The organism is Type-F symbiont of Plautia stali, assembly GCF_059731105.1.
In genome coordinates this window covers 2744513-2965634 of record NZ_AP035909.1, presented here as the reverse complement: position 1 = coordinate 2965634, position 221122 = coordinate 2744513, and the positions used below count along the sequence as shown (strand labels likewise).

Genomic DNA, 221122 nt, shown 5'->3' with positions numbered 1-221122 from the left:
GCCACCCGGGCCATCACCTCCTCGCTGATCCCCTTGCCGGTGTCCCGCACTGAAATCCGCACCTGATCGCCCTGATCCCGCACGCTCAGCGTCACCACGCCTTTGCCTTTACAGGGCTGGATACCGTGCACAATGGCATTCTCTACCAGCGGCTGAATCAGCAGGCTGGGCAGCAGAAAGTGCAGATCTTCATCGACGTCATAAATCATCGTCAGCTTGTCGCCAAACCGCGCCTGCTCTATGGCGATGTAATCTTTGACCTGCCACAGCTCTTTGCGGATGTCGATCAGCTCATCGTCGTTCAGCTCCAGGTTGTAGCGCAGATAGCGCGACAGGTTAATCACCAGCTGGCGGGCGGTATCGGGATTGAGCCGGATGGAGGAGGAGATCGCGTTCAGGGCATTAAACAGAAAATGGGGATTTATTTTGCTTTGCAGCGCGCGCAGTTCCGCTTTATTGGCCATTTCGCGCAGCTGCTCGGCGCGCGACACCTCCAGCTGCGTAGAGATAATCTGTGACAGACCGATCGCCATCTCTTTCAGCGAGCCGGTAATACGATGCGCACGACGGTAGTAGATTTTCAGCGTGCCGGTGACCTTGCCCTTTTCCCACAGCGGAATCACAATCATGGAGTGAATGTCTTTGGTGCGATGGGCTTCATCATTGTTTTTGATAATAATTTTACCGCTGGCGATCGACTGCGCGGTGGTAGGACTGATACCGTCATCCCCGTGCTGATAATTATGTTCGCCATAGCCAACATAGGCCAGAATCTGCTTTTTATCGGTCATCGCCACCGCATCGGCTTTGATTTCCCGCCGGATAATGTCACAGATGTTGCGCAGTGAGTCGCTGTTAACCTGACGAAACAGCGGCAGCGTTTTATTGGCGATCTCCAGCGCCAGCTTGGCCTGACGCGCGGCAATCGCCTCTTTTTCCCCTTCAACGCTCTGCACCAGCAACACAATCAGGCCGATGCTGGAGGCGCCGAGGATCATCGGCAGGGCGATTTCCGATACTATCGCCAGGCCGAGCGATGTGGGGCGCGCCCACAACACAATCAGCACCATCGTCAGGGCTTCACACAGCATCCCGCCGACGATACCGGCACGCCAGCGATGCTCTTTCAGAACCCGCCGGTTAATGCCGCCCGCCACAACACCGGCAATGATGCTGGTAATCAGACAGGGAACGGAAGTCACGCCGTGGATATCGATCAGAAAGCGGTGCAGGCCGGCGATGATGCCGGTGGCGATACCGACCCAGGGACCAAACAGGATGCCGCCCGCCATCACGGCGATCACCCGCACGTTCAGCAGCGACCCATCCACATTGACCCCCGACCAGGTGCTGAACAGGGCAAACAGGGAGAAGATCGCGGTGACCGCTATCTTCTCTGCGCGGGTGTGTTCATCTTTCTGCAGCAGCTGACGAAACGGACGGGTGCGCGTCAGGAAAAACAGGCAGATCAGCATCAGGGCGGCGCGGTCAAAAACGGCCAGCAACATCGTGAAGTGGGAGGGCACAGGCGGCTCGTCGGCAAGGGAAAGTGACCCTATGATAAAAAATGTGATCGCGAACCGCCAGCCTCCTGGTGAATCGTGCCGGGCATTCCTGCTGCAGGTCAATTTTTAAGGGAATGCAGCTAAAAGAGGAAAGCCTGAGCGCAATAAAGGGGAACAGTTTTCCCGCCGGTTAACGCTGGTCGCTGGAAGGCCGTTTTGCTATGTTGCGCGATAACGCGTGCCAGCGATCGCCGGTAAACCGCATCACCCGGGAGCAGCAGATGCAACTTGTCACCACCCGTTTAACCCTCACCCGATTACAGCCAGAAGACTGGCAGCTGTTTCGCGCCGTCCATGAAGATCGCGACACCATGGCCTGGGTGAGTGAAATCCCTGATGAGGCGGATATCCGCCAGCGTTTCACGTCGCGTCTGGCCCCCTGGCAGCCCGGGAGCTTTCATATGCTCTGTCTGGTTGCGCGGCGACGGGACAACGGGGAGCCGGTTGGCCTGTTCGGCTGCAGCCCGGAGTGGGAGCCGCATCGGCAGGCAGAAGTGGGCTACATGCTGCTGCATCGCTACTGCGGTCAGGGATATGGCAGCGAGGCGCTGGCGGCCCTGTGCCAGTTTTTACTGGAGGCTGATTTCCATAAACTTAAGGCGCTGGTGGTGGAAGGTAACTGGGCCTCGCGCCGTATTCTGGAGAAGAACGGTTTTCAGCTGGAGGGGACGCTGCGGGATAATTATCTGCTGAACGGCTGTTGGGTGAACGACTGGCTGCTGGGACGACTGAATCCGCAGCAATAAAAATATTTTCTGCCATGCTCGACAAAATGATCCTCACCACGTTATGTTCGTAACGGGTCACCGCAGTGACCCGCGTCGCTCGGACGGTCCGGGCGCTTACGTAATCCAGAGGACACTATGGCTGATAACAGCACACCCCGTCGTTTCTCGCGTATTGAACGTTTACCCCCTTACGTTTTTAATATCACCGCTGAACTGAAGATGGCTGCGCGCCGGCGCGGCGAAGATATCATCGACTTTTCAATGGGCAATCCCGATGGTCCGACCCCACCGCACATCGTCGAAAAGCTCTGCCAGGTGGCACAGCGTGATGACACCCACGGTTACTCGACTTCCCGCGGCATTCCGCGTCTCCGCCGGGCCATTTCCCGCTGGTACGCCGATCGCTACCAGGTCGAAATCGATCCGGAATCGGAGGCGATTGTCACTATCGGCTCTAAAGAGGGGCTGGCGCATCTTATGCTGGCAACGCTGGACCACGGCGACACCGTGCTGGTGCCGAACCCCAGCTATCCGATTCATATCTACGGCGCGGTGATTGCGGGTGCGCAGGTGCGGTCAGTGCCGCTGGTGGCGGGCGTTGACTTCTTCAACGAGCTGGAACGCGCCATCCGCGAGAGTTATCCCAAGCCAAAAATGATGATCCTCGGCTTCCCGTCCAACCCCACCGCCCAGTGTGTGGAACTCGACTTTTTCGAACGGGTTATTGCGCTGGCGAAACAGTACAACGTGCTGGTGATCCACGATCTGGCCTACGCCGACATCGTCTACGACGGCTGGAAAGCGCCGTCAATCATGCAGGTGCCGGGTGCGCGTGATGTCGCCGTGGAATTCTTTACCCTGTCGAAAAGCTACAACATGGCAGGCTGGCGCATCGGTTTCATGGTGGGCAACAAAGAGCTGGTTGCCGCACTGGCGCGTATCAAAAGCTACCACGACTACGGCACGTTTACACCGCTCCAGGTGGCGGCAATTGCTGCGCTGGAGGGCGATCAGCAGTGCGTGCGCGACATCGCCGAACAGTACAAACGCCGTCGCGATGTGCTGGTGAAAGGTCTGCATGAAGCGGGCTGGATGGTGGAGAATCCGAAAGCGTCCATGTACGTCTGGGCAAAAATCCCGGACCACTATGCGCATCTGGGATCGCTGGAATTTGCCAAACATCTGCTGCAGGAGGCAAAAGTCTGTGTCTCGCCCGGTATCGGATTTGGCGACTACGGTGATACGCACGTGCGTTTTGCGCTGATTGAAAACAGCGATCGCATACGTCAGGCGGTGCGGGGGATAAAAGCGATGTTTCGTGCCGACGGCGTGTTGCCGGGCAGCATGAAACTGCAGGAAGAAGAACGCTGACAGCCAGCAAGGGCGACGTTATCGTCGCCCTCTGGCGGCACTGTCACGCCGTTACTTCAGCAGCAGAACGAAGGTTCCGAACCAAAGTAATGCGAAAAAAGAAATTCCCATCAAGGCATATTTCACAAAGCAACTCCTCTGAGCGGTTACGATGATGGCGATCCCAAACCAGTGCAACGCGAACAGATGTGGAAAAGAGAGCGCCATAAGCGGCAGGGTCTTCTCTTGTCCGGGTCGATCTGAATAACTCAGAACAGGATCGAGCGCTAATTTACGCGTAATCCCGCCCAAATGAAATAGGTCCGTTCTGAGATATTGCTCACAATATTACGGTACGTCGATGTCCGGGATCGCAGACATGCCGACACGCAACTGGGCCAGATTGGGTTGGTCACTATCCAGCACAATTTTGACCGGCAAACGCTGAACCACTTTAGTGTAGTTGCCGGTAGCGTTATCGGGAGAGATAGCGGAAAAAGTTGCGCCGGTTGCCGGTGCAATGCTGTCCACGTGGCCGGTGAACGTCCTGCCAGGCAGGGCATCTACCCGGATCTGCACCCGCTGACCGGGACGCACATCGCTGAGCTGCGTCTCAAGGTAGTTCGCGGTCACGTAGGTTTGCTGCAGCGGGACCACCGCCAGCAGACGGGTTCCGGCGGAGACATAGGCGCCTGTCCGCACCGCACGCTGACCGACCATGCCGTCCACCGGGGCGACAATACGCGTGTAGGAGAGATTCAGCCGGGCCTGATCGACGCTGGCCTTCGCGGCAGCCACATCCGCTTCCGCCGACCGCACCGCTGCCTGGAGTACCCCCACCTGTTTAACGGCTGACGCCAGCGCGGCCTGACTCTGGTGAACCGCCGCCAGGGCTGAGCGCTGAGTTGAGCTCGCTTTTTGCTGATCGTCGGCTGCAACGGTGCCGCTCTTGTAGAGGCGGTTGTAGCGTTCCGCGCTCTGACCGGCATACTGTGCTGACGCCTGACTGGCCGCTACGCTGGCTTTTTGCTGATCGATCACGGACTGCTGCTGTTCAAGCTGCGCCTGACTGCTGAGCAGCTTCGCCTGGCTCACCTGCAGGTCAGCGGTGGCGCTCTCCAGCGCCACGCGATAGTCACGATCGTCCAGCGTGGCCAGCAGCTGGCCTGCTTTAACCTGCTGATTATCCTGAACCTGCACGCTGCTGACATAGCCCGGGACTTTCGGCGCCACCAGCGTGTAATCGGCATTGATGTAAGCATCGTTGGTGCGGTGATCGTTGCCGTTCATCAGTGACCAGACGACAAAGGCCATGACCAGCAAAATCACCAGCAGCAGAGTCAGCAGCAGGGTTCTTTTCATTTCAAAAGCACGCATATTCAGTTATTCCGGGAAGGGGGTTGAATCAGAGTCTGCGGCGGCCAGACCCGTTTTGGCAGGATGGCGGTCAGCACCAGCAGGCAGGCGGCAAAGCCTGTCAGCATCAGCCAGCTGTCGCTCAGGCCCAGCACCGTTGCCTGATGCCGCACCAGGGTGGCGAATCCACTCAGATTCGCGCTGGTACTGAGGCTGCCGTCAGGCAACAGCGGCAGGCTGCTGCTGGCCTGAGCGGCAGTCGGGGCGGTCATCAGCCAGCTGCGGCTGGCCGCCTGGTCAATCAGCACGCTGGAGTGAAACTGCTCGCGGTGAGTCAGGAATACTTCAACCAGTGTGGAGGCTGCGATGCTGGAAAAGCCGCGCACCGTATTAAACATCGCCGAGGCAAAGGGGCCTTCGGGTGGCGCCACGACGCTGGTGGCGCTCATCAGAATCGGCAGAATGATCATGGGTTGTCCGAACGCCTGCAGGATCTGCAGCAGCCAGAAATTCTGTCGCGCCCAGTCGCTGGTGATCTGTGTCCCCAGCAGACAGGCAACCACCAGCAGGCCGACGCCCGCCGTCAGCATCCAGCGGCAGTCGACCCGGCGAATATTCAGCAGGGCGGCAATCAGCGGCGCGATCAGCAGCTGCGGCAGGCCGACCGTCAGCGCCAGCGGGGCAAACTCCAGGGTGCGAAATCCGCTGACCTGAGCAAAATAGGCGGAGGGCAGGGCAGAACCTGACAGTCCCAGGATCAGCACGCAGGCCAGACCCAGCAAGCCATGCGCCAGATTGGGCCGCCGGAGCATCTGCAGCTTAAACAGCGGCAGCGGGTGAAACCACTCGTTAATCAGAAAGACCAGCAGCAGCGGCAGAGCCGTCAGCAGCATCCCGGTAATCAGCGGCGAATTGAGCCAGTCGAGGCGCTCCCCCTGGGTCAGCACCAGCACCAGCAGCGCCACCCCACTGCAGCCGGTCACCATGCCGAACAGATCGATCTGCTGAAAACGTTCGGGACGCAGTGGGTCCTGCGGGATCCCGCGGCTGATCAGCAGCATGGCAACCAGCATGCCGGGCACCACCTGCCAGAAGACCATCATCCAGCTGACGTGATCGGTCCACAATGCGGCGAGCGAGGCCGCCATGTTGGGACCGAACGTCGCGGTCAGGGCATAACCCGCCAGGCCAAAGAGTTTAAACGGGGGCGGCAGAAAGCGCAGGGCGACCGTCATCAGCATCGGCGGTAATGCGCCGCCAAAAAGTCCCTGCAGAACGCGCAGGCTGATAAACAGCGTAGGGTCAGGCACCAGCGGCAGCAGAATACCGGTCAGCATAAATCCCGCTGACACGCCGAGCGTAAAGCGTCGCAGCGACAGCGTGACGGCAAACCAGGGCGCAATCATCATGGCAGCGACTTCGGCCGCCTGATAACCGGAAATAATCCAGCTACCCTGATCGACACTGATACCGATTGCGGCACGAATATCGGCCAGCGCAATATCACTGACGCGATCGTTCAGTCCGGAGGTCAGGGCGGCGATCAGGACACCGACTAAACCCAGCGCCAGACGCAGCGTAAAAGGGTGGGGGGCCGGCACAGCGGCGGACCTGGCGTTCATAGCAGGCGATCTCGTTTTTATGATGCAGTGTATTGCGATGTGATACAGCCGGTAATATTACATCCCGGTATGCTGTATTGCAATGTGGTACAGGCTGTAAAAAGTGCGGCAATCGGGTTACAGTAAGGCAGCTCAAACAGGACGACGCTATGGCACATCACCCCTCCAGCCGCGAGGATGAAAAAACGGGCGGTATACAGGTCATCGCCCGTGCGGCAAAAATTCTTAATGCGCTGGGCCAGCAGCCGGGCGGCATGAGCCTCGGCGAGATCGCGCAGGCGGTCGAACTGCCGCGTTCAACGGTGCAGCGCATTGTCGCCGCGCTCGACAGCGCAGAGCTGGTGCGCAGCAGCGGGGCGGGCGGACTACGGCTGGGGCCGGCACTGCTGAAACTCATCTCCAGCGTCCATACCGATGTCGTAGACCTGGTCAGCCCGCTGCTGGAAAAACTCTCCTCCGATACCAACGAAACCGTCTCACTGGCACGCGCCAGCGGCAGCCAGCTGGCGATTGTTCATCACGTGGTGGCATCGCGTGAGCTTCGTGTCGTTCCGCATATGGGGCTTAATCTGCCGCTTTACAGCACATCCGGGGGGCGGGCACTGCTGGCGCTCGAGTGTGACAAAGATGTGCGAACCATTGTCGGCGATGACTGGCAGGAGTTAACGGATATGACCGTGAAAACCCTGCCGCAGCTGCTGCAGCTGCTCGGGGAGGTTCGCGAAACCGGCATTGCCGTGGATCGGGGCGAAACGCTGGAAGGGGTCTCTACCATGGCGTTTGCGCTGGATACGCTGTTTGGTCGTTTTTCTGTCTCTTTGCTGGTGCCTTCTGCACGTTTTCTGCGACACGAAGCGCGCTTTCGTGACGAGATGCTGAAGTGTAAAGAGGCACTGGTACGTGAAATCGGCAAAGTTGCCGCGATAGAAGGATAAGCATCTGATGAAAACCCTGCTGATGGCCATTGATCACTCTCCGGTAGCGGAGAAAGTGGTCGCCTTAACCATTGAAGAAGCGCTGGCACATCGTGCGGAAGTGGTGGTGCTGTGCTGTATAGATCCTGCCTACTCCGCCTGCAATCAGCCGATGGAAATCGACGCGGGTGAAGATCCGGCCGATTTTGTGGCCGCGCAGGATGAGCAGAACACTGCGGAGCTGGTGGTGCGCCATGCGCTGGCACCGCTGCTGCGCGCCGGCATTACGGCCCGAGGCATGATTCTGGCCGGTGACGCGGCAGAGTCTATCGTTGCCCAGTCGCAGCAGCTCAAGGCCAGCATGATCATTATGGGGCGTCGCCATCTCTCCTCTTTTAACCGGTTATTGAAAGGCTCCGTCAGCGCGTCGGTCATTGAACGTGCGCACTGTCCGGTGCTGATCGATGTGCGTAAGGATTAATCCCGCCGCATGAATGGGCTGCTTTTTATTACGCTGGCGGCGTTTGCGCTGCTGGCGCTGATCATTATTGTTCTGATCAAAACGACCCGGCTGCGTTTGTGGCAGGGGCTGGTTCTCTTTCTGCTGCCGCTGATACTGGCGAATCTGGTCTGGTTCAGCTGGGTCGCCCCGCATCGGTTGCAGGCCAGCCAGCATGAGCAGGCGGTGAAGCAGCTGGCAACAATGCCGGGCTACCGGGTGCTGCAGACGCAGGAACCGGCGCTGTGGCTGCTGCTGACCCAGGAACTGACCCGCCGCATCCGGGCCGGAGAACCGGCTGAGCAGGCGACGGGCGAACTGCGCGGCTGGCTGATCGAGGTGATTAATCAGCGGCTGATGCGCGGAACGGATCAGGCGGTTGTTAACTATATCCGCGTTTCAGTCGAAGAGATGAAGGCGCTGAACAGACTCGATCCGGGCCTCTGCTTCCGTTATCTCTATCCGCAGGTGAGCGGAGGCATCAATTTGCTGACCACGCTGCCACCTTCCCTGAATCGCAAGGAGGCGGATGCGATGGAACAGCTGCTGCTGAACAGTCCTCCGCCCGATCAGCCACTGGATAAGCCGCTGGCACAGGCGGATCTGCAGAACATCGTCGGTCGCCTCTATCAGCAGTGGGGCGAAAAGCTGCAGCAGCTGAATATGCCTGCCGACACGGCGGTAGACCGTTCATCGCTGTGTGCCATGTCTATCGATCTCTACAGTGCCATTCTGGCATTACCTGACAAGCGCGCCGCTAATCTGTTACGTAGAATGATTGCCCTGACCGGTCAGTAACGGATGGCCGGAAGCGGGCAAAAAAAAGCCCGCTAAGCGCGGGCAGGGAAGAGAGGAACAGATTCTTATTTTTGGCATTTCCTGGTGTGGTGCAGTCTTTCGTTGGGTCTGACTGCATCCTGTCATGTCTGGTACGATAGCGATAGCCGTTTAATCGTATCGCATTAATTGGCAAAATCTTCTAAGGTTTCGATTTTTCGCGCATTAATCCTATGGATGCGTGACAGGCCGCGTCATACACTGCGCGGCAAAGTGAGGACAACGAAATGAAAAAATTAATTACCGGCGCACTGGCGCTTATTCTGCTGAGTGGATGTACCTCCAGCAAACCCGGGGCATTTGAACGTGTTGACGAAGATCCCAGCTCAAATACCGTTCAGTATCGGTTTGACCCGCTGAAGGTCAATCGTGATGCGATGGATATTGACCTGGCGAATTACTGCAGCAACAAAGGATTTGATAAAGTGGAGGCGCTGCCGGCACAGGAAAGTCATATTCCGGGGCTGAAGAAAGCGTGGTTCCAGTGTAATTACGCCATAAAAAGCTAAATAAAAAAGGGCGGGATAATTATCCCGCCCTGACGATGTTATATTTTTATTTTATGCTGTGTGACATCTTTGCCCGTTAATGGCGATGGTGACCGCCATGATACCCTCCGTGATGACCTCCGTAATAGCCTCCGTGATACCCGCCACCTCCATGGTGCCAGCCGTTGTCGTGCCTCGGGCTGATGATACAACCGCTTAATAAGGTCATCAGCGTTACCACCGAAGCGACTTTAATTAATCTCTTCATCGGAAGCGTCTCCTCTTTTCCAATGACTATGACATTACGACGGAAAAGTGGAGTGAGAATGCAGGCTTTGTAGAGTTATTTAAACAGATATGACGGAATATTTCAGCGCGGTCTTTTCTGCGGCGGCTGAAAATAAAGAAATCAGAATGGGCTGAATAATAAACACTATCAGAGAGAATCTTCTTAAAATCAAGCGAAAATAATTCTCATATGACCGTTTTTATCACTACATTATTAGCAGGTCAGTTTAACGGGAGAAAAACATGGCACATGAAGTAAGACATATTCTGGCATTACAGGCTGAGCTGGGCGAATGTCCGCTCTGGTCAGTGGAAGAACAGGTGTTGTGGAGTGTCGATATTCTGGCACCGGCGATTCACCGTTTCGACCCGGCCAGCGGTGAACTGCAGACTTTTCCGCAGGCGGAAGAGGTAGGCTGCATTGGTCTGCGCGAGCAGGGTGGACTGATCGCCGCCTTGCGTAACGGTGTCTGGCTGCTGGACGCACAGGGCCGGCCTGAGAAAAAGATTGCCGAAAATCCGGGTGACGCGCCGTTAAGCCGGTTCAATGATGGACGCGTCGATCCCTGGGGCAATTTCTGGTGTGGCAGCCTGTGGGAGCCGCAGGATAAAAATGGCGGCCTGCTTTGCCGCGTCACGCCCGACCTGACGCTGGAGGTGAAAGCGCGCGACATCAAAATCTCTAACGGGCTGGCTTTCTCCCCCGATCGGCGCTGGATGTATCACAGTGACACGCCGAACGAGACCCTCTATCGCTATCCTTTAGATGAGCAGGGGGAACCGGGCGAGCGTACGGTATTCCGGCGCTTCGATGCGAAAGGGGGACTACCGGATGGTGCTGCGGTGGATAGCGAAGGATTTTACTGGTCAGCCCAGTTCGATGGCGGACGTGTGGTGCGTATCGACCCGCAGAGCAGTGAAATCGTCGATGAGATCCTGCTGCCGGTGAAGTGGCCAACCATGGTGGCCTTTGGCGGCGCCGACCTTAAAACGCTGTTTATCACCAGCTCACGGGAAGATCGAACGGAGGAGGAGCTGGCGCGCTATCCCCTGTCGGGCGATCTCTTTGCTGTGGACGTGGCCGTGGCGGGTGTGGCAGAGCCGCGTTTCCGCGGCTGAGGATGAACGGGCCGTGGCAACACGGCCCGACAGGATCAGTGACGCTGCAATACCGGTGCTGGCGCAACCGTACGCTGTGGCAGACGGATAGTGAGTGACAGGAACAGGGAGATGACCAGCAGCGTCATAATCAGGCTGAATGTCACCGTGAAACCGCCAAACAGTGAGGCAACCAGTGAGCCCAGTACGCTGCCGATGCCAAAGCCGAGATAGAGCAGGCCATAGTTTTTGGTCAGGTTGTTAAGGCCGAAGAAGTCACTGACCAGCGAAGGGAATACCGTGATGGTTCCGCCAAAGCTGAAGGCCACACAGGCGAGCGACAGGAAGAAAGTGCTCTCATTCATCCGGGTGAAAAGCAGCACGCTCATCCCGATCAGCGACACTATCTGCGCCAGTGAAATCACCCGGATGCGCATCATCCGGTCGGACAGCACGCCCAGCACCAGACGACCGCTCAGGTTAGCGATGGCGATCACGGTGACGGCACTGGCGGCAGTCTGGGTGGTCAGATGCACCAGGCCTTCACCAATGTCTTTAGCCACCCCGATAACATAGAGACCACTCATGCAGGCGGTCAGGAACATCAGCGCCAGCATCCAGTACTGCGGCATACGCACCGATTGTGCCAGCGTATAATCACGCGCCTGTTGCTGACCTCGCTGGCTGCTGCTGTTTTCCTGCAGAGGCGCATCGCGCATCAGCAAAGCCCCCAGGATAATCATCGACATGGCCAGCACGCCCCAGATCATAAAGGTCTGCTCCAGACCCACCGAGGCCAGCAGAGCGCCGCAGATGAACTTGAATCCCAGACTGCCCAGGCCATATGCGCCAATGGCACAGGCAGAGATCATCCCTTTGCGCTCCGGGAACCACTTCACGCAGTTTGACAGCGTCATCAGGTAACCCGCCCCATCGGCCAGACCCACCAGCAACCCGGCGCTGAAATAGAGCATCATCAGGTTATCAGCCTGCGCGGTCAGCCAGAAGCCGACCGCCATTAGCACACCGGCTCCGATTGTGACGCGGCGCACGCCAAAACGTTCCTGTAATTTACCGGCCAGTGACGAGGCAATTGCCAGCCCCAGACTCAGCAGGCCAAACGAAAAAGCCACCTGACTGATCGGTGCATTCAGCTTGTGGGAGAGCTGGCCGTTGAAAAGACTCCATGTGTAGACTGACCCCAGCGCGAACTGAGTGATTACGGTGCCGAACAATGTAAGCCAGCGGGAACGCTGGTATGAAGCCTGCTGCGTCTGGTTCATCATTTATCTCTCCCGTCCGGGAATCTGGAAACTGCGGTCAGAATAAAGCAGTAACGCGCGCGCAGGCGTAGCAAACGCATGAATGGAACGGATCAGGGAATGAAATGCCATCCAGCGGGTATGAATGGCATTGTGCACTCTCTGTGAGGTCGCGCTGAAGGTAACCAAAGCGGCAACCTGATGAGTAAGCGTAATGAGCGGTAAGATAATGTTTCACACTGCTGTTTCTGTAAGCAGGTTTCCGGATCTTTTGCCAGGATAGGGGTTCACTCAACAGGAGGAAATATGAAAGACCGGACATATGAATCCACTACCAGTGAAGATGAAGTCTGCTGCATCATCGGTCAGGCCGTGGTTGAACTCAGTACAGAACAGCAGCCTGTGACGAAATCGACGCTGGCACTCAAGCTGCTGTCGATGGCTGACCGTGACAGTGACGATGAGCGTGTTCTGCTCTACTGGATTGCGCGCAAAGCGATCAATCAGCCGCAGCAACTCCTCCCGCAGTCGTGGGCATAACAGCCAGCCCATGCGGGCGCTACGCCCGCATCTCTGTCAGACGGTCGCCCGGCTTACGCTGAGCGGCCAGCGGGCAAACATCACGACATTGCCCAGCAAAATCATGACAAGGCCAGGGATGGCACTGGCGTGCCACTCATATCCCTCATAGCGGGTTGACAGTGCCAGCGCGACCAGCGGAAACAGCACCGTCGTGTAGGCCGCCCGGCTGGCACCGATGCGACCCACCAGCGTAAAGTAGGCACCAAACCCCATCACCGATCCCACAATCGCCAGATAGCTTACCGCGCCTGTCCACTGCGCGTTCCATGTCGGCTGCAGGGATACCCCCTGAAGCAGTGAAACCAGCGCCATCATTAACGCGCCGTACAACATGCCATAGCTGTTGGTGGTCAGCACGTCACGATGCAGACGCTGATGCCGCTGACTGATCATATTGCCGAATGAGAATCCCAGCGTGCCCAGCGCACTTAATCCAATACCCCATAGCAGGCCCGCAGAGGTCTCTGTGTTGCGCAGATCGTGCCAGAACAGCGCCACAATGCCTGCCATCCCCAGTATCATAGCCGGAAGCAGTCGCGCGGAAGGGCGCTGACGGAAAAATATCCAGCTGTTAATGGCGTTATAGATCACCGCCATGGAGAAGATGACCGACTCCAGACCACTGCTGATATATCCCGAAGCGTAATAGAAACAGACAAAATTGAAGCCAAACACACAGCAGCCCTGCAGCAGACAGAAGAGATGATCGCGCAGGGTCAGCTTATCCAGCCGCTTCATCAGCTTAAGCAGAAGCAGCATCACCACCGAGGCCAGTAAAAAACGCCAGAAAACCGCGACGGTCACCGCGCTGGCGCCCGCAGACTGTTGCGCATAAATCGCAATCCAGGTTGTGCCCCAGATCACCACCACAGAAAGATATAAAAACAGGTTCATGGCCTGAATCTCCACGTTAAAACACGGAGTCTGCCCCGGTAAGGCAATCAGGTCTTACAGCGGATTGCGCGGAGTTTGCAAAATCTTGCGCATTTTTCTGTGTCGTCCCGATGTGACCTGTTTTCTGTCCCGCGTTGTCCGTAAACTGGCACTCTGTTCAACCTGAAATGCGACCCCGATGCCTGTTTATCAGACTTTTGAAATGCTGCAGCGCCAGAAAGCCCAACTGCGTGATCAGGTGCAGCTTCACAGCGGCATTCAGCTGGCCGCCTGGTTTAACAGTGGCGATCGTGTCACCAACTTCAGCGATCACCACACGCTGAGCCTCTATGTCGCGGGGGGATATGACACCTGGCACAAAACTGCGCATGGCTGGCGTAACGGTGGGGCACCGGATCGCTTCTGTCTGATGCCTGCCGGCACCGAGTCGACCTGGGACCTGCGGGCCGATCTCGCCTTTGTCCATCTCTACTGCAGTGAGACGCAGCTGCGACAACTGGCTGAACGGGTATGGGATCGCAGCCCGGCACAGTTAACCCTGCATGAGAAAATCTTTTCTGCTGACGACCGTATTACGCAGCTTTACCGGCACTTTCTGCTGAGCTGCGACTGGCAGCAGCCCGCCAGTCAGGTGATGCTGAGCAGCGCCTCCACCTTACTGCTGACCCACCTGTTGCAGCACTACAGCGATGTGCAGTGGCAGCTGCCCCAGGTGCGGGGCGGCCTGGCACCGGCAGTGTTACGGCGGGTGCTGGACTTTATTGAAACCCATCTTGACCAGCCTTTAACCCTGGCGGTGCTGGCACAGGAAGCGGCGCTCAGCGAGTTTCACTTTGCCCGCATGTTCCGGCACACCACCGGCGCAGCGCCACACCAGTTTGTGATGCAGCGTCGGATGACACGCGCACACGCTTTGCTGGCACGTCCCGATCTGACACTGACTGAAATTGCCTTTCAGTGTGGTTTTCACTCTTCCGCGCATTTCAGCCATCGGTTCCGCCAGGTTTATGGCATGACGCCCTCCGCCTGCCGTCGGGCGCAGAGCTGAAGGCGGTTTTAAAAACGTTTTAAATGATCTCCGGCCACATATTAAAGAGTGCGTGAATCGGTATCTTCTGGTGGCGAAAACCACCGCGCTGGCTGGGTGTGAGGGAGGGTTTAAATCTATTCTCACCAGCGGTTCCTGCAATTATTGCATTAAATCAGGCACGCTTTGTCTTAATAAAAATTCGATGTCATTCTGGACATCTTTCTTAGGAATATTCCACAGTTTCTCCTGTCAGCCCGCGTTATAAAGTCCGACGTTTCTTTCCGCTTTTATATCTTCTGTTCCAGAATGCTCCTTCAGTCAGTCAATGACTCTTTTTGGTGTAGCTGTATTGATGCAAATCAATGCCATAACCATTTACGAGCAATTTTTCGTTCGTTTTCACTGCAGCGACATAAATGTTTATTTAATTGCTCACTTCTGGCTCAAATCGCTGGTATGGCGACAATCACCGCTATTAAAATTCAGCAGAAAATTCTTAATATGTTTAGTAAATAGCGTAATGATCTTAATATTTGATCTTATCTCGATCATTATTCTATTATCGTGCGTCTATAGCTTTAGTCTGAAAAATCCATGTAGCGATAATCTGAGGGATGATGAGATGTCGGATAGTTTCCAGAGTGAAGTGCCGAAGGCACGTATTAATTTGAAACTCGATTTGCATACGGGGGGCGCAAGCAAGAAAACGGAACTCCCCCTTAAATTACTGGTGGCGGGTGACTTCAGTCATGGTCAGGAATCTGCACCCCTGTCTGAGCGTAAGAAAGTTAATCTCAACAAAAATAACTTTGACTCAGTGCTTTCCGAATATTCCCCAAACGTCAATCTGACCGTTAAAAACACACTTGCCGGTGATGGCAGTGAGGAAAATATCACGCTGACATTCCAGAGCATGAAGGATTTCACCCCGGAACAGGTTTCACGGCAAATACCCCAGCTGAAAGCCATGCTTTCCATGCGCAATTTACTTCGCGATTTAAAAGCCAACCTGCTGGACAACCAGGCATTCCGAAAAGAGCTGGAAAAGATTCTGCTCGATCCGGCATTGAGCGCAGAACTCAGAGCCGAACTTTCCGCCCTGGCCCCGAAACAGCCATAACGATCACGATGCTTTAACGGATTAATAAGGAAGATGCTGATGTCTGTAAAAAATGAGAATGCCGCGGGTGGCGAGAGTGTCGTGCTGGAACGTCCTGCTGCCGGTGGGGTATATGCCTCTCTGTTTGAAAAAATCAACCTGAACCCGGTGTCTGAACTGAGTGCGCTGGACATCTGGCAGGACGCGCAGGCGATGTCAGATGCGACCGCGGATGAGCGTCTGACTGCCGGGATGCAGGTGTTTCTGGAATGCCTGACAAAATCGGGCTCAAAAGTCGAAAAGCTCGACAAAAACCTGATTGACCACCATATCGCAGAACTGGACTATCAGATCAGCCGCCAGCTTGATGCCGTGATGCATAGCGAAGAATTCCAGGCAGTGGAAAGCCTGTGGCGCGGCGTGAAATCCCTGGTTGATAAAACCGATTTCCGTCAGAACGTGAAGGTTGAACTGCTGGATATGTCAAAAGAAGAGCTGCGTCAGGACTTCGAAGACAGCCCGGAAATCATCCAGAGCGGATTGTATAAGCAAACCTATATTGAAGAGTATGATACACCGGGTGGCGAACCGATTGCCGCGCTGATTTCCGCTTATGAGTTTGATGCGTCTGCGCAGGATGTCGCGCTGCTGCGCAACATCTCCAAAGTCTCTGCCGCAGCACATATGCCGTTTATCGGCTCAGCTGGCCCGAAATTCTTCCTGAAAGATTCGATGGAAGAAGTGGCTGCTATCAAGGATATCGGTAACTACTTTGACCGTGCGGAATACATTAAGTGGAAATCCTTTCGCGAGACGGACGACTCCCGTTACATCGGTCTGGTCATGCCGCGTGTGCTGGGTCGTCTGCCCTATGGCCCGGACACCGTGCCTGTTCGCAGCTTCAATTATGTTGAGGAAGTGAAAGGCCCGGATCACGACAAATATCTCTGGACCAACGCCTCTTTTGCCTTTGCGGCAAACATGGTGCGCAGTTTTATCAATAACGGCTGGTGTGTACAGATTCGGGGCCCGCAGGCCGGTGGTGCGGTTCAGGATCTGCCTATTCATCTGTATGACCTTGGCACCGGCAATCAGGTGAAAATTCCGTCCGAGGTCATGATCCCGGAAACCCGCGAATTTGAATTTGCCAACCTGGGTTTCATTCCGCTGTCCTATTACAAAAACCGCGACTATGCCTGCTTTTTCTCGGCGAACTCCACTCAAAAACCTGCGCTGTATGATACGGCAGATGCGACGGCCAACAGCCGTATTAATGCCCGTCTGCCCTACATCTTCCTGCTGTCGCGTATTGCCCACTATCTGAAGCTGATTCAGCGTGAAAACATCGGCACCACTAAAGACCGTCGTCTGCTGGAGCTGGAGCTGAATACCTGGGTGCGCAGTCTGGTCACGGAAATGACCGACCCAGGCGACGAGCTGCAGGCCTCTCACCCGCTGCGTGACGCCAGAGTGGTGGTGGAAGACATTGAGGATAACCCCGGCTTCTTCCGCGTGAAGCTCTATGCCGTGCCGCACTTCCAGGTGGAAGGGATGGACGTCAACCTCTCACTGGTTTCTCAGATGCCTAAGGCCAAATCGTAAGCTAAGGCAGGAAGCCAATGAAAACGGAACAGCCGTTATGGGGCCGGGGGCAGATGATCTCACCCCAGCATTTCCAGCAGCAGGCCGCGTATGCGGCCTGGTCAGCGGAATGCATCGCCCGACTGGGGCTCTCCCATCCCTGGGGGGTGATTGAGGCAACTTTTGAACCTGACGCATTAAAACTGGGCCGCCTGCAGGCCAGTCATCTGCACATCCGCTTTCCCGACGGCACGCTGGTCGACACGAATAGGGGCGATGACCTGCCACCGGTGCTGGCGCTTGAAGGGGAATCCCGGGATGTCGGGGTGGTTCTGGCGCTTCCGCTGATGCGGGCAAACGGGGGCAACTGTCTTAAGCCTGATGAGGTAGCCGATCGCCCGGTTCGTTATCGTCAGTGCTGGCGGGATGTTCGCAACCTCTTTGGGGAAGATACCCGTCAGATTGCGGTGATGCAGCCCGCGCTGACGCTGCGTTTTGCTCATCAGAACAACAGTGATTACCTGACCTGCCCGGTCGCCCGTCTGCAGCAGGATTCGCAGGGCCGCTGGACACGCGATGATGCATGGCTGCCCCCGTTGCTCGCTCTGCAGGGCAGCCGCTGGCTGGTGAATCAGCTGGAGCAGCTGATGACACAGCTCCGCGCCCGTCTGAGTCGCCTGATGGCGATGCGCCGGGAAAGTAACGAGCGCATGGCGGATTTTGCCGTAGCCGACGTGTCACTCTTCTGGCTGCTCAATGCCCTGAACAGTGCCGAGCCGGTACTGGGTCAGTTTCAGCGCCACCCGCAAAGCCCGCCGGAGCGTCTGTACCCGGAACTGGCACGGCTGGCGGGCAGCCTGCTGACCTTCTCGCTGGAGCATCAGGTGAGCGCGATTCCGATCTGGCAGCATGAGCAACTGAATCACGTATTCCCGCCGTTGTTTGATTTGCTGAGTGATCTGCTGGAAGCCAGCCTGCCGTCACGGGTGGTGGCAATTGAGCTTGAACAGGATCCCCGGCTTCACGTCTGGCAGGCTCGTCTGCATGACCCACGTCTGCGTGAAGGGGCAGATTACTACCTCTCCGTGCGTTCACCGATACCGGTGGCACAACTGCAGGAGCAGTTCCCGCGCCAGTGTAAGGTCGGCACGCCTGATCATGTCAGAAGTATCGTCAATTCTTCGCGGGTAGGTATTCCTCTGACGCCATTGCGTCATGTGCCAGCCGCCATTCCGCTGCGCCTGGAAAATCAGTATTTCAGCCTTGATGTTTCTCATCCTCTGGCCACTGAAATGCTTCAGAGCGGTACCTGTATGTTTTACGTGCCGGGCATGCTCGGCGAGCCTGAACTTGAACTCTTTGCGGTACTGAGAACATGAGTAAGCCTGAACGCGGTGTTGCCACATCTATCGATATTGATGCTCTCCTGCAGAATACCTGGCTACAGGTGATTAGCCTGCGTTACGGCCCGATATTTCAGGAGGGAGAAGGGCGCATGTTATGGGAGCACTGCATTGCGGATGTCGAACGGGTCCAGCGCGAACTTAAAGCGAGCGACCTCGATGAAGCCAGCTGTCAGCATATTCTCACGGCACAGTGTGCGCTGCTTGATGAGGCGGTCAAAGGTCGCGGTGTGGAGGATGATGCCTGTGTGCAGTGGTATGGCATTCCCCTGCAGGGGTACTTCCTTGGCACCATGGACGCGGGTGACACGCTGTGCGATCGGATGCGCGCAGTGCTGCGTGACCCATCGCCCGATCGGGCCGTCCTGACCTGCTTCCAGCGGGTCATGATGCTGGGATTCCTGGGCAGCTTTCGTGCTCTGAACGATCCGGAGCGTCAGAAACTTGTCAGCGCACTGAGTGAGCGGGTCTCACCGTTCAGCTATCCCAATACGCTTCCGGTTCTGGCAGAAAGTGGTGCCGGAGGGGGGATGGGGCGCTGGCTGGACTCGTGGCCCGTGCGTATCGGCCTGAGCGTCGTGGTGGTAGCCGCACTCTGGTGGGGGCTGGATCACTGGCTGGATCAGATGCTGCAGAGCCTGTTACCGGGAGCCGTGAAATGAGTCCTGCACAACAGCGCGCGCTTGTACTGTGGGCCGCCCTGCTGAGTGCCGTGGTCTGCCTGAATTTCCTGCCGGTATCCCGACTGGTTTCTGTGCTCCTTCTGCTTATCGTTCTGGGGGGTATCCTGGCGTTCCGGACGGTCGCCAGTCGTCGTGCGGAGCATGACGTTACCCTGCGTCTGGATGACCTCCCGGAAGCTTCCTGGCGTCAGCCTGTGGTGCTGTTCTGTGGCGATCTGCCGCTGACATGTCGACAGCCGTCACCGGTGTTCACTGGCACGCAGGGATGCTGGATCCGCGTGACGGATCATCAGGATCTGGTTCAGGTCGCTCAACAGGTTCTGTCGCTGCGGCCTGACTGGGGTCGCCAGCTATCGGTGATGGTCAGCGTTTGTCCGCAGAAACATGCCGACAGCGAAGCGCTGACCCGTCGTCTGCTGGCCCTGCGCTGGCAAATCAGCCAGTTGCGTAAAAAAACGGGTCATTGTGTGCCACTGGTTCTGAAGGGGCAGATTGGCAGCGCGATGACGGATGATCTGCTCTGGCAGGCGGCTATCCCGGGTGAAGGCGTGAGGGTCTGGCGGGCGTCTTCAGCGCCGGGTTCAATCGCTGAATGGATCACCACCGGTGGGTCGCCAGCGATGCAGCAGCAGGTGCTGATAAACAGCCTGATGGCGTGGTTTCAGCAGCATGTCACTGCGCGCTTTATGGATGAGAATCCCGATGTTCCGGTCATCGCACCTGTTGCGGTGTTGTGGGGAATGGGACCGATCCTTGCCGGCAGTCTGGCCACATCTGCCTGGACTGCATGGCTAGCCCGTCACACTGCGATCCAGCAGGTTGCGGGCTGGCAGCCGGTGGGAACGGACAGTACGGTGGTTGCCCCCTTCCCGGATTTTATTCTGCCGCTGCTCCCTGAAGGACGGGGCCTGACGCCACGTGGGCGAGCCTGGCGTTGTGCGCTCGGGATTTTCACACTGGCCGCCGTTGCTGCCCTGCTCAGCAGTAGCTGGAACAATCGCCAGCTGCTGCAGCGTTTGAGCTTCGATATTGCCCGCTATGACCGTATCCCGATGCAGGATTTCGGCCCCAAAGCCGATGCCGTGGCTGTCCTGCGTAACGATGCGGCAGAGCTGGATGACCAGGCGCGCAATGGCGTACCGGCTCGGATGAGCCTGGGTCTCTATCAGGGAGAGCGTCTGCGAATGCCGGTGCTGGAGGCGATCCGTTCGTATGTGCCGCCACCGCCGCCGCCTGAACCGCAGCCGGAACCTGAACCGGTACCCAAAATTATCCGTCTCGACAGCATGTCGCTGTTTGATTCCGGCAAATCCGCGCTGAAAGCGGGTTCCACCAGAATGCTGGTGAACTCACTGGTCGGCATCAAAGCTAAGCCCGGCTGGCTGATTGTCGTGTCCGGCCATACAGACAACACCGGTAACCCAAAACTGAATCAGACGCTGTCACTCGAGCGTGCCGCAGCGGTACGCGACTGGATGCGTGACACCGGTGACGTGCCGGAAAGCTGTTTTGCGGTGCAGGGCTATGGCGCAAGCCGTCCGATCGCTACCAATGACACCCCGGAGGGGCGTGCGCTCAACCGCCGTGTCGAAATCAGTCTGGTACCGCAGGCCAGTGCCTGTCAGATACCGGGCCACACCCAGGCGTCATCGCAGGATGATGACGCATCACTACACAATGGAGAGTAATTTCATGGCAATTCCTGTTTATCTCTGGCTGAAAGACGACGGCGGCGCGGACATCAAAGGGTCCGTTGACGTTCAGGATCGAGACGGCAGCATCGAAGTGGTGGCACAGCAGCATAACCTCTACATCCCGACCGACAACAACACCGGCAAGCTGACCGGCACCCGTATTCACACCCCGTTCCTGTTTACCAAGGAGATCGACTCCTCCAGCCCCTATCTGTACAAGGCAGTGACCACCGGGCAGACCCTCAAATCTGCTGAATTCAAATGGTACAGGATCAACGACGCGGGCCAGGAAGTGGAGTACTTCAACACCAGACTGGAAAACGTGAAGGTGGTGAAAGTGAACCCGGTGATGCACGACATCAAAAATCCGGCTTTCGAGAAGCATAATCATCTTGAGCAGATTGAATTGCGCTACGAAAAAATCACCTGGACCTACAAAGACGGCAACATCATTCATTCCGACTCCTGGAACGAACGCGCCACCGCATAAGTCACGAGCGGGCAGAGCTTCTCTGTCCGCTCTTTTTGCTGAGCGTCTGCCTGTGCGGGCGCTCAGCAAAAAACATCACATCCCGGAAACAGACCTCATGGGCCTCGGTAACGGCCAGGGGCGGTAGCGTGCCTGAACGGTCCTCAACAGTGAGCAAGCAAATATGGAAAACCCGGCAATCCTTCTTCGACGTCTCAACCCTTACTGCGCCCGTGCGATGGAAGGGGCAGCCTCCCTGTGTCAGATTCGCGCCCATGCTGAAATCCTGCCGGAGCACTGGCTGCTGAAACTGCTGGAGCAGGGTGAAGGCGATCTCACCGTGCTGGCCCGCCGCTATGAGTGGGATATGGACGCCATCTGGCAGGATTTGCTTGCCTGGCTGGATAAACAGCCGCGTTCAGTACGCCAGCGTCCTCAACTGTCTGACACCATTCAGACATTGCTGCAGCAAGCCTGGCTGATTGCTTCTCTGAACGGTGAGGAACAAATCCGCAGCGTCCATCTGCTAATGGCGCTGGCAGATAAACAGAAACTGGTGCGCTGTGACAGGCTGTGGCCACTGCTGACGCTGGGCCAGAGTCAGCTGGAACGTCTGCGTCCGCTGCTTGATGCACAGTCGGACGAACGCCCGGAACTGCAGCAGGAAGCGGAACTTGCGCAGAGCCACAGCGGCGGGATGGAATTTGTCGGCCGTCCGGTGGGTGCAGAGTTGAAAGAAGGCGAGCTGAGCCCGGCGTTGCAGAACGCGCTGGATAAATTTACGCTCGACGTCACCGCCAAAGCGAAAGAGGGCAAAATCGACCCGGTGTTTGGCCGCGATACGGAAATCCGCCAGATGGTGGATATTCTCTCCCGTCGCCGCAAGAACAACCCGATTCTGGTCGGCGAACCGGGCGTGGGGAAAACCGCGCTGGTGGAAGGGCTGGCGCTGCGTATAGCCGAAGGCAACGTGCCGGAATCTCTCAGGCCGGTTGTTCTGCGTACCCTCGATTTGGGGCTGCTGCAGGCGGGCGCGGGCGTGAAAGGCGAGTTCGAACAGCGCCTGAAAAACGTCATCGACGCGGTGCAGCAGTCTCCGCTACCGATTCTGCTGTTTATTGATGAAGCCCACACCATTATCGGTGCGGGCAATCAGGCGGGTGGCGCGGATGCCGCCAACCTGCTGAAACCGGCGCTGGCGCGCGGCGAACTGCGTACCCTCGCCGCGACTACCTGGAGCGAGTACAAACAGTACTTCGAGCGCGATGCCGCGCTGGAGCGTCGCTTTCAGATGGTGAAGGTCGACGAGCCGGATGATGAGACCGCCTGCCTTATGCTGCGCGGTCTCAAATCCCGCTATGCCGAGCACCATAACGTGCATATCACCGATGATGCGGTGCGCGCTGCGGTCACGCTCTCCCGCCGTTATCTGACCGGTCGCCAGCTGCCGGACAAAGCGGTCGATTTGCTCGACACCGCCGCCGCCCGCGTGCGCATGAGCCTTGATACCGTTCCGGAGCAGCTGACCCGCATTCGCGCGCAGATAACCTCGCTTGAAATGGAGAAGCGGGCACTGCTGGAAGATATTGCTTTTGGCAGTCAGAGCCACAGCGAGCGTCTGACGCTTATCGGGCAGGAAGAAGTACAACTGATCCTCAAACTTGATGAGCTGGAAACCCGGCACGGTCAGGAGCTGAAAGTCGCAGAGCAGTTACTGCAAAGCCGCCAGGACCTCTCCCGTCAGGGCGAAACTCACGCGCTGCAACAGCAACTGAACGGAATGCAGCACAGCAATCCACTGCTCTCGATCGATGTGGACGTGCGCACCGTTGCCACCGTCATTGCCGACTGGACAGGCGTGCCGCTCTCTTCGCTGATGAAAGACGAACAGACCGAACTGCTAAGCCTGGAGAAGGAAGTCGGCAAACGCGTGGTTGGCCAGGATGTGGCGCTGACTGCCATCGCCCGGCGCCTGCGTGCGGCGAAAACCGGCCTTACGTCCGGGGACGGTCCGCAGGGCGTGTTTCTGCTGGTTGGCCCGAGTGGCGTCGGTAAGACTGAAACCGCGCTGGCGCTGGCGGACGTGCTGTACGGCGGTGAGAAGTCACTCATCACCATCAACCTGTCCGAGTACCAGGAGCCGCACACGGTGTCGCAGCTGAAAGGCTCACCGCCGGGCTACGTCGGCTACGGCCAGGGTGGCATCCTCACCGAAGCAGTACGCAAGCGTCCCTACAGCGTGGTGCTGCTCGACGAAGTGGAAAAGGCACACCGTGAGGTGATGAATCTGTTCTATCAGGTGTTCGACCGCGGCTTTATGCGCGACGGCGAAGGCCGCGAAATCGACTTCCGTAATACCGTTATCCTGATGACCTCGAACCTCGGCAGCGACCCTTTGATGCAGCTGCTGGATGAGCAGCCGGAGGCCACCGAAAGCGACCTGCACGAACTGCTGCGCCCGATCCTGCGTGACCACTTCCAGCCGGCGCTGCTGGCCCGCTTCCAGACCGTGATCTATCGACCGCTGGCCGAAGCGGCCATGCGTATCATCGTGGAAATGAAGCTCGACCAGGTCAGCAAGCGCCTGAACCGTCACTACGGCCTGACCACCCATATTGATGTGAGCCTGTACGACGCACTGACCGCTGCCTGCCTGCTGCCGGATACCGGCGCACGCAATGTCGACAGCCTGCTTAATCAGCAGATTCTGCCGGTGCTGAGCCAGCAACTGCTGACCCACATGGCCGCGAAGCAGAAACCACACACCCTGACGCTCGGCTGGAGCGACGAAGAAGGTATCTCGCTGGACTTTAACCGGACTGAGGGAGAGAACGTATGAGCAGTCATCCCCCGATCAGATTCAGTCATAACCACCACATGCTGGCAGTGAAAGGCTGTACGGCGGAACCTGACGTGCTGGCCTTTGAGGGCGATGAGGCCTTAAGTAAACCGTTCAGCTACCGCATTGAATTCACAAGCTCTGACCATGCCATCAGCAAAGAGATGATGCTGATGAAAACCGGCTCGCTGACGCTGCAGGCCCCGGTGGACCAGGGTTACGGCATTAAAGTGCAGCAGGCCGTGCGCACCCTTCAGGGGGTAGTGACCGGCTTTGAACGCCTCAGCACATCAAAAGATGAAACCCATTACGCCCTGACGCTCCGGCCACGCCTGGCGCTGCTTGACCGTTCGCACCAGAACGCCATCTATCAGGACATGTCGGTCCCGCAGATTGTGGAAAAAATCCTGCGCGAGCGTCACAACATGCGCGGCCAGGATTTTCTGTTCTCGCTGTCAAAAGAGTACCCGCGCCGTGAGCAGGTGATGCAGTACGGTGAGGACGACCTGCACTTTATCACCCGCCTGCTGGGTGAGGTGGGTATCTGGTTTCGTTTCACCACCGACACGCGCCTGAACATCGACGTGGTGGAGTTTTACGACAGCCAGCAGGGGTATGAGAAAGGCCTGACCCTGCCGTCAGTCCCGCCGTCGGGCCAGCATTCAAAAGGCGTGGACTCGGTCTGGGGCATGGCGTGCCACCACAACGTGGTGCAGAAGCAGGTCAGCACCCGTGACTACAACTACCGTCAGGCCACGGAAGACATGAGCACGCAGGTGGACGCGACGCAGGGCGACAGCACCACCTGTGGCGATGCCTACCACTGGGGGGACAACTACCTTACCCGGGGTGATGCATACGACCGCAATCCGGCCCCGGAGTCCGGGGCGTTTTATGCCCGCATTCGTCATGAGCGCTACCTGAATGGCCAGACCCGGACGCAGGGCATTACCAGCTGTCCGACGCTCTTTCCGGGCCAGGTGCTGAAAGTCACCGGCGGGTACGAGGTTGCAGAGGTGTTCAGCGCGGGTGTGGTCATCACGGCGATGCGCACGCATGCGCGCCGTGACAAGGACTTTGCCGTTGATTTTGACGGCATTCCTGATAACACCGATTTTGGTTTCCGCCCTGAGCCTGGCTCACGCCCGGTGATGGCCGGGACGCTGCCGGCCCGCGTCACCAGTACCACTGAAAATGACACCTACGGCCACATCGACAAAGACGGTCGTTACCGCGTCAATATGCTGTTTGACCGTGACAGCTGGGAGACCGGATTTGAGAGCCTTTGGGTGCGCCAGTCCCGCCCGTACGCAGGGGATACGTATGGCCTGCACCTGCCGCTGCTGGCAGGAACCGAAGTGGCGATTGGCTTTGAGGACGGTAACCCGGACCGGCCGTACATTGCCGGCGTGCTGCACGACTCGGCGCACGGCGACCACGTTACCATCCGCAACTACAGACGTAACGTCCTGCGCACCCCGGCGAACAACAAAATCCGCCTCGATGACGAGCGCGGAAAAGAGCATATCAAGGTGTCGACAGAGTATGGCGGCAAGAGTCAGCTGAATCTCGGGCACCTGGTCGACAGTGAGAAACAGCAGCGCGGCGAGGGGTTTGAGCTCAGGACGGACAGCTGGGGGGCGATACGGGCGCAGAAGGGGATTTTTATCAGCTCAGACGGGCAGGCCAGAGCGCAGGGGCAGGTACTGGAGATGGAGCCAGCGATCAGCAATCTGGGTGATGCCCGGGAGCAGATGACGTCTATCTCCGATGATGCGCAGAAGGCGACCGCGAACCCGGCCGATCTCCAGGCGCAAATCAAACTGCTGGAACAGCAGCTGACAGACCTCAAAAAATCAGTGCTGCTGCTCAGTGCACCGGATGGAATGGCGCTGACCAGCGGACAACATCTGCAGGTATCTGCCGGGCAGAACCTGATAGCTACGGCCGGTAAAAATGCCGACGTCAGCGTGGTGAAAAATCTGTTCGTCGGGGTAGGTAATGCCCTGAGCGTATTTGTTCGTAAGCTGGGGATCAAGCTCATCGCGAACCAGGGGCCGGTGCAGGTACAGGCGCAGAACGACCTGATGGAATTGCTGGCACGTAAAGAAATCAGCATTGTCAGCACGGAGGATGAAATCAAAATCATCGCGAAGAAGAAGCTGACTCTGAATGGTGGTGGGAGCTATATCAGGATTGATGCAAGTGCGATTGAATCTGCTACTGCAGGTGAATATCGTACGAAAGCAGGACATTATGGGCGTAAGGCAAGCGCATCAGAAAAGGTCACGCTGCCTGTTTTTCCGGTAATGGAACCTGGCGAACAAAGCTTACGTTTTGCTTTCCCTGGTGCCGATAGTGTCAGCCAAAGTATGGACTGGTTGACAAATCAGCCCTACAACATTACTGACAGCAATGGGAAAATCCTGTCGACCGGCACGGTAGACAGTTCAGGTCGCTTCCCGAAAATAGTGCTGCCTGAAAGCGATATATTAAACTTAATCATTGGGCGAGAGACTTGGAGTAAAGAGGAGCTTCCAACATCAGTCGAAGAGGATGAGGTAGATAGTGCGGAAGATATAGAATCACTGGAGCCTGATAGTGATTCGGATGATACCGAGACAGCAGAAGATCATACTTCCGCGCTAACAGAATCAATGATTGCAAAACTATTAAATTTAACTACGACAGGGTGAACTATGTTAAAGGAAATTTGGAAGTCTATTTTTTGCTTTATAATCGTGCTTTCTAGCGTTAGTACATCTGCTACTTGCCTAAAGGAAGGGGATAAAGTAATTCTGACTGGAGTTGTTAGCGAAAAATTATACTACGGCCCTCCTGGCTGGGGAGAGGATAAAGCGAATGATGAGAAACTACATGAGTGGATATTGCATTTAAAACAGCCACTCACGTGTGTAACAGACGCAGATACTGACAACCAAAACTGGAATCAGGACATTCAGTTGATAATGCGTGATAGTAATGACTATAAAGTAAATAAAAATCTTCTTGGGAAAGATATCAGTATTGATGGCGTAATATTTCTTGCAGAGACCGGGTATCACATGACGTCTGTTTTATTAGATGATGCCAAGTTTGAAGTTGCAGGAAAATAGCAAAGAGGATTAATTAAAATGCGCTTTATAAATGCTATTTATCATGCATCGACAAAAACGGTAGAGTATGAGTCATCGAATGGCACAAGATTGTTAAAAACTGGGGGCTCACTGAATTGGCGATTCAATAACCCAGGAAATCTCATTTCTGTAAAAAATCAGCAAGGAAAAATCGGTGTTGGAGTTGTCTACAATCCAGACAAACATTCTTTTGCAATATTTTCAAGCATAGATGCTGGTGAGAATGCAAAACGGTCTCTGCTTAAACGGAAGTATAAAGATTATACTATTCCAGAAATGATGAAAAAATATGCGCCGGGGAATGATGGTAATAACCCTGAAGCTTATGCTAATTTTATCATGTCTGAAAGTGGGGTCGCTCAGGGAGAGAAAGTAGGAGATCTTGACGACACAAAATTCAGTAAGGTAATCAAGGCAATTAGCAAAAAGGAAGGTGGCATGAAGCCGGGCACCGAAAAATGGGTGTATGTGACAAATGTGACTGTTTCTGATGGCTCGCGACCAGTTGCTGATGTGCCATTTAAAGTGACACTAGGAAGCACTAGCTACGAGTGGAAAACAGACGCATACGGCAAGCTCAAGACAATCGTCCATATGAAACAAGGAATGGCTATTGTCGTCAAATATACTAATTCTGCTGGAAAAGAGGATGTTGTTTATTCAGAAGTTTCTGGGGATGAAACAAAGAATATACTGCTCACGCGAAACTTTTCTCAATTCTTTGCAAAAACACTTGCCGAGACTCCCAAAGTGCCTCGTGAGAAGAGCGCTCAGAAACCAATAGAGTATATAGTCATGCCAGGAGACTCTCTATCAAAAATTTCCGAACGTTATAAGACAAGCATTGATGAAATAGCCAAAAAAAATAATATAAAAGATGTGAGTAAGATCTTTCCCGGACAGCATTTGACGATCTATGGTGTCAATGCTAATAGCCCTACGGTCTATACCGTTGCTCCAGGGGACACTTTGGCGAAGATCGCAGAAAAAAATGGTGTGAATGTTGAAGATATTGCGCGGCAGAATAATATATCAGATCCTGATAAAATATACCCGGGACAATCAATTTCTATAGACAAAAGTGGCAATGTGACGTCTGGTCAGACTGAAAGGCCAGTTGCAAATCCGATAGCCTCAAAACCAGTTAATAATAAACCTGAAAAAAATAGTGTAATCAATACGAATAAAAAAGCGCTGGATTCAGTTGGAGGAAAAAATTCTGGTAATCCGATTGCGTTACTTCCACACGACCAGAGAGAGACTCCATGGATGAATATAGCACTGAGTGAGGCAAAAAAATGGCATGGGACTAAGGAAGACCATATTACTAGTAATTACCATGCATTAATAGGTCATGGGTGGATAAAAAATCTAGTTGGGACATTAAATGCTTGGTGTTCGTCTTTTGTAAATTATTGTTTTCAAGAATGTGGGTATCATAAAACAGCTCCAGACCCATATCGCGCTATTTCTTTTTTTAGAGATAGTACCAATTTTTTTGAGATCAAAAAACCTATCTATGGATGTGCCGCATCATCAGGACATCACGCAACCTTTGTGTATGGAAAAACAAAATCTGGGGCATTAATTTGCTTGGGAGGGAATCAGAGCGATACAATAAAATTTTCCCCCTTTAATGGATTGAGGTTTTTTTTACCAGTGGCATACAAAGGGTATTATGAGTCAAATGTACATAAAGAATTAGATATCTTTGATGTAAATGAACTCAATGAAATGATTGGTATTCATTCCAAAACAACTGGGCATGAGAGTACAAGATGATTCTAAAAACAAAAATAACCCTTTCATTAGCTTTGATGGTTTTACCTGTGATGAGTAGTTTTGCAACTACCTTTACCAAGGAGTTCGAACGCCCGGATGGTATTCATAAGGTGAAAATTGATATTTACGAAGAAAATAATGGTGAAACTAAAAATTCAAAAATTACCGCTTCGGAACATGTAAAGGACAAAAAGGTATGGAGTCTTGTCGATTATGTGAATAATTGTCCGCTTGATATAAACATGGCTTTAATTAAGGATTCCTTCGAAATTAAGAAAATTAATGGCTCATTTGATGCTGTATTGTTTTCTTATACCATAGGTTGTGTAGGGGGACTTGATCCAGTTACTGTAAAATATTTTGCTTATGTAAATGGCATGAAGCATTCTCTTCGAGGAGAAGAGCGGATGGTTACGCCAGATGGGGTAATTGATGATAATGTTAAGCCGGTGTCTGATGCTAATTTGAAAAACAACGTCCTATTATATAATTATATGACAAGTAACTGGAGTAAAGCGTCTACAGTTATTCTAGAATGATTGTTTTTAATTAAACACTTAGTCAACATAGCAGGTCAGAATGAAAGTGGCAATTGCGGTGATTTTGAATTCAATTATTGCTTTTGCATTCGTATTGTCTCAAGCGGCTTTTGCAAGTTCTGAAATATTCCAGAGAGCATGGAATGATAGTTCCGGTATACATACCCTAACTATAGATAAAAAGCTTGATAGCAAAGAAGGAGGAGTGACCTTGCTTGTTACGCAAGTCACAGGGAATAGCAACGATTGGTCCCTTCAGGATTTTGTTAGGAATTGTGGTGAAGATATGAAATTAGATATTGTACCTGATTCCGTTGAGGTTAATAAAATATTTCGGATGGTGTAGAAACCGTTTCATTTGCCTACAAAATAGGGTGTGTTGGTGGGATTGACCCTGTAGCTGTAAAATATTTCTCTTTTAAAGATGGGGTGAAATATTAATTAAGGGGAGAGGAGCATGTTATTGTTGGTAGTGATGGCTTAGGATGAGAGAAGACTCCAGCACCCGATTTCAATTTCAAGAATGACAAATCCCTTCTGAAATACATGATAGGAAAATGGAAGTCTATTTCCACAACAAAAATAAATTAAATCATATGTTTTAAATTTGTAAATCAACTGACGGTTTATTCAGTTTATCGATATTTTAAAGGTGGGGGTTATTTAGAAGGGTTCTTTTTCTTTCTATGATTTCATTAAATGCTTGCTCGGTTGATGTTGAACTTATTGAAGATGACACAATGGGCATTTTATTGTGGTTAGAACAGACTTTGATTCTGTGAGCGGTAATGATTTTAAATTATGCACTGGGCATAATTCATAGCAAGTCAAAAAGTATAGATGACTTTGATCATTTAGAGAATTAAGTAAGCAGGAAATAATCATGTCATATACACTTAAACATTTGCCAGAATGCTACCCCAGACCTAGATCTCTAAAACTTTCACGTTGGCTTATTGCTCTGGTTGCCATGCTTTCGGTCAGTGTTATATCAATGCGTATATTTGGGCGTTATGTTGAAAATCTGTATTTTTGGAAGATTGCTTTAGGTGTGCCTATAGTTTTGTGGAGTGTTCCGTTTGCTTCTTGTCTGCTTTTGTGGGCATTGCAGGATAGCAAAGCAAATGCTTTCGACAAACAGCGAGAACAATGGATTCTTCGAGAAACCCGTAAGGCACGTCGTGCACTGCAGGTGCTGAATGCAACATTCATTACCGGCCACTCATCAGTTGCTCAGAAAGATACAGCTATTGCGATGCAAAATAACGATAGCATTATTGTTTCGCAGGTCGACCGGGATGGTTATGAAAGCTCCAGGATGAGCCAAATTTCTTCCAGCCCGCAGGACTCGCTAAAATTCGTGATAACGAATATTTTTTCGAAGCTGATTGCTGGCATTCCTTTCGCACATATCCCTGACAAAGTACCACTTGTGGTATTTTTTGATGTAACAACATCGCTGCCTCTGGAGAGTATTCGCCATTACTGGGATGAGACCTGGCATAAAAACAATATTACTCTTCCTGTTGAATATGGTGAGGGGAGTGGGCTCAGTGTAATCGACCGCTGGTTGAATGAACGTATTAAAGATCAAGCGGTGTTACTGATTGTGGGTCTCCAGTTAAAGCCTGCCGAATCTGACAACACAGCTGAAGCCGGTGTAGCACTGCTTCTTGGCAACCGCCTGACCCAGGAGGCTCTCGAACCTCTCGCGTTGCTGCACCGGCCAGATGCTGCTCCAACCGGTGAGCTGAGGGAGGGGATGAACATGGCTGCCTGGAACGTCCCGCTCAAAGAAAACATCGTCAAAAATTTATGGCTTGCCGGGCTGACGGGTGAGCAGCGTGCAGAAGTTATTGCGTGCCAGAATGCGCACCCTGCGCAGTTTGTAGAGGACGAAGCCGTCATTTCGCTCGATACATCTATGGGACATGCCGGTGCCGCGGCCCCCTGGCTGGCTATTGCTGCCGCCACCGAAATCGCCCGACAAACTCAATTACCACAGATGATTATCTGCGGTGATACCACACAGAATGTGCTGTGGAGCACGCTCATTACCCCGATTGCTTCCCGACAGGAGATGGATCCGTGAAGCTACCTTTAGCACCGAAGACTACGGAAGGCCGCTATCTTGCTGTCGCAGTTATTTTCTTTTTGCTGTTAGCCGTTATGACGTTCATGGTCTGGAAACACCCGGATATAGCCGGGATGGAAGGCGGCAGTCAGCAACAAATTTACTGGCTTATCGCCGGCGGATGCATTTCAGGCTGCGCCCTTATCGTATCCGTAGTGCTTCTGGCGGCGGCACGCAATGCCGGTAAGCAGGAGTTTAATGCGCTTGTTGACAGCATCAACGGTGATGATGAGAAAAAAAAGCGGGAAAATGATAAAGCGCCTGTTCACCCTGCGGTGGCCATGTGTAACAAGATTCGGGTTCATCTCTGCTCCCGTATTGGCCTTTACTGGCGTCGTAAAACCCGTCTGTTGCTCATCACTGGCGATGAGGCGGCAATCGAACAACTGGTGCCCGGCCTGCAACAGGAGCAGTGGCTTGAAGGTAACCGTACCGTTCTGATTTACGGCGGTAGTCTGATTGCTGAGCCCGATAAGGAAAAATACTCCGCACTGCGTAAACTGCGCCGCGGACGTCCGCTGGACGGGATTGTCCGAATTATGCCGCAGTCGTTTAATCTTACCCCGCAAATCAGCGACAACGACCTACGCGGTCTGGAAAAGATCAGCGAACTGCTGCGTTATTCCGCCCCGGTTTATTTATGGCAGTTGTGCGACAGCACCTGGTCGCAGGCTAAACGCCCTGAACAGACGGTTGGGGCTACTTTCCCGCTGCGTGCCCAGCCTGACGACATTACCCGCCAGCTTGAACGGATGCTGCCAACACTGCGAAACCAGGGAATGAGTCAGGTCGCTGAGAACAACAGCCACGACTTTCTGCTGCGACTGGGCCAGCACCTCAAAAACGGCGGTATCGCCCGCTGGGCTCAGCAGCTGGTGCCATGGCTGGCAGCCTCCCAGCAGCGCATTCCGCTGCGTGGCCTGATGTTCAGCCTGCCGGAGTATAAACCTGCTGAAACGTTTGAGGGTGAAGCTGTTGCATCTGCCGACCCTGATAAATATGTTCCCGAATTACAACGCCACGCTCTGAGCCTGCCAGTAACCTGGCAGGGCATCGTGGATGACTGCGTCCGTGTTCGTGGCCGCCGCGTCGGTATGGCGTGGGAACAGACACTTGCCTGGACGCTGATGGCCCTCATCGGTATCTGGGGCGCAGGAACGCTGCTGTCTTTCGCGGTCAACCGTCAGCAGATCGTTTCTGTTGCCGGGCAGGCGCATGCCCTGGCAGAACATCCCTCTGTTTCGGATGACCAGCTCACGGCGCTGCATACGCTGCGTAATGACGCCGGCCGCCTGAAGCACCGTATTGAAGACGGCGCACCCTGGTATCAGCGCTTTGGTCTGGACCATAACCCGCAGCTGCTTGACGCGATGCTGCCCTGGTACGGCGTGGCAAACAACCGCCTGATACGCGACCCGGCGAATCAGGCGCTGATGCAGAAACTCAGTGCGCTGGTGAATTCAGCCCCCAACAGTGACCAGCGCGCTGCGCTTGCTAAACCGGGTTATGACCAGCTTAAAGCCTGGCTGATGATGGCTCGTCCGGATAAAGCCGATGGTGCCTTTTATGCGCAGGCTATGAAAACCGTGCAGCCGGCGCGGATAGGTATTTCAGCCGGCCTGTGGCAAAGCCTGTCGCCGGATTTGTGGGCGTTCTATATCTCCGAACTGCCAGAGCAGCCACAGTGGAAAATCACGCCGGATGCGCAGCTGGTGAGCCAGAGCCGCCAGGTGTTGTTGCAGCAGATTGGACGGCGTAATGCTGAAAGCACGCTGTACCAGAACATGCTCAAATCCGTGCGGCGTAACTTCGCCGATCTCTCTCTGGAGGACATGACCGGCGGTACCGATGCCCGTCGTCTGTTCACGACTGAAGATATGGTGCCGGGCATGTTCACGCGCCAGGCCTGGGAGGGGGGCATTCAGTCCGCCATCGAAAAAGCGGCAAATTCCCGTCGGGATGAAATCGACTGGGTGCTGAGTGATTCCCATAAGTCCGTCTCAGCCGATCTGTCGCCGGAAGCCCTGAAAGCCCGTCTGACGCAAAGGTACTTCACCGACTTTGCTGGTCGCTGGCTGAGTTTTCTTAACAGTCTGCACTGGAACCCGGCAAACAATATCGCCGACGTCACCGACCAGCTGACGCTGATGAGTGATGTCCGTCAGTCGCCACTGATTGCCCTGATGAATACGCTCGCCTGGCAGGGACAGACCGGTCAGCAACGCGAAGGTCTGTCGGACTCGATCATCCAGTCGGCTAAAGAGCTGGTGGGCGGCAAAGATAAACCGGCGATTGACCAGTCGGCGGCAGGCCCGCAGGGTCCGCTGGATGAAACCTTTGGCCCGCTGCTTCAGCTGCTGGGTAAAAACAAAAGCAGCAACGTCATGTCCGCTGACAACTCCCTGAGCCTGCAGACCTGGCTGACCCGTATCACGCGTGTGCGTCTGCGCCTGCAACAGGTGGCCAGCGCCTCTGATCCGCTGGAGATGATGCAGACCCTGGCGCAGACTGTATTTCAGGGTAAAAGCGTGGATCTTAGTGACACCCAACAGTATGGCAGCCTGATTTCTGCCAGCCTGGGTGAAGAGTGGAGTGGGTTTGGTAACACGATGTTTGTGCAGCCGCTGACCCAGGCCTGGGAGACCGTGCTTCAGCCCTCAGCAGCCAGCCTGAACGATAAGTGGAGTCGTTCCGTTGTCGCAAACTGGCGCACCGCCTTTGACGGGCGCTTCCCGTTTACTGCGAGTAAAAGTGATGCCTCCCTGCCGATGCTGGCTGAATTCGTGCGTAAGGATAGCGGACGTATTGAGCGCTTCCTGACGACGGAGCTCAGCGGTGTGCTGCACAAAGAGGGCAGCCAGTGGGTGCCGGATAAGATTAACAGCCAGGGCCTGAGCTTCAACCCGGCCTTCCTGCGTGCGGTTAACCAGCTGAGCCAGCTGTCGGACATTCTGTTTACCGATGGCAGCCAGGGCATCAGCTTTGAGCTGCAGGCGCGTCCTGTACCGCAGGTGGTGGAGACGCAGTTGACCATTGATGGGCAAAAGCTGCATTACTTCAACCAGATGGCCGACTGGCAGAGTTTCCGCTGGCCGGGAGAGACTTACAGGCCGGGGACGATGCTGACCTGGACCACCGTCAACGCCGGAGCGCGCCTGTTCGGAGATTACAGCGGGACCTGGGGCTTTATTCGCTGGCTGGACCAGGGCAAACGCCAGCAGCTTGACCGCAGCCAGTGGATGATGAGCTTTACCGCCCCGGACAGTCGCACTCTGCAGTGGGTGCTGCGCTCACAACTCGGCAAAGGTCCGCTGGCACTGCTGGACCTTCGCGGTTTCACGTTGCCCGACCAGATATTCAGTGTTGACAGTACGGCCACCGCGCAGGCGCTGATGGCCAGTACCGGAAACAGTGACAGGGAGGGTGTCGAATAATGAGCACACTGCAGAATCTGGTTGCCGCCTGTCAGGCAGACGAAACTCAGCTGCGACAACAGGCGCAGACGCGCATGGAAAACTGGCAGGGCTGGCTTACGCCAATAAGTGGCAGCAGTCTGACCGGTGAAGACCCGGGATATGATGATGATTTTCAGCGTATCCGCGAAGAGGTCAATAAGCTCACCGGGATCGATACCGGGCTGATATGCACGCTTGCCGAGAAGTTACTGATCACCGGGGCGAAAGATATTCGGGTGGCGACGTATTACTGCTGGGCGCGCCTGCACCAGTATGGCGAGGCTGGCTTTGCCGAAGGGCTTGAACTGCTGGCGGGATTACTGCAGCGCTTCGGCATGCAGCTTCACCCGCAGCGGGATCGCAGCCGCAGGGCCGCGCTCGAATGGCTCGGCGGCACCCGTGTTCTGGACAGTCTGTCATTGTATCCGGAGGTCGTCCGCGAGGATGCACAGCGTACCGCCGGGGCGCTGTTGCTCATTGCTGACAGCCTGGAGAGAGAGCCGGAGGCGTCACGGCCGGCGCTGAATGCTCTGTACAGCGCGCTGGAATCCCGCCTGATGAAGGCCGGGGGTGTGGATGCCGTGGTACCTCAGAATGTCAGTAACAAGAGTCAGTCACAGACCTTACACGCGACAGAGCCTGACGCGCCGATACTGAGCCGCATTACCTCTGGTCAGGATTTACTGGCTCAGGCGCGCATCCTGACAGGGTATCTGCGTGAACAGCCCGGTGGCTGGCTTGCGGCGCATCGGCTGATGAAGAGTCTGCGTCATGACACGCTGAACACTATTCCGGCCCCGGATGCTGAGGGGAAAACGCGCATCGAACCGCCACGGGCTGACCAGCGGGCCATGCTCAAACGGCTATATCTCCAGCAGAGCTGGCTGGAGATTCTGGAACAAGCGGACAATACCTTCTCGCGCGGTGCCAACCACCTCTGGCTGGATTTACAGTGGTATATCCACCAGGCCCTGATGAAATCAGGGCAGGATGTACTGGCCGAGATCATCACCGCAGACCTGAAAGGGTTGCTGCGCCGCCTTACCGGGCTTGAAACCCTGGCCTTTAATGACGGAACGCCGTTTGCTGATGAAGTGACGCTGAACTGGATAAACCAGAGCGTGCTGGACGATATGTCCGGCTGGCGGAATGAGCCGGTCAGTGCCGGTGAGACAGATAACGATATTCTGTCTCTTGAGCCGGAAGCGCTGGATAAAGCGGATAGTGACGGTCTGGATGCCACACTTCACTGGCTGCAGACCCGCCCGGGCACTGACACCACAAAAGACAAATGGTTGCTGCGTCTGTTGATGGCCCGCGTAGCAGAGCAGAAGGGCAAAAATGAACTGGCCCTGCATCTGCTGGGTGAGCTCGATAGTGCCGCAGAGTCCATTACCCTCACGCAGTGGACGCCGGCACTGCTGTTTGAAGTGAAATCACGCCGCCTCAGACTTCTGCGCATGAAAGCCACACGCAGTGAAACCGATAAATCACGGTTAAAGCCAGAGATGGACCAGCTTCTTGCAGGGCTGATTGCGCTCGATCCAGCCAGCAGTGCAGTGCTTTGCGGGTAAAAATCCCTCGCATACCTTTAATTCACACTTATTCAGGTTTTTATGGATGATTTAACCCTGCGTTATTATGACGCTGAAATGCGCTACCTGCTGGAAGCCGGTGAAGAGTTTGCCCGTGCGCATCCCGAGCAGGCAGCAATGCTCAATCTCGACAAGGCAGCTGCACGTGATCCGTTTGTGGAGCGCCTGTTCGAAGGCTTTGCTTTCCTGATGGGCCGCCTGCGGGAGAAGCTCGATGACGACCTGCCTGAACTGACCGAAGGCCTGGTCAGCCTGCTTTGGCCGCATTACCTGCGCACCATTCCGTCGATGTCAGTGGTGGAATTCACCCCTGACTGGCGCGAAATGAAAGAGCCGATGCGAATCGTCAAAGGCTTTGAGGTGAACTCAAGGCCGATCGGTGAGAAGGGCACGCGTTGCCGCTACACCACCACCAAAGCGATCACCCTACAGCCACTGTCGCTTGAGCACGCCCGCCTGTCGACTGACTCTGACGGACGTTCAGTTATCAGCCTGCGCTTTAACTGCAGCCACCTTGCCGACTGGCGTCGTGTCGATCTCACTCAAATCCCGTTCTATTTTAATGCCGACGCGCCGCTGGCCTGCGCCATGCATGAAGCTTTTACCATGAACATGGCGCATCTGTGGTTGCGCATGCCAGGCGATGTGGACAGAAAACCGCTGGACGGCTATTTCGCTGCACTGGGCTTTGGCGATGATGACGACCTGTGGCCGAAGGGGAGCAGCAGTTTCAGCGGCTATCAGCTGCTGCTGGAGTATTTCACCTTCCGCGAGAAGTTCATGTTTGCGGGCCTGCGTGGGCTGGAAACTGTCGTCTTTCCGGCTGAGCTCCCCTGGTTTGAAATCGACGTGGTACTGGCGGAGCGCTGGGAGCATGACTTCAGCTTTACCGAAAAGCATCTGCGCCTGAACTGTGTGCCGGTGATCAACCTGTTTCCGCTGGAATCTGACCCACTGACGGTCAACTCCCTGCAGACCGAATATATGCTGCGCCCGATGCGCGTTCAGGATGGCCATACCGAGATATACGCGGTGGATTCTGTGATGTCATCAAGCCAGCATACTTACGTGCCGTTCTCAAGCTTCCGTCATAAAGGCGGCATGATGCGTCATGAGGCGCCGGAATATTATTACCACACCCGCGTGCGACGTGGCCCGTCCGGGCTGCATAACACCTGGCTTGTCCTCGGTGGCGAAGCCTTTGATAACCATACCGTTCCGGAGAATGAAAGCCTGTCTCTGACGCTGACCGGTACCAACGGCCAGTTACCACGCCGCGCGCTACAAAGTACCGTCCTGGATACGGTGATGAAAACCACCTCAGCCAGTATTGCCGTCCGCAACCTGTGTGCACCGACATTACCCTGTTACCCACCGGATCAGGATCGCTTCCACTGGCGCGTGCTTAGTCACCTCGGCAGCGGCTTCCTGTCGATGATGGATAATGCCGACGTGCTGCGCGGCACCCTGGCGCTGTATGAGTGGACGGACAGTGAGATGAACCGCCGTCGTCTGGAGGCGATTATCGACGTGAAGCATAGCGAAACGGAGCGCTTCGAACAGGGCTACCTGGTGCGCGGCGTGCAGATTGACGTGACGCTCGACAGCCACGGCTTTGCCGGGCGCGGTGACATCTGCCTGTTTGGTGAGATGCTGAGTCGCTTCTTCGCGCTGTATACCGATATCTATCTGTTCAACCGCCTGATTATCATCCTGCAACCGACCGGAGAGCGTCTGGAATGGGAAGAGAAGCACAACCGCCGTATTCCCGGCTGACCCCACGGCTGGAGGCTGACCTTAACCGGATAAACTTTTACCGTTTCTGCCAGCTACTGGAGAAGCAGAACCCGGGCAGGCCGCTGATAGGTTCAACCAGCCATCCTTCTGACGATCCGGTGCGCTTTGCGCCGCATCCCGGAATGGGCTTTCCGGCTGGCGAACTCAAAGCCGTCGCGTATGACGAAGAGAATGGCAGCAAACCACCGCTCATTCGCACCACGTTTATGGGCATGTACGGCGTGGATTCGCCGCTGCCGACCGCCTATCTCGATGACATCGCCCAGTGCCGGGAAGGGCATGAGGCGCTGCAGGGCTTTCTGGATATCTTCAGCCACCGCATCCTGACGCAATTTTATCGCATCTGGCGTAAGTACTCGTATCCGGCCACCTTTGAGCCAGGCGGTACTGATGCGATTTCGCAGTCGCTGCTTGGCCTGGTGGGGCTGGGTATTCCCGGGACGGCAAAGCATATTGCCACGCCGGTGTCGCGCTTTCTGGCGCTGCTTGGTGTACTTCGCCAGCCGGGAAAAACGCAGGAGGGAATACAGGCGCTGGTGACGCTGCTTGCCCCGGATACGATCGTCAGGGTCAGCCCATATTGCCTGCGTCCGGTGGAAATCAGTCAGCCATTAGGTTTTTACGGAGACGACGATTTTCTGCTGGATGGCAACACGCCGCTGGGTGACGAGGCGATGGATGCCAGCAGCCAGCTGCTGATTGCCCTGTCCACCGAAAACGAACAGGAGTCGCAGGGCTGGAAACCGGACGGTCTGCTGTATCAGGACTTTCTGGTGATGCTGCGTGTCTACCTTGGCTGGCGTTTTAAGGCAAAAATCACCCTGACCACCCGAACCCGACTGCTGGCCGCGCCGCCGCTCGGCGAAGGGCCTTTCTGGCTGGGGATGAATGGCGTGCTGGGCGCGGAAGACGAAGCCCTCCCGGACGATATCCCGCAGACTTTTACGACAGAACTGGGCTATTACACCGGCATGAAGCCCGCCACACCACAACAAGGAAACCGACGTGTTACGTACAAGTTTAACTAAGACCGCGCGCTGGCTGTTACCCCTGCTGACATTCAGTCTGGCGGGCTGCGGGGTGACGCAGGGCATTAGCGATGGCACCAAATCAGCATTTAACGCGGTGTTCTACAAAAAGATTAAGGTGCTGCACCTGGATTTCACTGCCCGTGAGGCGCTTAACACCGACTCCAGCGAGAGTAATTCGCTGTCTGAGCCGGTGATTATTCGTGTCTGGCAGCTGAGAGATCGCAAAACTTTCGACAAAACGGTTTACCAGCAGTTGCTGAAAGAGGGGGAAACCATTCTGAAAGCTGACCTGCTGGCGAGCCGTGATGTGGTTTTGAAGCCGGGCGGTGATGCGGACCTGAATATGCCGATGGAGGCCGATGCGCAGTTTGTCGCGGTGGCTGGGCTCTTCCGCCACCCGGACAGGGTTAACAACAACTGGAAGCTGGTGATTGAGCGCGAAGATCTTGACCCGGATAAGCCGCGCATTCTTGAAGCCGGTAACAACCATCTGACGCTGAAACCGCTCAGGGATGACTGATGCCACAGGGAAACAATACGCCTTCGCTGTATGAAATGCTGACGGGCAACTTCACTGGTGGCCTCGATCTCCATCAGGTCAGCGAGGAGAACCAGCTGATTCTGTCCGTACTGGACAATATGCAGCGTATCCTCAACTGCCGTGCCGGTACGCTGGCGCATCTGCCCGACTACGGCCTGCCGGATATGACCCGAATCCTGCAGGGCATGCCAGGTACTGCTCATGAACTGATGGGCACGCTTTCGACGCTGCTGCTCAGATATGAGCCCCGCCTGAAAAAGATAGACGTTGTTCTGCTTGAGCAGCACGTGCCCGGTGAACTGCGCTATGCCATTGATGCAGAGCTGAAAGGCGTCGGACTTGTCCGCTACGGCACTGAGTTTATGCCCGAGGGGCGGGTGCTGTTGAGGCACCTGAAGCAACAGCACTATCTCGACACCACAACCCGGATCTGAGGCCAGAAAGCACCATGTCTCTAAAAACACAGTTCCTCAAAAAACTGCAGGACAGGCAACGTGGCCCGGTCTCATTTACCTGTAAAACGCAGGCTGATATAGCGGCATTCCGCCTGCGAATGACACAGCTTCAGGAGCAGATGGACATATGGCTGACAGATACCGGCCTGCATGTTGAAACGCAGGCCGTGTCCGTCACGGACCTGCTGGTCGGGGGCGGAGCATTTGAGATTGCCAGTATCGCCCTTTACATCAACAACCGGTCTGTAAACTTTGTGCCGGTCTTCCTGTACGGTCAGGGCGTAACAGGATGCGTGGAGGTGACCTTCCGGAATGGCGTGCAGGTGACGCCATTGGGACGACTATTCATGCGGTCAGTTTCGGTGAACGACTGGACCTTTGCTCCGTCTGGTGATCTCTCCCGTTCCGGGGAGGGGTTTAACGAGAGCACATTTTTTAGCCTGATTATTGCGCTCCTGCAGTAGCGTCTGAGGCTGTAAAAGAGTGCGTGATTTTTAAACCTGTTAATTGCCTGAAATCCTCCCTGCCATTTAAACGAACATCTTTCATCCCTTCAGATATACCCAATGGACAACTGGTCATGAATGACACTTCCCCGCGAAAAATCAAAACCGGCGGTGACCCGCGCACGCTGCCGGATTACAGCGCCCTGCGTGATGAACTCGGTAAGCTGACACATCCGGCGCGCCCGGATGTGAACTGGCAGTATGTTGAAAAGCTCTGCCTTTCACTGTTTGAGCAGAACGGCGTGGAATTGCAAACGGCAGCCTGGTATACGCTGGCGCGTGCGCAACTGGCTGGCTTATTCGGGCTCAATGAAGGACTGACGATAATCGAGGCCCTGTTCAGACATCAGTGGGGGGCGCTGTGGCCTCAGCCAGTCCATGCCCGTATGGAAATCCTCAGCAGTCTGAGTCAGCGTTTGCAGCAACGAATGCGTTCGCTCCCGTTAAATTACAGCGACCTCAGCCAGCTCTATCGAGCGGAGCAACTGCTTACCAGACTGGGAGAGGTACTGCAGCGTCTGGAGCTTAAACATCTGAGCCAGCTCGATACGTTGCGTACTCAGATGCACATGAGTGCTGTCCGGCTGGAAAACAGCGATGGCACGGCCAGCACCGCGCCGGACACTCAGCCAGATATCGTATTGCCTGCCACCGTGATGAAGGAGGCGACAGCCGCCTCAAAGGAGCCTGCCGGTTGCCGGTCTGATGATGCTCAGGGCAGGGCAGTGAAGTGGATAGATGTCGCGCAATCGGAACCGCAGCCGAAAGTGGACGTGCTGGCCGCTGCGCCCGTCCCGGTTAACAGATGGATATTCTTTGCTGCCGGGATGTGCGCCATGCTGATGATATGCATGGCGGCAGGGTGGGGATGGCATTCTCTGAACCGGTCCGAACCCCTGAAGGTCCGGTTTGCCGCATCGCTGGCACCGCTACCTTCACCGCTTGCGCCGGAAGATCTGGATCGGTTACGTCGGCAATCGCCGCTACCCCAGTCTCTCATTACACAAACGGAGCAGCAGCTGGCCCGACTGGACAGATTGCCTCCTGACTGGAGTATGGCCTACAGCCGGACACTTACAGAGCAGGCTCAGGCGCTGTGGCCGGAGCAGGGCAAATCCCTGGCAGATCAGTGGCAGCAAAACCTTAACGCGGCCGTGTTGTCGCCAGAACAGCGCAATGGCTGGGATCAGGGAATGACAACGCTAAAAAATCTGAGCAACAGGCTGAACGGGCTGGATCAGCAGAAAGGCAAATACATCACGGTGAGTGAGCTGAAATCCATCGTTTTTACTGCAATGCACTCATTTCACAAATCGATACCCGCTGAAGAACAACTGCGCGTACTGTCTCAACAACCGGCTGGTGCGCCTTTGCCTGCCGCAGCCCGCGCACAGCTGGAGATGCATCTGAAACAGTTAACAGCCAGCTATGCTGAAATAAAACAGAATGCAGCAGAGTAGTCGCAGGCGCGAAAATGCGCTGTGATTAAGTCCGCTATAAGCATGGCGACCGCGATGCAGTCAGCGCGGATGAATGTTCTGCAGACTCTGCTCAATGCCTGCCCGAATGACATTCCGGAAATTGTATTACCGGGTCAGACTCGTTGCGTGACGAAACGTCATGGACAGCATTCTGACCAGATTACCCGTGAGGATTTATCGCGCCGGTAAAAAGCAGGTGTTGTAATGCGGGCAGGTGTAAAAGGGAGGGCAGATATTGTCCCCTGCAAACACCAAATACGATGCGCAGGGGTATGATAGTAAATGATTTATCTGGATGTGATTTTTATAATGCCCGCAAATGTGCCCACAAAGAGTCACGCGGCGGACTTCATCGACTGACCGCAGGACTGTTTCCAGCATTTGTAATCTTTGTATTCCCAGCGAGATGACCGGCCGTATTTTTTCGGCGGTGGCAGATTGCCTTTCTGGATTTGCTTGTAGAAGTACCGATCGGTGAATCCAGAATCGCTTACCATGAACTTCATGTCAACAAGGGAATCGTCGCGTAATTCCATATCTACTCCTTATACGGCCAGCGCAGAGCCAGCACGATGCAAATTAAAAAGGCGAGCCATATGAGGAACTCGCCGGGGGAGATGTCGTGGATGGTGTTCATGATGGCGGCATAATGGAGTTCATGCTTGCAGCCAGATCTGATCGGTACTTTGATAGGTCTCTATCGAATTCTTTAAAGGGAAGGCTTTTCCTGCACCTCTGCAACGTGTACCCACAACGGGCCATGTACCAGAGAAAGGTATCGACGACGTAGATATGACCGTCACGTGCATTACCATTCTCGTTCGCATTCTGGATTGTGTTGTGCATGGCCTTGAACAGGTCTTTCTGGTTATGGAAGTCGCGGAACTCAGGCGGCATGTAATCACCGCTTTTTAGCCAGGCATAAAGTGGATCATCAGACATAACAACTCCTCACGCAGAGCGCGATAGTGAATAGGGTGGGAGTTACTTGAGGGTGATGTGGGGGACTTTGCCAGTAGAGATCGCTTCATAGAGCCAGCGGGCCATTGCTTTGTGATTGCACCCGCTACGATATTCCACCACCTGAGATAGCGCTTCGATTGCGCTTTCATATCTGAGCTCAACTTCGTTCCGAATGGGGCGGAATTGACACGAATGCGTTTGCCAGCAGATTTCTTCTTTTGCTTGGAGAATCACATGAAAATCGGATATGAAAACAATTTTGCATGGCATCCAATCCAGCGCGCGCTTAACTTCACACTCGCACCCCACAGGCGGCAGGCCTTCTCCATTCCATTCAATGCTCATGCAACCCTCCTTTGCTGCTTAGCGCGCTCAATGCGCTCGTAGTCGCTGCGGCAATCCTCATCGCAGAAACATCCCGCCGTCACTGCCTCTTCGCAGTAATAGCAGGCACCGGTAAACAACATTTCTGGATGCTTTCGGTTAGCCAAGGCAATCTCAATCCTCTGCTGCTCGCGTTGTGCGGCTTCATCTGCTGGGTCTGGAAAGTTCATGCTGCCACCTCCGTAAATGCCTTCTCACACCAGATAGAGATGTAGGTAATCTGGTCCTGCATTTCCTGCAGGGTCTTCGCTTCGCCGGTGCGGATTTCGTGGTTAATCAGTGCACGGATGAGGTGCTCTAATTTCGAGTAATAGCCGAGGCGCTGCTGCGTTTCCTGACCGGCAGTTTTGCCATGCTTAACGACGTTCTTCACGTAAAGGATGAAGTCGCTGGCACCACCTTCTATTGTGTATTTGTCACCGATTTCGATATGCATTTTGGTTTCCTATAGGCAATAAAAAACCCCGCCGTGGCGAGGTTCATTGATGGGTAAAATTTTATCTGTGCTGCTGTCGGTGCTCTTCTATGACCTGGCGAGCTACGGTGGGATTCTTCTCATGACGATTCACGTAATACTCAAATGGATCTGATATCCCCATCTGCGATACCCGTTTGTCATGCTCTTCGCGAAGCCGCTGCTCTATGTATGCCACGACATCAACCTTCCCTGACCTTGATAACTTAAGGGCTTCCGCCTTTACCTGCATGTAAAATGGAAGATTGTTGTTTAGGAAATCGGAAACATCGATAGCATAATAGTCTTTCATGGGCTTCACCTGATCAGGTCCAGAGAATAATTAACCGCAATTTGGGCAACATTAGTTAATCATTCGACAACCATCATGACTACCTGGACTCCTCTCAAATTTGGTTTCGATACCGTAATAATTGTCACCAACTATTCCTGCGAAATCCTTGATCAGCCTTGACGCTTAGCTCTCATTTTTCTGATAAATCGGGTCAGTGCCGCGCGGGAACTGCAGCGAAGCATTCCTATAATGCTGCAATCTCTCCCTGAAATACTCCCTCATCGCTTCAGGCTGCTGCATCTCCACCTCATGCGGGATAACAGGCATATTCATACGCTCCTTGTATGCGACTCCTGACGCGGCTAAATCCACGTTAATCCTGTCGCGCTCTTCTCTGCTGCGTGCTGCTAAGTTGTGTGACATGGCGATGTCCTCCTGTGGGGAGTATATCGCTTATTCGTGCAGGGAGGGTGCTGCGGCTAGCAATGCCTGATATCTACGCTTCATCGCCACTTCTTTAAACCGCTCATCCAGCCAAATCTCCTCCAGCATCTCTGTTGTCGGCTCAACCGGCACCAGCTTCCAGCCATCAGGCGCGAGCTCCGCCAGGTTGATAGCGGGCGCGGTGCGGGTGAATAGATTGATAATCCGCCGGGGGTCTGCGTTAGGCGTTACCGGGTCGACAGTGAACAGATATCCGCAACCGTGATTCTTAACGTCCCGCAATTCCTGATCGTCTGTCCACGCCACGGGCGGCTGCTTCTGCAGCTCTGCCAGCTTCGCCTCAGCTGCTTCTGCGCGCTGTGACAGGTGTTGCCAGACTGCTCGGGCCACATTCATATCCCACGACATGTAATCGTTTCCATCACCGTTCTTACAGCGGCGGCGGTCTATGGATTGCTCAAACCTTTCCGCCATAAATTCTTCGAACTCTTTCCGTCTGCTATCACTTAACTTTCCCATTATTCGATCACCTCATAGCCTGCTGCGCGGATGGCCTTAATATCGTCATTACGGATATTGCACATGCAGGTAATTTCATCGTGCGTGTAGCCGATTTGAATGATTGGCTCCAGCTTAACCGGCTGCGTGGTCAGGGCGGCCAGTGCAATCTTAATTAATGACAACTCCATCTCGGTGTCTTCATCAAAACCGAAAGGTATGTCATCGCGCGCCGCTTCAGCATCAGCTATCCATGATTTGGCGTGTTCAATCAGCGCCTGCTTCTCTTCGTTTGTCATGATGTCTCTCCTGCGCGGAGTTGGGCGGCGAAATCCTCGGCCCGGCATGCTGTAATGCGATGGCCGCGCTGAATTGTTGGGTCTGTTTCTGAGTCGGAAATTACGCGCTGATGATGCGCGAACGATGCGACAGCATCAGCCCGCACAGAGTTGAGGTAGGCGGCGGTGGCTGGGGTTGGTGGCATCCAGTCTATAGCAGGGACATAAACTGATTTTTCGGCAGCGCTATTCCAGTTACCTTCACCCTGAACTACAGAGCACTCTTTCAGGTATTCCTTCTGCGCCGCATTCTCAGCCGCCAGCGCGTCACGCTGTGCTTTGAGTTCGGCTATCTGCTTTCTTAGTCCATCGCCGCAGCTATGGGAGCCACTCTGTCCTCTTCTCCACGAAAATCCACAGTCGCAGTTAAAATTTTCACCAACTTCATTTACGTTCATTCTCTTACCCCTTATGCCGCTGTCAGGCTCAATGCCGCGGTGAAAATAGTTAGTCCAGGTAGCCCGGATTGAGCCCGAGCGCAATTACCCGCGCCCGGCGCTTAGCTGCGCTGATTGCCTGCTTCCTGCGTTCCGCATCGAATCCGCCTCCGCTGATGATGATTGGCACCGAGTTAAGCGGCACCAGTCGCTTTGGTTTGCGTTCCAGCGTGTAGGTATGGTCAAACACTCTGCCAACCTTCACCGGGTCGGATGAGGTGATAGAGATTGATTTGCATGGCTTAAGGCATTCGCGCATCTGGTGGTTAAACTCACCGAGCGTCATATGAAAAAGGGCGCATAATTCGCGCCCGGTCATTGGTCTTTTGGATAGCTGGAAGGTGACTTTCTCTTTGAATCCGCTGTTCGGGTGATTGTTGCGCCGGTACTGAGCGAGTTTTCGCATGGTTACTCTCCTCCGTCTCCTTCCAGAACGCTATATTCAGCGCTCAGGACAGATGCGTTATCCTGATCCACGTCGCTTTCGGCTTTCTCATCCAGCACCACGGCCTTCTGCATTTCGATGCTGACCGGAAGGTATTTGAACAGGCGGCGGATAACTGTCTTCTTCGCCATTTCTTCCCAGTGGGTAACCCACGGGCCATTGGATGACGCCTTGCTCTGCGCCTTGACCTTCTCGACCTGCTTAGCGGTCATGACTTCAAACTGCGTGCCGCCATCCTTGAGGCGTGCAACCGCGTAAACGTGGGTGATTGGTGCATCCTCGTTATCGCCCGGGCGGTGAATCAGGTTTTCATCCAGGCCATACTCGAAGCTGAACTCATCATCGGCGCGCACCACACGGGCAGACAGGCTGACGATTTGTCCTGAGCGTCGGGCAAGGTCAATCATGCCGCGGTAGCCGATAATTAGCTGGACGTTCGACTGGCCTGATTTAGAGCGGCCATTACCGAACGGCAGCAGGTAGGCATGACCCAATGCGCTACCGGGTTCAAGACCAAGCTGTGAGCACTGGACAACGGCACCAATAAAGCTGCTCTGGTCGCAAGTTGCCAGCGCCGGTGTCTTGCGAATCTCGGTGGTGACGATGCGAATCATTCGGTCGGCCGTCATGTGGCGGGGAAGCGCGGCTGCAAGCTGGCTCTTCATGGCTGGCTGGTTCATGAAGCCGACCAGTGTCTGCTCAGGCGTTTTGTTGGCAACCTGCTTGCTCTGCTGCGTCTTCTGCAGGTCAGCGCTGGCGATAGGTGGCTGGTTACTCATTCCTTAACTCCTTCGCCCAATAGGGCAGTGATAGGGTTGCGATGCCCGGCCATTCATTCCGTGACAGGCATTCTGCGAAAGTGTGGATGTTTCGTTTGTACTCAGCACGACCGGCATCCTTTGCCTGCTGGTCCATGATGAACACCTGTACCGGATAGCGGCCACAGTCAATTGACGTGCTTACAGCAAGGAACGCGAATGTAGGTGTTTCATCGAAGTGCGATTCATAGCCGTCCGAGTAGAAGGCGTCCTGAACGTGATAGCGGTATGAGTAAAAGTCTTTCTGGAACTTGATGATGTCGGCCGTGCTTTTTACATCCACACACCAGTTAAAATCGGTGATAATTTTGTCCGGCCGGCAGCGGGATAAAACGCCGGTGTCGCGGTCATTCCAGTAAATGCTCGCTTCTGCATTTCCCTGCGCCTCAAGCATCCACCGGGCAATCGGATGAGCCATGGCGCTGTCACGCATCAGCCTCAGCTTCCGATTGTCGTCGTGCGTGATAGGCGTAACTCCTTCAGCCTCGCACCGTTCCATGAACTCCTTTTCTTTCTCCTTGCCCGCAGTAGTCCGGCGGTTAACCTCCGGGCCTATCTCAAAGCGCTTGCTGAACTCGTCAGGCTCAAGCAGCAGGCAGTGCAGGGCAGTGCCTAAATCCAGCGCAGCCGTCTTTTCCTCATCAACCGGCGCATGCTTCCGCCACTGGTAGATGGCCGGGCTTATCGCAATATCATCCAGTTGCGATTTGCTGATGCCCGGGCCACCGTGATAGTCCTCGTTGCTGATGTCGTAGTAGATGCCAGGCTGCATTACGCCGCCTCCTGATTTCCATGCTTGTTGCGGTAGATTTCGATCGCCACTTCCCGCCGCGCCGCAATGACCATTGCATCACGCAGAAGCGTCTCAGCGGCTTCGTGCATGTCATCGTCACTGTCGAACATCTCAATGGCGGGATGGTCATAATGACGTAGCAAGAAAGCGCACAGAGCAGGCATCAGCGGGTTCGTTTTGTGCTGGTTCATCCGCGCATCGACTTCAGCGGCGATAAGCTCCAGCTCGCTCTCTGGTAGGTTGTCAGCAATATCCTGCACTTCATTTCGGGCCGTTCTGTTCAGTCTCATTGCATCGCTCTCCGCAGTAACCGCATTGCCATCGCCCACTTGGCGCCATCACCAAACAGGTGAGCCTCTCTAGAAAGCTCCTGAGCCTTCGTGAAGTAACGTGATTTCATGATTAAGGTCTCCCTGGCTGGTTTAGGGTGTCGATAAGGTTGCGCCAGCCAGTGCGGAGGCGGCGGGTAATGGTGTCGAGCAGTGATTCGTTTAACTGAGCAGCGCCCACGATGGCGCCGCCCGCGATGGCATAGTTCATCGTGGGTTCCTTGATTCGATAGGGTTGGTGTAAAAAGAAGGGGGCCATTGCGGCCCCATAAGGTGTGTTACGTTCTGGTTATCTATCCTGCTGAAATCTCAGCGTTGGTGCGTAGCACCTCAAAGCCGTCTAAGCAGGCGGCTTTACGGTGTCACTCAGTTGGATGATTAAGGTTGGAGAAGTGAGTCACCTCTGAAAACGCATAACGCTTTTTGAATTCGCCATTCGTATATATGTAGTAATCACCCTCATGCTCTCGCCAATGACCAAACTCATAATCCCCATCAACAAAGAGCAGGACTAGCCTGCAAGTAATTGGTTTCCTTTCACTGCACTTAATCCATTCCATCCTCTCTCTCCTGTAGTGGTTACTGGCTCTGATGGGAAATTCTGACCAGTTTTTCTATCAAGTCTTCCACGCTTAATCCGCGGTCATCACAACTTTCGGCCAGGTATTCAATGCCACTATCTTCGATAAACTGCGCGAGTACTTCTGCCTCTTCTGGCTTAAGTGTTAAATCTTCACTCATCTCAACCTCCTGCTATAAACCCCAGCACCATCAGCACGCCAAACACAAACCAGCCAAATACATAATCTCTGTCGCTTAACATGGGGCCTCCAGATGTGAAAAAGGCCGCCTAAGCGACCTGTTATTTGCCCGTCAGGGCCTTGGCTACATCAAGTGCCGTCTCGCACCCAATTAACCCCTTAGTGAAGTTATCTGCCATCTCCTGATCAGCAGAATCGAAAAGCTTGTCGCGATCCTCTTCGCCGTCTTCACCCGAAAATACCGGCCCCAGAGAAACCTCAGCACCGTCAACGCGGATAGCGATGCTTAGCTTCGGGTTATCATCATCGTCATACTCCTTGGTGATGAGAACCTGACGACCGTTTGCTTCAAATAGCTTTGCCCACTGCTCCATGCTCACCTCGCTGTAACTGTTTCTGACTTGCGGTAACCCGCGTTGAATAATGCAATCTCAGGCAGACACACTGATGTGCTCTTATGCCTGTCACGCAGAGAAGGGGAGGAGCAGGCCTTCTCGACTCTCTGGTTGCAGCTGGATAAGGTGCTGACGATGCGGCGCTCGAAACGTGCCTGCTCGATAGACTGCGATGCTTTCTTGGCGTTATAAGCCGCCATGCGACGCTGATTTCTGTTCATGGGTATTCCTCGATGATTTCATTCATGCGCCCTGTTACAGACGCAGGGTGAAGCCACTTAGTGTTTGAAATTGCCGCTGTAGTCAGGCATTGAGCGCATGCTTTTAATTTCAGAGTCCCACTGCTTTAAAAGGCTTAAACGCTGGCTCTGCAATTCCAGGCTATCCAAATAGCGGATGGCTGGATTTTCGAGTTGGTGATTAACCCGAGAGATTTGATTTTGAATGTTAATAACTTTCTGGCGTTGTTCTGCGTATGTCATCCTGCCACCCTCACTCATTGGCGACTAAGTCGCCGGTATTACTGCTGAATTTTCTGACTTGGTGTAAACAAATCCGGTCTATTTGCACGGGGGCATACGAGAGAAGCACCTGCCTGTTTACTGCCTTCTCTGGTACATGCATTGTTCTGCATGCGGTTCGTGTTCCATTGCCAGCTCACCCGGCCTAACTCGCCCTCCAGGGCTACTATGTTGCTAAGTCAATTGCGGTCTAACTGCGTCAGTGCACAGTTCCGGCACTGCCTGTTCGGTTAAACGTTCGTTCCTGTGTATTCACAGGGTCATATTGTTAAAGAGCATCACCGTCCTGGTGAGTAGTGCGTCCTGCTGATGGGATAGATATTATGCGTGATGCGCATATGCGTCAAGCGCATAATTAATCGTGTTTGTGTGTTTTTGGGATTGTTTTGCGTATGCGTATGAAACAGAAAGAGATTTATTTTTAGGCAGGATGTGCAGCAGGCACAAAAAAGCCCGCACATGGCGGGCTAGATTGCGAAAGGGGAGGCTATCCGTGGCGTCGGTACTGTTGGGATTGGCTGAGCATTACCCGGCCAGCTACATGAAGCATATCCATTTCTTCTTCAGAAATGGTCCACTCACGATAGCGCGGGTTGTCAGATATGACGATTAGCTCGCTTTTGACTTTCTGCAGGCGCTTAACGAACATGTCGCCGTTGTAGTCAAAGACGTAGATGCCATCACCATCAAAGCTGCTTACGGCGACATCCACAAAAATCAGATCGCCTGGCTCTATAGTGCCTTCCATACTGTCACCGCGAACGTTGATGAGCTTCACAGATGACTCCGGCCGGTTACCGAATATGACCCTTGCTTGATCGGGAACATATTCAATAGACCTTATGACTTCAACGACATCCTTTGAGGGCGAACCATCTCCGGCGCTTGCTGAAACATCAAGAACATCAATCCTGTACACATCTTTTCTCCCCTTTTTTATAATGGAACCAATACTGTATGAATCTACAGTATCATTCGCCTCATTGGAAGAGAATAGCTCAGATACAGGAACTGCGAGAGCTTCCGCAATTTTATGTATAAGTGAATCACTGTAGCCCTGCATCCCACGCTCAAGGCGAGATAGGTTCCCCACGTCGCTATCCACGCGCAACGCGAGTTCATTCAGGGTCATCTTATTCGCTTTGCGAATCTGTCTAATTTTGTCGCCTATTTTCATGGCGGATATTCAACCTTTTTTATGCGCGTCACGCAAAGCGCCTTGCGCATATTTTATAATTCGCATATTATGCGTATAGCGCATTTAGGAGGTGCATTATGCCAACACCATTAAGGAAAATGCGTGTAGAGAAAAAGCTGACAATTTCTGAGGTAGCCATCGCAACGCAACTTGACGTTGGAAACCTCAGCCGAATCGAAAGGGGAATTCAGGTTCCATCTCTCGAAACGGCAGAGAAGTTGTCCCGGTTCTTCAAAGGGAAGATCACCGAAATGCAGATTCTCTACCCGCAGCGTTACATGAAGTCAGCCGATACCGCGGCTTAAGCAATACCGCTCTTTATAAATCTGACCTCCCTCGGAATACCAGGGAACTTACGTAGTGACTTGCTCACCGCAATGTCACGCAAGTTATTCAACTAAAGGAATTTTACATGATGGAAATTGCAAGCTATCGCAAAAAGGCGAGAGAGATTGAAAGCCAGTTACTGAACAAACTGGCTGAACGTGGACAGGGAACACTGGCGAAGGTGCTGGACCTGGACGACGCAGCTGTAAGCCGCATGAAGCGCCCATCAGGAAAGCAGCGTCACAGCTTCTTCCAGATGATGAGTCTGGCGCTGGCGTATCTGGATGTGGTGTCACCGGAGTCGGAAATGGCTCAGAGGTTGTTGCGTATTGAGCAGCTACTGACAAAAGAAAAAGCCCCGAGCTGCGCTAACAGCTTCGAGGCCTGATGCACGAATCTTACTGGATCAACGTGCAGGAGTAATTATGAGTTCTTTATTATCGCTTTACAAGGCAAAAGAGAAAAACGGCACGGAAACAACGGTTAAGAAAACATTTCTGGTACCGCTGGCTGAGCTTTACGTCGAGCCGGGCTACAACGTTCGTGAAATCGACCAGGAGCACGTCGCTGAATTCCGCGATGCTTTCATCGCAGGTGAATTTGTTCCGCCGCTGGCGGTACAGGTGACAGAGCAGGGCATCAAGATTATCGACGGCCACCATCGGTATTACGGCGCAAAAATGGCGTCTGAAGCCGGACACGAAATACCGCGTCTTGAGTGCAAGGACTTCTCAGGTTCTGAAGCTGATCGCATTGCATTCATGGTCACCAGCTCACAGGGTAAAGCGCTTTCTCCTCTGGAGCGCGCGGCGGCATATCAGCGCCTGCTGAATCAGGGATGGACGCCAGCTGAGATTGCCAAGAAGGTTAAGCGCTCTCCGGCAGATGTGGATCAGCATCTTCAGCTACTGGAGTGTGGCGATGGCCTGATAGCCATGGTGAAGGCTGGCGAGGTAGCACCGACAACGGCTGTCGCACTCTCGCGTGAGCATGGCCCGAAAGCGGAAGCCGTGGCGCAGGTTCAGATGGAGAAGGCTAAAGCCGCAGGAAAAACCAAACTGACGCGCTCAGCAGCTATTCCTCAGTTCAGCGCAGCCAAAGCACGCCGCCTGGCTGAATTATTGGTTGATGCTGAGTTTGACCGTGATGGCGGCTTCGACAGCCTGATCCTTTCTCATGGCACCACTGAAGAGATAAAGCGGATTCTCGCTGATTATCGCTCAGGCATTCCTTCTGACGGGGGCGGCGATGAATCTTGCGCATGACAATGTATCACCAATCAGGCCCGCTCTCAGGGCCGTGGAGCAACGTGTGGCAGATACAGACGATGGATACACGCGTCTGGCAAACGAGCTGTACGAAGAGCTGATAGGGGCCAACCTGACCAGGAATCAGGCGAAGGTTGCGCATGCTGTTTGCCGGAAAACATACGGCTTCAACAAAAAGATGGATCGCATTGCTGACAGCCAGATTAGCCAGATTACCCGGCTGCCCAGGCAGAAGGTAAACAAGGCAAAAAATGAGTTAATTCAGATGGGTGTATTGGTCCGGGAAGGCATGCTAATCGGTCCGAATAAGAATCTCACAGAGTGGGAAATTCCAGAGTGTCACCAAGATGGTGTCACTGTCACCAAATCAGTGACAAAAAGTGTCACCAAAACGGTGACAGGGTTGTCACCAAAACAGGGACACACAAAAGACACTATTACAAAAGACAAGAAAGACAGTAAACATACGTCAGAGGATTCTGGCGAATCCTCCGACACACCCCTGAAGAATCTACCGGTCATTCGGCCTGAAGCAGCTACCCATTCACCGAAAGGTGACAAGTGGGGAACAGCTGACGACCTGAAGGCTGCCGAGTGGATTTTCAGTAAAGTGCAGATGGTCACCCCGACAGCACAACAACCAAACTGGCCCGCCTGGGCTAACGACATCCGCCTGATGAGAGGCGCCCTTGAGGCAACGCATCACGATATCTGCGAAACCTTCAAGTGGGCCAACGCCGATCACTTCTGGCAGACCAATATCCTCAGCCCTGCAAAACTCCGCGCCAAATGGGACACACTCCGGGCGCAGATGAGCCAGCCAGGGCGTAACCGGCAGTCAGCGCCTCAGCAACCCGCTCAGCACTGGAACAGCCGCGAAGCCTGGGAGAATGAATTCCTATGAGAAATCTCGTATCAGCAATTCAGAACCGTGATGCAGGCGCACTGGCTCGCATTGCAGGAGATGGCCCGCGCCCGGTTGAGCGTGGAGTGCATGAAGACGTTGAGCGTCTTGTCGATGCTCTGTTTTCGAACCTGAAGCAGGTGTTTCCGGCATCGGTCAGCACTGCATGGCGCAATCCGAACGACGAAGCAGCAGCGAAACGCCAGTGGATCGCCGCCTTCGCTGAGAACGGTATTCACAACAAGCAGCAACTTTCAGCAGGCATGAAGCTGGCGCGTGCAAGTGGTTCGCCGTTCCTGCCATCTCCCGGACAGTTTATCGAGTGGTGCAAGCAGGGCGAACATCGCGCCGCGGGTTTGCCAGCCGATGAAGAGCTTTATGACATGTTCCGTCTGTACTGCCGGGACCGTGGCATGTACGACAGCAGCGAAGAGTTCCCGTGGGAAAGCCCGGCATGTTTTCACATGGTGACAGCGGTCTACAACCAGGTGCGCTCATTCAACCTGACTGATGCAGAATGCCGCAAACGCCTGGGCGATGAGCTGCGCAAGATGTCCCGCCGCATTGAGTCTGGTGAGGTCATCCCTCCACCGCGCAAACAGATTCCTCAACTCCACATCCCAACCGGTAACGAAAAGGCACTGGATCATCTTGCCGACATTCGCCGCCGCTTTGGTCTGAAGGGTGGCCGCCATGACTGAAATGAACCGTATCCGCTTTGAGCGACTGTATCGCAGCGTTCACGGTGACAAGCACAACCTGACCCGATCACATCTTGGCTATCAGGATGCTGTGGTAGACCGGGCGTTTTTCTTCTGGCTTGAGGGAAGGGAGAGTGCCGCATGACACAGGTAACTCAACTGGTAATCACACAGCCGCTGATGCGTCAGGCCCGTAACATTCAGCTGGCAATTATCGACCTGGCTAAGAAGCGCGACCTGAAGCCTGAGCAGTTCCGGGCCCACCTGAACGCTATCGACATGCTGGCGCGTGAAGCACATGACCTGATGGTTGACGCGGAAGATGAGCAGCAGCCAGCCAAAGGCCAGAAACGGGGAGGATTTTGATATGAGCAAAGAATTACCGACGGTTGTTGCAGAGAACCTCATGACCATCGCGCCAGACCTGACGATTAAAGTTGTTGTTCTCAGTAACGGGCAGCGGGTCATCCCTGAGGATGATATGAAGCGGGCCTGTGAGTGGCTCGGAGTAGACCTCAGCAGCCTTGAAGTCGATGCCTTTTTCCGGGTGCAGGATTAAAAGTTAAAGGTGAACCATGAACAACGTAATCCCCTTAAAACGCTCTGAGCACGTCATATCGGACGCGGAGCTGGATAAGCTGGCTATCGATATCAGCCGGTTCGCTCAGAAGCATGCAGGCACACTCAGCCTGAGCCACGGCATCAGGAAGTTACTCAGCGACGCATTAAAGCGAGACAAACGCGATGGAGAAAGCAACGTTCCTGCTTAGGAGCGACAACATCCGACAGAACTGCATCACCGCCATCCAGCAACTACCCGCCAATCCCGACAAGCCTCTGCAGGTAACCATCCAGGAAGACACCAGAAGCCTTGCGCAAAACCGCATGCTTTGGGCCTGCCTGCATGATGTATCAAGCCAGGTGGTGTGGTACGGGAAGAAACTCGACGCAGAGAGCTGGAAGCATATTTTCAGCGCCAGCCTGAAAGGGCAGGAGACGGTGCCGGGTATCAATGGCGGCTTCGTGGTGCTGGGCCAGTCAACAAGCAAAATGCGCGTCAGTGAGATGCGTGACCTAATCACACTTATCCATGCCTTCGGTGCCGAGCGGAACGTCAGGTTTAGCGACGAGTCAGCGCGGGCGGCTGAATGGGCTAATCGATTCGGGAGTAGAGCATGAGCAAATTAACCACTGCAATTCTGGATGTGCTTTCTGATGGTGAATGGCACACCTCCAAAGAAATCACCGACCGCGCCTGCGTGATGGCCTCAGCTAAGCGAAAAAACGTGGCTGTAGCTCTTCACGACATGACTGACAGCAACAAGATAAAACGTCAGCGGTTTGGCAATACCGACCACGATTACCAGTACCGCATGGGAACGGTAAACATGGGCTTTGGCCGCAGCTACAACATGGCGATGCTGGACAGTCTGTTATCAACCGTCAGAGGTGCTCATGCGAATGACATGGTTCGTGCATGACCCTGTAGACACTGACACCGCCGCCGAACTCCTTTCCCGCTACGCCTCCCGTAATATCAAAACTCAGAAGACCCTCTCAGCAGACCCACGCCTGTGGCTGGTGAGCGCCTTGCTGCCTGAGTTCCGGGAAGAGCCAAAACCTAGCCGTCAGTATAAAAACCCAATGTGGAGCTGAAGATGAAAATCCTATGGAACACCTTGCTTCGTGCCTCTGCCTTTGCGGCTGAAAAGCTATATGGCGAGAAAGTAACGCAGGTCGATGTCTGGCTGGAAAGCGGCCGGCAGTTAATGCTGATGGACCGCGATGAATCGGAGAGGCTGGTCCGGGTATGTCGACAGCTGAAAGACGAGTGGACTGAGCAGGAAAAGCAGGAACTGCGTCAGGCTATCAGTACCATCCGTCAGCATGAAAAGGGGCATCCTAATGCGTGAGCGCTGCTGCCGCTGCCACACCATCCTCACCTCAGAAGACAAGTATCACTACGGGGCCAACTGCGAAAACTGCGAGGTAGATCGCCGCTATGAAGACCACGAACGGGACCAGCCAATCAAGTCAGCCTACTGGCGCTGGCGAGCCATCTGCTTCTGTGTGCGCTTTCTGTTCTGCGGCGCTGCCAGAGTCAGTGGTGTACTGCTGCACAAGCTGCGAAATAAGCCTGATGCAGGACCCACACTTTCGGATGTGCGGAGAGAGCCATGAGTGACCAAAAAATACAGATAATTTGTGGGGTTCTGCCGGCTCTATTGCGACAGCTGGTTGCGGATAATGAAGTAGTTGTTATCGACAGCATCGCTCGAAGCAGAGTGTCAGTTAAAGCTCTCGAAATGCCATCTGCTGCAAGTTTTGAGCGCACGCAAGAGGCATGGCAGGAGAAACCTAATCGCCGAGCAGGTTTTGCATCAGCACGTAGGCAGGCGAAGAAAAACAGGAGACGTCATGGCTAAAGGCGCCAAGCTGCCGAAGCCGAAGAAATGCCCTATCTGCTCCACCGAATACACCCCCCGAAGTTCACTCCAGAAAGTCTGCCACAACTACCGATGCGCCATGAAATTCACCGCTATACGTGAAGCGGAGAAGCGTGTGCGTGAAGCAGGAAAAGAGGCAAGACGGCAAAGAGATGACCTTAAGCGAAGGAGGGAAGGGTTGAAAACCCAGGCGGACTGGATGAAAGAGGCTCAGGCAGCATTTAACCGGTACATCAGATGGCGCGACCACGGTAAAGATTGTGCAAGTCATGATGGGCCACTTATCAGCAACAGCAATTACCTCACCGGCAGTGCAGTAGACGCCAGTCACTACCGCTCACGCGGCGCAGCACCCCACCTCAGGTTTAACGTTTTCAACGTCCACGCTGCTTGCACCCGGTGCAACAGGCAGTTAAGCGGCAACGCAGTTGAGTTCAGGATACGCCTGATTAAGCGCATAGGCCTTGAGCGCGTAGAGAGACTTGAGGCAGACAACACACCACGCAAATTCGATATCGAGTACCTGAAGCGGGTGAAAGCCATATTCACGCGCCGGGCACGCCATTACGAGAAATTGCGTAAACGTCAGATGGAGCGTGCAGCATGACCCAATACCTCAGAGAAAAGTGGCTCAGGCTACTGCTCAACTTCAGACCAATCACCCCAGCCATTCAGCCCGCTCACATTCAATCGTGGGACATCCAGCCTAAGAGGAAGAAACGATGAGTCTTGAAGCAACCGTTAAGTACCACTTCCCGAAGACAGCAAGCTTTGCAGGTATGCCGCCTGCAACAGCCTCAGACGCATTATCTGGCACTGACTACATGGCAGCAATGGGAATGACGCAAAGTCGCGCTCCGCTGGGTTACAGTGCGTTTATGGGGAAAGTTGGAGTAAGCGATAACGACGCCCGACGCGCCGTATCGTTATTAACTGAATATGCCTTGAGTACCTGCGATAAGGTTGCCGCCCTTCGCAAGCTAGACCCAGATGTTAAACCAGCTGTAATGCAAACTCTCGCAACTTATGCGTACATGGATTATTGCCGCAGTGCGGCCAGCGTCAAACCGTGCGAATGCTGCCAGGCTAAAGGATTTATTGAGGCTGACGTGTTCAGTATGAAGTCGCCGCTTTCGGGTGGCGCCGCTCGGAGTGTGAAGGAAGTCGTCCGGGTTCTCTGCAAGACCTGTAACGGTAAGGGCGTCGTGTCGTCGTCATGCCGGGACTGCTGCGGGAGGGGGCGGGCGGTTGATCGCAAGTTGACTGAAGAGCAGGGCGTGCCGGTGATGGGCGACTGTAAGCGATGCTGTGGTCGTGGGTATGAGCGTATCCCATCGACTGACGTGCATCGAACCGTGGATGGATTAACTGACGCGATATCTCTCGACACCTGGAAGAAGTCGGTAAAGCCATTCTATGACGGGCTTATCGGCAAGATTGAGATTGAGGAATCGTGGGCCAATGCCTCGCTAAATAAGGTCACAGGATAGCGCAATCAGAAATAGCTCATTATTTTATCGTGGGCTATTTACTTTTCCCGAAACTGGGGATATGATTCCCAACAGTTGAAGTTGCGCGCTGTTGTTTAACGCGGTAACTTAATCCAGTCAGTTCCATCGATTTGTGATAATCAAAGCGCCTTACGGTCTCACCAACTGCGAGGGCGTTTTTTATTTCTATACCCTGCAGAGGATAAGCAATACCGCATACCCTGTAGCGGATAAGTAACACCACTGAACTATTCCAAAAGGTCGCCATTAGAGCGGCCTTTTCTCGTTTTTCGCCCATGCCAATCAAAATCGACTCTCACCTTTTCCTGTGTGGCATCGGGCGATCTTTTCTTCTAACAGCAATGAGCCGGTCTCACCGGGTTGCCGGAGACGGCTATGGCAGCAGAATTCTTCTCAAAAGAGATACTCCTCGGGCTGGGCGGCGCTCTGTCGGTTGGCATTAACGGCTGGCTGGCTTTCAGTCGGTACTGGATAAGCAACAGGGCAAAGAACGCCAACGACAACCAGCAAATCGACATGCTCGATAAGCAGGAAAAGTACATCGAACGGCTGGAGAAGACCAACTCTGAGCTCAGGGCGGACAATGCCGCCAAGGATGAAACCATCCGCCAGTACTGGAAGACGATCGCCGACACTCAGGCCCGCCTGCAGATTATCGAAAGCTCACAGAAGCATCTGGAAGAGCAGAACGAAAGCCTGAAAGCGCAGGTCAGGGAGCTGACCACATCAAACATGAACCTCGTATCTCAGATAGCTGAGATGCGTAACGAATTGAGGGTATCGCGATGATTAGAGATAAGAATGGCGACCCCGTAATCACCTGGCAAATGCTCGTCGTCATTCTGGCGACCACTTTCGGCATCTACGCCTGTGGCGTCGTGTCAGGCTATTTCTACTTCCGCGGCGAGTATCTGGCTAAAGCTGATGCCCGCGACCGGGTGGTTAACGAAATCAAAAAGCAGGTAGACCAGCTTCCGACTCAGCAGGAGTTAAAGCAGGTTGTGAAACAGGATGAGAAGAAATGAGCCAGATTATCCCGATCCTGAATTTTGAAGAGGGTTTCCGAGCGCGCCCTTATGTTGACAGCGAAGGATACCCGACTGTCGGAACCGGATTTCTGATTGGGCCTAAGGGCGCTGCAATCAGTAACTACACATTCTCTCTTTCAAAGAACGTCTCAGACGTGTGGCTTCAGGAGCTGGTAGACACGAAAACAGCAGAGATGAAGGCGTCACCTGCCGTTTATGCCGCACTGAAAAACTGCAACCCGGCGCGCACTGATGTGCTTATCAGCATGGCATATCAGCTCGGCACTCAGGGGCTGGCAGGTTTCAAAAACACACTGCAAATGATTGCGGTTGGTAACTTCACTGGCGCTGCTGCAGGGATGATGAATAGCCTCTGGGCGAAGCAGACCCCTAAACGGGCGTTGCGTCACGCTGATGTCATGCGAACCGGTACATACGACGTTTACAAGGGGCTGATATGAACTTCGCTATCTGGCTCCTCATCATCGTAGCCACCGTGATTGCCGTTCTGCTCATCCGCAAGTACACCAGTCTGGAGTTTGTCGCCCATGCAAAGCTTCTATTCAAGGCGTACAGCGTATGGCTTGCATCAGCTGGTTCCGCACTTAGCGCGTGGGTGCAGTCATTCCCGCAAAATGCGCTCGATGCATGGAATGTGCTGCCGCCTGATATCAAATCGTTTCTGCCTCAAAACTACCTCGGCATGATAGGCGCATTCATGGTAGCGATGGGCGTTATTGCTCAGTTTGTGCGGCAGAAAAAGTTGCTCGCCAGTAAGCAGGAAATGGAGAGTCAGCCATGACGCTTATTACTTCACTGTTCTCAGGTTGGTGGACAGAGATTCTCGCCGGCGCAGCTGTTCTGGTCGCGCTGTTTGCCAGTTACTTCGGCGGAAAGAAAATCGGCACCACACAGACGCAAGCTAAAGCAGAAGTAACGGCAGCGCAGAAAGAAACCCAGCAGGCTGAAAGGGTAGCCAAAAAGCAAAGCGAAATTACCCAGGCGGTGAAAAATGTACAGCAGGATAATAACTCTGTTAGCGATGACGATGCTCGCAGCCGGATGCGGGTCAGCAAATACCACACCGACGACTGAGTATATTTACACCGATTCATCCTGCACAGCATTCCAGCCAATTATCACCCACGGAAAAGACCCAGACGTTATGGATGTTCGCACTGTGCGGGCTATCAACACGCTCAACGACACTTACGACAGAATCTGCGGGAATAAAAAATGACAACAGAACAGTTTGCATATTGGCTTCAGGGGTTTGCTGAAGTGAATGGTGCGCCACCAAATTCCCAGCAGTGGGACGTCATCAAAGAGCACTTGCAGCTTTGCTTTGTGAAAGTCACGGGAAGCCAGACGAAGCTGCCTGGTATTGAAGAATTCATTAAGCAGCAGAATCAGCAGAAGCAGGGCAATTTCCCATACGTAGTTGGCACTGGCTACCCGTTACCTCACCCAACAACTATTACTTGCTGAGGCGATGAATGAACACCCTCAAGCGAGCCTGGATATGGCTCATCACCAAAAAGGATAATGCAGTGAGTGAGCCTATTGCTGATACCACGGTTGTGACAGATGACCCGACTACCGTTACCGCCGATACTGCCACTGAGTCCGCAACACCGGCAGCAGAAGTGAAAGCGGGAGTGCAGGACTTTGAAGCAGCACTGGCTTTCGTAGAGAGCGGCGTAGCGCAATTAGGCGCAGCGGCTAAAGATGAGCTCAAAGCACTGGCTAAGAAGTATCTCTGACATCTTTCAATATTGTGTAATGCGGTACAGTGCCTGCTCAGCTTCGTTTTGGCTCATTCCACCATGCACGTTCGCAGGGAAAACTATCTCGCTCCCTGAAAGAACCCATATACCTTTGTGAGTGGGATGACGCGACAACTCCTGACCCTCCACTATCGGGAATGACTTATCAACCACGCTCACGCAATAGCCGTTGATGCTGTGAATTATAAGCGCCCACTGTGGACGTGAGCTGATAGAGACCCTTCTGACTACAACTGCATTATCCATTCGAATAGTTTAAGCATGTTATCAATAAGCAAATGATAACTGATGTCCCGAATCAGTCACACACCTAAAGAAACACTCCAGCCAGTCCCTCTGGAACAAAGCGCCCTGACTTAAGTAAGAAGCGTCCGCATAGCGGAATCCTCCCGTGGATTCGGTCAGCAAGCGCAAGGGGCAAGCAGGGTTATAGGCGAAAGCTGAATTCCCCGACATGCGGTGAACGCCCACCGTGCGAGTTGCAGGCGTGGCACTCTGAGAGAAGAGGTTATTCATACATGGCTAAAACAAAATGGCCTAAGTTGCCACGTTTACTGGTTCCACTATTCCATTGCGCCAACATATATCTTTGCCGCAGCAGGGATGAGTGGGTGCAGGCTGAGACGTGCATTGGATTACCCCCTACTGACCTATTGCTCAGCAATGGTAGATGCAGGCACTTCGTTGATGATCAGACCGGCGAAAATCTTTATCTGATTGGCGTGTTCGACAACAGCCTTGCAACTCTGGTTCACGAGTGCGCTCACGCAACCTTTTACTGCTGCAGTGATGTTGGCGTTAGCGTACAGACAGACCGGCCAAACGAAACCTATTGCTACTTGCTGGATAGAATGTTTAGTCACTTCCAGCCTTACATCAAACAGGAATAAGAAATATGGCCGCACCAAAGGGCAACCGATTCTGGGAGGCTCGCAGTAGTCATGGGCGAAACCCTACATTCGGTTCGCCTGAAGAGCTGTGGCAAGCCTGCATTGAATACTTCGAATGGGTGGAAGCTAACCCACTCTGGGAGATGAAGCCATTCGCTTATCAGGGTGAAGTGGTTCAGGAACCCGTCGCCAAAATGCGTGCGATGACTCTGACCGGCCTATGCCTGTTCCTCGATATCGGCGACGAGACATGGCGAAATTACAGAGCGAAGCAAGATTTTATTGGGGTCGTCACGCGAGCAGAGAAGGTTATTTACGACCAGAAGTTCTCAGGCGCCGCTGCTGACCTGTTAAACCCGAACATCATTGCTCGCGACCTCGGCCTTGCCGATAAGCGCGAGGTTCATAAGACAATCACTGACCTGACTGATGAAGAGTTAGATCGCAAACTCCTGGAGCTAACCAATGCAAAATCTCAGCCGGGAGCAGAAGATTGAGCTGGTAAAGCTGCTGGAAGAGAAGAAACGACGCGAGAACGTTTATCGCTACCGTGGCTTCTATCAGTCACGTCACCCCTGGCAGAAGCGATTCATTGCCAGCACCAAAGAATATTCACAGTCAGCTCTCATCGCTGCTAACCGTGTTGGCAAGACTGAGACAGCGACATACATCGACGCCATCCATGCGATGGGCGATTACCCGGATGAATGGACGGGCCACAGGTTTGATCATGCGCCGCTTATCTGGGTGCTTGGCTACTCCGGTGAGAAATGCCGCGACCTGCTTCAGACGCCAATCATCGGGCGAAAGACAGATAACGGCTGGGAAGGTGGCCTGATACCCGGTGAGCTGATCACCGGCGTTGAGGCTATGACCGGCACGCCAAACGCCGTCCGCTCCGTGTACATCAAGCACAAGTCAGGCGGCACAGCAAAGATTCAGTTCTGGTCCTACTCGCAGGGCCAGCACGCATTAATGGGTGACAGCGTCGACTGGTTCCACATCGACGAAGAGCCCAAAGACCCCGACATCTTCCCGCAGGTTCTGACGCGCACAGCGACCGGTGACCGAGGGAATGGCGGGCGTGGCATTCTGACGTTCACACCAGAGAACGGACGAACCGACCTCGTTATCGGATTCATGGACACGCCAAGCGCGGCACAGACGTGCATGAATGTTGGCTGGGATGATGCGCCACACCTGAGCGAAAAAGTTAAGACGGAGCTTCTGGCGTCGTTCCCTGCGCATCAGCGCGACATGCGAACCAAAGGCATCCCGATGCTGGGCCATGGTCGAATCTATGACCTCGCTGATGATGCCATCATGTGTCAGCCGTTCCCATGCCCCGATCACTTCTTTGTCATTGACGGTCAGGACTTTGGCTGGGACCACCCGCAGGCGCACGTTCAGCTTTGGGAAGACCGGGATGAAGACGTTGTCTATGTCGCTCACGTCTGGAAGGCCAGAGAGAAAAAGGCTGATGAAGCGTGGCGGATGGTTAAACGCTGGGCCGATGGTGTTCCCGTTGCATGGCCTCACGATGGCCTTCAGCACGAGAAGGGCGGCGGTCAGCAGCTTAAAGAGCAATACAAAGCTGAAGGCTTCAGGATGCTGGCAGAGCACGCGACATGGCCAGACGGCAATTACAAGGTCGAGCCTGGCATCCATGAGATTCGCGAGCGCATGCTTGATGGCAAGTTCAAGGTATTCAGCACATGCCCGGAATTCTTTGAGGAGTTCCGCATGTATCACCGCGATGAGCACGGCAAGATTGTGGCGATCAACGATGACGTCCTGTCAGCCGTTCGCTACGCCTACATGATGCGCCGGTCAGGCAAGCAGATGTTCAGCATCAAATCACCCCGCAAGAAGGCTCGCTTAGCCACCACAGAATACAACCTATTCGGGAGTTAACCATGGGTATCGAAACCGGCGCTCTGGCTGCTTACGCTGCCATTGCCTCTGCTGCCGTGGGCGCAGGAACAGCCGTTTACTCGGCAACACAGAATAAAGCGCCAGGCGTAAAAGGCGCACTGGCTCCAAACGCAGACGCAGCAACAGCGCAGGCAGATGACCTGCTTCGCAAGCGTTCACGTCAGGACATCAATGCGAACATCCTCAGCGGTTCCGGTGGTGCAGGAAGCGTGGGCGCATCTTCTACCGGACAGAAATCACTCTTAGGCGGTTAGCATGGCGCAGGAAAACGACGAACTGCTTGACCAGATACTCCGCGACCAGTCGACAATGGAAACATCCCGGTCAGCATGGGAGCAGCTCTGGCAGGAAGTAGCAGAGCGTTGTTTACCCCGCGGAGCCGACTTCAAGGGTGAGATTCGCGACGGTCAGAAAAAATCTGACAAGGCTATCGACTCAACCCCCATAGTTGCGCTTGAGCGATTTGCTGCAGCGATGGAGTCTGTAATTACGCCTCGTACACAGACGTGGCACGGCCTGCAGAACGAGCGGTTCAGCGATGACACTGAAGTGCAGGAGTACTTCGAGGAAGTCACAAAGGTTCTGTTCCGGCTGCGTTATGCACCTTGGGCCAACTTCGCCAACCAGATGAGTGAGAACTACATCTCGCAGGGCGCATTTGGCAATGGCTGCATGTATGTCGACGAGTTGCCCGGAAAGGGCATGCGCTACCTGACGTATCACCTTCGTGAGATTTACTACGAGGAGAACTATCAGGGTATCGTCGACCTCGTTCACCGCAAATTCAAACTCAACGCCCGGCAGGCGGTGCAGCAGTTTGGCAAAGACAATCTGCCGGAGAGCATTCAGCGCGCCTCTGAATCAGCACCGATGAGCAAGTTCGAGTTCATCCATCGCGTCTGCCCGAACACAGAAATCAAGTTCACCGAAGACGGTAAGCCGAAGCAGGACCACACAGGCATGCCGTGGGCGTCCTATTACATCTGCAAGGAAGGGCGGAAGATTGTCCAGCAGAGCGGCTATCACACAATGCCTTATTGCATTGGTCGCTACTACAAATCACCGGGTGAGACTTATGGGCGTGGGCCGGGAATGACAGCGCTGCCCGACATCAAAGTGCTCAACGAGATGAACCGTGAGACGCTGATTGGTGCGCAGCTTGCGAACCGCCCGCCTATTCTTGTAGCTGATGATGGCGTGCTGGACACCTTCAACCTGACGCCTGCGGCAATCATTCCCGGCGGCATGAGCTCCAATGGCTCACCACTGGCCGCGCCTTTCACGTCCGGCTCTCAGCCTAATCTCGGGCTGGAGATGATGGACCAGAAGCGCCAGCTGATTAATGACGTCTTCCTCGTCACGCTGTTCCAGATTCTGGTGGACAACCCACAGATGACGGCGACAGAGGCCATGCTGCGCGCTCAGGAAAAAGGCCAGCTAATGGCCCCGACCGCCGGTCGCATTATGTCCGAGCAGCTTGGCCCGATGATTGAGCGTGAGATTGATATATGCGCCCGCAACGGCCTGCTGCCCGATCCGCCTCAGCAGCTTATCGATGCCGGAATGGAATATGACATCGACTACAAATCCCCACTCGTGCGCATGCAGCGCGCAGAGCAGGGGCAGGGCATCCTCACCACGCTGGGAGTTGTCAGTCAGGCCGCACAGTTCGATCCAAGCGTGCTCGGCCTTGTGAAGTACGGCAAGGCAATCAGGGAACTGGCTGACATCAACGGCATGCCGCTTTCACTGCTACTCACCGAAGAGGAAGAGCAGGAGGCTAAGGCGGCTCAGGCACAGCAGGAGCAGCTGAACAACCTGCTTAATGCTGCACCGAACATCGCAACCGCAGCTGACAAACTGGCATCTGCCAACCAGAAAGCCAATACACCACTACCCGCACCGCAATAACCACCTGAAGGGATGACATGAGCAGATTAATTCTGAGGCGTGCGCGTGCCTTCAGGGCGGTATTCGGCACCACCGGCAAACGCACCAGAGAGCAGGAGATTGTTCTCAAGGTGCTGGGTGACTTCTGCCGGGTGAATAAGTCCAGCGTGACGGTATCACCCATTCACCGGCAGGTAGACCCGCTGGCAACGTGTGTGGCTGAAGGTCGTCGCGAAGTGATGAGCCGCATCTCCCAATATCTTCAGCTCGACCAGGAAGAGCTGATCCGAATTATCAACGAGGCAGAGAAAACCGATGTTTAACATTCGTGACCTTATTCGCGTTTACATGAACGAAGCCGGTGAAGCCGACCAGTCTGGCGCAGGTGACATTCTTCAATCGGGCACTGAAGGCCAGCCGCCATCAACCAGTACCAATCTGCTGGGCGGTGACGAACAGCCGCAGGCCGCAGATCCGTTCCTCTCAGCACTTCCTGCAGAGGGTGATGCAGAAGGCTGGGGCAACGTCTGGAACAAACTCGGGCGACCTGAGACGGCTGATGGCTATGAGCTGCCAGTACCAGAAGGTGACAGCGGTGAGTTTGCCGGCGCGGCCAGCGGCAAGATGCATGAGCTTGGGCTCAGCAAGTCGCAGGCTCAGGGTATCGCTGAGTGGTACAACACCCAGCAGTCGCAAATGGTTGAGCAGTTCAATCAGCAGCGCGAGCAACAGGCCACAGAGAATGTTGCTGCCATCCGTAAGGAGTGGGGCAATAACTTCGACACCAATGTTGCAGTCGCCAACAAGGCCATCTCGGCGTACCTGGCACCTGAAGCCATTCAGGCGCTGAAAGAGAGCGGGCTGGGTAGCAATCCTCACATCGTCAAAGCATTCCACAAAATCGGCCAGTCGCTTTCCGAGGCGAAGGTCATCAATGGCGAGCCGTCTCAGAGCGGACCCAAATCAACAGAAGACATCTTCTACGGAAGCAACTAAAGGAACCATAACCGATGGCTATTATTGGTAACACGGCCCTTACCCTGGCCGACTGGGCTAAGCGTCAGGACCCCGACCTGAAACAGGCTCGCATCATTGAGATGCTGAACCAGAAGAACCCTATCCTGCTGGATATGCCGTTCATCGAATCCAACGCACCTACTCACCACCGCACCACCGTCCGCACCTCGCTGCCCGCCGCTCAGTGGCGTCGCATCAACAAGGGTGTGAGCAAAGGCAAATCGACCACAGCGCAGGTCGATGAAGCTGTTGCGATCATGGAAACCTACTCCGAGGTAGACAAAGAGCTGGCTGACCTGAACGGCAACACCGGTGCATTCCGCCTGTCTGAAGCACAGGCATTTTTGGAAGGTATGAACCAGCAGATGGCTTCGACCCTTTTCTATGGTGACAAGTCTCAAGACCCCGCGTCGTTCGATGGTTTTGCTACGCGCTATAGTGAGCTTGATGCGCAGAACGGCAAAAACATCCTCAATGCAGGCGGCACCGGCGACAACCTGACCTCAATCTACATTGTTGGATGGGGTGATCAGACTGTCCACGGGCTCTATCCAAAAGGCTCGCGAGCTGGGTTGTTCCACAAAGACCTGGGCGAACAAACCCTGAAGGATGAAGACGGCGGACAGTATCAGGGCTATCGCGATCACTTCCAGTGGAAAACCGGCCTTGCTGTCCGTGACTGGCGCTATGTGGTGCGCATCGCAAATATCGACGTGACCAAAATGCTGGATGAAAAATCAAACGGAAAGTTCGCTACAGACCTGGTGCGCCTGATGATTGCAGCGACGCACATCCTGCCAGACCGCAGTGCACGCATGGGTATCTACATGAACCGCACGCTGGGTGGCTTCTTTGACATGCAGGCGGTGGAGAAACCATCTCTCGGCCTGAACATCATCAAAGACACCGAAGGCCGTCCATGGACTGATTTCCGTGGCATGCCGTTCCGCGAAACCGATGCCATTATCGATGGCGAAACTGCTGTAGCGTAAGGAGCTAAGCAATGGCAATTCTTGATAATGAGCTGACGTTCTCGAACGCTCAGGCGGTCACTGCGACCGCCGTATCAACCAACGTGGTTGACCTCGGTGTCGACCGCGATATCGGTATCGGTGAGCCGGTTTATCTGGCTGTGCAGGTTGGTGCAGCATTTGCTGGACTGACTTCACTCACCGTTACGCTGCAAACCAGCCCGGATAACAGCGCATGGTCAACCCTGTATCAGTCTGCGGCGATCCCCGTAGCCGACCTGACTGCAGGTGCACAGCCAGTTCGTGTTGTTGTTCCGTCACGCACTGAGCGCTATCTGCGCGTCAACTATACCGTGGCAGGTACCGGCACCGCTGGCACCGTTACAGCATCGCTGCTGCTCGGTCCGGATGGCTATCGGGCTTACCCGGCTGGCTCTCCGACGCCAGACTTCTCAGCGGTCACTAACGTTTCTGTTACCGGCGTAAGCGTCAGCCCGACGACGGCAAGCGTGGCTGTAGGTGCGAACGTGACCCTGACAGCCAGCGTGTCGCCTTCTGACGCGAGCAACCCGGCGATTTCTGCAACCTCATCTAACACCGCAGTGGCAACCGTGACTCGTTCCGGCAATACCATCACGGTGAAAGGTGTTGCAGCAGGCACGGCAACTATCACCGTCACCACCGCAGACGGCGGCCACACTGCGACCAGCACCATCACGGTTACTGCATCGTAACTCTGGTGTATCAGACTCAGCCCTCTTCGGAGGGCTTTTTTAATGGTGAGATATGACTACCAAGATAATCGTCATAAACCGCGCTTTAGTGAAGCTGGGCGAAGAGCGCCTGATGAGCGAGACGGACAACAACAAAGCTTCCAGAACGATCGAGGCGATTTATGACGGTTTGCTTGAAAGCCTGCTGCGTGACTATCGCTGGGCGTTCTCCATCAGGCGGGCAAAGCTTGCGGCCCTCAGTGATTCTCCAGCTTATGGATACTCGCACCAGTATCAGCTTCCCTCTGATTTCCTCCGGATGGATGAGGTGCTTAATAGCGCGCTGATGAGTCCGCTATGTGGTGCTATTGACCAGCTTCGTGATTCACCCTGGCAGATTGAAGGCCGGAAGATACTGACCGACATCGAGGCCCCGCTGCACCTCCGTTACGGCGCTAAAGTCACAGACCCGTCGCAGTGGGATAGCTCATTCGCTGAAGCTTTCGCCTGTCTGCTTGCTTATGAGATGTGCGAATCCATCACGCAGTCCTCAACCAAAAAGCAGGCGGCCGGACAGGACTTCGAAACGGCGATCAAGGCAGCACGCGCTGCCAGCGCTATTGAGCGCCCCCGCATTAAGCAGCAGGAAACATCCTGGTTAACATCGAGGTTATAAATGCCATCAGCTTCCCCATCACTCAATAGCTTCAATGCCGGTGAGTTTTCCCCGCTGATGATGGGGCAGACCAACTTTGAAAAGTGGTCATCCGGCGTTAAGTCGATGCTGAATTTCATCCCTCGCTCTCAGGGTCCTGCAGAGCGCCGCGGCGGCACCTACTTCGTTTCTGAAGTGAAAAACTCAGGACAGCGAGTATGGCTGGCTAAGTTCGAGTTCAACACTACGCAGGCGTTTATTCTTGAGTTTGGCCCTCAGTACATCCGATTCTATTCCGACCATGGCGTAGCGCTTAACTCAGACGGCGGAACCCTGGAGGTAGAGACTCCATTTGTCGCTGGCGAACTGACTAACAGTGATGGCGGGTTTGGCCTTTCGATGGTTCAGAGCGGCGATGTCATCTACATCTGCACGCATACCGGCAACCTGCCTCCGTACAAACTGTCGCGGGAGTCCAATACAAACTGGACGATTGAGCCTTTCGATTACTCCGGAGCGCACGGACCGTTTCGCGATATCAACTCAGACCGCACCATCACAGTTCACACAGACCAGTTCCGCATCTGGTCGGCCAATGGAGCAACGCGCCCGGATGGTACACCTACAACAACCACTCAATGCACCATCTCTGCAAACTCAGCCATTTTCGATTCGAGACATGTGGGCGGGCTCTTCTACATTGAATCGAGCACTGATGCCGTAACTGATGGTACCGGCAAGGGCGGCTATATTCCGGCTTGGGAGGCAGGGACCACATCAACATTTGCCGTAGGCATGTTTTGCAGAAGTGATGGCAAATACTACGAAGATTTGGACGGTTCGCAGACTGGCGCAACTCAGCCTACGTGGACGGCAGGTGCTCATCGTGACGGGCCATCAAACGCATCACTCTGGCGGTATTCGAACGGCGGCTGGGGAATCATTCAGATCACCTCTGTCGTCAGCAGCACACAGGCCGTAGGCAAAATCCTGACAGAGCTTCCTCCGAGCGTTCGTGAGTCAACCGGCAATACTTATAAATGGGCGTTTGGTGAGTGGTCTCCCAAATACGGCTTCCCAACAAAGGTGGCTTTCTATAAGAACCGCCTCCTGTTCGCGGCTCGTGGCAAGCTGTGGTTCTCCGTAGCTTCCGACTATGAGAACTTCACCACCATGACGAATGGGTATGAGGTTCAGTCTGACGATGCAATTAACGTTCAGATTGAAGCTGATTCAACCAACACCATTCAATGGCTGGCGCCCGGTTCATCTCTGTTGGTTGGCACCGCGGGTGGAGAGCATACATGCTCACCTTCAACCACAACGGCTGCATTCGGGCCTGACAACATTCAGATAACCAAAGAGTCATCCTATGGCTCAAAAGGCGTCAACGCAGAGCAGGTTGGCGCTACGTCAATGTTTGTTCAGCGCGCCGGATGCAAAGTCAGGGCAGTCCTGTCTGACTTAGAGAGCGGCTCATACAGTACCAGCGACGTGACAATCCTCGCGGAGCACATAACCCGTGCCGGCATTGTCGATATGGCCTGGCAGCAGGAGCCGGACTATGTGCTTTGGGTCGTACTCGCTGATGGCTCGCTGGTCGCAATGACCTACAACGATGAGCAGAAAGTTACCGCGTGGCATCGTCACGATTTGAATGGCGATGTGGAGGCTGTCTCCTGCATCCCGGACCCTGACGGTATAAGGGATGACCTGTGGGTCGTGGTGAAGCGAATCGTCAACGGGGAAACAAAGCGCTATGTCGAGTACCTGAGGGCGGCCTGGGACGCCTCTACTGAATCGCTATCAGAAGCGTTCTATGTTGACTGCGGCCTTAGCTATCGTGGCGAGCCAACCAAAAGCATCTCAGGCCTGTCGCATCTTGAAGGTGAAAAAGTATCAGTGGTCACTGACGGAGCGGTGCATACAGAGGCTGTTGTTACCGGTGGTGGTATCTCCCTTGAAACATCGGCATCAGTCGTTCACGTAGGCCTGCCATATCGTTCTGAGCTTGTCACCCTGCCACTGGAGGCAGGCGGCACGGCCGGCACCTCGCAGGGTAAAACCAAGCGTATCAGCAAGCTGACACTCAGATTCGTTAATACGCTGGGTGGAAAGGCAGGCCAGTTGGGCGGCAAATATCTGGACACCATAGAGAGCCGCGACTACTCAGACCTCATGGATAACCCGCCTGCTGCCTTTACTGATGACCGGGATATCGATTTCGCCGGAGGTTATGACACTCAGGGGTGCATCAGGGTGGTTCAGGACCAGCCCTTGCCGATGACACTGGTTGCTATCTATCCACGCTCATGGACAACTGGCGAATGAAAATAATCCCCTATGAACCTCAACACCTGCTGGAAATCACCCCTCAGAAAAGCCAGTCATCACTGGAAAGAACGCCAGAGCGTGCTCATCAGTTAGCCAGCTATCACAGTTTCACTGGTGTGATTGATGATCGCGTTGTCGCTATCGGGGGGCTGGTTGAGCTTAACCCTATCCGGGCGTATCTGTACCTGATTGTCACAGAAGACATCCCACACCAGTGGACTCAGCTGTACCGGGCGGCAAGGCGGCTTATTGATGCGGGTCTGAATGACTATGTCAGGCTCGAAACCATGTCCTCCTTTCCGGAGGCAGAAAGGTGGCTTGAGCTGATCGGCTTTGAGTATGAGGGAACCATGCGCCGTGCAGGGCCAGATGGTGAGGACGCCAAAATGTACAGCATAGTGAGGTCTGGTGATGCAATTTACACAGGCAGTAAATAACAACCCAGCCGCATGGTCATCCGTTGCCTCATCGGGTCTGAGCAGCGTAAGCACAATGGCTCAGGGCTACACGGCATCACGCAACAGCAACTACAACGCGTCACTGCTTGATCAGCAGGCGCGTACTGTTGCGCTACAGACCGGCTCGCAAACTGCGCAGATTCGCAGGCAGGGGAGTCAGGCTCTTGCGGGTCAGTCCGCTGCGTTTGCTGATAATGGCACCGGGAGCGGAGGGAGTAACGCACTCATTCAGCGCTCAACTGCGATCGACACTGAGATGGACGCGGCAACTGCTGACTATAACGGCAGAATGCAGATGGCTGAGCTGCAGAATCAGGCGTCCGCACAGCGGGCTCAGGCAAAAGCACAGCGTCCCGGTCTGGTCAGTCTGCTGGGTGGCATCAGTGGCGCGGCAGGAAGTTACTACAGCACTTCGGCAATGACAAAACGGTAGGTTAATAATGGCACGAATTCCGGTATACGATCGTCAGGTAGGGTTACGCGCTGGCGGCCCATCTCCGGTTAGCCTGCCGTCGCAGTCAACTGATACTCAGATGCTCCAGCAGGGCGTCAACTCCTTTGCCGATGCGGCCGTCAGATTGCAGCAGCAGCAGAACTCAGTTCGCGGCACGCAGTACATGACTGACTTTGTTAACTCTCAGTCATCACTAGGCAAGGCGCTGAATGACGCTCAGCAGCAATCGAAAGACGGCATCGACTACATCCCGGCTGCACAGCAACTGATTAAGCAACACCAGGAAGATTTCTTCTCCCAGCACCCCGGCATGAGCGACACCGAAAAGCAGGACTACACCCTTCGCTGGGCGCAGTCACGCGGCCAGCTTGAGAATCAGGCGATTAACTGGGGCCAGAATCAGGCTAAGCAGATTTCAGTCGCTAACCTGAATGACAGCGCGGCTGCGGTTGGGAATGCGATTCTGCAGGACCCTAACACAGCCAAAGCGCTTGCCGTTGCCCACCTGCAGGCGATAGACCAGAGCGATCTGGACCCGGCAACGAAGACTGAGATTGCCAGCCGCTCCCGAAACATGTGGGCGCTGTCTGCAGCGCAGTACGGCATCCAGAAAGATGCTCAACATGTAATCGACCAGCACGGTGCATTTCAGGCAGCTCAGACCGTTGGTGCCGGTGATGGCGCATCAATGCCATCAGGCTCGCCTTCCACTCTGGCTACCCGAAATAACAACCCGCTGAATATCCGCTTCAGCAATACGAATAATTGGGCGGGAAAGGGCGGCGATAACGGCACTGGCTTTGAGCAGTTTGACACGCCTGACCACGGATTCCGTGCGGGCCTCAAGCTGATGCGTAACCACATCAACAATGGCAGCGATACCCTCTCCAGTTTAATCAGTAAGTGGGCGCCGGCAGGAGACAACAACAACCCTGTCCAGTATGCGCAGTCAGTGAGCCAGCAAACCGGCATTCCTGTCGACGCAAAACTTAACCCTAATGACCCGCAGCAAATGACGGCTGTCGCCAAAGCAATGGCGCGTCAGGAAGGATATGGCGCTCCGGTGAGCGACTCTCAACTGAGCCGGGCATGGTCATCACAGAGAGATCCGAATCAGCTTGCCCCTGGCGTTCCATGGGGTCAGCTAACCCCTCAGCAGACAAATGGGATCATTAATCAGGCGCAGGCAAAGGTTGATCAGCAGAATACGCAGCGCCGCCTGCTGATGCAGGACCAGATGCGCAACGACACCGCCCTGATTGAGTCTGGCAATCCGGTCGCAAACCCGATCAGCCGCGAGCAGTGGATGAGCACAGCACCGCATGACGCCACACCTGAGCAGCTGACTATTCTGGATAAGCAGTTCCAGCAGTACGCACTGCTGAATCAGCTGCAGCCCATCTACTCCGACATCAATACGAAGTCGGCGGGTGAGGGGCTGGCGTCAGTGCAAGGCATCAGGCCAACGGGAAGCGAGGACGATTTTGCTTTCCGCCAGCAGCGTTACCAGCAGGCTATCCAGAAATATCAGCAAGTAATCGGCGCTCGTGAAAAAGACCCGGGCGGCTGGCTGGCCCAGAACTCCCCTGAAGTGAAGGCGGCTTACCAGACCTACCAGCAGGACCCGTCTCAGGGTGCGTTGCTGGCTCAGGCTATTCTGGTGGACAAGTCCCGGCTTGGAATAAAGAGCAAGGACGTTCTTCCGGATGCGCTGGCTGATGGCATTCTGCAGCAGATTGACACCAGCAAGGAGCAGAGCGTGGCTGCGATTCAGAATATCGCCGGTCAGTTCGGCCCCTATGCAGATCAGGTTATGCAGCAGGTGCAGAAGAAAGCGGGTCCCGTTCTTCAGGTCGTGATGGCAACGGATAACCCGCGTTCGGCGAATACCTTGTGGCAGAACCGCAACGTGAAGACCGGCGATATCAAAGACGCAATCAATACGGATAACAAGGGTGCATCTGACTCTGCAGACAGTGAGTGGGCCAGCCAGTCAAAGGACTTTGCAACCACGATGGTTAATCAGCCTGGTGGCGTTGGCGTCTGGAATAACTTCAACGAACAGGGCCGCCGTCTGACCTACCTCAACATTCAGAAAGGTATGAGCCCGGGCGATGCAGCAAAGCAGGCCTATCAGGATGTTCTCGGTTCGCAGTATCAGACGCAGGGCTCATGGCGGCTGCCGGTTAAGTACGGACTGGATTTGAGTGATGTAAGAGATGGCGCAAATCATTATCTGGAAAACCTGAAGGCAGACCAGATTATGCCGTTGCAGGGTGACCCGCGGCTGGGTGATGAAATAAACCGGCAGCAAAGCCTTTCTCGAATTCGTGATAATGCAGAGTGGGTAACCAACGCTGATGAAACCGGCCTGATTCTAACGCTGAATGGTCTGGTGGTTAACGGCAGCAACGGAACGCCTATCACCGCCAACTTCAATGACCTGTCTAAAGCGGGCCAGCAGAATCGAGGGCTGATCAACAGCATCGGCAAGTTCTTCTCATCGCCAACCAAGTTTGACGCGAAGAAAGGCGGCATGACGCCGGAGCGCGCATTGTTCGGTGATAACTTCCAGCAAGGAGTACAGCGTTGACGATTTACACACAAGACCCGGGTCAGGGTATTAACCAGCCAATCGGCAATGCCGCGTCAGGTCTTGGTGAATCGCTTGCTGCTACTTTCGAGCAGGGGTTTGAAGAAGGACCGTTTAACTCTGCATTGCGCCTTAACCGCGCTTACGGACAGTTAAATGATACCTCATCAGCGATGGTGCCGAAGGCACAGGCTGACGCGACGCTGAAGCAGTACGGTGTCAAAAGCATCAACATCCCGGATGAGGGCGTTACCCAGACATATCTGGATAATGTGGTATCGAACCGAAAGGACACGCTGGCGAAGCAGCAGATCGCCGCTGCAGCTCCATCTGGCTTTGTTGCCACGCCTCTTAACGTGATGGCAAACCTCGCTGGCGCAATGGCAGACCCGGGCAACCTTGCTTTGGCTCTGGTGCCGTTCGCTGGCGAGGCGCGCGCAGCGACATTGCTTGGGCGTGCCGGAGAGAGATTTCTGCAGGGCGCAGCAATGGGCGGACTCCAGACCGGCGCAACTCTTCCGACCATGGCAATGGCATCGGCGGCGGAGGGTGATGATTTCACGCTGGGAAGCGCCATGGAGAACCTTTTCTATGGCACGGTCGGCGGCGGCCTGCTTCATGCCGGTGGCGGAGTAATTGCCGATTTGGTTAGGGGGCGCCGGCCCACCGTCACCAGTGAGTCGCCACTTGAAACAACAGCGCGTGTTGAGCCTGTTTCTGAGCCGGTATCGCCGAGTCGCGTATCAGCAGGTGAGCCTGATAATGCATCGCCGTTACTTGACCAGACCATTTCACGTGAGGCTGACAATTACGCCTACAGCCGCGCATATGATGACGTGATCCCTGAGTATCAGCAGTCGCTTCAGAACCTGCAGCAGGGCCGAATCGATAACGTAGCTGACCTGCGGGCGGAGATGGCCGCAAATGAGCATGCAGCCAGTCGGCTGGATGCAACGCTTAAATCGCGGACTGAACAATATCAGCAACAGCGTATTAAGTATCGCGATGCACGTCAGCGAGCGCTGGCCGATATTGAAAGTGAAAAGCAGGCTCTCTCTTCACGTAACGACGAAATAAATCAGGCTCTGGAAGGTAATGCCGCGGCAGAGAAAGCCTCAGGGGAGCTAAGCGCAATCGGTCGCGGAGAAATCCCTGACGGACTGGCAGGAAGAATCAGCGATCGTGCCGGTCAGATAAAGTCCGGGCTGCAGCGCACCTCTCTTGCTGAGGGGGTTCGAACAGCCGCGCAGAGAATCGACGAAGCCCACTGGACTCAGCGACAGAATGCTTTTAGAGCAGGACTGTCGCACATGATGCAGGGTAAAGCGCCAGACGTTGAGCCTTTCTTCGATATGACCGCGCCCGAACTGCGGGAGCCATCAATCGAGCAAATCAGAAAAGGCCCGCGCAGCGATACCGAGCCATCTACAGTGAACGCCAGCAGGGATGCAGAAGCAGACTACCAGCGAGCAAGTCGTGATGATGCTGACCTGCTGAATGCTCAGGAAGATTTTGAATCTGAGCTGGCGCTGGCTAAAAGCCGTGTCGATGAGCTGGACTCGCCGGAACTGCGTGAGGCGCTGGGTGAAATTCAGAAGCAAGCCAGTGACGAAAGTCTGGTCAAAGGGTATCAGGAATATGCAGCCTGTATGCTCAGGAGAATGTAATGGCTAATCAGTTTCTGACGCAGTGCGAGCAGGCAGTCAACAAGGCAGCCGGGCGTGAACTGTCTGAGCAGGAAATGGAAACGCTGGTGCGCGACATGGAAAATACCGTGAAGCGTATCCGGGCTGAGAATGAGGGAATTTCACTGCAGGATGCGGCGCTACGTGCAGCGGAAGAGTTAGGTAATCAGGAAAAGCTGGCAAACGTCATTGAGGCGCGTAACAAGGCAATCAATACCCGGGTGGCAGCTGAGCGACTGGCATTTCTGCGAGACAGCTTCCCGGATCGGCCAGACATTGGGCTGTCAGCTATTCTTGTTGGTCGCAACGAGGCTCGAACCGGTAGCCGATCATCTGCTTCATCAGAGCAGTTTCAGTTGCGCTCTAAATACCTTTCATGCCTGAACCATGACCTCGAACAGGCTGACGTGCTGAAGTTCCTTGCGGCCGGCACAAATGATGCTGAGGTTGCGGATGCGATGTGGCGACTGGGTAAGGGTGAGTCTACTACTGGCCTGCGGGCTGAGTCAGTGAAGATTGCGGAGATTATCACCAAGTGGCAGGAAGCAGCTCGCATTGACGCGAACAAGGCTGGCGCATGGATTCGCAAAATGCCTGGCTACATTGCCCGTCAGGGGCATGACATGATGAAAATCCGCGCCGCGGGCTTTGATGCGTGGAAGCAGTCAATCCTGCCACGGCTGGACAATGCCACTTTTGAGGGTGTTACAGACACTGATGCTTTTCTGCGAAACGTATATGACGGTCTGGCATCTGGTGTCCATCTGTCCTCCGAAAAGCCTGACTGGATGAAAGGCTTCAAAGGCTCGCAGAACGTAGCACGACGTGCCAGTCAGGAGCGCGTGCTGCACTTTAAAGACGGTATTGCATGGCACGAGTACAATCAGCAATACGGTGTTGGCAGCCTGCGTGAGGCGATATTTGGCGGCCTTGAATCCTCAGCCCGCAACACTGGTCTGATGCGCGTCCTGGGTACAAACCCGGAGAACATGCTTAACTATCTGGCCGACACGGTTTCTAACGATCTGCGCGGCAATGAAAAAGGCATGCGCGCCTTCACGGATGCGCGCCGAAGCCAGATTAAAAGCCAGATGGCAGAGGTGACCGGCGCAACAAACATCCCAGGCTCAACTGCGCTTGCCCGCTTTGGCTCAACCACCCGCGCCGTGGATTCAATGATTAAGCTTGGCGGCGCGCTGATTTCATCCTTCAACGACCTTGCCAGTAACGCGCTGGAACTCCGCTATCAGGGGAAGAGTTTCCCGCAGGCGCTGACTGAGTCTATTCAGGGGCGACTTAAGCGATACTCTGCACCTGAGCAGAAGCAGATTCTCAGCTCACTTGGCGTTTACGCCGACTCAATGCGTGATGAAATCCTGCAGCGCTTCTCAGGCGACGTTACTCTTCCCGGCAAGGTTTCCCGTCTACAGCGCCAGTTCTTCAAGCTCAACGGCCTTAACTGGTGGACAGATGCTTCACGTAACACGACGGCCACGATGATTTCTCACTGGCTGGCTGACAACGCCGGTTCCGTACACGCATCGCTGAACGGCGATTTAAAGCGCGCCCTTGACCTGCACGGCATTGGTGAGGCTGAGTGGAACGTCTATCGCCAGATGGATTTGAAAGGCTCTGAAGGCCGCAAATTCATGACGCCTGACGGAATTGATTCAATCCCCGACGACGTCATCGCGAAGTATGTTTCCGATCGCAATGTTAACGTGAACGAGAAAAGCCTTCAGGCAGGCCGTGAGCAACTGGCTGATAAGTTACGTGGATATGTGCTCGATCGCGTCATGGTAGCAATGACAGAGCCTACGGCACGAACCCGCGCACTGATGAAGCAGGGGACGCAACCGGGAACGGTAGAAGGTGAACTGCTTCGCTTTATCGGACAGTACAAATCCTTTACCGCATCTTTCATGCAGCAGGCGCTGGGTCGTGAAGTGTTTGGTCGCGGCTACACACCTGCACCGCTGGGTCAGGGGCGATGGGGTAGCGTGCAGAACGCACTGTTTAAAAGCGGGAAGGGTGAGATGGTTGGGCTGGCTCAGCTTTTCCTGTGGATGACCACGTTCGGATATCTATCCATGCAGACAAAGCTGATGCTGAAGGGGCAGACGCCACGACCGGCAGATAGCAAAACATTGCTGGCAGCAGCGGCGCAGGGTGGCGGGCTGGGGATATTCGGAGACTTCCTTTTCGGCGAAGCAAACCGATTTGGTAATGGTCCGGTAACCTCTCTGGCAGGTCCAGTCGCCGGTAACCTTGATGAGATCGTGACGCTTTTTCAGAAAGCCAGAGCAGGTGACGCTAAGGCGGGGGATGCCTTCAGATTTAGTGTAGACCACACGCCATTCATCAACCTTTTCTGGGCGCGGCCGGTAATGAACTACCTCATCCTTAATCAGCTGCAGGAGTCTTTATCTCCCGGCTCCCTGCATCGTTATGAGCAGAACATCAGGAAAAATCAGGGCAACGATTTTCTTGTGCCGCCGTCTCAATTCATGCTCGGCCGATAAGCCTTTTGAAAGCTTCACCAACCCAAACCACAAAAGCCATTGAGTAATAGGCCCATGCGAACATCAGTACCATCGCCGGGCCCACCAGAAACCCCCACCAGTCCAGATAAGGGATGGAGATAATAGATAGCACCGCCGCCGCAATGGCGGTCATTTCAATGTCGCTTGTCTGAATGTTTCGCATCAACCCTCTTACCGCAGGATTTACCTGTGGGGATTACACACGCCCGGAGAAAGGCAGATGACAGTCTCATCCACCCAAAGTTACGTGGAGTATAACGCTGACGGGGTCACGGCGACATTCACCATTCCCTTTTACTTCCTGCTGAACAGCGACATCTCGGTGATGATTGCAGACTCGGCGGGGAATATCAGCGAGCCGGTTAATGGCACTGACTTCACCGTCACTGGCGCGGGAGATAGCGGAGGTGGATCCCTCACTTTCGGCGCTGTCACCGCGACAGAAAACACTATCCTTATTTACCGGAATCCACCGGTAACACAGGAAACAAAGTACTACGAGAACGGCAAGTTCCCCGCCTCATCTCATGAGGCTGCACTGGATAAGCTGACAATGCTCATTCAGGAGTTCGGCTGGCGCTTCGACTCGTTAACCCTGAAGAAACCCAGCTTCTTCGCCGGCTATTACGACGCTCTAAATAACCGCATCAGCAACCTTGCAGACCCCGCTGCAGAGACAGACGCGGTGCCAAAGCGCTATGTCGACAGCTCTGTCTCAGACTTCAAGAAATACGTAGACGATGAAGTTTCAGCAGAGGCTGCAATCCGTGCTGCCGCTGATTTGGCTGAAGCTAATGCGCGTGCTGCTGCCGACGCCAATATTCAGGAGCAGCTAACTGGAAACGTTCCTCTCGAATCCAGCGCGTTCTCTCCTATCTCCTGGCATAAGCAGACGATAGACAACAGCGTAAATATTCCTGCTGGCATGAATGCATGGTCATTCGGGCCCGACATGACCATCTCAGATGGTCAGCAGGTAGTCATACCTGAAGGCAGCCACTGGACCATTGCAGATGGACAACTGGTTACTGCATCAGCCTCCAACGTCGATTATGGCGAACTCTAAGGAAACCTCATGGCAGCATCACTGCAGTTAAAAGGCGGCACAGCCGCAAAGGTCGCCGCGTATACGCCATTGGCGCGTGAAGTCGTAATCGACACCGACAACTGGCTGCTGGTTATAGGCGACGGCACCACGGCAGGTGGCAAGCCTCTTACGGTAGCCTCCGCGGCGAAATGGACTACTGGACGGACGTTCTCATTTACAGGTGCAGCAACTGGATCAGCAACGGGAGTCGATGGTTCAGCGAACGTATCAATTGCGCTGACGCTCGGCGCTGTCGACCTCGGCACCCTGTAAGGAGGATGAATGGCAGCCTCTATTCAGGTTAAGCGCGGTACAACCGCAAAGGTCGCAGCATACACGCCACTTGAGGGAGAGCTGGTGCTGGACCTCACAACCAAGAAACTTTATGTGGGTGACGGTAGCACGGCGGGAGGAAATCAGATTGTTGCAAGTAAGAAGGGCGTGACTGACGCAACGAGCGCAGCAACAGGTGAAGTTGGTGAAGTGCTTACAGCCACGACATCAAATACCGCTGTAACGACCGCCACCGCACTAAACGCAACCTCGCTGGTGCTTACTCCTGGTGACTGGGATGTCAGTGGCGTCATCCGCTTTGACACAACAATAGCGGCGCTTACTTCGCTGATCGGCGGGTTAAACACCACGTCAGCGACGCAGCCTTCTTTCCCAAACTGCTATCAACTGATGAGTACGCTTAACACGGCCACCCAGCAATTTGCGGTTCCTACGCAGCGCATCAACGTATCAGCAAACACAACAATCTATCTGGTGGCATACACCAGCTTCACTTCGGGAACCGTTACTGTTAACGGGCACATCCGCGCACGCAGGGCGAGGTAATAATGAGTAACTTGCACGTAAACACCTTATGGCCGACTGACAATTCCTTGTCCGTTGATGTCAAAGACCTCGCTGGACGAATTAAGCGCAGTGTCAACGTTCTGACATATGGCGCCGACCCAACCGGCACATATGACAGCACTGCAGCTTTCAACCGCGCAGCTGCTGCTTCCGGTGGCGATCTCGTCGAAGTAAGCCCTGATGGCAATGGTAATGCCACTTATAAGGTGCTGAGCGCTACGAATTCTGCTGTATGGTCAATTCACCCAGGCGTAACAATTACCGGTAAAAGCAATGCTGGTTCAGCAGGCGGTGGTGTGCCTGACTTTTCCAATCTTACTGGCCGGGCATTCAACATGTCCCCGGGCGGGCAAATGGGATTGCGTCTTGGCAGCACATCACCATGGCTGACGGCCAGCTTTCGTGACCCAATCGAGTATATTTCGGAAACTGTGTCAGTTGCCAAATCTGGCGGCTATGGCTTAGTAGGCGCAAGCCGTGCAAGTGATGACCCGGCAGCCAACATGAATACGATCGGCGTCGGCGCATTCGGTTACAACGACTACGCGACAGCACCTAACCCTGTATGGGCATCGTATATGGAAGGGCGCAGGAACGCCGGGACGGGGCCGCTTTTCGGTCTTGAGATGGACTTTGTGAACCTGGGTACAGATTTCAAAGAGACGACCGTCAACACCATCGACCCGTACAGTGCAAATTCGCCAGTGATTGGCCTTCGCCTAAGTGCTGGCGGCGGCGTTGGTGGGAATCCTTGCTCAACAGGCATGGACTTCAGTCCAAACGGAACAACGTGGAATAATGGCATTATGTTCCGCGCTGGCAGCCTGACTGATGGCAAAGCCATCGGTATGCCTGCCGACTATGCAATTAACTATTACGACGCCACTGGTGCGATCATCGGCGTACGCAATGGCTATGGCAGCTTCCTGACAGACATCGGTGACGCCAACACAACCTGCGTGACCGACCAGGTTATCCGAAACCGAACCACTGGCAAGACGGCGGATGGAGATTATCTTTATCTTCTGCAGGCGCGCTATTACCCTGCAAGTGCGTCGGCAATCTCTAACCAGCTGGTCTTCAAGCAGGTCTCCACTTATCGCACCTCTGCAATCCTGACTGCTAACAACGATACAGCTGTAGCGGTAGGCATCGCGATCAATGAGTTTTCCAACAACAGCGTTGCGCCAAACATTGATGCGTCCCTTTCACTCGGTACAGCGGCTTATCGGTGGGGGCAGATTTACTCATCCACATCGACTATCAGCACATCGGACGGGAATCTGAAAACTGATATTCGCGACCTGACGGATGTGGAAAAGCGTGTTGCTTCAAAAGTAAAAGGCCTGATAAAGATGTTCCGCTTTAAGGAAGACAAGGAACAGAAAGGTGAGGACGCCCGAATTCATACCGGCGTAATTGCTCAGGATGTTATCGCAGCGTTTGAAGGGGAAGGTCTTGATCCTTTCCGGTATGGCATCGTTTGTCTGGATAAGTGGGATGCTATTCCAGAGCAAAGAGACGACAAGACCGGAAAGGTAATCAGAGAGGCGAAGGCCGCAGGCGAGCGCTACGGCATTCGTTATGAAGAGCTGATGTGCTTTGTTATTTGCTCGATCTGATATCTGGGGAGGCACTGCCTCCCTTTCTATGCAAAATCTCGTTATGCACAGCGCTACATAATGCTATTACAGCGCATATGTGAAGCAAGTATGCAACCCGAAAATATGAAGCATAAACTGTTGGTGAGAAGCCGATCATTACTACACTGGCCATCCCGCAAGAAATAGCTATTAGCGGAACGGTAGTTCTGTCCAGCCCTCTAATCAGCAGTGCAGAATTGAACATAATGCATACAGAATAAATCATTGTAAACAACATGTTAGCCCATCCAGAAAGAGATGAGAATTTTTCAGGCCACGGATAGAGCAAATCAGGGGAAAGCCAATTAAAGAAAAATCTTGAGAGTCCATGACCAGATAGACTCGTAATCAAAGATAATACCATGTATGTAAATATGACAAAGCATGAAGCTAAGTGGAGGAATCCTAGTTTCCTGCCCCTGTTTAAATAAATCAGAACTGCAGACAGGCAAAATATTGGTATGTTATATGGCATGCTGTAAGTGCTGCCAAGCCGGTCAATTCCAAACATAACTTTGGTCAGGATGCTGTATTCTCCGAATCCAGGCATCCATGTAGCTGATTCAGCTGCAAATCGCAATGAGTTCCCAGGAGCACTGAACATTATAAGAGAGCATATTGCCAGAACCGATATGTAAATAATTGAATACCAAGAGGGTCTTACTTTTTTCAAAACCAGCATCAAGATTGATATTAGCAAAAGAAAAATCGCTGACTGCTCAGAAAAAGATGCGATTAATAATGCTAGTATTGAAAGTGTGGAGTTAATCACTCCTCTCTTCATGCTGGAGAAAACGCTAAGTGAATATATTGCAAGAGAAAAAGGTATAATATAATTATAGGCGCCAGTTACCCAAAAAAAAGAATCTTCATTGATCATTCTTGGTGTTAGCAACAAAATCACTGCAGCAGCTATAGTGGTATAAAACCCTACACTATTAGTTGCGAGCTTACTTATAGAGCAAACTAAAACAATGAAAGATGTCGGAATGATAATTTTCCAAAAGGTTTCAATTCCTATTGTAGCAGTCAGTAACCCCTCTAAAGTTACTCGTCCGCTCCATGTGTCATATCTATATAAAAGGAAATCTACCAACCCCCTTGATTCAAGCGCTTTTGAGAAAAACACATCATCATTAGCACCCCTGAGAGAAAGATGCTGGAACATAATCGCGTAGAAAATGCAGGCCATTGCAATGACACATAGTAACTTTATTTTACTTGCATTCATACCTGATCCCTCTTGCCTTGACTTTATCTTCATTGATAATCACAGCTATCTCTCCAGAAAGGCCGCCCAGAAGGCTTATGTTCCTGATTGATGCTTCAAATCCCGATCTGTCATAAACAGAATTGACCTTAAAAAACCTGCTAACATCAGGCCTGCTCACAATAGAGGATTTTACAACGACCCACTCATCAGATTTATTTTTTCTCGCATATATGACAGCATGATTGTTAGGGTGCTCAGGATTTAAAGCCCATCCTTTTACCGTCATGAATTTTTCGTTAAAATAGCAGCTATCAATTGATGTGAAATCTTTATTGTCATCAAAGCTTGGAACTTCTACCGTTTTGTAACTGTTCCAAGATAGAAATAATAGCGACGATACCATCACGCAGGCTGAAATTAAAAGGGCAAAAGAAATTTTCAGAGCATTCATTTTTCGTCCCTCTTTATAACATACCGGGGTCTTTGTTTCGTCTCGACATAGATTCTTCCGATATACTCGCCAAGAACTCCAATGCCTATGAGTTGCACCCCGCCAAGAAACAGAATAGATACCAGAATCGAAGGATAACCAGCGACGGGATTCCCCCAGATCAGCTTGTCAGCAATCATCCACACGCCATAAAGAAAAGACAGGGCGGCAACGAAAAATCCGATATAGGTCCACATGCGCAGTGGGAAAGTTGAGAAAGAGGTTATCCCCTCTAAGGCCAGGTTCCAAAGTTTCCAGCCATTGAATTTTGTGCTGCCTGCAACGCGTTCTGCACGGGCATATTCAACGATATCGGTTTTTCCGCCAACCCATGACAGAATTCCCTTCATAAAAAGGTTTCGCTCAGGCAAAAGCTTGATGCTCTCAACCACATCGCGTGACATCAGGCGGAAGTCGCCAACGTTCTCTTCAATTTTTGGCGAGCTAATTTTGTTGTGCAGCCTGTAGAACCACTCCGCAGTCTTGCGCTTCATGTGTCCATCAGTGCTTCTGTCAATCCGCTTAGCCAGGACCATATCGGCCCCTGCCTGCCAGCGCTCAATCAGCTTAGGTATGACTTCCAGCGGGTCCTGCAAATCAACGTCAATTGGGATAATGGCATCACCAGTGGCATTTTCGATTCCTGCAAATAGAGCTGCTTCCTTGCCGAAGTTTCTTGTAAAGAATACGTTTCGGACCAGTGGATCTTCCTCCTGCATATCCTTCATCAGCTGCGCCGTGAAATCGGTGCTGCCGTCATCTACGAAGACAATTTCTATTTCATATGGCTTCAGGAATTCTTTATGTCTGACTGCGCTGTAAAAGAACCTTATTGCGTCTTCTTCATTGTAGACAGGAACGACTAACGAAATTTTCATTGTTTCTCTCTAAATATTACATATTTCGAATAAAGGAAGCCGCATACAAGACTGATCCCCGAGAATAACACTAACGTTACGATCGGATTTATTTTCAGTTTATCGCCATATCCACCTACGAGCGTAGCAACCATGCCCATAAAGAATACGTACATCATGTATCGAAAGGTTGTGGCCTCAGCGCTGAAAGTCCATCTAGCGTTAGCGAAAAAGGAAAACGTGACAGCAACGCAGAATGCGATGAAATTTGACAGAGATTGGGTTTGTCCGTTCTTGATGCAGATAGCAAACACGACCCAATGAATCAGCGTGTTGAGAACTCCAATCGTCATGTAGCGGGCAAATAATTTAGCCATGTTGACACCTGAAAATTTTGATACGGGATTTTGTCATTGAGATAGGTGATGATCAAGGAATCGATCATTTGCGTGAGGCAATAAAAAAGCCCGGCGACCGGGCAATGACTCAACCGCGCCTCTCTGAGCAGGCTACGGGGTGGGTTTTGTCAGGGTAGGTCATCATCACAACAGGAGCCAGGCGGGAGGCAAAAAATTACCCACCCCCGAGGCGGGTGGCGGGCATAATTTGTGGTGGAGCCAGTGACACTCTTTTGAGGCATCTCATGATTGTGACGAGGTTTAAGGCGAGCCAGCCATGCGCCTCTTCAGCCAGCGGTAGGAGCGCGGGCCTGTACACAACAGTCATATGGTAGGGGGCTGAGCTGGTATTACAAGCGTAAGCGGTAACTAATTTGGGGGATGCGCAAAAAAAAGCCCACCAGAGGCGGGCAACCATAAATTTATCAACACATATCAGTGAGGAGAACCTCACAGCAAGTATCGCCAACCCGAAGAAAAACTTTAGCCTTACGTCTCGTTTTTAATGGTTATCTACTCACCGATTTCAGAGCGCAAAAAAGCCCGCGTTACGCAGGCATCAATTGGGACAAAAAGGAAAAATCTCAGTATCAGCATCCGCTGACAGTCGCACCATACAGGGTTCCGGGCCAATAGATAGTGATGAATCTGGCAATAGCGAAACGTGAGCAAGTTATGTATTTTCGTCATGCAAAACTATGCAGCGCTCGGGCTATAGAGCATAAATTCAGCACCAGCTGCAGCTTTACAATTTTGCTACTCGCTTCGCCTTGATCAAATCCACCGATCGATATTACTGTTTATTCATACAGTATTTATCAGAGGAGGATTACTGATGGCGCGAGACTACGAGATAAAGCCTGCATTCGTACAGGCGATCACATTGGACCGACTAGGGCGTCAGATAGTGACGACCAGCGCATTCCAGGCGAAGCTGGAGGCCGTAAACCATCACTGGACGCTGCAGCAGTGCAACCAGTGGATACGACGCGAACAGAATATGTTCATGGAGCTGGCGACAGAAAACGGTGACAACCGCACCTACGCCCTGCGTAATATGGGATATGTGAGGTAGTCATGGGATTTCAGTCACCGGCGCAGGATTACGTCGAGAGCCGTCTCGATCTCAACAGGCTGTTTGCACCTCACCCAAACCACATGCTCCGGATAGAGACGCCAGGCGGATTCGCTCTGATAGACCGATCGCTTCAGGCGAAGCCGGGCGACACGGTCGCATTCCAGTTCGACGATTACCCGCAACTGGGGAAACTATTCAGCACAGGCATCATCACTCAGGATGGAGAGACGTTAGAAGGGAATGGGCTTGAGGGGGTCGTGGTGCTTGGGAAGGTGACTGCCGAGGTTCTGACTCTATACGAGCCTTACCGACCGACAATCTGAGGCGAAAGGGGCTATGCCCCTTTACCATCCAGCCAGTCAGCCCAATGTTGCATCATCTCAATACGGTTATTAAGATACTGGGCATGGTTATAAATTCCTCGCGTACCTTGCGAGTTCACGTGCGCCAGCTGGGCCTCAATAGCATCACTGTTCCAGTGAAGTTCGTTCATGACGGTGCTGAACTGGTGACGGAATCCGTGCCCACTGGTTTGCCCCTCATATCCAATCCTTCTTATCACACCGAGCACGGTATTCTCGCTGATAGGCTTCTTCTGGTCAGTACGGCCCGGGAAGCAGAGCAGGTACTGGCCGGTGACCTTTTTCAGGAAAGTCAGCAGTTCGACTACCTGATCAGACATAGGCACTATGTGTATACGCCGACCCTTCATTACTTCGGCGTCAATCGTGATAAGTCTATTTTCAAAGTCGACGTTCGCCCATGCCATCGAGCGTAACTCTTTTGTACGCAGAGCGGTGTAGTGAAGAACCTGCGCCGCAATCTTTGCAATCACGCTTCCACCATACCCTTCAAGCGCCCTGTGGAACTCCCGTATACGGTTAATTGGAAGGAAAGGGTAGTTCTCCTTTCTGTATCCTCGCAGGGCATCGACAAGGTCTGGCGCGGGGTTGTACTTAGCTCGCCCGGTTACGATCGCATACCGGAAAACCTCGCCACACCTCCTCCTGGCCTTATCCGCTCTCTCCATCGCGCCACGTTCTTCGAAAAGCCTGATGACCTTCAGCAGAACCATTGGCTCAACCTCTTCCATTTTCAGGTGACCGATGATCGGCAAAATGTCGTCTGTGAACATCCGGTGTAGCTCATCCGCATAACCCGGGGACCAGACTTTAGACTTGTGGGCATACCATTCCCCGAAGATATCGCCAAAGGTGTCAGCATTAGCCTCTTTCTCTTTCTTCTTCAGCGACTGCTTCTGCTCGGCAGGATCAACGCCAGCAAGCAGCTTCATCTTGGCCTCAGACTGGCGGGCCCGGGCTTCTGTAAGCGATATCTCAGGATAGGGCCCAATTACTAGCGTCTTTTCTTTCCCGTCAAACCGGTAACGCAGCCGCCAGACCTTTTTGCCGGTAGGGGGAACGAAAAGGAACAGACCGCCAGAATCGGCCAGGCGATATGACTTTTCCTTAGGGCGTGCAGCATCAATCTGCTTGACGGTCAGCATGTGGGCATAATTCCGGGCATAGTTTTTGGTGTGCCCACAATATGCCCGCAAAAAGTCGGCGTAGTCAATTCATGTCGGTTCGCGTCGGTTGTATATGATTTGCGGTAAAGGGTGTTTCTGAAGGGGTTTTGTTCGTGTCGGTGGAGGCGGGTTCTGTAGAATGTGGTGTCCCCTGCAGGAATCGAACCTGCAACTAGCCCTTAGGAGGGGCTCGTTATATCCATTTAACTAAGGGGACTTCGTTTGCGGAAGTTTTGAAGTTGTTCCGACGGTTCGCATCCTATCGTAAAACCTCAGATTTTTACAAGCCTTGCATTCTACTTTGTTTCGCTCGGTTTCCCTTACTTCTCCTTTAACATCGCCTCGTTCACTTGCCAATGAGTACACATTGAGTACAGAATGCCTTTAGGAATTGTGTACAGGACATCATTGTGGCGCTGAGTGATACCAAATTAAGAAGCATCAATGGCAAAGCTTACAACGGACCAGCGGAACTAACCGATGGTGACGGGCTGAGCGTTCGCATCACTCCATCTGGCACGATTACATTTCAGCACCGCTACCGCTGGAATGGAAAGCCTGTGCGTCTCACTGTCGGTCGCTACCCTTCAACATCGCTGAAAGATGCCCGCATTGCCGTAGGTGAGATGCGTGGATTGTACACGAAGGGGGTTAACCCAAAAACCTATTTTGCCGGAAGCACTGGTGTACTGACTCTTAAGGAGTGCCTGGATAACTGGTGGGAAAAATATGTTAAAGACCTAAAGCACAATACACAGGTGCTGTACAAATCAGTTGTGTACAACACCATGTACAACGAATTCGAAGATGTGCCTGTTGCCAACATCCCTGTATCAGCCTGGGTCCAGTTCTTTGATAAACAGGAAAACCTGAATAAGAAGAAAGCCCGCGTTCTGTTGCTTCAACTCCGCTCAGTCATTCACTGGTGCATCAGCCGGCAGCTGATACCTTCATGTGAGATCACAAAACTGAGCGTCAAAAATATTGGCAAGAAGCCAGACGTTGGTGATCGAGTTCTGACCTATAGCGAGTTAGCAAAAATATGGGTGGCGCTTGAGAACAGCAAGATCGTCACTTCCAACAGGTTGCTTCATCAGATGCTATTGCTGTGGGGCGCTCGCTTGTCTGAGCTTCGCCTGGCTAACGCTGCTGAGTTTAATACCACCGATTGGATATGGACCACACCATCCGAACATTCAAAGATGGGCAACATCATCAGGCGTCCTATCTTTGAGCAAATGAAGCCCATGGTGGAGCGCCTGCTAAATAGCGGGAATAAGGTTTTGTTTCCGGGGCAAGAACTCGACAAAGCTATTGATCGCTCTTCATCGAATTTGTACATGCGGAAACTGAGAGAGGCTATTGATATTCCTGAATGGCGCACCCACGACTTCCGCCGTTCATTGGTGACTAACTTATCAAGTGAGGGAGTCATGCCCCATGTCACTGAGAAAATGCTGGGGCATGAACTTGGTGGTGTCATGGCTGTGTACAACAAACACGACTGGCTGGAAGATCAAAGAAAGGCATATGAGTTGTATGCAGATAAAATATTCTGGCACGTCAAACAGCTCGGTTAATCCCTCCATCACAAATCCATTTCTCAACCGCTCTGCGGCTATACCGCGCCGGATGTGTTAGCACTGGCGCTGGAAATCCATGCTGTTTGCGCAGCCGCCAGAGTGCCGTTCTCGCTTTACCAATTTCGTCCAAAACTTCTTTTTCACTCATAAAGTCGTGGTGCATATTCTTCTCCACACATTCCTGCTGCATCAGGTTTGTTTAGCCGTGACACGTCACGGCGTATTGATATTCAACTTCAGTTCATGCCAGCCGCTGGTGGCCCAGCACGCTGCTTCACCCTGGCAAGGGCATGACTGCACCGGCAGCTGCTCTTTGCACTTCCCGCACTGCTGGTGGGACAGCACTTCCAGCTGCTGCATCAGCTCAGCAGCATCCTTCCGAATTAACAGCGCTATGTACTCGTTCAGCTCATATGGTTCACGACCGAAGCGGCGTGTGGCGCAGTTCTGCGCCAGCATCACCAGTTCCTGACTATCCAGCGCCAGCTCCAGTTTTTTACCACCGGCAGCGGCCTGTCTGGCACGCTGCGCGGCTTTGCGTTCGGCGGGGGATTTAGGCATTTGTCACCGCCGCTTTAACGGCTTGCCACACAATTTCAAGTATCGATGACCAGGCCAGATATGTATGAATACCCGCCACAAATCCAAACCCAACAACCATGGCATACAGTAAAGCGTTGCACTTAGACATCACTCCACCTCCACGCGCTTAAACTCAATGACCCACACCCACGGGTTAGCCAGCCAGCTGTCATCGCCGTAGATAGACTTCCATAACGTAACGAAGGAACCGCGTGCGCTCAGCTGGTGCTGAGTCCAGCCGGGCTGATAATGACGCCAGAAACCGCCCCGTAACTGCTCCACGCCTTCCGCGCGTGCATCGACTTCACTGATATCGTACATCCGCTCCACACGAACGCCGGTAATCTCCAGCGTTATGCGGGAAGCCCAGCGCGGCATGTGGATGGATGGGCGCCAGCGGCCTTCTTTCGGCCAATCGTCTGGAATAGTTGCGCGGTAAGCCATGTCGTGGCTGTATTGGTCAATGTTGTATCTTGCCCACGTCTCACGCACCCACAAGCGATCACCAATTGCACCAAAAGGACAGGTGTAGCCCTCATCATCGCTGGCCACACCAAAAACTTTTTTCTTGGCTGGCTGAAGGTAGCCATCTTTATCGACCATGCCGGGCGTATACCAGCGCGCGTTAAAGTCCGTTTTCAGTTCCATATTCATCGGACAGAAATCGGCAGAAGGCTGCACCCGCATGATCCGGCGCGTCTGAGTCTTTCTGCCGTCGAGAACTGCACGAACCATGTCGGCGTTAAAGATGACTGGACGCTCTTTCATTTCGCCTCCTCAATGTTGCGCAGGATGGCGGCGCGGCACAAGTTGAATCCTTCAGCTCTTGACTCAAGGGCTTTCTGAGCATCAACCGGCCTGCTGAAAGGTTCAACAACCATTTCATCTGGCACCAGCCCCGCCAGGCTGACGGCGGGCGCGGGGCGGGTGAATAGATTGATAATCCGCCGGGGGGCTGCGTTAGACGTTACTGGGTCTACAGTGAACAAATATCCGCAACCGTGATTTTTAACGTCCCGCAATTCCTGCTCGTCTGTCCACGCCACAGGCTGCTGCTTCTCCAGCTCTGCCAGCTTCGCCCGCATCACACTGCGCTCAGCATCAAGGTTATCAATCGCACGCTCAGCCGTTGCCAGCTTCGCCTCTGCTGCTTCTGCGCGCTGCTGCCAAGCAAGAGCGCCTTCAAGGTTCTTCTGCACTTCCTGTTCCAGCGCCCGGAATGCTTCGGCAATAGCTGCAGCAGACTCGTCGATTGCTTTCCGGCGAGTGGTGACATCAACGTCACGCGAACCCGGCGCACCATATTTCGGATACAGCGCTTCAACTAACTCATTCAGCTTTTCCATTACTCACCATCCTTAACCCATGCATTCCAGATACAGCCCGCTGGCAATCAGACGGGCGCGGCGTTTTGCTGCTTCTCGGTGGCGCTTCTTTGCCTCTTCAGAGCAGTCATTCCTGTAGTTGATCACCATTGGCTTACATGGTGGGGAGGCAACACGACGTGGATTTCTGACCAGGGTGTAAGTGCGGTCAATATAGCCGCCGCCAAGGCTGATTTGATTAGAGGCTTCAACCTGCAGCGTTTCGCCTCCTCTGCGTAATATGTGAATAACTAAACGGTTGAACTCACTGAGGGTCATACCGAGACGTTCTGCCAACTCCCGGCCCGTTGCCGGGCCCTTTGATAACTGCCAGGCTAACTTTTCACTGAATCCGGCATTCGCCCCATTGCTGCGCCGGAATTGGGCGACCTTTTTCATGACACCACCTTCAGGGTTACCGTGCGTGAGCGGAGTAAATCCATTTCCATTTGGGAAATGATGTTGATCGCATGTGAAATACCCGGTTGCTGGTGGTTACCCAGTGTTGTTACAGCGCGGCGGGCTTCCCCAAGTGCTTCACCACGCAATGTTCGAATCCACTGATTACAGGCTGGAGTGGCAAGCGCTGCATTCAGATCGTCAATCAGGGTCATATCAGCCCCGGCAATCTGAAGCGCCGCGATGGTATCAGGCAGGACGCTGTTGATACGCAGCACCTCTCCAGCCATGAGATTGGCGCGAACGGTGGCCACGTCGAGACGTGATGCCAGTTCAGTTACCATCTTCGCCATGTCCATAAGAGAGGTTTCTTTGCCGATGTTCTTAGCGAACTGGTGGCCGGCAGCGACGACTTCTTTGTTCGATTTAAAATGATGCATGTCATCGCCCTCAGTGAATGGTGATGTTGATGGTTTTATTAAGCCGCTCAGCTTCACGCTGCGCCTTAATGGGATTACTGATTACCGACCCGTCAGGCATAACCCAGCCGTTGAGGATATGGCTGTAGGGCAGGGTGATAATGCCTACGGTGATATGGTCGTTTGGCTTTTCCATGAAACTCTCCACACACGATTTTTGGTTGCATGAATCCCTTGCCAGTGACGGCAATAAAAAACTTTTGGGATTCGCTTAAGTTGGCTGGTGGGTTACTGCAATAACCCACAGCCCGATTACTCCACACACTTGAAAGGTTGCTGCGGTGCCGGGTGCCTCCCGGTGCTCTGGTCAGACTGACAGACACCAGAGCGGAGACTCTTAGACTGTATGCAATCTTTGTCAGTCTTCCGCGTGCGCTGGCCGCATTCACCACAACGATAAGGACACTTACTCCACGTCTCTAAAGCGTTCGAAAACACCCGCTTTGCAAATGTCCTTGTCGTTGTGAAAAAGGGCGGTTAAACCAAACCATCATGAGTAACCGCCAACACAGCAATTCAGTACTCTTAAAACGCTGGTCCGCGAACCACGTTTTCTAATTCACACTTCACACTCACCACACCGGCATCACCGCAACAGACAACATCAGCATCTGGAAAGAGCCTCAAAAAAGTAATCAGGTCCCGGAGCGTTGTGTTCGACATGTTTTTAATCATCTCCACAGTACTGCCCTCACACCACTGCAACTGCTTTAGCGAATCATCCCGATCTTCTTACGCCTCGGGCGGCTACTTCGTGGGCGTCCTGCCTATTCGCTGTTGATAGATTCATTATTGCCGGAAGTGATAAATCAGTCAACACCGCCGGAGATATTATATATCCTGCGGTGTTTATGTCATTGATTGAAATGATATTAAAAATTTTCTGCACGCATAATCATCAGATTGAGCATTTAGTAATGTATGTTTTGAGTGTTTTTTGATCGATGGGAGCACCATGAGCAAGCAATCAGAAGAACTTTATGATGAGATGTGCAGGGTGGTCGGAGACGTGGTTCTTACGCTTCATGATTACGGAGTTGAATCGAAACAAATGTGATAGCAGATGCACTTAGAACGGCGCTGGCATCGAAGAATCCCGCCCAGTCTGAGCTACTGGTCAAAGCAATGGAAGCTGCGGTAAAAGTACTGGAGCGTTAGGCATAAAAAAGCCCGCGCTAGACGGGCATAAACTCGTTCAATTGGGGCAAACCATCTGTCAGCATAAGCTGACGATAATAATGATACTTACGATGTGAAAATTAGGAAATAGATGCTCCACAATTTGTTAAGCACCGCAAATTTTGTGCGAAAACAAAAAGGCCCGCCGGACGCGGGCTAGCAGTATCAAAGCATTCAAAAGAGAAGTTTTGAGCATCAGTTGAGCTCATTCAGATTATCGTCAAATACTGAGAAATCTTTATTGAAATGTCTCTTCAGGCCATTGAGCTTTCACCACCTTACCTATGATCCGGCAACTATGATCACAGTCTAAAATCCGATAAGCAGGATTGAGCGGCACAAGATAGCTTACACCCGCATCCTTCTCATACTTTTTGAAAGTCACTTCTGAGTCAGCATTCGCAGACGCCACGCAGAAGTCGCCAGTCTCAACCGGTTCTGCCGGGTCGATGAGGATCAGCATACCCTCTGGGAAACTTGGACGAACGCCCTGCGGCGCGGTCATTGAGTGACCCTTCACTTCAAGCCAGAACGCTTTATCGCTGGCTTTCTTAGTTGTAGGGACCCATGCCTTTGCATCTCTGGAGGTAAAACTACCCACCTCAGAAAAATCACCAGCCTGGACATAAGTGAACAGGGGGTATTCATAGTGATTTGACCTAATGTTTTCTTCACCAATCGACTGATACATGTCAGCGATCTCAGCAGCAATTTTAGGACTAAATTCTCCAACACTTACCTTCAAGAATTTGGCTAATGCTGAGGCATTGCTGGGATTCAGAGCATTTACTCCATTCAGCAAAGATGCGACAGCTGATTGACCTACGCCCAGTGCGTCCGCCACAGACTCTTGGGAAATACCCAACTCAGCTTTTTTGCGCTCATAGATTGATTTCAGTCTCTGCGCGTCTTCGATTTGCTCGTTAGTGAGCGGCTTTTTCTTTGCATTCATATGTGAAATTTATCACCGCACGGGATAAATAACTAACACCGCGCGTGTTGACTATTTTACCTCTGGCGGTGATAATTAAGCCTATACATTAGGAGATGATTATGAGCCAGAGAATAAAACTCAAAGATTATGTAGAGCAGTTTGGCCAGACGAAAGCAGCTACCGATTTAGGCGTTTACCAGAGCGCAATCTTTAAAGCGATTTCACTCAAACGTGACATCACCGTGATCCTCCATGAAGACGGGACGATTTCAGCGGAAGAAGTGAAACCGTTCCCTGCAAATCGTAAGTGTGATCACAAGTCTATATCGACAGCTTTCTAATTTTAACCACAGTTTAGAGGGCTTAACCGTGGATCAGAAGCACTGGCAAGTTGAAAAGCAGCCGGCATGGCTGGTGGTAGCAATAAAGAAGACGATTTCAAGTCTTCCGGGTGGGTACTTAGAAGCAGCTGAATGGCTGGGTGTAACCGAGGATGCGCTATTTAACCGCCTGCGCACCAATGGCGATCAAATTTTCCCAATGGGTTGGGCAATGGTTCTGCAGCAGGCAAGCGGCACAAAGCACATCGCTAATGCCGTGTCCCGTCAATCGAACAGCGTCAACGTACCGCTGGTGGACATTGAGGATGTTGATAACGCGGATATCAATCAGCGCCTGATGGAGTCGGTTGAGTGGATTGGCAAGCATTCTGCTTACATTCGCAAGGCAACCGCTGATGGCGTGATTGATGCGGCTGAGCGTGAGCAGATTGAAGAGAACAGCTATCAGGTAATGGCGAAGTGGCAGGAGCATCTGACGCTGCTGTATCGCGTTTTTTGCGCTCCAGAAAAGGTGAACGCCGCTGGATTGCAGTCCGCGGCGTTCGATGCGACTAAATCAACGTGTGTGGAGAACTAATCGCGTGATCAATTTAACCAGAAAATCAGGATTACCGCAATTCCGTTGCCTTCCCTCTGCTGGTGGCCGCTTCAGCAATGAGCCGCTGCGGTATGTGCTTAATGTACCAGGCGTCAGCGAAGAAGTTAACCACGGCTTTGTTGAGTGGGCTGTGGGTGATGCTAACCAGCGAATGAGGGCGATCACATGCGAGAACTCGACCGTATTTTTCGAGACAAGCGCGGCATCCCTGTGCGGGTCATCCGCTGGGAGCCAGAAAACGACCGCGTTATCTACCTGCGTGACAAGTACGAACATGGTGAGTGCTTCAGCTCTCTCGAACGGTTCAAGCAATATTTCAGAGAGGTTGGGGTAAATCATGAGCGTTAAATTATCTGCATTCGTCTGGGACGGCTGCGCATCATCCGGCATGAAGATCACTATGGTAGCCATCATGGCACGCCTGGCTGACTTCTCAAGCGACGAAGGCGTTTGCTGGCCTTCAATCGCCACCATCGCCCGTCAGATAGGCGCTGGTCCGAGTACTGTTCGTACTTCGATCCGTAAGCTGGAAAGTGATGGCTGGCTGACCAGCACTTCACGTCGCAAAGGTAACCGCAACAACTCCAACATGTATCAGCTGAACGTCAAAAAACTGCGCGAATCAGCTGCTGCTCACCTGTCAGAATCTGAGGCGTCAGAATCTGACACATCAAAATTTGACGCATCAAAATCTGATGCACCGAATTTTGACGCGTCAAATTTTCACCCGTCAGAATCCAGCAAAAATAACAGTTTTGACCCGCCAGAATCTGGCGACGATCCGTCAGTAAAATCAAAACATGATCCATCAGATAAAAAACCCTTTTGTCAGGTTGCGTCGCAACCAGACGATGAGTGGTCAATTATCAATCGCTCCCGTCAGGTTTTACGTCACCTGAACAAAACTAGCGGCGCAAAACACACCGAGGCGCAGTCGTCGATGGGGCACATCAAATCCCGCCTGAAAGACAAGTTCACGGTGGAAGAGCTTTGTCTGGTGGTGGATTACAAGCACGCACACTGGGAAGGCACTGAGGAATACCAGTACATGCGTCCCAAAACGCTATTCATCCCCGGCAATCTGCCTGGTTACCTCCAGTCAGCCACCAAATGGGATAAGGCCGGTCGCCCGCCGCGCTCTGAGTGGAGCGCCCTGAAGCGCAACATGCAGCGCGATATCACGGTCATTCCAAAGCCTGACAGCTCAGTGCCTCACGGCTTTCGCGGTTAACGGGAGAAAATCATGATCAACCACGAATCAAAAATTCTTGAACTGATTACCCGTAATGGTCCGCTGAAGGTCCGCGAACTCTGCAAGCTCATGGGTCTGCATGAGACCTCCGTGAAGCGCTTTATCAAACCGCTGTTCACTAAGGGGCTGCTGAAGCGGGCAAGCGACTGGAGCTACTCAATCAACACTGACCCCTTGCCGGTTGAAAGCGAGAAATTCGCCCGCCTGGCGAAGCAGGCCAGCGAACTTGAGGCGAAAGGGTTCTGCCTGCGAGCTGCACAGGTATGGCGTGAAGCGATGATGGTGGCGAAGTTCGATGCATCTCGCAATGAAGCCAAAGAGAACTGCGACCGCTGCGCCGTTAAGGGCTCACTCAACTGTGGCAGCTACGGCGGACTCGACACCGGCCGCATCATTTCAGCCAGTGTGAACAGGGATTTGTTATGAGAACGCACCTGAAGAGCCACTACGAATGCAACGAGATTTTCTACCGGGCCATTCCCACTGCAGTAGTGATGATTGCCGCCCTGATTTTTGTCCTGACATGGGAGCTGACCACAGCATGAGCACGTTATCTCAGTACTACAAACAGAAAGAGCAAAATGGCACCGGCACCACCGTCAAAAAAACTTTCATGGTACCGTTCGAAGAACTCTACACAGTGGAAGGTGAGCAGGGGCGTCCACTGAATAAAGAACACGCTGAAAAAATGTGTGAGCTTTGGATGTCAGGTACAGACTTGCCAGCGCTTCTCGTTGAAGTAACTGAACGGGGTGTGAAGATCATTGATGGTCAGCATCGTCATTATGGCGCTTATCTGGCAAGAGAAAAGGGGCATCAGATACCCCGAATCGAATGTAAGGATTTTATCGGTACGCCGCTTGAGAAACTGGCAATCCAGACCGGTAGCAGCGAAGGCCTGCAGATAACGCCAATTGAACGTGCCATCAATTATAACAAGGCAAAAAATCAGGGTCACAGCATCCACGAGATCGCTAAGGCTTTTCATCGATCAGTAACTGACGTAGAGAATCACCTCCAGCTGCTGTCTTCAGGTGACACACTGCTGGATATGGTGAGCTCAGGAGAAGTATCAGCAACAACAGCTATGGAGTTGAGCAAGAAGCACGGACCAGCAGCGGGTCGCATTGCAACTGAGCAGCTTGAAAAAGTTAAGGCCTCTGGCAAGAAGAAGCTGACTCGTTCAGCAGCCATCGTTTCACCGGCAAAACTGCGTGAAAAAATCCGCGCAGAGCATGCAGCATGGTCGCAGGAAACGTTCGGCGATGTAGGTCCGGTTGGTCCTCTGAAGCACCTGGCAAAAGAGGCGATGGAAGCTGCTGAAGCACCTGATGACCTGTCTGAATGGGCTGACCTTCAGTTTCTGCTGTGGGATGCCATGCGCCGCGCCGGTATTACTGAAGAAGAGCTCAATTCCGCCATGGAATTGAAACTCAGCGTCAACAAGGCCCGCAACTGGCCCGAACCCAAAGACGGTGAGCCGCGCGAACACCTGAATGCTGATAGTGAGGAACCCGTTCAGTCTGAAAAAGACTATGGCGATGACCTGCCATTGCTGAAGCACGAAATTCTTGAGAAGAGCGGTGTTGACGTGTGGGCCTGCGTTCAGGCCGCATTCAAGATGAAAGCTGAGTACACCTACAGCGAATCCAAATGGGCGCATACCTGGGCGGCAGACTCTGTTGAGAATCCTACCTGTGTGACAGTTCCGGCAGAGACGATTGCCAGTGCAGTACGCCTCATCAAGCAGCACCAGGATGAACAGGCGATCAAAAAGTGGCTATCAGAGCAGCATGATGACCCTGAACTGGTGACAGAGCAGCTGAACCGCTTCACAGGGACGCTCACTGACTTACGTCAGGATCATCCGTGTACTGCTCAGGATTTCATAAAGCTGGTGGAGCAGGTAAATCGGGATTGCTGGTCCAATTACCGCATGCTGCGTCAGGCAGTCCGTGAGGTGGCTGGGCAGATGACAATTCCGGGTATTGGGGAGACTGCATGAAGTTAACCCTCCCGTTCCCGCCAAGCGTTAACACGTACTGGCGTAACACCAGAAAGGGAGTATTGATCAGCGCCTCCGGGCGCTGTTTCCGCTCCAACGCATTTGCCGCCATTCTTCAGCAGCTCAAACGCCGACCACAGCCGATTACAGTGAACGTGCAGGTTACCGTGCTGCTGTTTCCTCCAGACAAGCGCCAGCGTGACCTTGATAACTACCTCAAAGCCCTGTTTGACAGCCTCACGCATGCCGGTATATGGGGCGATGACAGGCAGATTAAGCGATTCACTGTAGAGTGGGGACCTGTAACCAAAGGCGGTAAGTCTGAGGTGGTAATCAGCGAGTTTCAGCCGGTAGCGGCATAGGTCCGCAACTGGTTACATGACCAGTGAAATTGGGTATAGTGTGTGCTGTACTGGTGATTGCAGTTGCCGTACCAAGGTTGGTCCCGTTCACTTGCAGGTGATGGGGCGGGGCCATTTAAAAATGTTGTTCCAGTGTGTGGAGAGGTCAAAATGCTGAATCAATCAGCGGGTGCTATTGCGCCTGTAGTCAATGCTATTCAATCCCCGATCATGACCAGCCGTGAGATTGCCGAACTGACCGGCAAAGAACACAAAAATGTCACTGTAGATATTCGCCGTATGCTGGATGACCTGGGAGAAGATGCGCTGAAATTCCAGCGTATCTATTTAGATACCATGAACCGACAGCGAACTGAGTATCACCTCGACCGTGAGCACACCGAATGCCTCATCACCGGCTATAGTGCCATTCTCCGCATGAAGGTGATTAAGCGGCTACATGAGCTGGAAGACAGCCAGCCAGTTAAAATCCCGCAAACCTTTGCTGAAGCGCTCCGCCTGGCCGCCGAAATGGAAGAGGAAAAAGAGCGCCTGCAGCTGCAGCTGAATGAAGCTGCACCAAAGGTTGCCTTCGTGGATCGCTATGTCACGGCCACCAGTTCAATGACTTTCCGCCAGGTGGCAAAACTTCTTGAGGCGAAAGAGCCTGAATTACGCCTGTTCCTGATTGAAAGCCGTGTTATGTACCGCCTGAATGGCGTCCTGACCCCCTACAGCCAGCACATTGAGGCCGGTCGTTTTGAGGTAAGGACCGGAACCACTACCGAATCAAATTACATGTTCAGTCAGTCCCGGTTTACCGCGAAGGGCGTTCAGTGGATAGGCGGGCTATGGACGGCGTACAAAGCCGCTGGTGGTGCTGAGTGAGGGCATTGCTTACACCTGAAGTAGCGCCGCGCACAGGGATTGTGCTGCTGAAGCCGGGGCCGGAGCTCATGAGGCTATTTAGTGGCCGCGTGGTTATCAGCACACCTTCAATCGATATGGCAGATCTGCCATCAGGGCGGCTGAATGACGGCACACAGCCGCTGCTTGATGAACCCTCACTGATTCCCTTCTTCAGTCATGAACGTGTGATAGCGGCTGCTGGTGGGCCTAGTGCGCTGGCATCTTTCGTCCAGTCATTTGGCTGCTGCCAGTGGGAGCAGTCCGGGACATGGCATCATCATGAGTTCACAGTGTCAGAAATCGAAAACGGCCTGGTTTCTCTGTGCTACAGCCACGATAATGAGTTCAGGGAAAACGGCGTACCCGGTAGCCTGGAGAATATTGCCAAAGGCAATACTGCGCTCTGGATCATCAGGGCCGCATGCAGCCAGATGGCATTACCATTCGATCACAACCTGACCCTGCCCGAGCTTTGCTGGTGGGCCACTCTGAATGATGTTATTGACCTGATACCGGAGGCACCGGCCCGGCGCGTTCTGCGCATGCCAAAGGAGACTATCCAGAGCGGGGAGCTGAAAGAAGCCCGAATTGTTCCGGCTCGACCGGCCCGCGAGGTGATTCAGGATGCTGCACAGGTCGTCAAAAAGATTATCAGCCTGCACGCGGACCCTGAATCACCGGAATCCTTCATGAAGCGTCCCAAGCGCAAGCGCTGGGAGAGTGAGAAGTACACGCGGTGGGTTAAGTCACAGAGCTGTGCATGTTGCGGCATGCAGGCTGACGATCCTCATCACATCATCGGGCATGGTCAGGGAGGCATAGGGACAAAGGCCCATGATTTATTCGTGATACCGCTTTGCAGGGCGCATCACGACGAATTACACCGCGACCCAAAACTTTTTGAGTCAAAATACGGCAGTCAGGTTGAGCTGCTATTCAGGTTCCTGGATTTCGCGATTGCAGTCGGCATTATCGGGACAGATAAAAAATAAAATGTGTGGAGAGGATTAAATATGCGTGACATGTCACAGGTATTAGAGCGCTGGGCGGGATGGGCTAAATCAGAAAGTAGCGGTGTTGATTACTCAGCAATTGCGGCTGGATTCAAAGGCCTGTTGGCGCAGGATTCAAAATTAACACTCACCTGCAGCGATAATGATGGATTAGTCATTGAGGGCTGTCTGGCGCGGCTTAAAGAAAAGCGCCCGGATGAGCATGCGATCATTGTGCTTCATTACTTTTTCAATATCTCAAAGCGCAACCTTGCTAAACAGGCCAGGCGCGATGAAAAAATAGTGAGAATTGAAATTCAGATGGCTGAGGGTTTCATTGAAGGTTGTCTGGCAATGCTGGATGTGCGGCTGGATATGGATGCCGAACTGACGCCGAAAAAAATATTGAAAAAACCTCTCACGCGGTCCGCATTTTCCTTAGTAATCTGATAAGGTCAATTACAAGCAGTGCAGCTTATCTGCTAAAAGTCAGTTCTAAACGTGGATGTCAAGGCGCCTCTGGCCTCACCAGCCTGGAGGCGTTTTTATTGTAAACATCCCTGCAAGGGATGGTGAAAAGATTATCCACACTGAGGGATAGAAAAATTAACCCTGTTGCCGACGGGCAAGGCAGTTACCGCTTTAGCGTCAGGGTTTCTAAATGCCCGACTCTGCACTAAGATGACTTCACTGCGGTGAATCCCATCTAAGCGATGGGGCGTGATGGCAAATGTTATGCGGAACGCGAGCCTGAAGCCATAACAGGGCTCACCGGGAGGCACCCGGCACCGCAGACCATCCAATTTTCTAAATTCAAAGGCTCACTTCGGTGGGCCTTTTCGTTTTTGCGCACGCCAATCAGCCTCCACACACATTTTGACGCCGTGGCGTTGCGCAATTTCCTTCTGACTACCGACAGCACCTGCCAATTAACGGAGGTGAGGATGAAACGCATGCCGGACAAAGACGTTGGGTTCTGGGCAAGCCTGATTGCCTGGCTTTACGCCCACAAAAACGAAACCGGCTATGCGGGTCTGGCCGGAGTCATGGCGATTCTCAGAGCCACTTACGTTGGCAAAGACGCATGGTCACGCCGCCTGCTTGATGCAGCGATGTGCAGTGTCTTCGCCTTCTTCCTGCAGCCAAGCCTGCAGGTAATTGGTTCGGTGTTTAACTGGCACTTCAGTGAAGACATTACGCGGGTTGCTGCGGTCTTTCTTGGGTTCCTCGGTGTTGACTACGTGTCAACGAAGATACGCCGCCAGATAGATAAGCGACTGGGGGACAGTAATGCTGACAGCCAATAGTTTTCAGCTCGCGACCGGCGTTAGCAATGCGCTGCGTGATGCCTGGTTTCCTCACATAGCGGCAAGCCTCTCAGCGTTCCAGATAAGCACGCCATTACGGCAGGCTCACTTTCTGGCGCAGACAGGTCATGAATCAGCCGGGTTCCTGAAGGTAGAAGAGGGACTGAATTACAGTGAGAACGCGCTGACTGCCATGTTTGGCAAGCGCATTACTGCTGAGCAGGCCCGCGCCTATGGTCGTAATGCGATGCATGCGGCTAACCAGAAGATGATCGCCAGCATCATTTACGCAAACCGTAACGGGAATGGTGATGTTGTTTCGGGGGATGGGTACCGCTATCGCGGTCGCGGCCTGATTCAGATTACCGGCAAAGCCAACTATGCAGCACTGGTGAAACAGCTTGGCGCTGATGTGGTGGCTAATCCTGATTTATTGCTGGGCTATCGCTTTGCTGCGATGTCTGCGGCGGCATGGTGGAAGAATAACGGCCTGAACGAGCTGGCTGATTCTGATGATGTTATCCGCATCACCAGAATCATTAACGGTGGCACCAATGGTCTGGACGACCGGAAATCCCGCTTATCAAAATCTAAGGGAATTCTATGTTCAACGTAATCGGCTTTATCCGAAACAATTCAGGTCTGGTCATCATCGGTCTTATCTGCGTGGCGCTGTGGGGGCTGAACGCCAGTAATTCACAGCTGAAGGCAACGAACGACAGACTTGAGAAGCTGGCAAACAGCAAAGACGAGCAGATTAACGACCTGCGCTCCAAGAACGATGGCCTCGCATCGAGCGTCACTGAGCTGGTAACAGCTGTTAAGCAACAAAACGATGTGATGAGTCAGGTCGCAGAGCAGCGTGCCGTAACAGCCCAGCAGAACCGGAAACTACAGAATGAAATCAAGCGTTACCTTGCGGCGGACAAGTGTGCTGTTGCTCCTGTTCCCCCTGATGCTGCTGACAGGCTGCGCGACGCAGCAAAAGCCGCTGGTGGAGTACCGGGCAATCAAAGAACCACGGTTAAGCCTGCCAGCGGAACTGACCACGCCGATTGAGGTGCCGGCCGTTCCTGATGCCATGAGCTTTGGTGACAGCGTTGGGCTTAATGCAGTGCTTTATGGCGCGCTCGGTCAGTGCAATATCGACCGTGCAGCCATAAGGGCACTGGAGCAGAAATAGCCGATTTGCAGCAATACATTAGATGCAGCGTCTTTAATAAATGTTAAAGAAGCCCATCTAAGGATGGGCTAGTAGTTTACTCATCCATGAATTTTTGACGGCGATAGTCATCATAATCACTTTGTTCACGGCAGTCTTCACAGACTATCCCATCATGCTCCCAAATGTGGTCATAAGCCTCTATCAACTCAGCCCCTTCAAGCACCTTGTTGCAATCATTGTGGTGCTCACCCGGGTCCGTATAGCCTTCACAAGCATGGCTCATGAAGGGTGTCAAGACTGACTTTTGGGCAGGGGATAGTGTTGAAAAGCCTCTATCTACCGCAAGTTTTGCTATGCCTGCTACCTTACTATCTTCGTTGTGGAAGGCGTCATGTTTTAAAAGCGTTTCGAGCAGATTTTCTTCAATGCCCATACATCCTCCTTTTATGAATGCTTCATCATTATCGGCTTAACATTAGTTTTATTTAAAGTTGATTGACAAAGGATAACGGTTAGCCACTCTGTGAAGCGTTGCGAAGCTGTGCTTATTATTTGCTTCCGTAGGATTAATCTTAAGGATAAATTGTACCCTCCATTAATAAGGAGGTTTTATGCTTGATAACTATTTAAAGTCTGCTGGCGGAGCTACTTCACCAGAGAAGCAAAGAGTCATTGCTTTAAATGCTGCGTTAGAACTTGCAAAGGCAGCGTTAGGAGCTTCCTCAGCAAATACAAACTCAACCCGCGTAGCTGACTCTCTCAATGGCGTAGCTCGAAATATTGAAGCTTTAGCCGATGCAATCCAGGCAGCAGCAAAAGTTAAGTAGTTACACAGCCGCTCAAGGGCGGCTTTTTATTTTGTGCTGAAAACTGCATTTACCGAGTTCAATTTTCAGCATAAACATACTGAATCATCGGCTGGTGGTTTCACCATTGCCGAGAGTTAAACACAAAAATCCAGCAGGAAACTCTAAATGGAAGTGATGATTGATGGCATTCGCTATGCGCCGATAACTGAACGGCCATCGAATATCGGTATCGCCATCAGCACCCATAATCGCCATGACGTCATTTCCCGCTCACTGGATCACCAACTAAAGTTTCTGCCAGCCGGTGCGCTGGTGGTCGTTATTGATGATGGTTCAGCAATACCAGTGACAGCGCCTGAAGGTGTAAAGGTCATTCGGCATGACGCATCTCGCGGCATTGTGGCCGCTAAGAACGCGAGCCTTGAGGCGCTGATTGATTCCGGTTGTGAGCATCTCTTTCTGTGGGACGATGATGCCTGGCCGATTGCTGGTGGCTGGGAGCGCCCCTACATCGAATCACCTGAGCCGCATCTGGCTTACCAGTTTCAGGACTTTGCCACAGGTCAGAAACTGAATGATATTGCGGTGCTTTATCGTGATGACCGGCATGTAGCCTATACCGGCCAGCGCGGCGTGATGCTCTATTACCACCGCAGCGCGATAGAGAAGGTTGGCGGGTTCGATTCCATCTATCAGCGCGGCATGTACGAGCACTCAGATTTAGCGCTGCGCATCCACAATGCCGGGTTAACGAGCTGGGCGTTCGCTGATGTGACTGGTTCAGGCAAGCTGATTTATTCGCTTGATGAACATCAGGCTGTAGAACGTTCAGTACCAAAGCCTGACCGTGAAGCGCAGGTGAAGCGCAACGTCACGATTCACAATGAGCGCAGGAACAGCGGTTACACCGGTTACGCAGACTACCGGCAGCAGCGCAACGTGGTAATTACCACACTGCTGACCAGCCAGCCGGACCCGCAGCGCGGCACCAGAATCACGCCATCGCCTGACCTGCTGGCTGAATGGGCGGCATCGGTAAAAGGTGGTGACGCTGTGGTGCTGGCCGATGAGCTGACTACTGCACCTGCAGGCGCATCGCTGGTAGCCGTCCCTGATGTGAAGATGAACGTCTACTTCAGGCGCTGGCTGCATATCTGGCAGCACCTGCGCGATCATCCTGAATATCATTACGTCTGGTGTACCGATGTTACTGACGTTGAGATGCTGCGTGAACCGTGGCAAGGGATGGAGCAGGGCAAAATTTACGCTGGTTCCGAACCTAAAACCTACGCAGACGCATGGGCGAAGCAGCAGCATCCTGAAGGTGTCTATCAGGCATTTCTCTCTGAACACCAGAATGAAGTGATGCTGAATGCAGGCCTTCTCGGTGGCAGTCGTGCAGACGTAATGGCAATAGCGCACGGTATTATCCGGCTGTATTACCACCTCGAATCGCTGCGCTTCTGGAGTCAGGAAGTAAGTGCAGCGGCTGTTGGCGACATGATTGCCTTTGGCATAGTGGCTCATCGCTACAGCGACAGGCTGGTGACCGGCCCATATGTGCACACAGTATTTAAGTCAGAAGGCATCGGTAAGGAGTTCGCCTGGTGGAAGCACAAATAAGTTTTGTGGTTGTGGGCCATCACTCACGCAGGCATCAGGCAGAACGCCTTGCACAGCTGCTTAACGCTCACCTGCTGATTGATGAGGATCATCATGGCGCGAACTGGAACCATCGCCGCGCCATCGATTGGGCCAGCCAGCAGGATAGCCGGGTAGTGATACTGGAAGACGACGCACTGCCGGTATCTGGCTTCGCGCAAAAGGTGGCTGAGTGGCTGTCGCGCTTTCCAGACGACCTGCTGAGCTTCTATCTCGGTACCGGCAGACCGCCGCAGTACCAGCCCGAGATAGCGACAAAGCTTATTGATACAGACCGGCAACAGGCAGATTACATCACACTCAACCGGCTGATTCATGGCGTCTGCTACAGCGTCCCTCAGCCAAAACTTAATCAGGTTATCAGCCGCTGGAATCATGGCTCGCCTGCTGATTACGCCGTGGGTGACGCATGTGGTGGTGCAGTGGTGTACCCATGCTACTCACTGGTTGATCACGCAGACGCGGCGACGGTTGAGCGCCACCCTGACAACACACTACGAACTGAACGCCGCAGGGCGTGGAGACTGGATGCCGCAACGAATACCCAGAGCGTGCCGTAAGCACGGCTGCGCTAAGACCACCACAGACCGCTCTGGCTATTGCGAAGATCACCTCAATGAAGGGTGGCAGCAGCATCAGAACGGACTGAGCAGGCACCAGCGCGGCTACGGCAGTGAATGGGATGTGCGGCGAGCTCGTATACTGAAGCGCGACAAACATCTGTGCCAGAACTGCAGACGCAATGGCAGGGCGGCAGCAGCAAAGACCGTTGACCATATTAAGCCAAAGGCACATGGAGGTACCGATGAGGATTCAAACCTTGAGGCCCTCTGCTGGCCATGCCACAAGAGCAAAACCGCGCGCGAACGTCTCAAATGATAATCAATATCAATAAATTAGTTGCAAATGCAACTATATCGATGTGAATGAGAATGGTTATCATCAGGCGGGGAGGGCGGGTCGAAAGTTCAGGGCTTTGCGTCTGTAGGACCGCCGCCAAACCTTTTTTCACACCGCCGCAGGTTAGAAAACTTTTTTTGGGGTCCCCCAACCAGTTATTAATAGGAGTTTTCGATTATGCCTGGACCACCGAAAACCCCGACACATCTGGCTTTGGTGAAGGGGAACCCATCAAAACGGGCAGTAAACAAAAAAGAGCCAAAACCGCCTTCAGGGGTACCCCCAGTTCCGAAGCATCTGGACAAGATGGGGAAGTACTGGTTCAAGCGAATCGGCGAAGAACTTGATGCTGTCGGAGTGATGACCACTCTCGACGGTAAAGCGCTTGAGTTGCTGATCGAGGCTTACACCGAGTACCGGCAACATTGCGATGTTCTTACTGAAGAGGGCTACACCTATAAAACGGTGTCAGCTACTGGTGAGGATATTGTTAAAGCACATCCGGCAGCAGTGATGAAGTCCGATGCGTGGAAGCGCATCCGGGCAATGCTCTCTGAATTTGGCATGACCCCGGCCAGCCGTTCCAAGGTTGGCGCATCCGGGCCAGCCGAAGCCGATCCTCTGGAAGAGTTTCTTAAAAAGCGCAAATGATGAATGGCAACTGTTCAGGCTGGTATTCAGTACGCAGAAAGCGTGCTGGCTGGCGAGATCGTTGCTGGCGAACTGGTGCGCCTGGCGTGCCAGAGATTCCTCAATGATTTAGAACACGGGCCGGAACGCGGTATCTACTTCAGTGAGGACCGCGCCCAGCACATTCTCGACTTCTATAACTTCGTTCCGCATGTGAAAGGTGCTCTGGCGGGCAAGCCGATTGAGCTGATGCCCTGGCACATCTTCATCCTGATAAACCTTTTTGGATTCACCATTCCGCTGATTGATGAAATGAGCGGCAAACAGGTTATGGATGATGATGGCGATCCGGTAATGGTTCGCCGGTTCCGTACCGCTTATAACGAAGTGGCACGTAAAAATGCCAAATCAACAGTTTCGTCGGGTATCGGGCTTTATATGACCGGTGCTGACGGTGAGGGCGGCGCAGAGGTTTACTCAGCGGCCACAACCCGCGATCAGGCCCGTATTGTATTTGATGATGCCAAGAACATGATCAAGAAAGCGCCCCGCACCTTAGGGCGTCTCTTTGGTCACGTTAAGCTGAACATCCATCAGGAACGCTCAGCATCAAAATTTGAGCCACTGTCCAGTGACGCTAACAACCTCGACGGCCTCAACATCCATTGCGGCATAGTTGATGAGCTCCACGCTCACCGGACCCGCGATGTCTGGGATGTTCTTGAGACTGCCACGGGTGCGCGACTTCAGTCTCTGTTGTTCGCCATCACTACAGCAGGGTCAAATAAAGAAGGCATCTGTTTTGAGCAGCGTGATTACGCCATCAAGGTGCTACGCGGCGTGGTCGAGGATGACACTTACTTTGCTGTCATTTACACCCTGGATGAAGAAGACGATCCCTTTGATGAGGCTAACTGGCCTAAGGCTAACCCCGGTCTCGGTGTCTGCAAGCGCTGGGACGATATGCGCCGCCTGGCGAAAAAGGCAAAGGAGCAGGTAGCTGCGCGGCCTAACTTCTTCACTAAACATCTGAACATCTGGGTTACAGCTGAAAGTGCCTGGATGGATATGGATCGCTGGTCGAAGATGTTGCCAACTGCTGATGAGGCCAAAAGAAAAGGCTGGCCACTTTGGGTAGGTGTTGACCTGGCGAACAAAATCGATATCTGCGCGGCTGTAAAAACATGGCGTGACCCGACAGGTGAAACGCATATGGAACCCCGGTTCTGGTTGCCTGAGGGACGTATCGAAACGGCGCCTAATCATATTGCCGAGCTTTACCGAAAATGGGCGGATGCCGGACACCTTGAGCTGACGGACGGGGATGTAATCGATCATGGGGTTATCAAGGCTGAAATAGTTGAGTGGGTCAAGGGTGAGAATATTAAAGAAATCGCATTCGACCCATGGAGTGCATTGCAGTTCAGCCTGGCACTGGCTGAAGAAGGTCTGCCGCTGGTTGAGGTCCCCCAGACGGTAAAAAACCTGTCTGAGTCCATGAAGTCAGTTCAGGCGGAGATATACGGCAACAAGTTCCATCATGACGGAAACCCCGTTATGACCTGGATGATGTCGAACATCACCGTTAAGCCTGACAAAAACGACAATATCTTTCCGAACAAATCCACGCCGGAAAACAAAATTGACGGGCCGGTTGCATTATTCACAGCTAAAAGCCGACTTCTGGTCAATGGCGGCGGTGATGTGCAGGACCTGAGCGGCTTCTTTGAAAACCCGATAATGATAGGTTTCTGATGAAAAAAAATAAGCAGCCCGGCAAAGTTAAAAGCGCTTTGCTCAACTGGCTCGGGGTCCCCATTAGCCTGACGACCGGCACGTTCTGGGAGGAATGGTGGGGGAAAAGCAGTAGCGGCAAGACGGTATCTGCAGACAAGGCGATGCGATTATCAGCCGTCTGGGCATGCACCCGCCTGCTGAGCGAGTCAGTTTCAACACTTCCACTCAAGATTTACCAGCGCCAGCCTGATGGATCGCGTGTGCTGGCGCTGGATAATCCGGTTTATCAGGTGCTATGTCGCCGTCCGAATCTTGAAATGACGCCTTCGCGCTTCATGTTGTCGGTGGTGGCGTCAGTCTGCCTGCGCGGTAACGCCTTTATCGAAAAAAAGATGATCGGCAAAAAGCTGGTGGCTCTGGTGCCGCTTCTTCCGCAGAACATGGTGGTTAAGCGCATGGATAATGGCAGTCTTCAGTACACATACACGGAAGTTAAGACGAAGCGCGAAATTCCGGTTCAGAACATCATGCACATTCGGGGCTTTGGTCTGGACGGTGTATGCGGGATGATGCCGATGATGACCGGTCGTGATGTTATCGGCGCGGCAATGTCGGTTGAAGAGTCAGCAGCAAAAATATTTGAAAACGGCCTGCAGAGCTCAGGCTTTCTTTCCTCCGATGTCGCCATGGACGATAAGCAGCGGGAAAGGCTGCGGGGCTATCTTGAGCGCTTTATTGGCTCGAAAAATGCCGGAAAGGTAATGGTCCTTGAAGCAGGGATGAAGTATCAGGGCGTAACAATTAACCCTGAGGCTGCTCAGATGCTGGAATCGCGGTCATTCAGTATTGAGGAAATCTGCCGATGGTTCCGCGTGCCGCCCTTTATGGTTGGACATACCACCAAACAAAGCAGCTGGGCATCAAGCGTTGAGGGGATGAATCTGCTGTTTCTGACCAACACCCTGCGTCCGCTACTGGTTAATATCGAGCAGGAAATATCACGCTGTCTGCTTGATGGCAGCGACGATGTATTTGCTGAGTTTTCAGTTGAAGGTCTGCTTCGTGCAGACACCGCAGGCCGATCAGCTTACTACACCACAGCCCTTCAGAACGGGTGGATGTCGCGTAACGATGTGCGCAGGCTGGAAAATCTGCCGCCGATTGCGGGTGGTGATATCTATACAGTTCAGCTGAATCTCACACCACTGGATCAGCTCCGTGAGAACAACGCTGGCGCACAGGCCAGTAACATGATGAAGCTCCACGCTTTCCTTTTCCCGGATATTCCACCGGAACATTCACCGCTTAAAAAAGCGGCTTAGGAGACCCCTGATGACCATTAAAACGCTTCCGGTTGCACCGGAGGGGCGTCCTTTTGCACGTCAGAATACTGAGCTTCCCTCTGCTGCCTTTGAGCGCTGGGACGGCGGAATTCGTGCGGCGGGCCAGTCTGGTGACAACACGATCTCCATTCTGGACACCATCGGAGGGGACTGGTACGGCGAAGGCGTTACAGCCAGCCGAATTTCCGGCGCACTGAGAAGCATTGGTGGCGGTGATGTGACGGTGAATATCAACTCGCCTGGCGGTGATATGTGGGAAGGGCTGGCTATTTATAACCTTCTTGTTGCCTATGAAGGCAAAGTGACCGTCAAAATTCTGGGCATTGCCGCCTCAGCAGCGTCAATTATTGCGATGGCCGGTGATGATATTCAGATGGGGCGCGGGGCGTTCCTGATGATACACAACTGCTGGACCATTGCCGCAGGTAACCGCAACGACTTCCGCGACTATGCGGATTCGCTGGAGCCGTTTGATAAGGCCATGGCCGATATTTATGCCGCACGCTCAGGGCTAAAGCTGAGCGAGGTGCAAACCCTTATGGATAACGAATCATTTATCTCCGGCAGCGAGGCTATAGAAAAAGGCTTTGCTGAATCTCTGCTGTCCGCAGATGAAATCAGCAGCGACGATGAAAGCCCCGCCGCCGCACTGAGAAAAATTGATGCTTTCCTGGCTAAAGGCGGTATGCCCCGTTCCGAGCGCCGGAAACACCTCAAGGCTTTAGGTGGCAAGCCGGGCGCTGTCACCGAAAAGAACGACAAGCCGGGCGCTGTCGATGAAATAAACCCTGAAGCACTTAACTCCCTCAAAAACGCGCTGGCTTCGCTCGGCGAATAAGGAAAACGCATGTCTGATGTAAATGATCTGTTGACGAAAGTCTCCAACAAGCTGGAGAAAGTGTCTGCTGAGTTCAGCGAGAAAGCTGAAAAGGCGCTGAATGAAGCGAAAAATTCCGGCCAGCTTTCAACCGAAACCAAAGCGGCCGTGGATAAAATCGCAACTGAGCATAACGCGCTCAATGAGGCGATGAAGACCCTCAAGACCTCGCTGGGTGATCTGGAGCAGCACGTCGCCGCTCAGATGCCGCTGAATGCTGCGCAGGAAGTGATCCAGTCTGTGGGACAGCAGTTTGTGTCTGCTGAAGTGATGAAAGATATTCGCTCAAGCCTTGAAGGTAATAAGCGTATTTCGGTACCTGTGAAAGCCGCGCTGACTACTGTTGATGTGCCGGGTCAGATTGTGGCACCTCAGCGCCTTCCCGGTATTGACACTGCGCCTAAACAGCGCCTGTTTATCCGCGATCTGATTGCTCCGGGCCGCACGCAGTCCAACACGATTTACTACGTTCAGCAGACGGGCTTCACCAACAAGGCTTCAGTGGTGCCGGAAAATACCACCAAGCCTTATAGCGATATCGAATTCGCCGAGAAGACCACTGCCGTGCGCACTATTGCTCACATGTTCAAGGCTTCAAAGCAGATTCTGGATGACTTTGCTCAGCTGCAGTCCACCGTAGATGCAGAGATGCGTTACGGTCTTTCCTACGTTGAAGAGCAGGAAATCCTGTTCGGTGACGGCACCGGCGCTCATCTGGCGGGCATCATTCCTCAGGCTAAGCCATTCAGCGCAGCATTTGCCGTGCAGAATGAGACGGGGATCGACATTTTGCGTCTGGCTATGTTGCAGGCGCAGCTTGCCCGCTTCCCTGCATCAGGCCATGTGCTGCATTTCACCGACTGGGCGAAAATCGAACTGAGCAAGGATACGCTGGGACGTTACATTCTGGCCAATCCTTCACAACTGACCACGCCTACCCTGTGGGGCCTGCCGGTGGTGGCCACTGAAGCTGCTCAGTTCCTGGGTAAATTCCTGACGGGTGCGTTCAATTCCGGTGCGCAGATTTTTGACCGCGAAGAAGCAAACGTTGTGGTTTCCAGCGAAAACGCCGACGACTTTGAGAAAAACATGATCTCAATCCGTTGTGAAGAGCGTCTGGCGCTGGCGGTGTATCGCCCTGAAGCGTTTGTGTATGGCTCTCTGACTGGCTCAGGCAGCTAATCATTAATCCAGCGGCCTTCGGGCCGCTTTCAGTGGTGTCAGCAATGGCGATGATTGAATTAATTACTGTCAGGGCGCACTGCCGTATCGATGAGGATGATACCAGTGAAGATTCATTACTGAGTATCTATACCGGTGCCGCAAAGCGTTATGTCGAAACGTGGACCCGAAGAAAGCTGTATGAGACCAATGCCGAACCCGGTTTCGATACTGATGAAGACCGCCTTTTGCTGGATGATGACGTGCGAACGGCGATGCTGCTGCTTGTCGGGCACTGGTACTCAAACCGGGAGGCAGTGAACATCGGTAATATTACCAGCGAGGTACCACTGGCGGTTGAGGCTCTGTTACAGCCATACCGAATTTACGGTTTGTAAGGTGGGATCATGCAGGCAGGAAGGCTGCGTCACAAAGTGACGATTCAGAATTTCACATCAACACGTCTGCCATCAGGTCAGCCGCAAAACGTCTGGGTTGATGGCATGACGGTGTGGGCTGAAGTTAAAGGCATCAGCAGCCGGGAGCTCATGACCTCAGGCGCAGAAAAACCCGAGGCAACAATACGCGTCTGGATTCGCTTCAGAACTGACGTTACAGCTGCTTCCCGGCTGAAGTGCGTTACGGGTCCGTTTAAGGGAATGATTCTGGACGTGACCGGGGAGCCCATACCGGACGCTAAGACGACTCAGCTCGAAATTCTCTGTAAACAGGGGGTGAAGACGTGATCGACACAAAGCTGGATTTTTCAGGGCTGCTGGATATTTCCGGCGATCTGGATGCGCTCAGTAAGGCTGAAAATGGCCGGGTACTGCGTAACGCAACCCGTTCAGCCGCTGCCGTGGTCAAAGATGAAGCGGTGCGAAGAGCCCCCAGACGTACCGGTAAACTGGCGAAAAACATCGTGGTGCTGACGCAGCGTACGCGCAACGGTGATATTTCTTCAGGCGTACACATTCGCGGTCGCAACCCCCGCACGGGTAACAGCGACAATAAGATGAAAACCAAGGACTCCCGTAACGCTTTTTACTGGCGCTTTGTGGAGCTGGGTACCTCTGACATGGCCGCTATCCCGTTTATCCGGCCAGCATATGATGCCAGACAGGAGGAAGCGGTTAAGGTCGCGTTTGATACCGCGAACCGGGCCATTGATGAGGCGCTGACCAGATGACAGAGTCCTCAGTCTTCAGCCTGATTGGCAGTCTGGCCGGGGGGCAGGTATACCCCTATGTTGCACCATTAAATGCACAGGGTTCGCCATCCATCAGTCCGCCGTGGATCGTATTCATGGTGGTCAGTGAGGTATTCGGCGACACGCTATGTGGACCGGCTGAAGAAACCGGCTCGTTACAGGTAGACGTGTACGCATCCTCCCCGGATGAAGCCCGCTCGCTGCGTGAGGAGGTGTCCGCGGCTCTATCGCCACTGAACTTTGCGCAGCTTAATAAAGCCAACGGTTACGAATCCGAAACCGGCCTTTTCCGTGCGACTCTGGAAATCCAGAGCATGCAGTAATCGCTCGTCTGAACACAATCACAGCCACCTCAGGGTGGTTTTTTTTCGCCTGGAGAAAACATGACCAGCAAATATGAGAAAACGCAGGGGATGACGATTGGCGTTTCATCCGCCCCGGTTACTGCGGATGCTTTTAACGCCAGCGGCTTTCCGAATGGCATCACGTTCCTTGATGCGGAGTGTGCGACCAAAGAGGTCACCTACACTGGCGGACAGAAAAGCGATATCGACGTGACAACGCTTTGCTCTACTGAGCAGGAGCAGACAAACGGCCTTGCCGCGCCCGCTGAAATGGCGCTGACCCGTAACTGGGTAGGCGATGAAGAGGCGCGTCAGGCGCTGCAGCAGGCTTATGACAATGACGAACTGCGCGTTCTGAAAGTCGTATTCCCGTCCGGCAACGGCTATTACGCGCTGATTGAGGTGCGCCAGAGTTCATGGTCTGCCGGCACATCAGCGGTGGTTTCGTCTACCTATTCACTGCGCGTCCGGGGCAAGCCGAAGCCGATTGTTGCAGCGGGATCATAATCCTCAGCTATTCCCTGAGCCACTTAGTGTGGCTCTTTATTCCCATTACCTGAACGCAGAGAAAATGAAATGTCGTCAACCAAACAAACCGAAACATCACCGGCTTCACTTCGTGCACTGGCGCTTGCTGCATCATCCGGCTTTCGCTCAAAGGTAATAGAGGTGCCGGAATGGAACGGCGCTAAGGTCATGCTGCGCGAACCGTCCGGTGAAGCCTGGGTGAAATTCCGTGAGATCATGACGCCACCTGAGCCTGAGGAAGGCCATGAGACGCCAAAGCTGAGTATCCAGGAAGAATACCTGCGCAACAAACAGGCTGACGTCGTGATGTTTATCGATGTACTGCTGGATGAGAGCGGCAACCGCGTTTTCAGCGAAGGCGACGAACAGACCGTGTCTGAAATCTACGGTCCGGTTCACTCCCGACTGCTCTCTCAGGCTATTGGCCTGGGCATGTCACAGGAAACAGCAGAGGCAAAGTAAAAGAGCCGCTGACTTTCTTTCTGATGACCCTTGCGCTCCGTCTGGGGCGCACAGTGAACGAACTGCGTAAGTCGCTTACTGCCAGTGAGCTAAAAATGTGGATTGCCTATGACCGGCTGAGTCCGATTGGTGACTGGCGTGGCGATGTTCAGGCAGCGCAGGTATCGACGGCAATTATCAATGCTCAGGGTGGAAAAGCCACTATTGATGAGATGCTGCTCAAATGGGGCAAAGCTGAGGAAGAGGAAGAAATCAGCGGCTTTGAAGAATGGATGAGTGCTCTTTAATTTCCGCGCCAGCGCGGTTCAGACGGGTGAGATATGGCAACGCTGCGCGAGCTCATTATTAAAATTTCCGCGAACTCCAGTTCATTTCAGTCTGAGATTTCGCGCGCCTCCCGCATGGGGGCTGATTACTATAAAACGATGGAGCAGGGCGGGCGGAAGGCTGCAGCGGCCACGCGGGAAACCCAGCGTTCTTTGTCTGACCTGAACTCCGAGCTGGCTACGGTAAAATCATCTGCAGCCGGGTTAGCGGGGGCGTGGGCTGGCGCGTTCGCAACGCATCAGCTTATTGAGTTTGCTGACACATGGAACCAGATGAATGGTCGCCTTAAGCTGGCCTCCACCTCTGCCGACGACTTCTCAACAGCCCAGCGCACACTGATGGAAATCAGCCAGCGTACCGGCACGTCACTGGAAGCTAACTCGGGCTTATACAGCCGTATCGCTCAGTCACTCCGCGCGGCGGGTTATGCATCATCTGACGTGGCGAAAGTCACTGAAACAGTCGCAACATCGCTGAAGCTATCCGGAGCCAGCACAGAAGAAGCGAGCTCAGTTATCACGCAGCTCAGCCAGGCGCTGGGTTCAGGTGTACTGCGCGGCGAAGAGTTTAACGCCATCATGGAAAGCGGTGGACGCCTGGCAAAACTTCTTGCTGATGGTCTGGGTGTGACCGTTGGTGGCCTGCGAAACATGGCCAACAACGGCGAACTGACCACAGATAAAATCCTGCCGCTTCTGACCAATGTTGAAATCCTGCGAAAGGAATTTGAGAGCCTTCCTGCTTCCGTGAGTGGATCGGCTCAGAAGGTCCAGAACGCCTTTCTGGCATGGGTGGGGGGTGCCGACAGTGCTGTTGGCGCATCTTCCTCGCTTGCTGGCGTGCTGGACGGCCTGGCTAGAAATATCGATACGGTAGCTAACACGGCTGGCGTGCTGGTCAGCGTCGGTCTGGCGCGTTATTTCGGCAACATGGTTGGCAGCGTTGCCCAGTCAACTGCGGCGGTGGTGTCGAATACTGCCGCTGAGGTAGGGCTGGCACAGGCTCAGGTTCGTGGCGCTCAGGTCAGTGTGGCAGCAGCACGCCAGACGGTTTACCGGGCTCAGCAGGCCAGAGCAGCCGCCGTCTCGATTGAGGCACAGATTGTCGCCGAACGTGCGCTGACAGCTGCGCAGTCCGGGCTTAACAGTGCCATCGCGGGCAGAACATCTGCCATCAGCAACCTGACCAATACTGCCTCTGTAATGTCGCGGCTTGGCGGCGGTGTGCTGAGTGTTCTGGGCGGCTGGCCGGGTGTGATTATCGGTGCCGGTGCTGCTATGTTCGGCTTGTACCAGCACACTCAGCAGGTTCACAAAGAGGCGGTAAGCTTCGCCAACAATCTCGATGAGATCAACAGCAAGCTTAAGCAGATGTCTGTGCTGGGCCTGAAGTCTACCGCTGCTGATGCCCGTACATCTCTTCAGGCGCAGAAGCAGGATTTGAATGACCTCGATACGCAGATCGCAAAAGTTAGAGACAGCCTGAGTGGCCTGGACCAGATTCAGCAGGATTACAACAGGCACCCCACGCTGACCTATATCAACACGTTCATGGATCAGGCCGACATCACGGCTAAGAATGTGGAGCTCACCGATAAGCTAAACCGGCTGGAGTATCAGCGAGAGCAGGCTGCAGCAAAAGTCGCCAGCACGCAAAAGCTGGTCAATGATGCGAGCGATCTTGCAACGCAGAAGGCCGTTGAGCAGGCTGGCGCTGTTTCGATTCTGAAGGGTGCCTATGATCTCCTGAACCGCTCAATGTCCGCCACTGCCGGGGCGAAACCGCCTCAGTATGCAGGTCCGGTTGTGAACGTTGCCAGCGCCACTCCGCAGCAGCAGACAGCGCTTGAAAAGGCCCGTCGCGATAACGAGCTTTCCAGCCTCAGCGGTTTGCAGAAGCTGCACGCGCAGCATCAGTACGAAGCTGATGACCTGAAACTGACCGGCGCACTCTATACCCAGTACGTTTACAACAAAGATCAGGCTGCAAAAAAAGATGCAGCCGCTGCAGAGGCAAAGAAAACCGGCACGGCCGCAACAAATGCACAGAACAAAGCTGAGCGGGAAGCCGCAACACAGGCTGAAAACTATGCCCGTAAAATGGCTGACCTCAGCGTTGCCATAGAGGTTCAGAAGGTTCGCGCCACCGAAGGTGAAAAAGCATCAGAGTTGTATGCCGCATCGCATCAGGCTGGCACCAAGTGGACAGAAGAGCAGCGCAAAGCCATTCGCGACAACTCATCTGAGTTAGCCATATGGACACAACGGGCTGAGGCGAATGTAAAAAAACAGCGTGAGCAGGCTGAGGCGCTGAAGGATTTAACCGAAGCAGCGCGGAAATATCGCGATGATGCCACCCAGACCACGGCGACAGCGGGCCTCAGTGACCGTCAGCGCAGCCGTTATGAAGAAACGCAGCAGGTGGATCGCGTTTTCGATAAAACGGACAAAGGCGCGGCGGCGATTGCGGCGCGTCAGCAGGCTCTCGGCGATCTGGACAGGAAATACCAGGCCATAGCCGCAACAGAGGCAGACTGGCTTAGCGGGGCGTCGAAGGGATATCAGAACTGGCTTGAAAGCGCCAGTAATGTGTCCGGGGCCGTTGCCTCCGGCGTGATCTCTACTCTCGACAGCGCAATGGATAACATGTCTTCCATGCTGGCAGGCAGTAAAGCAGACTGGAAAAGCTGGGGCCTTTCGATCCTGCAGACCATCGCAAAAATTGCGCTTCAGATGGCTGTCGTCAATACGCTGAAAGCTTCTTCTTCATCATGGGGAAGTATTCTGGGCTCAGTTGCCAGCAGTGTCGGCGGCGCTGTTGCAGGCGGTGCTGCAGGCGGCTCGACCGGATCAACCGGCGCAATGGGGCTGTCAACCAGCTACAGCGCCTATGACAGTGGTGGTTTTACCGGTGCAGGCGGTAAATATGATCCGGCCGGCATTGTGCATAAAGGGGAATTCGTCTTCACCAAAGAGGCAACAGACCGCATCGGTGTGTCAAACCTCTATTCACTGATGAAAGGCTATGCGGATGGCGGGGTTGTATCACCCGGGGCCGCTGTTTATTCCTCCGGTGTTAACCGCGCTTCCGGCAACGGGAATACGGTTTTTAACATCAGCGCCCCGGTCACCATAAGTCAGGGAGGGGCGGCGGGTGAAACCTCTGCCAGCGGTACGGCAGACACGGCCAGACAGCTTAAATCTATTGTCGAAATGACGCTAACAGAGCGGCTCAGGAAGGAGATTTCTCCGGGCGGACTGCTGTACCGGACTTCGTGAGGTTACAAATGGCGATTGATACTTTTAGCTGGTGCGTCAGAACGGGGGCGACGGAAGAGGTTAATGTTGCCACGCTTCAGGCCCAGTTCGGTGATGGCTATAAGCAGGTGGCCGGTGTCGGGATTAACGATCAGCGCGAGTCCTGGCCGGTTACCTGCAGCGGCAGTAAAACTGAGATGGCGACCGTGAGGGCTTTTCTCAAAGCGCACGTCACCACCTCCTGCTGGTGGGTCAATCCGTGGGGAGAGAAAAAGCTTTACCGCGTTAAATCTGATTCAATCCGGCCCGCCTTCATCAACGGTAATTTCGTGGAAATCAGCTTTACCTTTGAGCAGGCTTTCGCACCGTGACATGTCACGATAACAACAGGGCGCTGATGCGCCCTTTTTTATTGGGTGAAAAATGAGTTTCAACCAGGACATTCAGGCGCTGGAGCCGGGGAGTCTGGTCCAGCTGATAGAGATTGACGGTACAGCCTTCGGGCTGGATACCGTGCTGCGCTTCCATGCGTATAACCTTCCGACCGAGGGCTGGAAGTCTTTTGCAGCGGAAAACCTGCCATCCATCATCTGGCAGGGTAATGTGTACGATCCTCATCCGTATGAGCTGACCGGCATGGAGATGAGCAGCACCGGTTCCCAGCCGACACCAAAGCTTTCTGTCGGCAACGTGGGTAACTATGTGACTGCGCTCTGCCTGCAGTTTGACGACATGGTAAAGGCGAAGGTGCGCATCCACACCACGCTGGCAAAGTATCTCGATGCGGCAAACTGGACGGCGGGCAACCCAAACGCCAATCCGCAGGAAGAGCGCGTTCAGCTGTTTTACGTGAATGCGAAGACTTCCGAGACGCGTGCTCAGGTGGATTTTGAACTCTGCTCCCCCTTTGATATCCAGAGCCTGCAGCTTCCATCGCGCCAGATTACGCCGGTCTGTACCTGGTGCATGCGTGGCTGGTACCGCACCGGCACAGGGTGCGATTACGCAGGCAATCGGTATTTTACCAAGGACGGCACGGCGACCAGTGACCCGTCAAAAGATGTCTGCGGCGGGCGTATGGTTGACTGCAAAGCACGCTTTGGCGATGACCAGCCACTGCCGTTCGGCGGGTTCCCGGCTGCTAACCTGCAGGGGAAATAACGATGCGCAAAAAGATTCTTGAGGCGATACGCGAGCACGTCGCCGCCGAATACCCGAAAGAGGCGTGTGGCCTGGTCATCCAGTCAGGCCGGAGCCAGAACTATATCCCCTGCCGGAATATCGCTGACGCGCCGACCGGGCACTTTACGCTGTCGCCGGAGGATAAGCGGGCAGCGGAAGCGCAGGGCGAAATTCTGATGGTTATCCATTCGCACCCGGACGTGCCGCAGCTCATCCCGTCAGAGCATGACCGGGTACAGTGCGACTTCTCCGGCGTGGAGTGGGGGATCATGTCGTGGCCGGACGGCGACTTCTGCACCATCAGCCCGCGCACTGACCGCGACTACACCGGCCGCCCCTGGCTGATTGGCGGTAATGACTGCTGGTCGCTCATCATGGACTGGTACCAGCGTGAGCACGGCATCACCCTGAAGAACTGGTCCGTAGACTATGAATGGTGGGTGGATGGCAAAGAAAACCTGTATGACGACAACTGGCAGTCAGAGGGGTTTGTAGAGGTTGAGCCAGCGGAGATGCGTGAGGGCGACATGATCATGATGCGCATCAGCGCCCCGGTAACAAACCACGCCGCAATCTACCTGGGCAACAATATCATTCTTCATCATAACGCCGGAAGCCTGTCTACACGGGTGCCTTATGGCGAATACTGGCGTAACCGTACTGTGCGCATTGTGCGCCGAAAGGAGCTGATGGATGCTTAAAACCATGCGACTCAAAGGCCGGATGGCAAAAATGTTTGGTCCGGTTCACCAGTTCCACGTGGCGGATTTGCGGGAGCTGCTGCGTGCGATATGCTCACAGGTGCCAGGCTTCAAAAAGTTCGTGTCAAACGCCCACCTCAACGGCATCCGGTTCGCCTTCTTCAGCGGCAAAGACAACATCGGCCTGCAGGAATTCGATATGTCCTCAGCCGCAACTGAGTTTCAGATGGAGCCGGTTCTGGAGGGTTCAAAGCGCGGCGGTACGCTGCAGATTATCATCGGTGCCGTCGCGATTGTGGCGGCGTTCTTCACCGCAGGCGGCTCGCTGGCACTCTATGGCGCAGCGCTGGGTACCACCACTGCAACGGGTCTGGCCGTAACCGCGCTTACCAGTATGGGTATCAGTATGCTTCTGGGGGGAGTCGTGCAGATGCTGACGCCTCAGCCCAAGCTTAACGTGGGGGCCTCATCCAGTACTGACAACAAGCCGAACTACGCGTTCGGTGCACCGGTCAACACAGTCGCGATGGGCTATCCGGTGCCGGTGCTTTACGGGAAACGGGAAATCGGCGGCGCGGTCATCAGTGCAGGCAGCTTTACCAGCGATCAGCAGTAATCCATTCGGGACTAATTTTCAGGCCACCTTCGGGTGGCTTTTTTTATGGGTGAAATATGCGACTTCTTGAGGGTGCTGTGATTCAGGGCAGTAAAGGTGGTGGCGGGAGCGCACATACGCCGGTAGAGCAGGCAGACGATCTTCTGTCTATCGCCAAACTGAAAATGCTGCTGGCTATCTCTGAAGGTGAGATTCAGGGCGACTTAACCGCACAGCAGATTTACCTGAACGATACACAGCTGGCGAATGAAGACGGCACCTATAACTTTACCGGCGTCGTGTGGGACTGGCGCAGGGGAACGCAGGACCAGACCTACATTCAGGGTATGCCGGAGGTCGATAACGAACTGTCAGTGGGCGTTGCCGTCACGCAGTCTGTCGCCTGGACGCGCCAGTTCACCAACCTGACACTCGATGCTGTTCGCATCAAGGTGAGCCTGCCGGTGCAGTATCAGTATAAAGATAATGGCGACATGGTTGGCACCGTCACGCAGTACGCTATTGACCTGTCTACGGATGGCGGTTCATGGGTGACGGTTGTTGACGGCAGATTTAACGGCAAGACCACGTCTGAATATCAGCGTGATCACCGCATTGATTTGCCCAAAGCAACATCCGGCTGGTCAATCCGGGTACGCCGCATCACAGCTGATTCGACATCCTCAAAGCTGATAAACGCCTTCAAGGTATTCTCATTTGCAGAGGTCATCGACAGCAAGCTTCGTTATCCCAACACCGCACTGCTGTATATCGAGGTTGATGCCAGCCAGTTCAGCGGTCAGGCACCAAAAGTCACCTGCAAGCCAAAAGGGCGGCTGGTCCGCGTCCCGACGACCTATGATCCGGTTTCACGCACGTATGCCGGTACATGGCAGGGTGATTTCAAATTCGCCTATACCGATAACCCGGCATGGATTTTCTATGACCTGGTGCTGGATAAAATCTTCGGCATGGGGACCCGCGTTGATGCCACCATGATCGACAAGTGGGAGCTCTACAGCATTTCGCAGTACTGCGATCAGATGGTGTCAGACGGCGCAGGCGGCACAGAGCCACGCTTTACCTGTAACGTGTTCATCCAGAGCCAGCAGGATGCTTACACTGTACTGAAGGACATTGCGGCAATATTCCGTGGCATCACGTTCTGGGGTAACAGCCAGATTTTCGTCAATGCTGACGTGCCACAGGTCGATTCAGACGGAAATGTTGACGTTGATTTCGTTTACCACGCGGCGAACGTCATTGACGGTCTGTTCACGTATGCAGGTGGCAGCTACAAGAACCGCTATTCATCCTGTCAGGTGAGCTGGTCCGATCCGATTAACCACTATTCTGACACTGTTGAAGGCGTCTACGACTCCGACCTGGTGCAGCGCTACGATGTGCGCGAGATGAGCCTGACAGCCATTGGCTGCACGTCTCAGAGCGAGGCGCACCGGCGCGGACGATGGGCCATTCTGTCTAATGCCAAAGATGGCACCGTTTCATTCGGCGTCGGCCTGGACGGTTACATTCCGATCCCTGCTGAGATTATTGGTGTAGCGGACCCGTTCCGCAGCGGTAAACAGAACGGTGGCCGCATCAGTTCGGTTAATGGCCTGCGCATCACGCTCGACCGCGCTGTTGATTACGCTGCAGGTGACAGACTGGTTGTAAACCTGCCGGACGGTACCGCACAGACCCGAACAATCGGCAGCATCAGCGCCGATAAGAAAACGGTCAGCGTGAATACCTCTTTCCGTACCACGCCGGTGACGGGTGCAGTCTGGGCTATCGACAGCGATAATCTGGCAATTCAGTATTTCCGCGTCACCTCAGTAGCCGGGAATGATGACGGCACGTTTACCATTACCGGTGTGCAGCACGACCCCAACAAGTACCGCTACATTGATGACGGCGTGCGCATTGAGCCGGCACCAATCACAGTCACGCCCATCAGCGTGCTTAAGGCACCGGCCAACATCAAAATCAGCGAAGTCAGCTTTGTTGAGCAGGGATTGTCTGTTTCATCAATGCAGGTCACGTGGGACCGTGTTGAGGGGGCAATCAGCTACGTGGCTCAGTGGCGCAAGGACAAAGGGGACTGGATTAACGTCGCAGTCACCAGCGCACAGGGCTTCAGCATTCAGGGTATTTACACCGGTGTTTATGATGTCCGGGTGCGTGCTGTTAACGCGGCAGAAGTCTCTTCTCCGTGGGGCTATGCTGACTCGACCTCACTCAGCGGCAAAGCCGGTAAGCCGGGTACACCGGTAAACCTCCGCGCCACTGACAACGTGGTGTGGGCGATTGACGTGACGTGGGCGTTTCCTGATGGTTCCGGTGATACCTCTTACACAGAGATTCAGGTGGCCACAACGGCAGACGGGCAGAATCCGCAGTTTCTGGCCTATGTTCCGTATCCTGGCGTGAGCTACCAGCACGGACCGATGCCCGCTGGCGTTCGCCGCTGGTACCGCGCCCGGCTGGTGGATCGCATAGGCAATACTGGCGACTGGACGAAGTTTGTTGAAGGGGCAAGCAGTGTTGATGCCACTGCGTTGCTGGGCGACATTACCGAACAGGTTCTCAAGACGGATGCCGGTAAGCAGCTCATTGCCAAAGTAGATACCAACATTGATGCGATGCTGCAGAATGCGCTTAACCTCGATGCAACGGTTGACCACCAGATGGCGGAAGCTGGTAAAAACCGCGCTGACATCCTGACAGTGAAGCAAACCATCGCAACTAACGATCAGGCTTATGCGCAGAAGTTTGAGCAGGTACAGGCCACTGTAGACCAGAACACGGCGGCAGTTCAGCAAACCTCCACAGCGCTGGCGGATACGAACGGAAAGCTATCCGCGCAATACTCAGTAAAAGTGGCGGTAGACAGTAATGGTCGTCAGTACGCGGCTGGTATGGGAATTGGCGTTGAAAATTCCCCAGCAGGAATGCAGACGCAGGTGCTGTTCCTGGCTGATCGATTTGCCGTAATGTCGCAGGTAGGCGCTACGCCGAAAACCTTCTTTGCCATTCAGAACGGGCAGACCATCATCAATCAGGCATTCATAGGTGATGCGACTATCACAAGCGCAATGATCGCGGCATATATTGAGTCTACGAATTACGTTGCAGGAGCTACAGGATGGAGGCTCAGCAAAGACGGTACCTTTGAAAATAATGGTTATGAGCCCGGCAATGGTCGTATGGTGCAAACCAACAACCAAATATCAGTATATGACGGTAATGGTGTTCTGCGCGTGAGAATGGGGAAACTCAGCTGATGGCATATGGTTTTGGAACCTGGGACGCCAATAGTGTCGATAATAACACTGGGCTCGTTAAAATTAATGCGCTCGGCGTTATGTCGATTGATGCTACCAGTAATTACAATCAGTCATTCGCACTGCCTACCGGTTATTCTCTCGATTATCTTTTTCAGGCCAGTGGCGACAGGAATGGCAATGGCAGAAAGAAGATTTACGTCAGCGGCTCTAACGTCTTAGTGAGTCAGGTATCAGGCTCAGACTATTCTGTGGGAACTTTTCCTAACGTTCCGGGAAACATACTGGTATTCGTGAGGTGATATGTCCTATGGAGCAATGCTGACAGACTCAGCAGGAGTACCATTTTACATTGGCGACACAATGCCATTAACCCTTCTTGAAAAGCGCGTGCTTAATGTGCCTTCTGTGTCCGGAAGCGGCACTGTCATTAACCTGTTTAATAATGACAATGTCATCAGGTTTGTGTTTGTTAACAGTAATGGCGCTCAAGGGAATCGTTCAAGCACGTGTGAGGCCCTAGAATTATCCGGAGGGGTTTGGGGTTTACGCTGTGCTGGCGAGGCAAGAACAGTTAACGTTTACATTTTTGGCTATCAGTTCCAGCCTGTTCCCGCCTGGGGGATTCAAATCAATGACTCTCAGGGGCGATGTATACTGACAAACGAAACCAAAGTATTGCGTGATGTCCAGAAGCTGGGAGATGAGGGCTCGGATTCAGGATCGGGGTTAAACGCTAATTTCTCTATCTCAGGGGAGTGGGCCGTTGCACCGGCTTATACCGGGAATTACTCAGGAACAGTGAGTCAGGGTGGGCAGGTTTATCCGGTTGTTGCCCAGTATGCGAGCAGTGCAAGGTTCAATGGCAGCACGACACAGATCACCAGTGGATATATCGGCAACCTCAATACCGGGGGCGGAGGTACAGGTACATTAACTAACTACCGAAACCGTCTTGTAGCGGTTAACGTTCAGAGGTATTAATAAAATCGATCCTTGAAATCCATCAATTTAATTGATGAGTTGAGGCTTTAAAGGTATAAAGCATCAAACTAAACAAGGATGATTAAATGATGAAGATTCTTTTGCTGATGGCTCTTACCTCACTGGCCGGATGTCAGGCTCTACCTCCTGTGAAATGCACGGCGATTGCCAGAATTGGCGGGCAGGATGTCAATGTGCCAATCTACGATGTTAAAACTGAGGCGAACCAGACTAAATATTTCGCAGGCAATCCCTTCGGATGGAAGTGGGTATCAAAGTCAAACTTCACCGAGAGCACCTGCCAGAAATAGTAAATAACTCAAATCAATAAACCCGGCCACCGTGCCGGGTTTTTTATTGCCCGGAGAAAGCTATGCCAGCAGGCACTATCGCATTAACGAATAACTCAACGGCTGTGACAGGCTCAGGAACATCATTTACAGCTGAGCTTAAAGCGAACGACTTCATCGTTGCTATAGTAGGTGGTGTCACCTATACGCTCGGAGTGCAGTCGGTGAACTCGGCTACCGGCGTGACACTGACTACAGCATATAACGGCCCGACCGCATCAGGTATTGCGTGGACAGCTGTACCTAATGCGGCCCTTGTCGGGATTACTGCGCAGGTAGCGGCTGATGTAGCCAGGGCTATTCGCGGGCTTAATCTTGATAAAGCTAACTGGCAGCAGATTTTCAGCGGCACCGGAAACGTGACAGTAACGCTTCCAGACGGCAGCCAGTACACAGGTCCGGCATGGGGTGGCTTAATTAAGCGAGATGGCTCTGTTGCCATGACAGCTGCACTGACAACGCCAGCAATTGAGCTGACAGCTGCAACCCCCTTTATAGATTTTCATTATAACAATTCGACAGCCGATTATACGGCAAGGATCATTCATACCGAAGCGCAGGCGATTGAAGTTAGCGCTGGTTCAGGAAATATATCTTTTCGCATCAATGGCGGTTTACGCGTCGGTGGTGCGTCTTATTCAGGAGGCATTAACTTATATCGAGGTAATGGCGATGCGAATGCGTTGTGGGGGTTAAACGCTTCAGATGGAAATCTAAATATTGCCAGGGGGACATCGACCGGAGGCATTATAACGATGGCTGATAGCATGCTGGATCAAGTGCGAGGGATAAGAGGAAAACAAGGTGCTTCCGGAGTTTATCAACCTAATACCTGGCAGTTTTACTGGAATTCTTCAGCCCAGCTTGAGGCATGGGTGGATACCAGTAAGGTCGGTAACGTTACGCTATCAAGTACATCAGATAAAGGGCTGAAGAAAGATATCACCTACCGTGAAGACGCGAGTGAGGCTCTTGCGGAAGTTCTTAAGTGGCGCCCAGCTGATTTTAAAATGAAGGCTCGTGGCATTATTCCGGAGACAGCAGAACAGTTGGGTTTCATTGCTAATGACCTGGTTAAGGTATCTCCTGAATGTGTCAGCGGGAAAGGATTGCCGGATGATTATGATATTGAGGCCGATCCCAATAACGACACGGCATATTACCTTAACCACATCCCGATGATTGCTAAGCTGGCTCAGGCGCTACAGGCCCAGCAGAAAATCATCGACGCACAGTCCGAGATTATTAAGGCAATGGGAGTCCGGTTGAAAGATCTTGACGGCTTGGATGGATAAAAAAGCCCGGCGACCGGGCAAGGTATGTTCCGCTCTCGTCTCAGCGAGTTTACGGGGTGGGTATTGTCAGCGTAGGTTACTGTTTCAGCCAGAGCCAAGCGGCGGGCAAAAAAAGCCCGCAAAGCGCGGGCATAAAATTCGAGCGTTAGAAACTTCTTGTACGCAACACAGCTGCTGTGTGTTACCCATATATGATAACCCATAGTAATTATTTGTTTGTTAAGAAAGCGTAAATCCTATCAATAGGTGGAACTAACCTTTCGGGAAGCAAAAAAAACCGCTGTCCGGAACAGGGCAGCGGGAAAGGTGTACCCAGCTATTATTATGGTACCAGGGTAGATACCAGCGGCAATTATATGCCATAAGTCAGATCACGCCTGTTTTTTTAACAAATAATTTACAGCAATAACATTGACCTGAAAAAAATGCCTGCCCCCGAGGCGGGTGGCAGGCATAAGTCGTGGTTGGGCTATTGATACTCTTTTGAGGCATCTCATGATTGTGACGAGGTTTAAGGCGAGCCAGCCATGCGCCTCTTCAGCCAGCGGTAGGAGCGCGGGCCTGTACACAACAGTCACATGGTAGGGGAGTGAGCTAGTATGACAAGCGTAAGCGGGAAGTATTTTCAGGAGTTCAGAAAAATAAGCCCGCGTCAAGCGGGCTGACTCAAGCAGGGGTCACCAATAATCAGAGTTGAGAGCACTACTCTCAAAAATGGTATCGGTCAGCCGGCCAGGTTCTTTAGGGTTGATTTCATCAGAGGGGGGGTTAACCGAACAGCACCGCGTGTGCAAAAAAAAGCCCGCATCTCACGGGCAAGTAACAGCGTATGTCTTTTGTTTTCTCACTTCAGGTGAGGAGCTAAGCTCCACCATTGTTAACGGCTCATTGTCGAAAACCTTTAGTAAAGTCAGCACTATTTTGAATAACCGAAGCGCTCAAAGCTTAAAGCCAAAAAAGCCCGCGTTACGCAGGCATCAATTGGTACAAAAAAGGAAAAATCTCAGTATCAGCATTCGCTGACAGGCGCACCATACAGTGTTCCTGGCCATTAGATAGTGATGAATATGGCAATAGTGAAACATGAGCACGTTATGTATGTTCGCCATGCAAAACTATGCAGCGCCCGGGCTATAGAGCATAAATTCAGCACCATCCGCAGCTTTACAATTTTGCTACTCGTTTCGCCTTGATCAAATCCACTGTTCGATATTACTGTTTATCCATACAGTATTCATCGGAGGAGGATTACTGATGGCGCGAGACTACGAGATAAAGCCTGCATTCGTACAGGCGATAACGCTGGACCGGCTGGGGCGGCAGATAGTAACAACCAGCGCATTTCAGGCGAAGCTGGAGGCCGCAAACCATCACTGGACGCTGCATCAGTGCAACCAGTGGATACGTCGCGAACAGAATATGTTCATGGAACTGGCGACAGAGAACGGTGACAACCGCACCTACGCCCTGCGTAATATGGGATATGTGAGGTAGTCATGGGATTTCAGTCACCGGCGCAGGATTACGTCGAGAGCCGTCTCGACCTCAACAGGCTGTTTGCTCCTCACCCGGACCATATGATCCGCATAGAAACGCCAGGTGGATTCGCTCTTATCGACCGATCGCTGCAGGCTCGCCCGGGCGACACGGTCGCATTCCAGTTCGACGACTATCCGCAGCTGGGTAAATTGTTCAGTACGGGCATCATCACTCAGGATGGTGAGACGTTAGAAGGGAATGCGCTGGAGGGGATCGTGGTGTTGGGAAAGGTGACGACTGAGTTTGAATCGGCCTATGAAACTTACAGTGCCATTATTTGAAGCAAGAGCAATCTGCTTTTTGCCGCATTACATGCATCTATAGACACTCTGATAATCCGTCCGGAAGTTTATAATTATAAAACAAGCTCTTATAATAATGACTACGTAAACATTTCGAGAGTAGGAAGCGTGAAGGGTGGGTGTGGTGACATATGAACTACTCTCACTACACCAAATTCATGGCGTGTGTAATGAAGCACGAACATGGAAGTTCTATCTCCAAATTTCGACTCCTCATCATAATGATGAATACCAATATGGTAATGCCACAAGCAGTGTTTGTTGACAAACCTAGCTTTGCTAACAAATTCAGGATCGTCATGGTCAATGTCGTCTGAAAATTTGTTTCTTCCTTCAAGCCCGTCATAGCCATTCTTCATAAGATGCAGGATAAACGCACTTATTTTACGGCGATTTTTAGGAGGGAAACCCTGATAACGGGTCTTGAAGTGGTTAGTCAGCTTAGCGTCAACAACTACAGGCTCATGATCCATTCATCAATCTCATCAACAGTTTGCAGATGAGAAGGTATGGTGATATCACCAGAAGCCAAAGACGCGCTTATCTCATCCATAGGATAATTTCTAAAAGAATCACATCTAACGAAAGAAGTATGCTCGATGCTACGGACTTTGTTGCTTCTGAAATCAACTGCTTCAATAGAGCTATGCACAGCAGTTGTAGAAAAAGTTGATACGAAACACGCGACTAAAGAAGTCATAAGTTACCCCTTAAGATCTGGTGTATCTTTCAAGTTTGAAACGAGTGCATCGCGAAGAGCCACAGCTCTATCGTGAGACATTGTTACTGATGCAACCTTTTTAATCACTACCTGTGATGCCACTGGCACACCGTTTTCGTCGGCATGCGATGTCACTCTGTTAGTAAGAAATGAGAGGTTAACGTAATGATTGTCATCGATGCGATACTCTGTCACGCCTGCAATTTCAGCATAAACATCTGTAAAATTAGCGTCGTTCTCAATGAGAGTTAACTTCGCTTCAGGTTCAATGTGCGACATGATGAATTTTGTTTTCCATAAAGTGGATGAGAATCATACTCCAACTATGCTCCAAAGCAAGACAATCGAAACGAAATGATAAAGCCTTGAAACCCACATAAACAAACTATAGGTCATTCGCAAAGAATGATATCGGTAAACTTCTCAAAAACTTTATAGCAAAGGTAAAGGTTTTAAAAATTTGCGTACATATATGAGTACATATGTAAGTGAATTTTATGATTTAAATTACTGTTTATATTGGATTAGATTCTTGTTTTTTTTATATCCATTTAACTAAGGGGACAGCGGCACGCAGTATAGCGAAACAGGCGATGAGATTCATCAGGTCGCCGCGCGTTTGCTCATTACGTCAGCAATGTCGCTGTTCAGCCTCTCTTTTGAGACCACTTTTTTCATGCAGGGGCCAGATAACACGTGCAGCGCAAATCCTTCTGCGCTGCACTTTTTTACCTGACGACAGTTATTCAGCACCTTCCTCTTTTTCTCCGCGCTCTTCACGCTCACGACGCTTCTCCTGCCTGCGCTTTTCCGCCTTCGCTTTGGCGACCGCCGCTTCACTCATGTCATTACGGATCTGTGCGTGACTGATCAGCGCAAAAATCAGGGTGCCGCCGGTGATGTTGCCGAGCAGGGTAGGCAGGGCAAACGGCCAGAGGAACTCATGCCAGCTGATGCTGCCATTGAAGACCAGATAGAGTACCTCCACCGATCCCACCACGATGTGCGCCAGATCGCCCAGCGCAACCAGCCAGGTCATCATGACAATGACCACCAGTTTGGCCCCGCCCGCAGAGGGGAACATCCAGACCATGGTGGCGATAATCCAGCCGGAAATGACGGCGTTGGCAAACATCGAGCCGGGCGAGTTCTCCATCACTTTCATGCTGATGTCGGTAAAGGCCTGGCGGGTCGCCTCGTCAAAAATGGGCATCTCGTTGAAGGCCAGCGCACCCAGTGCCGTACCGATCAGGTTGCCCAGCAGGACAATACCCCATAACCGTAACAGCAGACCGCCATTACCCCAGGTCGGTTTGTGCATGACCGGCAGCACTGCCGTGACGGTGTTTTCGGTAAATAACTGCTGGCGCGCCATGATGACGATGACAAAGCCAAAGGTGTAGCCGAGATTTTCCAGCAGAAATGCACCCGGCACGCCATCAAGGTGGACCTTAAATATCCCCTTCGCCATCAGTGAGGCACTCATGGAGAGGCCTGCGGCAATGGCTGACCAGAGCAGGGCCATCCCGTCACGCTCCAGCTCTTTCTCCCCATCCTGACGGATCTCTTCATGGATCGCCGCGGCGCGGGAGGGTAATGCCTCCTCATCGACTTCGATGTCAGTGCCCTTGTCCTTCTCTTCGCTATCGACGTCGTTAGGACCCTGTTCATTACCTGATGAAGGCTTCATATTTTCTCCTGGTGATAGTGCTGTGGCGTAATAAGCGTAGCTGTTTTTTATTTGCCAATTATGTAACGATCGATGCGAATAAGCGTAACAAGCTTTTTCATACCTGCATTTTTATTCAGACTCAGCACCAGACCGCACGAATAAACCCCTGACAGCGCGCCTGAGCAGCGGCTCAGACTTCGGCCCTTAGCAACATTGTGGTAATATCCCGGCCACTTTTAGCTGGTGCGATTCCCCCCTCGATGTTGGAAATCATTACGCTCACTTGTGCATACGATGAACGCGCGCTGTTTCAGCAGCTCTCATTTCGCGTCTCTGCCGGTGACATTGTGCAGATTGAAGGCCCCAACGGTGCCGGTAAAACCTCGCTACTGCGACTGTTGGCAGGGCTGAGCCGTCCTGAGCAGGGTGAGATACGCTGGCAGCAGCAGCCGATCCTGCGGCAGCGCGACGCCTGGCATCAGGCGATGCTTTATCTGGGCCATCATCCCGGCGTCAAAGGCGTCCTCACGCCGCTGGAAAATCTGCGGTTCTACCATCCTGACTGCAGTGACGCGCAGATCTTTGCTGCGCTTGACAGTGTAGACCTCACGGGTGACGAAGAGGTGCCGGTAAGCCGGTTGTCGGCGGGTCAGCAGCGTCGCGTCGCGCTGGCGCGCCTCTGGCTCAGCCAGGCCCGTGTCTGGATCCTGGATGAGCCGCTGACCGCCATCGACAAAGCGGGGGTTGAAAAATTAATGGCCAGATTTGCCGCCCATGCCGATAACGGGGGCGCCGTGATCCTGACAACCCACCAGGATCTACCCGCTGCGGCCGCGCGGGTGCGTAAAATTCGCCTCGGCGATGCGGAGGCAAGCTGATGCTGTTTCGCCTGATTCAGCGTGAATTGCGTATCGCCTTTCGCGGCGGCGCTGATGTGGTCAATCCGCTGTGGTTTTTCCTGATTGTGATTACCCTGTTTCCGCTGGGCATCGGACCTGATCCGCAGCAGCTGGCGCGCATTGCGCCGGGTGTCGCCTGGGTGGCGGCGCTGCTGGCGTCGCTGCTGGCGCTGGAGCGCCTGTTTCGCGACGATTTCAGCGACGGTTCGCTTGAGCAGCTCCTGCTGTTGCCTGCGCCGCTGCCGGTGACGGTCATCGGCAAAGTCGTGGCACACTGGCTGATCACCGGTCTGCCGCTGATTATCCTGTCGCCGCTGGCGGCGCTGCTGCTGTCGCTGGATTTCAATGGCTGGCGGGCGATGGCCCTGACGCTGCTGCTCGGCACGCCCACTCTGAGTTTTCTCGGTGCCATCGGCGTCGGGCTGACGGTGGGATTACGCCGGGGTGGGGTATTGCTCAGCCTGCTGGTGTTGCCGCTGGCGATTCCGGTGTTGATCTTCGCCAGTGCCGCGATGGAAGCCGCCAGTCAGGGCCTGCCGATGGGTGGCTATCTGGCGATTCTTGGCGCGATGCTGGCAGGCAGCGCCACGCTCTCGCCGTTTGCCACGGCGGCGGCGTTACGGATTACGTTGCAGTAACCGCGCATAAAAAGACGCGGCCTTTTTTATCGTTAATGTGAGCATTTGATATGTGGAAAGCGTTACATCAGCTGGCCCGGCCCGAACGGCTCTATCAGCTTTCGGGGCGCCTGGTGCCCTGGTTTGCGATAGCCGGCGTGGCGACATTACTGCTGGGCTGGATCTGGGGATTTGGATTTGCTCCCGCTGACTATCAGCAGGGTGACAGTTTTCGCATCATGTATATCCATGTGCCCGCTGCCATGTGGTCGATGGGCATCTATGCCGCCATGGCCGTCGCGGCGTTTACCGGTCTGGTGTGGCAGATGAAAATGGCCGATCTGGTTTCCGCCGCCATGGCACCCGTAGGCGCGGTCTTTACCTTTATTGCGCTGGTCACCGGTTCCGCGTGGGGCAAACCGATGTGGGGAACCTGGTGGATCTGGGATGCACGCCTCACCTCGGAGCTGGTGTTACTTTTCCTCTATATGGGCGTGATTGCACTCTGGCACGCGTTCGATGACCGCCGCACCGCAGGCCGGGCCGCCGGCGTCCTGATTCTGGTCGGCGTGGTCAACCTGCCCATCATCCACTTCTCGGTGCAGTGGTGGAATACCCTGCATCAGGGCTCGTCCGGCATCCTTCAGCAGGCGATTGCGCCGGTGATGCGAACGCCGCTGCGCTGGGCCATCCTCGGTTATCTGCTGCTGTTTATCACGCTGACGCTGATGCGGCTGCGCAACCTGATTCTGTTAACGGAACGCCATCGCCCCTGGGCTCTTGACGTCGCAAAACGGGGAGAGCAGAAATGACGCCGGCCTTTTCCTCCTGGCACGCCTTTTTTGCCATGGGCGGCTACGCCTTTTACGTCTGGCTGGCGGTGGCCTGCACGCTGCTTCCGCTGGCGGGACTGACGCTGCATACCCTGTTACTGCGCCGCCGCCTGCTGGCGGAGATCCGCCAGCGTGATGCGCGTGAACGTCGCATCCGGGCAGCTAAATCCAGAAAAGCCGCGGCTGAAGCGGCAGGAGAGAGTGTGTGAATAGCCGTCGACGCAATCGCCTCTGTGCGGCCGTTGCGATTCTGCTTGGCCTGGGCCTGGCCACCGCGCTGGTGATGTATGCGCTGCGCTCAAACATCGATCTGTTTTATACCCCGGGTGAAATCCTCTATGGCAAAGGCGAGGCGCATGAGAAGCCGGAGGCGGGCCAGCGGCTGCGCGTCGGTGGCATGGTGATGCCCGGCAGCGTGCACCGGGACCCGAACAGCCTGGCGGTAACGTTTAAACTTTATGATGCGCGCGGCGTCGTCAGCGTCAGTTTTGAAGGCATCCTGCCGGATCTGTTCCGGGAAGGGCAGGGCGTCGTGGCGCAGGGCGTGCTGGCGGACGGTAACCAGATCGTTGCCAGAGAAGTGCTGGCCAAACACGATGAGAAATATACGCCGCCGGAGATAGAAGACGCGATGAAGAGCAATCACAACGGCCCGCAGTCACAGTATCAGGCGGGAAATAAATCATCATGATGCCGGAAACCGGGACTTTTCTGCTTTGTCTGGCGCTGGGGCTGGCGCTGCTGCTCAGCAGCTATCCGCTCTGGGGCGCAATTCGTCAGGATGCGCGGCTGATGGCGATGGCGCGCCCGCTGGCCTGCGGGCTGTTTGTCTGCATCGCTGCGGCCTTTATGCTGCTGGTCTGGGCTTTTATCTGCAACGATTTTACCGTGGCCTATGTTGTCACCAACTCCAACAGCCTGCTGCCGGTCTACTACCGCATTGCCGCCACCTGGGGCGCGCATGAGGGATCGCTGCTGCTGTGGGTGTTGCTGCTCAGCACCTGGACCTTAGCCGTGGCGATCTTCAGTCGCGGTATGCCACAGGACGCGCTGGCGCGCGTGCTGGCGGTTATGGGGATGATCAATCTCGGCTTCCTGCTGTTTATCCTGCTGACGTCGAATCCGTTTGCCCGCACGCTGCCCGACTTCCCTGTAGACGGGCACGACCTGAACCCGATGCTGCAGGATATCGGCCTGATCTTCCATCCGCCGCTGCTCTATATGGGTTATGTCGGATTCTCGGTGGCCTTTGCGTTTGCCATCGCTTCGCTGATGGCCGGACGGCTCGATACCGCGTGGGCGCGCTGGTCGCGTCCCTGGACCACCGCGGCCTGGGTCTTCCTGACTATCGGCATTGTGCTGGGCTCGGCCTGGGCCTATTACGAACTGGGCTGGGGCGGCTGGTGGTTCTGGGATCCGGTAGAGAACGCCTCGTTCATGCCGTGGCTGGCGGGCACGGCGCTGATCCACTCGCTGGCCGTCACCGAAAAGCGTGGCACCTTTAAGGCCTGGACCGTGCTGCTGGCGATCACCGCCTTTTCGCTCAGCCTGCTCGGTACGTTCCTGGTGCGCTCCGGCGTGCTGGTGTCGGTCCACTCGTTCGCTTCCGATCCGGCGCGCGGCATGTTTATCCTCGCGTTTCTGGTGATTGTCATCGGCAGTTCGCTGCTGCTCTATGCGATCAAAGGGGGGCAGGTGCGGAGCCGGGTACAGAACGAAACCTGGTCACGGGAATCCTTTCTGCTGGGCAACAATGTGCTGCTGATTGCGGCCATGCTGGTGGTACTGCTCGGCACGCTGTTGCCGCTGGTGCACAAGCAGCTGGGACTGGGCAGCATTTCGGTGGGTGAGCCGTTCTTCAATACGATGTTCAGCTGGCTGATGGCGCCGTTTGCGCTGCTGATGGGGATCGGGCCGCTGATACGCTGGCGGCGCGATGAACCGCAGAAACTGGCCAAACGGCTGGCCCTGGCGCTGCTCATTACCCTGGCCTGTTCGATGATGATTCCCTGGTGGCTGCAGGATCGCATTGCGGCGATGACCGTGGTGGGCTTACTGATGTCCCTCTGGATCATTGTGCTGACGCTGCTGGAACTGCACGAACGCGCCACGCATCGCCATCCGTTTCTGACCGGGCTGCGTCACCTCTCCCGTAGCCACTGGGGCATGGTGCTGGGCCACCTTGGCGTCGGGGTCACGGTGATCGGTATCGCCTTCAGCACGCAGTACAGCGTGGAGCGCGACGTGCGGATGCGGGCGGGGGATAGCGTGGACATTCATCACTATCACTTTGTCTTCCGTGGCGTGCAGAACCTGCAGGGGCCTAACTACAGCGGGGGCATGGGGATTATCGATGTCACGCGCAACGGGAAACCGGAAGCGACGCTGCAGGCGGAAAAACGCTTCTATACCGCGGCCCGAACCATGATGACCGAAGCGGCGATTGATGGGGGTTTCAGCCGCGATCTCTATGCAGCGCTGGGCGAGGAGCTGGAGGATGGCGGCTGGGCGGTGCGTATCTACTACAAACCCTTTGTCCGCTGGATCTGGGCTGGCGGCGTACTGATGGCGCTGGGGGGCCTGTTCTGCCTGTGGGATCCCCGCTATCGCTCGCGCAAAAAAGCCGCACGTGAGGAGCGCGCATGAACAAGAAAATCCTGTTTATCCCGCTGGTGCTGTTTCTGCTGCTGGCAGCGGCGCTGCTGTGGCAGCTGACCCGCAATGCGGATGGCGACGATCCGACCCGTCTTGAATCGGCGCTGATCGGTAAACCGGTGCCGCTGTTCCGGCTGGAAGCGCTCGACCAGCCCGGCAAAACCTACGACCAGCGCGTGCTGACCGATGGCAGGCCGATACTGCTGAACGTCTGGGCAACCTGGTGTCCGACCTGCCGCGCCGAACATCACTATCTGAATACGCTGGCGGAGCAGGGCATTCGGGTGGTCGGCCTGAACTATAAAGACGATCGCCATAAGGCGGTTAACTGGCTGAACACGCTGGGCAATCCGTACGCCCTGAGTCTCTACGATGGCAGCGGCATGCTGGGACTCGACCTCGGCGTTTATGGCGCACCGGAAACTTTTCTGATCGACGGTAAAGGGATTATCCGCTATCGCCACGCCGGCGATCTCAACGCGCGCGTTTGGGAGCAGGAAGTGAAACCGTTGTGGATGAAATACAGTGCGGAGGTGGGATCATGAGATCGCTGTTACTGGTCTGTGGCCTGCTGTTCAGCATCAATCTGTGGGCGACCATCGACACACTGCAATTTGACTCTCCGGCTCAGGAGGCGCAATACCGTGACCTCACCGCATCACTGCGCTGTCCGAAATGTCAGAACAACAGCATCGCCGACTCGAATGCCATGATTGCCGCCGACATGCGGCTGAAAGTTTATGAGCTGATGAAGCAGGGGCAGAGCCGCCAGCAGATCATTGATTACATGGTGGCGCGCTACGGCAACTTCGTCTCTTATTCGCCACCGCTGACCCCGTCAACGCTGATCCTGTGGGCTGGCCCGGCGCTGTTTGTGCTGCTGGGTGGCGCGGTGATTATTCTGCGCAGCCGTCGGCGTCACACCCACAGTGCGCTGGATGACGCTGAGCAACAGCGTCTCGATGCCTTACTGAAGTCAGACAGGAAGCCGTCATGAGTGCATTCTGGATTACCCTTTTTCTGTTACTGCTGGCGGCCTGCACGCTGTTCCTGGCCGCAGGCTGGCGGCAGCGTCAGGCCAGCCCGGGCGACCGCGATCGCCTCAATCAGCGCTTTTACCATCAGCGGATCGATGAGCTGGCGCAGGATGAAGAGCAGGGCGTTGTTGCTGAGCGCCCGGTAATGGAGCGCGAGTTACAGCAGACGCTGCTGGCCGATATTCCGCCGGCGCAGAGCCTCCCGTCCCACAGCAGCAGCCGCTGGATTCTGCTGCCGGGCCTGCTCGTGCTGATTGGGGTATCGCTGGGAACCTATCTGAAAACCGGCGGACTGACGCAGTACACCGGCTGGATGCAGGTGCAGCAGGCGTACCCTGCGCTGCGTGCGCGGCTGATGGACCCCGGCGCCAGACCGCTCAGCATGGAGGAGCTGGCACGTTTAGAGCTCGGATTGCGTACCGCCCTGCAAACGGAACCGGATAATCTGGCCGACTGGACCATGCTGGGGCGGCTTGGCATGGTGCTGAATCAGGCTGATATCGCCAGTCAGGCGTTTGAGCATGCGTTACAGCTCTCACCCAACGATATGACGCTGAAGCAGGATTATGCAGAGGTGCTGACGCGCTCTCCCGATCCGCAGGATAACCGTCAGGCGTCACTGCTGCTGCGCGCCCTGCTGAAAGCGGAGCCGCAAAACCCGCGTACGCTTGGTCTGCTGGCATTTAACGCCTACGGCCAGCAGCAGTACGATCAGGCGATTGAAGCCTGGCAGGCCCTGCTGAACGTGCTGCCTGCCGGTGACACACGACGCGCGATGATCGCCCGCAGCATTGAGCAGGCGAGAAGTGATGCCGGAGAGCAGAGCCGTCAGCTGGCGCTGACCGTGCGGCTGACCCCGCAGGCAGAAAAAATGTTACCGCAGGACGGAGTGTTGTATATTTCGGTTTCTGACGGGACGTCACCGGTGCCGGTGGCGGTGAAGCGCATGCCGCTGAGCCACTTCCCGCTGTCGCTGACGCTGGATGACAGCAATGCCATGATGCCGGATCGCCTGCTGTCGGCGCAGCATCAGGTCGCGGTTCGGGTACGTATCTCCCGCGACGGCAGCGCCACCCCGCAGCCGGGTGACTGGCTGGGTGAGAGCGCCGTGACGCCCTGGGATGGTCATCAGCCGATCGTGGTAGAGATTAATCAGCAGCTTCCCTGAACGTCATCAACGATCCTGTTCAGGTCGCTGCGTGCCATTGCCTGCTGCCTCTGGCATAAAGTCAGCTATGCTCATCGGGTAAGCCGATTCGACGCCGGGCTGTGCCTGAACGATGGGTAGCCCTTTTTCATCCGCACAGGGAGATTGGAATGAATTATCGCCTGACCAGCCTGGCTGTGGCCAGCGTCCTTCTGGTAGGTTGTGCCAGTTCAAAGCCGTCAAATAGCGATCCTGCGCAGCGCAGCGATCCTTTCGAAGGTTTTAACCGCACGATGTTTAACTTTAACTACAATGTGCTGGATCCCTATGTGCTGCGTCCGGTCGCTGTCGCCTGGCGCGACTATGTGCCGGTGCCTGCACGAACCGGCCTGAGCAATTTCCTCGGCAACCTGGAAGAGCCCGCCAGCATGGTTAACGCCATTCTGGTCGGTGACGGACGCGATGCGGGTATCCACTTCACCCGTTTCTTCCTGAACAGTGTGCTGGGTCTGGGTGGTTTCATTGACGTCGCCGGTAAAGCCAATCCGGAACTGGCGCGTGAACAGCCGCACCGTTTCGGCACCACGCTGGGCCACTATGGTGTCGGCTATGGTCCTTACGTTGAGCTGCCGGCTTACGGCAGCTTCACTATACGGCAGGATGGCGGTGACTACGTTGATACTCTCTATCCGATCCTCGGCTGGCTGACCTGGCCGATGTCGATTGGTAAGTGGACGCTGGAGGGGATTGAGACCCGCGCGCAACTGCTGGATTCCGATGCGATCCTGAAGCAGCAGAGCGATCCGTACGCCTTTATCCGTAACGCCTACTTCCAGCGTCACGACTTCCTGGCGCGTGGCGGCAAACTCAAGCCGGAAGAGAATCCAAACGCCGCTGCGATTCAGGATGACCTGAAGGATATCGACGCGCAGTAACGTTATGAGATCCTCAAGAGGGCGTGTCACATAAACTGTTCTGAGTTTGTTGACTGCGCCTGACCCGGTCTGCTTCAAGACCGGGTCAGCGTAAATAAGCGTTTTATGCCTTTCCCAGACTGTCCGGTTTGCCTCGTTTTTGCTTCGGGCCGGTTTTTCTCCTCTGTCCTTACTTCTGACCTGATCCGTCACGCCCTGTCTTTTTCCTGTCCAGGTCTGCTATTAGCTTCCTGCCTTCCGTTATGAGCCTGTTTTAAACAAATCTGGTGTCAGAGAATGACTGTTTATATGAGGCAGATCCGGATGTAAAATTCGGCGGAAAATTCTGATGTGAAAAACGCTGTGTAATCAGCGGGATATTTTTAGAGTGTTCCCCTCGTGAGCGGAGATAAACCGTTTATACCATTATGACGTGAGGGATTATGACAACAGGATTCTTTTTGTATCACCTGGATAAAACGACCTGTGGCGGACGTATTCTTGCTGGCGCATCCGATGATACCTACGAAATCGGCGGAATCGAGCGGCAAAAGGTTAGGGCAGGCGATCCGGTGACCTGCGGTAAGCATGAAGGACGGTTCCGTGTCTGTGGTGGTATGGGTGATACTTACGAGGTGGGTGGAGAGTTGAAAGAGTGGGCGGGTTCGCTGGACAGCTACAGCTCCTGCCCGTGTCGCGCCCGGTTCATTGCCGCAGTCGAGACAGACACCTACGAAAGTACCTGCAATGCTGGCAGAGTCGCAGAGCGACAGGAAACTACCCGCATCAAGAGACTGGCCGAGGCGAAGGAAAAGGGGCTCGAACCCCTGCCCATTCCGGCGCTGATTTATGCCACGAATCGGACAATGAATGATTACGGCGCGAAGGACATGCTCCATGGTGATCTGTGCGAGGAGGCGCTGAAAGGACGCTTTGGCCTGATGGACGTTTCGGCCAAAGTGAACCCGTATACGCTGACCCTTGTCCCGTCAACGCCCGCAAGTCCATATGGCGGATTTTATCACGGTAGCCTGACGGAGAATGCGCCGATCGTGGTCAGCCGGGAGGATAGCGCACGGCTAATGTTTGATGAGTTCCGGGAGCTGGCGAAGCTGTTCTCCTTTCAGGGGCCATACAAAAACGTCATCACCGAGATGATCACCCACATGCAGGACAATAGCGGCACACCGTACAGTAGCCCGCTACTGGACAGGGCGCTGAAAGAGCAAATTCTGAATGACCATTCCGAGCAAAGCTCTTTGCTATTAATTCGAGATATTTTGACACCTGCCATTAATTACGAATATGGATTTATTCCGCTCGATAAAAAGGACAAATTATTTGATGTGAAGGGTAACTTTAAGGACTTAAGTGCTGCTGTCCTTCCTAAATTTGACCATCTTATAGACCGCACTAATGGGCTGGTGATTACCGTCCATGATACCTGGTCGACGCATATTACGCTGGAGTCGTTGGAAGTTGAGGGAGAGAGTTTTAGGGCAAAGGTGCATTATCATATTCAGGATCACTTTGGTCTTGATGATGATGATATGCTGAACCCGTTATACCGGAAATTTCGTATCTTCCGGTTGTGGTTCACGCTTCAGCGCTGGGATGAATACGGCTACAGGCCGTTTATCACCGAGATGAATACGACCGTGGAAATTAGCGGGAGGCTGAGTGAATAAGCGACTGATTGCGGGAGTAGCTGTGGTTGCTGCCTGTGGTTATCTACTCTGGCAGTGTTTGACACCAGTTGAGATTGTAGCTGTTCATAGAAACGTTATGCTTGTCAGGCATTTTCCATACCTGAAAAGCCGTCAGATAGCTTGGTGGGAAGCAAATAAGGGCATGATTAAGGCTAAATACGGTATGCCGAATAAAAGCGAAGCTGATTATTACAGTATAGTCATTATGGACTTTGGTAAGGGGTACCGTATCGACAGAGGAACCGATGAAGATTCTGATCTGCTGTGCTTTGATGAAATGTCCACAGATGAAAGATGTATTGAGAAATATCCCCGCCTATGGATTAGGTTTAGTCTAAATACAGGTCTATCTTATCGTTAATCATATCTGCTTCAAAAATGAACTTCCTGAGGTCTTTTTATTCGCGCGTAATCTCTTGTCCTGTGAATGAAAAAAACTACCCAGCAAGACGGCTTTTTCGGGGGGGATCATAAATCAGCAAACACCTAGAGCCTGTGGTAACTGGCTTGGTGGATCGCGTATATCGAATACTGTCACTTTCAGTGAAGCCGTAATCAGGCTTCCACTTCAAGACTTCCAACATCTTAATCCACCTTGTTCAGTTATCCGTGGCTGGTGCCAGAGGAGATATACCGTCTCCATCCGGGTTGGATCAAGTTGATAGTTACGGAAAAGGGCGCAGCAGCCGGGCTGAATGGGGGGCTTGCACACAGCTCAGTGTGGAGCGAAATGTCTAAACGGAACTGAGTGTCAGGCGTGGTATGAGGTGTTGCCCACGTGACCGGGGATAAACCATTGTTAGCATCAGCCAGCGCAAATATGGCTGTGTGTTACCCATGCAAGCCGCTATAAATCTGTAATGGGGGAGTCCGTAAAAGGTGAGGATGAAACTTAGCTATGCGAGCGGGGTTACCATGATGAAGAAATATGTGGTGGAGTGAGAATCTCTGTACCCGCGCCTGCGGGGCATCAGTTGGAATAGGTCAGCAGTCTGAAGGCGACTCATCCGAGTCGCCTTTTTGAATCCCACCCGCCGGTCAGAACTTGTAGTTAAAGTTCGCGCCGTAAAGCCAGGCCTTGCCTTCTGAGTTAAAGGTATAAGGACCTTCTTTTACCGTCACTTTCTGTCCGTGCATATAGGAGATGCCCAGATCGACCGAGGCGTTATCGTTGAAGGCATACGACGTACCCGCACTCAGCCATAAACGATCCTGATCCGGGATGGAGATAGAGCGTTTATCGGCTGGCACCGGGCTGTCATCAAATGCGATACCGGTGCGGAACGTCCAGTTGCTGTCGTAGAAATAGGTGGTGCCCAGCGCGATACGGTAGGCATCGTGGAAGCTTTCATCTTTATAGAACAGCGTCTGGCCCTGAGAACCGGTGGCTTTCAGCTCCTGGAACTGACTCCAGCTGGTGTACGCCATGCTGTAGTGAACCGCCCACTGCGGAGCCACTTTATGCCAGCCCGACACTTCCCACATCTCCGGCAGATTCAGGGTTAACGCGCCCGGAACCGTCGTGCCGTTGGTACCAAAAGGCACGCCTGACACTTCCGGGTTGTTGACCGCATTCAGACGGGAGGACAGATTACTTTTGTAATCGCCATCAAAGTCGATCTTCACCTCTGAACGATAGCTGAAGCCGAAGCGGTTATTTTCATCCACTTCATACAGGATACCGGCATTCCAGCCGTAGCCCCACTCGTCGCCTTTCAGATGGGCAACCTGTGTATCAGCCGGCACGCCCAGTCTCGCGCCTGATTCACCGGCATAGCGTTCAATTTTCGCTTTAGCATAAACCGCATCAAAACCGACGCCCACGCTGAAGTGCTCATTAAACCGGTAAGCGGTGCTGAGGTTTAAGTTGCCGGTCATCAGGTCCGTTTTGCCGCCGTAGCCGCCAGCGGTGTAACCATTATTAAACTCTGTTGCTAAGCCATAGTTAGAGGTTGCCGATGCGCCAATCCACCACTGATCGTTGATGGGCTGAACGTAATGAATATTGGGTATCCACTGATTCGGGGCGATATTGCTGGCATCCAGGCTGCGACCCGTCGGACTACGGCCCGTGATATCCACATCCGGGTCAATATAAACCGCCCCGATGGAAAACTCCGGGCGATCCATTAACGCCATCGTTGCCGGGTTACGGCTGGCGGATGCCGCCGTATCACCCATTGCCCCTTCGCCTGAGTAGGCGCGACCTAAACCAATCGTAGAGAACTCATTTAACTGAAACCCAGCTGCGTAAACGTGTGAAGAGACAAGCGCCACTGCAGCCGCCACGGCTGACTTTGCGAACAGGTTCTTATGGTTCATGACCACAACCTCATGTGAATTATTATTTAACGCTATAACGTCGCGTAACAAAGGACGGCGGATTGTAGGGACTGACGGTAAACGCACATATCAGACCAGTGCGGAGAGTATAGGTCCGACCTGTGTGCAAGTTGCAATATTGTTTTTAAAATATTTCAGAGTTGATCGCTTAAAATTCGATCTGCATAACAAAAAGCACCCTGGTGAAGACAGCATACCGATTCCAGTTTGTTCTGGATCAATTTTTATTGTGATATTCGTCACTTAGCCACAGTCGCGTGGCGCATCTTATCGCAAGCGGGTAAAATTCCGGCCATAAAATCGCTTAACTCACCCGAAGCCGGGGCAGGAGATAAAGATGACTGATGCCATTAAAAAATGCAGTGCGACCGAAACCGCTGCCTGCTGCTGCGTTGATGTCGGCACCGTAATGGATAATACCGACTGCACCGCCAGCTGGTCAGAGTGGTTCCCGCAGCGACAGGATGCGGAAGCCAAAGCCGCCCGGCTGACTGAGCGTGCCCGTCAGGTGGAATCGGAACCCTGTGTGATTGACGTCCGGTTCAGCGATGTCGATCAGGGCGTGCAGCTGGATATCGATTTCACCTTCAGCTGCCAGGCTGAAACCCTGATTTTCCAGCTCGGCCTGCGTTAACGCCTCTTACGCCGCCTCAGCGCGGCGTTTTTCAATTTCGTGTTTCCCTTCTCACTTTTTCCTTTCTGCTATTGGCGGCTCACCCGCTTGTGGTTAACACTGATCAGGTCAGACCTCTTCAGGCAATGATGCCACAGTCCCGGCTACAGGTGAGAATAATGAGCAAAGCGCAGCCGCTGCTGACGCGTGATGGCGAACGCATCGCAATTACCCACGGGTTACGAACCCCTTTCTTACGCCAGGCGACCGGCTTTCATGGCATTCCCTCCATTGAGCTGGGACGGATGGTGGTCAGCGAATTAATGGCGCGCAGTGAGTTACCGGCTGACGTGATTGAGCTGCTGGTATTTGGTCAGGTGGTACAGATGCCGGAAGCGCCAAACATTGCGCGTGAAATTGTCTTAAGCAGCGGGCTGAATGTGAATACCGACGCCTACAGCGTCAGCCGTGCCTGCGCCACCAGTTTTCAGGCGGTGGCGAATGTGGCAGAGAGCCTGATGGCGGGTACGGTTTCTGCCGCTATTGCCGGCGGGGCAGACTCCTCGTCAGTGTTGCCGATTGGGGTCACTAAAACGCTGGCCCGCGCGCTGGTGGATCTCAACAAGGCCCGCAGCCTGGGGCAGAAACTGCATATCCTTAAACGGCTGCGTCCGCGCGACCTGCTGCCGGTGCCGCCTGCGGTGGCGGAATACTCGACCGGCCTGCGGATGGGGGACACGGCCGAGCAGATGGCGAAAAGCTACGGTATCACCCGTGAGGCTCAGGATGCGCTGGCGCTCCGCTCCCATCAGCATGCCGCCAGAGCCTGGCAATCCGGGGTACTGAATCAGGAAGTCATGGCAGCCTTTGTACCGCCGTGGAAAGCCGCAATCGATCAGGACAATAACGTGCGGATGAACGCTAAAGCAGAGGATTACGCCCGACTGCGTCCCGCCTTTGACCGCCAGCACGGCAGCGTTACCGCCGCCAACAGCACGCCGCTGACGGATGGCGCGGCAGCCGTCATTCTGATGCGGGAAGGGCGCGCCAGGGAACTGGGCGTCACGCCGCTGGGCTACCTGCGCAGCTACGCGTTTACCGCCATTGATGTCCAGCAGGACATGCTGCTGGGGCCAGCCTATGCTTCGCCGCTGGCGCTGGATCGTGCCGGGGTGAGCCTGGCCGATCTGACGCTGATAGATATGCATGAGGCGTTCGCGGCCCAGACGCTGAGCAATCTGCAGCTGTTTCGTGACGAACGTTTCGCCCGTGAGGTGCTGAACCGGCCGCATGCGCTGGGCGAGGTCAACGAAGAGCGTTTTAACGTGCTGGGCGGTTCCATCGCCTATGGCCATCCTTTTGCCGCCACGGGCGCGCGTATGATTACCCAGACGCTTAATGAACTGCGCCGCCGTGGTGGCGGGCTGGGACTGGTCACCGCCTGCGCGGCGGGTGGTCTGGGTGCGGCAATGGTTCTGGAGGCCGAATAATGGAGCAGAATGCCTTTCAGCTGACGATGCGCCAGGATCACGTCGGCATTATCACGATTGATGTCCCTGGCGAGAAGATGAACACCCTGAAAGCGGAATTTGCTGGCCAGATTGCCGCCATCATTGCGGAAGCGCGACGCGATCCGCAACTGGCGGGACTGGTCCTGATCTCCGGCAAAACGGACAATTTTATCGCGGGCGCGGACATCAGCATGATTGACCGCTGCCAGAGTGCGCAGGAAGCTGAAGCGCTGGCGAAGCAGGGCCAGGAAGTGATGGCGATGATCGACGCGTTGCCTTTTCCGGTGGTGGCGGCCATTCATGGGGCCTGCCTGGGCGGTGGACTGGAACTGGCGCTGGCCTGTGATGCGCGCATCTGCTCGCTGGATGATAAAACCCGCCTCGGCTTGCCGGAGATACAGCTCGGCCTGCTGCCTGGCTCTGGCGGGACGCAGCGGCTGCCGCGTTTAATCGGCGTTCAGCGGGCGCTGCCGCTGATGCTGACCGGCAAAAGTCTGCGCGCGAAGCAGGCGCGAAAGCTCGGCGTCGTCGATGATGCGGTTCCCCGCCCGATCCTGCTGGAGACCGCGATTGCGCGGGTGAAAAAGGGCAAGGTCAGCGGACGCGTCCTGCCGCTGCGCGATCGGCTGCTGCATGGCCCGGTCGCCCGCCAGGCGCTGTTTGCGCTGGCGAAACGCCAGACCGCGGCGAAAACGCAGGATAACTATCCGGCCGCCAGACGGCTGATTGAGGTGGTGCGCATCGGGCTGGAGCAGGGCAGCCGCGCCGGCCATGATGCGGAGGCGCGCGCCTTTGGCGAACTGGCGATGACGCCGGAGTCCGTTGCGCTGCGCGGACTCTTCTTTGCCACCACGGCGATGAAAAAGGAGCGGGGCGGTGAAGCTGAACCCGCGACCGTGAAGCGTGTTGCGGTGCTGGGCGGCGGGCTGATGGGCGGCGGCATTGCCAGCGTCACCGCGATCAACGCCGGGTTGCCGGTGCGAATCAAAGATATCAGCCTGGAAGGCGTCAGCCATGCGCTGAAAACCAGCTGGGATCTGCTCAGCAAAAAGGTCCGGCGTCGTCAGCTGACCCCGGCAGCGCGTCAGCAGCAGATGGCGCGCATCACAGGCGGCATCGATTATCAGGGATTCTCGCAGCGCGACGTGGTGATCGAAGCGGTGTTTGAAGATCTTGCCCTGAAGCAGCAGATGGTGCACGACGTTGAGGCACACTGTCAGCCGCATACCCTGTTTGTTTCCAACACCTCTTCACTGCCGATTGCGGATATCGCCGCCGGGGCGCAGCGTCCTGAGAATGTCATCGGGCTGCACTATTTCAGTCCGGTGGAAAAAATGCCGCTGGTGGAGGTGATCCCGCATCTGAATACTTCGGCCTCGACGCTGGTTACCGTTGTGGCACTGGCGCGCAGTCAGGGCAAGACGCCGATCGTCGTCGCAGACAAGCCGGGTTTCTATGTCAACCGCATCCTGACCCCCTATATAAATGAAGCGATGCGCTGTCTGCTGGAGGGGGAGCCAATTGAACACATTGATCGGGCGCTGGTGAAGTCTGGTTTTCCGGTTGGTCCGCTTCAGCTGCTTGATGAGGTCGGCATTGATGTCGGCAGCAAAATCAGCCCTATTCTGCATCAGGCCTATGGTGAACGCTTTGCCGCACCCGCCGCGTTTGATGCGGTGATCAGGGATGGCCGTAAGGGTCGTAAAAATGGCCGGGGCTTCTATCGTTATGACCTGCCGCGCTGGCAGCGTAAAAAACCGGACGCCTCGCTTTACAGCCTGCTGAAGGTCACGCCGCAGGCCAGGCAGAGTGGGGCACAGATTGCAGAACGCTGTGTGATGATGATGCTGAATGAAGCCGCCCGTTGTCTCGATGAGCAGGTAATTCGCAGCGCCCGGGACGGTGATGTGGGGGCGGTGTTTGGCATCGGCTTTCCGCCTTTCCTGGGCGGGCCGTTCCACTACATGGATAAACTGGGCGCGGCGGAAATGATCAGCCGGCTGAACCGTCTCGCGCAGCAGCACGGTGAACGATTTGCCCCCTGTGAGGCGCTGATTCAGGCGGCTGCGGAACAGACGAAATTTTACATTTCTCTGTGAAATGGAATAACGGCTCCGATTCAGCGGGTTAGAAAAGCGCCGCTCGCGTGTGCGGCGCAGCATGAATCTGAGAAGTGCTTATTTAATAAACAACCGGTTGACTATACTGAAGCCATTAGGGTAAAACACAGCGTTCATTCGCAGAGTGAAGAGTCTGACGCGTCGCGTCGGGCGATATCGACAAACAACAGCGGTGCTTTATGCAAGTTTTTATCATGCGTCACGGCGATGCGGCTCTGGAAGCAGCAAGTGATTCAGTCAGGCCTTTAACCTTATGTGGCTGTGATGAATCGCGTCAGATGGCCCACTGGCTTAACAGCCAGACGCCGGACATCGAGCGTGTCCTGGTCAGTCCCTATCTACGCGCGCAGCAGACGCTCGCTACCGTGCGTGAAGCCTATCCCCTGCCGGAAGGCCAGGACGTGTTACCGGAGTTAACGCCGGGTGGCGATCCGGGTCTGGTCGGCTGCTATCTGCAGGCGCTGGCGAACGAAGGGGTGAAATCGGCGCTGGTCATCTCCCATCTGCCCCTGGTGGGCTACCTGGTTTCCGAACTCTGCCCGCAGGAAACTCCACCGATGTTTGCCACTTCCGCCATTGCCTGCGTCGAGTTCGATCCGGCAGAGAGTGCCGGTAAACTGCTGTGGCAGGTCAGTCCGAAGAAGCTGGCGAAAGCCATCTGACGATGAGGGGCCGATGACACCGGCCCTGTCAGGGCAACTCAGGCGGTTGCCACTCCTCAATCTCAATCAGCACCAGCAGCGCAGCATCACCGCCGAACATTTTCGGCGCCTGATGAAACGCCATGACCCACGGATGCTGGGCCAGCCACAGCGGCGTCTGCTGCTTCAGAATATGTTTTCCATGTCCGGTCATGACGCTGGCGCAGAACAGATGTTCACGGCGGCAGGCGGCGATCAGTGCGCCCAGCTCCTGCTTGGCCTGCATCTGCGTTAAGCCGTGCAGGTCGAGAAAAATCTCCGGGGTATAGTCACCCCGGCGCAGTTTTTTCAGCTCAAAATGGCTGACATCGGCGCGCACGTAACGGGTAGCCCCTTCGGTCGAGAGCAGAGGCTGAAACTCATCCGAAAAGTAATGGCTGTTGTCCGCCTGCTCTGAAAGCAGACGTTTTACCGGAATCTCGCGGGTTTTTACCGGCGCTTTATGGACATAAGTGTCCTGTTTTAACTGACGTGTCCCCGTCATTAACTGGCGAAACAGCGCCTCATCATCCGGGCTTAGCGGTGTTTTTTTACTCATGGCAGGTCAGTCTTATCAGAAAAGGCTGTCACACAGCAGAGCCGATACCTTACCGTTAAGTGTCATTAATTGTCAGCTTTTTCACCTCGCTGCGCTGAATTCTCCCCGGCTTCATGGCACACTATCGGCCGATTTAGCAAAAGGCCTGCGGAGGGCTACGTGGACAAAATTTTCGTCGATGAGGCAGTGAACGAACTGCACACCATTCAGGACATGCTGCGCTGGGCGGTAAGCCGCTTTTCCGCTGCCGGAATCTGGTACGGACATGGCACAGACAATCCCTGGGACGAAGCCGTTCAACTGGTCCTGCCGTCTCTCTGGCTGCCGCTGGATATTCCGGAAGATATGCGCAACGCGCGTCTGACCGCCAGCGAGCGTCTTCTGATTGTCGAGCGCGTCATTCGTCGCGTTAACGAGCGTATTCCGGTCGCCTACCTGACCAACAAAGCCTGGTTCTGCGGTCACGAATTCTTTGTTGATGAGCGCGTGCTGGTGCCGCGTTCACCGATCGGCGAACTGATCGAGAACCGCTTTGCCGGTCTTATCAGCACGCCACCCGCGCATATTCTGGATATGTGCACCGGCAGCGGCTGCATCGCGATTGCCTGCGCTTACGCCTTCCCGGAAGCGGAGGTTGACGCCGTCGATATCTCGACCGGTGCGCTGGCGGTGGCCGAACAGAATATTGAAGAACATGGCCTGATCAATCAGGTCACGCCGATTCGTGCCGACCTGTTCCGCGAACTGCCGCCGCTGAAGTATGACCTGATCGTCACTAACCCGCCTTATGTGGATGCGGAAGATATGGACGATCTGCCCAATGAATATCGCCACGAACCGGAGCTGGGTCTGGCGGCGGGCAGCGATGGCCTGAAGCTGGTGCGCCGCATTCTGGCCTGCGCGCCTGATTATCTCAGCGATCAGGGCGTTCTGGTCTGCGAAGTCGGTAACAGCATGGTGCATATGATCGAGCAGTATCCCGATGTGCCCTTTACCTGGCTGGAGTTTGACAACGGCGGTGACGGTGTCTTTACGCTGACGCGCCAGCAGATCGTCGACGCACAACACCATTTCTCCTTTTACAAAGACTAAAAGTGGGGCGAAGCCTCGCCCGCCGAACCCTGACAAGGAAACAGCATGGCCGGAAACAGCATCGGACAATTTTTTCGAGTAACTACCTTTGGCGAGTCCCACGGTCTTGCGCTGGGCTGCATCGTTGATGGGGTGCCACCGGGCATCCCCCTGACCGAAGCGGATATCCAGCATGACCTCGACCGTCGTCGTCCTGGCACCTCGCGCTACACCACGCAGCGTCGCGAGCCGGATCAGGTGAAAATTTTGTCCGGTGTGTTTGAGGGTGTGACCACCGGCACGTCTATTGGCCTGCTGATTGAGAACACCGATCAGCGGTCGCAGGATTATGGCGCGATCAAAGATCTCTTCCGTCCCGGCCATGCCGATTACACCTACGAGCAGAAGTATGGTCAGCGCGACTACCGTGGCGGTGGCCGCTCTTCGGCGCGAGAAACCGCGATGCGCGTGGCCGCCGGTGCGATAGCGAAGAAGTATCTGCAGATGAAACATGGTGTGGTGGTGCGCGGCTATCTGGCGCAGATCGGGGATATCGCCTGTGAGCTGAAAGACTGGAGCATCGTGGAAGAGAATCCCTTCTTCTGCCCGGATGCGGAGAAGCTGGAGGCGCTGGATGAACTGATGCGCGGCCTGAAAAAAGAGGGCGACTCCATCGGGGCTAAAGTCACGGTCATGGCTGATAACGTGCCGCCTGGCCTGGGCGAACCGGTCTTTGACCGTCTGGATGCCGACCTGGCGCACGCGCTGATGAGCATCAACGCGGTGAAAGGGGTAGAGATCGGTGACGGCTTCGCGGTGGTCAGCCAGCGCGGCAGCCAGCATCGGGATGAAATCCGCCACGATGGTTTCCAGAGTAACCACGCCGGCGGCATTCTGGGCGGCATCAGCAGCGGCCAGACCATCAGCGCCAACCTCGCAATGAAACCGACCTCCAGCATCACCGTGCCGGGTAAAACCATTACCCGCGACGGTGAAGAGGTGGAGATGATCACCAAAGGCCGCCACGATCCCTGCGTCGGGATCCGCGCCGTGCCGATCGCCGAGGCGATGATGGCGATCGTCCTGATGGATCATCTGCTGCGCCAGCGGGCGCAGAACGGTGACGTTAACAGCACCGTGCCGCGCTGGTGATGGCATGAAGGCACTTCTGCTTACTCTGAGCGCGCTGTTGTTCAGCGCCTCCAGCCTGGCGGCGACGCCGTGGCAGCGTATTCAGCAGCCGATCAGCGGCACACCGCAGTCCATCGGCGGCTTTGCGAATGGCTGTATTATTGGTGCCCGGGCACTGCCGCTCAATTCACCCGACTACCAGGTGATGCGTCAGGATCAGCGTCGTTATTTCGGTCATCCCGATCTGATTGCGTTTATTCAGCGGCTGACGACCCGTGTGCACAACCTGCAGCTGGGTAATGTGCTGATTGGGGATATGGGCATGGCGGCTGGCGGACGTTTCAGCAGCGGTCACGCCAGCCATCAGACCGGGCTGGATGTCGATATCTGGCTGCAACTGCCGAAAACCCGCTGGACCGCGCAGCAGCTGCTGAAGCCGCAGCCGCTGGATCTGGTCGGGCCGGGTGATAAAAACGTGATTGCGCGCCACTGGCAGCCGGAAATCGACAGCCTGATTAAACTGGCGGCGAAAGACGATGATGTCACGCGCATCTTCGTCAACCCGGCGATTAAAAAGCAGCTTTGTGCGGATGCCGGTGCCGATCGTGACTGGCTGCGCAAAGTGCGGCCCTGGTTCGCGCATCGGGCGCATATGCATGTGCGGCTGCGCTGCCCGACCGGCAGTATCGGCTGTGAAGATCAGCCGCCACCGCCTCCGGGCGATGGCTGTGGCGCAGAGCTGCAGAGCTGGTTCCTGCCGAAGCAGCCCGGATCGGGCGCGCCGGTGAAACGTGAACCGCCGCCGTTACCGCCTGCCTGTCAGGCTCTGCTGGATAAACATCTACTGTAAGGGATTCCATGGAGTGGTTCGTGGTCAGTCCGCTGCTGGTCGGGCTGCTGTTTCTGATTGCCATGCTCGCCGGTTTTATTGACTCGATTGCGGGTGGCGGGGGGTTACTGACGGTGCCGTCGCTGCTGGCGGCGGGTCTCTCACCGGCTCAGGCGCTGGCGACCAATAAACTGCAATCGGTCGGCGGGTCGTTCTCCGCCAGCCTCTACTTTGTGCGACGCGGCGCAGTTAATCTGAGTGAGCAGTGGCTGAATATCGCCATGACGCTGCTGGGGTCCGTGCTGGGGGCGGTGCTGATCCAGCGCCTGCAGGCGGACTTTCTGCGTCAGATGCTGCCGCTGTTTTTGATCGCGATTGGCTTGTGGTTTCTGCTGATGCCGCGTCTCGGTGAAGAAGACCGGGCGCGTCGCCTGCACGGCCTCGCCTATGCGCTGGTCGGGGGCGGTGCCGTGGGCTTCTATGACGGATTTTTCGGGCCGGGCGCGGGCTCTTTCTATGCGCTGGCCTTCGTCACGCTCTGCGGTTACAACCTGGCGAAGGCGACAGCCCATGCCAAAGTTCTCAACTTCACCTCTAACGTGGGCAGTCTGCTGTTCTTTATGTTCGGCGGCAAAGTGGTGTGGGGAACCGGCCTGATTATGATGCTCGGCGCGTTCTGCGGCGCGCGTCTGGGCGCCCGGCTGGTGCTGAGCCGCGGGCAGAAACTGATCCGCCCGATGGTGGTGATTGTCTCTGCCGTAATGAGCATAAAACTCCTGTGGGACAGCCATGGCAGCGCCGTGATGGCGTGGCTCTCCACACTGCAATCGTAACTTTTTACGTGATAACGTCATGAACCCGACCCATCATTATGAACAGCTGATTACGCTGTTCGATCGCTGCTTCAGCGATGAATTTCAGACACGCCTGATTAAAGGCGACGATGAACCGATCTATCTTCCTGCTGATGCAGAGTCGCCGTGGAACCGGGTGGTTTTTGCCCACGGCTTTTACGCCAGCGCCCTGCATGAGATCTCTCACTGGTGCATCGCCGGTGAGGCACGCCGTAAACTGGTCGATTTTGGCTACTGGTACTGCCCGGATGGCCGCGATGCGCTGACCCAGAGCCAGTTTGAAGCCGTTGAAGTGAAGCCACAGGCGCTGGAGTGGATGTTTTGTATGGCGGCGGGCTTTCCCTTCAACGTCAGTTGTGACAATCTCGACGGAGATTGTGAGCCGGATCGCATTGCGTTTCAGCGTAAGGTACATGCTCAGGTCATGAGCTATCTGACGGCGGGTATTCCCGCGCGTCCCGCGCGTTTTATTACCGCCCTGGCGGAATTTTATGGCAGGCCTTCATTAACAGCGGCGCAGTTTCCCTGGCCGGACGATCTGTGATGCAGGATGACATTATCAAAAGAGGAATTGAGATGATCGCAGAATTTGAAGCGCGTATCCTGGCCCTGATTGACGACATGGTCGAGCATGCCAGTGACGATGAACTGTTCGCCAGCGGTTATCTGCGCGGGCATCTGACCCTGGCGGTCGCTGAAGTGGAGCAGCTGGATGAGCATACGCCAGAAGCGCTGCAGGTTCAGGTGACCCGCAGCCTGCAGAACGCCATTGCCGCAGGCGAACTCTCGCCGCGCGACCAGTCGCTGGTGGTCGGCATGTGGGACAACCTGTTTGTTCAGGCGCGCCAGCTCTCCGCATGATGTGACAGGGCGGTAAGCGCCGCCCTGCAGACCCGCTTTATACCGCTTTTCCCTTCAGCAGTTTCCTGACCCAGTAGCGATTCGGATTGAGTGCCGCCAGCGTGGTCGCATCCAGCGGCTGTGGCTCACCCGCCAGCTGGGCGGCCAGCACCTCGGCTGCCAGCGGTGCGCTGCACAAGCCGCGCGAACCCAGCGCACCAAACAGATAAAGTCCCGGCAGATCGGGCGCGTCACCAATCTGACCGCCTGCCGCAAGCCGGGCCGGTAAATCCGCATACTGTGCCAGCGTCGCGGCATAATCGGGCACGCCGCCTACCATCGGCAGGTGATCGCGCGTGGCGCAGCGCACGCCCATTCTGGCTTCTCCCTCACTGACATCCACCGTTTCCGCCCAGCGGCTGTCAGGCAGACAGTGCAGCAGTCGACTGCGATTCTCCTGCTGATCCGCCTCGCGATAATGCGTTGCGGTTTCACCACGATGGTAGCTGGCACCGATACAGTGGGTACCAGACTGGGTGCTGACCGGCGTCAGATAGCCGTCGTAACAGAGCACGGTCTGCAGCGCGCTGAGGGCAGGCGTGGCGGGAACATGGCTCACCTGACCCGCTACCGGGTAGGCTGGCAGCGGGGCGCTTTGCGCAAAGTCGGCGATCGCGTGACCGTTTGCCAGGACCACCGCGGAATGGTGAACCGCCGGGCGGTCGCTCAAGGTCAGCGTCCAGCCATCCTCCTGTTGAGAAAGCCCGCTTACCCGGTGCAGCCAGTGAATGCGTAAGCCCTGTGTTTCGCCATGGGCGAGCAGCGCGGTGGTCAGCTCAGCCGGTGAGAGCCAGCCGCCCTCCGGATAGAAAATGCCGCCGCAGCCCAGCGCTACCTTCGCCCGGTTTTCCGCCTCTGCGACATCGACGCCGCAGGCGAGGGTTTCAGGCAGATCCATCGCCAGCATCTGTTCGATCTTTTTGCGGCTCTTTTCATCCCAGCCCAGTTGCAGCACGCCACTCCACTCATGCTCAAAGGTGACCCCGCTCTGGTCGTAGAGTCGCCGGGCAAAGCTGAATGCCGCCGGGAAGAAGGTGGCGAGGGCCGGGTCATGCTGATTGAGCAGCGGATAGAGTGCGCCCTGCCGGTTACCGGAGGCACCCAGCGCGGGTGCCGCATCGGCGCAGTAGAGCGTTACCCGCCAGCCTCGGCGCAGCAGCGCCAGCGCCAGGGTCGCGCTGGCCACGCCGCCGCCAATCAGGGCAACTTCCTGCTGCGCCGCCGGACGGCGATGATACCAGGGCTGCGTCCCGGGGAGCAGAGGCGCATCCTGCAGGCTGCCGCACAGCATTTCGCGCTTCGGGCCAAATCCTTTGCGGCGGGTGACGTCAAATCCCGCCTCCTGCAGACCGCGCCGCACAAACCCTGCAGCAGTAAAAGTCGCGAAAGTCCCCTGTGGACGCGCCAGCTTCGCCATCATGCAGAACAGCGCGGGCGTCCACATATCGGGATTCTTTGCGGGCGCGAAGCCATCGAGGAACCAGGCATCGACCTGACGATGCAGGCTCTCATCCACCTTTTCCATCAGCAGGTTGATATCGCCCAGCCACAGATCCAGCGTGATGCGTCCGCCGTCAAACAGCAGTCGCTGGCAGCCGGGCAGGGCAGCGGGCCACTGGGCCTGCAGCGCTTCTGCCCAGGGGGCAAGTTCGGGCCAGTGCTGATGCGCCGCGATCAGATCCGCGCGGGTTAACGGAAATTTCTCAAAGCTAATGAAATGCAGACGTTTTACTGTCGCACCAGGCTGTTCACGCTGAAAGGCGTCAAAGGCCTGCCACAGAGTAAGAAAATTCAGGCCGGTACCAAACCCGCTTTCCGCCACGATCAGGAGATCGCGCGGATGCGCCGCAAAACGCTGCGGGAAACCGTTGCCGCCAAGGAACACATAGCGTGTCTCTTCCAGACCATTGTCGTTAGAGAAATAGACGTCGCCAAACGCTCGGGAAACAGGTGTACCCTGTTCATTCCAGTTTAGCTGCGCATGTTTAACCGGGGTTAATTTCACGGGAAAGGCTCGTTTTTCAGGCAGTGGCGCGATTTTAACGACCCAGGTCACATGACGCAAATTTACAAAAGGAAATAGCTGATCGGACTTGTTCGGCGTACAAGTGTACGCTAGAGTGCATGCCAATTACGAAGAAGTGGATGAGGAAGATTGAATGAAACGTGCTGTGATTACTGGCTTAGGGATCGTTTCCAGTATTGGTAATAACCAGCAGGAAGTGCTGTCATCTCTGCGTGAAGGACGCTCTGGCATCACCTTTTCTGAAGAGATGAAAGATTCCGGCATGCGTAGTCACGTCTGGGGTAACGTCAAATTAGATACCACTGGCCTCATCGATCGCAAAGTTGTGCGCTTTATGAGTGATGCGTCCATCTATGCTTATCTCTCCATGGAAGAAGCGATTAAAGATTCCGGCCTGACTGATGAAATGTATCAGAGCAACCCGCGTGTAGGTCTGATTGCAGGTTCAGGCGGTGGTTCCCCGCGCTTCCAGGTCTTTGGTGCTGATGCAATGCGCAGCCCACGCGGCCTGAAAGCGGTTGGCCCTTACGTGGTCACCAAGGCGATGGCTTCTGGCGTCTCTGCCTGTCTCGCCACGCCATTCAAAATTCATGGCGTAAACTACTCGATCAGCTCCGCCTGTGCTACCTCTGCGCACTGTATCGGTAACGCCGTTGAGCAGATTCAGCTGGGCAAACAGGATATCGTTTTTGCCGGCGGCGGCGAAGAGCTCTGCTGGGAAATGGCCTGTGAGTTCGACGCCATGGGCGCGCTCTCTACCCGTTACAACGACACACCAGAAAAAGCGTCACGCACCTATGACAACGAGCGCGACGGTTTTGTTATCGCCGGTGGCGGTGGCATGGTGGTGGTTGAAGAGCTGGAGCATGCGCTGGCTCGCGGTGCACACATCTATGCCGAAATCGTCGGCTACGGTGCGACCTCTGACGGTGCAGACATGGTTGCGCCTTCAGGCGAAGGTGCGGTGCGCTGCATGAAGATGGCAATGAACGGCGTCGACACGCCAATCGACTATCTGAACAGCCACGGTACCTCTACGCCAGTGGGCGACGTGAAAGAGCTGGGTGCGATTCGTGAAGTGTTTGGCGAGAAAACCCCTTACATTTCAGCAACCAAAGCAATGACCGGTCACTCACTGGGTGCGGCTGGCGTACAGGAAGCGATCTATTCGCTGCTGATGCTGGAGCATGGCTTTATCGCGCCAAGCATCAACATCAACTCACTGGATGCAGCTGCCACCGGCATGAACATCGTGACTGAGCCGATGGAAAAAGAGCTGACGACCGTGATGTCTAACAGCTTTGGTTTCGGTGGCACCAACGCTACGCTGACCATGCGTAAATATCAGGCGTAATCTTTTACGTCAGCACGCTGAAGGGCCGGCTTTGCCGGCCCTTTTGTTTTCTGGCCGGTGGTAAACCGGAGCCGGCCAGATTTATCCCTCCCGCTGCAGCAGCCTCAGCAGTTTATCGCACCCTCCCACAATCTCATCAGGCGTCAGCGCGGCGAAGCCGAGTATCCAGCCCTGCTGAGACGCCGAGCCGGCATAGAGCGGGCTGAGACGAGGCAACAGCAACCCCTGTTGTGCCGCGAGCGCGGTTAAGCGCGCTTCATCCTGTTCTACTGTCACCGTCAGCTGGAGTCCGCCACCACTGGCGATGGGCGTGATCCACGGTGAGAGGCGCTGCGCAATCTGCTCCAGCAATCGATCGCGACGGCTGTGATAGAGCTGACGCATCAGCCGCAGATGAGTGGCAAAATGTCCCTGCTGCAGAAAGGCCGCGGTAATCGCCTGAGGCAGCAGGGCGCTGTGCCCATCCAGCACGCTGCGAGCCTGGCCCAGAGGGGCAATCAGCGCAGGAGGCACCACCATCCATGCCAGACGCAGTGAAGGGAACAGCGATTTCGAAAAGGTGCCGAGCGTAATGACCCGCTGATGACGGTCCAGTCCCTGCAGCGCAGGAATCGGGCGCTCGTCATAATGAAACTCGCTGTCGTAGTCATCTTCAATCAGCCAGCTTTGGTTGCGCTGCGCCCAGGCGAGCCAGGCGAGACGGCGGGGCAGGCTCAGCGTTACCCCGGTCGGATAGTGGTGTGAAGGGGTCAGATACATCAGCTTTGCACTGCCGTGACCCGGCACTGCGCCTTCGGCATCGACGGTTATCCCGTGCACCTTTGCGCCTGCGGCGAGCAGCGCGTTTCGTGCGCCGGGATAGCCTGGCTCCTCTATCCACACATCATCTCCGGGATCGACGAACATCATCGCCAGCAGCTGCAGCGCCTGTTGCGAACTGGTCAGGATAATCACCTGCTCCGGCTGGCACTGCATACCCCGCGAGAGCGCCAGATAATCAGCAATCGCACTGCGCAGCGGCAGGTAGCCGCAGGGATCACCATATCCCATGGCGGCGCTGCCCAGCGAACGCTGCACGCTGCTGCTCAGGCGTCGCCAGCTGTCATGGGGAAAAGCGCGTAACTCCGGGGAACCGGCGGCAAAGGCGTGAGGAAACGGAGGATCCTGACAGCCTCCGGTTGCCAGCACCTGCTGCCCCCGCGCTGAGAAACGGGCGGGCTGAACGCGTGCCGCTGAAGCGGTTCCTGCGGGAATCGTGATGGCCACAAACGTTCCGCGACCGATCTCGCGTCGCAGATAGCCTTCGCTCTCAAGCTGACCATAGGCGGCTTCCACCGTGACGCGTGAAATCCGGAGATCCTGCGCCAGCTGGCGACTGGAGGGCAGCTGCTGACCGGCGTGCAGATGATGCCGGTTAATGGCCAGCCGCAGGGTGGTGCAGAGGCGCTCACGCACGCCGCCGCTGGCCTGATGCTGGAAAAGCTGCAACAGCGGAGAACTCATATGGGTCTTATTCCTGGCGCAAAATGGGTATCAGCAGGCAGTCCACTCTGCCGTAAACTGCACACTCACTTCAACAGGAGAATCGCGATGTCATCTGTATTACATTTTCCCGCCGCCACGCCGCAGCAAAGCCTCGACTATCTGCAGGCAAAACTCGCTTATTATACAGACGCCTGGGATCTGGCGGAGGATCTGGCCCGGAATCTGCCCAGCATTCAGGTGATCGATGCGCGCGCACCGGCGGCTTATCGCGCCGGCCATATCAGCGGCGCGATTAATTTTCCCCACCGTGAGATCAATGCTTCCAGCTGCGAGCCGCTCGACCGCAACCGCGTTTATGTCACCTATTGCGACGGCATCGGCTGTAACGGCTCGACGAAAGCGGCTCTGAAGCTGGCGGAACTGGGATTTCAGGTGAAGGAGCTGACTGGCGGGCTGGATTTCTGGAAACGGGAAGGTCATCCGCTGACCTGGGGGGCGGCGCCGGGCGAATGGCCCGTCACCGCACCCGATGCATCCTGTGGCTGCTGACCTAAAGCACCAGCCAGAGCAGAAGGGTGATCACCACCAGCGCAACAAACAGACCCAGCAGGGGACGCTGCGCCAGGGGCTGCAGCGGTGATGGCAGCGAGGTGACAAAGGGCGACCAGATCGGCTGCGGTTTGATCTCACTGGCGGCCAGCGGCTGTTCGTGAACTTTCTCGGCACGATCGGCGCGACGGCTGAACAGGAAGTTCAGCAGATCCTGCGTCTGCGTCACGGTTAGCACCGTCTGCGGTGTGGCCTGAAAACGCTGCTGGCTGTACTCCTCCAGGCTATGCCGCTCGTGCTGATCCAGCGGCTGTTTCAGCGAGGCTTCCAGCAGCTGTAAGGTCGGTGCGCTGTGCTGACTCAGCGTCTGACGTACCTGCAGATACTGGGTGAGCAGCGGGAAGTGGCGCGAGGGGATGGGATCGCCGCTGGTCAGTCCGACCAGTTTCAGCGCCGCCGTCCAGAGTTTGCCGGTCGGTTCTCCGGTGGCGGCGGCCAGACGGACCACCTGCTGATTGAGCGTCTGATGCTCCGCCGGGAGCAGGGTCCGATCGCTGACGCGGCTCTGCTGTGGCTGCGGGATCGCCATCTGCCCGTTCTGCAGCATCGTCAGCACCTGACGCAGCTGGTCCTGGCTCAGCGAGCTCAGAACGGTCTGACCAAACTGCTGGCGGATAAAGTCACTCACCGCCTGACGGTTATTGCCCTTCGGCAGCAGTTCTGTGAGCTGAGTCATCAACTGACGCGTGGCATGGCCATTCTGCGCCTGAGTCAGACGACCATTCAGATACTGCTCCGCAGCCGGAAAGTGACGCGACTGCAGCTCCGCCTCACTCTTCACGCCCACCTCATGCCGGACGCCCGCCCAGAGTTCAGGTGCCTTCAGATTGCTGAGCGATAAGATACGCACGATCAGGCGTTCTAATGTCGTGCGCTGAGCCGGGGAGAGGGGCTGTTCACCCGCCACAGAACCGTGACGTGTTACGCCGGTTTGCGGATTAAGAGATGAACGATCGCCGACCGGCACACCGGGGCCGCTGAGAGGTTGCATGGCGGATTCCTTGGGAAAACAGAACAGCGTCGGGTGCGCCGGAAAAAGAATAGGCCATGATAGCAAAAGCCCCCGCGAAATCCCACGGGGGACGCACAGTTCAGCGTGAGATTTACTCTTCAGCCAGTCTGAGGCGATAGCGACGCCAGCGTTTCCAGATCGGTGGCAGAACCAGCACCGAAATCGCCAGCACCAGCAGCACTTTGCAGATAGGACTTTCCCACAGAATAACCAGGTTGCCGTTACTGATTGAGAGGGCACGACGCAGGTTCTGCTCCAGCATCTCACCCAGCACAAAGCCCAGAATCAGCGGCGACATCGGAAAGTCCATCTTGCGCAGAATATAACCAAAGATTCCCAGGCCGACCATCAGGAGCAAATCGAAGGTGGTGCTGTGCACGGCATAGACGCCCACCGCGGAGATGGCGGCAATGGCCGGCACCAGGAACCAGAGCGGAATGCTCAGCATCCGGGCGAAAACATTGATCATCGGAATGTTCATCACCAGCAGCATAACGTTGCCAATCAGCAGTGCCGCGATCAGACCCCAGACGATATCTGGCTGCTCAACAAACATCGCCGGACCTGGCGTGATGTTATAGAGCGTTAAAGCGCCGACCATCACCGCTGTGGTGCCGGAGCCGGGGATACCCAGCGTCAGCATCGGGATAAAGGAGCCACAGGCTGAGGCATTGTTTGCCGCTTCCGGTGCGGCCACACCGCGAATATCCCCTTTACCGAACTGTTCACTGCCGCTGATTTTTTTCTCCGTCATGTAGGCGATAGCGCTGGCAATGGTCGCTCCGGCGCCAGGCAGAACGCCGACAAAGAACCCCAGAAAAGAGGAGCGTAGCGTCGCGCCTGTGGCCATCGCCGCCTCCTTCATGTTGAACATCATGCGGCCGCTTGCCCGCACCGCTTTCTGGCCGCTACTGGTCGACTCGAGCATCAGCAAAATTTCACTGACCGAGAACAGACCAATGACAACGACCACAAACTGAATGCCGTCAGAGAGATGAACGCTGTCAAACGTGAAGCGATAGACGCCGGTATTGGCATCCACCCCGACCGTGGCCATGCCCAGGCCAATGAGCGCCGAAAGAAAAGATTTCAGCGGATTGTGGCTCATCATGCTGCCCAGGCAGGCGATGGCAAACACCATCAGGGCAAAGTACTCTGCCGGTCCAAACGCCAGTGACCAGCTGGCCAGCAGCGGGGCGAAGAGAATAATGCCGACGATGGCAATCGTAGAGCCAACAAACGAGCTGACCGCCGAAATAGAGAGCGCGACGCCCGCTTTGCCCTGCTGCGCCATCGGATACCCATCCAGCGCGGTCATGATTGCGCCGGCATCGCCCGGGACGTTGAGCAGAATGGAGGAGATGCGCCCGCCATACTCACAGCCGATATAAACCGTGGCCAGCAGAATCAGCGCCGACTCGGCCGGCAGGTGCAGCGCAAAAGCCAGCGGCATCAGAATGGCTACGCCATTGATTGGCCCCAGGCCAGGCAGCAGGCCAACAATGGTGCCGATAAAGCAGCCGATCAGGGCGATCAGCAGATTCTCTGGCGTCATGGCGACGGCAAAGCCCTGCATTAAAAAGGACCAGGTATCCATGATGCTCTCCTTAACTCAGCCAGCTGCCGACCGGAAGGGTGACTTCCAGCAGACGGTCAAAGGCGTAAAACAGCGAGCTGCCCATCACCAGCCCGGCCAGCGCGGCGGCCCACCAGCGCGCCCCAAACAACAGGCCGATGCCAAAGGTCAGCAGCGTCGTGCAGATGGCAAAGCCCAGCGTCTCAAACAGCCAGCCATAGAGCATCATCATCAGCGCCAGCGCTACCAGCCGTTTCAGCGTGCCACCTGCGGGCCACTGAATGGTGTCCGGTTTCCGAAAGAGCATCAACAGGGCGCAGATGGCCATCAGGCCAAGGATCCCCATCGGGAAAGGACGCGGCCCCACGGGTTCGTAGCTGTATTCACTCTGAATCTGCCAGGCTATCACCATGCCGCCAAGGCAGAGCGCCAGCCACAGGCTGGCAAAAATGCGATCGCTCATCATCTGCTCCCGTTATTTGGCCAGACCAAAGGATTTGGCCTGCTCACGGTAATCCGCCACCTGCTTCTTCACGTAGCTGTCGAGTGCCTGGCCTGTCAGGTTAAATTCGAACAGTCCGCGCAGATCACGCTGCTTTTTAAACTCCGGCGTCTCAGCCATTTTTTTAAAGGCCTGTTCCCACCACTGATAATCCGCATCACTGACTTTCGGACCGAGGTAATAGCCACGAATAATCGGCCAGACGATATTGAAACCCTGCTCTTTTGCCGTGGGTACCCCGGCCAGCTGACCCGGCAGACGCTGATCGGACATCACGGCCAGCACCCGCATTTTGCCGCCCTGCAGATGCGGCACCATCTCACTCATATCACCTGAGACCACCTGAATATGGTTTCCGAGCAGGGCGGTTACCGGCTCACCGCCGCCTTCAAAGGCGACATAACGCATTTTGCGTGGATCGATTCCCGCTTCGCGCGCCAGCAACGCCGTTTTCATCCAGTCCTGACTGCCTATTGACGCACCGGCACCGACCACCACTTTGGTCGGATCGGCTTTCATCGCCGTCATCAGCTCACCTAACGTTTTCCACGGTGCATCCTCACGAACGGCCACCATGCCGTAATCGGTTCCCACCGCCGCCAGCCACTTAACGTCGTCCACGGTATAACGACCAAACTTACCCTGTGAAAGGTTCAGCAGTGAGCCGCCAGAGAAGGCGACAACGGTGCCCGCTTCAGCCGGCCGCTGGGCAATAATCGCGTTGTAGGCCACCGCGCCGACACCGCCGGGCATGTAGGTGACGCGCATCGGCGTCTTAATTTGTCCGGTTTCCTGAAGAGAGACCTGCAATAGCTTGCAGGTGAGATCGAACCCGCCACCCGGTTTAGCTGGCGCGATACATTCGGTGCGACCGGGCTCCCCTGCGGCAACGAGGGGTGTTGCCATCAGCGACAGCAGGGTAGTGGCAAGGGCGGTATGGATGATTTTTTTCATCTTATGCTCCATTCATTCTTCCAGAGTGTGATTGCCGCTGAAACATCAGCGTTACCGAATTGTTAAAACAGTTACCTTTCATTTACCTTTCAGTGCGCGGATTTAATAGCAGGATGTGATATGCGTCTCTTACTTGTTGAAGATACGGAAGAGCTGGCACGCTGGCTGGAAAAAGCCCTCACACAAAAAGGGTTCGCCGTCGACCGGGTCGCGGATGGAATGGCGGCCGACCATGCTTTGCAATGTGAAGCCTATGCACTGGTCGTGCTCGATATTTCACTGCCACGCATGGATGGACTGGAGGTGCTGGCACGGTTGCGGCGACGCGGACAAAGTGTGCCGGTATTGCTACTGACTGCACGCAGTGCGCTGGACGATCGTGTTCGGGGTCTGAACCTGGGGGCAGATGACTACCTGACGAAACCCTTTGAAATGGATGAACTCGAAGCGCGGTTACGGGCGCTGCTGCGACGCAGTCAGAGTCACACATCGCAAAACCAGTCACTGGGTCAGCTGGTGCTGGATGGCGAAGGCTATTTTCTGCTGGCAGACAGACCCCTGGCGCTGACGCCGCGGGAAGCAAGCATCCTGACGACACTCATGCAGCGGCAGGGCAGGCCGGTTTCGCGTCAGTCACTGTACGAGCAGACCTTTACCCTGTCAGATGAAGCCAGCCCGGAGAGTATCGAGCTCTATGTACATCGGGTGCGTAAAAAGCTGGCAGGCAGCAACGTGGCGATCGTGACCCTGCGCGGGCTGGGTTACAGCCTGGAAACGCTCTCATGCGGCTGATTCATTCGTTGCGGGGTGAGCTGCTGGCATGGTTTGGCCTGCCACTTTTACTGCTCTGGGCGCTCTCAGTCTATACCCACTATCAGAGCGGGCTGTCGGCCGCTAATCAGGCTTATGACCGTTCGCTGCTGGCGTCAGCACGAACGGTGGCAGAGCGGCTGGTGGTGCGGGAACAGCATCTGGAGGTTGATGTGCCGTGGGTTGTGCTCGACAGCTTCGAACGTAACATGAACGATCAGCTCTTTTATCAGGTGATTTCACCGCAGGGAAAGACGTTATCGGGCTATAACGATCTGCCGCCCATACCCATCACCAGCAAAATGTCGAACGCTTATCCCGCACTGGTGCATTTTTATGATGGACGCTATCACCAGCATCGGATTCGGGTTGCGGCATTATGGCAGCCGGTGAGCGAAGCGGGAGTGGATGGCATGGCGCTGGTGCTGGTGGCGGAAACCATCAACTCACGTCAGGAGTTTGCCCGCCAGTTAATGCAAACTGCGCTGATCAGCCAGAGCGGACTGGTTCTGATGACACTGCTGCTGGCCAGCCTGATGCTGCGTCGGGTTTTGCGCCCGCTGCGGCGGCTGTCGCGCATCGTGTTGCAGCGCGACGGTGGCGAATTAACGCCTCTTCCCTCCTTGCCGTGGTCAGAACTGCAACCGCTTATCATCGCCTTTAACCGCTATCTTGCCCGACTGCGGGGACTGCTGGCGCGCCAGGATCGTTTCAGTGCTGACGCGGCACATCAGCTGCGCACACCGCTGACCATCCTCAAAACGCAGGTCAGCGTCGCGCTCAGCAGTGAGCGTCCTGAAGCCTGGCAGGAGAGTCTGCTCGGGATGCGTCATACACTGGATGAGACCATTATTCTGACCGATCGGCTGTTACAGTTAGCCCGTATCAAAGCGCGTCATGGCGAGGATAAACCGATGGCGCGGGTTGATTTAGCGGCTATCGTGCGCGATGCCTGTTTCAGCCGCTATATGGCGGCCCGTACCCGGCAGATCGATCTGGGTTTCGAAGGGGAAGAGAGCTGTCTGGTCAGGGGCGATGGCGTGCTGATTAGCGAACTGTGCGCCAACCTGCTGGATAATGCGATTAAATATACCCCCTGTCGCGGCATTGTCACCGCGCGGGTGATTGTGGGGGGCCTTGAAATTGAGGACAGCGGGCCGGGCATTGAGGGTGCAGAGCAGCTGAAGGCGTTACAGCCTTTTCAGCGGCTGGACAATGTCGGTATCCAGCCGGGAGCCGGTATCGGTCTCGCACTGGTGCAGGATATCTGTGCCTGGCATGGGGCAACCATGCACCTGGATCGCAGTCCGCTCCTGGGCGGACTGCGGGTGACCATATTATTTAAAACTCACGCAGGTTAACCGATTTACACCGGATTAAGGGCGTGCGCAGTCGTTGTGCCAGGATCACCCCGCCCAGCGTCAGCCCTCCGCCGATCCAGTGGTAGCTGTGCAGCTGCTCATGAAGAAACAGCACGGCGATAAGCGCCGTAAACAACGGCGTCAGATTCATAAAGATGCTGGTGGTGCTCGCGCCGAGGCGCTGTACCCCGTGGATCCACAAAAATGGCGCGATAAGGGAGGCGAACAGGCCAGCAAACATCACCAGCGGCAGGTTATGCCGGTCAAGCGAGACATCAGGTGCCAGCAGAAAGCCGGGCAGCAACATCAGGACACCAGCCAGAATCTGCACATAGAGGCTGTGCCAGATGGGCAGCGGCAGCGCCCAGCGCTTAGTCAGCACGCCGTAAAGGGCATAGGCGGTGGAAGCCGCCAGCATCATCAGCTCCCCTTTACCCAGTCCGTGATGCAGCAGCTGCATCACGTCGCCCTCACTGACCAGCCACACCAGACCGCCAAAGGAGAGGATGCTGCCGAACAGGATGCCGGATGTCGGCGCAATACGCAGGATCACCACGCTCAGCAGCACGGTAAGCAGCGGGATCAGCGCGCCGATGATCCCCATAAAGAGGGCGCTGACACTGTGCGCCGCGTAATAGGCGAGGCTCTGGTAGAGCACCATGCCAAGCAGGCCGAGTATCGCCAGCCGCCAGAGATGGGGCTTAATCGCCTGACGGGCGCGCCACACACCGGGCAGGACAAACGGCGTCAGCACCAGCAGCGCCAGCAGCCAGCGATAGAATGAGATGGCTGCCGGATCGATCGCGCTGGCCGACAGTTTGCTGACGATCGCGTTGATCGACCAGATCATCACCGCACCGAGCGGATAGAGAAAAAACATACGGACTCTCCTGAATCAGAATGCGACGCAGTGTACGCTTGTCCGGTTTTATCCAGATAGTTAATATCGGACAAAAATTTTAACAGAGCGGACAGAATGACCCTGAAAGTGACCTACCAGCCGCCCGCCGACGTCTCGCAGCTGCGCTACTTTATGCGCTATGAACAGGCCAATGCCCGCACGGAATATCTGCCGCATGCCCATGCCTGGGGCCAGCTGATTCTGGTAAAAAGTTACGTGCTGGAGATGCAGGTAGAGGGTGAACGCCTGCTGACCCCGGCTGACATGCCGGTCTGGATCCCCCCGGGGCAGCAGCACAGCAGTTATAACCATCGTCAGGCGCAGTTCCGCACCTTTAATCTGGCGGCCCCGCTTTGCGCTGGTCTGCCGCAGCAGGCCTGCCTGATGCGAATCGACGCGATTGCACACGCCATCCTGGATACCTTTGCCGATCAACAGCTTGAACAGCCCGAAACCGAAGCGCAATGGCGGCTGTGTGAGGTACTGCGCGATCGCCTGCTGCTGGCGGAGGTGCAGGAGAGTTATCTGCCCACCTCTCAGGATAAATTTCTGGCGCCAGTGCTCCATGCCCTTGAAGCCTGCCCGGGGGATAACACCACCCTGGCAGGCTGGGCGGCGCGGGTCTTTACCACCGAACGGACGCTGGCGCGGCGCTGCCAGCAGCAGCTTCATATGACGTTTGGTGAATGGCGGCAGCGGCTGCGCTTTCTGCGCGCCATTGTGCTGCTGGAGCAGGGCGAAAGCGTGCAGAGTATCGCCCATGAGCTGGGATACAGTTCCGCCTCGGCGCTGATTGTGATGTTTCAGCAGCAGGCGGGCACCACGCCGGAGCGCTACCGCGCCCGGTTAGGCTAACGCGGTGCTTTGTGCCAGAATAATTGCCTCTCATGCAACAGACAGGAAAGCCGTGGTGAAAATTCTGGTCGATGAAAATATGCCTTATGCCCGTGAGTTGTTCAGCCGGACCGGCGACGTGGTCGCGGTGCCGGGACGTCCGCTGCCGGTGGATGAACTGGCCGATGCCAGCGGGCTGATGGTGCGCTCAGTGACGCAGGTGAATGAGGCGCTGCTGGCGGGCAAGCCGGTGAAATTTGTCGGCACCGCCACGGCGGGCACCGATCATATCGACGAGGCCTGGCTGCAGCAGGCCGGCATTGCGTTCTCTGCGGCGCCCGGCTGCAACGCCATTGCGGTAGTAGAGTACGTTTTCTCCGCGCTGCTGCTGCTGGCGGAACGTGATGGTTTCCAGCTGCGCGATCGTACGGTCGGCATCGTGGGTGTCGGCAACGTCGGTGGACGGCTGCAGAAGCGCCTGGAGGCCTGGGGCATCAAAACCCTGCTGTGCGATCCGCCGCGTGCCGATCGTGGTGACGAAGGGGATTTCCTGTCGCTGGAGGCGGTGACCGCGCAGGCCGATATCCTGACTTTCCACACGCCGCTGTTCAAAGAGGGGCCTTATAAGAGCTGGCACCTGGCCGATGCCGCGCTGCTGATGGCGCTGAAGCCCAACACCATTCTGATTAACGCCTGTCGCGGCCCGGTGGTCGACAACGTCGCGCTGCTGGAGGTGCTGAAAATGCGGCACGACCTCAGCGTGGTGCTGGATGTCTGGGAGCCGGAGCCGGATCTCTCTCTGGCGCTGCTGGACAGGGTCGACATCGCCACGCCACACATTGCAGGCTACACGCTGGAAGGCAAGGCTCGCGGCACGACCCAGGTGTTCGAAGCCTGGTGTGACTTTATCGGTCAGCCGCAGCAGGTGCCGCTCAGCACCCTGCTGCCGGAGCCGGAATTCAGTGAAATCACCCTGAATGGTCCGCTGGATCAGCCAACGCTGAAACGCCTGGCGCATCTGGTGTATGATGTGCGCCGCGATGATGCCCCCCTGCGAAAAGTGGCGGCGCAGCCCGGCGAATTTGATCGCCTGCGTAAGCAATATCTGGAGCGCCGTGAGTGGTCATCGCTGCGGGTGAAGTGTAATGACGCCACCACGGCTGAGATGCTGAATCAGCTGGGCTTTAACGCAATCCACTCTCCGGCGTAACCGGCGCGCGATGCCGCAGTGAACGCAGGCGGCGCTGCCGCGTGCCGGGTTAAGGAGGGGGATAAATCTGAATCCCTGGGCGGTGAATATCACCGCCTTCTGTTTTTATGTCATTGTCTGGAGTAAACCAACATGTCTGACGGCTGGAATATTGCGCTACTGGGCGCGACAGGCGCAGTAGGGAACGCTGTACTGGAACTGCTGGCGGAACGCCAGTTCCCGGTTGGTGAATTGTATCTGCTGGCCAGCGAAAATAGCGCGGGCGAAAACAAACGTTTCGAGGGCCGCACGTTGCGGGTCGAAAATGCAGAGACGTTCGACTGGTCGCAGGCGCAGCTGGCCTTTTTCGTCGCGGGGCGTGACGCCTCAGCCCGTTTTGCGGAGGAAGCGGCCAACGCCGGGTGTCTGGTCATCGACAGCAGCGAGCTGTTTGCGCTGGAGCCGGATGTGCCGCTGGTGGTACCGGATGTGAACCCGCACGTGCTGGCGGATTACCGTAATCGCAATATCATCAGCGTGGCGGATAATCTGGTCAGCCAGCTGCTGACCGCGATTAAACCGCTGCTCGATGCGGCCGGACTGAGCCGCCTGCAGGTGACCAATCTGATCTCGGTCTCCAGCTACGGCAAAGTGGCGGTCGATGCGCTGGCCGGTGAAAGTGCCCGCCTGCTGAATGGCATCCCGGCCGACGATCACCATTTTGGTCGTCAGCTGGCGTTTAACCTGATGCCGCAACAGGCGGATGCGGAAGGCAGCGTTGAGAGTGAGCGCCGGGTGGTTGAGCAGGTGCGTAAAGTGCTGCAGGACGAAGGCCTGCCGATTGCGGTCAGCAGCGTTCAGGCACCGGTCTTCTACGGAAATGCGCAGATCGTGCACATTGAAAACCTGTGTCCGCTCTCGGCGGAGGAAGCGCGTGCCGAACTGGCGCTGGCGTCTGACATTCGTCTCAGTGAAGAAGATGAGGTGCCGACGCCGGTTACGGATGCATCAGGCAACGGCGAGCTCAGCATCGGCGCTGTGCGCAACGACTACGGCATCCCGGAGCTGCTGCAGTTCTGGTCCGTGGCGGACAACATCCGTTTCGGCGGCGCGCTGATGGCGGTGAAAACCGCAGAGAAACTGGTTCAGGAGTACCTGTAAGCATGTCCGAAGGTCAGACGCAAAAACTGGCGCTCGGCATAGAGTATGACGGCAGCCGTTACTACGGCTGGCAGCGCCAGAATGAAGTCCGCAGCGTGCAGGAAAAGGTTGAGCGTGCGCTGTCGAAAGTCGCCGATCATCCGGTCAGCATCTTTTGTGCCGGCCGGACAGATGCCGGCGTGCACGGCACCGGGCAGGTGGTCCATTTCGACACCACGGCGCAGCGGCCTGACGGCGCCTGGACGCTGGGCGTCAACGCCAATCTGCCGCCGGACATAGCCGTTCGCTGGGTGAAAGCGGTGCCGGAAGATTTCCATGCCCGCTTCAGCGCCACCGCCCGCCGCTATCGCTACCTGATCTACAATCAGCGTCTGCGTCCGGCGGTGCTGGCGCAGGGCGTGACGCACTTTTACCATCCTCTGGATGCGGAAAAGATGCAGCGCGCCGGGCAATGCCTGCTGGGCGAGAATGATTTCACCTCATTCCGCGCGGTGCAGTGCCAGTCGCGTACGCCGTGGCGCAACGTGATTCACCTCAACGTGACGCGTCAGGGCCCTTACGTGATTGTGGATATCAAAGCCAACGCCTTTGTGCATCACATGGTGCGCAATATCGTGGGCAGCCTGATGGAGATAGGCTGCGGCAACAAGCCGGAGTCATGGATGGCAACGCTGCTGGCGGCGAAAGATCGGACGTTAGCGGCCGCTACAGCCCGGGCAGAAGGGTTGTATCTGGTGGCGGTGGATTATCCATCCCACTTTGCGTTACCACAGCCGCCGATGGGACCCCTGTTCCTCGCGGATTAATTCACTTTCAGGACATTAAAGGGCACGCTATGGAGTTCCTCCATTTTCTGGTTGATTTTATTCTGCACATTGATGTGCACCTTGCCGAGCTGGTTGCTCAGTACGGCGTCTGGATTTACGCGATTTTGTTCCTGATTTTGTTCTGCGAAACCGGACTGGTGGTGACGCCCTTCCTGCCGGGCGACTCCCTGCTGTTTGTCGCAGGCGCGCTGGCAGCCCTGCCGGGGAACGATCTGAATGTGCATCTGATGGTGGCGCTGTTAGTGACCGCCGCGATTCTGGGCGATGCGGTGAACTACACCATTGGCCGGCTGTTTGGCGAACGGTTGTTCAGTAACCCGGACTCGAAGATTTTCCGCCGCAGCTATCTGGATAAAACCCATGCGTTTTATGCCCGTCACGGCGGAAAAACCATCATCCTGGCGCGCTTTGTGCCAATCGTCCGCACGTTTGCGCCGTTTGTCGCCGGTATGGGCCATATGTCCTATCGCCACTTCGCGCTGTTCAACGTCACCGGTGCGCTGTTATGGGTCCTGCTCTTCTCCTATGCGGGCTACCTGTTTGGCGATCTGCCGGTGGTGCAGGAAAACCTGAAGCTGTTGATTGTGGGCATTATCCTGGTCTCCGTCCTGCCGGGCGTTATCGAAGTCTGGCGTCATCGCCGTCAGGCTAAACAGCAGAAGCTGCCCTGAGACTTTGCTCAGGGGTAAGACCAGATTTTTATCCACAGTCTGAACAGGTTGTGGTTTAATGAGCGACATTTACCGTCTGCTGAAGCGGTTTTCAGCAGTATCAAGACGACTGGACCAGGTCAGTTTTAAACAGAAAGGTCATCAATGAGCTGGATTGAACGAATTCTTAATAAAAGCACCACGACGCCTGCGCGCAAAGCCAGTATCCCGGAAGGGGTCTGGACCAAGTGCGACAGCTGTGGCCAGGTTCTCTACCGCGCCGAGCTGGAGCGTAATCTTGAGGTCTGCCCGAAGTGTGACCATCACATGCGTATGCACGCCCGTGAGCGTCTCGGCAGTTTCCTCGACCAGGGCACCATGGTTGAGCTTGGCAGTGAACTCGAGCCGAAAGATCTGCTCAAGTTCCGCGACTCCAAGAAGTATAAAGATCGTCTGGTCGCCGCCCAGAAAGACACCGGCGAAAAAGATGCATTGATCGTGATGAAAGGTCAGCTGCACGGCATGCCGGTTGTTACGGCCGCCTTTGAATTTGCCTTTATGGGCGGTTCAATGGGCTCTGTGGTCGGCGCGCGTTTTGTCCGTGCGGTTGAGCAGGCGTTAGAAGATAACTGTCCGCTGATCTGCTTCTCCGCCAGTGGCGGTGCACGTATGCAGGAAGCGCTGATGTCGCTGATGCAGATGGCGAAGACCAGTGCGGCGCTGGCGAAAATGCAGGAGCGCGGTCTGCCTTACATTTCCGTGCTGACTGACCCGACCATGGGCGGTGTTTCCGCCAGTTTTGCCATGCTGGGTGACCTCAACGTGGCGGAACCGAAAGCGCTGATCGGCTTTGCCGGCCCACGCGTTATCGAACAGACCGTGCGTGAAAAACTGCCGCCAGGCTTCCAGCGCAGTGAGTTTCTGATTGAAAAGGGCGCGATCGACATGATCATCCGCCGTCCGGAAATGCGCTACAAACTGGCAAGCCTGCTGGCAAAAATGATGAACCTGCCGGCACCGCTGCATGACGGTGAACAGTCCGCCCCTGCGCCGACTGAATCGGAAAGCAACGAGGCCTGACAGGAGATAGAGAGGCGCGTCCACCGCGCCTCTTACCAATGCACCGTATACCGCAGCAGCAGTCTGCCGGGTATCAATAAGCAAAACGGGACATATGGACAATCTTCACCTTCCTCAAGCCACGTCGCCTTTGGCCACGTGGCTTTATTATCTTGAGCACCTGCATACCCAGGCGATCGAACTGGGTCTGGATCGCATTCGCCAGGTGGCACAACGTCTCGACCTGCTGAAACCCGCCCCCTTTGTTTTTACCGTCGCCGGTACCAACGGCAAAGGCACCACCTGCCGCACGCTGGAAACCCTGCTGATGGCCTCAGGCTATCGGGTTGGCGTCTACAGCTCACCCCATCTGGTGCGCTACACCGAGCGCGTCCGGGTTCAGGGAGAGGAGCTGAGCGAAGCGCAGCACTGCGCCAGCTTTGCGGAGATTGAAGCGGGACGGGCAGACATTTCACTGACCTATTTTGAATTCGGCACGCTCTCCGCGCTCAATCTGTTTCGCCAGGCGAAGCTGGATGTGGTGATCCTCGAGGTGGGCCTCGGCGGACGACTGGACGCCACCAATATCGTTGATGCTGATGTCGCCATCGTCACCAGCATTGCTCTGGATCATACCGACTGGCTTGGCCCGGATCGCGAAAGCATCGGGCGGGAAAAAGCGGGTGTGTTCCGGGCAGGCAAACCGGCGGTGGTCGGTGAGCCGGAAATGCCGCAGAGTATCGCCATGGTGGCGCAGGAAAAGGGCGCTAAGCTCATGCAGCGCGACCGTGAATGGTCCTTTCATGCGCAGGCGGAAAGCTGGTCGCTGCGGGATGCGGCCGGTGAACTGAACGATTTGCCCCTGCCGCAGGTGCCGCTGCCCAACGCGGCGACGGCACTGGTGGCCCTGCGCATGTCCGGGCTGGCGGTCAGCGAGGCGCAGATTCGCGCCAGCCTGCCGCTGGCGATGCTGCCAGGACGTTTTCAGACCATCAGTGAATCCCCGCGTGTGATTCTGGACGTGGCGCACAACCCGCATGCGGCGGGCTATCTGGCTTCACGACTGGCCGCCCTGCCGGCACGCGGCAAAGTGCACGCGGTTGTGGGTATGCTGCATGATAAAGATATCGCCGGAACGCTGGCGGCGCTGGCTCCGGTGGTGGATGCCTGGTACTGCGCGCCACTCGATGGCCCGCGCGGTGCCACGGCGGAGCAGCTGCTGAGCAGCCTGCCGCAGGGCGAGGCGTTCAGCTCGGTTGCACTCGCCTGGCAGCAGGCGCGTCAGCAGGCCGCGCCGCAGGACGTTGTGCTGGTTTGTGGGTCATTCCACACCGTGGCGCAGGTCATGGAATCGATTGAAACGGAGAAAGGACGTGGCAAGTAAGTTTCAGAACCGTTTAGTCGGCACGATTATTCTGGTCGCCGTTGGCGTGATTGTCCTGCCAGGGCTGCTGGATGGTCAGAAAAAGCATTATAAAGAGGAGTTCGCCGCGATTCCGCTGGTGCCAAAACCGGACGACCAGCAGGACAGCGAAATGGTGCCGCCGGTCACGCAGTCGCTGCCGTCGCAGCCGCCGGAAGGGGCGGGCAATGCGGTGAGCAGCAGTAACGGCAGCGGTAAAACCAATGTGACGGCAGAACAGGGCCGCACTCAGCCGGAAGAGGAGAGCGATCCGGCTGTGGTCTCGCCGCCGCCGGTTCATCAGTCTGCGCCTGCGCAGACGGTCACGAAGCCGAAGGTCACCGAGCAGCAGAAAGCCAGAGTAACCGAGCAGCCTAAGCCGAAGCCTGTGGAACAGCAGAAGCCGAAAGTGGCAGAGCAGCCGAAGCCGAAGCCGGCTGAACAGCCAAAAGCGGTTGAGCAGCCGAAGGAAGAGACGGCGCCGAAAGCGGCAGAAACCACCGCGCCGGCAGGGCAGGCTTACGTGGTGCAGCTGGGCGCGCTGAAAAACGCCAGCAAAGTGAACGAGATCGTGGCACAGCTTCGGCTCTCGGGCTATCGCGCCTTTACCGTGCCGTCAACGCCGGTGCAGGGGCAGATTACCCGTATTTATGTCGGGCCGGACGCCTCTAAAGCTAAAATGCAGAGCGCAGTGGGCGAGCTGAAAAACATCTCCGGACTGGGCGGTGTGGTGAAGCCTTACAGCGCCCGTTAATCGGGTGATTGGCGCTGCCGATAGCAGTAACAGGCAGCGTCTTTTACCGGCTGGCGCGTTCATTTATAGCGCAGCGTGACGGAAAAAGTGACGATTTTCAACGGCATGAACGGCTGAGAATCACCCGGGCGATAGCGAATTTTTTTATCGCCTTTTTTATGGATGCAGAAAAGGAAAACCGCTACGCAAACGTTTTCTTTTTCTGTTAGAATGCGCCCCGAACTGGATGCAGGGGTGCAATTGCACTGGCGCTGGAAGAGTTCATGATCTGGATTGATTACGTCATTATTGCGGTAGTTGGTTTTTCGGCTCTGGTCAGCCTGATTCGCGGGTTTGTCCGGGAAGCCTTATCTCTTGTTACCTGGGGATGCGCGTTTTTTGTCGCCAGTCATTACTACGCCTACCTTGCAGTCTGGTTTACAGGTTTTGACGACGAACTGGTTCGTAACGGTATCGCCATCGGTGTGCTGTTTGTGGCAACCCTGATAGTCGGGGCCATAGTGAACTACGTTATCGGCACGCTGGTGGAAAAAACCGGCCTGTCGGGAACCGACCGGGTGTTGGGAGTCTGTTTCGGGGCGTTGCGTGGTGTGCTGATTGTGGCCGCTTTGCTGTTCTTCCTTGATACATTCACTGGCTTTTCCAAAAGTCCGGACTGGCAACAGTCTCAACTCATTCCCGAGTTCAGTTATATCATCAGGTGGTTTTTTGATTACCTGAAAAGCACGTCGAGTTTTTTACCCCGGTGATGTGACCGGGAGTGCGGCTTAATGAGGAAATGACAACATGTGCGGTATTGTCGGTATCACCGGTTTCATGCCGGTCAACCAGTCGATCTATGACGCGTTAACGGTGCTCCAGCACCGCGGGCAGGATGCCGCAGGCATTTGTACTATCGATGCGCTGAAATGTTTTCGCCTGCGAAAGGCAAACGGCCTGGTCAGCGACGTTTTCGAAGCACGTCACATGCAGCGTCTGCAGGGCAACATGGGCATTGGTCACGCGCGTTATCCTACGGCAGGAAGCTCCAGTGCCTCTGAAGCGCAGCCTTTCTACGTCAACTCGCCCTATGGCATCACTCTGGCGCACAACGGTAATCTGACTAACGCCCATGAACTGCGTAAGCACCTGTTCGAAAAGGGCCGCCGTCACGTTAACACCACGTCAGATTCTGAAATCCTGCTGAACATCTTTGCGCAGGAACTGGATCGCTTCCAGAACGATCCGCTGGAAGCTGACAACATTTTTTCTGCGGTTGCAGCCCTGCATCAGCAGGTGCGCGGCGCTTACGCCGTCGTGGCGATGATTATCGGACACGGCATGGTCGCCTTCCGCGATCCTAACGGCATTCGTCCGCTGGTCCTCGGCAAGCGCGTCATCGCTGACGGCCGTACCGAATATATGGTTGCCTCAGAGAGCGTGGCGCTTGATACGCTGGGCTTTGAGTTCATCCGTGACGTGGCGCCGGGTGAAGCGGTTTATGTTACTGAAGAGGGCCAGCTGTCGACCCGTCAGTGTGCTGAAAACCCGAAAAGCAATCCGTGCCTGTTCGAGTATGTCTACTTTGCACGTCCCGACTCGTTCCTCGACAAGATTTCGGTCTACAGCGCCCGTGTCCGTATGGGCACCAAGCTCGGCGAAAAAATTGCCCGCGAGTGGGAAGATCTCGATATCGACGTGGTGATTCCAATCCCGGAAACCTCAACCGATATCGCGCTGGAGATTGCGCGTATTCTCGATAAGCCCTATCGACAGGGCTTCGTCAAGAACCGCTACGTCGGCCGCACCTTTATCATGCCAGGTCAGCAGTTACGCCGCAGCGCAGTACGTCGTAAGCTCAACGCGAACCGTGCGGAATTCCGTGATAAAAACGTGCTGCTGGTGGATGACTCCATCGTGCGTGGCACCACTTCCGAGCAGATCATTGAGATGGCGCGTGAAGCGGGCGCAAAACGGGTTTACCTGGCGTCAGCGGCCCCGGAAATTCGCTTCCCGAACGTCTACGGCATCGATATGCCGAGCGCCACGGAGCTGATTGCCCATGGCCGCGAAGTGGAAGAGATCCGCCAGCTGATCAAAGCGGATGCGCTGATTTTCCAGGATCTCAACGATCTGATCGAAGCGGTGCGTGAAGAGAATCCGGATATTACCCAGTTTGAATGTTCGGTTTTCAACGGCGTCTACGTGACCAAAGATGTCGATCAGCAGTATCTGGAGTATCTTGAGTCGCTGCGTAATGATGACGCGAAAGCGCTTCAGCGCCAGAACGAAGTCGAGAACCTCGAGCTGCACAACGAAGGCTGATATCCCCGACAGGCGGACAGCACAGAACAGGGCGGGAGCAATCCCGCCCTGTTTGTTTTCAGAAATCGTCCGGCCGCGTTATGATGGTGCATTAGCGGAGACAAGGTTGGACTATGAAACGACTCATCATTGGCATCTCTGGCGCAAGCGGGGTGATCTACGGCGTGCGCATGCTGCAGGTGTTGCAGCAGGTGGAAGAGGTGGAAACGCATCTGGTCATGAGTCAGGCGGCGCGACAGACGTTGGGGCTGGAGAGCGACTACTCGGTTCGCGACGTACAGGCGCTGGCCGATGTGGTGCACGACGTGCGCGATATTGCCGCGAATATCTCCTCCGGGTCGTTTAAAACGCTGGGCATGGCGATTTTACCCTGCTCGATGAAAACCCTGTCGGGCATCGTTCACAGCTACAGTGACTCCCTGCTGACCCGGGCAGCGGACGTGGTGTTAAAAGAGCAGCGTAAACTGGTGTTGTGCGTGCGCGAGACCCCGCTGCATGTCGGTCATCTGCGCATGATGACCACGGCAGCCGAACTGGGGGCCATCATTATGCCGCCTGTTCCGGCGTTCTATCACCGTCCTGATACCATCGGGCAGATCATCGACCAGACCGTTAATCGCGTTATCGATCAGTTTGATATCGACCTGCCGGAAGATCTGTTTATGCGCTGGCAGGGTGCATAAAGTTCCGCGGGCGCACTTAATTAGTGCATAAGCGCGCCCCGGATCACTCTTCGTGCATCTGACGCACCAAAAGTTAACATCATCGCTTTTTCTCTTTAACTTCACTGCTATATTCCCCCCTATAAACAGGCGCTTTTCGCCGCACTGGCGTCACGCTAACTGCGTGGATAACTTGCAGATCTGGCATGAAACATGCAGATTAATTAGCGCATTCACATCACGAACCACATAACAAAAAGCACTTCACTTGAGGGTAATCTATGAAAAAGCGTGTTCTGGCTCTTTCCCTGATGCTGGGCTTATCCAGTGCTGCCAGCGTCTTTGCAGCGGTTCCGGGGTCGATCCGCATCGGTACAGATCCAACTTACCCACCGTTTGAGTCAAAAAACGCGCAAGGCAAGTTAGTGGGCTTCGATATCGACCTCGCTAACGAAATCTGCAAACGTATCCATACCCAATGTACCTATGTCGAAAGTGATTTCGATGCGCTGATCCCTTCACTGAAAGCGAAGAAAATTGATGCCATCATCTCCTCACTCTCCATCACAGCAAAACGTCAGGAAGAGATCGCCTTCTCAGAAAAACTCTACGCCGCCAACGCACGTTTAGTGGCACCGAAGGGATCAAAAATCGAGCCGACGATTGAATCGCTGAAAGGCAAAAACATCGGTCTGCTGCAGGGCACCACACAGGAAACCTATGCCAATGAGAACTGGCGGCCAAAAGGGGTGACGATTACGCCTTATGCGAACCAGGATCTGGTCTATCAGGATCTGAATGCGGGCCGTATTGATGCCGCTTTCCAGGATGAAGTCCAGGCCAGCGAAGGCTTCCTGAAGCAGTCGGTGGGCAAGAACTACGCGTTTGCCGGTCCGGCGGTAAAAGATGACAAGATCTTTGGTGTCGGAACAGGCATGGGGCTGCGTAAAGATGACAGCGAGCTGAAGGCCGCTATCGACAAAGCCTTTACTGATATGCGTAAAGATGGCACCTACGACAAGATTGCGAAGAAATACTTCGATTTCAATGTGTACGGCGACTAACCATCCTGTCGCTTTATCCTCTGGCTGCTGAAGCCCGCCGGAACGGACGGCTTAACGCCGCTGTGCCCCGGGGTGCGGATGGCAGAGACGCCAGAGTGATAAAGCTAAACTGCCCGTCGATGTCTGGCGGGCAGCGTTTTGTTTTCACCCCACGACAGGACCCTTTCGATGCTGTATGGCTATTCTGATGTAATTCTCAGGGGCACACTGGTGACGCTGGAACTGGCGCTCACTTCCGTCGTGCTGGCAGTGCTGCTGGGGCTGATTGGCGCAGGCGCGAAACTGTCGCGCAGCCGGCCTCTGGCGATGATTTTTGAAGGCTACACCACGCTGATCCGTGGCGTGCCCGACCTCGTATTAATGCTGCTGATCTTCTACGGGCTGCAGATTGTCCTCAACCAGATCACCGATGCGCTGGGCATGGCGCAGTTTGATATCGACCCGATGGTCGCCGGTATCATCACGCTCGGCTTTATCTATGGTGCCTACTTTACTGAAACGTTTCGGGGTGCCTTTATGGCGGTGCCGAAAGGGCAGATTGAAGCGGCCACCGCGTTTGGTTTTACCGGCGCGCAGGTGTTTCGCCGCATTCTGTTCCCGGCCATGATGCGCTATGCGCTGCCCGGCATCGGTAACAACTGGCAGGTGATCCTGAAAGCCACCGCGCTGGTCTCGCTGCTCGGACTGGAAGATGTCGTGAAGGCGACGCAGCTGGCCGGAAAAAGCACCTGGCAGCCGTTCTATTTCGCCATCGTGGCGGGCGTGATTTATCTGCTGTTCACCACGCTGTCGAATGGCGTGCTGTGGTGGCTGAACCGGCGCTATACGGTAGGCGTGAAGAGGGCGACTTATGATTGATATTATTCAGGAATACTGGAAATCGCTGCTCTGGACAGACGGTTATCGCTTTACCGGCGTGGCGATCACGCTCTGGCTGCTGATCCTCTCGGTCGCCATTGGCGGATGCCTGGCTATTCTGCTGGCGATTGCGCGGGTTTCCCCTAATCGCTTTATCAGTTTTCCGGTCTGGCTCTTTACCTACGTCTTCCGTGGCACGCCGCTCTACGTGCAGCTGCTGGTGTTTTACTCCGGGATGTACACGCTGGAGATTGTGAAAGGCACGGAGCTGCTGAATGCCTTTTTCCGCAGTGGCCTGAACTGTACGTTACTCGCCTTTACGCTTAACACCTGCGCCTACACCACGGAGATCTTTGCCGGGGCCATTCGTTCGGTGCCGCACGGGGAGATTGAGGCGGCGCGGGCGTATGGCTTCTCGACCTTTAAACTCTATCGCTGCATCATTCTGCCGTCGGCGCTGCGTACGGCGCTGCCAGCCTACAGCAACGAAGTGATTCTGATGCTGCACTCCACGGCGCTGGCCTTCACCGCGACGGTGCCGGATCTGCTGAAAATCGCGCGGGATATTAACTCCGCGACCTATCAGCCGTTCACCGCCTTCGGCCTGGCGGCGGTGTTATACCTGATTATCTCTTACGTGTTGATCAGCCTGTTCCGCCTGGCGGAACGCCGCTGGCTGGCTCACGTGAAACCCTCTTCATCGCATTGAGTAGAACTATGGCTGACAATAAATTAAGCGTCACCGAATTGCATAAACGTTACGGTGAACATGAAGTGCTGAAAGGGGTCTCGTTAACTGCTAAAGCGGGCGATGTGATCAGTATCATAGGATCGTCCGGTTCAGGGAAAAGTACCTTTTTACGCTGCATCAACTTTCTCGAAAAACCGAGTGAAGGCAGCATCGTCGTCAACAACCAGCAGATCAACTTAGTCCGTGACAAAGATGGTCAGCTGAAAGTGGCTGATAAAGAGCAGCTGCGCGCATTGCGCACCAGCCTGACCATGGTGTTCCAGCACTTCAATCTCTGGAGCCACATGACGGTGCTGGAAAACGTGATGGAAGCGCCGATTCAGGTGCTGGGACTGAGCAAGGCGGAAGCGCGTGAACGGGCAATCCGCTATCTCGATAAAGTCGGCATTGACGCACGGGCACAGGCGAAGTATCCGGTTCATCTCTCGGGTGGTCAGCAGCAGCGTGTCTCGATTGCGCGTGCGCTGGCCATGGAGCCGGAAGTATTACTGTTTGATGAGCCGACCTCGGCGCTCGATCCGGAGCTGGTAGGCGAAGTGCTGCGCATCATGCAGAAGCTGGCTGAGGAGGGCAAAACCATGGTCGTCGTTACCCATGAGATGGAGTTCGCCCGCCACGTTTCCAGCCACGTCATATTCCTGCATCAGGGCAAAATCGAAGAGCAGGGAGCGCCTGCGGAGCTGTTCGGTAACCCGAAAAGCCCGCGACTGCAGCAGTTCCTCAAGGGATCGCTGAAGTAACGGTTAGCGGGGCGGACAGGTGCGGGAAGCAGGGCATCGGCGTGACGTGCCCTGCGCCTGCCTGCCCGCTGCGTCACGTCTGCAGTAACTTCAGCGCCGTGTCCTCGTCGGTCACCAGACCCGATACCCAGCCGCCCTGTAAGGCGGCCCGGATCGCCGGATACTTGCGTTCGCTACCGGCAAAGCCAATGATTTTGCGCTGTGTCTGACTTTCCAGATGCACGCTGGTCAGGAGTTCATCCGTTTCTCCCCACACGCGTTCACCCTGCTGATTGAAGAAGTGACCGAGCATCTCGCCTGCGACGCCACGCGCATTCAGCGCCTCAACCTGCGCATCGGTAATAAATCCCTCGGCGTTCAGCGGACAGCCTGGCATCACTTCGCCAATCCCGACAAAGGCCACGTCTGCCCGTAAGGCGCGTTCGGTGACGCGCTGATACACCTTATGCTGCACCCACATCGCTTTATCTTCAGGCGTGTCGGCGTAGAGGGGGGCCGGAATAAAGAAATACTTACCCTGCATCTTTTCAGCCATCTTCAGCGGGACATCATAGCGTGTCCCGGAATCATCCCGCGCGATGGCGCCAATCATCGAAACGCAATGATGCTGCGGGCGATCCACCCAGGGTAACGCGTCGATGATCGAGCGTAAGGTTTTACCGGAACCAATGCCAAAGACCTGCGGCGCTTCCTCACTGATGAACTGTGCCATTACCGCCGCCCCTTCGACGGCCAGCATTTGCTGAATGGCATCCTCGTTCAGACTGGCCGAGGGCACGACGCGACAGAGTTCCAGACAAAACTTCTCCTGGACCTCACGCGCCAGCTGCAGACAGTGCGTGACGGGATGATCAATTTTTACGTTCACCATGCCCATTTCACGAGCACTGGATACCAGACGCTGCGCCACCTGGCGCGACAATCCCAGTGCCTGCGCAATCTCCTGCTGTGTCACGCCCGCAACGTAATACATCCATGCGGCACGCGCGGCCAGCTCCTGCTTTTTCTCTTCTCTGCTCATCACGCTGTTCCGTCGAATTCAGAGAGACATCTTAACGCGAGCCGGGCAAAAAGCGCTAACCGGGCAAAAGCCCAATAAAAGAGCAAAAGTATTATTTGTGACAGAGCTCGCAGAAGGATCCGCGTAATGAACACTATGCTAACGGCTATCGGGCAAATGCCCCTCACCGTGGCAAATGTTTAATTGAGGCGATTATGACCAATCAATCCGTGTGGATGCATATCGGCGCAGGATCTTTTCATCGGGCACATCAGGCGTGGTATCTGCATCAGCTGCGTAAGCAGGGCGACGAAAGCTGGGGCATCGCGCTGGGCAATATCCGCCAGGATGCCGCGCCGCTGCTTGATCAGCTCGCGCAGCAGCAGGGCGAATATGTGCTGGAAACCGTGACGCCCGAAGGTGAGCGCGACTATGAGACCATCACGTCGCTGCGCAAAATTTTGCCCTGGGACAGCGACATCAGCGCGCTGATTGAGCAGGGCGCCCGTGCGGAAACACGTGTGATTAGCTTCACCGTGACTGAAGCGGGCTACTACCTGACGCCCGCGTTTACGCTGGATCTCAGTCAGGCGGACGTGAAGGCCGATCTGGGTGGTGACATCCGCACCCTCTACGGCGCACTCAGCCGCATTCTGACACAGCGGGTTGCCGGGGGCGGGGCACCGGTCACGCTGCTGAACTGCGACAATCTGCGCCACAATGGCGAGCGTTTTCGTGACGCCTTCCTGGCGTTTCTGACGGCCAAAGGCGATACCGCGCTGGCCGACTGGGTGCGTACACAGACCCGCTCACCGAATACCATGGTCGATCGCATCACCCCGCGACCCACCCCACAGGTGGCCGAACGCGTGCAGGCGGCGACCGGCAGGGAAGAGGGTGCCGCAGTGATGGCCGAATCTTTTATTCAGTGGGTCATTGAGGATGATTTTATTGCCGGACGCCCGGCACTGGAAAAGGTGGGCGTTGAGCTGGTGGAATCGGTGCTGCCGTGGGAAGAGGCGAAAATTCGCATCCTTAATGCGACCCATGCCGCGATTGCCTGGGCGGGCACGCTGATTGGGCTGAACTATATCGATGAGAGCACCCGTCATCCGGCCATTTATAAACTGGCGCACGACTACGTGACCCAGGATGTCATTCCCTCACTTTCACCCAGCCCGCTCGATCTGGCGGATTATCGCGATGTGGTGCTGGCCCGCTTCAGTAATCCCTATATTCAGGACACCAATCAGCGCGTCGGTGCCGATGGCTTGTCCAAAATTCCCGGCATGGTGACGCCAACCCTGCAGGCGTGTTACCAGCGCGGCGTGCAGCCGACCGCAACGGCGGTGATCCCGGCACTCTTCTTCCTGTTTATGCAGCGCTGGGCCAGTGACGACTTACCCTATCCCTATCAGGATGGTGCGCTTCAGGCCGAAACGCTGCGTAAACAGTTCGCCAGTGCCGATCCGCTCCGTGCGTTCCTGAGCGATCGCGCGCTGTTTGCGGAACTGGCGTCCGATAAGGCGTTTCATGAGCTGGTGACGCGCCAGGTGGCGAATCTGCAGCAGTGGCTGAAGCAGCCTGAACTGGCGGCGGTGTAATCATGTATCTCGGTATTGATATCGGTACCTCAGAGCTTAAAGCGCTGATCGTGAACACGCAGGGTGAGATTGTGGCGTCTCAGCACGCCACGCTCAGCGTGCAGCGTCCGCATCCTCACTGGGCAGAACAGGAGCCTGAACGCTGGTGGCAAGCCTGCTGTGAGGTTCTGGCGGGATTGCGTCATCAGTCTCCTCAGGCCTGGGCTGAGATTCGCGCGATAGGATTGTCCGGTCAGATGCACGGGGCCGTGCTGCTGGATGCCGGAGGCAGGGTGCTGCGTCCATGTATCCTGTGGAACGACACGCGCAGCGCACCACAGTGTGAAAGGCTGGCGAAGCAGCATCCCCGGATGATAGCGATCAGCGGCAATATGATTATGCCTGGCTTCACTGCACCGAAGCTCTGCTGGGTTGCGGAACATGAGCCAGAGATCTTCAGCCGTATCGATAAGGTGTTGCTGCCGAAAGATTACCTGCGCTGGCGTCTGACCGGACGCTTTGTCACTGAGCCTTCGGATGCTGCCGGAACGCTGTGGCTCGATGTATCCCGGCGTGACTGGTCGGACGAACTGCTGGCCATCACCGGACTGACGCGTGCCGCCATGCCTGAACTGGTGGAAGGCAGTGCAGTAAGTGGACATCTGCAGCCGACACTGGCGAGCGAGTGGGGCTTATCCACCTCAGTCACGATTGCAGGCGGCGGCGGGGACAATGCCGCGTCGGCCGTCGGGGTAGGAGCGGTGAACGCCGGGGATGCTTTTATCTCACTGGGGACGTCCGGGGTGATTTTTGTGGTCAATGACCGGTTGCAGGCGGACCCGCAATCCGGGGTGCACGCCTTTTGCCATGCGCTGCCGGGCCGCTGGCATCAGATGAGTGTGATGCTCAGCGCCGCCAGTTGTCTGCGCTGGCTGTGCAATCTGCTGTCAGTGAGCGAAAGCCAGCTGATGGAGGAGATGGCTCAGCTCAGTGATGAACAGCTGCGCAGCGCCCCGATTTTTCTGCCCTATCTCTCCGGGGAGCGTACCCCTCACAACGATCCTGACGCCTCCGGTTCTTTCTTCAATCTGCGCCATGAAACGCCGCGCGCCCTGCTGGGCTATGCGGTGATTGAAGGCGTGGCATTCGGACTGGCTGATGGGGCAGAGGCGCTCGGCGAGGCCCGGCACCCCATTCAGCAATACAGCCTCACCGGTGGAGGCGCGCGCAGCACGCTGTGGGCGCAATTGATTGCCGATGTGCTGCAACTGCCGGTTGTTACCCACCCGGCCAGCGCCTCTGGCGCGCTGGGGGCGGCACGTCTGGCGTGGCTGGCTGATGGCGGTGCTGAGCATGAGGTGTGCCTGAAGCCGCCAGTCCAGGCGCGCTATCAACCGGACGACGCTCGCGGAGCCGTGCTGCAACAGCGGCTGCGTCTGTTCCGGGAACTCTACATCCAGCAGCAACAGGTGCGTAACCTGCTGCCTGCCTGACGACTAACCAAACAGAAGGTGATTGTGATGCAATCGAACGAATACTGGTTTGGCTTACCGAAAAAGATGTTCTGGGGCTTCCTCGCTATCGCCATCTTTATGGCGGGCGATGGCTTTGAAATGGCGTTTCTGTCGCGCCATATTACCGATATGGGCTTTTCGCCCGCGCAGTCTGCCGTCGTGTTCACCTTTTATGGTCTGGCAGCCGCGCTGGCAGCCTGGGCATCGGGCGTGGTCGCCGAGCTGATCACGCCGCAGCGCGCGATGATGATTGGCTTTGTGCTGTGGATCGTCATGCATGCCCTGTTTATGTCACTTGGGCTTGGGCTGCGTAACTATCCCCTCATGGTGCTGTTTTACGGCATTCGCGGGCTGGCTTATCCGCTGTTTATCTACTCTTTCATGATGATGCTGGTGCAGGTCTTACCGCGCGAGAAACTGGCGGCGGCGACCGGCTGGTTCTGGGCGATGTATTCAATCGGCATTGGCGTGGTGGGCAGCTATCTGCCCAGCTTGACCATTCCGATGCTGGGGGAGACCGGAACGCTGTGGCTGGCTATCATCTGGGTAGCCTGTGGCGGGATTCTTGCCTGGTTCAGCCTGCGCAACGTGCCGGTAGATCGTTCCCGCGTGAATCTGCCGATGCGTGACAAGATGACAGAGATGTCGCGTGCCGTGACCATCCTGTTCACCAATCAGCATGTCTTTTATGCCTGCCTGATTCGCATCATCAACACGCTGTCGCTGTTTGGTTTCGCCATTATCATGCCACTGCTGTTTGTCGACCGTCTCGGCTTTACCATCTCTGAATGGCTGCAGATCTGGGCGGTGTTCTTCTTTGTTACCATCTTTACGAATATCTTCTGGGGCCTCACCGGTGAGAAGCTGGGCTGGATCCGTCAGGTACGCTGGTTTGGTTGCCTGGGAATGGCTATCTCCAGCCTGACCTTCTATTACCTGCCGCTGTATGCGGGACATAATTTCTGGGTGGCATTAATTCCTGCGGTCATGCTGGGGATCTTTGTCGCCGCGTTTGTGCCGATGACCGCCGTCTTTCCGACGCTGGAGCCGCATCACAAAGGGGCAGCGGTCTCGATTTACAATCTCTCCGCGGGACTCAGTAACTTTGTGGCACCGGCTATCGCCTCTGTCATGCTGCCATTCTTCGACATCGTCGGAGTGGTATGGGCCTACACCGCGCTGTATGTGTTCGCTGGCGTGCTGACCTTTATTATCCGCGTGCCACAACCGGGGCACACGCGGGAAGAGAAGGCGATGCAGTCGCGGGTCGCCGGACAGCGAAGCTAATTACCCCTGCGGCGGCCCCGTGCCGCTGCAGGGTTATCCTGCGACATCCTGCAAGGCTTCCTGCAAATCGTACCAGCGGAAGCCGAAACCAGAGGCTTCCAGCCGCTTCGGCAGCACATGCTGACCGCCCAGCACCAGCACCGACGACTCCCCCATCATCAGCTTAATGGCGCTGGCAGGCGTGCGCATAAAGGCCGGACGATGCATCACCCGCCCCAGCGTGGCGGCAAACTGCTCATTGCGCACCGCGTAAGGCGCTACCATGTTAAATGGGCCATGCAGATCCTCATGATCCAGCAGCCAGAGAATCGCGTTGACCATGTCATCGATATGGATCCAAGGCATATACTGTTTGCCACTGCCGATCGGCCCGCCCGCGCCAAACTTAAACGGCAGTTTCATTTTACTGAGTGCGCCGCCTTCACGAGCCAGCACCACGCCGGTGCGTATCAGGCAGACGCGGGTACGTTCACTCGCGGCGTTGAGTGCCAGCTGCTCCCAGCGGGCGCAGAGCTGATGGGTAAACTCATCATGGCCCTCATCCTCTTCAGTCAGCACCAGATCGCCGGTATTGCCATAGAAGCCGGTTGCCGAACCGGAAATCAGGACGGCGGGTGGCGTTGCGCTGGCATTAATCAGTGAGGCAATCTGCTCGGTGATCTGCCAGCGGCTTTCGCAGAGCTGCTGTTTATGCGGCTCTGTCCAGCGTTTATCGGCAATGGGTTCGCCCGCCAGGTTAATCACGGCATCAATGTTATTGAGGTTTGTCTGCTGCGCCAGACCTGACCAGAGCGCCACGCTCTCGCCCAGTTTTTCGCGTGCGCTGACGATATCCCGCGTCACGACACTGATCTGATGCCCCAGCTGTTGCAGCCGTGGAATCAGATGACGCCCAATCAGTCCCGTGCCACCGGTAATAAGAATGTGCATGTTGCGGCTCCCTTTGTGTTTTTGTTATCTGCTCCTTTCAGCATAGAAGAGCGGAGCCACTCTGAAGTGCCTCGCGTCGCGCTTTGTTATTCCGGCGTGAGAGGTCGGAGCAGCTCAGCGTTGCCTTCCCAAAAAAAAGTCGGTAAACATGATGCAACCCTGACAGCCAATCGAGGTAACCGATGAATTATCCGCCCATTGTCCTGTGGTCAGATTCATCATTTTTCAGTCCTTATGCCATGTCTGCCTATGTTGCTCTTACCGAAAAAGGGGTGCCTTTTCAGCTGAAACGCGTCGATTTATCGCAGAATCAGCAATATGCGGAGGCCTATCGGGCGCTCTCACTGACCTGCCGTGTGCCAACGCTGCAGATTGACAGCTTTCTGCTGAGCGAGTCTTCCGCCATCAGCGAATATCTGGAAGAGCGTTTTCCGGCACCTGAATTTGAGCGGCTCTATCCCCATGACCGCGAGAAGCGCGCCCGCGCCAGAGAGCTTCAGGCCTGGCTGCGCAGTGACTTTATGTGGATCCGCCAGGAGCGCCCGACGGAAGTGCTGTTTGCCGGTGAACGTTTTGCGCCGCTGACGGCGTCAGCACAGCAGGCGGTCACTAAACTGATTGCAGCCGTCGAGCGTCTGCTGCCGGAAGGGCAGCAGAACCTGTTTGGCGAATGGTCCATCGCGGATACCGATCTGGCGGTGATGCTCAACCGGCTGGTATTGCATGGCGATCCCTTACCGACACGTTTGCAGCACTATGCTGAATTTCAATGGCAGCGAGCCTCAGTCCAGCTGTGGTTAGCAGAAAGTGGTAAAAATCGATAACTGTCAGGGCTTGCTCAGGCTGACGGAAGTGATTACCTTACGCCACATTAAAATAACAAGTGGCAAACTGCGTGCATCTGGGCACGCCAAACAGGAAAGGGTTACGGATGGTGGATCAAACTGCGGGTGACGGCATCGAGTGGGTCGATATTGTAAGCGAAGAGAATGAAGTCGTTGCTCAGGCGACACGTGCGCAGATGCGCGCTCAGTGCCTGCGTCACCGCGCCACCTATATCGTGGTTCATGACGGTATGGGCAAGATTCTGGTTCAGCGTCGCACGGAAACAAAAGATTTCATGCCGGGCAAACTCGACGCAACGGCGGGTGGCGTGGTGCAGAGCGGTGAGGATATGCTGGAGTCTGCGCGTCGCGAAGCTGAAGAGGAACTGGGCATTGCCGCCGTGCCTTTTGCTGAGCATGGCAAATTCTACTTTGAAGATCAGCACTGCCGCGTCTGGGGTGGCCTGTTCAGTTGCGTGTCCCACGGGCCTTTCGCGATGCAGGAGTCCGAAGTCGATGAGATTTTCTGGATGACGCCCGACGAGATCACCGCCCGCTGCGATGAGTTTACTGACGATTCGCTGAAAGCGCTGTCGCTGTGGATGAGTCGTAACGGCGATAGCCGCGACTGAGACGGTTCCGGCGCCTTGCCTCAACGGGCAGCGCCGAATCGCACATTTGCGGATTAAAAAAAAGGCATGCCCCGGGGCATGCCTTTTCTGTTCTCACCTGGCGCTTAGCCTTCAGCCTGCTGGGACTGAATGGCGGTCAGCGCGATGGTGTAGACGATGTCGTCGACCAGCGCGCCGCGCGACAGGTCATTGACCGGCTTACGCATCCCCTGCAGCATCGGCCCGATCGAGATCAGATCGGCGGAACGCTGAACCGCTTTGTAGGTGGTGTTACCGGTGTTGAGATCCGGGAAGATAAACACGGTGGCGCGACCCGCAACCTGTGAGTTGGGCGCTTTTGATTTTGCCACATCTTCCATGATCGCGGCGTCATACTGCAGCGGACCATCGATCACCAGGTCAGGACGTTTTTCCTGCGCAATCCGTGTGGCTTCACGCACTTTTTCCACGTCGCTACCTGCACCGGAGGTGCCGGTGGAGTAGGAGATCATCGCCACACGCGGGTCGATACCAAAGGCTTTGGCAGAATCGGCGGACTGAATCGCGATTTCGGCCAGCTGCTCAGCGGTAGGGTCCGGGTTAATCGCGCAGTCACCGTAAACCAGCACCTGCTCAGGCAGCAGCATAAAGAACACCGATGAAACCAGTGAGCTGTTCGGCGCGGTTTTGATCAGCTGCAGTGGCGGACGAATGGTGTTGGCGGTGGTATGAACCGCACCGGATACCAGACCATCCACTTCACCGCTCTCCAGCATCATGGTGCCCAGCACCACGTTATCTTCCAGCTGCTCCTGCGCGACAACTTCGGTCATACCTTTATTCTTGCGCAGCTCAACCAGGCGCGGCACATAGTTTTCACGAACCTGTTCCGGGTCAACGATCTCAACCCCTTTGCCCAGCTCAACCCCCTGAGCCGCCGCAACACGCTGGATCTCATCCGGGTTGCCTAACAGCACGCAGGTGGCGATACCGCGTTCAGCACAGATAGCGGCCGCTTTAACGGTGCGCGGCTCATCGCCCTCTGGCAGAACGACGCGTTTGCCCGCTTTACGCGCCAGCTCGGTCAGCTGATAGCGGAAGGCCGGTGGCGACAGGCGACGGCTGCGTTCTGACGTGGCGGTCAGCGACTCAATCCAGTCAGCGTTGATGTAGCTGGCAACATACTCCTGCACTTTCTCAATGCGCTGGGTGTCGTCAGCCGGGACTTCAAGGTTGAAGCTCTGCAGGCTCAGGGAGGTCTGCCAGGTGTTGGTTTTCACCATAAACACCGGCAGGCCGGTCTGGAAGGCGCGGTCGCAAAGACGGGCGATGCGATCGTCAATCTCGTAGTTTCCGGTCAGCAGGATAGCGCCGATTTCGATGCCGTTCATGGCGGCCAGACAGGCCGCGACCAGCACATCCGGGCGGTCTGCGGAGGTGACCAGCAGAGAGCCAGGACGGAAATGTTCCAGCATGTGCGGGATACTGCGGGCGCAGAAGGTTACCGATTTCACCCGGCGGGTCTGAATCTCACCTTCGTTGATGATGCGCGCACCCAGGTGGCGGCACATGTCGATCGCGCGGGTCGCAATCAGATCAAAGCTCCACGGCACGCAGCCCAGAACCGGCAGCGGGCTGTCTGAGAAGAGCTGCTTAGGATCGATATTGGCGATGCTGGCTTTCGACGAATCATCGAAGATCTCTGACAGGTCAGGGCGGGTACGTCCCTGATCGTCAACCGGCGCGTTCAGTTTATTGATAATCACGCCCGTGATGTTTTTATTCTTCTGACCGCCGAAGCTGCTCTGGGTCAACTCAATGCGCTCTTTCAGCTGGGCCGGTGAGTCATTACCCAGCGCCATCACAAAGACGATCTCGGCATTCAGCGTTTTGGCAATTTCATAATTCAGTGCGTTGGCGAACTGATGCTTACGGGTCGGCACCAGACCTTCAACCAGCACCACTTCCGCATCCTGCGTGTTGGCGTGATAGCGGGAGATGATCTCCTCCATCAGCACATCCTGCTGGTTCGATCCCAGCAGTGATTCCACACGGGACATCTGCAGCGGTTCGGCGGCAGGAATCGAGGAGTTCTTGCGAATGATGGTGGTGGTTTGATCCGGGGTATCGCCGCCAGCACGCGGCTGCGCAATCGGCTTAAAGACGCTGAGGCGGACGCCTTTGCGCTCCATGGCGCGGATAACGCCGAGGCTGACGCTGGTCAGGCCGACGCTGGTGCCGGTCGGAATGAGCATAATTGTACGTGACACGTTTGAACCTCTCAGTAATGGCAGGGTGTCAAAAACAACTCCGTCAGCCTGAGCTGACGGAGAGAAGGGGTTATGCAGTCAGACGCGCAGCGTCCTGGGCGATGACCAGCTCTTCGTTGGTCGGAATCACCAGGGCCGGACGGGTGCCTTCTTTATTGATGTAGCCAGACTTACCGAAGCGCGCTGCAAGGTTGCGATCATGATCAACCTCAAAGCCCAGCAGCGCCAGTTTTTTCAATGAAAGTTCACGCACCATCGCCGCGTTCTCACCGATGCCGCCGGTGAAGACCACGGCATCAAGACGACCGTCCATCAGCGCCGTGTAGCTGCCGATATATTTCGCCAGGCGGTGGCAGAACACATCCATCGCACGTTTCGCATCTTCTTTCGTCGCGTAGTTATCTTCCACGTAGCGGCAGTCGCTGGTGACTTCGGTCAGACCTAACAGGCCAGACTCTTTGGTCAGCAGTTTATTGATGGCGTCAACGCTCATGCCCAGGGTGTCGTGCAGGAAGAAAACAATCGCCGGGTCGATGTCGCCACTGCGGGTGCCCATCACCAGCCCTTCCAGTGGCGTCAGCCCCATGGAGGTATCGACGCACTCGCCATTACGGATGGCAGAGACAGAACCGCCGTTACCAAGATGGCAGGTGATGATGTTCAGTGATTCAAGCGGTTTATTGAGCATTCTGGCCGCTTCGTGTGTCACATAGAAGTGGCTGGTGCCATGCGCGCCGTAGCGACGCACGCCGTGCTCTTTGTACAATTTGTAGGGCAGGGCGTAGAGATAAGACTCTTCCGGCATTGTCTGATGGAAAGCGGTGTCGAATACGGCGACATTCTTATCTGACAGGTGCGGGAAGTTTTTCATCGCTTCATCAATCCCGATCAGATGAGCCGGGTTATGCAGCGGGGCAAAGGAGGAGGCGTCTTTGATGCCCTGAATCACCTCTTCAGAGATGATAACGGACTGAGTCAGCTTCTCGCCGCCATGAACAATACGATGACCGATTGCAGCAATTTGTGCCGAAAGCTCTGGTTTTTGTGCCAGAATGGATTTAACGATGAAGTTCAGCGCTTCGCTATGCGCTGCACCGGCACCGAGAGGCGCTTCCTGTTTTTCGCCGTCCAGTTTCCATTTAATACGTGCTTCTGGAAGGTGGAAACATTCTGCCAGGCCCGACAGGAACTCTTCGCCGCTGGCAGGGTTGAGGATGGCAAACTTAAGGGAAGAGCTGCCACAGTTCAGAACCAGAACTAACTTACTCGACATGGAAGTACCTATTTTTTGAGAGTGGCTAAATAAAACGCAATCAGACTAACAGCGTAGCCCATGAAAGCTGGTAGATTAATGACAAACATCATGCGGTAGACAGAAATCTGCATTTCCGCAAAAAATTTCGGTAATCTTACGCAAAAATTTGAAGATCGCCTTGTCGAAACATGGCTCAAGCCTCTTCCCAACGGTATCCCGCGCCCGGAAAGGTGTTGAAACGGCGTCAGAATAGCTGGAGTCATCTTTAAAGACAAAAAAAATTGAAGGATGTCACGTAAAGTTGTGTGGTTATAACTTTTTTTTAATGTTTGCAGGATTAGTTGAGGTGAGCCATGGCGAATGAATCTGGCAGTACCAATTGGTTTCAGATGTTTCAGCGCGGTCAGCACTACATGAAGACCTGGCCTGCTGATAAGCGCCTGGCCCCCGTGTTTCCGGAAAACCGTGTTTCATCCGTGACGCGTTTTGCCATTCGCTTTATGCCTCCCCTGGCGATTTTTACCCTGACCTGGCAGATCGCAATGGGTGGCCAGCTTGGCCCGGCCGTGGCGACGGCGCTGTTTGCCTGCAGCCTGCCGATGCAGGGGTTATGGTGGCTCGGTAAGCGTTCTGTTACGCCGCTGCCGCCGACGCTGCTGAGCTGGTTTCATGAAGTCCGCGCCCGCCTGGAAGAGGCGGGACAGGCTATCGCGCCGGTAGAAGGCAAACCGACCTATCAGGCGCTGGCCGACCTGCTGAAACGCGCGTTTAAACAGCTTGACCGCACGTTCCTCGACGATCTCTGACCCTCTTCAGGCGGGCGGTGATTTAATTACCGCTAACCCGCAACCAAATCAAAGAAAGGCGATACGGCGATTTCCGTATCGCTAACGCTATGTAATCATTTCCTCCTTGTCGATTAACTGAGCGGTCGCCGACCGGGAGCGAATGATGGAAATGACCCATGCACAGCGTTTAATTCTTACCAACCAGTACAAAATCATGGCGATGCTGGAGCCGGAAAATGCTGAACGTTTTCGCCGTTACCAGACCATCGTTGAGCGCGGTTATGCACTACAGATGCGGGAGCTGGATAAAGAGTTCGGCGAACTCAGCGAAGCAACCTGCCGGACGGTGATCGACATTATGGAAATGCATCACGCGCTGCACGTCTCCTGGTCAAACCTGAAAGAGAAAAATCAGACGGATGAGCGCCGTCTCGCTTTTCTCGGTTTTGATGCCGCGACAGAAGCCCGCCTGCTGGGATATGTGCGCTTCATGGTCAACACGGAAGGGCGCTACACCCACTTCGATTCCGGCACCCATGGCTTTAACGCGCAGACCCCGATGTGGGAAAAGTATCAACGCATGCTGGCTTTATGGCAGACTTGTCCGCGCCAGTACCATTTGAGTGCCAACGAGATTGCACAGGTTATTAATGCATGATGAGGAGAAGCGCGTGACCTACAGAGGTTTTCTTTTTGATTTGGACGGCACGCTGGTCGATTCGCTGCCCGCCGTAGAACGCGCCTGGAGCCAGTGGGGTGCGCGTCATGGTATTGCTGCCGATGAGATCCTCGATTTCATTCATGGCAAACAGGCCATTACTTCTCTGCGTCATTTTATGGCAGGCCAGCCGGAAGAGGCGATTCAGGCGGAGTTTGTGGCGCTGGAGCAGGCGGAAGCGGCGGACACCGATGGCGTGCAGGCGCTGCCGGGTGCCAGAGCGCTGCTGGAAAGGCTGAACGCGCTGCAGATCCCCTGGGCCATTGTCACCTCCGGTTCGGTGCCGGTTGCGCATGCCCGACATAAAGCCGCAGGCTTGCCGAAACCTGCGGTGTTTATTACTGCGGAGCAGGTGGCAAAAGGTAAACCGGAACCCGATCCCTATCTGCTCGGGGCGGAGAAACTGGGCTTAGACGCCGCAGCCTGTGTGGTGGCAGAGGATGCCCCCGCCGGCATCGTATCCGGACTGAACGCAGGCTGCGCGGTGATCGCCATCAATGCTCCGGCGGACACCCCCCGGCTGGATGAGGTGGCGCTTCGCCTCAGCTCACTGGCATCACTGGTCGTGACCCGGGAAGCTGACGGCAGTTTTACCTTCAGCCAGCAGGCGTAAGGAAGGAGCCGGCGGTCACGCCGCCGGACTCAGAGTGGCGTATCCTGCGAGATTTCATCCAGCGACAGGCTGAAGCTCGGAATAAAGACCTCAACGAAATAATCCATCTCAGGCGAACGCCGTTGCGCCAGCGTTGTCTCCAGTCGCGCTTTCGCCAGTAAAAACTCATTGTTCCCGGCAGAGAGTTCCTCAAGACACTTAACATAGGCGCAGAGCGCATCGGCCTGCTTGACGACGGCCTGCTCCTCTTCACTGTGCAGGTGCTCATCGATTAACGGGCGATAGATCGCCTGAAACTCTTCCGGCAACATCTCAATCAGCTTCTGCTGCGCAATTTTCTCGATTTTTTTATATTCATGCGCGATCTGCGCGTTGTAATACTTGACCGGTGTGGGCAGGTCGCCGGTCAGCACTTCGCTGGCATCGTGATAGAGCGCCAGCATGGCGATGCGATCGGCATTCAGCGACCCGCTGAACTTAAGGTTTTTGATCACGGCCAGGGCGTGCGCCACCATGGCAACCTGCAGGCTGTGTTCAGACACGTTTTCGGTGCGCACGTTGCGCATCAGCGGCCAGCGGTTGATCAGCTTGAGACGGGAGAGATGGGCGAAGAAGTGACTTTGAGTCATGCGCGTTCCTGTTAGCCGGCAGGGGAGAGACAGGCTCTCCCCAAATAGCTTCAGTATACGCGGGCGGGATTACTGACGATAGCCTTGCAGGAAACGGCCAAATTTATTGATGGCCATTTCCAGATCGTCCACGCGCGGCAGCGTGACGATGCGCAGGTGATCGGGCGAGGGCCAGTTAAATGCGCTACCCTGAACCAGCAGAACTTTCTCCTGCAGCAGGAAATCCAGCACCATCTTCTGATCGTCGAAGATGTTGAATTTTTTAGCATCGATTTTCGGAAACATATAGAGCGCGCCCTGGGGCTTCACACAGCTGACGCCCGGAATATCGTTAATCAGTTCCCAGGCGCGCTGACGCTGCTCGTAGAGACGTCCGCCAGGCATGATAAATTCGCTGATGCTCTGGTAACCGCCCAGCGCCGTCTGAATCGCATGCTGGGCCGGCACGTTAGCACAGAGACGCATTGAGGCGAGCATCTCCAGCCCTTCGATGTAGCCTTTAGCATGTTTCTTCGGCCCGTTCAGCACCATCCAGCCCTGACGGAAACCGGCCACGCGATAGGTTTTAGAGAGGCCGTTAAAGGTCACGGTCAGCAGATCCGGTGCCAGCGCGGCGATGCTGTGATGCTGTGCCTCATCATAGAGGATCTTGTCGTAGATCTCGTCGGCAAAAATGATCAGGTTATGCTGACGGGCAATCTCAACCACTTCCAGCAGCAGTTCTTTGCTGTAGACCGCGCCGGTCGGGTTATTCGGGTTGATAATGACGATGCCGCGGGTGCGGGGCGTAATCTTGCTGCGGATGTCATCCAGGTCGGGGAACCAGCCTGCGGACTCATCACAAAGATAGTGCACCGCTTTCCCGCTGGAGAGGGAGACGGCCGCCGTCCATAAAGGATAGTCGGGAGCCGGGACCAGCATTTCGTCACCGCTGTTCAGTAACGCCTGCATCGCCTGCACGATCAGTTCTGACACACCGTTGCCAATGTAGATATCTTCTACCGTGACGTCGCGCATGTCGCGTGCCTGGTAGTGCTGCATGATCGCTTTGCGGGCAGAGTAGAGGCCCTTGGAGTCGCAATAGCCCTGGGCGCTGGGAAGATTACGAATCACATCGACCAGAATCTCGTCCGGCGCTTCAAAGCCGAAAGGCGCCGGGTTGCCGATGTTCAGCTTAAGAACTTTGTTGCCTTCTTCTTCGAGGCGTTTTGCCTCTTTCAGTACCGGACCACGGATGTCGTAACAGACATTGTCGAGTTTCCCGGATTTATCAATTTGAAAAGTCATTGTTACCGCCTTAATGGGCAGAATCCTTTTGGCTGCCACAGAAATCAAACCAGCACAATGTACTCTCCTCAGGATAACAAAAGAAGGGTGCCGTCCGGTTTTGGCGGGTTCAACACCTTTTTGCCCGGCGTGTAGCGTAAAAACTATTTACCACGGCTTTGGCTGGTCAATAAAACCATAAATAAGGTTAAGGTCAGGTTTTTAAACTGATGAATAGCGTGGCAGGGGCGGGGCTGCGGTGCGTGTTTTCTCAAAGCGGACCGTAAATAATCTGAAGCGGTCATTTTTCCGCCGCGGAAATATACCCCAGGAGAAATAGTTAAAGGATATTTTATGAATGCTCATTTTGTGGACGATTTTGCGGCCTCGTTAATACTTACGCCTTAACGCTGCTTAAGAGTATCCGGTTTAAGGTGTTGTGATCGCCGGAAAAGGTCCAAAAGCAGAGGGTAAAAGAGGCATCAGATTGAACTATTGTGGGCAGCAGTTAACAGTTTCTCACTAAATTTCAGAGCGATGAAGGCTTAAAAAGTGATCAATAATGTGGCATAAGGGTCTGGAAATGCCTTTGCCGCAAAATTTACAGCGGTTTTCACAAAATCATTTCCATTTTGAAGTCAAAAATGATTAAGTATAATTTATTATTTAATGCACTTTACCGCTTTGTCCCGCCAGCCCGTAAAGTGTGAATTTCGTCCTGTCCGGTTCTTTTCGGCAGGATCACGATTATGACGCAGCTTCCTGCATTCGCGCCCCCCGCGCTTTCGGTTCAGACGTGGTCTTTTTCACGACAGCGTATGACCCATCAGGTGAGTGAGCCGTGCGGAATCCGCACAAGAGATTTTTTGTGCCAGTCTTCACACAGGACTGTCATTAAGCACCATTACTGCTTATCACTTTGATAAGCTTGTAATAACACCAGGGTAGTAGTTCGTAAAATCTTATAAGTGAAGAAAAAAACATGACTAATGCAAATCGTCCGATACTGAATCTCGACCTCGATCTGCTGAGAACTTTCGTTGCCGTTGCGGATTTGAATACCTTTGCAGCCGCCGCTGCAGCGGTCTGCAGAACCCAGTCAGCAGTCAGTCAGCAGATGCAACGTCTGGAACAATTGGTAGGTAAAGAGCTGTTTGCCAGACATGGACGTAACAAACTGTTAACAGAGCATGGAATTCAGCTTCTGGGCTATGCCAGAAAAATTCTGCGTTTTAATGACGAAGCCTGCACCTCACTGATGTACAGCAACATTCAGGGCGTACTGACTATCGGTGCCTCTGATGACACCTCAGACACGATCCTGCCATTCCTGCTGAACCGTGTGACCTCGGTGTATCCGAAGCTGGCTATCGATGTGCGGGTTAAACGTAATCCTTTCATGATGGAAATGCTCAACCAGGGTGAAGTGGACCTGGTTGTGACGACCTCCAGCCCAGGTAATTTCACCTATCAGGTGCTGCGGACATCACCGACTTTATGGTACTGCGCTGCGGATTATATCTTCCAGCGTGGTGAAGCCATTCCACTGGTGCTGCTGGATGAGCCAAGTCCTTATCGTGATATGGCCATCGACCATCTTAACGAAGCCGGTATTCCGTGGCGGATCTCCTATGTCGCTTCAACCCTGGCTGCCGTACGCGCCGCGGTAAAAGCGGGTCTGGGTGTGACAGCCCGTCCGGTTGAGATGATGAGTCCGGAACTGCGTGTGATGGGTGCGGCGGAAGGGCTGCCGGTGCTGCCGGATACGCAATACCTGCTGTGCCGCAATCCGGATAGCGATAACGAACTGGCTCTGGCGATCTTCAATGCCATGCAGTCCACTAACGATCCCTACAATCTGAGCAATAATCCCGACGGTGCATTGTTGCTGGATGACGAAGAGTAGTTTCGCTTACGTATTGCACTCCATGCCAGCGTGGCTGTCTTAATAAACGCTTATAAATCGCCTCTCGCTTTCCGAACCGGACGAGAGGCTTTTTTTTGTCTGATGCACCTCAGACGCCCCTCCGCACACGTCCTGTCCCGCTGATTCACGTCCTTTTCGGCCTCATACCTCTCTCTACTAAAACCTGCCAGTCATAAACCCGCTATTTTGTTCCATGATGTCTCATTTGAGGTGGATAAAATTGCGGCAAAAAGGGCAAAACTGTGTTCCTGATCAAGAAAATACCCCTGGTAAGGGGAAGGAAAACAGCGTGAGACCTGTCAAAATATGATTGTTAAATGCACGATCCATGCGTGTGAATACCCGCTACACTAAAATTAACCCTACAGACTGAAGCGATTTAGCTGGAAAGCGGGGCATCATTTGTTAATAATATGATGCAGGTGTGAAATAATGTTTGGATACTTTTGTCAAAGTTGACAAAAGGTTATAGAAAGGAGTAAAAAACCCCATAAAATTGCTGCTTATTGACAAATAACAGCGACGTTTGAAAGGTTTTTACCCTTCCCTTGAATCGATGTGGTCAGTTTGCTGCGGGAAACGCGTGCAGGATGCCAGCGCCACTTTTGATGAGTAAGCAATGAGTATGTCAACTACCACCGAAATCATCGCTCAGCACTGGGCGTTTATCGTATTTATCGTTATTGCCTTTGGCCTGTGTGCTTTCATGCTGACCGGAGGATGGCTGCTCGGCGGCAAAGCACGCGCCCGCTACAAAGACACGCCATTCGAATCGGGCATCGAATCCGTTGGTGATACCCATATCCGCCTCTCGGCGAAATTTTATCTGGTTGCGATGTTTTTCGTCATTTTCGACGTCGAAGCCCTCTTTTTATACGCATGGGCGACCTCAATCCGTGAAAGCGGATGGATCGGCTTTGCGGAAGCCGCAATTTTCATTTTGGTGCTCCTGGCGGGGCTGGTCTATCTGGTGCGCATCGGCGCGCTGGACTGGGCGCCTGCCCGCCGTCGCGTAGTGGTGAAAACCACTACGGTCAGCCACACCAAACCTCACAAGCAGTAAAAGAGAGGCAATAAGATGGACTATACGCTCACCCGCATAGACCCGAACGGTGGTGAGAACGACCGTTATCCTCTGCAAAAGCAGGAAATCGTCAGCGATCCGCTGGAGCAGCACGTTCATCGCAGCGTCTACATGGGCAAACTCGAAAATGCCCTGCATGACATGGTGAACTGGGGACGTAAAAACTCCCTCTGGCCCTACAACTTTGGTCTCTCCTGCTGTTATGTAGAGATGACAACGTCGTTCACGGCCGTGCACGACGTGGCCCGTTTCGGCGCGGAGGTTATGCGTGCCTCGCCACGTCAGGCTGACTTCATGGTCATTGCCGGAACCCCCTTCACCAAAATGGCCCCGGTCATTCAGCGTTTGTACGATCAGATGCTGGAGCCAAAATGGGTCATTTCCATGGGTGCCTGCGCCAACTCCGGCGGCATGTATGACATCTATTCTGTTGTGCAGGGCGTGGATAAGTTCCTGCCGGTTGATGTGTACATTCCTGGCTGCCCGCCTCGTCCTGAAGCCTATATGCAGGCACTGCTGCTGCTGCAGGAGTCGATCGGTAAAGAGCGCCGTCCTCTCTCATGGGTTGTCGGCGATCAGGGCGTTTATCGCGCCAACATGCAATCCGAGCGGGAAAGAAAGCGCGGCGAGCGCATCGCCGTCACTAACCTGCGCAGCCCGGACGAAGTCTAAAACCGTACGGATGGAAAATCGCGCCTGCAGCAGAACATCACAATTTAATGCATGGCCCCATCCTGACGCCTTCATTTGAGTGCCTGAGATCAGGCCGGAATGGTGAGTAACGTATGACAGATTTGACCACGCAAGATCTCGCTCAGCCGCTATGGCAAACCCGTGATCACCTGGACGATCCGGTGATCGGCGAGTTGCGTAACCGTTTTGGGCCGGACGCCTTCACTGTTCAGCCTACCCGTACCGGTATTCCGGTTGTCTGGGTAAAGCGTGAACAGATACTGGAAATTACCGAGTTCCTGCGTAAATTGCCGAAGCCTTACGTCATGCTGTATGACCTGCATGGTGTGGATGAGCGTTTACGTACCCACCGTGCAGGCCTGCCTGCTGCGGATTTCTCCGTTTTCTACCACCTGCTGTCGATTGAACGCAATCGTGACATCATGCTCAAGGTGGCCTTATCTGAAAACGATATGCATCTGCCGACGCTTACCCGGCTTTTCCCGAATGCCAACTGGTATGAGCGTGAAACCTGGGAGATGTTTGGCGTCACCTTTGATGGGCACCCGCATCTGACGCGCATCATGATGCCCCCCACGTGGGAAGGCCATCCGCTGCGCAAAGATTATCCGGCGCGCGCCACGGAGTTCGATCCTTTCACGCTGACGAAGCAGAAAGAAGATTTAGAGATGGAGGCGCTGACCTTTAAGCCTGAAGACTGGGGCATGAAGCGCAGCACCACCAACGAAGATTTTATGTTCCTCAACCTCGGGCCTAACCACCCGTCAGCGCACGGTGCGTTCCGCATCATCCTGCAGCTGGATGGCGAGGAGATTGTCGACTGCGTACCGGACATCGGCTATCACCATCGTGGTGCCGAAAAGATGGGCGAGCGTCAGTCGTGGCACAGCTACATTCCCTACACTGACCGTATCGAATACCTGGGCGGCTGCGTCAATGAAATGCCGTATGTGCTGGCCGTTGAGAAACTGGCCGGGATCGTGGTGCCCGATCGCGTAAACGTGATCCGCGTGATGCTCTCTGAGCTGTTCCGCATCAACAGTCATCTTCTCTATATCTCGACCTTTATTCAGGACGTCGGTGCAATGACACCGGTGTTCTTCGCCTTTACCGATCGCCAGAAAATTTATGACGTGGTTGAAGCCATTACCGGCTTCCGTATGCACCCGGCCTGGTTCCGCATCGGCGGGGTTGCCCACGATCTGCCACGCGGCTGGGAGCGTCTGCTGCGTGACTTCCTGGACTGGATGCCGAAACGCCTGAAGGAGTATGACAAAGCCGCACTGCGTAACAGCGTGCTGGTTGGTCGTTCCAAAGGCGTGGCCGCTTACAACATGGAAGAGGCGCTGGCATGGGGCACCACCGGTGCCGGTCTGCGTGCCACCGGTCTCGACTTTGATGTGCGCAAATGGCGTCCTTATTCTGGCTACGAAAACTTCGATTTTGAGATCCCGGTCGGCTCCGGCGTCAGCGATGCTTACAGCCGTGTCCAGCTGAAGATGGAAGAGATGTGGCAGTCGCTGCGCATCCTTGAGCAGTGCCTCAACAACATGCCAGAGGGACCGTTCAAAGCGGATCACCCGCTGACCACGCCGCCACCGAAAGAGCGCACGCTGCAGCACATCGAAACGCTGATCACACACTTCCTGCAGGTGTCGTGGGGGCCGGTGATGCCAGCCAATGAATCTTTCCAGATGATTGAAGCGACGAAAGGGATCAACAGCTACTACCTGACCAGCGACGGCAGCACCATGAGCTACCGCACCCGTGTGCGTACGCCGAGCTTCCCGCATCTGCAGCAGATTCCTTCGGTAATCCGTGGCAGCCTGGTATCCGACCTGATCGTCTACCTGGGCAGTATCGATTTTGTTATGTCAGACGTGGACCGCTAATTATGCACGATCAACACATTGCCATTAAAACGATCGACCCTGATGAGGTCTTCGTGCTGAGCGCGGAAGAGCATCACGCCATTGAGCACGAAAAACACCACTATGAAGATGCGCGTGCAGCCTCCATTGAAGCGCTGAAGATCGTGCAGAAACAGCGTGGCTGGGTACCGGATGGTGCCATCAACGCGATCGCCGACGTCCTCGGGATTCCGGCGAGTGATGTTGAGGGTGTGGCGACATTCTACAGCCAGATCTTCCGTCAGCCGGTGGGGCGTCATGTGATCCGTTACTGCGACAGCGTGGTCTGTCACATCACCGGCTATCAGGGCATCCAGGCCGCACTGGAGCAGCAGCTGAATATCAAACCGGGCCAGACCACGGCTGATGGCCGCTTTACGCTGCTGCCGACCTGCTGCCTGGGGAACTGCGATAAAGGGCCGACCATGATGGTGGACGAAGATACCCATGTTCATCTGACGCCGGAAGGCATTCCCTCTTTGCTGGAGCAGTATCAATGACAATCAAACAGATCATTCGTACTGCTGAAACTCACCCGCTGACCTGGCGGATGCGCGACGACAAGCAGCCGGTCTGGCTGGACGAATACCGCAGTAAAAACGGCTATGCCGGTGCGGAAAAAGCGCTGAAAACCATGTCGCAGGATGAGATCGTCGCGGCAGTCAAAGATTCCGGCCTGAAAGGGCGCGGCGGTGCAGGCTTCTCGACCGGGCTGAAGTGGAGCCTGATGCCGAAAGATGAGTCGATGAACATCCGTTACCTGCTGTGTAACGCCGATGAGATGGAGCCGGGCACCTATAAAGACCGCCTGCTGATGGAGCAGATGCCGCACCAGCTGGTCGAGGGGATGCTGATCAGCGCCTTCGCTCTCAAGGCTTACCGTGGCTACATCTTCCTGCGTGGTGAATATATTGAAGCGGCGGTGCATCTGCGCCGCGCGATTGCCGAAGCGACCGAAGCGGGCTTTCTCGGCAAAAATATTCTTGGCACCGGCTTCGACTTTGAGCTGATCGTCCACACCGGCGCAGGACGTTATATCTGCGGCGAAGAGACGGCGCTGATTAACTCCCTGGAAGGCCGCCGTGCTAACCCGCGTTCCAAACCGCCCTTCCCGGCGAGTGCCGGTGCGTGGGGCAAACCGACCTGCGTGAACAACGTGGAAACCCTCTCTAACGTCCCGGCGATCCTGGCCAACGGCGTAGAGTGGTACAAGAGCATCTCAAAGAGTGAAGATGCCGGTACCAAAATGATGGGCTTCTCCGGGCGGGTTAAAAATCCTGGCGTCTGGGAACTGCCATTTGGCATTACCGCGCGTGAAATCCTTGAAGATTACGCGGGCGGCATGCGCGACGGACTGAAGTTCAAAGCCTGGCAGCCCGGTGGCGCAGGCACTGACTTCCTGACAGAGCAGCATCTGGATCTGCCGATGGAATTTGCCAGCATCGGTAAAGCAGGCAGCCGACTGGGCACCGCCCTGGCGATGGCCGTCGACCACGAAATCAATATGGTCTCGCTGGTTCGTAACCTGGAAGAGTTCTTTGCCCGTGAGTCGTGCGGCTGGTGTACGCCGTGCCGTGACGGTCTGCCGTGGAGCGTAAAAATTCTGCGCGCGCTTGAGCAGAAGCAGGGGCAGCCAGGGGATATCGAAACCCTGCTGCAACTCTGCCGTCAGCTCGGTCCGGGTAAAACCTTCTGTGCGCATGCCCCGGGCGCGGTCGAGCCGCTGCAGAGTGCGATTAAATATTTCCGTGAAGAGTTTGAAGCCGGCATGGCGCCGCAGGTCTTTGGCAATACCCGCTCCATTGGCGGGATCCAGCCAAACCTGCTGAAAGCGCGCTGGTAATTCGCCGCCGCACACGGAACAGGCCTGGTGCCGCCGCCCCGACAATGTCGTGCGTCGGGGCAAGAATATGATTAACGCTCGTCTCTGACGAGCCTTACGGAAGCATGTCACTATGGCTACAATTCATGTAGACGGTAAAGAGTATGATGTGAACGGAGCGGACAACCTGCTACAGGCGTGTCTCTCTCTGGGCCTTGATATTCCTTACTTTTGCTGGCATCCGGCGCTGGGAAGCGTCGGGGCCTGCCGCCAGTGTGCGGTAAAGCAATTCCAGAATGCCGAAGATACCCGTGGTCGTCTCGTCATGTCCTGCATGACGCCGGCCTCTGACGGCACATTTATCTCCATCGACGATGGCGAAGCGAAAGAGTTCCGCGAAAGCGTGGTGGAGTGGCTGATGACCAACCACCCACACGACTGTCCGGTGTGTGAAGAGGGCGGTAACTGTCACCTGCAGGATATGACAGTGATGACCGGCCACAGCTTCCGCCGCTATCGCTTCACCAAGCGCACCCACCGTAATCAGGATCTCGGCCCCTTCATCTCGCACGAGATGAACCGCTGTATCGCCTGCTATCGCTGCGTGCGTTACTACAAAGATTATGCCGATGGCAAAGATCTGGGCGTCTACGGCGCACATGACAACGTCTACTTCGGTCGCCCGGAAGATGGCACGCTGGAAAGCGAATTCTCCGGTAACCTGGTCGAAATCTGCCCGACCGGCGTGTTCACCGACAAAACACACTCCGAACGCTATAACCGTAAATGGGATATGCAGTTCGCGCCGAGCATCTGCCAGCAGTGCAGCGTGGGCTGTAACACCAGCCCGGGTGAACGTTATGGTGAGTTACGCCGTATCGAAAACCGTTACAACGGCACCGTTAACCACTACTTCCTCTGTGACCGTGGCCGCTTTGGCTATGGCTATGTGAACCGTAAAGATCGTCCGCGTCAGCCGATGCTGCTGCGTGGCAACGACTGGGTGACGCTGAACGCCGAGCAGGCGGTTAACGCCGGGGCTGATTTGCTGCGCCAGGCGAAGAAAGTGATCGGTATCGGCTCACCGCGCGCCAGCGTTGAAAGTAACTTTGCCCTGCGTGAACTGGTCGGGGCGGAGAACTTCTCAACCGGTATACCGGCAGCAGAGCAGGCCCGGCTTGAACTGATGCTGAAAGTGCTGCGTGAGGGGGGGATTTACACCCCTTCGCTGCGTGAGATTGAAAGCTACGATGCGGTGCTGGTGCTGGGTGAAGATCTGACTCAGGTCGGCGCACGTGTGGCGCTCTCCGTCCGTCAGGCGGTGAAAGGCAAAGCGCGTGATATGGCCGCGGCACAGAAGGTGGCAGACTGGCAGATCGCCGCGATCCTGAACATCGGTCAGCATGCGAAACATCCGCTATTTGTCACCCACGTTGATGAAACCCGTCTGGATGATATCGCCGCATGGAGCTATCGTGCGCCGGTTGACGATCAGGCGCGTCTCGGTTTCGCCATCGCCAGTGCGCTGGATGAATCCGCGCCTGCGGTGACCGATTTCGACAGCGCACTCAGCGCCAGAATGGATGTGGTGGTTCAGGCACTGGCGGGCGCGAAAAAGCCATTAATCATCTCCGGTACCCATTCCGGCAGCAGTGCCATGATTGAAGCCGCCGCAAACGTCGCCAAAGCCCTGAAGGCACGCGGTGCCGATGTCGGCATTACGTTGCTGGCTGGCCACGCCAACAGTGTCGGACTTGGCCTGATCGGCGGCAATCCACTGGAGCACGCGCTGGAGCAGCTGTCAGGCGGTGAAGCCGACGCGCTGGTGGTGCTGGAAAACGATCTCTATCGCCATGCGCCCAAAGCGCTGGTGGATGCGGCGCTGGCTCAGACCACGAACGTGATCGTGGTGGATCATCAGCGCACCGCGACCGTGGAGAAGGCGGGTCTGGTCTTATCGACTGCGAGCTTCGCCGAAAGCGATGGTACCTCTGTTAACCATGAAGGCCGCGCGCAGCGTTTCTTCCAGGTTTACGATCCCGCTTATTACGACAACAGCGTCGTGATGCTGGAGAGCTGGCGCTGGCTGCACTCGCTGCACAGCACCCTGGAAAGCCGTCACGTGGACTGGACCCAGCTCGATCACGTTATCGATGCCGTGGTTACCCGTCTGCCGCAGCTGGCCGGCATCAAAGAGGCGGCGCCTGACGCCAGCTTCCGTATCCGGGGCCAGAAACTGTCACGTTCGCCGATCCGTGCGAGTGGTCGTACCGCCGCGCGCGCCAACATCAGCGTCCACGAACCGCGTCAGCCGCAGGATCAGGACACGATGTTTGCCTTCTCGATGGAAGGGAACAACCAGCCGTCGGCCCCGCGTTCTCAGATCCCGTTTGCCTGGGCACCGGGCTGGAACTCCCCTCAGGCGTGGAACAAATTCCAGGCCGAAGTGGGCGGCAAACTGCGTCATGGCGATCCGGGCGTGCGCCTGTTTGAAGCCAGCGCCGGTCAGTTACCCTGGTTTACCCGTGTCCCTCAGGCCTTTGTCAGTGAAGGGCAGTGGCGTGTGGCGCCGTGCTACCAGCTGTTTGGTAGTGAGGAGATGTCGCAGCGTTCCCCGGTTTTCCAGCAGCGTATGGCGCAGCCTGCTCTGGTGATCAACCCGGACGATGCGGCGAAGCTGGGCGTCAACGATGGCGCAGCCGTCGAGTTCAGCTGTGCCGGTGAGATCGTGCGTCTGCCGGTGCGTTTCTCGGCGTCACTGCAGGCGGGACAGATTGGTCTGCCGCTGGGCATGCCAGGCGTTCCGCCATTCCTGGCGAACGGTAAAATCGACACTCTGCAGGAGGCGGCGCAATGAGCTGGTTAACACCGGACGTTATCGACATTCTGCTGGCCATTGTTAAAGCCATCGTCATTCTGCTGGTGGTCGTGGCCTGCGGCGCGTTCATGAGCTTCGCCGAGCGTCGTCTGCTCGGCCTGTTCCAGAACCGTTACGGACCGAACCGCGTAGGCTGGGGCGGGTCACTGCAGCTGGTGGCGGACATGATCAAAATGTTCTTTAAAGAGGACTGGGTACCGCCGTTTACCGACCGCTTTATCTTTACTCTGGCACCGGTTATCGCCTTTGTTTCGCTGCTGCTGGCCTTTGCTATCGTGCCGGTTTCACCGACCTGGATGGTGACCGACCTGAACATCGGTCTGCTCTTCTTCCTGATGATGGCAGGTCTGGCGGTCTATGCGGTGCTGTTTGCCGGCTGGTCGAGTAACAACAAATACTCGCTGCTGGGTGCGATGCGCGCCTCGGCGCAGACCCTGAGCTATGAAGTGTTTCTGGGGCTGTCGCTGATGGGCGTAGTGGGGCAGGCGGGCTCGTTCAATATGAACGACATCGTCAACAGCCAGACGCATCTCTGGAACATCATCCCACAGTTCTTCGGTTTTGTGACCTTCTGTATTGCAGGTGTGGCGGTGTGTCACCGTCATCCCTTTGACCAGCCAGAAGCGGAACAGGAACTGGCTGACGGTTATCACATCGAATACGCCGGGATGAAGTTCGGCCTGTTCTTCGTCGGCGAGTATGTGGCGATTACCACGGTTTCCGCCCTGATCGTCACGCTGTTCTTTGGTGGCTGGCATGGACCCTTCCTGCCGCCGTTCATCTGGTTCGCCCTGAAAACGGCGTTCTTTATGATGATGTTCATCCTGATCCGCGCCGCGCTTCCGCGTCCACGCTACGACCAGGTGCTGTCATTCGGCTGGAAAGTGTGTCTGCCGTTGACGCTGCTGAACCTGCTGGCGACTGCCGCAGTGATTCTCTACACAGCGTCGTAAGGGGTTAACAAATGACTTTGAAAGATATTGTCGTCGGTTTTGGCACGACAGTTCGCAGTATCTGGCTGATAGGGCTGCACGCCTTTGCCAAACGTGAAACGCAGATGTACCCGGAAGAGCCGGTTTATCTGCCACCTCGCTATCGTGGCCGTATCGTGTTGACGCGCGATCCGGATGGGGCAGAGCGTTGCGTGGCCTGTAACCTGTGTGCGGTTGCCTGTCCGGTTGGCTGTATTTCGCTACAGAAAGCGGAAACCAAAGATGGCCGCTGGTATCCGGAGTTCTTCCGCATCAACTTCTCACGCTGCATCTTCTGCGGCATGTGTGAAGAAGCCTGTCCGACTACCGCGATTCAGCTGACGCCCGATTTTGAACTGGGCGAGTTTAAGCGTCAGGATCTGGTGTATGAGAAGGATGATCTGCTGATTTCGGGACCGGGTAAATATCCGGAGTACAACTTCTACCGCATGGCAGGTATGGCGATTGACGGTAAAGATAAAGGCGAAGCGGAAAACGAAGCGAAGCCAATCGACGTCAAAGGCTTATTACCTTAAGGAGCAAGGCATGGAATTTGCGTTTTATCTTTGCGGACTGGTGGCGGTGCTGACGACATTGCGCGTCATTACCCACACCAATCCGGTACATGCGTTGCTGTACCTGATCGTTTCGCTGTTATCGATCGCCGGCGTCTTCTTCTCAATGGGAGCCTATTTTGCGGGTGCGCTGGAGATCATCGTCTATGCTGGCGCGATCATGGTGCTGTTCGTCTTCGTCGTGATGATGCTGAACCTGGGCAAACAGACGCAGAAACAGGAGCGCGAGTGGCTCAGTCCCTCACTCTGGATTGGTCCGGGCCTAGTGTCGCTGCTGCTGCTGGTGGTGATGGTCTACGCCATCCTGACCGCCAATGACCAGGGTATTGACGGCACGATCATCGACGCTAAAGCGGTCGGTATCAGCCTGTTTGGTCCATACGTCCTCGCGGTAGAGCTGGCGTCGATGCTGCTGCTGGCCGGTCTGGTCGTGGCCTTCCATATCGGTCGTGAAGAGCGCCAGGGTGAAGTCCTGAGCAACCGTCCTGCTGACGCCGCACAGGCGAAAAAGGAGAGCGCATGATCCCGTTACAACATGGATTGATTCTGGCTGCCGTGCTGTTTGTCCTTGGACTCACGTCGCTGGTTATCCGCCGCAATCTGCTGTTTATGCTGATCGGCCTGGAAATCATGATCAACGCCGCCGCGTTAGCCCTGGTGGTTGCCGGGAGCTATTGGGGTCAGGCCGACGGACAGGTGATGTATATCCTGGCCATCAGCCTGGCAGCAGCGGAAGCCAGTATTGGTCTGGCGCTGCTGCTTCAGCTCTATCGTCGTCGTCAGACGCTGAACATTGATACTGTGAGCGAGATGCGCGGATGAATCTTCTCTATTTAACTGTCTTGTTTCCGCTAATCGGCTTTCTGCTGTTAGCGTTTTCCCGCGGTCGCTGGTCAGAGAACCTGTCGGCCACGATTGGTATGGGATCGGTAGGCCTGGCGGCCCTGACCACAGCGATGATCGGTTTCGACTTCTTCGCCAACGGTCAGCAGGCTTATACCCAGTCGCTCTGGACCTGGATGCATGTCGGCAACTTCGACATGAAGGTGAACCTGGCGCTGGATGGCCTGTCGCTGACGATGCTGTCTGTGGTAACCGGTGTGGGTTTCTTCATTCACATGTTCGCCTCCTGGTACATGCGGGGTGAAGAGGGCTACTCCCGCTTCTTCGCCTACACCAACCTGTTTATCGCCAGCATGGTGGTTCTGGTACTGGCCGATAACCTGATGCTGATGTATCTGGGCTGGGAAGGGGTAGGGCTCTGCTCCTATCTGCTGATCGGTTTCTACTACAGCAATCCGGAAAATGGCAAAGCGGCGATGAAAGCGTTCATCATCACCCGCGTGGGCGACGTCTTCCTGGCATTCGGTCTGTTCATCCTCTACAACGAGCTGGGCACGCTGAACTTCCGTGAGATGATGGCGCTGGCACCGGCGCACTTTGCCGCAGACAACCATATGCTGCAGTGGGCAACCCTGATGCTGCTGGGTGGCGCGGTCGGTAAATCGGCTCAGCTGCCGTTACAGACCTGGCTGGCAGACGCCATGGCCGGTCCGACACCGGTTTCAGCACTGATCCACGCCGCGACCATGGTCACCGCGGGCGTCTATCTGATTGCCCGTAGCCACGGTCTGTTCCTGCTGACGCCGGAAGTGCTGCATCTGGTGGGCATTGTCGGGGCGATAACCCTGGTGCTGGCGGGCTTTGCTGCGCTGGTACAGACCGATATCAAACGCGTGCTCGCTTACTCCACCATGAGCCAGATTGGCTACATGTTCCTGGCACTCGGTGTCCAGGCGTGGGATGCGGCGATTTTCCATCTGATGACGCACGCCTTCTTTAAAGCGTTACTGTTCCTCTCCTCTGGTTCGGTCATTCTGGCCTGCCATCATGAGCAGAACATCTTCAAAATGGGCGGCCTGCGTAAAAGTATTCCGCTGGTCTACACCTGCTTCCTGGTGGGTGGCGCGGCCCTGGCGGCCCTGCCGCTGGTCACCGCGGGCTTCTACAGTAAAGATGAGATCCTGTTTGGCGCACTGGCTAACGGTCACATCAATCTGATGGTGGCCGGACTGGTCGGGGCATTCCTGACCTCAATCTATACCTTCCGCATGATCTTTATCGTGTTCCACGGCGAAGAGAAAATTCATGCGCATGCCGGTAAGGGGATTACCCATCATCTGCCGCTGATTGTGCTGCTGCTGCTCTCCACCTTTATTGGTGCGCTGATCACGCCACCGCTGGCGGGTGTCCTGCCAGCCAGTGAGTTCGGCGAAGCGGGCAAAGTGGGACTGGAAATCACCTCAGGCGTTGTCGCGATTGTCGGCATTCTGATCGCTGCCGCGCTGTGGCTGGGCAAACGTGAGCTGGTTACCCGGATTGCAAACAGTGCACCTGGCCGCTTCTTCGGCACCTGGTGGTTTGCAGCCTGGGGCTTCGACTGGCTCTACGATAAAGTGTTCGTCAAACCTTACCTGGGTATTGCGTGGCTGCTGAAGCGCGACCCACTGAATGGCCTGATGAACCTGCCTGCACTGCTGTCACGTATTGCCAACAAAGGCCTGGTCGTCAGTGAGAATGGCTACCTGCGCTGGTACGTTGCGTCAATGAGCGTGGGTGCCGTGCTGGTGCTGGCTCTGCTGCTGGTGATGTAAAGATTGATGAGCGGGGGTGAGTTACCTCACCCCAATTAAGAATGTCAAAAATTACCTGAGTAATGAGCGTTATCGTCGCAGCCAGTTTCATTACCGCCAGCGCACAGCAACCGGAGCATACTGAAGTATGTGAGGATTGCGAGCACTGCCGGGAATGAAAATGGCAAGTAAGATAGCTCAGAAAAGGTCATAAAAGGGAAGTGTGCCGTGTTATTACCTTGGCTAATTATCATACCCTTCGTCGGCGGTCTGATCTGCTGGCTGACCGAGCGCCTCGGCGCGAAGGTGCCACGCTGGATCGCGCTGATCACCATGGGGCTGACGTTGGCGCTTTCACTGCAACTCTGGTTGCAGGGAGGCTATTCACTGACGCAGGCAGCGGGCATTCCGCAGTGGCAGTCAAGTTTCTCCGTTCCGTGGATCCCACGCTTCGGCATCAGCTTCCATTTAGCTATCGACGGTCTGTCGCTGCTGATGGTGGTGCTGACCGGCCTGCTCGGTCTGATGGCGGTGCTCTGCTCCTGGAATGAGATTGAAAAGTATCAGGGCTTCTTCCACCTCAACCTGATGTGGATCCTGGGCGGCGTCATCGGTGTGTTCCTCTCCATCGATATGTTCCTGTTCTTCTTCTTCTGGGAAATGATGCTGGTGCCGATGTACTTCCTCATCGCGCTCTGGGGTCATAAAGCCTCCGACGGCAAAACCCGTATTACCGCTGCAACCAAGTTCTTCATCTACACCCAGGCGTCAGGTCTGGTGATGCTTATTGCGATTCTGGGACTGGTGTTTGTCCACTTCAACGCAACCGGCGTCTGGACGTTCAACTATGAGCAGCTGCTGCAGACGCCGATGACACACGGTGTTGAATATCTGCTGATGCTGGGCTTCTTTATCGCTTTCGCGGTGAAAATGCCGGTGGTGCCGCTGCACGGCTGGCTGCCGGACGCGCACAGTCAGGCGCCGACGGCGGGTTCTGTTGACCTGGCGGGCATCCTGCTGAAAACCGCAGCGTATGGCTTACTGCGTTTCAGCCTGCCGCTGTTCCCGAACGCCTCGGCAGAGTTTGCGCCTGTTGCCATGTGGCTGGGTATCATCGGGATCTTCTACGGTGCCTGGATGGCGTTTTCGCAGACCGATATCAAGCGACTGATTGCCTACACCTCGATTTCGCACATGGGCTTTGTGCTGATTGCTATCTACACCGGCAGCCAGCTGGCGCTGCAGGGTGCGGTGATCCAGATGATTGCACACGGTCTCTCGGCTGCCGCGCTCTTCATCCTGTGTGGTCAGCTGTATGAGCGTCTGCATACCCGTGATATGCGCCAGATGGGCGGACTCTGGTCACGCATCAAATGGATTCCGGGCCTGTCGCTGTTCTTTGCTGTCGCCAACCTGGGGATGCCGGGTACCGGTAACTTCGTCGGCGAATTCATGATCCTGACGGGCAGTTTCCAGGTGGTGCCGACGATTATCATCATCTCCACCTTTGGTCTGGTGTTCGCCTCCGTTTACTCGCTGGTCATGATGCAGCGCGCCTACTACGGCGAAGCGAAATCAAAAGATCCGCTGCCAGGCATGTCACCGCGTGAGTTCATGACCATCGGGGTTCTGGTGGTCCTGCTGGTGCTGCTGGGCGTCTATCCACAGCCGATTCTGGATACTTCGCACGCTGCCATGAGCAATATTCAGCAGTGGTTTACCGCTTCAATTTCAACTACAAGGCCGTAATTCGCCATGACAATAACTCCTCACCAATTGATTGCGTTGCTGCCGCTGTTAATCGTCGGATTGACGGTGGTGGTTGTGATGCTGTCCATTGCCTGGCGACGCAACCACTTCGTTAACGCCACGCTAACGGTCGTTGGCCTGAACCTGGCGCTGCTGTCGCTCTATTTTGTCGGTCAGGTCGGCGCAATGGATGTCACGCCGCTGCTGCGTGTCGATGGCTATTCGATGTTCTACACCGCGCTGGTGATGCTGGCGAGCCTGGCGACCTGCACCTTTGCCTATCCGTGGCTGGCCGGTTTCCCGGACAACAAAGATGAGTTCTACCTGCTGGTGCTGATTGCGGCCCTGGGTGGCATCGTGCTGGCCAGTGCCAACCATCTGGCGGCGCTGTTCATCGGGATTGAGCTGCTGTCGCTGCCGCTGTTTGGTCTGATCGGCTATGCGTTCCGCCAGAAACGTTCGCTGGAAGCGGCGCTGAAATACACCATTCTTTCCGCGGCGGCCTCCTCGTTCCTGCTGTTTGGTATCGCGCTGATCTACGCTGACTCCGGTAACCTGAGCTTCGTTGCGCTGGGTCAGAGTCTGACCGACAGCATGATTCAGGAGCCCCTGCTGCTGGTTGGGCTGGGCATGATGATCATCGGTCTGGGCTTCAAACTTTCGCTGGTTCCGTTCCACCTCTGGACGCCTGATGTCTATCAGGGTGCGCCCGCGCCGGTGTCGACCTTCCTGGCAACCGCCAGCAAGATCGCCATCTTCGGTGTCATCATGCGTCTCTTCATGTATGCGCCGGTGACCGACAGCGAGGCCGTTCGCACGGTACTGGGCCTGATCGCCTTCGTATCGATCCTGTTCGGTAACCTGATGGCGATTTCGCAAAGCAACATTAAGCGTCTGCTGGGCTACTCTTCCATCGCCCACCTGGGTTATCTGCTGGTGGCGCTGATTGCGGTGAAAGATCATGAGCTGTCGATGGAAACGTCCGGGGTTTATCTGGCCGGTTACCTGTTCAGCAGCCTGGGCGCGTTTGGTGTGGTCAGTCTGATGTCCAGCCCGTATCGTGGCCCGGATGCGGACTCGCTCTACTCCTACCGTGGCCTGTTCTGGCATCGTCCGATTCTCTCTGCGGTCATGACGGTGATGATGCTGTCGCTGGCGGGTATCCCGATGACGCTGGGCTTTATCGGTAAATTCTACGTCATCGCTTCCGGCGTCAGTGCACACCTGTGGTGGCTGACCGGCGCCGTGGTGGCGGGCAGTGCGATTGGTCTTTACTACTATCTGCGCGTCACGGTCAGTCTTTACCTCAGCCCGCCGGAGCTGCACACCCGTGATACGCCAGCTAACTGGGCGTTTACCGCCGGTGGTGTGGTCGTGCTGATCTCCGCCATTCTGGTGCTGCTGTTAGGGGTCTACCCGCAGCCATTAATCAGACTGGTGATGATGGCTCAGCCGCTGATGTAAGCGGAATGACGCTCTGACGAATCAGGCCTTCGGGCCTGATTTTTTTTGTCTGCCATTGACCTGTCATCTGTAAATCGCGACGTTATGGCCTCGTCGCCATAACCCATCCGGCCTTCTCAGGAGAAATCATGGATATTTGCTGGCTCGATAAACACCATCGTGAACTCACGCCCGCCGAACTCTATGCGCTGCTGGCGCTGCGCAGTCAGGTCTTTGTGGTGGAGCAGCAGTGCGCCTATCTGGATGTGGATGGCAGAGATTTACAGGCAGAAAACCGGCATCTGCTGGGGATGGCCGGTGACCAGCTGGTGGCCTATGCGCGCCTGCTGTCTCCGGAGGAAGCCTCTGGCCCGGTAAAAATCGGTCGGGTGATCGTGTCCGATCGGGTGCGCGGTGCGCAGCTGGGACGTCGTCTGATGGAGCAGGCGGTCAGCCGTTGTCAGCAGCACTGGCCGGGCCGCGACCTGTTTCTCTCTGCGCAGGCGCATCTGGAGAACTTCTACGGGCAGCATGGTTTTGTGGCGACAGGGGAGGTCTATCTGGAAGATGGGATCCCCCATGTCGATATGCTGAAGGTCGCGCCATAAAAAAGGCGAGGCCGGAGCCTCGCCTGTTTACATCAGCCGACCGTCATCTGGCGGTCATCGACATATTTCCGCTGATCCGGCGCAGGCGGGAAGTATTGATAGAGCCAGGTTTCGCTCAGCGTCTCCTCTTTGGTGCGCAGGAAGAGGCGCATTTCGACCGGCGCGGTCGAGTCGCTGTTCGGATACCAGTCAAACAGAATGCGATAACCCTTCAGCGGATCGACATACAGAATCTCGACCTGTTTCACGCTACCGGATGACACGGTAATGACCGGCTCGATGCCTTTCGGCGCGGCAGCCTGCAAATCACCCCCGATGAAATCAATGGCGAAGCGACGGCACCAGGTTTCCGGGAAGTGTTCGCCAGGCGCCCAGCCTTCCGGGAAACCGCCGATACCGGTGCGGGTGGCGTCAACGCGCGCCAGACCGCTGCGCACCGGCGGCAGACCACTCCAGTAGAGCTTGTAGGAGAAGTTCAGCTCGCTGCCCGCTTTGACCGGTTCTGCGGGTTGCCAGAAGCAGACCACGTTATCCAGCGTTTCGCCAGTCGTCGGGATCTCCATCAGGTTAATCGCACCTTTGCCCCATTTGCCGACCGGCTCCACCCACAGGCTCGGACGCTTGTCATACCAGCCAATCACATCCTGATAATCTTTAAAGTCGTGATTAAGCTGGAGCAGGCCAAAGCCACGCGGATTCTCATCTTCGTAGGCGTTGAACTGCAGTCGCTGCGGATTGTTCAGCGGACGGGCAATCCATTCCCCTTTACCGGTCCACATCGCCAGGCGATCGGAGTCATGGATTTGCGGATGGTAGGTGTTGCACATGCGGCGTTCATTCGTGCCGCAGCTGAACATGCTGGTCATGGGCGAGATGCCAATCTGGCGGATCTCTTTGCGGGCAAACAGGTGGTTTTCCACCTCCATCACCACGCGTTTCTCTTCGCAATGGATGATGAACTTGTATGCGCCGGTAATGCTCGCGCCATCCAGCAGGGCGTAGCAGGTAAAGGTAGTATCTTCCGCTTTTGGCGTTTCAAACCAGAAGGCCGTGAAATCGGGGAACTCTTCCTGACCGTTGCTGAAGGTGTTGATCGCGACGCCACGTGCCGAGAGGCCATACTGGTAAGTATCGTCAACCGCACGGAAATAGCTTGCGCCGAGGAAGGAGACGATATCCCGGCGAGCCAGTTCCGGTTTCTTAAAGGCGCGGAAACCGGCAAAGCCCAGGTCGGTTTTACCCTCCAGCTGCTTTGTATCGACCTTCGCATCGTTATAGTTAAACAGTTCAGGACGGAAGTGGATTTCGCGCGCCTCGCGGCTGGCACTGTCAACCGAGAACATGCGGATGCGGCGCTTGAAGCCCATGCCGACGTGGAAGAACTGCACGTCCAGCTGACGGTCGGGCAGGTTGTTCCAGAGCGAGTGGTTCGCGTCATACTGAATTTCGTTGTACGCCTGTGGCGTCAGCGTTGCCAGTGTCTCCGGCAGTGCGCCTGGTGCGCCGCCCCAGGGTTGCTTCGCCAGCGCGGCCGCTTTTTTCTTCAATACGTCGAAATCGAAGCGTACTGCGGTTCCGTCAGCAATGCCATCTTCTGCCCAGGCGGATTGCGCAAACAGCGTTGACAGGCCGGTCATGCCGCTGACGGCGGAGAAGGCCATTGACGCTTTCATAAACATTCTTCGATTCATGCCAGAGATCATTCCTTAGCTGTTCGAGGGTGTCGTGACTGTCGTGCAAAATGCACTTTCATGGCCCGATAATCACAGGCAACAGAGGGGTACGACAGCAGGGTAACTGGAAAATTCAGTTCCGTTAAAATTTATCAGATTAATCAAAGAAGCGAAGCGAAATTGCGTCTCTGCCGCTGCGTCTTACGCATCTTTGCACAGGGAAGGGCGCGCTGCCAGACGCTGGCTCGGTTAGCAAATGAAAAATCAGGTGATTCCTGGCGCAGGAAATCGGCAGAGCGTCAGATTGTGGCTATAGTTAATGAACTGCTTTGCAATTCACACGGAGGAAACGATGGTAAACCAGACAAATCAATTCGAAACGGGCCTCGATGACGATATTGCGTTACTGACGGAAACGCTGGAAGAAGTACTGAAGGCATCCGGTGATCCGGCTGACCAGAAGTACATCGAGCTTAAAAGCAAAGCCGAACAGGCGCTGCACGATGTGAAATCCCGTGTCAGCCAGGCGTCCGATAGCTACTACTATCGTGCAAAACAGGCCGCTTACCGCGCCGACGATTACGTACACGAAAAACCCTGGCAGGGTGTTGGCATCGGCGCTACCGCCGGTCTGATCCTGGGGCTGCTGCTGGCGCGTCGTTAATCGCGACGTCCTGACAGTCATCAAACGGCGGGTCTCTCCCGCCGTTTTTGTTTTTCCTGAACGCACGGCCCGCCTCCGCAAACCCTCGTTTTTCTCTTTCCGGCCTGAAGCGCCCTGTGCTCTCAGAGGGGAATGCGCATTGTGTTTCTCTGATGGAGTTCCTAAAGTAAAGCAAACGTTAAAAAGGAGAATGCGACGTGATCAGAGTAGAGATGCTGTCAACCGGGGATGAGGTGCTGCATGGCCAAATCGTCGATACCAACGCGGCCTGGCTGGCGGATGTGCTATTTCAGCACGGCCTGCCGATGACCAGCCGCACCACGGTCGGGGATTCTCTCGATTCGCTGATCGCGACGCTGCAGGCGCGCAGTCACGAGGCGGATGTGCTGATCGTGAATGGCGGGCTGGGGCCGACCAGTGACGATCTCAGTGCGCTGGCGGCGGCTCAGGCCTCTGGCGTGGAACTGGAGATGCAGCAAGGGTGGCTGGAGCAGATGGAAGCCTGGTTTGCCAGCCGGGGACGGGTGATGGCGGCGAGTAATCGCAAGCAGGCCGAGATCCCGGCCAATGCAGAACTGATTGATAATCCGATCGGCACCGCCTGTGGCTTTGCCCTGCAGCTCAATCGCTGCTGGATGTTTTTCACGCCCGGCGTTCCCTCTGAGTTTAAAGTTATGGTGGAGCAGCAGATCATTCCGCGCCTGAAGGCGAAGTTTACGCCGCCCGAGCCGCCGGTCTGTCTGCGACTGACGACCTTTGGTCGCGGCGAAAGTGATATCGCCGCCGAACTGGAGTCGCTGCCGCTGCCCGAGGGTGTGGTAATGGGTTATCGCTCCTCCATGCCGATTATCGAGATCAAACTCACCGGCCCGGCAAGTCAGCGTGTGGCGATGGAGCAGGCGTGGCAGCAGGTTCGGCTGCTGCTGGCGGAATGCACCATTTTTGAAGGCACCGAAGGTTTACCGGCCCTGCTGGCCCGTGAACTGACGCAGCGCGGTGCAGCGCTGGCGATCAGTGAGCAGTACACCGCCGGACTGCTCTACTGGCAACTGGCTGCTGCCAGTGTGCCGTTGCGCGGTGCAGACATTCTGCCTTCCCGCCCTGAGACGCTTGAGCAGCAGGTTACCCGCACCGGCCAGCTCGCCGCGCAGCAGCAGGCGGCGCTGGCGCTCTCTGTCGGCAGTCTGGATCAGGAAGAGATAGCGATTGCCCTGCATACTCCGGAAGGCAGTGTCGGACAGCGGGTGAAATTCAGCACCGGCCGTCATAACCTGGAGACGCGGCAGAAGGTGGTGGCAATGATGGCGATGAACATGCTGCGCCGCTGGTTGCACGGCAGCGAAGTCAGCACCGGTCACGGCTGGATTGATGTGCTTGAAACTATCAGACAGTGAGAACAGGGAAAATAAAACGGGCGCCTGAGGTGCCCGTCTGGATCAGACTACGGATTCAACCCATACAGGGTTAGTCTGACAGCAATAAATAGGCTTAAAGCGCAGGGAACACGGGCAGAGGAGGAAAGCGTCCCGCGCCATGGACGGCGCGGGCCGAGCTGTCAGGGATGACGCTTTTTGCGTCTTTCCGATCTGACCGTGTTCCCTGAGCTGACGCGATCTCAAAGCAAATCAAGTCAGACTTTTTTCGTCTCAGTTACAACTCAAGCTCAATCTCGCCTTTGGCTTTGCAGCAGCAGGGCAGGATCTCATCCTGCTGCACAAAGGCCAGCGGCTTCTGCGGGTAGTGCACTTCACCCTTCAGCAGCCGCATCCGGCAGGAGCCGCAGTAACCTTCGCGGCACTGGAACTCCACGCAGAGATTGTTGGCTTCCAGCAGCGTCAGCAGATTCGTGTGCTCGTCCGTGCATTCCAGCCGGGTGCCGGAGCTGCGCAGAATAACAACGTCGCGGCTCATAATTACAGCTGGAAGTCGTCGAAGTCGTTAGCGCCCACTTCAGAGTCAATCTGACCCACCAGATAGGAGCTCACTTCCACTTCCTGCGGCGCAACCTGAACGTTGTCAGACACCAGCCACGAGTTGATCCACGGAATCGGGTTTGACCGCGTCTGGAACGGCAAATCAAGGCCCACCGCCTGCATACGGATATTGGTGATGTACTCAATGTACTGGCAGAGAATATCTTTGTTCAGGCCGATCATTGAGCCGCCGCTGAACAGATAGTCTGCCCACTCTTTCTCCTGCTCGGCGGCTTTCTTAAACAGCTCGAAGCACTCATCACGGCACTCTGCCGCAATCTCTTTCATCTCCGGATCGTCTTCACCGCTGCGCAGCAGGTTCAGCATATGCTGGGTGCCGGTCAGGTGCAGCGCTTCATCGCGGGCGATCAGCTTGATGATTTTGGCGTTGCCTTCCATCAGTTCACGCTCTGCGAAGGCGAATGAACAGGCGAAGCTGACATAGAAGCGGATGGCTTCCAGCGCATTGACGCTCATCAGACAGATATAAAGCTGCTTCTTCAGGGCGCGCAGGCTGACGACAACCGTTTTGCCGTTGACCTGATGCGTGCCTTCGCCCAGCTGATGCCAGTAGTTGGTCATCTCAATCAGGTCGTCGTAATAGCGTGAGATATCCTGAGCGCGCGCCAGAATCTGCTCGTTGGTGACGATATCGTCAAACACCAGCGCCGGATCGTTCACGATATTACGGATAATGTGGGTGTAGGAACGGGAGTGAATCGTCTCGGAGAAGGCCCAGGTTTCGATCCAGGTTTCCAGCTCAGGGATCGAGATCAGTGGCAGCAGCGCGACGTTCGGGCTGCGGCCCTGAATCGAATCCAGCAGCGTCTGATACTTCAGGTTGCTGATGAAGATATGCTTTTCATGTTCCGGCAGCGCCTGATAGTCGATACGGTCGCGGGACACGTCGACCTCTTCCGGACGCCAGAAGAAAGAGAGCTGCTTTTCGATCAGCTTTTCAAAAATGTCATATTTCTGCTGGTCGAAGCGCGCCACGTTGACCGACTGACCGAAAAACATCGGCTCTTTCAGCTGATCATTTTTGTTCTGTGAGAAGGTGGAGTAAGCCATAAAAGTTGTCCAAAAAAAGAGGAAGCGAAGTGGCCTCGTGAAATGAATGAGGCGGGAGAATTTCCCGCCTGGCCATTAGATTTTACAGGCGCCGCTCTCGCAGCCATCATCCTGGATAGAAGGTGCCAGGTCATCCTGAGCATCTTCCGCACCGTCACGGGTGTTCTGATAGTAGAGCGTTTTCACGCCGAACTTGTACGCCGTCAGCAGATCTTTCAGCAGTTGCTTCATCGGCACTTTACCATTGGCAAAGCGGGATGGATCGTAGTTGGTGTTAGACGAAATCGCCTGGTCGATGAATTTCTGCATCAGACCCACCAGCTGCAGATAGCCATCGTTGTTCGGCATTTCCCACAGCAGCTCATACTGATCTTTCAGGCGCTCATACTCCGGCACGACCTGACGCAGGATGCCATCTTTCGACGCTTTGATGCTGATGTGACCGCGTGGCGGCTCAATGCCGTTGGTGGCATTGGAGATCTGTGACGATGTCTCAGACGGCATCAGCGCTGACA

Annotated in this window: 248 protein-coding genes, 1 tRNA gene and 1 pseudogene (2 of these 250 cut by a window edge); 184 read left to right on the top strand and 66 right to left on the bottom strand. The window is 55.1% G+C overall.

The window, feature by feature from the left end; genetic code table 11:
- Positions 1–1508, bottom strand: partial view of a sensor histidine kinase gene (locus tag AC6I7A_RS14075; RefSeq protein ID WP_009088882.1) — the 5' portion only. It extends 163 nt beyond the left edge of the window; the window shows 1508 of its 1671 coding nt (coding positions 1–1508); its start codon is at positions 1506–1508; its stop codon lies off the left edge, out of view.
- Between the two features lie 278 nt (positions 1509–1786).
- On the opposite strand from AC6I7A_RS14075, the gene AC6I7A_RS14070 reads away from it, so the two are divergent.
- Together AC6I7A_RS14070 and alaC are read left to right on the top strand one after the other, a co-directional pair.
- Positions 1787–2311 carry a GNAT family N-acetyltransferase gene (locus tag AC6I7A_RS14070; protein WP_058958167.1) on the top strand — a complete coding sequence of 175 codons (525 nt, stop codon included), beginning with the start codon at positions 1787–1789 and terminating at the stop codon, positions 2309–2311.
- 117 nt (positions 2312–2428) lie between these two features.
- A complete protein-coding gene (gene alaC, locus AC6I7A_RS14065; RefSeq protein WP_009088884.1) occupies positions 2429–3664 on the top strand; it encodes an alanine transaminase in 1236 nt (411 codons plus the stop codon).
- Positions 3665–3715: 51 nt separating this feature from the next.
- Here the strand turns inward: alaC and ypdK are convergent, their stop codons facing one another.
- The 3 genes from ypdK to AC6I7A_RS14050 all read right to left on the bottom strand — a co-directional run bounded on the left by ypdK (position 3716) and on the right by AC6I7A_RS14050 (position 6621).
- Positions 3716–3790, bottom strand: coding sequence for a membrane protein YpdK (ypdK, locus tag AC6I7A_RS14060; protein WP_099257831.1), 75 nt, complete (start codon positions 3788–3790; stop codon positions 3716–3718).
- 201 nt (positions 3791–3991) lie between these two features.
- Positions 3992–5020, bottom strand: a complete 1029-nt coding sequence (locus AC6I7A_RS14055) for an HlyD family secretion protein (RefSeq protein WP_058958162.1) — start codon at positions 5018–5020, stop codon at positions 3992–3994.
- 2 nt (positions 5021–5022) lie between these two features.
- Complete coding sequence (locus AC6I7A_RS14050) at positions 5023–6621, bottom strand: MFS transporter (protein ID WP_058958161.1); 1599 nt, start codon at positions 6619–6621, stop codon at positions 5023–5025.
- Between the two features lie 149 nt (positions 6622–6770).
- On the opposite strand from AC6I7A_RS14050, the gene AC6I7A_RS14045 reads away from it, so the two are divergent.
- The 5 genes from AC6I7A_RS14045 to AC6I7A_RS14025 all read left to right on the top strand — a co-directional run bounded on the left by AC6I7A_RS14045 (position 6771) and on the right by AC6I7A_RS14025 (position 10766).
- Positions 6771–7556, top strand: coding sequence for an IclR family transcriptional regulator (locus AC6I7A_RS14045; protein ID WP_009088889.1), 786 nt, complete (start codon positions 6771–6773; stop codon positions 7554–7556).
- A 7-nt stretch (positions 7557–7563) separates the two neighbouring features.
- On the top strand, positions 7564–8016 hold the full coding sequence (locus tag AC6I7A_RS14040; RefSeq protein WP_009088890.1) for a universal stress protein: 453 nt from the start codon (positions 7564–7566) through the stop codon (positions 8014–8016).
- A gap of 9 nt (positions 8017–8025) precedes the next feature.
- Positions 8026–8832, top strand: a complete 807-nt coding sequence (locus AC6I7A_RS14035) for a hypothetical protein (protein ID WP_009088891.1) — start codon at positions 8026–8028, stop codon at positions 8830–8832.
- Positions 8833–9098: 266 nt separating this feature from the next.
- Positions 9099–9380, top strand: coding sequence for a putative periplasmic lipoprotein (locus AC6I7A_RS14030; RefSeq protein ID WP_009088892.1), 282 nt, complete (start codon positions 9099–9101; stop codon positions 9378–9380).
- 510 nt (positions 9381–9890) lie between these two features.
- Positions 9891–10766 (top strand): SMP-30/gluconolactonase/LRE family protein, encoded by an 876-nt coding sequence (locus AC6I7A_RS14025; RefSeq protein WP_009088893.1) that lies wholly within the window; start codon positions 9891–9893, stop codon positions 10764–10766.
- 35 nt (positions 10767–10801) lie between these two features.
- Here the strand turns inward: AC6I7A_RS14025 and AC6I7A_RS14020 are convergent, their stop codons facing one another.
- Positions 10802–12028, bottom strand: coding sequence for an L-lactate MFS transporter (locus AC6I7A_RS14020; RefSeq protein ID WP_033736497.1), 1227 nt, complete (start codon positions 12026–12028; stop codon positions 10802–10804).
- A gap of 285 nt (positions 12029–12313) precedes the next feature.
- On the opposite strand from AC6I7A_RS14020, the gene AC6I7A_RS14015 reads away from it, so the two are divergent.
- The gene (locus tag AC6I7A_RS14015; protein WP_058958160.1) at positions 12314–12547 is read left to right on the top strand and encodes a hypothetical protein; all 234 of its coding nucleotides are present in this window, start codon (positions 12314–12316) and stop codon (positions 12545–12547) included.
- 36 nt (positions 12548–12583) lie between these two features.
- Here the strand turns inward: AC6I7A_RS14015 and AC6I7A_RS14010 are convergent, their stop codons facing one another.
- Positions 12584–13483 carry a DMT family transporter gene (locus tag AC6I7A_RS14010; RefSeq protein WP_058958159.1) on the bottom strand — a complete coding sequence of 300 codons (900 nt, stop codon included), beginning with the start codon at positions 13481–13483 and terminating at the stop codon, positions 12584–12586.
- Positions 13484–13661: 178 nt separating this feature from the next.
- Between AC6I7A_RS14010 and AC6I7A_RS14005 the strand changes: the two genes are divergently transcribed.
- The 22 genes from AC6I7A_RS14005 (at position 13662) to AC6I7A_RS13900 (ending at position 42713) form a co-directional block, all read left to right on the top strand.
- Positions 13662–14531: a helix-turn-helix domain-containing protein gene (locus tag AC6I7A_RS14005; RefSeq protein ID WP_058958158.1), complete on the top strand. Its 870-nt coding sequence runs from the start codon at positions 13662–13664 to the stop codon at positions 14529–14531.
- Between the two features lie 604 nt (positions 14532–15135).
- Positions 15136–15633: a type VI secretion system contractile sheath small subunit gene (tssB, locus tag AC6I7A_RS14000; protein ID WP_046102420.1), complete on the top strand. Its 498-nt coding sequence runs from the start codon at positions 15136–15138 to the stop codon at positions 15631–15633.
- A 33-nt stretch (positions 15634–15666) separates the two neighbouring features.
- A complete protein-coding gene (gene tssC / locus AC6I7A_RS13995; protein ID WP_046102318.1) occupies positions 15667–17214 on the top strand; it encodes a type VI secretion system contractile sheath large subunit in 1548 nt (515 codons plus the stop codon).
- A gap of 17 nt (positions 17215–17231) precedes the next feature.
- Positions 17232–18572 carry a type VI secretion system baseplate subunit TssK gene (tssK, locus tag AC6I7A_RS13990; RefSeq protein ID WP_058958157.1) on the top strand — a complete coding sequence of 447 codons (1341 nt, stop codon included), beginning with the start codon at positions 17232–17234 and terminating at the stop codon, positions 18570–18572.
- A complete protein-coding gene (gene tssL, locus AC6I7A_RS13985) occupies positions 18569–19258 on the top strand; it encodes a type VI secretion system protein TssL, short form (protein WP_058958156.1) in 690 nt (229 codons plus the stop codon). The genes tssK and tssL overlap by 4 nt, the downstream gene beginning before the upstream one ends.
- Positions 19255–20967: an OmpA family protein gene (locus AC6I7A_RS13980; protein ID WP_498003802.1), complete on the top strand. Its 1713-nt coding sequence runs from the start codon at positions 19255–19257 to the stop codon at positions 20965–20967. The genes tssL and AC6I7A_RS13980 overlap by 4 nt, the downstream gene beginning before the upstream one ends.
- A gap of 4 nt (positions 20968–20971) precedes the next feature.
- Entirely contained in the window at positions 20972–21463 is a 492-nt protein-coding gene (hcp, locus tag AC6I7A_RS13975; RefSeq protein WP_046102419.1) for a type VI secretion system effector Hcp, read from the top strand.
- A 163-nt stretch (positions 21464–21626) separates the two neighbouring features.
- Positions 21627–24281, top strand: coding sequence for a type VI secretion system ATPase TssH (gene tssH / locus AC6I7A_RS13970; protein WP_498003800.1), 2655 nt, complete (start codon positions 21627–21629; stop codon positions 24279–24281).
- Positions 24278–26977 (top strand): type VI secretion system Vgr family protein, encoded by a 2700-nt coding sequence (locus tag AC6I7A_RS13965; protein WP_058956734.1) that lies wholly within the window; start codon positions 24278–24280, stop codon positions 26975–26977. Before tssH ends, AC6I7A_RS13965 begins: the two co-directional genes overlap by 4 nt.
- Positions 26978–26980: 3 nt before the next feature.
- Positions 26981–27397: a DUF4431 domain-containing protein gene (locus AC6I7A_RS13960; protein ID WP_058956735.1), complete on the top strand. Its 417-nt coding sequence runs from the start codon at positions 26981–26983 to the stop codon at positions 27395–27397.
- Between the two features lie 18 nt (positions 27398–27415).
- Positions 27416–29200, top strand: coding sequence for a TIGR02594 family protein (locus tag AC6I7A_RS13955; protein WP_058956736.1), 1785 nt, complete (start codon positions 27416–27418; stop codon positions 29198–29200).
- Positions 29197–29739 carry a M949_RS01915 family surface polysaccharide biosynthesis protein gene (locus AC6I7A_RS13950; RefSeq protein ID WP_058956737.1) on the top strand — a complete coding sequence of 181 codons (543 nt, stop codon included), beginning with the start codon at positions 29197–29199 and terminating at the stop codon, positions 29737–29739. The genes AC6I7A_RS13955 and AC6I7A_RS13950 overlap by 4 nt, the downstream gene beginning before the upstream one ends.
- Positions 29740–29779: 40 nt before the next feature.
- Entirely contained in the window at positions 29780–30085 is a 306-nt protein-coding gene (locus AC6I7A_RS13945) for a hypothetical protein (RefSeq protein WP_058956738.1), read from the top strand.
- Positions 30086–30622: 537 nt separating this feature from the next.
- Positions 30623–31831 (top strand): KPHS_23130 family T6SS system protein, encoded by a 1209-nt coding sequence (locus tag AC6I7A_RS13940; protein WP_058956739.1) that lies wholly within the window; start codon positions 30623–30625, stop codon positions 31829–31831.
- A complete protein-coding gene (locus AC6I7A_RS13935) occupies positions 31828–35307 on the top strand; it encodes an ImcF-related family protein (protein ID WP_058956740.1) in 3480 nt (1159 codons plus the stop codon). Before AC6I7A_RS13940 ends, AC6I7A_RS13935 begins: the two co-directional genes overlap by 4 nt.
- On the top strand, positions 35307–36902 hold the full coding sequence (gene tssA / locus AC6I7A_RS13930) for a type VI secretion system protein TssA (protein ID WP_058956741.1): 1596 nt from the start codon (positions 35307–35309) through the stop codon (positions 36900–36902). Before AC6I7A_RS13935 ends, tssA begins: the two co-directional genes overlap by 1 nt.
- A 42-nt stretch (positions 36903–36944) precedes the next feature.
- The gene (gene tssF / locus AC6I7A_RS13925) at positions 36945–38699 is read left to right on the top strand and encodes a type VI secretion system baseplate subunit TssF (protein WP_058956742.1); all 1755 of its coding nucleotides are present in this window, start codon (positions 36945–36947) and stop codon (positions 38697–38699) included.
- Entirely contained in the window at positions 38663–39748 is a 1086-nt protein-coding gene (gene tssG, locus AC6I7A_RS13920; protein ID WP_058956743.1) for a type VI secretion system baseplate subunit TssG, read from the top strand. The genes tssF and tssG overlap by 37 nt, the downstream gene beginning before the upstream one ends.
- Entirely contained in the window at positions 39726–40271 is a 546-nt protein-coding gene (tssJ, locus tag AC6I7A_RS13915) for a type VI secretion system lipoprotein TssJ (RefSeq protein ID WP_058956744.1), read from the top strand. Before tssG ends, tssJ begins: the two co-directional genes overlap by 23 nt.
- Positions 40271–40726, top strand: a complete 456-nt coding sequence (gene tssE / locus AC6I7A_RS13910; protein WP_046102306.1) for a type VI secretion system baseplate subunit TssE — start codon at positions 40271–40273, stop codon at positions 40724–40726. The genes tssJ and tssE overlap by 1 nt, the downstream gene beginning before the upstream one ends.
- Positions 40727–40740: 14 nt before the next feature.
- Positions 40741–41211 carry a hypothetical protein gene (locus tag AC6I7A_RS13905; protein WP_058956745.1) on the top strand — a complete coding sequence of 157 codons (471 nt, stop codon included), beginning with the start codon at positions 40741–40743 and terminating at the stop codon, positions 41209–41211.
- A gap of 116 nt (positions 41212–41327) precedes the next feature.
- Positions 41328–42713, top strand: a complete 1386-nt coding sequence (locus tag AC6I7A_RS13900; RefSeq protein ID WP_058956746.1) for a VasL domain-containing protein — start codon at positions 41328–41330, stop codon at positions 42711–42713.
- Positions 42714–43069: 356 nt separating this feature from the next.
- Here AC6I7A_RS13900 and AC6I7A_RS13895 read toward each other — a convergent pair whose 3' ends face one another.
- The 21 genes and pseudogenes from AC6I7A_RS13895 to AC6I7A_RS13795 form a co-directional block, all read right to left on the bottom strand.
- Positions 43070–43270: a helix-turn-helix transcriptional regulator gene (locus tag AC6I7A_RS13895; protein ID WP_058956747.1), complete on the bottom strand. Its 201-nt coding sequence runs from the start codon at positions 43268–43270 to the stop codon at positions 43070–43072.
- A 97-nt stretch (positions 43271–43367) separates the two neighbouring features.
- Positions 43368–43676 (bottom strand): hypothetical protein, encoded by a 309-nt coding sequence (locus tag AC6I7A_RS13890; protein WP_058956748.1) that lies wholly within the window; start codon positions 43674–43676, stop codon positions 43368–43370.
- A gap of 42 nt (positions 43677–43718) precedes the next feature.
- Entirely contained in the window at positions 43719–44042 is a 324-nt protein-coding gene (locus tag AC6I7A_RS13885) for a hypothetical protein (protein WP_058956749.1), read from the bottom strand.
- On the bottom strand, positions 44039–44251 hold the full coding sequence (locus AC6I7A_RS13880; protein WP_058956750.1) for a hypothetical protein: 213 nt from the start codon (positions 44249–44251) through the stop codon (positions 44039–44041). The genes AC6I7A_RS13885 and AC6I7A_RS13880 overlap by 4 nt, the downstream gene beginning before the upstream one ends.
- A complete protein-coding gene (locus AC6I7A_RS13875) occupies positions 44248–44517 on the bottom strand; it encodes a DUF5405 family protein (RefSeq protein ID WP_058956751.1) in 270 nt (89 codons plus the stop codon). Before AC6I7A_RS13875 ends, AC6I7A_RS13880 begins: the two co-directional genes overlap by 4 nt.
- Positions 44518–44578: 61 nt before the next feature.
- Positions 44579–44848, bottom strand: coding sequence for a hypothetical protein (locus AC6I7A_RS13870; protein WP_058956752.1), 270 nt, complete (start codon positions 44846–44848; stop codon positions 44579–44581).
- 165 nt (positions 44849–45013) lie between these two features.
- Complete coding sequence (locus AC6I7A_RS13865) at positions 45014–45253, bottom strand: DNA polymerase III subunit theta (RefSeq protein WP_058956753.1); 240 nt, start codon at positions 45251–45253, stop codon at positions 45014–45016.
- A 30-nt stretch (positions 45254–45283) separates the two neighbouring features.
- Positions 45284–45793 (bottom strand): hypothetical protein, encoded by a 510-nt coding sequence (locus tag AC6I7A_RS13860; protein WP_058956754.1) that lies wholly within the window; start codon positions 45791–45793, stop codon positions 45284–45286.
- Positions 45793–46071 carry a hypothetical protein gene (locus tag AC6I7A_RS13855; protein WP_058956755.1) on the bottom strand — a complete coding sequence of 93 codons (279 nt, stop codon included), beginning with the start codon at positions 46069–46071 and terminating at the stop codon, positions 45793–45795. Before AC6I7A_RS13855 ends, AC6I7A_RS13860 begins: the two co-directional genes overlap by 1 nt.
- Positions 46068–46508 (bottom strand): hypothetical protein, encoded by a 441-nt coding sequence (locus tag AC6I7A_RS13850; RefSeq protein WP_058956756.1) that lies wholly within the window; start codon positions 46506–46508, stop codon positions 46068–46070. The genes AC6I7A_RS13855 and AC6I7A_RS13850 overlap by 4 nt, the downstream gene beginning before the upstream one ends.
- A gap of 49 nt (positions 46509–46557) precedes the next feature.
- The gene (locus AC6I7A_RS13845) at positions 46558–46953 is read right to left on the bottom strand and encodes a hypothetical protein (RefSeq protein ID WP_058956757.1); all 396 of its coding nucleotides are present in this window, start codon (positions 46951–46953) and stop codon (positions 46558–46560) included.
- 2 nt (positions 46954–46955) lie between these two features.
- Positions 46956–47771, bottom strand: coding sequence for a recombination protein RecT (gene recT / locus AC6I7A_RS13840; RefSeq protein ID WP_058956758.1), 816 nt, complete (start codon positions 47769–47771; stop codon positions 46956–46958).
- Positions 47764–48582 (bottom strand): annotated as a pseudogene (locus AC6I7A_RS13835) (PD-(D/E)XK nuclease-like domain-containing protein); the annotation flags it as partial. The gene recT and the pseudogene AC6I7A_RS13835, both read right to left, overlap by 8 nt.
- Positions 48582–48893: a hypothetical protein gene (locus tag AC6I7A_RS13830; RefSeq protein ID WP_058956760.1), complete on the bottom strand. Its 312-nt coding sequence runs from the start codon at positions 48891–48893 to the stop codon at positions 48582–48584. The pseudogene AC6I7A_RS13835 and the gene AC6I7A_RS13830, both read right to left, overlap by 1 nt.
- A 112-nt stretch (positions 48894–49005) precedes the next feature.
- Entirely contained in the window at positions 49006–49143 is a 138-nt protein-coding gene (locus AC6I7A_RS13825; RefSeq protein WP_072215464.1) for a protease FtsH-inhibitory lysogeny factor CIII, read from the bottom strand.
- 151 nt (positions 49144–49294) lie between these two features.
- On the bottom strand, positions 49295–49492 hold the full coding sequence (locus tag AC6I7A_RS13820; protein ID WP_058956761.1) for a DUF551 domain-containing protein: 198 nt from the start codon (positions 49490–49492) through the stop codon (positions 49295–49297).
- 19 nt (positions 49493–49511) lie between these two features.
- Positions 49512–49673, bottom strand: coding sequence for a hypothetical protein (locus AC6I7A_RS13815; RefSeq protein WP_195910797.1), 162 nt, complete (start codon positions 49671–49673; stop codon positions 49512–49514).
- Between the two features lie 121 nt (positions 49674–49794).
- A complete protein-coding gene (locus AC6I7A_RS13810) occupies positions 49795–50067 on the bottom strand; it encodes a hypothetical protein (protein ID WP_058956762.1) in 273 nt (90 codons plus the stop codon).
- A 2-nt stretch (positions 50068–50069) separates the two neighbouring features.
- The gene (locus tag AC6I7A_RS13805) at positions 50070–50309 is read right to left on the bottom strand and encodes a transcriptional antitermination N peptide (RefSeq protein WP_058956763.1); all 240 of its coding nucleotides are present in this window, start codon (positions 50307–50309) and stop codon (positions 50070–50072) included.
- Between the two features lie 57 nt (positions 50310–50366).
- Positions 50367–50570, bottom strand: coding sequence for a hypothetical protein (locus AC6I7A_RS13800; RefSeq protein ID WP_153009175.1), 204 nt, complete (start codon positions 50568–50570; stop codon positions 50367–50369).
- A gap of 526 nt (positions 50571–51096) precedes the next feature.
- The gene (locus tag AC6I7A_RS13795) at positions 51097–51786 is read right to left on the bottom strand and encodes an XRE family transcriptional regulator (RefSeq protein WP_058956765.1); all 690 of its coding nucleotides are present in this window, start codon (positions 51784–51786) and stop codon (positions 51097–51099) included.
- 98 nt (positions 51787–51884) lie between these two features.
- Between AC6I7A_RS13795 and AC6I7A_RS13790 the strand changes: the two genes are divergently transcribed.
- From AC6I7A_RS13790 to AC6I7A_RS13605, 38 genes are all read left to right on the top strand, one after another.
- The gene (locus AC6I7A_RS13790; protein WP_058956766.1) at positions 51885–52112 is read left to right on the top strand and encodes a helix-turn-helix domain-containing protein; all 228 of its coding nucleotides are present in this window, start codon (positions 51885–51887) and stop codon (positions 52110–52112) included.
- Positions 52113–52219: 107 nt separating this feature from the next.
- Positions 52220–52522 carry a CII family transcriptional regulator gene (locus tag AC6I7A_RS13785; protein WP_230200822.1) on the top strand — a complete coding sequence of 101 codons (303 nt, stop codon included), beginning with the start codon at positions 52220–52222 and terminating at the stop codon, positions 52520–52522.
- 37 nt (positions 52523–52559) lie between these two features.
- Positions 52560–53399: a ParB/RepB/Spo0J family partition protein gene (locus AC6I7A_RS13780; RefSeq protein ID WP_058956767.1), complete on the top strand. Its 840-nt coding sequence runs from the start codon at positions 52560–52562 to the stop codon at positions 53397–53399.
- A gap of 46 nt (positions 53400–53445) precedes the next feature.
- Positions 53446–54306 (top strand): replication protein, encoded by an 861-nt coding sequence (locus AC6I7A_RS13775; RefSeq protein WP_230200823.1) that lies wholly within the window; start codon positions 53446–53448, stop codon positions 54304–54306.
- Positions 54303–55007, top strand: a complete 705-nt coding sequence (locus AC6I7A_RS13770) for a replication protein P (RefSeq protein ID WP_058956768.1) — start codon at positions 54303–54305, stop codon at positions 55005–55007. Before AC6I7A_RS13775 ends, AC6I7A_RS13770 begins: the two co-directional genes overlap by 4 nt.
- Entirely contained in the window at positions 55000–55152 is a 153-nt protein-coding gene (locus AC6I7A_RS13765) for a hypothetical protein (RefSeq protein ID WP_158001807.1), read from the top strand. Before AC6I7A_RS13770 ends, AC6I7A_RS13765 begins: the two co-directional genes overlap by 8 nt.
- Positions 55149–55373 carry a hypothetical protein gene (locus AC6I7A_RS13760; protein WP_058956769.1) on the top strand — a complete coding sequence of 75 codons (225 nt, stop codon included), beginning with the start codon at positions 55149–55151 and terminating at the stop codon, positions 55371–55373. The genes AC6I7A_RS13765 and AC6I7A_RS13760 overlap by 4 nt, the downstream gene beginning before the upstream one ends.
- A 1-nt stretch (position 55374) precedes the next feature.
- Entirely contained in the window at positions 55375–55566 is a 192-nt protein-coding gene (locus tag AC6I7A_RS13755; RefSeq protein ID WP_058956770.1) for a hypothetical protein, read from the top strand.
- Positions 55567–55582: 16 nt separating this feature from the next.
- Positions 55583–55777, top strand: a complete 195-nt coding sequence (locus tag AC6I7A_RS13750) for a hypothetical protein (RefSeq protein ID WP_058956771.1) — start codon at positions 55583–55585, stop codon at positions 55775–55777.
- On the top strand, positions 55752–56186 hold the full coding sequence (locus AC6I7A_RS13745) for a recombination protein NinB (RefSeq protein ID WP_058956772.1): 435 nt from the start codon (positions 55752–55754) through the stop codon (positions 56184–56186). The genes AC6I7A_RS13750 and AC6I7A_RS13745 overlap by 26 nt, the downstream gene beginning before the upstream one ends.
- A complete protein-coding gene (locus tag AC6I7A_RS13740) occupies positions 56183–56488 on the top strand; it encodes a hypothetical protein (protein ID WP_058956773.1) in 306 nt (101 codons plus the stop codon). The genes AC6I7A_RS13745 and AC6I7A_RS13740 overlap by 4 nt, the downstream gene beginning before the upstream one ends.
- Positions 56489–56665: 177 nt before the next feature.
- Positions 56666–56920, top strand: a complete 255-nt coding sequence (locus AC6I7A_RS13735) for a hypothetical protein (RefSeq protein ID WP_058956774.1) — start codon at positions 56666–56668, stop codon at positions 56918–56920.
- A gap of 264 nt (positions 56921–57184) precedes the next feature.
- Complete coding sequence (locus AC6I7A_RS13730; RefSeq protein WP_153009176.1) at positions 57185–57433, top strand: hypothetical protein; 249 nt, start codon at positions 57185–57187, stop codon at positions 57431–57433.
- The gene (locus AC6I7A_RS13725; RefSeq protein WP_058956775.1) at positions 57426–58061 is read left to right on the top strand and encodes a recombination protein NinG; all 636 of its coding nucleotides are present in this window, start codon (positions 57426–57428) and stop codon (positions 58059–58061) included. Before AC6I7A_RS13730 ends, AC6I7A_RS13725 begins: the two co-directional genes overlap by 8 nt.
- Positions 58062–58176: 115 nt before the next feature.
- Entirely contained in the window at positions 58177–58944 is a 768-nt protein-coding gene (locus AC6I7A_RS13720; protein WP_058956776.1) for an antitermination protein, read from the top strand.
- Between the two features lie 396 nt (positions 58945–59340).
- Positions 59341–59754: a hypothetical protein gene (locus AC6I7A_RS13715; protein ID WP_058956778.1), complete on the top strand. Its 414-nt coding sequence runs from the start codon at positions 59341–59343 to the stop codon at positions 59752–59754.
- Complete coding sequence (locus AC6I7A_RS13710) at positions 59751–59990, top strand: hypothetical protein (RefSeq protein WP_058956779.1); 240 nt, start codon at positions 59751–59753, stop codon at positions 59988–59990. The genes AC6I7A_RS13715 and AC6I7A_RS13710 overlap by 4 nt, the downstream gene beginning before the upstream one ends.
- A complete protein-coding gene (locus AC6I7A_RS13705; RefSeq protein WP_058956780.1) occupies positions 59987–60454 on the top strand; it encodes a glycoside hydrolase family protein in 468 nt (155 codons plus the stop codon). The genes AC6I7A_RS13710 and AC6I7A_RS13705 overlap by 4 nt, the downstream gene beginning before the upstream one ends.
- On the top strand, positions 60451–60795 hold the full coding sequence (locus tag AC6I7A_RS13700) for a DUF7940 domain-containing protein (RefSeq protein WP_058956781.1): 345 nt from the start codon (positions 60451–60453) through the stop codon (positions 60793–60795). The genes AC6I7A_RS13705 and AC6I7A_RS13700 overlap by 4 nt, the downstream gene beginning before the upstream one ends.
- The gene (locus tag AC6I7A_RS13695) at positions 60792–61088 is read left to right on the top strand and encodes a hypothetical protein (protein ID WP_058956782.1); all 297 of its coding nucleotides are present in this window, start codon (positions 60792–60794) and stop codon (positions 61086–61088) included. The genes AC6I7A_RS13700 and AC6I7A_RS13695 overlap by 4 nt, the downstream gene beginning before the upstream one ends.
- Positions 61089–61229: 141 nt before the next feature.
- Positions 61230–61481, top strand: a complete 252-nt coding sequence (locus AC6I7A_RS13690) for a hypothetical protein (RefSeq protein ID WP_058956783.1) — start codon at positions 61230–61232, stop codon at positions 61479–61481.
- 8 nt (positions 61482–61489) lie between these two features.
- Positions 61490–61756, top strand: coding sequence for a hypothetical protein (locus AC6I7A_RS13685; protein WP_058956784.1), 267 nt, complete (start codon positions 61490–61492; stop codon positions 61754–61756).
- Between the two features lie 542 nt (positions 61757–62298).
- Positions 62299–62670 carry a hypothetical protein gene (locus AC6I7A_RS13680; RefSeq protein WP_072215466.1) on the top strand — a complete coding sequence of 124 codons (372 nt, stop codon included), beginning with the start codon at positions 62299–62301 and terminating at the stop codon, positions 62668–62670.
- Between the two features lie 5 nt (positions 62671–62675).
- Complete coding sequence (locus tag AC6I7A_RS13675) at positions 62676–63167, top strand: DNA-packaging protein (protein WP_058956786.1); 492 nt, start codon at positions 62676–62678, stop codon at positions 63165–63167.
- Positions 63136–64584: a phage terminase large subunit family protein gene (locus tag AC6I7A_RS13670; protein WP_058956787.1), complete on the top strand. Its 1449-nt coding sequence runs from the start codon at positions 63136–63138 to the stop codon at positions 64582–64584. The genes AC6I7A_RS13675 and AC6I7A_RS13670 overlap by 32 nt, the downstream gene beginning before the upstream one ends.
- 2 nt (positions 64585–64586) lie before the next feature.
- Positions 64587–64859, top strand: coding sequence for a hypothetical protein (locus tag AC6I7A_RS13665; protein WP_058956788.1), 273 nt, complete (start codon positions 64587–64589; stop codon positions 64857–64859).
- A gap of 1 nt (position 64860) precedes the next feature.
- Entirely contained in the window at positions 64861–66516 is a 1656-nt protein-coding gene (locus AC6I7A_RS13660; RefSeq protein WP_058956789.1) for a portal protein, read from the top strand.
- A 17-nt stretch (positions 66517–66533) separates the two neighbouring features.
- Positions 66534–66818 carry a Bbp19 family protein gene (locus AC6I7A_RS13655; RefSeq protein WP_058956790.1) on the top strand — a complete coding sequence of 95 codons (285 nt, stop codon included), beginning with the start codon at positions 66534–66536 and terminating at the stop codon, positions 66816–66818.
- Positions 66811–67491: a hypothetical protein gene (locus tag AC6I7A_RS13650; RefSeq protein WP_058956791.1), complete on the top strand. Its 681-nt coding sequence runs from the start codon at positions 66811–66813 to the stop codon at positions 67489–67491. The genes AC6I7A_RS13655 and AC6I7A_RS13650 overlap by 8 nt, the downstream gene beginning before the upstream one ends.
- Before the next feature lie 14 nt (positions 67492–67505).
- Positions 67506–68504, top strand: a complete 999-nt coding sequence (locus AC6I7A_RS13645) for a major capsid protein (RefSeq protein ID WP_058956792.1) — start codon at positions 67506–67508, stop codon at positions 68502–68504.
- 11 nt (positions 68505–68515) lie between these two features.
- On the top strand, positions 68516–69217 hold the full coding sequence (locus AC6I7A_RS13640) for a Bbp16 family capsid cement protein (RefSeq protein WP_064484501.1): 702 nt from the start codon (positions 68516–68518) through the stop codon (positions 69215–69217).
- A gap of 52 nt (positions 69218–69269) precedes the next feature.
- Positions 69270–69872 (top strand): phage connector family protein, encoded by a 603-nt coding sequence (locus AC6I7A_RS13635; RefSeq protein WP_058956793.1) that lies wholly within the window; start codon positions 69270–69272, stop codon positions 69870–69872.
- Complete coding sequence (locus tag AC6I7A_RS13630) at positions 69873–72182, top strand: phage nozzle protein (protein ID WP_058956794.1); 2310 nt, start codon at positions 69873–69875, stop codon at positions 72180–72182.
- Positions 72179–72622, top strand: coding sequence for a hypothetical protein (locus AC6I7A_RS13625; protein ID WP_058956795.1), 444 nt, complete (start codon positions 72179–72181; stop codon positions 72620–72622). Before AC6I7A_RS13630 ends, AC6I7A_RS13625 begins: the two co-directional genes overlap by 4 nt.
- Positions 72597–73076 carry a hypothetical protein gene (locus AC6I7A_RS13620; RefSeq protein ID WP_153009177.1) on the top strand — a complete coding sequence of 160 codons (480 nt, stop codon included), beginning with the start codon at positions 72597–72599 and terminating at the stop codon, positions 73074–73076. The genes AC6I7A_RS13625 and AC6I7A_RS13620 overlap by 26 nt, the downstream gene beginning before the upstream one ends.
- A gap of 7 nt (positions 73077–73083) precedes the next feature.
- Positions 73084–75690, top strand: a complete 2607-nt coding sequence (locus tag AC6I7A_RS13615) for a hypothetical protein (protein WP_153009178.1) — start codon at positions 73084–73086, stop codon at positions 75688–75690.
- Positions 75687–77357 carry a coiled-coil domain-containing protein gene (locus AC6I7A_RS13610; protein ID WP_058956798.1) on the top strand — a complete coding sequence of 557 codons (1671 nt, stop codon included), beginning with the start codon at positions 75687–75689 and terminating at the stop codon, positions 77355–77357. Before AC6I7A_RS13615 ends, AC6I7A_RS13610 begins: the two co-directional genes overlap by 4 nt.
- Complete coding sequence (locus AC6I7A_RS13605) at positions 77357–79897, top strand: hypothetical protein (protein WP_058956799.1); 2541 nt, start codon at positions 77357–77359, stop codon at positions 79895–79897. The genes AC6I7A_RS13610 and AC6I7A_RS13605 overlap by 1 nt, the downstream gene beginning before the upstream one ends.
- Here the strand turns inward: AC6I7A_RS13605 and AC6I7A_RS13600 are convergent.
- Positions 79881–80081 carry a hypothetical protein gene (locus AC6I7A_RS13600; protein ID WP_058956800.1) on the bottom strand — a complete coding sequence of 67 codons (201 nt, stop codon included), beginning with the start codon at positions 80079–80081 and terminating at the stop codon, positions 79881–79883. The genes AC6I7A_RS13605 and AC6I7A_RS13600 overlap by 17 nt on opposite strands.
- 57 nt (positions 80082–80138) lie before the next feature.
- On the opposite strand from AC6I7A_RS13600, the gene AC6I7A_RS13595 reads away from it, so the two are divergent.
- From AC6I7A_RS13595 to AC6I7A_RS13580, 4 genes are read left to right on the top strand one after another with little or no spacing between them, the layout of a single operon-like run.
- Positions 80139–80984, top strand: a complete 846-nt coding sequence (locus AC6I7A_RS13595) for a hypothetical protein (protein ID WP_058956801.1) — start codon at positions 80139–80141, stop codon at positions 80982–80984.
- A 9-nt stretch (positions 80985–80993) separates the two neighbouring features.
- Positions 80994–81278, top strand: a complete 285-nt coding sequence (locus tag AC6I7A_RS13590; RefSeq protein WP_058956802.1) for a hyaluronate lyase N-terminal domain-containing protein — start codon at positions 80994–80996, stop codon at positions 81276–81278.
- Positions 81279–81287: 9 nt separating this feature from the next.
- On the top strand, positions 81288–81845 hold the full coding sequence (locus tag AC6I7A_RS13585) for a hyaluronate lyase N-terminal domain-containing protein (RefSeq protein ID WP_058956803.1): 558 nt from the start codon (positions 81288–81290) through the stop codon (positions 81843–81845).
- 2 nt (positions 81846–81847) lie between these two features.
- Positions 81848–83488 (top strand): tail fiber domain-containing protein, encoded by a 1641-nt coding sequence (locus tag AC6I7A_RS13580; RefSeq protein WP_082668172.1) that lies wholly within the window; start codon positions 81848–81850, stop codon positions 83486–83488.
- Here the strand turns inward: AC6I7A_RS13580 and AC6I7A_RS13575 are convergent.
- Genes AC6I7A_RS13575 through AC6I7A_RS13560 form a run of 4 tightly spaced genes read right to left on the bottom strand, consistent with a single transcriptional unit; the run spans position 83472 to position 86446 of the window.
- Positions 83472–84740 carry a DUF6056 family protein gene (locus AC6I7A_RS13575; protein WP_153009179.1) on the bottom strand — a complete coding sequence of 423 codons (1269 nt, stop codon included), beginning with the start codon at positions 84738–84740 and terminating at the stop codon, positions 83472–83474. The two genes, AC6I7A_RS13580 and AC6I7A_RS13575, sit on opposite strands and share 17 nt — an antisense overlap.
- On the bottom strand, positions 84727–85173 hold the full coding sequence (locus tag AC6I7A_RS13570) for a hypothetical protein (RefSeq protein ID WP_058956805.1): 447 nt from the start codon (positions 85171–85173) through the stop codon (positions 84727–84729). Before AC6I7A_RS13570 ends, AC6I7A_RS13575 begins: the two co-directional genes overlap by 14 nt.
- Positions 85170–86090, bottom strand: a complete 921-nt coding sequence (locus AC6I7A_RS13565; protein WP_058956806.1) for a glycosyltransferase family 2 protein — start codon at positions 86088–86090, stop codon at positions 85170–85172. Before AC6I7A_RS13565 ends, AC6I7A_RS13570 begins: the two co-directional genes overlap by 4 nt.
- Positions 86087–86446 (bottom strand): GtrA family protein, encoded by a 360-nt coding sequence (locus AC6I7A_RS13560; protein ID WP_058956807.1) that lies wholly within the window; start codon positions 86444–86446, stop codon positions 86087–86089. Before AC6I7A_RS13560 ends, AC6I7A_RS13565 begins: the two co-directional genes overlap by 4 nt.
- Before the next feature lie 928 nt (positions 86447–87374).
- Between AC6I7A_RS13560 and AC6I7A_RS13555 the strand changes: the two genes are divergently transcribed.
- Positions 87375–87542 (top strand): hypothetical protein, encoded by a 168-nt coding sequence (locus AC6I7A_RS13555; protein WP_230200824.1) that lies wholly within the window; start codon positions 87375–87377, stop codon positions 87540–87542.
- 2 nt (positions 87543–87544) lie between these two features.
- Complete coding sequence (locus tag AC6I7A_RS13550; RefSeq protein WP_058956809.1) at positions 87545–87868, top strand: LexA family protein; 324 nt, start codon at positions 87545–87547, stop codon at positions 87866–87868.
- 11 nt (positions 87869–87879) lie between these two features.
- Here AC6I7A_RS13550 and AC6I7A_RS13545 read toward each other — a convergent pair whose 3' ends face one another.
- The gene (locus AC6I7A_RS13545; RefSeq protein WP_058956810.1) at positions 87880–89052 is read right to left on the bottom strand and encodes a tyrosine-type recombinase/integrase; all 1173 of its coding nucleotides are present in this window, start codon (positions 89050–89052) and stop codon (positions 87880–87882) included.
- 163 nt (positions 89053–89215) lie between these two features.
- Positions 89216–89290, bottom strand: a tRNA-Arg gene (locus AC6I7A_RS13540).
- A 193-nt stretch (positions 89291–89483) separates the two neighbouring features.
- On the opposite strand from AC6I7A_RS13540, the gene AC6I7A_RS13535 reads away from it, so the two are divergent.
- Entirely contained in the window at positions 89484–90653 is a 1170-nt protein-coding gene (locus AC6I7A_RS13535; RefSeq protein WP_058956811.1) for a tyrosine-type recombinase/integrase, read from the top strand.
- On the opposite strand, the gene AC6I7A_RS13530 is transcribed toward AC6I7A_RS13535, so the two are convergent.
- The 7 genes from AC6I7A_RS13530 to AC6I7A_RS13500 all read right to left on the bottom strand — a co-directional run bounded on the left by AC6I7A_RS13530 (position 90637) and on the right by AC6I7A_RS13500 (position 93616).
- Positions 90637–90804 (bottom strand): helix-turn-helix transcriptional regulator, encoded by a 168-nt coding sequence (locus tag AC6I7A_RS13530; RefSeq protein ID WP_372340266.1) that lies wholly within the window; start codon positions 90802–90804, stop codon positions 90637–90639. The genes AC6I7A_RS13535 and AC6I7A_RS13530 overlap by 17 nt on opposite strands.
- Positions 90805–90869: 65 nt before the next feature.
- On the bottom strand, positions 90870–91217 hold the full coding sequence (locus tag AC6I7A_RS13525) for a hypothetical protein (protein ID WP_058956812.1): 348 nt from the start codon (positions 91215–91217) through the stop codon (positions 90870–90872).
- A gap of 129 nt (positions 91218–91346) precedes the next feature.
- Positions 91347–92006: an ASCH domain-containing protein gene (locus tag AC6I7A_RS13520; RefSeq protein ID WP_058956813.1), complete on the bottom strand. Its 660-nt coding sequence runs from the start codon at positions 92004–92006 to the stop codon at positions 91347–91349.
- The gene (locus tag AC6I7A_RS13515; RefSeq protein ID WP_058956814.1) at positions 92003–92584 is read right to left on the bottom strand and encodes a hypothetical protein; all 582 of its coding nucleotides are present in this window, start codon (positions 92582–92584) and stop codon (positions 92003–92005) included. Before AC6I7A_RS13515 ends, AC6I7A_RS13520 begins: the two co-directional genes overlap by 4 nt.
- 12 nt (positions 92585–92596) lie before the next feature.
- Positions 92597–93001, bottom strand: coding sequence for a hypothetical protein (locus AC6I7A_RS13510; protein ID WP_058956815.1), 405 nt, complete (start codon positions 92999–93001; stop codon positions 92597–92599).
- On the bottom strand, positions 92998–93441 hold the full coding sequence (locus tag AC6I7A_RS13505) for a hypothetical protein (protein WP_058956816.1): 444 nt from the start codon (positions 93439–93441) through the stop codon (positions 92998–93000). Before AC6I7A_RS13505 ends, AC6I7A_RS13510 begins: the two co-directional genes overlap by 4 nt.
- A 10-nt stretch (positions 93442–93451) precedes the next feature.
- Complete coding sequence (locus tag AC6I7A_RS13500; protein WP_058956817.1) at positions 93452–93616, bottom strand: DUF1317 family protein; 165 nt, start codon at positions 93614–93616, stop codon at positions 93452–93454.
- A gap of 819 nt (positions 93617–94435) precedes the next feature.
- Here AC6I7A_RS13500 and AC6I7A_RS13495 point away from each other — a divergent pair.
- Positions 94436–94537 (top strand): DUF2767 family protein, encoded by a 102-nt coding sequence (locus AC6I7A_RS13495; RefSeq protein ID WP_498003777.1) that lies wholly within the window; start codon positions 94436–94438, stop codon positions 94535–94537.
- A 360-nt stretch (positions 94538–94897) separates the two neighbouring features.
- Here the strand turns inward: AC6I7A_RS13495 and AC6I7A_RS13490 are convergent, their stop codons facing one another.
- Complete coding sequence (locus AC6I7A_RS13490; protein WP_058956818.1) at positions 94898–95611, bottom strand: LexA family protein; 714 nt, start codon at positions 95609–95611, stop codon at positions 94898–94900.
- A 101-nt stretch (positions 95612–95712) separates the two neighbouring features.
- Between AC6I7A_RS13490 and AC6I7A_RS13485 the strand changes: the two genes are divergently transcribed.
- The 15 genes from AC6I7A_RS13485 (at position 95713) to lysC (ending at position 104521) form a co-directional block, all read left to right on the top strand.
- A complete protein-coding gene (locus AC6I7A_RS13485; protein ID WP_010246577.1) occupies positions 95713–95934 on the top strand; it encodes a Cro/CI family transcriptional regulator in 222 nt (73 codons plus the stop codon).
- Between the two features lie 28 nt (positions 95935–95962).
- Positions 95963–96511, top strand: coding sequence for a YmfL family putative regulatory protein (locus AC6I7A_RS13480; RefSeq protein WP_058956819.1), 549 nt, complete (start codon positions 95963–95965; stop codon positions 96509–96511).
- Between the two features lie 186 nt (positions 96512–96697).
- A complete protein-coding gene (locus AC6I7A_RS13475) occupies positions 96698–96880 on the top strand; it encodes a DUF4222 domain-containing protein (RefSeq protein ID WP_058956820.1) in 183 nt (60 codons plus the stop codon).
- Positions 96870–97763 carry a conserved phage C-terminal domain-containing protein gene (locus AC6I7A_RS13470; RefSeq protein WP_058956821.1) on the top strand — a complete coding sequence of 298 codons (894 nt, stop codon included), beginning with the start codon at positions 96870–96872 and terminating at the stop codon, positions 97761–97763. Before AC6I7A_RS13475 ends, AC6I7A_RS13470 begins: the two co-directional genes overlap by 11 nt.
- A gap of 12 nt (positions 97764–97775) precedes the next feature.
- The gene (locus AC6I7A_RS13465; protein ID WP_058956822.1) at positions 97776–98210 is read left to right on the top strand and encodes a PerC family transcriptional regulator; all 435 of its coding nucleotides are present in this window, start codon (positions 97776–97778) and stop codon (positions 98208–98210) included.
- Positions 98207–98329, top strand: a complete 123-nt coding sequence (locus tag AC6I7A_RS13460) for a hypothetical protein (RefSeq protein WP_318250617.1) — start codon at positions 98207–98209, stop codon at positions 98327–98329. The genes AC6I7A_RS13465 and AC6I7A_RS13460 overlap by 4 nt, the downstream gene beginning before the upstream one ends.
- Complete coding sequence (locus AC6I7A_RS13455; RefSeq protein WP_058956823.1) at positions 98326–99789, top strand: dATP/dGTP pyrophosphohydrolase domain-containing protein; 1464 nt, start codon at positions 98326–98328, stop codon at positions 99787–99789. The genes AC6I7A_RS13460 and AC6I7A_RS13455 overlap by 4 nt, the downstream gene beginning before the upstream one ends.
- The gene (locus AC6I7A_RS13450) at positions 99786–100151 is read left to right on the top strand and encodes a RusA family crossover junction endodeoxyribonuclease (RefSeq protein ID WP_058956824.1); all 366 of its coding nucleotides are present in this window, start codon (positions 99786–99788) and stop codon (positions 100149–100151) included. Before AC6I7A_RS13455 ends, AC6I7A_RS13450 begins: the two co-directional genes overlap by 4 nt.
- A gap of 150 nt (positions 100152–100301) precedes the next feature.
- Positions 100302–101018, top strand: a complete 717-nt coding sequence (locus tag AC6I7A_RS13445; protein ID WP_058956825.1) for a phage antirepressor KilAC domain-containing protein — start codon at positions 100302–100304, stop codon at positions 101016–101018.
- The gene (locus AC6I7A_RS13440) at positions 101015–102031 is read left to right on the top strand and encodes a DUF968 domain-containing protein (protein ID WP_058956826.1); all 1017 of its coding nucleotides are present in this window, start codon (positions 101015–101017) and stop codon (positions 102029–102031) included. The genes AC6I7A_RS13445 and AC6I7A_RS13440 overlap by 4 nt, the downstream gene beginning before the upstream one ends.
- 21 nt (positions 102032–102052) lie before the next feature.
- Positions 102053–102481: an antiterminator Q family protein gene (locus AC6I7A_RS13435; RefSeq protein WP_498003771.1), complete on the top strand. Its 429-nt coding sequence runs from the start codon at positions 102053–102055 to the stop codon at positions 102479–102481.
- A 494-nt stretch (positions 102482–102975) separates the two neighbouring features.
- Positions 102976–103338, top strand: a complete 363-nt coding sequence (locus AC6I7A_RS13430) for a phage holin, lambda family (RefSeq protein WP_082668175.1) — start codon at positions 102976–102978, stop codon at positions 103336–103338.
- The gene (locus AC6I7A_RS13425; protein WP_058956828.1) at positions 103322–103954 is read left to right on the top strand and encodes a glycoside hydrolase family 19 protein; all 633 of its coding nucleotides are present in this window, start codon (positions 103322–103324) and stop codon (positions 103952–103954) included. Before AC6I7A_RS13430 ends, AC6I7A_RS13425 begins: the two co-directional genes overlap by 17 nt.
- A complete protein-coding gene (locus AC6I7A_RS13420) occupies positions 103942–104397 on the top strand; it encodes a hypothetical protein (RefSeq protein WP_058956829.1) in 456 nt (151 codons plus the stop codon). Before AC6I7A_RS13425 ends, AC6I7A_RS13420 begins: the two co-directional genes overlap by 13 nt.
- The gene (gene lysC, locus AC6I7A_RS13415; RefSeq protein ID WP_498003768.1) at positions 104294–104521 is read left to right on the top strand and encodes an Rz1-like lysis system protein LysC; all 228 of its coding nucleotides are present in this window, start codon (positions 104294–104296) and stop codon (positions 104519–104521) included. Before AC6I7A_RS13420 ends, lysC begins: the two co-directional genes overlap by 104 nt.
- Positions 104522–104597: 76 nt before the next feature.
- Here lysC and AC6I7A_RS13410 read toward each other — a convergent pair whose 3' ends face one another.
- Complete coding sequence (locus AC6I7A_RS13410) at positions 104598–104936, bottom strand: hypothetical protein (RefSeq protein WP_058956830.1); 339 nt, start codon at positions 104934–104936, stop codon at positions 104598–104600.
- Positions 104937–105114: 178 nt separating this feature from the next.
- Between AC6I7A_RS13410 and AC6I7A_RS13405 the strand changes: the two genes are divergently transcribed.
- The 27 genes from AC6I7A_RS13405 to AC6I7A_RS13275 all read left to right on the top strand — a co-directional run bounded on the left by AC6I7A_RS13405 (position 105115) and on the right by AC6I7A_RS13275 (position 129964).
- Positions 105115–105330, top strand: coding sequence for a hypothetical protein (locus tag AC6I7A_RS13405; protein WP_072215468.1), 216 nt, complete (start codon positions 105115–105117; stop codon positions 105328–105330).
- A gap of 147 nt (positions 105331–105477) precedes the next feature.
- Positions 105478–106935 (top strand): glycosyltransferase family 2 protein, encoded by a 1458-nt coding sequence (locus AC6I7A_RS13400; protein WP_058956831.1) that lies wholly within the window; start codon positions 105478–105480, stop codon positions 106933–106935.
- Positions 106917–107534 carry a hypothetical protein gene (locus AC6I7A_RS13395; RefSeq protein ID WP_072215469.1) on the top strand — a complete coding sequence of 206 codons (618 nt, stop codon included), beginning with the start codon at positions 106917–106919 and terminating at the stop codon, positions 107532–107534. Before AC6I7A_RS13400 ends, AC6I7A_RS13395 begins: the two co-directional genes overlap by 19 nt.
- Positions 107503–107853, top strand: a complete 351-nt coding sequence (locus AC6I7A_RS13390; protein ID WP_058956888.1) for an HNH endonuclease — start codon at positions 107503–107505, stop codon at positions 107851–107853. The genes AC6I7A_RS13395 and AC6I7A_RS13390 overlap by 32 nt, the downstream gene beginning before the upstream one ends.
- Before the next feature lie 198 nt (positions 107854–108051).
- Positions 108052–108525, top strand: coding sequence for a phage terminase small subunit P27 family (locus AC6I7A_RS13385; RefSeq protein WP_058956833.1), 474 nt, complete (start codon positions 108052–108054; stop codon positions 108523–108525).
- A 3-nt stretch (positions 108526–108528) separates the two neighbouring features.
- On the top strand, positions 108529–110259 hold the full coding sequence (locus AC6I7A_RS13380) for a terminase large subunit (protein WP_058956834.1): 1731 nt from the start codon (positions 108529–108531) through the stop codon (positions 110257–110259).
- Positions 110259–111563 carry a phage portal protein gene (locus AC6I7A_RS13375; RefSeq protein WP_058956835.1) on the top strand — a complete coding sequence of 435 codons (1305 nt, stop codon included), beginning with the start codon at positions 110259–110261 and terminating at the stop codon, positions 111561–111563. The genes AC6I7A_RS13380 and AC6I7A_RS13375 overlap by 1 nt, the downstream gene beginning before the upstream one ends.
- A 10-nt stretch (positions 111564–111573) precedes the next feature.
- Positions 111574–112422: a head maturation protease, ClpP-related gene (locus tag AC6I7A_RS13370; RefSeq protein ID WP_058956836.1), complete on the top strand. Its 849-nt coding sequence runs from the start codon at positions 111574–111576 to the stop codon at positions 112420–112422.
- 9 nt (positions 112423–112431) lie between these two features.
- Entirely contained in the window at positions 112432–113643 is a 1212-nt protein-coding gene (locus AC6I7A_RS13365; RefSeq protein WP_058956837.1) for a phage major capsid protein, read from the top strand.
- Between the two features lie 50 nt (positions 113644–113693).
- Complete coding sequence (locus AC6I7A_RS13360; RefSeq protein ID WP_058956838.1) at positions 113694–114020, top strand: head-tail connector protein; 327 nt, start codon at positions 113694–113696, stop codon at positions 114018–114020.
- 9 nt (positions 114021–114029) lie between these two features.
- Positions 114030–114368 carry a phage head closure protein gene (locus tag AC6I7A_RS13355; protein ID WP_058956839.1) on the top strand — a complete coding sequence of 113 codons (339 nt, stop codon included), beginning with the start codon at positions 114030–114032 and terminating at the stop codon, positions 114366–114368.
- Complete coding sequence (locus AC6I7A_RS13350; protein WP_058956840.1) at positions 114365–114811, top strand: HK97-gp10 family putative phage morphogenesis protein; 447 nt, start codon at positions 114365–114367, stop codon at positions 114809–114811. Before AC6I7A_RS13355 ends, AC6I7A_RS13350 begins: the two co-directional genes overlap by 4 nt.
- The gene (gene gp17 / locus AC6I7A_RS13345; RefSeq protein ID WP_058956841.1) at positions 114808–115155 is read left to right on the top strand and encodes a tail completion protein gp17; all 348 of its coding nucleotides are present in this window, start codon (positions 114808–114810) and stop codon (positions 115153–115155) included. The genes AC6I7A_RS13350 and gp17 overlap by 4 nt, the downstream gene beginning before the upstream one ends.
- A gap of 60 nt (positions 115156–115215) precedes the next feature.
- On the top strand, positions 115216–115683 hold the full coding sequence (locus tag AC6I7A_RS13340; RefSeq protein WP_058956842.1) for a phage tail tube protein: 468 nt from the start codon (positions 115216–115218) through the stop codon (positions 115681–115683).
- A gap of 69 nt (positions 115684–115752) precedes the next feature.
- Positions 115753–116166 (top strand): phage tail assembly chaperone, encoded by a 414-nt coding sequence (locus AC6I7A_RS13335; RefSeq protein WP_058956843.1) that lies wholly within the window; start codon positions 115753–115755, stop codon positions 116164–116166.
- 23 nt (positions 116167–116189) lie between these two features.
- Positions 116190–116453, top strand: coding sequence for a phage tail assembly protein T (locus tag AC6I7A_RS13330; protein ID WP_058956844.1), 264 nt, complete (start codon positions 116190–116192; stop codon positions 116451–116453).
- 33 nt (positions 116454–116486) lie between these two features.
- On the top strand, positions 116487–119771 hold the full coding sequence (locus tag AC6I7A_RS13325) for a phage tail tape measure protein (RefSeq protein WP_072215470.1): 3285 nt from the start codon (positions 116487–116489) through the stop codon (positions 119769–119771).
- An 8-nt stretch (positions 119772–119779) separates the two neighbouring features.
- A complete protein-coding gene (locus AC6I7A_RS13320) occupies positions 119780–120121 on the top strand; it encodes a phage tail protein (RefSeq protein WP_058956845.1) in 342 nt (113 codons plus the stop codon).
- A gap of 52 nt (positions 120122–120173) precedes the next feature.
- Entirely contained in the window at positions 120174–120911 is a 738-nt protein-coding gene (locus AC6I7A_RS13315) for a phage minor tail protein L (RefSeq protein WP_058956846.1), read from the top strand.
- 2 nt (positions 120912–120913) lie between these two features.
- Positions 120914–121633 carry a C40 family peptidase gene (locus AC6I7A_RS13310; RefSeq protein ID WP_058956847.1) on the top strand — a complete coding sequence of 240 codons (720 nt, stop codon included), beginning with the start codon at positions 120914–120916 and terminating at the stop codon, positions 121631–121633.
- Positions 121626–122249, top strand: a complete 624-nt coding sequence (locus AC6I7A_RS13305) for a tail assembly protein (RefSeq protein ID WP_058956848.1) — start codon at positions 121626–121628, stop codon at positions 122247–122249. Before AC6I7A_RS13310 ends, AC6I7A_RS13305 begins: the two co-directional genes overlap by 8 nt.
- A gap of 56 nt (positions 122250–122305) precedes the next feature.
- On the top strand, positions 122306–125515 hold the full coding sequence (locus tag AC6I7A_RS13300; protein WP_058956849.1) for a TipJ family phage tail tip protein: 3210 nt from the start codon (positions 122306–122308) through the stop codon (positions 125513–125515).
- 303 nt (positions 125516–125818) lie between these two features.
- Positions 125819–126499, top strand: coding sequence for a hypothetical protein (locus AC6I7A_RS13295; protein WP_153009180.1), 681 nt, complete (start codon positions 125819–125821; stop codon positions 126497–126499).
- Positions 126500–126585: 86 nt separating this feature from the next.
- The gene (cor, locus tag AC6I7A_RS13290) at positions 126586–126810 is read left to right on the top strand and encodes a phage exclusion lipoprotein Cor (RefSeq protein ID WP_058956852.1); all 225 of its coding nucleotides are present in this window, start codon (positions 126586–126588) and stop codon (positions 126808–126810) included.
- A 62-nt stretch (positions 126811–126872) separates the two neighbouring features.
- On the top strand, positions 126873–128144 hold the full coding sequence (locus AC6I7A_RS13285) for a tail fiber domain-containing protein (protein ID WP_064484502.1): 1272 nt from the start codon (positions 126873–126875) through the stop codon (positions 128142–128144).
- Between the two features lie 1254 nt (positions 128145–129398).
- Positions 129399–129638 (top strand): hypothetical protein, encoded by a 240-nt coding sequence (locus AC6I7A_RS13280; RefSeq protein WP_058956853.1) that lies wholly within the window; start codon positions 129399–129401, stop codon positions 129636–129638.
- Between the two features lie 2 nt (positions 129639–129640).
- Positions 129641–129964, top strand: coding sequence for a S24/S26 family peptidase (locus AC6I7A_RS13275; protein WP_058956854.1), 324 nt, complete (start codon positions 129641–129643; stop codon positions 129962–129964).
- 101 nt (positions 129965–130065) lie between these two features.
- Here AC6I7A_RS13275 and AC6I7A_RS13270 read toward each other — a convergent pair whose 3' ends face one another.
- The 4 genes from AC6I7A_RS13270 to AC6I7A_RS13255 form a co-directional block, all read right to left on the bottom strand.
- Entirely contained in the window at positions 130066–130458 is a 393-nt protein-coding gene (locus AC6I7A_RS13270) for a hypothetical protein (protein ID WP_072215471.1), read from the bottom strand.
- On the bottom strand, positions 130440–130685 hold the full coding sequence (locus AC6I7A_RS13265) for a hypothetical protein (RefSeq protein WP_153009181.1): 246 nt from the start codon (positions 130683–130685) through the stop codon (positions 130440–130442). The genes AC6I7A_RS13270 and AC6I7A_RS13265 overlap by 19 nt, the downstream gene beginning before the upstream one ends.
- A gap of 3 nt (positions 130686–130688) precedes the next feature.
- On the bottom strand, positions 130689–130985 hold the full coding sequence (locus tag AC6I7A_RS13260) for a hypothetical protein (RefSeq protein ID WP_058956855.1): 297 nt from the start codon (positions 130983–130985) through the stop codon (positions 130689–130691).
- 463 nt (positions 130986–131448) lie between these two features.
- Positions 131449–132396 carry a formate/nitrite transporter family protein gene (locus AC6I7A_RS13255; RefSeq protein WP_009088915.1) on the bottom strand — a complete coding sequence of 316 codons (948 nt, stop codon included), beginning with the start codon at positions 132394–132396 and terminating at the stop codon, positions 131449–131451.
- Positions 132397–132638: 242 nt separating this feature from the next.
- On the opposite strand from AC6I7A_RS13255, the gene ccmA reads away from it, so the two are divergent.
- The 12 genes from ccmA to AC6I7A_RS13195 all read left to right on the top strand — a co-directional run bounded on the left by ccmA (position 132639) and on the right by AC6I7A_RS13195 (position 142550).
- Complete coding sequence (gene ccmA / locus AC6I7A_RS13250; RefSeq protein WP_009088917.1) at positions 132639–133256, top strand: cytochrome c biogenesis heme-transporting ATPase CcmA; 618 nt, start codon at positions 132639–132641, stop codon at positions 133254–133256.
- Positions 133256–133915 carry a heme exporter protein CcmB gene (gene ccmB, locus AC6I7A_RS13245; protein ID WP_058956856.1) on the top strand — a complete coding sequence of 220 codons (660 nt, stop codon included), beginning with the start codon at positions 133256–133258 and terminating at the stop codon, positions 133913–133915. The genes ccmA and ccmB overlap by 1 nt, the downstream gene beginning before the upstream one ends.
- Before the next feature lie 50 nt (positions 133916–133965).
- Complete coding sequence (locus tag AC6I7A_RS13240; RefSeq protein ID WP_058956857.1) at positions 133966–134706, top strand: heme ABC transporter permease; 741 nt, start codon at positions 133966–133968, stop codon at positions 134704–134706.
- Positions 134703–134936: a heme exporter protein CcmD gene (ccmD, locus tag AC6I7A_RS13235; RefSeq protein WP_009088921.1), complete on the top strand. Its 234-nt coding sequence runs from the start codon at positions 134703–134705 to the stop codon at positions 134934–134936. Before AC6I7A_RS13240 ends, ccmD begins: the two co-directional genes overlap by 4 nt.
- Positions 134933–135418 carry a cytochrome c maturation protein CcmE gene (gene ccmE, locus AC6I7A_RS13230; protein ID WP_009088922.1) on the top strand — a complete coding sequence of 162 codons (486 nt, stop codon included), beginning with the start codon at positions 134933–134935 and terminating at the stop codon, positions 135416–135418. The genes ccmD and ccmE overlap by 4 nt, the downstream gene beginning before the upstream one ends.
- Positions 135415–137373, top strand: coding sequence for a heme lyase CcmF/NrfE family subunit (locus AC6I7A_RS13225; protein ID WP_058956858.1), 1959 nt, complete (start codon positions 135415–135417; stop codon positions 137371–137373). The genes ccmE and AC6I7A_RS13225 overlap by 4 nt, the downstream gene beginning before the upstream one ends.
- Complete coding sequence (locus AC6I7A_RS13220; protein ID WP_058956859.1) at positions 137370–137927, top strand: DsbE family thiol:disulfide interchange protein; 558 nt, start codon at positions 137370–137372, stop codon at positions 137925–137927. The genes AC6I7A_RS13225 and AC6I7A_RS13220 overlap by 4 nt, the downstream gene beginning before the upstream one ends.
- Positions 137924–138379, top strand: coding sequence for a cytochrome c-type biogenesis protein (locus AC6I7A_RS13215; RefSeq protein WP_181161922.1), 456 nt, complete (start codon positions 137924–137926; stop codon positions 138377–138379). The genes AC6I7A_RS13220 and AC6I7A_RS13215 overlap by 4 nt, the downstream gene beginning before the upstream one ends.
- Complete coding sequence (gene ccmI, locus AC6I7A_RS13210; RefSeq protein WP_058956860.1) at positions 138376–139587, top strand: c-type cytochrome biogenesis protein CcmI; 1212 nt, start codon at positions 138376–138378, stop codon at positions 139585–139587. Before AC6I7A_RS13215 ends, ccmI begins: the two co-directional genes overlap by 4 nt.
- A 149-nt stretch (positions 139588–139736) precedes the next feature.
- Complete coding sequence (gene mlaA, locus AC6I7A_RS13205) at positions 139737–140501, top strand: phospholipid-binding lipoprotein MlaA (RefSeq protein ID WP_009088933.1); 765 nt, start codon at positions 139737–139739, stop codon at positions 140499–140501.
- 422 nt (positions 140502–140923) lie between these two features.
- Positions 140924–142168 carry a PAAR domain-containing protein gene (locus AC6I7A_RS13200; RefSeq protein WP_058956861.1) on the top strand — a complete coding sequence of 415 codons (1245 nt, stop codon included), beginning with the start codon at positions 140924–140926 and terminating at the stop codon, positions 142166–142168.
- Positions 142161–142550: a DUF943 family protein gene (locus tag AC6I7A_RS13195; protein ID WP_058956862.1), complete on the top strand. Its 390-nt coding sequence runs from the start codon at positions 142161–142163 to the stop codon at positions 142548–142550. The genes AC6I7A_RS13200 and AC6I7A_RS13195 overlap by 8 nt, the downstream gene beginning before the upstream one ends.
- Positions 142551–143227: 677 nt before the next feature.
- Here AC6I7A_RS13195 and fadL read toward each other — a convergent pair.
- Positions 143228–144511 (bottom strand): long-chain fatty acid transporter FadL, encoded by a 1284-nt coding sequence (gene fadL / locus AC6I7A_RS13190; RefSeq protein ID WP_046102298.1) that lies wholly within the window; start codon positions 144509–144511, stop codon positions 143228–143230.
- Between the two features lie 358 nt (positions 144512–144869).
- Here fadL and AC6I7A_RS13185 point away from each other — a divergent pair, with 358 nt between their 5' ends.
- The 4 genes from AC6I7A_RS13185 to sixA all read left to right on the top strand — a co-directional run bounded on the left by AC6I7A_RS13185 (position 144870) and on the right by sixA (position 149438).
- A complete protein-coding gene (locus AC6I7A_RS13185; protein WP_009088938.1) occupies positions 144870–145166 on the top strand; it encodes a YfcZ/YiiS family protein in 297 nt (98 codons plus the stop codon).
- Positions 145167–145324: 158 nt separating this feature from the next.
- Positions 145325–146635 (top strand): acetyl-CoA C-acyltransferase FadI, encoded by a 1311-nt coding sequence (gene fadI, locus AC6I7A_RS13180; RefSeq protein WP_058956863.1) that lies wholly within the window; start codon positions 145325–145327, stop codon positions 146633–146635.
- Positions 146635–148755 carry a fatty acid oxidation complex subunit alpha FadJ gene (gene fadJ, locus AC6I7A_RS13175; protein WP_058956864.1) on the top strand — a complete coding sequence of 707 codons (2121 nt, stop codon included), beginning with the start codon at positions 146635–146637 and terminating at the stop codon, positions 148753–148755. The genes fadI and fadJ overlap by 1 nt, the downstream gene beginning before the upstream one ends.
- Positions 148756–148955: 200 nt before the next feature.
- The gene (sixA, locus tag AC6I7A_RS13170) at positions 148956–149438 is read left to right on the top strand and encodes a phosphohistidine phosphatase SixA (protein WP_009088942.1); all 483 of its coding nucleotides are present in this window, start codon (positions 148956–148958) and stop codon (positions 149436–149438) included.
- Positions 149439–149466: 28 nt separating this feature from the next.
- Here the strand turns inward: sixA and smrB are convergent, their stop codons facing one another.
- A complete protein-coding gene (gene smrB, locus AC6I7A_RS13165; protein WP_009088943.1) occupies positions 149467–150015 on the bottom strand; it encodes an endonuclease SmrB in 549 nt (182 codons plus the stop codon).
- 159 nt (positions 150016–150174) lie between these two features.
- On the opposite strand from smrB, the gene prmB reads away from it, so the two are divergent.
- Genes prmB through AC6I7A_RS13135 form a run of 6 tightly spaced genes read left to right on the top strand, consistent with a single transcriptional unit; the run spans position 150175 to position 154761 of the window.
- Positions 150175–151107: a 50S ribosomal protein L3 N(5)-glutamine methyltransferase gene (prmB, locus tag AC6I7A_RS13160; RefSeq protein WP_058956865.1), complete on the top strand. Its 933-nt coding sequence runs from the start codon at positions 150175–150177 to the stop codon at positions 151105–151107.
- A gap of 45 nt (positions 151108–151152) precedes the next feature.
- Positions 151153–152238, top strand: a complete 1086-nt coding sequence (aroC, locus tag AC6I7A_RS13155) for a chorismate synthase (protein WP_009088945.1) — start codon at positions 151153–151155, stop codon at positions 152236–152238.
- A gap of 4 nt (positions 152239–152242) precedes the next feature.
- Positions 152243–153067, top strand: coding sequence for a penicillin-insensitive murein endopeptidase (gene mepA, locus AC6I7A_RS13150; protein WP_058956866.1), 825 nt, complete (start codon positions 152243–152245; stop codon positions 153065–153067).
- An 8-nt stretch (positions 153068–153075) separates the two neighbouring features.
- A complete protein-coding gene (locus AC6I7A_RS13145; protein WP_009088951.1) occupies positions 153076–153879 on the top strand; it encodes a sulfite exporter TauE/SafE family protein in 804 nt (267 codons plus the stop codon).
- 19 nt (positions 153880–153898) lie between these two features.
- Entirely contained in the window at positions 153899–154444 is a 546-nt protein-coding gene (locus AC6I7A_RS13140) for an elongation factor P hydroxylase (protein WP_009088952.1), read from the top strand.
- A gap of 32 nt (positions 154445–154476) precedes the next feature.
- Positions 154477–154761: a YfcL family protein gene (locus tag AC6I7A_RS13135; RefSeq protein ID WP_058956890.1), complete on the top strand. Its 285-nt coding sequence runs from the start codon at positions 154477–154479 to the stop codon at positions 154759–154761.
- A gap of 37 nt (positions 154762–154798) precedes the next feature.
- Here AC6I7A_RS13135 and mnmC read toward each other — a convergent pair whose 3' ends face one another.
- The gene (gene mnmC, locus AC6I7A_RS13130) at positions 154799–156805 is read right to left on the bottom strand and encodes a bifunctional tRNA (5-methylaminomethyl-2-thiouridine)(34)-methyltransferase MnmC2/FAD-dependent 5-carboxymethylaminomethyl-2-thiouridine(34) oxidoreductase MnmC1 (RefSeq protein ID WP_058956891.1); all 2007 of its coding nucleotides are present in this window, start codon (positions 156803–156805) and stop codon (positions 154799–154801) included.
- 154 nt (positions 156806–156959) lie between these two features.
- On the opposite strand from mnmC, the gene fabB reads away from it, so the two are divergent.
- Complete coding sequence (gene fabB, locus AC6I7A_RS13125; protein ID WP_009088958.1) at positions 156960–158180, top strand: beta-ketoacyl-ACP synthase I; 1221 nt, start codon at positions 156960–156962, stop codon at positions 158178–158180.
- A gap of 81 nt (positions 158181–158261) precedes the next feature.
- On the opposite strand, the gene pdxR is transcribed toward fabB, so the two are convergent.
- Positions 158262–159683: a MocR-like pyridoxine biosynthesis transcription factor PdxR gene (pdxR, locus tag AC6I7A_RS13120; RefSeq protein WP_058956867.1), complete on the bottom strand. Its 1422-nt coding sequence runs from the start codon at positions 159681–159683 to the stop codon at positions 158262–158264.
- Positions 159684–159770: 87 nt separating this feature from the next.
- Here pdxR and AC6I7A_RS13115 point away from each other — a divergent pair, with 87 nt between their 5' ends.
- The gene (locus tag AC6I7A_RS13115) at positions 159771–160214 is read left to right on the top strand and encodes a rhodanese-like domain-containing protein (protein WP_058956868.1); all 444 of its coding nucleotides are present in this window, start codon (positions 159771–159773) and stop codon (positions 160212–160214) included.
- A gap of 1 nt (position 160215) precedes the next feature.
- Here the strand turns inward: AC6I7A_RS13115 and flk are convergent, their stop codons facing one another.
- The 4 genes from flk to AC6I7A_RS13095 all read right to left on the bottom strand — a co-directional run bounded on the left by flk (position 160216) and on the right by AC6I7A_RS13095 (position 164318).
- Positions 160216–161265 (bottom strand): flagella biosynthesis regulator Flk, encoded by a 1050-nt coding sequence (gene flk / locus AC6I7A_RS13110; protein ID WP_058956869.1) that lies wholly within the window; start codon positions 161263–161265, stop codon positions 160216–160218.
- Positions 161266–161377: 112 nt separating this feature from the next.
- Complete coding sequence (locus AC6I7A_RS13105) at positions 161378–162883, bottom strand: tripartite tricarboxylate transporter permease (protein ID WP_009088963.1); 1506 nt, start codon at positions 162881–162883, stop codon at positions 161378–161380.
- 10 nt (positions 162884–162893) lie between these two features.
- Entirely contained in the window at positions 162894–163325 is a 432-nt protein-coding gene (locus AC6I7A_RS13100) for a tripartite tricarboxylate transporter TctB family protein (RefSeq protein WP_058956870.1), read from the bottom strand.
- Positions 163326–163337: 12 nt separating this feature from the next.
- Complete coding sequence (locus AC6I7A_RS13095; RefSeq protein ID WP_058956892.1) at positions 163338–164318, bottom strand: Bug family tripartite tricarboxylate transporter substrate binding protein; 981 nt, start codon at positions 164316–164318, stop codon at positions 163338–163340.
- Positions 164319–164438: 120 nt separating this feature from the next.
- Between AC6I7A_RS13095 and tctD the strand changes: the two genes are divergently transcribed.
- The gene (gene tctD, locus AC6I7A_RS13090; protein WP_058956871.1) at positions 164439–165110 is read left to right on the top strand and encodes a transcriptional regulator TctD; all 672 of its coding nucleotides are present in this window, start codon (positions 164439–164441) and stop codon (positions 165108–165110) included.
- Positions 165101–166489, top strand: a complete 1389-nt coding sequence (locus tag AC6I7A_RS13085) for a sensor histidine kinase (RefSeq protein ID WP_058956872.1) — start codon at positions 165101–165103, stop codon at positions 166487–166489. Before tctD ends, AC6I7A_RS13085 begins: the two co-directional genes overlap by 10 nt.
- Here AC6I7A_RS13085 and AC6I7A_RS13080 read toward each other — a convergent pair.
- Positions 166470–167369 (bottom strand): DMT family transporter, encoded by a 900-nt coding sequence (locus tag AC6I7A_RS13080; protein ID WP_058956873.1) that lies wholly within the window; start codon positions 167367–167369, stop codon positions 166470–166472. The two genes, AC6I7A_RS13085 and AC6I7A_RS13080, sit on opposite strands and share 20 nt — an antisense overlap.
- A gap of 96 nt (positions 167370–167465) precedes the next feature.
- Between AC6I7A_RS13080 and AC6I7A_RS13075 the strand changes: the two genes are divergently transcribed.
- The 15 genes from AC6I7A_RS13075 to hisP all read left to right on the top strand — a co-directional run bounded on the left by AC6I7A_RS13075 (position 167466) and on the right by hisP (position 181645).
- Entirely contained in the window at positions 167466–168245 is a 780-nt protein-coding gene (locus AC6I7A_RS13075) for an AraC family transcriptional regulator (RefSeq protein WP_046102284.1), read from the top strand.
- A gap of 55 nt (positions 168246–168300) precedes the next feature.
- Positions 168301–169434 carry a 4-phosphoerythronate dehydrogenase PdxB gene (pdxB, locus tag AC6I7A_RS13070; protein ID WP_058956874.1) on the top strand — a complete coding sequence of 378 codons (1134 nt, stop codon included), beginning with the start codon at positions 168301–168303 and terminating at the stop codon, positions 169432–169434.
- A 132-nt stretch (positions 169435–169566) separates the two neighbouring features.
- A complete protein-coding gene (locus AC6I7A_RS13065; protein WP_058956875.1) occupies positions 169567–170574 on the top strand; it encodes an aspartate-semialdehyde dehydrogenase in 1008 nt (335 codons plus the stop codon).
- Positions 170575–170576: 2 nt separating this feature from the next.
- Positions 170577–171380, top strand: a complete 804-nt coding sequence (gene truA, locus AC6I7A_RS13060; RefSeq protein ID WP_046102282.1) for a tRNA pseudouridine(38-40) synthase TruA — start codon at positions 170577–170579, stop codon at positions 171378–171380.
- Positions 171381–171409: 29 nt separating this feature from the next.
- Positions 171410–172072, top strand: coding sequence for a DedA family protein (locus tag AC6I7A_RS13055; protein WP_009088975.1), 663 nt, complete (start codon positions 171410–171412; stop codon positions 172070–172072).
- Between the two features lie 144 nt (positions 172073–172216).
- Complete coding sequence (gene accD, locus AC6I7A_RS13050; RefSeq protein ID WP_046102281.1) at positions 172217–173131, top strand: acetyl-CoA carboxylase, carboxyltransferase subunit beta; 915 nt, start codon at positions 172217–172219, stop codon at positions 173129–173131.
- A 94-nt stretch (positions 173132–173225) separates the two neighbouring features.
- Positions 173226–174494, top strand: coding sequence for a bifunctional tetrahydrofolate synthase/dihydrofolate synthase (folC, locus tag AC6I7A_RS13045; protein ID WP_058956876.1), 1269 nt, complete (start codon positions 173226–173228; stop codon positions 174492–174494).
- Positions 174484–175266 carry a cell division protein DedD gene (dedD, locus tag AC6I7A_RS13040; protein ID WP_009088978.1) on the top strand — a complete coding sequence of 261 codons (783 nt, stop codon included), beginning with the start codon at positions 174484–174486 and terminating at the stop codon, positions 175264–175266. The genes folC and dedD overlap by 11 nt, the downstream gene beginning before the upstream one ends.
- 263 nt (positions 175267–175529) lie before the next feature.
- Entirely contained in the window at positions 175530–176015 is a 486-nt protein-coding gene (gene cvpA / locus AC6I7A_RS13035) for a colicin V production protein (RefSeq protein WP_009088980.1), read from the top strand.
- 37 nt (positions 176016–176052) lie between these two features.
- Complete coding sequence (gene purF, locus AC6I7A_RS13030) at positions 176053–177570, top strand: amidophosphoribosyltransferase (RefSeq protein ID WP_009088981.1); 1518 nt, start codon at positions 176053–176055, stop codon at positions 177568–177570.
- A gap of 113 nt (positions 177571–177683) precedes the next feature.
- Positions 177684–178253: a UbiX family flavin prenyltransferase gene (locus AC6I7A_RS13025; RefSeq protein WP_009088982.1), complete on the top strand. Its 570-nt coding sequence runs from the start codon at positions 177684–177686 to the stop codon at positions 178251–178253.
- 260 nt (positions 178254–178513) lie between these two features.
- Positions 178514–179296: a lysine/arginine/ornithine ABC transporter substrate-binding protein ArgT gene (gene argT / locus AC6I7A_RS13020; protein WP_058956877.1), complete on the top strand. Its 783-nt coding sequence runs from the start codon at positions 178514–178516 to the stop codon at positions 179294–179296.
- A 168-nt stretch (positions 179297–179464) separates the two neighbouring features.
- A complete protein-coding gene (locus tag AC6I7A_RS13015) occupies positions 179465–180154 on the top strand; it encodes a histidine ABC transporter permease HisQ (protein WP_009088984.1) in 690 nt (229 codons plus the stop codon).
- A complete protein-coding gene (locus AC6I7A_RS13010) occupies positions 180147–180863 on the top strand; it encodes an ABC transporter permease (RefSeq protein WP_009088985.1) in 717 nt (238 codons plus the stop codon). Before AC6I7A_RS13015 ends, AC6I7A_RS13010 begins: the two co-directional genes overlap by 8 nt.
- A gap of 8 nt (positions 180864–180871) precedes the next feature.
- A complete protein-coding gene (hisP, locus tag AC6I7A_RS13005; protein WP_009088986.1) occupies positions 180872–181645 on the top strand; it encodes a histidine ABC transporter ATP-binding protein HisP in 774 nt (257 codons plus the stop codon).
- A gap of 73 nt (positions 181646–181718) precedes the next feature.
- Here hisP and AC6I7A_RS13000 read toward each other — a convergent pair whose 3' ends face one another.
- Positions 181719–182666, bottom strand: coding sequence for a sugar-binding transcriptional regulator (locus AC6I7A_RS13000; RefSeq protein ID WP_058956878.1), 948 nt, complete (start codon positions 182664–182666; stop codon positions 181719–181721).
- Positions 182667–182860: 194 nt separating this feature from the next.
- Here AC6I7A_RS13000 and dalD point away from each other — a divergent pair, with 194 nt between their 5' ends.
- From dalD to AC6I7A_RS12985, 3 genes are read left to right on the top strand one after another with little or no spacing between them, the layout of a single operon-like run.
- Positions 182861–184249 carry a D-arabinitol 4-dehydrogenase gene (gene dalD / locus AC6I7A_RS12995; RefSeq protein ID WP_058956879.1) on the top strand — a complete coding sequence of 463 codons (1389 nt, stop codon included), beginning with the start codon at positions 182861–182863 and terminating at the stop codon, positions 184247–184249.
- Positions 184250–184251: 2 nt separating this feature from the next.
- Positions 184252–185721 carry a xylulokinase gene (gene xylB, locus AC6I7A_RS12990; protein ID WP_058956880.1) on the top strand — a complete coding sequence of 490 codons (1470 nt, stop codon included), beginning with the start codon at positions 184252–184254 and terminating at the stop codon, positions 185719–185721.
- A 27-nt stretch (positions 185722–185748) separates the two neighbouring features.
- Positions 185749–187029: an MFS transporter gene (locus AC6I7A_RS12985; protein WP_009088990.1), complete on the top strand. Its 1281-nt coding sequence runs from the start codon at positions 185749–185751 to the stop codon at positions 187027–187029.
- Between the two features lie 33 nt (positions 187030–187062).
- On the opposite strand, the gene AC6I7A_RS12980 is transcribed toward AC6I7A_RS12985, so the two are convergent.
- Positions 187063–187959 (bottom strand): TIGR01777 family oxidoreductase, encoded by an 897-nt coding sequence (locus AC6I7A_RS12980; RefSeq protein WP_058956881.1) that lies wholly within the window; start codon positions 187957–187959, stop codon positions 187063–187065.
- 182 nt (positions 187960–188141) lie between these two features.
- On the opposite strand from AC6I7A_RS12980, the gene yfcF reads away from it, so the two are divergent.
- On the top strand, positions 188142–188783 hold the full coding sequence (gene yfcF, locus AC6I7A_RS12975) for a glutathione transferase (protein WP_009088994.1): 642 nt from the start codon (positions 188142–188144) through the stop codon (positions 188781–188783).
- Between the two features lie 107 nt (positions 188784–188890).
- Positions 188891–189415 (top strand): NUDIX hydrolase YfcD, encoded by a 525-nt coding sequence (yfcD, locus tag AC6I7A_RS12970; protein ID WP_009088996.1) that lies wholly within the window; start codon positions 188891–188893, stop codon positions 189413–189415.
- A gap of 104 nt (positions 189416–189519) precedes the next feature.
- Here the strand turns inward: yfcD and pta are convergent, their stop codons facing one another.
- Positions 189520–191664, bottom strand: coding sequence for a phosphate acetyltransferase (gene pta, locus AC6I7A_RS12965; protein ID WP_009088998.1), 2145 nt, complete (start codon positions 191662–191664; stop codon positions 189520–189522).
- Between the two features lie 70 nt (positions 191665–191734).
- Positions 191735–192937: an acetate kinase gene (gene ackA / locus AC6I7A_RS12960; RefSeq protein WP_058956882.1), complete on the bottom strand. Its 1203-nt coding sequence runs from the start codon at positions 192935–192937 to the stop codon at positions 191735–191737.
- Positions 192938–193272: 335 nt separating this feature from the next.
- On the opposite strand from ackA, the gene yfbV reads away from it, so the two are divergent.
- From yfbV to AC6I7A_RS12945, 3 genes are all read left to right on the top strand, one after another.
- Positions 193273–193725 (top strand): terminus macrodomain insulation protein YfbV, encoded by a 453-nt coding sequence (gene yfbV / locus AC6I7A_RS12955; protein ID WP_009089002.1) that lies wholly within the window; start codon positions 193273–193275, stop codon positions 193723–193725.
- 145 nt (positions 193726–193870) lie between these two features.
- The gene (locus AC6I7A_RS12950) at positions 193871–194365 is read left to right on the top strand and encodes a YfbU family protein (protein ID WP_058956883.1); all 495 of its coding nucleotides are present in this window, start codon (positions 193871–193873) and stop codon (positions 194363–194365) included.
- 13 nt (positions 194366–194378) lie between these two features.
- Entirely contained in the window at positions 194379–195038 is a 660-nt protein-coding gene (locus AC6I7A_RS12945; RefSeq protein ID WP_058956893.1) for a sugar phosphatase, read from the top strand.
- Positions 195039–195067: 29 nt separating this feature from the next.
- Here AC6I7A_RS12945 and yfbR read toward each other — a convergent pair whose 3' ends face one another.
- Positions 195068–195667 (bottom strand): 5'-deoxynucleotidase, encoded by a 600-nt coding sequence (gene yfbR, locus AC6I7A_RS12940; protein WP_058956884.1) that lies wholly within the window; start codon positions 195665–195667, stop codon positions 195068–195070.
- A gap of 69 nt (positions 195668–195736) precedes the next feature.
- Positions 195737–196954 (bottom strand): pyridoxal phosphate-dependent aminotransferase, encoded by a 1218-nt coding sequence (locus AC6I7A_RS12935; RefSeq protein WP_009089010.1) that lies wholly within the window; start codon positions 196952–196954, stop codon positions 195737–195739.
- A gap of 961 nt (positions 196955–197915) precedes the next feature.
- Between AC6I7A_RS12935 and lrhA the strand changes: the two genes are divergently transcribed.
- The 15 genes from lrhA (at position 197916) to AC6I7A_RS12860 (ending at position 215226) form a co-directional block, all read left to right on the top strand.
- Positions 197916–198839, top strand: a complete 924-nt coding sequence (gene lrhA, locus AC6I7A_RS12930) for a transcriptional regulator LrhA (RefSeq protein ID WP_003854247.1) — start codon at positions 197916–197918, stop codon at positions 198837–198839.
- A 640-nt stretch (positions 198840–199479) separates the two neighbouring features.
- Positions 199480–199923 carry an NADH-quinone oxidoreductase subunit A gene (locus tag AC6I7A_RS12925; protein ID WP_071987796.1) on the top strand — a complete coding sequence of 148 codons (444 nt, stop codon included), beginning with the start codon at positions 199480–199482 and terminating at the stop codon, positions 199921–199923.
- 15 nt (positions 199924–199938) lie between these two features.
- Positions 199939–200616 (top strand): NuoB/complex I 20 kDa subunit family protein, encoded by a 678-nt coding sequence (locus AC6I7A_RS12920; RefSeq protein ID WP_009089012.1) that lies wholly within the window; start codon positions 199939–199941, stop codon positions 200614–200616.
- Between the two features lie 113 nt (positions 200617–200729).
- Positions 200730–202529: an NADH-quinone oxidoreductase subunit C/D gene (gene nuoC, locus AC6I7A_RS12915; RefSeq protein ID WP_009089013.1), complete on the top strand. Its 1800-nt coding sequence runs from the start codon at positions 200730–200732 to the stop codon at positions 202527–202529.
- Between the two features lie 2 nt (positions 202530–202531).
- A complete protein-coding gene (gene nuoE / locus AC6I7A_RS12910) occupies positions 202532–203047 on the top strand; it encodes an NADH-quinone oxidoreductase subunit NuoE (RefSeq protein ID WP_009089015.1) in 516 nt (171 codons plus the stop codon).
- Positions 203048–203049: 2 nt separating this feature from the next.
- The gene (gene nuoF / locus AC6I7A_RS12905; RefSeq protein WP_181405340.1) at positions 203050–204390 is read left to right on the top strand and encodes an NADH-quinone oxidoreductase subunit NuoF; all 1341 of its coding nucleotides are present in this window, start codon (positions 203050–203052) and stop codon (positions 204388–204390) included.
- Between the two features lie 112 nt (positions 204391–204502).
- Positions 204503–207226, top strand: coding sequence for an NADH-quinone oxidoreductase subunit NuoG (gene nuoG / locus AC6I7A_RS12900; RefSeq protein ID WP_498003732.1), 2724 nt, complete (start codon positions 204503–204505; stop codon positions 207224–207226).
- Complete coding sequence (gene nuoH, locus AC6I7A_RS12895) at positions 207223–208200, top strand: NADH-quinone oxidoreductase subunit NuoH (RefSeq protein WP_058957788.1); 978 nt, start codon at positions 207223–207225, stop codon at positions 208198–208200. Before nuoG ends, nuoH begins: the two co-directional genes overlap by 4 nt.
- An 11-nt stretch (positions 208201–208211) precedes the next feature.
- Positions 208212–208754, top strand: a complete 543-nt coding sequence (nuoI, locus tag AC6I7A_RS12890) for an NADH-quinone oxidoreductase subunit NuoI (protein ID WP_009089021.1) — start codon at positions 208212–208214, stop codon at positions 208752–208754.
- Positions 208755–208764: 10 nt separating this feature from the next.
- A complete protein-coding gene (gene nuoJ / locus AC6I7A_RS12885) occupies positions 208765–209316 on the top strand; it encodes an NADH-quinone oxidoreductase subunit J (protein ID WP_009089036.1) in 552 nt (183 codons plus the stop codon).
- Complete coding sequence (gene nuoK, locus AC6I7A_RS12880; protein ID WP_003854236.1) at positions 209313–209615, top strand: NADH-quinone oxidoreductase subunit NuoK; 303 nt, start codon at positions 209313–209315, stop codon at positions 209613–209615. Before nuoJ ends, nuoK begins: the two co-directional genes overlap by 4 nt.
- Positions 209612–211447 (top strand): NADH-quinone oxidoreductase subunit L, encoded by a 1836-nt coding sequence (gene nuoL, locus AC6I7A_RS12875; RefSeq protein WP_009089038.1) that lies wholly within the window; start codon positions 209612–209614, stop codon positions 211445–211447. Before nuoK ends, nuoL begins: the two co-directional genes overlap by 4 nt.
- Positions 211448–211654: 207 nt before the next feature.
- The gene (gene nuoM / locus AC6I7A_RS12870; RefSeq protein WP_009089040.1) at positions 211655–213175 is read left to right on the top strand and encodes an NADH-quinone oxidoreductase subunit M; all 1521 of its coding nucleotides are present in this window, start codon (positions 211655–211657) and stop codon (positions 213173–213175) included.
- Between the two features lie 6 nt (positions 213176–213181).
- The gene (gene nuoN / locus AC6I7A_RS12865) at positions 213182–214639 is read left to right on the top strand and encodes an NADH-quinone oxidoreductase subunit NuoN (protein WP_046102270.1); all 1458 of its coding nucleotides are present in this window, start codon (positions 213182–213184) and stop codon (positions 214637–214639) included.
- Positions 214640–214767: 128 nt separating this feature from the next.
- A complete protein-coding gene (locus AC6I7A_RS12860; RefSeq protein ID WP_058957787.1) occupies positions 214768–215226 on the top strand; it encodes a GNAT family N-acetyltransferase in 459 nt (152 codons plus the stop codon).
- Positions 215227–215258: 32 nt separating this feature from the next.
- On the opposite strand, the gene AC6I7A_RS12855 is transcribed toward AC6I7A_RS12860, so the two are convergent.
- Positions 215259–216917, bottom strand: a complete 1659-nt coding sequence (locus AC6I7A_RS12855; RefSeq protein ID WP_058957786.1) for an OpgD/OpgG family glucan biosynthesis protein — start codon at positions 216915–216917, stop codon at positions 215259–215261.
- Positions 216918–217251: 334 nt separating this feature from the next.
- Here AC6I7A_RS12855 and elaB point away from each other — a divergent pair, with 334 nt between their 5' ends.
- Both elaB and AC6I7A_RS12845 read left to right on the top strand, forming a co-directional pair.
- The gene (elaB, locus tag AC6I7A_RS12850) at positions 217252–217563 is read left to right on the top strand and encodes a stress response protein ElaB (RefSeq protein WP_009089050.1); all 312 of its coding nucleotides are present in this window, start codon (positions 217252–217254) and stop codon (positions 217561–217563) included.
- 197 nt (positions 217564–217760) lie between these two features.
- A complete protein-coding gene (locus tag AC6I7A_RS12845) occupies positions 217761–218957 on the top strand; it encodes a nicotinamide mononucleotide deamidase-related protein YfaY (protein ID WP_058957785.1) in 1197 nt (398 codons plus the stop codon).
- A gap of 256 nt (positions 218958–219213) precedes the next feature.
- Here AC6I7A_RS12845 and yfaE read toward each other — a convergent pair whose 3' ends face one another.
- The 3 genes from yfaE to nrdA all read right to left on the bottom strand — a co-directional run.
- Entirely contained in the window at positions 219214–219474 is a 261-nt protein-coding gene (gene yfaE, locus AC6I7A_RS12840; RefSeq protein ID WP_009089055.1) for a class I ribonucleotide reductase maintenance protein YfaE, read from the bottom strand.
- A gap of 2 nt (positions 219475–219476) precedes the next feature.
- On the bottom strand, positions 219477–220607 hold the full coding sequence (gene nrdB, locus AC6I7A_RS12835; RefSeq protein ID WP_009089058.1) for a class Ia ribonucleoside-diphosphate reductase subunit beta: 1131 nt from the start codon (positions 220605–220607) through the stop codon (positions 219477–219479).
- Between the two features lie 75 nt (positions 220608–220682).
- Positions 220683–221122, bottom strand: the end of a protein-coding gene (gene nrdA / locus AC6I7A_RS12830) for a class 1a ribonucleoside-diphosphate reductase subunit alpha (protein ID WP_009089060.1). Its footprint extends 1846 nt past the window's final position; the window shows 440 of its 2286 coding nt (coding positions 1847–2286); its start codon lies beyond the right edge, outside the window; the stop codon is at positions 220683–220685.

What these genes read in the sequence shown, in the direction of transcription:
- AC6I7A_RS13080 (WP_058956873.1), bottom strand. Translation starts at nt 167,369, where the DNA reads ATGTTTTTTCTCTATCCGCTCGGTGCGGTGATGATCTGGTCGATCAAC.
- AC6I7A_RS13410 (WP_058956830.1), bottom strand. Translation starts at nt 104,936, where the DNA reads ATGGGCATTGAAGAAAATCTGCTCGAAACGCTTTTAAAACATGACGCC.
- AC6I7A_RS14055 (WP_058958162.1), bottom strand. Translation starts at nt 5,020, where the DNA reads ATGCGTGCTTTTGAAATGAAAAGAACCCTGCTGCTGACTCTGCTGCTG.
- dalD (WP_058956879.1), top strand. Translation starts at nt 182,861, where the DNA reads ATGACCAATCAATCCGTGTGGATGCATATCGGCGCAGGATCTTTTCAT.
- AC6I7A_RS13665 (WP_058956788.1), top strand. Translation starts at nt 64,587, where the DNA reads ATGGGTATCGAAACCGGCGCTCTGGCTGCTTACGCTGCCATTGCCTCT.
- AC6I7A_RS13435 (WP_498003771.1), top strand. Translation starts at nt 102,053, where the DNA reads ATGCGTGACATGTCACAGGTATTAGAGCGCTGGGCGGGATGGGCTAAA.
- ccmB (WP_058956856.1), top strand. Translation starts at nt 133,256, where the DNA reads ATGCTGTTTCGCCTGATTCAGCGTGAATTGCGTATCGCCTTTCGCGGC.
- argT (WP_058956877.1), top strand. Translation starts at nt 178,514, where the DNA reads ATGAAAAAGCGTGTTCTGGCTCTTTCCCTGATGCTGGGCTTATCCAGT.
- AC6I7A_RS13135 (WP_058956890.1), top strand. Translation starts at nt 154,477, where the DNA reads ATGATCGCAGAATTTGAAGCGCGTATCCTGGCCCTGATTGACGACATG.
- AC6I7A_RS13755 (WP_058956770.1), top strand. Translation starts at nt 55,375, where the DNA reads ATGAGCAAAGAATTACCGACGGTTGTTGCAGAGAACCTCATGACCATC.
- cvpA (WP_009088980.1), top strand. Translation starts at nt 175,530, where the DNA reads ATGATCTGGATTGATTACGTCATTATTGCGGTAGTTGGTTTTTCGGCT.
- AC6I7A_RS13475 (WP_058956820.1), top strand. Translation starts at nt 96,698, where the DNA reads ATGCGAGAACTCGACCGTATTTTTCGAGACAAGCGCGGCATCCCTGTG.
- AC6I7A_RS13685 (WP_058956784.1), top strand. Translation starts at nt 61,490, where the DNA reads ATGAACACCCTCAAGCGAGCCTGGATATGGCTCATCACCAAAAAGGAT.
- AC6I7A_RS13630 (WP_058956794.1), top strand. Translation starts at nt 69,873, where the DNA reads ATGCCATCAGCTTCCCCATCACTCAATAGCTTCAATGCCGGTGAGTTT.
- AC6I7A_RS14045 (WP_009088889.1), top strand. Translation starts at nt 6,771, where the DNA reads ATGGCACATCACCCCTCCAGCCGCGAGGATGAAAAAACGGGCGGTATA.
- nuoC (WP_009089013.1), top strand. Translation starts at nt 200,730, where the DNA reads ATGACAGATTTGACCACGCAAGATCTCGCTCAGCCGCTATGGCAAACC.
- AC6I7A_RS13360 (WP_058956838.1), top strand. Translation starts at nt 113,694, where the DNA reads ATGATTGAATTAATTACTGTCAGGGCGCACTGCCGTATCGATGAGGAT.
- AC6I7A_RS12950 (WP_058956883.1), top strand. Translation starts at nt 193,871, where the DNA reads ATGGAAATGACCCATGCACAGCGTTTAATTCTTACCAACCAGTACAAA.
- nuoK (WP_003854236.1), top strand. Translation starts at nt 209,313, where the DNA reads ATGATCCCGTTACAACATGGATTGATTCTGGCTGCCGTGCTGTTTGTC.
- AC6I7A_RS13950 (WP_058956737.1), top strand. Translation starts at nt 29,197, where the DNA reads ATGATTCTAAAAACAAAAATAACCCTTTCATTAGCTTTGATGGTTTTA.
- pdxR (WP_058956867.1), bottom strand. Translation starts at nt 159,683, where the DNA reads ATGAGTTCTCCGCTGTTGCAGCTTTTCCAGCATCAGGCCAGCGGCGGC.
- AC6I7A_RS13570 (WP_058956805.1), bottom strand. Translation starts at nt 85,173, where the DNA reads ATGAATGCTCTGAAAATTTCTTTTGCCCTTTTAATTTCAGCCTGCGTG.
- AC6I7A_RS13215 (WP_181161922.1), top strand. Translation starts at nt 137,924, where the DNA reads ATGAGATCGCTGTTACTGGTCTGTGGCCTGCTGTTCAGCATCAATCTG.
- AC6I7A_RS13380 (WP_058956834.1), top strand. Translation starts at nt 108,529, where the DNA reads ATGGCAACTGTTCAGGCTGGTATTCAGTACGCAGAAAGCGTGCTGGCT.
- AC6I7A_RS13590 (WP_058956802.1), top strand. Translation starts at nt 80,994, where the DNA reads ATGGCAGCATCACTGCAGTTAAAAGGCGGCACAGCCGCAAAGGTCGCC.
- AC6I7A_RS13425 (WP_058956828.1), top strand. Translation starts at nt 103,322, where the DNA reads ATGCTGACAGCCAATAGTTTTCAGCTCGCGACCGGCGTTAGCAATGCG.
- AC6I7A_RS13705 (WP_058956780.1), top strand. Translation starts at nt 59,987, where the DNA reads ATGAGCCAGATTATCCCGATCCTGAATTTTGAAGAGGGTTTCCGAGCG.
- AC6I7A_RS13260 (WP_058956855.1), bottom strand. Translation starts at nt 130,985, where the DNA reads ATGTCGCACATTGAACCTGAAGCGAAGTTAACTCTCATTGAGAACGAC.
- AC6I7A_RS13875 (WP_058956751.1), bottom strand. Translation starts at nt 44,517, where the DNA reads ATGCATATCGAAATCGGTGACAAATACACAATAGAAGGTGGTGCCAGC.
- AC6I7A_RS12935 (WP_009089010.1), bottom strand. Translation starts at nt 196,954, where the DNA reads ATGACTTTTCAAATTGATAAATCCGGGAAACTCGACAATGTCTGTTAC.
- AC6I7A_RS13450 (WP_058956824.1), top strand. Translation starts at nt 99,786, where the DNA reads ATGAAGTTAACCCTCCCGTTCCCGCCAAGCGTTAACACGTACTGGCGT.
- nuoH (WP_058957788.1), top strand. Translation starts at nt 207,223, where the DNA reads ATGAGCTGGTTAACACCGGACGTTATCGACATTCTGCTGGCCATTGTT.
- AC6I7A_RS13960 (WP_058956735.1), top strand. Translation starts at nt 26,981, where the DNA reads ATGTTAAAGGAAATTTGGAAGTCTATTTTTTGCTTTATAATCGTGCTT.
- AC6I7A_RS13800 (WP_153009175.1), bottom strand. Translation starts at nt 50,570, where the DNA reads ATGACATACGCAGAACAACGCCAGAAAGTTATTAACATTCAAAATCAA.
- AC6I7A_RS13085 (WP_058956872.1), top strand. Translation starts at nt 165,101, where the DNA reads ATGCGGCTGATTCATTCGTTGCGGGGTGAGCTGCTGGCATGGTTTGGC.
- fadJ (WP_058956864.1), top strand. Translation starts at nt 146,635, where the DNA reads ATGGAGCAGAATGCCTTTCAGCTGACGATGCGCCAGGATCACGTCGGC.
- AC6I7A_RS13905 (WP_058956745.1), top strand. Translation starts at nt 40,741, where the DNA reads ATGTCTCTAAAAACACAGTTCCTCAAAAAACTGCAGGACAGGCAACGT.
- AC6I7A_RS13725 (WP_058956775.1), top strand. Translation starts at nt 57,426, where the DNA reads ATGGCTAAAGGCGCCAAGCTGCCGAAGCCGAAGAAATGCCCTATCTGC.
- AC6I7A_RS13805 (WP_058956763.1), bottom strand. Translation starts at nt 50,309, where the DNA reads ATGAACAGAAATCAGCGTCGCATGGCGGCTTATAACGCCAAGAAAGCA.
- AC6I7A_RS12985 (WP_009088990.1), top strand. Translation starts at nt 185,749, where the DNA reads ATGCAATCGAACGAATACTGGTTTGGCTTACCGAAAAAGATGTTCTGG.
- AC6I7A_RS13870 (WP_058956752.1), bottom strand. Translation starts at nt 44,848, where the DNA reads ATGAAAGACTATTATGCTATCGATGTTTCCGATTTCCTAAACAACAAT.
- tssC (WP_046102318.1), top strand. Translation starts at nt 15,667, where the DNA reads ATGCTGATGTCTGTAAAAAATGAGAATGCCGCGGGTGGCGAGAGTGTC.
- AC6I7A_RS13010 (WP_009088985.1), top strand. Translation starts at nt 180,147, where the DNA reads ATGATTGATATTATTCAGGAATACTGGAAATCGCTGCTCTGGACAGAC.
- AC6I7A_RS13860 (WP_058956754.1), bottom strand. Translation starts at nt 45,793, where the DNA reads ATGGGAAAGTTAAGTGATAGCAGACGGAAAGAGTTCGAAGAATTTATG.
- AC6I7A_RS13825 (WP_072215464.1), bottom strand. Translation starts at nt 49,143, where the DNA reads ATGAACTATGCCATCGCGGGCGGCGCCATCGTGGGCGCTGCTCAGTTA.
- sixA (WP_009088942.1), top strand. Translation starts at nt 148,956, where the DNA reads ATGCAAGTTTTTATCATGCGTCACGGCGATGCGGCTCTGGAAGCAGCA.
- AC6I7A_RS13075 (WP_046102284.1), top strand. Translation starts at nt 167,466, where the DNA reads ATGACCCTGAAAGTGACCTACCAGCCGCCCGCCGACGTCTCGCAGCTG.
- nuoG (WP_498003732.1), top strand. Translation starts at nt 204,503, where the DNA reads ATGGCTACAATTCATGTAGACGGTAAAGAGTATGATGTGAACGGAGCG.
- AC6I7A_RS13375 (WP_058956835.1), top strand. Translation starts at nt 110,259, where the DNA reads ATGAAAAAAAATAAGCAGCCCGGCAAAGTTAAAAGCGCTTTGCTCAAC.
- AC6I7A_RS13735 (WP_058956774.1), top strand. Translation starts at nt 56,666, where the DNA reads ATGAAAATCCTATGGAACACCTTGCTTCGTGCCTCTGCCTTTGCGGCT.
- AC6I7A_RS13445 (WP_058956825.1), top strand. Translation starts at nt 100,302, where the DNA reads ATGCTGAATCAATCAGCGGGTGCTATTGCGCCTGTAGTCAATGCTATT.
- AC6I7A_RS13355 (WP_058956839.1), top strand. Translation starts at nt 114,030, where the DNA reads ATGCAGGCAGGAAGGCTGCGTCACAAAGTGACGATTCAGAATTTCACA.
- tctD (WP_058956871.1), top strand. Translation starts at nt 164,439, where the DNA reads ATGCGTCTCTTACTTGTTGAAGATACGGAAGAGCTGGCACGCTGGCTG.
- tssB (WP_046102420.1), top strand. Translation starts at nt 15,136, where the DNA reads ATGTCGGATAGTTTCCAGAGTGAAGTGCCGAAGGCACGTATTAATTTG.
- AC6I7A_RS13605 (WP_058956799.1), top strand. Translation starts at nt 77,357, where the DNA reads ATGGCTAATCAGTTTCTGACGCAGTGCGAGCAGGCAGTCAACAAGGCA.
- AC6I7A_RS13720 (WP_058956776.1), top strand. Translation starts at nt 58,177, where the DNA reads ATGAGTCTTGAAGCAACCGTTAAGTACCACTTCCCGAAGACAGCAAGC.
- AC6I7A_RS13770 (WP_058956768.1), top strand. Translation starts at nt 54,303, where the DNA reads ATGAGAAATCTCGTATCAGCAATTCAGAACCGTGATGCAGGCGCACTG.
- AC6I7A_RS13550 (WP_058956809.1), top strand. Translation starts at nt 87,545, where the DNA reads ATGGGATTTCAGTCACCGGCGCAGGATTACGTCGAGAGCCGTCTCGAT.
- AC6I7A_RS13785 (WP_230200822.1), top strand. Translation starts at nt 52,220, where the DNA reads ATGATGGAAATTGCAAGCTATCGCAAAAAGGCGAGAGAGATTGAAAGC.
- ackA (WP_058956882.1), bottom strand. Translation starts at nt 192,937, where the DNA reads ATGTCGAGTAAGTTAGTTCTGGTTCTGAACTGTGGCAGCTCTTCCCTT.
- AC6I7A_RS13615 (WP_153009178.1), top strand. Translation starts at nt 73,084, where the DNA reads ATGGCACGAATTCCGGTATACGATCGTCAGGTAGGGTTACGCGCTGGC.
- recT (WP_058956758.1), bottom strand. Translation starts at nt 47,771, where the DNA reads ATGAGTAACCAGCCACCTATCGCCAGCGCTGACCTGCAGAAGACGCAG.
- AC6I7A_RS12980 (WP_058956881.1), bottom strand. Translation starts at nt 187,959, where the DNA reads ATGCACATTCTTATTACCGGTGGCACGGGACTGATTGGGCGTCATCTG.
- tssG (WP_058956743.1), top strand. Translation starts at nt 38,663, where the DNA reads ATGGGAAGAGAAGCACAACCGCCGTATTCCCGGCTGACCCCACGGCTG.
- AC6I7A_RS12855 (WP_058957786.1), bottom strand. Translation starts at nt 216,917, where the DNA reads ATGAATCGAAGAATGTTTATGAAAGCGTCAATGGCCTTCTCCGCCGTC.
- AC6I7A_RS13225 (WP_058956858.1), top strand. Translation starts at nt 135,415, where the DNA reads ATGATGCCGGAAACCGGGACTTTTCTGCTTTGTCTGGCGCTGGGGCTG.
- AC6I7A_RS13310 (WP_058956847.1), top strand. Translation starts at nt 120,914, where the DNA reads ATGCGCAAAAAGATTCTTGAGGCGATACGCGAGCACGTCGCCGCCGAA.
- nuoN (WP_046102270.1), top strand. Translation starts at nt 213,182, where the DNA reads ATGACAATAACTCCTCACCAATTGATTGCGTTGCTGCCGCTGTTAATC.
- AC6I7A_RS13470 (WP_058956821.1), top strand. Translation starts at nt 96,870, where the DNA reads ATGAGCGTTAAATTATCTGCATTCGTCTGGGACGGCTGCGCATCATCC.
- AC6I7A_RS13795 (WP_058956765.1), bottom strand. Translation starts at nt 51,786, where the DNA reads ATGAAAATAGGCGACAAAATTAGACAGATTCGCAAAGCGAATAAGATG.
- hcp (WP_046102419.1), top strand. Translation starts at nt 20,972, where the DNA reads ATGGCAATTCCTGTTTATCTCTGGCTGAAAGACGACGGCGGCGCGGAC.
- AC6I7A_RS13900 (WP_058956746.1), top strand. Translation starts at nt 41,328, where the DNA reads ATGAATGACACTTCCCCGCGAAAAATCAAAACCGGCGGTGACCCGCGC.
- AC6I7A_RS13270 (WP_072215471.1), bottom strand. Translation starts at nt 130,458, where the DNA reads ATGGATCATGAGCCTGTAGTTGTTGACGCTAAGCTGACTAACCACTTC.
- AC6I7A_RS13065 (WP_058956875.1), top strand. Translation starts at nt 169,567, where the DNA reads ATGTCTGACGGCTGGAATATTGCGCTACTGGGCGCGACAGGCGCAGTA.
- AC6I7A_RS13510 (WP_058956815.1), bottom strand. Translation starts at nt 93,001, where the DNA reads ATGAAAAAGGTCGCCCAATTCCGGCGCAGCAATGGGGCGAATGCCGGA.
- AC6I7A_RS13000 (WP_058956878.1), bottom strand. Translation starts at nt 182,666, where the DNA reads ATGAGCAGAGAAGAGAAAAAGCAGGAGCTGGCCGCGCGTGCCGCATGG.
- AC6I7A_RS13325 (WP_072215470.1), top strand. Translation starts at nt 116,487, where the DNA reads ATGGCAACGCTGCGCGAGCTCATTATTAAAATTTCCGCGAACTCCAGT.
- AC6I7A_RS13300 (WP_058956849.1), top strand. Translation starts at nt 122,306, where the DNA reads ATGCGACTTCTTGAGGGTGCTGTGATTCAGGGCAGTAAAGGTGGTGGC.
- AC6I7A_RS13890 (WP_058956748.1), bottom strand. Translation starts at nt 43,676, where the DNA reads ATGTCTGATGATCCACTTTATGCCTGGCTAAAAAGCGGTGATTACATG.
- AC6I7A_RS12925 (WP_071987796.1), top strand. Translation starts at nt 199,480, where the DNA reads ATGAGTATGTCAACTACCACCGAAATCATCGCTCAGCACTGGGCGTTT.
- AC6I7A_RS13460 (WP_318250617.1), top strand. Translation starts at nt 98,207, where the DNA reads ATGAGAACGCACCTGAAGAGCCACTACGAATGCAACGAGATTTTCTAC.
- AC6I7A_RS13640 (WP_064484501.1), top strand. Translation starts at nt 68,516, where the DNA reads ATGGCAATTCTTGATAATGAGCTGACGTTCTCGAACGCTCAGGCGGTC.
- AC6I7A_RS13280 (WP_058956853.1), top strand. Translation starts at nt 129,399, where the DNA reads ATGGCGCGAGACTACGAGATAAAGCCTGCATTCGTACAGGCGATAACG.
- AC6I7A_RS13830 (WP_058956760.1), bottom strand. Translation starts at nt 48,893, where the DNA reads ATGAGACTGAACAGAACGGCCCGAAATGAAGTGCAGGATATTGCTGAC.
- AC6I7A_RS13220 (WP_058956859.1), top strand. Translation starts at nt 137,370, where the DNA reads ATGAACAAGAAAATCCTGTTTATCCCGCTGGTGCTGTTTCTGCTGCTG.
- AC6I7A_RS13240 (WP_058956857.1), top strand. Translation starts at nt 133,966, where the DNA reads ATGTGGAAAGCGTTACATCAGCTGGCCCGGCCCGAACGGCTCTATCAG.
- fadL (WP_046102298.1), bottom strand. Translation starts at nt 144,511, where the DNA reads ATGAACCATAAGAACCTGTTCGCAAAGTCAGCCGTGGCGGCTGCAGTG.
- accD (WP_046102281.1), top strand. Translation starts at nt 172,217, where the DNA reads ATGAGCTGGATTGAACGAATTCTTAATAAAAGCACCACGACGCCTGCG.
- AC6I7A_RS13645 (WP_058956792.1), top strand. Translation starts at nt 67,506, where the DNA reads ATGGCTATTATTGGTAACACGGCCCTTACCCTGGCCGACTGGGCTAAG.
- yfaE (WP_009089055.1), bottom strand. Translation starts at nt 219,474, where the DNA reads ATGAGCCGCGACGTTGTTATTCTGCGCAGCTCCGGCACCCGGCTGGAA.
- AC6I7A_RS13100 (WP_058956870.1), bottom strand. Translation starts at nt 163,325, where the DNA reads ATGAGCGATCGCATTTTTGCCAGCCTGTGGCTGGCGCTCTGCCTTGGC.
- AC6I7A_RS13695 (WP_058956782.1), top strand. Translation starts at nt 60,792, where the DNA reads ATGACGCTTATTACTTCACTGTTCTCAGGTTGGTGGACAGAGATTCTC.
- AC6I7A_RS13455 (WP_058956823.1), top strand. Translation starts at nt 98,326, where the DNA reads ATGAGCACGTTATCTCAGTACTACAAACAGAAAGAGCAAAATGGCACC.
- folC (WP_058956876.1), top strand. Translation starts at nt 173,226, where the DNA reads ATGGACAATCTTCACCTTCCTCAAGCCACGTCGCCTTTGGCCACGTGG.
- AC6I7A_RS14030 (WP_009088892.1), top strand. Translation starts at nt 9,099, where the DNA reads ATGAAAAAATTAATTACCGGCGCACTGGCGCTTATTCTGCTGAGTGGA.
- AC6I7A_RS13710 (WP_058956779.1), top strand. Translation starts at nt 59,751, where the DNA reads ATGATTAGAGATAAGAATGGCGACCCCGTAATCACCTGGCAAATGCTC.
- AC6I7A_RS13525 (WP_058956812.1), bottom strand. Translation starts at nt 91,217, where the DNA reads ATGCCTAAATCCCCCGCCGAACGCAAAGCCGCGCAGCGTGCCAGACAG.
- AC6I7A_RS13095 (WP_058956892.1), bottom strand. Translation starts at nt 164,318, where the DNA reads ATGAAAAAAATCATCCATACCGCCCTTGCCACTACCCTGCTGTCGCTG.
- AC6I7A_RS13390 (WP_058956888.1), top strand. Translation starts at nt 107,503, where the DNA reads ATGCCGCAACGAATACCCAGAGCGTGCCGTAAGCACGGCTGCGCTAAG.
- AC6I7A_RS13980 (WP_498003802.1), top strand. Translation starts at nt 19,255, where the DNA reads ATGAGTCCTGCACAACAGCGCGCGCTTGTACTGTGGGCCGCCCTGCTG.
- nuoJ (WP_009089036.1), top strand. Translation starts at nt 208,765, where the DNA reads ATGGAATTTGCGTTTTATCTTTGCGGACTGGTGGCGGTGCTGACGACA.
- tssL (WP_058958156.1), top strand. Translation starts at nt 18,569, where the DNA reads ATGAGTAAGCCTGAACGCGGTGTTGCCACATCTATCGATATTGATGCT.
- AC6I7A_RS13185 (WP_009088938.1), top strand. Translation starts at nt 144,870, where the DNA reads ATGACTGATGCCATTAAAAAATGCAGTGCGACCGAAACCGCTGCCTGC.
- xylB (WP_058956880.1), top strand. Translation starts at nt 184,252, where the DNA reads ATGTATCTCGGTATTGATATCGGTACCTCAGAGCTTAAAGCGCTGATC.
- AC6I7A_RS13730 (WP_153009176.1), top strand. Translation starts at nt 57,185, where the DNA reads ATGAGTGACCAAAAAATACAGATAATTTGTGGGGTTCTGCCGGCTCTA.
- AC6I7A_RS13965 (WP_058956734.1), top strand. Translation starts at nt 24,278, where the DNA reads ATGAGCAGTCATCCCCCGATCAGATTCAGTCATAACCACCACATGCTG.
- AC6I7A_RS13865 (WP_058956753.1), bottom strand. Translation starts at nt 45,253, where the DNA reads ATGTCACACAACTTAGCAGCACGCAGCAGAGAAGAGCGCGACAGGATT.
- AC6I7A_RS13370 (WP_058956836.1), top strand. Translation starts at nt 111,574, where the DNA reads ATGACCATTAAAACGCTTCCGGTTGCACCGGAGGGGCGTCCTTTTGCA.
- AC6I7A_RS13955 (WP_058956736.1), top strand. Translation starts at nt 27,416, where the DNA reads ATGCGCTTTATAAATGCTATTTATCATGCATCGACAAAAACGGTAGAG.
- AC6I7A_RS13855 (WP_058956755.1), bottom strand. Translation starts at nt 46,071, where the DNA reads ATGACAAACGAAGAGAAGCAGGCGCTGATTGAACACGCCAAATCATGG.
- nuoI (WP_009089021.1), top strand. Translation starts at nt 208,212, where the DNA reads ATGACTTTGAAAGATATTGTCGTCGGTTTTGGCACGACAGTTCGCAGT.
- AC6I7A_RS14025 (WP_009088893.1), top strand. Translation starts at nt 9,891, where the DNA reads ATGGCACATGAAGTAAGACATATTCTGGCATTACAGGCTGAGCTGGGC.
- nuoL (WP_009089038.1), top strand. Translation starts at nt 209,612, where the DNA reads ATGAATCTTCTCTATTTAACTGTCTTGTTTCCGCTAATCGGCTTTCTG.
- AC6I7A_RS13105 (WP_009088963.1), bottom strand. Translation starts at nt 162,883, where the DNA reads ATGGATACCTGGTCCTTTTTAATGCAGGGCTTTGCCGTCGCCATGACG.
- AC6I7A_RS13200 (WP_058956861.1), top strand. Translation starts at nt 140,924, where the DNA reads ATGACAACAGGATTCTTTTTGTATCACCTGGATAAAACGACCTGTGGC.
- AC6I7A_RS13340 (WP_058956842.1), top strand. Translation starts at nt 115,216, where the DNA reads ATGACCAGCAAATATGAGAAAACGCAGGGGATGACGATTGGCGTTTCA.
- AC6I7A_RS13680 (WP_072215466.1), top strand. Translation starts at nt 62,299, where the DNA reads ATGGCTAAAACAAAATGGCCTAAGTTGCCACGTTTACTGGTTCCACTA.
- AC6I7A_RS13505 (WP_058956816.1), bottom strand. Translation starts at nt 93,441, where the DNA reads ATGCATCATTTTAAATCGAACAAAGAAGTCGTCGCTGCCGGCCACCAG.
- AC6I7A_RS13140 (WP_009088952.1), top strand. Translation starts at nt 153,899, where the DNA reads ATGAACCCGACCCATCATTATGAACAGCTGATTACGCTGTTCGATCGC.
- AC6I7A_RS13275 (WP_058956854.1), top strand. Translation starts at nt 129,641, where the DNA reads ATGGGATTTCAGTCACCGGCGCAGGATTACGTCGAGAGCCGTCTCGAC.
- yfbR (WP_058956884.1), bottom strand. Translation starts at nt 195,667, where the DNA reads ATGACTCAAAGTCACTTCTTCGCCCATCTCTCCCGTCTCAAGCTGATC.
- AC6I7A_RS13715 (WP_058956778.1), top strand. Translation starts at nt 59,341, where the DNA reads ATGGCAGCAGAATTCTTCTCAAAAGAGATACTCCTCGGGCTGGGCGGC.
- yfbV (WP_009089002.1), top strand. Translation starts at nt 193,273, where the DNA reads ATGGCGAATGAATCTGGCAGTACCAATTGGTTTCAGATGTTTCAGCGC.
- AC6I7A_RS13660 (WP_058956789.1), top strand. Translation starts at nt 64,861, where the DNA reads ATGGCGCAGGAAAACGACGAACTGCTTGACCAGATACTCCGCGACCAG.
- AC6I7A_RS13895 (WP_058956747.1), bottom strand. Translation starts at nt 43,270, where the DNA reads ATGGAATTACGCGACGATTCCCTTGTTGACATGAAGTTCATGGTAAGC.
- AC6I7A_RS13675 (WP_058956786.1), top strand. Translation starts at nt 62,676, where the DNA reads ATGGCCGCACCAAAGGGCAACCGATTCTGGGAGGCTCGCAGTAGTCAT.
- AC6I7A_RS13880 (WP_058956750.1), bottom strand. Translation starts at nt 44,251, where the DNA reads ATGAACTTTCCAGACCCAGCAGATGAAGCCGCACAACGCGAGCAGCAG.
- tssE (WP_046102306.1), top strand. Translation starts at nt 40,271, where the DNA reads ATGCCACAGGGAAACAATACGCCTTCGCTGTATGAAATGCTGACGGGC.
- AC6I7A_RS13810 (WP_058956762.1), bottom strand. Translation starts at nt 50,067, where the DNA reads ATGGAGCAGTGGGCAAAGCTATTTGAAGCAAACGGTCGTCAGGTTCTC.
- AC6I7A_RS13420 (WP_058956829.1), top strand. Translation starts at nt 103,942, where the DNA reads ATGTTCAACGTAATCGGCTTTATCCGAAACAATTCAGGTCTGGTCATC.
- smrB (WP_009088943.1), bottom strand. Translation starts at nt 150,015, where the DNA reads ATGAGTAAAAAAACACCGCTAAGCCCGGATGATGAGGCGCTGTTTCGC.
- AC6I7A_RS13335 (WP_058956843.1), top strand. Translation starts at nt 115,753, where the DNA reads ATGTCGTCAACCAAACAAACCGAAACATCACCGGCTTCACTTCGTGCA.
- AC6I7A_RS13650 (WP_058956791.1), top strand. Translation starts at nt 66,811, where the DNA reads ATGTTTAACATTCGTGACCTTATTCGCGTTTACATGAACGAAGCCGGT.
- AC6I7A_RS13945 (WP_058956738.1), top strand. Translation starts at nt 29,780, where the DNA reads ATGAAAGTGGCAATTGCGGTGATTTTGAATTCAATTATTGCTTTTGCA.
- tssF (WP_058956742.1), top strand. Translation starts at nt 36,945, where the DNA reads ATGGATGATTTAACCCTGCGTTATTATGACGCTGAAATGCGCTACCTG.
- fabB (WP_009088958.1), top strand. Translation starts at nt 156,960, where the DNA reads ATGAAACGTGCTGTGATTACTGGCTTAGGGATCGTTTCCAGTATTGGT.
- AC6I7A_RS13625 (WP_058956795.1), top strand. Translation starts at nt 72,179, where the DNA reads ATGAAAATAATCCCCTATGAACCTCAACACCTGCTGGAAATCACCCCT.
- fadI (WP_058956863.1), top strand. Translation starts at nt 145,325, where the DNA reads ATGAGCAAAGCGCAGCCGCTGCTGACGCGTGATGGCGAACGCATCGCA.
- AC6I7A_RS13055 (WP_009088975.1), top strand. Translation starts at nt 171,410, where the DNA reads ATGGAGTTCCTCCATTTTCTGGTTGATTTTATTCTGCACATTGATGTG.
- AC6I7A_RS13765 (WP_158001807.1), top strand. Translation starts at nt 55,000, where the DNA reads ATGACTGAAATGAACCGTATCCGCTTTGAGCGACTGTATCGCAGCGTT.
- AC6I7A_RS13780 (WP_058956767.1), top strand. Translation starts at nt 52,560, where the DNA reads ATGAGTTCTTTATTATCGCTTTACAAGGCAAAAGAGAAAAACGGCACG.
- nrdB (WP_009089058.1), bottom strand. Translation starts at nt 220,607, where the DNA reads ATGGCTTACTCCACCTTCTCACAGAACAAAAATGATCAGCTGAAAGAG.
- AC6I7A_RS13500 (WP_058956817.1), bottom strand. Translation starts at nt 93,616, where the DNA reads ATGGAAAAGCCAAACGACCATATCACCGTAGGCATTATCACCCTGCCC.
- AC6I7A_RS13595 (WP_058956801.1), top strand. Translation starts at nt 80,139, where the DNA reads ATGACAGTCTCATCCACCCAAAGTTACGTGGAGTATAACGCTGACGGG.
- AC6I7A_RS14020 (WP_033736497.1), bottom strand. Translation starts at nt 12,028, where the DNA reads ATGAACCAGACGCAGCAGGCTTCATACCAGCGTTCCCGCTGGCTTACA.
- AC6I7A_RS13545 (WP_058956810.1), bottom strand. Translation starts at nt 89,052, where the DNA reads ATGCTGACCGTCAAGCAGATTGATGCTGCACGCCCTAAGGAAAAGTCA.
- AC6I7A_RS13565 (WP_058956806.1), bottom strand. Translation starts at nt 86,090, where the DNA reads ATGAAAATTTCGTTAGTCGTTCCTGTCTACAATGAAGAAGACGCAATA.
- AC6I7A_RS13655 (WP_058956790.1), top strand. Translation starts at nt 66,534, where the DNA reads ATGAGCAGATTAATTCTGAGGCGTGCGCGTGCCTTCAGGGCGGTATTC.
- AC6I7A_RS13585 (WP_058956803.1), top strand. Translation starts at nt 81,288, where the DNA reads ATGGCAGCCTCTATTCAGGTTAAGCGCGGTACAACCGCAAAGGTCGCA.
- mlaA (WP_009088933.1), top strand. Translation starts at nt 139,737, where the DNA reads ATGAATTATCGCCTGACCAGCCTGGCTGTGGCCAGCGTCCTTCTGGTA.
- AC6I7A_RS13700 (WP_058956781.1), top strand. Translation starts at nt 60,451, where the DNA reads ATGAACTTCGCTATCTGGCTCCTCATCATCGTAGCCACCGTGATTGCC.
- AC6I7A_RS14035 (WP_009088891.1), top strand. Translation starts at nt 8,026, where the DNA reads ATGAATGGGCTGCTTTTTATTACGCTGGCGGCGTTTGCGCTGCTGGCG.
- AC6I7A_RS13285 (WP_064484502.1), top strand. Translation starts at nt 126,873, where the DNA reads ATGCCAGCAGGCACTATCGCATTAACGAATAACTCAACGGCTGTGACA.
- AC6I7A_RS12920 (WP_009089012.1), top strand. Translation starts at nt 199,939, where the DNA reads ATGGACTATACGCTCACCCGCATAGACCCGAACGGTGGTGAGAACGAC.
- AC6I7A_RS13790 (WP_058956766.1), top strand. Translation starts at nt 51,885, where the DNA reads ATGCCAACACCATTAAGGAAAATGCGTGTAGAGAAAAAGCTGACAATT.
- AC6I7A_RS13145 (WP_009088951.1), top strand. Translation starts at nt 153,076, where the DNA reads ATGGAGTGGTTCGTGGTCAGTCCGCTGCTGGTCGGGCTGCTGTTTCTG.
- alaC (WP_009088884.1), top strand. Translation starts at nt 2,429, where the DNA reads ATGGCTGATAACAGCACACCCCGTCGTTTCTCGCGTATTGAACGTTTA.
- mepA (WP_058956866.1), top strand. Translation starts at nt 152,243, where the DNA reads ATGAAGGCACTTCTGCTTACTCTGAGCGCGCTGTTGTTCAGCGCCTCC.
- AC6I7A_RS13620 (WP_153009177.1), top strand. Translation starts at nt 72,597, where the DNA reads ATGCAATTTACACAGGCAGTAAATAACAACCCAGCCGCATGGTCATCC.
- AC6I7A_RS14040 (WP_009088890.1), top strand. Translation starts at nt 7,564, where the DNA reads ATGAAAACCCTGCTGATGGCCATTGATCACTCTCCGGTAGCGGAGAAA.
- nuoE (WP_009089015.1), top strand. Translation starts at nt 202,532, where the DNA reads ATGCACGATCAACACATTGCCATTAAAACGATCGACCCTGATGAGGTC.
- AC6I7A_RS13330 (WP_058956844.1), top strand. Translation starts at nt 116,190, where the DNA reads ATGACCCTTGCGCTCCGTCTGGGGCGCACAGTGAACGAACTGCGTAAG.
- AC6I7A_RS13740 (WP_058956773.1), top strand. Translation starts at nt 56,183, where the DNA reads ATGAGCAAATTAACCACTGCAATTCTGGATGTGCTTTCTGATGGTGAA.
- yfcD (WP_009088996.1), top strand. Translation starts at nt 188,891, where the DNA reads ATGGTGGATCAAACTGCGGGTGACGGCATCGAGTGGGTCGATATTGTA.
- yfcF (WP_009088994.1), top strand. Translation starts at nt 188,142, where the DNA reads ATGAATTATCCGCCCATTGTCCTGTGGTCAGATTCATCATTTTTCAGT.
- tssK (WP_058958157.1), top strand. Translation starts at nt 17,232, where the DNA reads ATGAAAACGGAACAGCCGTTATGGGGCCGGGGGCAGATGATCTCACCC.
- AC6I7A_RS13690 (WP_058956783.1), top strand. Translation starts at nt 61,230, where the DNA reads ATGACAACAGAACAGTTTGCATATTGGCTTCAGGGGTTTGCTGAAGTG.
- AC6I7A_RS13885 (WP_058956749.1), bottom strand. Translation starts at nt 44,042, where the DNA reads ATGAGCATTGAATGGAATGGAGAAGGCCTGCCGCCTGTGGGGTGCGAG.
- AC6I7A_RS13015 (WP_009088984.1), top strand. Translation starts at nt 179,465, where the DNA reads ATGCTGTATGGCTATTCTGATGTAATTCTCAGGGGCACACTGGTGACG.
- AC6I7A_RS13530 (WP_372340266.1), bottom strand. Translation starts at nt 90,804, where the DNA reads ATGAGTGAAAAAGAAGTTTTGGACGAAATTGGTAAAGCGAGAACGGCA.
- AC6I7A_RS13400 (WP_058956831.1), top strand. Translation starts at nt 105,478, where the DNA reads ATGGAAGTGATGATTGATGGCATTCGCTATGCGCCGATAACTGAACGG.
- tssH (WP_498003800.1), top strand. Translation starts at nt 21,627, where the DNA reads ATGGAAAACCCGGCAATCCTTCTTCGACGTCTCAACCCTTACTGCGCC.
- hisP (WP_009088986.1), top strand. Translation starts at nt 180,872, where the DNA reads ATGGCTGACAATAAATTAAGCGTCACCGAATTGCATAAACGTTACGGT.
- AC6I7A_RS14005 (WP_058958158.1), top strand. Translation starts at nt 13,662, where the DNA reads ATGCCTGTTTATCAGACTTTTGAAATGCTGCAGCGCCAGAAAGCCCAA.
- AC6I7A_RS13815 (WP_195910797.1), bottom strand. Translation starts at nt 49,673, where the DNA reads ATGAGTGAAGATTTAACACTTAAGCCAGAAGAGGCAGAAGTACTCGCG.
- ccmI (WP_058956860.1), top strand. Translation starts at nt 138,376, where the DNA reads ATGAGTGCATTCTGGATTACCCTTTTTCTGTTACTGCTGGCGGCCTGC.
- elaB (WP_009089050.1), top strand. Translation starts at nt 217,252, where the DNA reads ATGGTAAACCAGACAAATCAATTCGAAACGGGCCTCGATGACGATATT.
- lysC (WP_498003768.1), top strand. Translation starts at nt 104,294, where the DNA reads ATGCTGCTGACAGGCTGCGCGACGCAGCAAAAGCCGCTGGTGGAGTAC.
- AC6I7A_RS13635 (WP_058956793.1), top strand. Translation starts at nt 69,270, where the DNA reads ATGACTACCAAGATAATCGTCATAAACCGCGCTTTAGTGAAGCTGGGC.
- AC6I7A_RS12860 (WP_058957787.1), top strand. Translation starts at nt 214,768, where the DNA reads ATGGATATTTGCTGGCTCGATAAACACCATCGTGAACTCACGCCCGCC.
- AC6I7A_RS13515 (WP_058956814.1), bottom strand. Translation starts at nt 92,584, where the DNA reads ATGGAAAAGCTGAATGAGTTAGTTGAAGCGCTGTATCCGAAATATGGT.
- ccmD (WP_009088921.1), top strand. Translation starts at nt 134,703, where the DNA reads ATGACGCCGGCCTTTTCCTCCTGGCACGCCTTTTTTGCCATGGGCGGC.
- AC6I7A_RS13295 (WP_153009180.1), top strand. Translation starts at nt 125,819, where the DNA reads ATGTCCTATGGAGCAATGCTGACAGACTCAGCAGGAGTACCATTTTAC.
- AC6I7A_RS13385 (WP_058956833.1), top strand. Translation starts at nt 108,052, where the DNA reads ATGCCTGGACCACCGAAAACCCCGACACATCTGGCTTTGGTGAAGGGG.
- AC6I7A_RS13255 (WP_009088915.1), bottom strand. Translation starts at nt 132,396, where the DNA reads ATGAAGCCTTCATCAGGTAATGAACAGGGTCCTAACGACGTCGATAGC.
- truA (WP_046102282.1), top strand. Translation starts at nt 170,577, where the DNA reads ATGTCCGAAGGTCAGACGCAAAAACTGGCGCTCGGCATAGAGTATGAC.
- lrhA (WP_003854247.1), top strand. Translation starts at nt 197,916, where the DNA reads ATGACTAATGCAAATCGTCCGATACTGAATCTCGACCTCGATCTGCTG.
- tssA (WP_058956741.1), top strand. Translation starts at nt 35,307, where the DNA reads ATGAGCACACTGCAGAATCTGGTTGCCGCCTGTCAGGCAGACGAAACT.
- AC6I7A_RS13670 (WP_058956787.1), top strand. Translation starts at nt 63,136, where the DNA reads ATGCAAAATCTCAGCCGGGAGCAGAAGATTGAGCTGGTAAAGCTGCTG.
- AC6I7A_RS13485 (WP_010246577.1), top strand. Translation starts at nt 95,713, where the DNA reads ATGAGCCAGAGAATAAAACTCAAAGATTATGTAGAGCAGTTTGGCCAG.
- AC6I7A_RS13365 (WP_058956837.1), top strand. Translation starts at nt 112,432, where the DNA reads ATGTCTGATGTAAATGATCTGTTGACGAAAGTCTCCAACAAGCTGGAG.
- AC6I7A_RS13745 (WP_058956772.1), top strand. Translation starts at nt 55,752, where the DNA reads ATGGAGAAAGCAACGTTCCTGCTTAGGAGCGACAACATCCGACAGAAC.
- AC6I7A_RS13265 (WP_153009181.1), bottom strand. Translation starts at nt 130,685, where the DNA reads ATGACTTCTTTAGTCGCGTGTTTCGTATCAACTTTTTCTACAACTGCT.
- gp17 (WP_058956841.1), top strand. Translation starts at nt 114,808, where the DNA reads ATGACAGAGTCCTCAGTCTTCAGCCTGATTGGCAGTCTGGCCGGGGGG.
- AC6I7A_RS14050 (WP_058958161.1), bottom strand. Translation starts at nt 6,621, where the DNA reads ATGAACGCCAGGTCCGCCGCTGTGCCGGCCCCCCACCCTTTTACGCTG.
- AC6I7A_RS13405 (WP_072215468.1), top strand. Translation starts at nt 105,115, where the DNA reads ATGCTTGATAACTATTTAAAGTCTGCTGGCGGAGCTACTTCACCAGAG.
- AC6I7A_RS13465 (WP_058956822.1), top strand. Translation starts at nt 97,776, where the DNA reads ATGATCAACCACGAATCAAAAATTCTTGAACTGATTACCCGTAATGGT.
- AC6I7A_RS13025 (WP_009088982.1), top strand. Translation starts at nt 177,684, where the DNA reads ATGAAACGACTCATCATTGGCATCTCTGGCGCAAGCGGGGTGATCTAC.
- aroC (WP_009088945.1), top strand. Translation starts at nt 151,153, where the DNA reads ATGGCCGGAAACAGCATCGGACAATTTTTTCGAGTAACTACCTTTGGC.
- AC6I7A_RS13820 (WP_058956761.1), bottom strand. Translation starts at nt 49,492, where the DNA reads ATGGAATGGATTAAGTGCAGTGAAAGGAAACCAATTACTTGCAGGCTA.
- AC6I7A_RS13320 (WP_058956845.1), top strand. Translation starts at nt 119,780, where the DNA reads ATGGCGATTGATACTTTTAGCTGGTGCGTCAGAACGGGGGCGACGGAA.
- AC6I7A_RS13845 (WP_058956757.1), bottom strand. Translation starts at nt 46,953, where the DNA reads ATGCGAAAACTCGCTCAGTACCGGCGCAACAATCACCCGAACAGCGGA.
- AC6I7A_RS13575 (WP_153009179.1), bottom strand. Translation starts at nt 84,740, where the DNA reads ATGAATGCAAGTAAAATAAAGTTACTATGTGTCATTGCAATGGCCTGC.
- ccmA (WP_009088917.1), top strand. Translation starts at nt 132,639, where the DNA reads ATGTTGGAAATCATTACGCTCACTTGTGCATACGATGAACGCGCGCTG.
- AC6I7A_RS13560 (WP_058956807.1), bottom strand. Translation starts at nt 86,446, where the DNA reads ATGGCTAAATTATTTGCCCGCTACATGACGATTGGAGTTCTCAACACG.
- AC6I7A_RS13580 (WP_082668172.1), top strand. Translation starts at nt 81,848, where the DNA reads ATGAGTAACTTGCACGTAAACACCTTATGGCCGACTGACAATTCCTTG.
- AC6I7A_RS13430 (WP_082668175.1), top strand. Translation starts at nt 102,976, where the DNA reads ATGAAACGCATGCCGGACAAAGACGTTGGGTTCTGGGCAAGCCTGATT.
- AC6I7A_RS13115 (WP_058956868.1), top strand. Translation starts at nt 159,771, where the DNA reads ATGTCATCTGTATTACATTTTCCCGCCGCCACGCCGCAGCAAAGCCTC.
- AC6I7A_RS13305 (WP_058956848.1), top strand. Translation starts at nt 121,626, where the DNA reads ATGCTTAAAACCATGCGACTCAAAGGCCGGATGGCAAAAATGTTTGGT.
- AC6I7A_RS13600 (WP_058956800.1), bottom strand. Translation starts at nt 80,081, where the DNA reads ATGCGAAACATTCAGACAAGCGACATTGAAATGACCGCCATTGCGGCG.
- AC6I7A_RS13520 (WP_058956813.1), bottom strand. Translation starts at nt 92,006, where the DNA reads ATGAAAGAGCGTCCAGTCATCTTTAACGCCGACATGGTTCGTGCAGTT.
- AC6I7A_RS13850 (WP_058956756.1), bottom strand. Translation starts at nt 46,508, where the DNA reads ATGAACGTAAATGAAGTTGGTGAAAATTTTAACTGCGACTGTGGATTT.
- purF (WP_009088981.1), top strand. Translation starts at nt 176,053, where the DNA reads ATGTGCGGTATTGTCGGTATCACCGGTTTCATGCCGGTCAACCAGTCG.
- AC6I7A_RS14015 (WP_058958160.1), top strand. Translation starts at nt 12,314, where the DNA reads ATGAAAGACCGGACATATGAATCCACTACCAGTGAAGATGAAGTCTGC.
- AC6I7A_RS13760 (WP_058956769.1), top strand. Translation starts at nt 55,149, where the DNA reads ATGACACAGGTAACTCAACTGGTAATCACACAGCCGCTGATGCGTCAG.
- AC6I7A_RS13315 (WP_058956846.1), top strand. Translation starts at nt 120,174, where the DNA reads ATGAGTTTCAACCAGGACATTCAGGCGCTGGAGCCGGGGAGTCTGGTC.
- AC6I7A_RS14070 (WP_058958167.1), top strand. Translation starts at nt 1,787, where the DNA reads ATGCAACTTGTCACCACCCGTTTAACCCTCACCCGATTACAGCCAGAA.
- cor (WP_058956852.1), top strand. Translation starts at nt 126,586, where the DNA reads ATGATGAAGATTCTTTTGCTGATGGCTCTTACCTCACTGGCCGGATGT.
- AC6I7A_RS13495 (WP_498003777.1), top strand. Translation starts at nt 94,436, where the DNA reads ATGAGCAAGCAATCAGAAGAACTTTATGATGAGATGTGCAGGGTGGTC.
- AC6I7A_RS14010 (WP_058958159.1), bottom strand. Translation starts at nt 13,483, where the DNA reads ATGAACCTGTTTTTATATCTTTCTGTGGTGGTGATCTGGGGCACAACC.
- AC6I7A_RS13940 (WP_058956739.1), top strand. Translation starts at nt 30,623, where the DNA reads ATGTCATATACACTTAAACATTTGCCAGAATGCTACCCCAGACCTAGA.
- AC6I7A_RS13750 (WP_058956771.1), top strand. Translation starts at nt 55,583, where the DNA reads ATGAACAACGTAATCCCCTTAAAACGCTCTGAGCACGTCATATCGGAC.
- AC6I7A_RS13490 (WP_058956818.1), bottom strand. Translation starts at nt 95,611, where the DNA reads ATGAATGCAAAGAAAAAGCCGCTCACTAACGAGCAAATCGAAGACGCG.
- flk (WP_058956869.1), bottom strand. Translation starts at nt 161,265, where the DNA reads ATGCAACCTCTCAGCGGCCCCGGTGTGCCGGTCGGCGATCGTTCATCT.